We start from the raw sequence: 230,686 nt of genomic DNA on the forward strand, positions 1-230,686 counted from the left end.
CCGTTGGCTGTACCGAGGTTTTGGAATTTAGCATTGTGAATCTCTGCAAGGCTTTGATTTGACGAAACCGGAATATAAACCACAGCTGTGGTATTCGCTGGAATATTTATGGCGATTTCAAAACCTTCAGCCGTTTTTTTCCAGTCGGTAGCTATTTTACCATGGGCTGATTGGTAACTCGTGGTTGCTGCAGTTAAATCACCGACTACCTCAGGGTAAATTTTAATCCGGTTAAAGGCGACTGAGTTTTCATCCTGACGGATTCCACCCACTCCGCTGTAAAACCATTCCATTAAATGCCCCAGCATAAAATGGTTATTGGAAACCGTTGGCAGTGCCGCCCAGCTTTCGGTCAAAGCAGTAGCACCCTTCGCTAACTGCATGCCATAACCGGGTACGTCGCTACGGCTGTTCATGTCGAAAATCACATCCGAGCGTCTGGCATCTTCTAAAACGCGTAGTACATAACGGTAGCCAATGTCGCCTGCTGTTAATCCGTTGTTTTTATCTTTAATGTCTTTTACGAGGTTATCAATAACTGACTGCTTATCTTTTTCTTCGACTAAACCCATATAAACAGCCATGGCATTGGCCGTTTGGCTGCCCGAGCCGTATTGCCTGGTTTCCGGATTAAAGAATTTAGCATTAAATGCATTGCGTACTGAAATTGCAAGTTTGGCATAAGTCAGTACATCAGCTTTTTTACCCAATAAGGTGGCTATTTTTTCGAGGATTTTTAAATCATAATAATAAATAGCAGTGGCTGTAATGCCCATCGGGGTAAGCTGTGAAACGCCCGGAGGTTTTGGGCCAAGGTCATACCAATCGCCCAAACCCTGCGATAAAATGTGGTTATTGGCTTTGGTGCTTAAATATTGGATGTAACGCTGCATGGTGGGATAATGATTGGCTAAGGCTTGTTTATCGCCATACCACTTGTACAAATCCCAGGGTACTAAAATACTACTACTGCCCCATTCAGGCGAATCGCGGAACATATCGCCTCCCCATTCAAATTTAACATACTCAGGTGCAATTTCAGGAACGAGTCCGTTGGCTAGCTGCGAATTTTGCATGTCGACTGAGGCTTTTACAAACAACGGTGCAGCCGCGTAATTGTAATTTACCGAGCTGCCCATTAAATGCAATTGCTCTAACCAACCGAGTTTTTCGCGGTGCGGACAATCTGTAAAAACACTTACCATATTGCTTTTAATGCTCCAGTCGATCAGTTTAAAGGTTGTATTAAACAATTCGTTTGAAGAAGTAAACTCGCCTGCTGTTGGAGCTGCATTACGTACGTGCAGGCCTTTTAAATCTTTGATAATGGCTTTGTTCAACGGGTTTTCTTTCCCTGCCGGAACGCCACCTTTAACCTGCAGATAGCGAAAACCCGTATAGAAAAAACGTGGCCGCCAGGTTTCGGTCGCCTCACCACTTAAAATATAGGTAAAGTAAGCAGGTCCACCCATGTTTTTCTGGGTAACGGTACCATCTTTTTTTAATAGTTCAGCTGGTGTAATGCGGATGGTGTCGCCTGTTTTGCCGCTCACCTGGAGTTCAATAATGCCCGACGCGTTTTGTCCGAGATCATAAACCCAGTCACCATTTGCTGTTTGTGTAATCTGCTTTGCAGGAAAATGATCAAAAATTTTAACAGGCTCTTCTTTCTGGGCGTTTAGCTTCGGACCATTTACTACCAAAGCGCTTTTCCATTTGCTATCATCGAATGCTGTTTGGTTCCAGTTTTTTTGCGCTAAACCGGCGTTATAGTCTTCGCCACCATAAATACTGGAAAAAGTAACCGGCGAGGGTGCTGTTTTCCAGCTTTCGTTGCTGGTTACATTGACCGAAGTGCCATCTGTATATTCGATCAGTAAACGGCAGATCATTTTCGGGAAGCCATAAGCCACTTTTAGTTTCCGGTACCTTTCTTTGACCGGCGGAATGTAATAAAAGCCATTTCCCAGCATCACACCCACTGCATTAGCGCCTTTTTTTAGTTGTTTGGTAATATCATAGGTTACGTATAAAGCTTCGCGATCGTATTTGGTCCAGCCAGGGGCTAAAAAATCATCTCCTACTTTTTCGCCATTCAAACTTATTTCAAAGTGACCCAAGCCCGAAATAAAGGCAGTAGCTTTTTTGATGCTTCTGGTTACTGCAAACTCTTTGCGGAACATCGGAAGGATATTATTGCCGTTAAATTTGTCTTTCTTCCCATCCGTCGGTAAAACATTTACGTTTGAATCGGCCAGTTTTTCGTAAGCAATCCATTGGGCGCCTTTCCAGTCAGCTGCACTCAACAACCCCATCTGGAAAAGTGCCGTTTCACTCCAGGCAGATGGCTTGCCCCGGTTATCCCAAACCCGGATTTTCCAGTAATACCTTTGAGCTGATTGTAGTGCTGCTCCTCTATATTTTATCTGAACGGACTGACCGGAAATAATCTTTTTAGAATCCCATACCTCACCTTTACCTTGCTTAAGCGAAGTCAGGCTCTTTGATACCAGAAGCTGATAAGCGGTTTGCTTGACATTGTGCTGATCTGAAGCCATTTGCCAGCTAAAATGTGGTTGCACGGCATCAATCCCAAGCGGATTTGAACGGTATTCGCAGGCTAAATGGAATACCTTAACCTGCTGAGCAAACAGCGGAAAAGTAAACAGGTAAAAAAAAGAAAAAATTACAAGTTTGTTCATTAGCCTGTACAGATCGCTTTTGATGCTTGATTTGGTTTATACTTGGTTGTCGTGCTCAATTTAATTAGAAATAAATTCTTGGTCCTTATAGTATAAGCTGTAGAATTTGTTTAACTTTAAATTTTGCAGGTAATTCAAATATAAATCTTTTTTTTAAATATGAAAACATATATTCAGGTAATAATGATATAATTTCATTCTGAATATGAAATATGAATGCTTTTTGTATGTTTGAAACTGTAAAAAATACGATACAACCAAATTAACCCTGTATGAAAGAAAATGAATCGAAGTATCAGGCGCCAGCTTTAGATAAAGGCCTTGATATTTTAGAGTATCTATCGGCTCAATCTATTCCCTTATCACAAACCGAAATTGCCATTGGTATTGAAAAAACACCGAATGAAATTTACCGGATGCTGATGAGTCTGGAAAGCCGTGGTTATATTTTACGCGATGAGGTTTCGGGGAAATACCGGTTATCGCTCAAGCTTTTTTACCTTTCGCACCGCCACTCACCTATTGATGAGTTAAGGAAGGCTGCACAGTTTCCGTTGGAAGAGCTGGCCAATTCGGTACGCCAATCTTGTCACCTGAGTATTTTGTACATGAACCAGGTGATGGTCATTATCCATGCGAAAAGTCCGGGACCAATTGCCCTTTCTATTGAAGAGGGAAATTTGTTTCCGCTACCATTAACTGCATCGGGTAAAGTATTGCTGACTTATATGCCCGAAGCTGAACGAAATACCTTATTAAAAAACAACGCTATTTTTAAAAAATATGCCAAACCACAGCAGGAAGATTTTTTAAACTCTTTGAATGAAATTCAGCAAACAGGTTCATATTTTAAAAACAGTGATGCTGTTTCGGGTGTAACCGATATTTCTGTCCCTATTGGTATTGCCAGCAACAATGGCATTATTGCCTGCTTAACCATTTCGATGCTGAATGCCTTAAATTCCGATCAGGCGATTGACAGCAAAGTTATTTTAGCTGAAGCGAACAAATGTGTTAAAAAAATTGAACAAAGAATTGGAGTTTAGCTTCATTTAAACCTAGCAGGGTTTAAAGCCTGCTAGGTTTGCATGGCTACACAAGAGCTGTTAGTTCGAATATTTAACCAGATACTTCATTCCTTTTTCAATTGTAACCTCGAACATTCCTTTTGAAATTTCTTTAATTTCTGCTCCTTTCGCTACTGGTTTCGTTTTACTCTTTATCCTGAGTTTACCCTTTCCTGTAGCAGCGCTCACCTTGATTTCCCTTTTATTCATGTAAACTGAAATATCGCCGTTGGCAGTGGGTACTTTACCTTCCATCCAGGCTAAACCACCTAAATGGGGCTCAATGGTGTAGGTTTCGTAACCCGGAGAATCGGGACTTACCCCGAGGTAATATTTGCCGAGCAGGTAAATCGGGCTGGCTCCCCAGGCGTGGCAAAGGCTTTTTCCAAATGGCCGGCCGTACATGGCCAGGTGTTCGGTACCTTTTTTATCGGGATTATATTCTTCCCAGAAGGAAGTAGCGCCGAGTTTAAGCATGCCTCCCCAATAATTTTTCATCTCTTTTAATACATAGCTTTGTTCACCCATGGCACAAAGTGCTTCCAGCTCATAAAAACGCATGTAAGGCGTGGTAATTTTGTTGATGCTGTCGTTAAGCAATACATGTTCTTTTACGGCGATTTTTTGTTCGGGCGTAAAGTAATCGAAGAAAATCCCGAACATATTCGCATAGCGCGTTACATTTTCTGTGGGCTGACCGGCTACCCTGCTGTGCACCAAGGCGTGTTTGCTTTGATTCCAGTAAATATCGAATATTTTGGCTTTCAATGTTTTGGCTTGTTGTTCATATTTGGTGGCATTTTCGCTGTCGTTAGCTAGTTTGGCACATAATGCCATGCTTTCTAAACTGCGGGCGTAAAGCAGTTGCTCAAAGCTCACTTCCCCATCTTTACTCAGTTTATCGGCCCAGTCTATAAAAATCCAGTCGCCGGGCATCCATTCCAGCAAACCGTTTTTGTTTTTACGGCCATCAATATAAGTCATAAGCGATTGCATGCGGGGATAAATGTCCTGTACAAATTTTCTGTCCCCGGTAAATTTGTAATAATCGTAAATACCCAAAAACCAATAGAAAGAGTAATCCATAATGGTATTGATGTGCGCTGTAACCGGATCTTTGCCACGCTGGGCCAACAATGTTCTTTTCACGGTCGGCGCATCAAAAAACGAATAATAATTCATGAGGTAACTTTGGTAGGCATCGCCACTCCACACCCATCGGTCACGTTTTATGCCATCGATAAAAAACTCACGGGTATTGAGGTGAAAAGTGTATTTAGCTACATCATAAATCTTGTTCAGTTCCGCATCTGATGATTTAAAACTTCCTCGCTCGGTAACCGGAGCATATTCATAAAGCATGGAGATAGAATCAGCAGAAACGCCATTTTCGGGCTGAAAGTTTACATAGCGGAAAGCTTTGGAAAGTAGCATCACCGAATCTTTTTTGTTGGTAAGATCAATCTCCAGGTGATCCAGTGTTTCGCATTTATCGGTTGATAAAGCTTCTTCTTTCGATTCGCCATAATACAAACTCAATTTGCCCTTTCCTTTTAAGCCGTGTACTTTAATGAAACCGAAGGTTTCTTTACCAAAATCGGCAACATAACCTGTGCCTGCCTTTTCTGTTTTAACAGCAGTATGCTTCACAGCAGGTAACTTAAACGCAGAAGGCATGCGGTAAGGATCGGTTAAACCCCAGGAGCCGGCCGAAACAAAGGTGGTTCCAGATTTATCGGAGGTTTTGCCACTGGCATCAATCCATTCTTTATCCTCAAAAGTGGTTAACCAGCTTTCATTTGATACAACGGTTTTACCCTGTACAAAAATGGCTGGCACTGTAGCCTGGCTATACACTTTCAGGCTTAGTTTATGCTTTCCGGCCGGGATCTGGATGGATTTCGGAAAGCCGGTTAGGGCCTGACCGTCAATTTTAACATTGTAAGTGCCTTCTACAAAGAGTTTAACTTCTTCAGCTTCATTAAGGGTAAACTCTTTATGGAAATCGACCAGCACGTAATGGCTATCCATTTTCCAGAATACAGGGAAAAATGAACCACGTTCTGTTCTACGGTTTTGCATCACATTGCTCATGTAGATATCAAAATCGCCGGGATACCAGATCCAGGATGCTTTTTGCGCAAAAGCGGGGATTACCATGGCTTGCAGCAGGGTAATCAGGAGTATTTTTTTTAGGTGTTTCATGTTGCTTGGTTTTAGCCACGGATAATTTAGGCTTATCAGGTTTTTATTTAGCTAAGGATGGACACGGATTAACACGGATATAAGGTGTTGTTATCTGTGTGTATCCTTTTTATCTGTGTTTATAATTTGTGTCCGTCATGGGATAATTTAGGTTTTCCATGTTGCTTGGTTTTTAACCAGCGATAGACACGGATTTAGTATCTGTGTTTATCCTTTTTATCTGTGGTTCATAATTTGTGTCCGTAATGGAATAATTTAGGTTTATCATGTTGCTTTGTTTTTAGCCACGGAAGGACACGGATTAACACGGAGATAAGGTGTTGTTATCTGTGTGTATCCTTTTTATCTGTGGTTGATGTTAATGTCCGTTAAAGAAAATATAAAGTGCAACCATTACCATAGCCAATGCAGCCCATGAAATCCAAACAGTCTTATCTGGTTTTTCAATATTGGCCTCGTGTTCTTCGTTGATGGTGTAAATACTTGGTGTTCTGTCTAAAAGCGAAATCAAAATGGCGATGAGCAATAGACCCATAAAGATCAGGAAGGATGACATGAGGTAATGTGGCCAAAAGGTATATTTGCTAGGCGGTAAAACCCATAAATACATGATTCCGGTACTTAAACTCAGTATCGAACCGATGGATAGTATAAAATTTACGGCTTTTCGGGTAGTCCGTTTCCAGAACACGGTTAACAGAAAAACCACAGAAAGCGGAGGCGCAATAAAACCCAGTACGGATTGGAACACATCGAAGAGGTTTAGACCTTTAATGTTATCGATGGCCAGCACTACAATTACCGCGAAAATACAACCTGCGATTACGGTTAAACGCCCAACATTGATGATCTGCTTATTGCTGGCCTGCGGATTAATTTTCTTCACATACACATCCATGGTAAATACGGTGCTTAAGGAATTTAAGGATGAACCAATTGTACCCACCAGAACTGCGATGAGCACTACGATAACCAAACCATTCATGCCCGGAGGGAAAAGATTCGTTACCATGGTCATGTATGCTTCGTTCGGATCTTTAAGGTTGGGAAAGAGGATATAACACAATATGCCGGTAACGATAAAGAGTGGCAGTGAAAGGATTTTTAGCCAGCCAATAAAACTTACCCCCAACTGTCCCTGTTTCAGGTTTTTAGCGCCCAACACCGACTGAACCATCGACTGATCGGTACAGAAAAAGGCTACAGCAGCTACCGGATAACCTAAAAGTATGGCGTACCAGGGATATTTTGGATCGCTGGCCGGTTGTATAAGGTTCCAGAAATGCCCAGGTGTTTTACTATAGAGTGCTGAAATGCCACCAACCTTCTGTAGGCCTAGCAAAGTAAGCGAAAGCGAAACAGCAATCAGTAAAATCATCTGGAAAATATTGACTTTGGCAATGGCTTTCAAACCGCCAAAAAAAGTGAATAAGCCCGCAAAGGCAACCAAAACGGTGACCGATTGCCACATGGGGATGCCTAAAATTTGGCGGACTAAAAAACCACCGGCAAATAAACCTAACGATAGCCAGGAGATTAAAATCTTTACTAATGCATACCAGGCTAATATATTTTGGGTAGAATCGCCGTAACGGTTTCCCATAAATTCGGGCATGGTGCTCACTTTTGCGGCCAGGTATTTGGGCGCGAAAACAATGGCAAGCAGGAACAGAAAAATAAAGGCATACCAATCGAAGTTTACGGCCACAATACCGGTGGTATAGCCGATACTGGCAAAAGCAAGCAGCATGGATGGGCCTACGTTAGTACCCCACATATTGAAGCCAATACTGGCCCAGCCTAAAGATTTATTGGCTAAGAATAAGGTTTCATCACTGTTTTTTGTCTTCGGAAAACTGGCGCGGTACCCGATCACCATCAGGATGACAAGGTAGGAGATTACGATGATGTAATCTAAACTGGTTAAACGTTCTACGATGTTGTGCATTTGGTTAGTTTGGTTTTAAATATTTCGTCATTGCGAGGAGGTACGACGAAGCAATCTTAATGCGGTAGCTAATTATCCACTAGTTGTAAGATTGCTTCGTTCCTCGCAATGACGAATTTCTATAATTCGATCGATTCCCGGCTAAAGTTGTAACTGTATATGTTTTTGCCACGGAAACACGGATTAACACGGAAACTTTTAACTTGGTTTAATACTTTCCCGATATTAAGCATCTAACGAATTTGAATTCCGTGACTTCTGTGTTTCCATGGCCGATTTTATATATAACATACATTTTAACTTTTGATGTGATACGAACTATTGCTTCTCAACAATCTGTGTCTGTCTTTTTCATCTGTGGTTTAATATTCTATAATCCTATCGATTCCCGGCTAACGTTGTAACGCTATATTCTGTTGCCATGGAAACACGGATTAACACGGAAACTTTTCTCTCGGTTTAATACTTTCCCGATATTTAAGTAGCTAACGAATTTGAATTCCGTGACTTCTGTGTTTCCGTGGCCGATTTTATATATAACATACATTTTAACTTTTGATGTGATACGAACTATTGCTTCTCAACAATCTGTGTCTGTCTTTTTCATCTGTGGTTTAATATTCTATAATCCTATCGATTCCCGGCTAATGTTATAACTGCTTAATATTTCATCTACCTTTACCGGCAAGCCTGTTTCGAGCGATTTATCCATGGCCTGCAAAAGCGCAATAGTTCCAATGCCTTCTTTTAAATCAGGGTAAGCGGTGAACTTATTGTTAATGCTGTCGGCAAAATATTCCAGGTAGTTTTGGTATTCGCCGGCATGGTGACTCTGGCCTTCGAAACGGAAATAATGTTTCAAAGTGGCATCGCCCCAGGTAACTATTTTTTCTTCGCCTGTTTTGGTGGTTACGGCATAACGCAATTCATGATAATCGGCCTGGCTGGCCCCTTCTGTCCCCCGCAAAATACAGCTCATTCCACTATCGCGACTTGCAGGCTGGGTTGGTCCGGTGTAAGCACCACTTACGCGGGCAATTCTGCCATCTTTGGCCTTGAAGATAAAGTGCATGGTATCCTGGTTTTTTAAACCAGCTTTTTGCCCATTGCTGCTAAGCATACCATAGCCCATTACTTCTTCAATATCAGGCATATACCAGCGGATAAAATCGACAGGGTGACTTAAACCGCCATATAACCATTTGAACGATTGTTTTAGCGACCAGCCTTTTTCCAAAAACCACCGGTGATCGGCATGGTAGTGGCTTTCGATGGTAATCAACTCGCCGATCAGGCCTTTATCGAAATCTTTTTTCTGGCGCATGGCCGGTTCGAAAAAGCGCGAACTCTGACCGACGAAAATTTTCTTTTTGGTCTTTTTGCTCAGGGCCAGCAGTTCGTTGGCCTGCGAGAGATCATCAATAAAGGGTTTGGTACAAACCACGTGCTTATCGTGTTCCAAGGCCAGTTTGATGTGTTCAAAATGCAAATGATCGGGCGTGTAAATCGCAATCATATCAATTTTATCGCTTTTGAGCATATCGTTGTAATCGGTAGTCCAGTTCTGGAAATCGAACTCCAAAGCCCGTTCTTTGCAAAGTTTTTTATTGGCATCGCAAATCTGGATCAATTTGAACTTTTTGCTGGCCAGTGAGGCAGATATGGTGCTTCTGCCCTCGCCTAATCCTAGTATTCCTAATCTTAACATATTTTATTTTTTGTAAGCGTTATAATTTTAAGTTTCGTCATTGCGAGGAGGAACGACGAAGCAATCTTTTTTGCTTGTAAGATTGCTTCGGCTGAAAAAGCCTTCTCGCAATGACGATTTCTCTATATCGGTTTAAAGAAAACCCAAACTTCGCCAGGTTTTGTGCCTTCAATTCCTTCCTGGTATTTTTTCATTAATGCATTCCATCCGTCTACCTTGGGGTTATTTTCAGTTGTTTTCGGGTTCAGCTCATCTAAATTCTCGCCTTTGGGTATACTGATAATCAGCATGAGCTGGCGGCCTTTTTTAAAAATAACCAGCCGTTGAAAATCAGCATTGCAAAAGCCTTTTGATATTTCGGGCCATTTCTCAAATTGTGTTTTGTGGTATGCGAGATATTCTTCTTGCAGTTTTTCGTCTTTCACCAGGTTGGCAGATAATATAATGTTGTCCCATTCTTTTACCGGTTCGTTTCCACACTGTTTTTTCCGGTCGAAATCGTAAAACATATCATCGTAAAGTTTAATTTCACTGGCATTGAGTCTTTTTAAGGTTTGTTGGAGACTCTCTGTTTTTAAGGTCGAGGTGTAAATGACCAGGCGATTTTCCCAGTGGTAAATGGATGAACGCAGCAGGTTATTTTCTCGGGCAAATGCGGTTAATGCTTTTTCGCCTGGTACTTTGCCTGTTTTAAAAATCAGCTCAAAAACCACAGGTTTATCTATCGCCTTATTAACCTGCCTGCTCCCAGAAATCGATGATTTATCCTTTAGCAGATATTGATATTGCGCTTCCAGACCAGCGTTTTCTTTGATTTTTTCGGCAACTTCGGGTCCGTTATTTTCCCATAAATTATCCGGGCCATTGGCATTTTGCAGGTATTTTTCGCTGGGCGTCCAGTTATTTTTTATGGTGAAATAAGAAGATCCTTCGTCGGTATAGAGGTAAAACCAATGCTCAGGTAAGTGCGCGTATTTGGCTGTGTAAATACTGTCTACTACATTTTCGGTAATGAATGAACCAAGTTGTGCAGATAAGGTATAAATGCCGGTTACATCGTACATGTGTTTGCCATAATGATGAATTTTGTTGGCACTAATGGTATTGTCCTTCATTGCATTTTTCGTTTTTGTCCAGCCCCAGCCCATGCTAATCCCCGAATAAGAAACATCACTGATTTCATTATGCAGGATTTTAATCCCCCTTACGTAACCTGCTCCAATGCCAACTGCACCCCAATCCTCGTTGGTTACATCGGTAATCAGGTTATTTTCAATCCGGTTATCTGAAGAAATTTCACGTTCATCGCTTGGCTGGTAAGGTAAATGGACTTCAGTAGCTTCATCAGAAAAAGTGCCCATTAGTATCCCTGATCCACCAATATCTTTAAACAAATTGCCTTTAATCAGATTGTTGGTCGTCCCTTTTTGGTAATCGAGTCCGGTTGAAGCGTGGTGTTCGAACCTGCATGCCTCGAAATCGATATGATTGGCATAACTGATCTGGATGGCGGAAGCCGGACGCCCCACCCAGGCCTGGTTCTCCAATGTGGCTTTATCGGCCGTGCCTGGTTGATCTAACTTATAGGCATCAAGCATATACATACCTGCCTGGTGCGGTACATGGCCCTGTCTGGAAGGTAATAACCACGATGCATGCTGGAAAGAAATCCCCTGGAAAGAAATGTAAGCAACCGGATGATCGATGGTTCCTTCAACTTTAACCAAGGTTTCTAAAACGGGCGCCACCGCATCTGCCTGAAGCATATTCTGCTTATCTTTGGGCCAGTAATAAACTTTATGCTGCTGTAAATCCTCGAACCACTCGCCCGGTTCATCTAAGAACTGAATGGCATTGGTTAAATAATAGGCAGAATTCCCGGTTTTATCCGAAAGCCAAGGCGCTGGCCATGGGTGTTCTGATTGTATGCGGCTTTCGGGCTGTAAAAAGGAAAGTTCGGCAGTGTTCTGCTGTGTTTTTACTGATTTTACCCGCAAATTGGCAATCGCCCACCACTGGTGGATGACCATTTCGATGCCTTTAGCCCCGTTGAGGCTGATGTTTTTATTTAAAGGGATTTTGCAGGTCTGTGATTGGGCATCCCAGGACAAAATGCGGTTCATGGCATCGCCGTTAGCATCTTTGGCCCTAACAGCCTTACTATCATTCACCCAAAGCTGTCTGAACAATAAAGTATTATCGGCAAACATAGGTGCATCAGCCACCCAAACTTTACCCATGGCATTTTTAGGTAAGCCTGCAACCGGGCTAGTTAATTTTTTCCAGCCTTTGACTTTTACGCCACCACTAAAAATAACTGTAGCGCCTGGAGCCGCCATAATCCGGGTGGGACTTTCTTTGGTGCCCGAATCTTCGGGACGAAGCACAATAGCTTCATCTAAAGTGTAATAACCATTTTCGATAATGATATGAATCCCACCTTTAACTGAACTATCGTTTAGCCTGCGCAACTCCCTGGCCTTCCGGATGGCAAAATGTAAGGAAGCCAATGGTTTTTCCTTTGTGCCGGTACTGCGATCTGAGCCCAATTTGGAGACATAAATATCGGCTGCGAATAATTGCGCGCACATTAAATTTAAAATCAGCAAAATGGTTAGGTAGGTTCTCATAAACAAGGGTTATCCGGCTTGGAAAATAGATTTCAGGTATCTGGTATTGGCGGTAAAGTTGTACTTCACATTGGTAGGTTGTTTGGCATCGCGACTGCGTTCTATAACCAGCCAGCCACTCCAGCCCATTTCATCTAACGTTTGTTTTACCTTTTTGAGGTCAATTTTGGGGTCATTTTCGAGCCATACACCATCTTCATTGGTCGCATGGACCTGAATAATATTTTTCCTGCCCAGTATTTTTAGTTCCTGGTTTAAATCGCGACCATTTTTAATTGCATTCGAAAAGTTGAAATAGCTTTTGATGTGCTTACAATTGATTTCTTTCAGCAACTGTAGCTCGCCTTTGGCATCGAGTGAAGTCTCAATACCGATAACCACCCCTGCTTTGGCCGCCATTTTACCGGCAATTTTTAAGCGTTCAACAACCGGTACCCTTAATTCGGGATTTTTAACCAAATCGCCCTGTATGCCAAGCGGTAAAAAAATAACCTTAATTTTCATGGCTTTAGCAGTATCTAAACAATCCTGCACCATTTTTTGATAGGTTGGTCGTTTGGCAAAAGACTGGGCATAAAAACCGGTCATGGCCAGGGAACAAAATTCGAGATGAAGTGCGTTTGCTTTTTCGAGGTATTGCGCTCGGATGGCCGGATCTGCCAGTTTATTATCAAAGGTTTCCCGGTCGCCCAGCCCTCCCATATCAATTTCCAATCCATCGGCACCAATTTCACTGGTCAGTTCTAAAGCGCTTAATTTCTGACGTTTGAGGATCATTAAATCAATTACTGCCACTTTGTACCTGCGCTTTGAGCTTGCAGCCAGCAAAACATCGGGCAACATTAAGCTCCCGCCAATTAAGGCAAGATGTTTGATAAAGGTTTTTCTGTTCTGGTATTGCATCGTTTAATTCTGGCTTTTTGGAAAAAATTTTTGCAGGTTTTCAAAACCCATTACAGCATTTTTAGGCAGTTTTTCACCTTTATCGCCGAAAACATACATGGCATTTTCTTTTTCGATGGTTACTTTGCTTTCATCGTACTTTCCTGCTTTGTCTTTAACAGAATTGCCATTGAGTTTAAAATATTTAACCAGAAAATCGTAAAGGGCAATGCGTTTATTCGGACCGAAGTCATGTTTCTCGTCTGGTAAGTGCACATTCTCCACTTTATCCTTTACGCCATAGTAACCATACATTTTTTGCAGGTAAGGGAAATCATGTTCAGGAGTATGTGCAGTCCAGTCGCTACCATCTGATACAAGCAATTGTGGCCGCGGTGCTGCCATTGCAGCAAGTTCAACATTATCTGTTCCACCCCCACATTGGTGAATGGGCATACCGCTTTCGCACGGACAGCCGCCATAAAAGTAGGATGACATGGCTACCACAGGGGCGCTGAGTTTAATGCGGTTATCCATTGCGGTCATTAAAATGCAATGGCTGCCAGCGCCCGAACCACCACTAATGGCTACCCGGTTGGTATCGGTTTCTTTTAGTGAAGTGAAATAATCTAAAATGCGGATTCCTCCAAGTGTTTGTACGGTTTGCGACAGACTTTTTCTATGGTCTTCGTATTTAAACTGCAACATCGATTCGCCCCAGGCGAAGAGGTCGTAACTAAAGGCCATAGCCCCCATACGGGCTATCATGGCACAACGGATTTGGCAATCGGGACGGTAACGCTGTTTTTCCCAATGTCCATCAGGACTTAAGATTACCGGTATTTTTCCTTTGATATTTAGTGGTTTATAAAGTGATCCGTTGGTCCAAACGCCTGGTAAAATCTCTAAAGCAATGTTTTCTACTGAATAGCCATCAAAAATTCGTTTAGCAGTAATAATTGGGTTCGAATTGGGCTTGGCCGGTAAAGGAGATAATTGCAAAGCCTCAAAAAGCTGAGGTTTAATCAATGCTTTCCGTTTCTCCCAGCTGTCCCGATCGCTGTATTTTGAAGCTAAACTATCGAGATAAGCCCAGCCATCCTGTACTTCCCAGCGGTAATATTCATATTCTTTAAGCTTATAAACGCCTGCTTTCTCTTTGTTCACCTTCATATCCAATGGAGTAAGTACATTGGATAAAGTTTCATCTACATCTGCCCGAAAGCGCCAGTTGGCATAGTTCACCCATTTATCTTTTACCTGGGGCTCGGCATATTTAATTTTTACGTGATAACGGTTTTCAATATCCTTAAGTACCTCTAATAGAGTTTTTTTGTATGCTTGATCTGAATTTTGGGTTTGTGCGAAAGTGGTAAACGAGAAAATAGACAGTAGTAAGATGATAATATTTCTTTGATAACCACTCAGTCGATCGTCATTTCGACTGAAGCCAGCCGGCTTTTCGCCGGGTGCGAAATGGAGAAATCTACTTACACAGATTTCTCGACTGCGTTGCACTCCGCTCGAAAGGACGTATTTAAATAAATTTATCATTTAACCCTCCTCGTTTTTAGTTTCAGTAATTACCGGTGCGGTATATCCCTTTAGTTTTGGCCAAATGCCATTTTTAATTTTCTTCAATTTTAATTTTGAAGGATCTACTACTACGTGTTTGATTTTTTCCCTTCTCCAGGTGTAAATAAAATGCAGCATGCCATCAGTCGTTTGAATAACAGCGGGATATGAATACTGGCTTATAGGCGAATCTTCTAAAATCAGTGCAGCGTACCAGGTTTTACCATCTTTAGAAACTGAAACATTTAACGGTGTGCGCGCACCCTTGGCCAAATCGCCGGGAGGCAATACATGGTTGTAAACCAATACCTGTCTGCCATCTTTCAGCGTAACGGCATCGGTACCTGAATTGTTGTTGGGTAAAGTGGTTTTGGTCAACGGCGACCAGGTTTCGCCGTTATCTGTAGACCATGATTCGGCAATGGCGCGGTTTGCGGTACGTGCTAAAATCTGAAGTTTACCTTTTCCATACTGTAAAATACTGGGTTGGATGGCTTTAATTCCGTTTTCCTGCAACGGCCCTACTGTACGCCAGGTTTTGCCGTTATCTTTGGTTACCTCGAAATGTACTTTCCAGCCATCGCCTTCGCGGCTGGATGGGGCGAAGAGATTTCCGTTACTTAACAAAACAGGTTTGTTTTTAACCGGACCGATGTTGCCATCTGGTAATTTTTCAGCTTCAGACCAGGTTTTACCACCATCTTTTGAACCGCGCATCATGCCCCACCATTCAGATGGTTTAGGCCCTATTTTATAGAACAACAATAAATCGCCCCCTGGCACCTGGTACAACACGGGATTCCAGGTAGGTAAGCGTTTGCCATCGGCCAAAATACCATTGGCTACAGAAACCGGTGCCAGCCATTTTCCATCAAGAAAACGGCTGATGTAAATCTCCACATCGGGATTCCGCTCTTTGGTCCCCCAAAAAACGAGGCCACTAAGCCTGTCGGGGTTTCGGCAATGGTAGCTGAGTGGCAGGATGGAAACGGAGCCTTATCGTATAAAAACTCCTGTTTAACGATTCCGGTTTGCCATTTTTCTACCTGGGCATGGGCAGTAAGCGTGAAGGCTGCTGCGGCTATGGTTAAAATTCTTTTGAATATCATACTTATTAGTTTTGGCCATTGCGAGGTTGATTTTTAATCAGGCGAAGCAATTTTTTTGCTAAATAGATTGCTTTCCCGAGAAATCAGAACTGGCTGACGTGCCTACTCGCAATGAAGATTTGTTCTTGCGCCATGTTTGTGTCCACACAAACCATCATTTTAATTACTTCGTGCCTTGCACTCAAGATTAACGTTCTACCACAAACTCATAATCACCTGAGCCCACCTCATAAATGGCTCTGTCTTTTTCTAATTTTATAAATTTTAAATCCTTTATTGAACCTGAATTTTCTGTAACTGCCTGTTTGTTTTTTGCCGGAATAAAAAGTGTAGCACTCGTATTGGCCGGAATACTTACTTTCCATGTAAATTTACCGGTAGTTTTGGTATAATCGCTTTTAATTAATCCATAAGCCGACTGATAACTTGCATTTACATGATCTAATCCAGCGATCATTTCGGGTTTCATGCTAACTTTTTTAAAGGCCGGGCTTTCCGCTTTAATACCAGCCAGGTTTTCGTAATACCAGATCAGTAAATCGCCCAGCATCATCACGTGGTTTTGCGAATTCATTTTCGGATCGGCGGTATTGCCATTCCAAAGTTCCCAAATGGCGGTTGCGCCGTTATCGATCATATAACCCCAGCTTGGGTAAGTTTTTTGTGTAGCGATGGTATAAGCCAAATCGGGTCTGCCGTAATCGTTCAAACAGCGCATTAGCCACTGCACGCCCACTAAGCCATTGCTTAAATGCCCTTTATTAGTTACTTCAACGGTATACACTATATTTTTGAAAACCTGATCGATATGCTTTTCCGGAACCATTCCGAAATAGAGCGGAATGATGTTGTCTGTTAAGTTATTATCGCCATAAAAGCCTTTTTCGTTATAAAATCTCTGATTAAAGGCAGCTTTTATTTTATCGCCAAGTGCCTCATAATTTTTGTAATCACCTTCATTCCCGCTTATCTTGCTAAACTGCATCATCAATTGTGTAAAATGATAGTAGTAAGCCGTCGAAATCAGTTCGGAAGGATACTTTTTATCGGCACTTTTACCTCTGCCTGCCTCAATTGTTACGGGTGGCATGCACCAGTCACCATAACTGTCTTTGGTGAGGATATTATCTTTCATGTAACGGTCTTTCATATAAGCCAACCATTTTTTAATGGCCGGATAGTTTTCAGCCACCGCATGTACATCGCCCGTTTGCCTGTAAAGCATCTCGGTAATGAGCACAATGGAACCCGGCCAGCTCATGTTATCACTGTAATAACGCCAAAATGCGGGTGCAACATCGGGGATTGCTCCATCTTCTTTCTGTGCATTCCTGATATCCTGCAGCCACTTAGCATAAAAACGGCCATTATCAAAAAGGAAATTTTCGCCATGCGCAACGGCTCCTCTGTCGCCTAGCCAGGGCATACGCTCGTTGCGTTGCGGGCAATCAATCGGGATGCCTTTGTAATTTCCGGCGATACCCCACCAGGCATTTTTAAAGATCTGGTTGATTAGTGCATTTGACGTTTCGAAAGTGCCTGCGGTATTCATTTTATCGTAGATCATTTTTCCAACAAAGTCGCTGAGGTTTGGCGTGTAATTAAGGCCAGATAGTTCTACATATCTAAAGCCGCGATAGGCAAAAGTGGGTTCCCACAATTCTGGCTCACTTCCTTTAAAAGTATATAAATCAGTGCATTTGGCATTGCGCAGGTTTGCTGTAAATAACTCGCCATTTTCCTGTAGGGATTCAGCAAAACGCATTTTCAATTGTTTGCCTTTTTGACCTTTAACTTTAATTTGTAACCAACCAACCATGTTTTGACCCATATCGAGGATAAATCTGCCGCCAGAGATTGCTTTAATGGCAACCGGTTTGAGCGTATTCATCACCCGCATGTTTTCGTTCATCTGGGATTCGATGGTTCCCGAAGGTTCCTGTACAAATTCTGCTTTCAGCCATTTGCTGTCGTCGAAACCTGCTTTATTCCAGCCGGTTGCTTCTTTTGTGGCATCATATTCCTCGCCATCGTACTCGTTATTTGCACGGATGGGCCCATCAGCAGTGCCTTTCCAGCTATCATCGGTGTCGATGTTGGCTGTGCTGCCATCGCTGTAGACAATATGAATGTTCAGCAGCATTTTAGGAAAACCAAAGGTTTTAATTTTATAGGGTTTTTCATTTTGCCGCATGGCGAAGAAACGACCATTGCCTAAAATGGCACCAACTGCATTTTTCCCTTCCTGCAGATAAGGCGTCACATCGTAGGTGTTGTATTTCACGTTTTTATTGTAATCAGTTGGCGAAGGAGTGAGTACCTCCTCACCTACTTTTTTGCCATTCAGATAAAGCTGGTACAAACCCAGGCCGATAATCGAAGCTGTAGCGGATTTTACTTTTTTAGAACTTTGAAATTCCTTTCTGAAATAACGTGCCGATAAACGGGAGTCGGTTTTGATGTTATCCCATGGAAAGGCCCGGTCGAAACCAATCCAGCCTTTTGGCCAGTCTTTATAATTGAGCAAGCCCATGGTCCACGAATTAGTAGCCGACCATTCGCTTTCGCCTTCAGATGTCCAAACTTTAACTTTCCAGTAGGCTTTCACACGACTGGCTAATTTTTTTCCGTTGTACTCGACATGAATAGATTCATTACTGCTTACTTTTCCTGAATTCCAGAGATCTCCATCATTTTGAACTAGTTTTTCAGTAGTTGAGGCCACTAAAATCTGATATGCTGTCTGAATCACATTTCTTTCTTTTGAAATGATTTGCCATGCCAAACGTGGTTTTAAAACATCAATGCCAAACGGATTAACCAACATCTCGCATTTCAGATTTTGCATGCTCACCTGGGCCACCAGTTTTTGGAGCGGCAAGAGTAGCAGCAGTGTGATTAGCGATATGTAGGTTTTAATGTTCATTTTTTTTGTGATTACACCGATTCAGTTAATTATTTTTTTGCCACAGATAAACACTGATCTTTCAGCAATAATTCAATAATATTTTTATCTGTGTTCATCCAATTCATCTGTGGTTAATTCTTGGTAGAAAAATCAAAATACAAAGTCATATCCAACGCTCTCGCCGGTTCTTTTTCAAAATCGTAAAATACATGTTTCATGCCCATCGGACCGGTGGTTTCTGGTTTTTGCGTTTTGGTACCGATAGCCGAAATTCCGTTCATAAAAGAAATGTCGCCGTTTGGAAAAGTCGGACTCATGTTATCGTATTCTGTGTCTTTCGATTTCTTCGGCGTAAACAGCCTTAAAAAAATATCTTCCCTATCGGTTACTACCCTGAAATTTTGTGCCTTGCCGATAAAATCGCACCAGTACAAATTGGCATAATAGCCTTTAAATTCAGGATATTGCCATGGTGGTTCTCCGGTTGCCGAATCGTTGTAATCTTTTTTCCATACGCCTAGTCGGGTACCTTTCATGCGGTTTTTCCAAACACGGTATGGTCCGCTACCTTTGTAAGTTACGCCTTTCATTTCTGTTTCGGGATAAGAAAAGTTTAAGCCAACGAAAGTGGTAAAATAAGCCGCGGGGAAATATTTTACCTGCATTTTTAACCATCCTGATGGATAAATGGTCCATTCCAGGGTGTTGTAACTTTCTTTTCTGTCAAAAGTTGAAGTGATAACCAGATTTTGGCCATCCATTCTGGTCGTGAAATTTTTAAAGTTATTTACACCTTCCTGTAAAACCGGTCCGTTGTTAAATGGGATGATTCCTTTCGTATTCTCGACCTTTTTCAGTAAACCGTTTGTTTTATCAAAGGTTAGTTGAACGCCGTTAGCAGAAACTTCGAAAGCTGTAGCCGATGTTTTGAGATCCACTTTTGATGATCCGGTAGTTAAAACCAGTTTGGCAGCATCATCTTTTGGCAGGCTGATCGGGAAACTCCACGTAAATAATTCCTTGCCGTAAACATCCTTAGCGGTTAGATACAGTGCATCGAAATTTTTCCAGTCTGCAGGAAGATTGATTTGCAATTTTCCTTTCTTTAAAGGTTTAATATCAGGTGCATTTGCTTTACCTGCTTTGAAATCGGTTTCGGAACCATCGGCTTTTAATCTTTTTAATTTCCATTCAAAACTGCATTGGTTCAGGTTGGTAAAGGCATACCTGTTTTCCAGAAGGAAAGTACCATCAAATGCAGCGGTGATTTCTTTTTTTTCGACAAATACCGGACTCCATACTTCTTTAATGGTATAAAAACTGCCCTCTTTTTCGTGGTATGGCCCTACAATGCCGTCAGGACCATGGTTACCATCAGTATCCAAAATGCCATTTTTATCGGTGCGCACTACAGCCTGATCTGCAAAATCCCAAAGAAAGCCACCTGCAGAAAGCGGGTTGTTCCACATTGCGTTCCAGTAATCTTCTATCCCGGCACCATGGCCGCCATCCCACATGCCATGCAGGAATTCTGTTGGCATTAAAATATTGTGACCATGATCGTAATTGCCGATACCATAATTATACTCGCGGTAATGTGTGGTTTCGAAGCCACCAAAAACCTCCCATGGGTGGATTAACGGGCGTTTCTGTAGATCGTTTTCAGGGAAAAGGCGATCGAGTTCCCGGTTGTGTCCACCTTCGTTTCCATTGGCCCAGAATACAATAGATGGATGATTTTCATCGGCGGCCATCATTTCTTTAAATAGTTTGGTGCCGGTGGCTGTGTTGTAGGTACCGTGCCATCCGGCGAGTTCATCCATCACGAAAAGGCCAAGCGAATCGCAAACGTCGAGAAAATGATCATCGGGCGGATAATGAGACATGCGAACGGCATTCATGTTCATTTCTTTCATTAACTGCACATCTGCAATGCTAATTTTTTTACTGGTGGTACGGCCAGATGAAGGATAAAACGAATGCCGGTTAACGCCTTTAAATTTTATTTTTGCGCTGTTGATATATACGCCATCGCGCTCACGGACTTCAATCGTTCTGAAACCTATTTTTTTGATGATAACATGAACTGGTTTACCGTCATCATATAAAGTAAAAGTAACTTTATATAGGTTTGGGAATTCTGGCGACCACAATTTTGGTTTTGGAAGTGTATAGCTAATAAAATGATTTTTATTGTCATCTGGCATAACTATAAGGTCTGGAATAAACCCAAAAACCTTTCCATTTTTATCGGTAAGTTTAGTTTCGATTCTATTATAGGAGCCAGATGCATTAACAATAGCCTCAAATCTTCCACTTGCTGATGCATTAGTTTGAACACGATTGATATGTGATTCTGGTAAAGCCTCAAGGTATACGGGACGGAAAATGCCGCCAAAAATCCAAAAATCTGCTTTGCGTTCTGCATCGTTAACCGATTCATTGTCAGAATTTTTAGCTACTTTTACTTCAAGTAAATTATCGCTACCCAACTTAAGCAGTTTAGTAATATCGTATTTAAATACATAAAACGATCCCTGATGAATTTCTCCGGCCAGCTGACCATTAATTTTGACCTCTGTATCGGTCATGGAGCCTTCAAAAACGATATTAATCTGCTTGTTTTTCCAATCAGCAGGAACATTGAATTTATACTTATAAAGCCCTTGTTCTTTGCCTTTATTTTCTTCTTTATTGAAACCGTAATTGTATTTTCCAAAACCTTGCAGCTCCCAGTTTGAAGGAACGGGAATAGTGGCCCATTTGCCTGAGTTCATGCCTTCCGTACAAAAGAACTCCCAATTTACGGTATGGTCGTTGCCCGTGCCTGATAGATATAATTTCTCTGTTTGTTGTGCCTTAGCCAGGCAAAACAGTAAAATAAAGCAAAGAAATAGTGATGACCGTTTTAACATTAATTGATTTTGAATTGCAGGGTTAATGGATTATCAGTTCGAAAGGGTAAAGCGGGCAAGCCGTTGCTATAAAAATTTCCCGAAGGGTTTTCTGACCAGTTGTAACGTACCGCTTTAGGATGCAACACCTCTTTGGCAGATACCCATACTTTTCCGGCTTTAATTTCGGCATTGGCGGGTACAAATTTCCCGTCAGCTCCGGCCAATGTAAAGCCCGCGACAGTGCCAGAATCTTTCACATTTAAATGTTCGAAATTGAGTATGGCCTGGTTCGCTTTAAAGGTAACAGCTTGATAAATTGGACCTGAAAAATCTATCTTTTGGTGATAAGTTTTAGCTAAAGCCCAAATTGCCAGGCGTCTGCCTACCTCCCATTTATAGGTTGGATGTAAATCGCCACCGTTATCGTTTAAATCGGAAGTTGAGATCATTCCCGTATTAGGCAGGCGTAAAAGCTGTTCCTGCGCTTCCCAAAATGCAGGTTCTGTATCCGCGGTTAGTACCACTTTTTCGCTTTTTTGCTTGCTGTAATCGAAAGGGGCTATTTGTACGTAATAAAAAGGAAACTCTTCCCTCCAGGCCTTGCGCCAGCTTTTTATCAGCGCTTTCATTTTATACGCATAACTTATGGTTTCATTGAGGAAACAATTCGTTTCACCCTGGTACCACAAAACACCACGAATTTTGAAATTGGTCAAAGGTTCAATCATCGGTACATAAAACTTACCAGGATCGTTGCCTATTTTTTTGTCTTTAAAATAGGCTTCATCAGCAAATGCCTTTTCCGAAATCCAGGGTTCGATAGCACTGCCCGGCACTGCAGAAGAAATTACGCCTACTGGAACACCCAATTTTTGTTGTAATTCTTTGGCAAAGAAATAACCTACAGCCGAAAAGGCGCGTAAAGCAGAATCTTCGGCCACACTCCAGCTTTTATGAATGGAATCGGGGTTGATTAAAGTTTTTCTGTTTACCAGGAAAATCCTGATCTGTTGGTTGTTGGCCTGTGTTGCTTCATTGGCCGGAAAGCCCAGTTTTTCATTTTTGGGTTTCGGGATTTTAGCCAGTTTGCGCATGGCATACTCCATGTTCGATTGACCGGAACAAAGCCATACTTCGCCAACCAAAATATTGCTCAGCTTGATGGTATTTGAACCCGAAATGAGCATACTTTGCGGTTGTGCTGATGTTTTTAAAGGATTTAAAACTACTGCCCAGTTTCCGTTATTATCTGTTAGTGTTTCTTTTTTCTGCCCCGCAAAGGTTACGGTTACGCGCTCGCCTGCTGCTGCAAAGCCCCAGATATTGATGGGTTTATCGCGTTGTAAAACCATGTTACTGGAGAGGATTTGTGGCAACAGGATTTTGGCGTTGGCGGAGAAAGAGAAAAGAGATAGGATTACAGTTATTATCGTCATTTCGAGCAAAGTGCAACGTAGCCGAGAAATCTTTTTAGTTTGCTTAAAAGATTCCTCCACTACGGTCGGAATGACGATCGCGCGGGGATGCACTGACGGGAAAACTCCCAACTCCCAACTCCAAAGTGAAAACTGCCTCATAACCCCTCCGTTTTTAAATATTTGATCAGATAAACGGCTTCTTTTTTCTCGGCCTCACCTGCGTTCTTTAAATCGTAGGTTTGATCGGCTGGGGTGTCTATATCCGGGAAACGGCGTACATTGCCTGTACGGAAAACAATGCGCGAAACATTGGCTACCGGCTGGAAAGCCAGACCAGTAAGCACATCTTTACCATTAACGGTAATCGTATAAAAACGATTTGCGGTGTTTAGTTTTAGCTTGATATCGTAGGTTTCACCAGCCTTATATTTTAAGAAATTTTTGTAGCGCGCACCAGCTTTTGCACTTAGTACACCTGCAGTATCAAAAGTTAAACGCACGGTAGCCATGCCTTTATCATCTTGCAGCTCAATTTCGAGTAAACCGAAATTATCCTGTTTAGGCGTAACCGAAAAAGAAGCGTTTAGCTTACTTGAGGCCGGAAACACACGTTCGGCTTTTGCATAATCAAAAGGATCTCTGTCTTTTAGGACTAAATTGCCATCTTCTACCTTTACCGGTGCCCAAAGCGGACTGTAAATATTCCACAAAGCCAAAGCTTTATCGGCAGGCATTTTACTGAAATCATCGTTTACATGGGTTTTAACCGTTGTGCTTATGGGTACCGGAATACCTGAAACCCAAATGTCTTCCTTATTCATGCTGTAGGTAACCCAAAGCTTCCCGTCGGCAGGTTTTCCGTTACCTTCTTCAATACCCCGAACGTATTGCGGACCATACGATTTATAATTGCCTCCATAACGCATGGGTGAGATTTCACCATTTACCAAGGAAAGGTCAGTATAATCCAAACCATTCTTACTGGTGGAGATGGCCAGTGGCCAGCGGTATTCGGATGGATTATAAACGGTTGCAAAATGGCCATCGCTGGTTTTTTGGCCCCAGATTTTGGCATTGCTGTTTACAAAACCGGGGGCACGAAATGCACTTTCAGGCCAGCTTTTACCATTGTCGGTACTGATGGCGGTTAAGGCGTTCTTCCATAGGCCCACTACGCGGCCATCGGGTAAGTGATAGTAGCAGAAGGCTTTGTATTGTTTTTGCAAAGTAATTAAAGGGTCTTTCCGATCAGCTTCTTCGTTCCATTGTTGGGTCATTAATTTATTCGCCAGCAGCTCGTTACAGGCCTCAATAAAAGCCTTGCTTTTGCTTTTGGTGTAGTATGGATATTTTGTATTCTTTTCAGAATAACCTGGGTTGTAACGGATGAAATAAATCGGTCCGTATGTACCATCTGCCTGTATTTCACGTACGACCCGGCCAATGCCATGTCCGTCATTAGGATCGTCCCTGGCATCGAAACTGATGGCGTAAAAGCCGAGCACCAGGAAAACATTTTTGCTCGAAACATAAAAACCCATTCTTTGGTGCATTACCGCATCCAGATCTTTGGCTACATCTGTACGGCCTTCTTTTGTGGTACCATCCGGAATCCTGTAAATGGGAAAAATAACATCAGGCTTGGTCCAGGCGTAGCCATCTTTTGATGATTGCAGCAGCGTTTGTCCTGGCGGGATGCTCTCGCCTACTTTATCGCTCAAATATTCTACATAAAAGCGGTTGTTCCAATAAGCCAGCATGGGTGCGTGGTTATAGGTCCAGCCAAAGTTTTCTGCCAGCTCTGGGTGCTCACGGTTTGCACGGAAGGTTTGGATGCTGTGTACACCCACTACCGGTGTTAACTGCCCGTGGTGGTAATCGGCATTAACCAGTGTTTTGCCAGTATAGCGCACGGTATCCTGTGCCTGCACAGTGGATAGTGCCAATGCAAGTAGGATAGCTAAACCAAATATCTGTTGTACTTTCATTTTAATTATGTTCTACGTCATTGCAGTTTCCGATTTTTCATCGGAACGAAGCAATCTTCCTTGCTTAATAGATTGCTTCACGCGCCCGCTCCTTGCCTTACTTCAGTTCGCAATGACGAATTATTTGTTAATCAATACCTCTTCAATCACTTTCTTTTTCGCCCAGGTATCAGATGCATTTTCATTTAAATTTATGTTCTACGTCATTGTGAGTTTCCGATTTTTCATCGGAACGAAGCAATCTTTTCTGCTCAATAGATTGCTTCATGCGTCTGCTCTTTCCCTTACTTCAGTTCGCAATGACGATTTTCTATTTCTTTTAAACCTCGCAGGTTTTTAAAACCTGCGAGGTTTATTCAATAAATCTTTAATCAATTTCTTCTCCACTTTTAAAATAGTACCATGTTTATGTCCTTCGGGTACTGAAATTTCGCTGGTTATATCTTTAAAGGTTTTAAAATCAGTAGTTTTCATGGCCGAATAGTTTTTTTGTCCATACGCGTCGAAATAAATCAGCCAGTCTTTTCCGGTTTTTACCACTGTCGGGCCTTCGGTTAGTTTAGGGCTAAAAGCTTCAGATACATTCGTATAGGGGCCTAAGGCAGAGGATCCAAAAGCAACTTTTAAATTGCGGTTAGGCCGGGTATTGTCTTTCAGAACCAGGACATAATCTTTTGCTTTACGTTTAACAATCACGGCGTCGATCACGCTAAAGCCGGGATCGAGAAATAACCTGGGCTGAGAAAAGCTTTTGAAATCTTTGGTCGTAACCGAGTACATGCGGTGGTTATTTTCCTCCTCTTCTATCCCTTTGGCAAACCGGAACGGTATGGTCGATGCCCAGATGATGACATATTCTTTATTCTCTTCATCGTAAAAAAGCTCCGGCGCCCAAACGTTCACGGTTTCAGGTTCGTTCTCCATTACCGAAATAAATTGCTGTTTACCCCAGTGAATCAGATCTTTGGAGCTGGCATAGCCAAAACCTTTATCACCTTTCCAGCTACAGGTCCAAACGAGGTGAAAAGTGCCATCAGGGCCTTGTACCATGGATGGATCACGCAGTACTTTTTGAGTTCCGACTGTTGGTTTTAAAAAGATTTTGTTGAATTCGGTCCAGTGGTACGCATCGTAACTGTACAGCAAGCGCAAGCCTTCTGTTGCCGGTTCATGGAACGAGGTAAACAAATAAGCCTGTTTACTGCAGGAAGTTAACCCGCAAAGTGCCAGGCCTAAAATGGCTAACCGTAAGGAGGATATGAACTTTAATTTTAACACTTTATTTGTTTATAGTGGTGCTGAATATTGCTATCCGGTACTTTTATTTGTTTCTTTTTCGGCATCAGATGGTAACAGCTGACGCCACGTTATAGGATCGTGATTTCGACTGAAGCGCAGCGGAACGGAGAAATCTGTTGAGAAAATCTAAAGATTTCTACACTATGGTCGTAATGACGATCTTTCTATTATATTTTATCTAAAATCAAAACCCAGTCGTTGCCGTTGGCAGCTTCGCCGGGAGGGTTAAACTCATGGATGCCTTTGTTCTCCAACTCACCAATTGGGATTGTTTTTCCGGTGCGTGGATCAAACCATGAAGCTTTTACATCATCGCCATCAATTTTACCCATTTGCACCTTAAAATTTCTTCCGGTATAGGTATAACACATGGCGAAATCTTCGCCCCTTGTTGCCAATACGCGATCATATTTTTCACCGTTGCGACCTGCGATTAACGTTTGGTCGGGTACGCGGTCGAAATAACTGCGCGAAAGCAGCAGCTTTTTTAAATACCGCATTTGGGTAGCTCCCTGTGCATTTAAAGCTGTAATCCATTGCTCTTTCGGGCCATAAGCCGGTTTTTTATCGGTAAACTTGTACATCTGCATTACCGAATTGTGGCCGTATGTATAACCAAAAGCACCCGCAAAAACCGACCAGTAACCATATCTTCTCACATCTGCAGCTGTCCAGCGTGGCTGTAAGGTATCGTGTAATCCTTGAGGAATACCCTCATAGGAGGGTTCGCCATCAATTGTTGGTTTAACGGGTTTTAACCGGTAATCGGCTTCGATGTATTTCCAGTTGTCTTCGCCATAGTGCAATTTCTCGTTCTTAGAAGTATCCTGGTCGTAACGGCGGTGGCCGGATTGTACCATATCAAAATCGCACCAGGGCGAGTTATGAAACCATTGCGAAGAAGCTGTTCTGCCACGAGGATGGAAAGTAATTAAATGATTCGGATCATTGGCCCGCAAGGTTTGACCAATGGTATTCCAAACTTTCAATCCATCAGAACCTTTAATGTCGCCACCGTTTAACCAGACGATATTCCATTTCTCACGATATCTTTTGGCTAAAAATTCAGCATATTTTTTAGCCTGCGCCTCCTTTACTTTGCCGGCTTTAACATTAGTACCCCAAACGGGTACCAATGCCATGTATAGGCCTTTTTCTGCGGCTTTATCTACAATATAATCTACATGGTCCCAGTAATCGTAGGCTACAGAATCTTTAGGGTTATTGCCCGGGGTAAGCATGGGTTTGGCTACGTCGCCATGCACTACAGATGAATCTAAATACACATTGCGCGACGGCACATCGTGCAAAACCATCACCTGGATTACGTTAAAGCCCTTCTGTTTTCGATCTTCGAGATAAGTATTGGCTTCTTCGCGGGTCAATCTGCTAAACAGCAACCAACCGGTATCGCCCAGCCAAAAGAAAGGTTTTCCGTCTCCTGTGGTTAAATACCTTCCGTTTTCAGAAACCAGCAAGCTTTTATCGCCAAAATGTGGCCTTTCCTTACAGCCGAATGCCAGCAGGTAAAGCAGGCATAAAAGGAATGTTTGAGATTTAAGCTTCATAACTAAATTTTGTTGATGATGATGAGCTCTTCGCTACTACCGGTTTTATTGATTCTCGCCACAGCATTTCCGTTTATTTTTTCTTCTTTCAGCACTTTGCCATTTTTTGGGTTCAATATTTTTACACTGAATTTTCCTGTAGCTTTACTCAGGTCTAAGCTTAATGGCTCGGTCGAAGCATTATAGAGTATATAAGTTTTTCCGGCATTTTCCAAACCATATTGTTTTACATTTTTTCCGGCCGGAAGAAAAGGTTTAGTGCCCGAGATCAGGTTTAACGTGACTTTATCGATATGACCGGCATTGGAAAGCGAGCCTCCTGCCATTAAAATGGCCCAGCCAAAATTTTCGTAATTATCCCCCGAATAGATGACTGCTTTTTCAGGGAATTTGGTTTTATATTCAGAAACAGCACGGTAAACTTCTTCAAAAGAGGTTTTCTTTGGTTTTAGAAGCCGTGCATGCTGACGCGGCGCCAGGCTTAAACCTCCTTTAGGTGCATAAGCTGTACCATCTGCCTGATAATGCCAGTATCGGATATCAATTAAATCAACTACATTGGCACGCTCCGGATCAGCCAAAATTGCGTCCTGAACATCTTTGGTAACGCTCAGGCCAATAATCGGGTGTTTCCCGGTTTCTTTTTCCCATTCTTTAATGGTATCGATCCAGAACTGCACAAAATGCAATGGACCGGTAAACTCGGCACCAATAAGCTGGATGACGCCAGAATTTCCTTCAAAATTCTCCAGGCACTTGCGGATATAGGCTTTATGAATGGCCCTGCGGTGTTCGTTACTGATATCATAGAACTGTTCGGCCATAAAAATCCGTTTATCACCTGCATAGGGAACCGGTTCCGGAAAACCTGTGCTGTTTATGTTGTTAGCCGTACGCCACGGAAAATCAGCGTAATGTGCACCTGCTTCGATAATGTTGTGCTGAAAATAATTTTCGTGGATGAGTACCAGGCCTTTCTGATCGGCCAGGTTAGCAAAGTTTTTTAAACGGTCCCAATACCAGAGGTTGTATCTGGTGATGTCGTATTTACTCAGGCCATCCCAGGCTTTGTCCTTTCCGCTACGGGCAAAAGGAAGTTCGTAAAAAGGTGCCCAAACTTCGCCGTCCATCCGGCGGATGCGTTCGTGGTCATCTCTTCTCCTGTCGTACCAGAGACCATAATTGTGATCGAGGATTTTAACCGAACCATTCTTCATCGAATCAGTGATATCATCCAGGTTATCGGTTAAACCATTGCCTTCACGCCCTGGTACAAAACGCGTAATGTGAAATTTAGTGTTTTTCAATCCATAAGGCCGGGCACTTCCATTCCACCAGGGAACTTCCTGTCTGTCGCCTAATATAATTTCATTTCCGCGGGTAATCCAGCCATTTTTAATGCTTATTACGTCAGCGGTTTGTGTGTTACTCTTCTTATAAATCCCTGAAGCGTTTAACAGCTTAGCCTGGCCTTTCTCTATAGGGATCTTATTTCTTTCGGTGGCCGAATCGATATATTCAGATAAAGTTAAAGCGGGTTTGTAGGCCAGTTTGGTCAGTTTTACTGCTACATCAACCGGTGGACTGCTTGATGCTTCTGTTTCAACCGGAAGTATAAAAGCGCTGGCATCTATACTATTGCCAACCCTGTCTTTCAATTGTGCAAAGTACAAACTGCGTGGCTGAATCTGCTCGTTCGACATATCCCAATAACCATCGCCCGAAAACTGAGCCCAGGTACCGAAAGCCCAGTTTTGAGCAGTTGGAGGCTGATAATTATCTACCCTGGCTGCGCTGCACTGCCAAAAAACACTGTTTGCGGCGCTCCATCCTGCTCCTTGCCCATCCTGACCACGGTTTAAATAACTTAAGGCCTGTCCGTCGATATTCACAATATCGAATAATACGCCCGAAGCCCAGCTATCGTAAGCTCCGCTGAAAGAAAATGGCAGGTATGCCTGGCATTGTACAAAAACATTAGGGCCTGGGGCACAGAAACCGACGGCAAAATCGTGGTAACCGTATTCTGAATATAACCTTTGGAAAAGCGTTTGTTGCCCTGTTGTTAAAAAGGTATAACGGCGCTCACCACCAATTTCGGATACAGGTGCCAACGATTTACAATCTTCAACGGTAATTCTTTTGGCGCTGGCCAGTACATTCACAGCAGAACCTGCAAAGTGTTCAAAAACCACCTGGCGTACCCAGGCATCTTCCACATTTTCGAGGCAAATGGCTGTCCAGCGGTGGTATTCGTCTTTAATATTGTCTTTATGGTAATCCGATTCAAGCTTCAGGTTCTCGATTCCCACCTGTGCGATCCGGCCATTCCATTTGTATTTGGCTACTGTTGCACCGCCATATTTAGCATCGAGTGCTGTGGTAATGGGCGCATCGAAAGTAATGGTCGATCCATTAATAGCGATAATTTTGCGATCCCAGAAAATATCTCTGGTACCCGGTTTCCAGCCCAGGGCGCTTTCACCACCGCCGAACTCAACAGTTTTCAGGGTTTCGATCCACGCGCTGGTCGATGGCCGCTGAATGGTGATTCGGTCACCCACCTTAAAGCTGCCGGTATTGGCCAGTGTAAGCCGGATGGCATTTATGGGTGCATAAATATCTGTAACAGCCACAGGTGCTTCCTGCGTTTTATCATTTTTACCCAAAACCCTGATCACACCCATGCGGTCTAAACCAGTAGCAAAAATTCTAGTACCATCGGCTCCCATACCACTACCCCTGATAATGACGCCGGAAGCTGCAATTTTTAAAGTGCCGGCAACTTCATACGTTCCTTTTTCGAGTAAAACAGCCCCTCGCAAACCATCTTTTCCGGGCTGCATGGCCGAAACCATATCAATCGCCCGCTGGATGTATGGTGTTGCATCTCCTTTAACCAAAGGAACAACGATTTTAGCTATTGCTGTCGGAATGGCTTTTTCGCCAGCCATATAACCTGCATAAGAAAAATCGGGAATGCGGTTGCCCTGAGCATCGGCTGTGTAAGCCAATTTTCCATCGTTACCTTTAAAAACGGGCTTAGGTGGTTCAACTGGCCTGGTTTTCTGGGCAAAGCATGCCGCTCCCATCAAAAACGCGACGACCAGCATCGGTACGGTTTTGAATGGCATTGATTTTAATATTTGGTTAGTTTTGGGCATTTGCGTTTTTTAAAGTATTAATCATTGCGAGGCAATGGAAATTATGGTCATCCGGATTGTAACGCAGTGAAACGGAGATCTCTCCCAGTTCAGATTTTAGCTTCGCTGAGCAATTGTGGTTCCCGGCTCCGTTGCACTGCGCCCGAAATGATTGGTAAATTGCGAGGTGAGTGGCGACACTTCCCTTCAAGCCTCTACCTTATCCGTTTATCTCAATTCCGGCCTCACTTTATTCACGTCTACCACGCTGTTTAAATATACTTCAATGTTCGAATAACCACTTTTGGTAATTTTAACGGCATCTGAAGCATCTTTAGGATTTAATCCCTGTTTAATCTCATAAGCATCAGGCATGCCATCATCGTCAGAATCTTTGTAAGGTGTACCCTTGTACTCCGGATAGCCGCCCACCTGCGAAATTTCGGTAATAATACCCAGTTTATAAGAATCACCTTTTAACCTGCGGTGTTCAAACTGGAAAGCGGAAGGTTTGGCATCAGGATGTACTTCGATTTTGCCGGTAGCCACCTGCTTTACCACGCGGGTATCAACAGGGTCGCGTTTAGGTAAGGTAGCACCCGCATTGGCCAGGACATAATCTTTAGCTTGCAAGGTTGGGATAATGCTGATTTTTGGCATCGGAAAAGGTTTTTTAGCCTTCATGGCCGGGAAATATTTACTAGCCGTTTCGAATGGCATTAAATTCCCCTTTTTATCTTCCATTTGTACGCCACCAGCCCAGTTATCACGGGTTACTTTCTCATTTCCATCGATAATATTGCCACTTACATAGGCCCTGCCGAACACCACGTAAGGCAATTTACTCCGGCCTGATTCAGGTTTTAAAATGCGGTAGCTGATCGGGTCGCCCAATTCGGTAACCGGACCAGGTTTGTAGAAGTTATTGATGATATTGTATTGTGCAGTATAATCACCACCATCAGTTGAGCGGTTGTTCCAGTTGAAAACCACGTTATTGGCAAAGTTGAAAATACCATTCCAGCCAATGGATGGGTTACGGGCACCATTATCGGCCCAAAGATTGCGTACAAAAGCGCAGTTTTCGCCACCTAAAGTACTGCCAAAAGCGTGGTTCCAGTAATCCAGCGCTTCAGAGAAGATCGAATTCTGGATAGTGATATTCACTGTGCCCAGTTTTTCTTCAATTTTACCGGTGCTGTCGTTATACATGTGGCGGTACATCGACATATTTTCATCTAATCCCCAACTGGCCGAAACGTGGTCGATCATGATGTTGCCTACCGGGTTACCACCAATGGCATCGTCGCGACGACCCACAAACGTTTCTCCTCTTCTAAAACGCATGAAACGCACAATTACATCGTGGGTATTTAGCCAAACCGATTCACCGGCTACGCAAACCCCGTCGCCGGGTGCCGTTTGACCAGCAATGGTAATATATGGTGCACGGATGATTAAAGGGGTTTTTAAGCGGATAATCCCGGCAACATTAAATACCACAATGCGGGCGCCCCCTTGCTCGCAGGCATCACGTAATGAACCCGGACCGCTATCGTTTAAATTTTTTACGACAATAACCCTTCCGCCGTGGCCGCCAAAACTATAGGCTCCACCACCTTCAGCGCCAGGGAAAGCCAAAAGTTCTGATTGTGGTAAATCAGTTGGCCGGCCCGCCCATGGAATATAAGGTTTACCTGCTGCAGCTTCCTTCGCGATAATAGGCTTGGCCTTTTCCCAGGCAATATCTGATTGATGGTAAGCTTCTTTAAGCATCGAATCGGATGATTTTTTTACATCATCAGGGATTTTAGGGTATTGCGCGAAAGCATGATTGGTGGAGAGCATTAATGCTGTTGCGAACAACAGATTTAAAAAGTTCTTTTTCATTTGTGTTTTGCCCGTTGAGGAAACTAAAGAAATGTCGCAAATATTTTTAACTTAACCTAAATGCCAGGTTAATTTTTTTAAAAAATTGCGGCTTTATCTTTTGCTAATCCTATGATTGTATTTTGGTTAGAAAGTATATAATGTTTCAAATTTGCATGCTGTATGGCCTTGTTTTCGGTATAATTTTAGCGAAATTTTGTATCATGTTACCAAAAGGTGAAATGACCCGCCAGTCCGTCAAATTACATCCGTTCAATCCAGTTACAAGATAGCAATAAAATTCATATATAAATGTAACATTCTTAAGTGAAAAAAAAGGAAACAAATTAATGTTTCCTTTTTTCAAACCAAATATAGCAAAACAGAGCGGTGAGCAAACCGCCCCTAAAGAGATTGTGAATGATTATTGAAGTGGATCAAACGGGCCACCCCATGTATTGTTTTGTTGCAAATTAACGTTGTTGTTGATTGCAGCAGTTGGAATGCCATAGAAATAATTACCCGACTGGAAATTAATGTTTTGGTTATCAAGCGCTTTTAAACTTAACGTAAAGCTTGAAGTGTATAGAGCGTCTAATGAATTTGATGCAGAGGCCTCCCTGTTTGAAGCAATATAATCCGTTGCCAGCGTTCCGCTTCTTTTTAGCTGTATGACAAGTGCATTTCTTTTCATTCCATTAAGGGTTGATTCAAGTAGTTTCCTCCTTCTCAGATCAAAAAATCTTTTACCTTCAAATGCAAATTCAACCTGTCTTTCTTTCATAATGGCAGCAACCAGATCGCTACGTGACATGCCAGCGTCTAAGCCGTACAGTCCATCAGCCCCAGCCTCAATGCCTGCTCTTTTTCTAATGGCGATCAAATTAACATATGGTTCATCCGCAATGCCTGATTTATTCAATTCTGCCGCACTTTCTGCCAGATTCAACAGCACTTCTGCATAACGGATTTCAATCCAATCGGTACCGATGAATGTACTTGGCGAAGCTTTGGTTTCATCTACTCCTTTACGTAGATAGAAGCCAGTGTTACTCGCTGCAGTTGCTTCTGTCGTTTTATTGGTGGTACCTGTAGCTGCGCTGTAATAATAATACGTCCATAAGCGTGCGCCATTCATGACATTACCCCAGGTTGCCCCATTATAAGCAATAGTGGCGTAAAATCTTGGGTCTCTGTTTTTATAGAAGGTAGACATGGCATACGGATATTTTGTTGATGCGCCAGGTCCGCTAGCCGGCTTGCCATCCAGCATCGGAAAAGCTAAACTCATTTCGTAGCTAGGTGTAAATGAGCCGCTTCCTGAAACAGATCTTGGTCTGGCACTATTATCGAATGAATTATTATTAGCATTGATATCAACAGATGATGTATTGAATCCTGTTACCAATACTGCTTCTGGATTTGCCGGGCCACCGTTCGAAGTTCCCCCTTCGGTTGTCCACATGGTGTAGTCGAATTTAGGATAAAGTCCAAAACCATTCGCAGATAATATGGTTACGGCAGTCTTATTTGCATCGTAGGCTGCCTGCCATCTGGCCACATCGTTATTGGGATTAAACTGCGGGCTGGCATAAGTTAGCAATACCCTACCCATAAAAGCAGCAGCTGCACCTGAAGTAATTCTACCATAATCGGCTTGTTTAGGCCATTTTGCTGGTAAATATTTTACACATGAATCCAGATCGCTTTTAATCTGTGCAAATACTTCGCTGGTTTTAGCACGAGGTGTTAGGGCCAGTTGTTTTGCCTCATCGCCAACGGCGTTAAGCGGCACCAGGATCAAGGGTACCCCTCCGTATAGTTTAACGAGTTCGAAATATCGATATGCTCTCCAGAAATAGGCCTGGGCTGCAAACCGACGTTTCACGGCTATATCTAGTGTACCTGCATTCAGATCTCTCAGGAAAGTATTAATTGTCCGGATTTTTCCGTAACTGTTATTGTTGGCATTGGCTACCCCTAAATCGGTAACACTTTCTATGGTAGCGGTCCCTAATACAAAAACGTTACTTCCCTGCCCTTCTTCTGTGAGGTTATATGTTCCGGCTGAGTGAATGGAACCACCGGTACTACCGAACCAACCTGGTTGGTTTTGACTATATAAATAATCAACATTTAACTTTACCGTGGTTGAATCATTAAATACCTGCTCTGCGGTAAAATTTCCCAAATCAGATTTTTCCAGAACTTTTTTGCAGTTTGTTAGCGAAATTACGGCTAAACTCAATGCAGTTATAACGAATATCTTTTTCATCTTAATACGTATTAAAAGCCAATATTTAAACCGAACGACCAAGTTTTTAGTGTTGGATAACTATATAAAGCTGTTTGCAGATCTCTGTATTTACCAGGATATGGATTAATAAATTGGATTGGATTGGTAGCTACGGTGAAAACCCTTGCGCTAGACATACCTATTTTATTGGCGATTCTGGTTGGTATGTTATAACTTAAGTTCAAGCTGGTGATGTTAAAACTCGTCGCTTTGACTAACCAGAAATCAGACGTTACTTCAAAATTTGTTCTGAAAAAAGGGTTAGGGTAAGCTGCATCCGTGTTTGTTGGTGTCCAGTGATCTACCCAATAAACAGGTCGGTTGTTGTAAATAGATGCACCTGTTGCAGAGCTGGATTGATTTGCTGGTTTTAAACCATCAATTGATGTCCAACCGCCCCATGAAAGCCCCATAATCACGTTTAAAACCAAACCTTTATACCCAACATTCCAGTTTAGCCCCAGCGCGTTGTGGTTACTTTGCCTGTTTGTAATAAAAGACTGATCTTTTTTATCGGTACTGATTATCCCGTCGCCATTTACATCTTCGTAATTGATCATGCCTGGCTGTAAGGCTTGTCCAAATATTTTAACATTGGCTGCTCCTCCTGCTGCTGCTGCACGTTGTGCTATAATTGCATCAGCTTCGGCCTGGGTTCTGATAATACCTAGTGACTTGTAACCAAATATCCCTAAATCAGAAGATCTTCCGGTAACATCTTCAACAGTACCCACAATTGCTGCAGATTGATCTACTTTTAACATTTTATTATCCATCCAGGTATAAAATGGACTAAAGCTGTAGCTAAAATCTTTACCAATATTGTCTTTCCAGGTTAACGAGAACTCCCAGCCAAAGGTATTGGCATTAGTATAGTTCTCTGTTGGTGTATTTGCGCCAATGGTTGCCGGAACAGATGAACTTAATGTGGTTAAAATATCTGTACCGTGATTCCAGTAATACTCTCCGGTGAATGATAAGCGATTTTTCAGGAAAGCCATATCTACACCGTATGATGTTTTAAACTCTTTGTTCCAGGTTACGTCGGCATTTGGAATCGCCAGATTTGGTTTAATGGCAATTGTCCGGTTATCGTTTCCATTAAACACGGCCCCTCCAGAACTTCCGGTGCCCAGATTATAGTTGGCTAAATATTGATAAGCTTTTGTATTATCAACACCAGATAAACCAAATGAGGCCCTGAACTTTAACAGGTCTAACCATTTCAGGTTATTTGCAATAAAGGACTCTTTTGAGGCTACCCAACCAACCGACGCGGCAGGGAAATTACCCCAGTTTTTGCCCGGTGCAAACCTTGAGCTTCCATCTCTTCTGAAGATCGCCTGAAAAAGGTATTTCTGATCGTAATCGTAATTGAACCGGGAGATAATCGATTGAAAGCCAAAAGTACTTACTGTTGCGGATTGGTTTGAATTTGACGTACCAACAGCGAAAGATTGATAATCTAAAGCGCCTGCCACTAAGCCTGTTGCCTCTGCATTAACACCTTCACTGTTTTGTTCCCGTTGCTCAAATAAAGCCAGCGCGGAGATATTATGCTTTCCAAATGACCGGTTGTAGTTAAAACCTCCGTTTATCTGATAGCTATCTGCAAAGACTGGTGTTAAACGAACTTTGTCCCCGTTCAATACATTGAATGTACCGGTTAAATTTCCTCCCGGAATATGGTTGTTGGCACCTAACCCGGCATATTTATAATAAACAAATGAGGTACCGAATTGCTTGTTGTTGGCTGCATTTAGATTTTTATTAAATGTTGCAGTGGCTGTCAATCCTTTAATACCGGGAATTTCATAAGTAACTTTAGCCAGGATATTTGTTGATGTATTGGTACCACCGGTATAGTTATTTGAGTTTTGGATCTGGAAAAAGTTGATATTATCGTTACCACCGGTATTGCTTCCTCCAATAACTACGGGATTACCATTGATAAAATATTCTTGCCATGGCTGAACATTCTGTAGTGATGCGGCATCATTGTCCAGATTTTCTGAAGTGCTGGTTAGTTTATACCAGTAACTTCTGGAATAGCCAACATTTGCGTTTAACGATAATGAGGTAACCAAACCTTTGGCAGGTTTTGCATCAACTGATGCTCTTAAGCCATATTTGTGTGAATTAATTCCTTTAAAGTTACTGTTCTGATTAACGAAGTCGCCGCCAATAAAATAGGTTACTTTATCTGTACCGCCACTAATATTTGCTGCTGTTCTCCAAACATAAGCTGGTTTAAAAGCATCGCCAAAGTAATCGTGACTATTGTTGGCAAAATATTCTAATTCATCCGGGGTGTACCAGGCAGCAGTTCTTGAGCTCGCCGGAACACCAGCGGTTACCAGATAGCCATCAGCGTTAATGTATTTATCTACCGGTACACCTGGTACGGTTTGGATATATGCTGATGCATTGGTGTAATCGTTAGAAAATGTACCCAATTGCAAAGAATTCATCATTTTAGGCATAATCGTCGCAGTAGAAATGCCCAGTGAATTGCTTATATTAAATTTGGGCGCGCCGATTTTTCCTTTTTTGGTTCTGATCATCACTACACCGTTAGCACCTTGAATACCAAAAATGGCTGCTTCCGCATCTTTTAATACGGTTACGCTTTCTACCTCGTTAATGTCAAGGTTGTCGAAATCTGCTTGTGTCCTGATGATATCATCAATCACAAATAATGGATTGGTTCCTTGTCCGCCATCTTTAGCAAATACCACTGGATTACGGATTGTGATCGTGGTGCCCTGTCCTGGTCTTTGTGCGCCACCGGAAACACTTAAACCCGGCGTAGTACCCTTTAATGCTGATGTAATGTTCAAAGCCGGAATATCCTCAACAGCCTTTAGGTTAGGGGTAGAAACGGATCCCGTTAGCGAGGTTTTCTTTTGTGTACCATAACCTACTACAACCACATCGTCTAAACCCTTATTATCCGCAACAAGCTTTACGTTGATATTGTTCTGGCTGCCTACGGTAATAAGCTGTCTGACGTAACCGATATAGGAAAACACCAATACATCTGTATTGTTTCTCACCTGAATGGTATAAACGCCATCTGCATTGGTACTGACATTGCTTGGCATACCTTTAATGCTGACGTTAACCCCTGGTATACCGCTCCCATCTGATTGATCAACAACCTTACCGGTAACCTTTCGCTCCTGGGCAAAAAGTATTGTACTTGCCACCAGCATCAGTAGCAAAGGCAAAGAAATTTTGCGTAAAAATTTTAAGTTCATATTGTTATTTGGTTAGTTTTGAAGTTATTTAAATGGTTGCATTGCTCCACTTAACGTTCAGCTATTTTAATCAGGCATGTTGCTAAAATGCCGCTATTAAAAGCTTAAAAAGGTTCTTTATTTATGATTTAAAAAAAAATAGGTTAATCGGCGTTTATCGAAAATCATGCGACAAAACATAGCGTAATCTGGCTCATGTATAGTTAATCTGTGTGAATGTTTTGGTTAGAAAGTAGTAATTCAAACTGCAATTAAAGTATCGATATTCCAGCTAGCTTTATTGACTGAATATTGTATGATCTAATTTATATGAAATCAAAAATACCAGCTATTATATCTTTTAATAATTGACATTACAAGGTACTAATAAAATTCATATATAAATGCAATATTCTTGAATAAAAAATGTTAAAAAAAATTCACGCATTAAAACCAATGGGAATTAATTGCCATCAGCTTTTGCCTTGCGCCTTTTTTCCCATTCAATACCTTCTTTTTTCAGGTCGTAACCGGCAGCAGAAAGGTAATTGTTGATGCGGCCTTTATACTTACCGAACCAGGCATGTTTTTTATCTGATGATTCTGCATCCATTGCACGTTCCCGCGCCTCAGTTAACCAAACTAAAATTTGCTTTTTCTGCTCATCGGTTAAAGTGAGTATTTCTTCCTGGTAAGCTTTATAAGTAAGCGGCAGTACGCCGTAAGTCATACCGTTTTTCACCCCTTCAATTTGCTCATTATTGAGATGGGCGTTCAATTTGCTGATGTATTTTTTGTGCAGTTTAGCCAGCGATTCTTCTACCGCACGGTTCTGCTTAGCTAAAGCCGAATCGCGAAATACCTTATTATCTTTATTTTTCTCCTTAATATCTTTCGCCCCGAGGTCTCTGGCGGTATAAATATCGTTCAGGTTACTGTACTGATCTCTGATGATATTGGTAACCTTTTCAGCTTTTTTGCTATCGCTGATACCAAGGGTATTTACAATTTTAGCAGCACGCTCAGTAATGGTTTTGGTATAGGCGGCCTGATCTGCAAGGGCCTTATCCTGGGCAAAAACTGCCGTTGAAACGGAGAACGTTAAGAACAGGGCTAAAATTTGTGATTTCATTTTTTTATATCTTTAATTAGAATTTCTTTTTTTTCCAAGGTTGACATCTCCACAAAAGTGCACTTTTATGCCCAGTTCATCCATAGCCGCTACTTTAATTCTGCAGGCTTCATGTGCACCGGCTTCGTAACTGGTATATACCACCTGAATGTGGTTGGCCTGGTGGCGTGCCATTAACTGATCGCGGTTGACCCCTTTTAAAATGGCATGCATAATAGGCCACTCGGGTGTGGTTCCCTCCCATCTTCTTTTGGTTTCAGCTGCAGGTAAAGAGACTACTTCGCCCACTCCTAAATCGCAGTGCAGTTCATTATGCTTTATATATACGCGGCTCCAGACGATGAAACCGGGCTTACTAATGCCTTTTAATGATCCACCGCCCAAACGGAAATACATGGCTGGCTGTCTGTCGCTGCTTGCTCCGGCGTAACCATCAATGAAATGTGCGGCTGGCGCCGCGCCTGAAATGAGAAAGAGCCAAACAAAGCCGTCAATTTCGCCTCCTTTATAATGTTCGCCCCAACGGATATCATGCAGGGTATTTTCTCCGCTCATGCCGAGTTCATTCCAGAGTTGATAAGTGAGCAGAGCATCCAAACCGGCACATTCATCAACTTCGTTAAAATGTGGTAAAGCCTTTTTGGCATACAGTTCTTTGCCGTTTAAGCCATATACCGGTGGACGGTCTTCGTTATTGAGCAAACCTTCCACCAAATCGCTGGCCACGGTCAAATCTTTTAAACCCTGCTGGTATTGGATACCGATGGTGTCGCAGCTAAACTCGTCGGCAATGCGGAGTGCTGCAATATACATGCGGCATTGCTCAAGTGTTTGTCTTCTTGTCAATTGTGTAGCCTCGTCAGTACCCCAGTTAAAGGTCATTCCTTTTTGCAACAGCCAATCTAAAACACCTTCAGCTTCCTGATCGGTTACCTGTAACATGGCGGCATATAAAGCCGATTGACTGAGCCGCTCTTTAAAGAAACCGGTGCGGTGCAGCAGTTCATCGGGTATGATAGCATTGTACATACCCATGCATCCTTCGTCAAACACGCCCATTATTACTTTTCGTTCTTTCAGACTTCTGGCAAAGTCCCGACCTTTTCTATCGTCGCTTAAAGGGATTTTATTTAGCGCGAAACTTTTAACGTGACTTTGATCATAACTGATTTTACCGGTAGAAAGCCATTCCCGCAATCCGTCGATAAAAAAATCGTCTGTAAAATTTTCACTCCACATCGTACTGTAGGGGATTTGTGCTTTGGTTAAACAACCGTTTAAATTTAACATGCCTACCAGTCCGGGCCACTGTCCGCTCCAGTTGGCGAGGGTAAGTATCGGACCGCGGTGCGTGGTTAATCCGGCTAATACGTGATGAGAATACTGCCAAACGCTCTCTGCAACGATTAAAGGCTGCCCGGGGTCAATACTCCTGAAGATATCCATACCCATTCTTTGCGAATCGATGAAACCGTGTTTTTTAACCGGATCATAAGCGTGTGCCCGTTTAACCTTCCTGCCAAGCTGCTCGATTGCTGCAGTTAATTTTTGCTCCATTTCGGCTTGCGCTGCCCAGCAACTTTGGTTTGCCGAAAGGCGTAAATCTCCACTGGAAACGATAAGAATTTCGTTTGATTGATCTGGTCTCATATTTTATTAATGAACATAAAATTTACAGGAAAATAATATGTTCTTTATTAATTTGGTTATGCCATACGGCTCTTATACAAAACTCTGCAATGAAATACAGCATTTTATCATGCTTTTTATCAACTTAATATAGGATATTATCATTTAAGTGCCTAAATTGGGCGTTTGTAATTGATGCCCTTATCGGCATTGGATGGCAATCCTAACCAAATGTTTTTATTAGAATCATGAAACCTCATTTTCATAAAGTACCCATTACCTTGCAAAGTTCTTTTAGTATCCGTCATGATATTAAACCCGATTTCGGCAATATCTGGCATTACCATCCGGAGCTTGAACTGCATTATGTAATTAAAGGTGAAGGTGTACGTTTTATCGGCGATAACATCAGTAATTTTGTACCGGATGAAATGGTTTTGCTGGGCGAAAACCTGCCACATACCTGGCGTTGTAAAGATGAGTATTTTCAGGGCAACCCCGATTTAACTACCGAGGCGATGGTGATTCATTTTCTGCCTGATTGCCTGGGGAAGTATATGCTCACTTTGCCGGAGGCTTACCTGATTCCGAAGTTATTTGAGAAAGCAAAAAGCGGCATGGTAATTAATGGTAAAGCTAAAGACAAACTGATTGATTTAATGCGTGCCGCAGTTGATGCCACCAACCTTGACCGGATTATTATTTTGCTCTCCATTTTAAAAACGCTGGCCGAAACGGATGAATACTCGACCATTGTAACAAGCAAAAACACCTTTTACCAAAGCAATGAATCTGAAACCCTGCGGATTAACAAAATCTGCAATTATACCTTAAGTAATTATAAAAAAGAAATTACATTGGAAGAAGTAGCTTCTTTAAGCAATTTGAGTGTAACCTCTTTTTGCCGTTATTTTAAGCTGATGACGAAAAAGACATTCTACGATTTTCTGATCGAGATCAGGGTGAGCCACGCCTGTCGTTTTCTGATTGAAAATAAGTTGCCTACTGAAATGATCTGTTTTGATTGTGGCTTTAATAACGTTTCCAATTTTTACCGACATTTTAAAAAGGTAACGGGAATGACGCCGCTGGATTATAAGCGTAAGTATTTGAATTGATTCTTTAAGACCTTACAGGTTTTTAAAACCTGTAAGGTCTTAATAGAAAATGTCAGATGGTAACATCTGACACCACACCAAAAAACCTATAAGGTTTATGGTTTATATAAAAACTTCAATATTTAACTCGCTTCTTAAGGCAGTATAATCATCAAACAATTTTTCTACTTCTTTAACTACATCGGACGTAAATGCGCCCACATTTCTCCGTGTAAAAGTTGAAATGTTTAAACCGCGTTTCTGCAGAAAATATTTGGAAACTACGGGGTAAACGTTGTGCATCACGTCCATATTATCCGTCAGGAAATTTTGCACAGCAGCTACATCATCTTTTAAATGGCTATCGTTGTAATGGTCGCAAAGCCAAACAATTAACTCCGGAAAATAATTGCCCTGAATGCAGGATAATCCTGAAGTACCTGCTTTTAAGGATTCTACGGCATGCACCATATAAGCATCATATAAGCCAAATGCATGACCATCAGTGAGTTTAAGTTTTTCTTTAATCTGAGTAAGATCAAGGCTGGTATCTTTATGGTAAATTACCCTTCCTGTTGCTACAAAATCAGCCAGTTGCTGTGATTTTAATACTCTTTTGTAGGGTACCGGACATTCGTAGAAACCCATCGGAATTTCATCCGTTTGATGCAGCAGCTCGAACACGCGGCAGTTAAATATTTCATCGCTTTCCCCCTCATTGGCCAATAAACTGGTAATGGCAATAACGGCCTCAACGCCGGTATCGCTTACTGCTTTCACAAAGTCGGCCTGTTTGGAAATGGCCCCACCAAAGGTACCGGTAGCCACAACCGGTACCGCCCCGTTTACAACTTTAATAACATGTTTGATGACCTGGATGCGCTCTTTATCTGTTAATTCGAACATTTCGCTCGAAAGGCAATTGGCAAATAAACCCGATGATCCGGCCTGCAAATAAATCTCTGTAAGCTGAGTAAGTGCCGGATAATCGATATTTCCATTGCTTAAGAAAGGCGTAAGCATTACCGGGATGAACCCTTTTTGTGAGTTTTCCATTATATTGTGTTCTGATACATTGTTCTAAATAATTGCCAGATTGAACCTTCCGGATTTAACTGACGGTTTTGATTTTTCTGTTTTTAATTTTCGTCAGGAAAAGTCCTGTTAAAAAAATGGTTAAGGTACCAGTTACAATAATCATGTTTTTATGCAACGGATTTCTAAAAGCTTCATATTCCGGAGGCAGAAGAGAAGAAAATGTCATCCATATAATTACGGCAATACCGATAATAGTTGCGGTTATGGCTTCGTGGTTTTTGGTTTGCCGGCTTATAATGCCCAATAAAAACAAACCCAGCATGCCGGCGGCGAATATGCCCGAAAGCTCCCACCATACATCCAATATACTTTTTACCCCAATCATGGCAATGCCCGCAATCATGCCGAGTAAACCAAAAGCTACTGTTGCGATGTGCAGCAGTGATAAATTCTGCCTTTCATTGATTTCGGGTTTAAAATACCGCTTGTAAATATCGACCGAAAAAACAGTTGCCGAAGCGTTCATTCCGGAGCTGATGGTGCTCATAGCGGCCGATAAGATGGCTGAAACAATCAGTCCCACTAAGCCCACCGGTATTTTGGTCACCATAAAATGCGGCATAATTTTATCGCCGTAATCTGCCGGTTGTAAAGCGTTCTGTACTTTTAAAACCTCAGTTGCAGCAGCATGCAAAGGCAATCGCTCTACCGCTACCTGGTGTTTGATCGATTGTACCAGTTCAGGATTAATTTCGTAGTAGGCAAATAAGCAAGATCCTATAATAAAGAAAAGTAAGGATGCCGGAATATATAACCATACACATAACCAGATTGATTTAGAGGCTGCCCGGCTTGATGAAGCGGTATGGTAGCGCTGTATATAATTCTGATCCATACCAAAATTATTCAGGTTGATGAAAAAGCCATAAAGCAAAACTACCCAAAAAGATGAGCTGATAAAATCAGGTTTAAAGCTCCCTAGACTAAATTTATCGGCGGCTCTGCCTATCTCTGCTATTTTCGCTACTCCGCCGGGCATATTGCTGATCACGAGATAAAGGATGAGTAAAGCACCAAATGTTTTTACGATGGCCTGTACCACTTCTGTCCATATTACCGCTTCAATTCCTCCTAAAACAGTATAAACAATGATGCAGATGCCCATTACAATCATAATCATTTGCATGGAATAGCCGGTTAAAGCCTGTAAACTCAAAGCGATGCCGAAAAAGATGGAACCCATCCTTGCCAGTTGCGTAAGCAGGAAGCAAACGACAGCATATACCCTTGCCCAGGCACCAAAGCGCTTTTCTAGATGGGTATAGGCCGATATTTCACCTGTATTTCTGTAAAATGGCACAAAGTATTTAGAAGCTACCCACGCGGCCAGTGGCATTGAGATACTAAATACAAAAGCATTCCAGTTACCACCGAAAGCTTTTCCGGGTACACCCAAAAAAGTATTGCTGCTTAAGAACGTTGCATAAATAGATAAACCTATTGCCCATCCGGGAATGAGGCCCGAAGCTTTTGTAAATTGCTCGGAATTCTTATTTTTACTGGAAAAATAAACACCAACCAGTATCATTCCAACCAAATAAATGGCGATAATCGCAAGATCGAATATAGGCAGACCCTTCATTATTGGTTGGCTCGTTTATTAATTTGGTTAAAACAAATATGCATTTCTAAAAAACAGTATTCATATAAGATTTTGGCTACATATTGTACCATCTTATCTTATTGAACATCCAAAGCATCAATACTCATTCCTTTGGTTTCGATGGCAGTAATTCTTAGCTGATAGGCACCTGCGTTAATCATACTACCGGTACTGGTGCTGAAATAGTTCCATTTACCTGTCTTGGTTGGTGCAAATTCTGCCTGTTCTGTTTTCATCAAAGTACCATCAGCTGATAAAAGTTCCAGTTTAGCTTTGAGATTTTGCTCAAAAGGGTTGTGATATTTAATGGTTAACGAATAGTTATCGGCAACACCTACGGCGAAATTCCAGGTTAGAACGGCATCTGTATTGGCTTTAAAAGTAACGCGCTCCTTGCCCATCAACTCTTCTTTTACAATGTGGTTACCTTTTAAAATCGCATCGGTAGCCTTGTAGGTGGCGGTATTTTTTAAATCGTAAGCAGGTTGTAAATGCGTAACCGGTAAAACGAAAACATTTGCCGTGCGGCTATCAAAAATGATCCGCTCGCTTGGGTTAAGCCTTTTACGGTACAGCCGGAAGCTTTCTGCGTTGCTGTTGGCCAAAGCGGTTTTAGTATCTTCAAAACCTGTTGGCACATGACTGTTGGGGTTTAATGCAACAAAGGTATCTGCTGTGTCCGTCGCGGTAAATTCAATGCCCTCCTGCCCGCGCGAAGCTTTAAGCCATTCGGAACCAAATATGCTGGAAGGCAGGCTGGTAAAGTTTGTTTTTTCTCCAATAAATTGTGCTTCTCCAATGTCCAGCCAGTTATGTACTTCTGCATTTTTAATTTTGGTTAGAAGCGATTGGCTTGCGGGTGCAGGCTTAATATTTTGATTCGAACTGGCTATGGCAATGGCCGAAATTACTGCCTGTCCAACTTTTATTTCCGGAAAATGAATCGTTAAAGCACCACCCTTTACAGTCGTTTTGATGGTTTTCCTTAACAATGTATTGCTCCCGACTTCTTTCCAGATATCTAAATCTTTAATCACGGTTTTGCCATTGAAAGCCACATCGAATAAGCGCATGCCTTCCGTGTCTAAGCCACCACCTATGCCCAACCAGGGTTCTATAAAATAAAGTTCTACCAAATATTCGCCATCTGGCAAAGGAAAATGGTATTTCAGCTGGTCCCGGCCATACCTGAAAGTCTGAAATAACTTCCAATCGGTTGTGCCTGCAATGGGTTGAAAAGTACGGCGCTGACTGGCAAAAAAAACAGGTATACCCGGAAAATCTTTTGTCCAGGAGCTCGAACCAAAACAATTTTTCGATGTTAAGTTCCTGTCTGCCAACCATCGATTCCCGTAGGTATCAGTATAATCATCGCCACCACAATTTAAGCGGTAAACATAGTGGTAGCTTTTTTCAGGAGCTATTATTTTTTGATCGGTAACCAGTTGATTGAAATCAGGGCTTTGCGGTAGATTTTGCAAAACAAGCTGATCTTTTGCAACCGCTTTCCCATTAACGTAACCTATCGCATACAATACATTATATTTGATATTGGGTTTGTTCCACTGAAAATGCGTGCCGGTTACACCTCGCTTCTTTTTGCCAAGCGATTGACTGCTAATATCGTTAAAAAGCGCTACTTCATCACAATTGGAATATACCACCACACTATCTTTTATCCCGGGCCTGCTCCAGCGGTTTGGCCAGGTATGCGATACGATGTATACCATCGGTTGTGTTGCTTTTGGCGCATAGTTAGCCCTGAACATGTAAAAAACATCGGTAGGTTCTTCCCATGGCGTAAACATGCCTTTATAATTTACAGGGCCAACCCGGTCTAAATCCCGAAGTCCCTCGCCTCCCTGAACGCGACCCGGATTATCATGCGAGCTATACAGCCAGAAAAAATGCCCTGCAGTTTTATCCTTTACCGATTCGGCCAAACGCACTTTGGTTTCCATCAGGTCGGTCATTTTGTTTTCGGTATAACCCTTTCCTGCCGCATCAACATCGTGCAGATCGATGGTTCGCCAGGCGCCGTATTCGCCTACCAAAACCTGTCTTTGCAGGTCTTCGCCATAAGTTAAGGGGTTGCCGCCATAGGTGCCTGTCCAGTTTTGGGGAACATCCCAATCGGTGCCTTTGCCGCCATTACAAGTGGTTACTTTTCTTTGTGACGATGCGGTTGGGTCGAGTTTACGGATTAATTCGGTGCACTCCCGGGCGAAATCTTCAGGCAAAGTGCTTTCGTTTTCCAATCCCCATAAAACCACCGCCGGACTATTTCGTCTTTCTTTTACCCAATCGGTTAAAAGGGCTTTGAAGTTTTTTCTAAATTCAGGGGTATCGTACCAGATGTGTGCAGCCATTTGTGTCCAGCATAAGATCCCTTCCCTATCCCAATAATTAGAATACAACAGGTTGTGTGGCTGGTGTGCATCGCGGAAGGCATTAAAACCTGCAGCTTTAATCTGCATCACACGCGAACGGATTTGGGCATTGCTGAAAGCATGGCTCTGGCCGATTAAATGTTCGTATTCGGCTATCCCATTGATAAATACAGGTTTTCCGTTTAACAAAAATACTTTCTGATTGGCCTGTTCCCCGATTGGCCAGCTAATCCAGCGGATACCGTAAGGTGTTTGCTGTTCATCGAGCACATTTCCATTTTCAATGAGGGTGGTTCTAAGCGTGTAGAGATATGGGTTTTCCAGCGACCATAATTTCGGATTACTTATAGTAGCCGTCTTCTGTACTACATTAATTTCTTTCCCCGGACCAAGATGAATGGTACTGCTCAAGGTTTGTATTATTTTTCCATTTGCTTCTGTGAGCTGACTGATCAGGTTAAGCGATTTTCCTTTTGAGCCATAGTTTTTAAGACTTGTAGTGAAATTTAAAACAGCAGCCTTTTCTGAAATTTTATTATCGTTCCAGATGTGAATACCAAAAGGTTCTACGCGAACTTCATTGGTAACGATGAGGTGAACAGGCCTGAAAATTCCCATAGGTTGCGAGCCTTCCGAAAAGCCACGTTCAGTAGAACAACCGCCATCAACCCAGGGTAAATCCTGAATGTTGGCCGGGTGATCGGCCCTCACTGCCAGTATATTTTCAACGTTGTTCAGTTTAATCGCCGTTGTAATGTCGAGTGTAAAGGTAGTTCTGCCACCTGCATGGTAGCCTACCTTCTGACCATTTAGCCAAACTGTTGCATAAGAGCCTACTCCTTCAAAATACAAAAAGAAACGTTTTCCAGCCTTGATTTCATTTGTTTTAAAACTCTTTCGATACCAGGCATAACCGTGTTTGTTACCGTGCAACCTGCGTTGGTAGCCCTCGTATTGATCCCAGTTATGCGGTACATTTACACTTTTCCAGTTTTTAGGATGATAAGTGGCTGCCTGAAAACCCTCAAAGGCATTTATACTTTTCTCATCGGCAACAGTAAGCCAACTGTTATTTAAAGAAATAGTCTTCCGGATCTGAGCATTAACGAAATTTATACTGCATAATGCCAGCAACAATAAGGTGAAGAAATGCTTTGAAGTATAGGTTCTTGGTTCGTGCTGACATGAACCAAGGCTTTTGAATATGGGGATTACTTCCTTGTCCGAGATACGTGTCTCCACGGACCTTTTACCATTAAAAATATTATCAAAACAATTCATCAACCAACTCATCATTTCAAATTTCCGTTCAGTTTATAAGTTTCGCCTGCTTTGGTGTGCAGTTCTACCACTAAATTTTTATAATGCAACGTGCAATCTCCACCGGTTTTAGATTTCAGTGTAAATGAAGTTAATGTACCTTTATCCCAACTCAAATCTACTTCGAAACCACCTCTGGCCTGTAAACCTCTGATGTTGCCAGTAGGCATCGCTGTTGGCAAAGCCGGTAGAATATCCAGATAGCCCTGATGGCTTTGCAGGATCATCTCAGCTATTCCGGCAGATCCCCCGAAATTGCCATCAATCTGAAACGGCGGATGTGCGTCGAAAAGATTTAAGTAAGATCCGGCTCCGTTATTGGCTGGTTTCATCAACATCTTTACCAGTTTCATGGCATGATCGCCATCCTTAAACCGGGCCCAGAAATTTATTTTCCAGGCCAAACTCCAGCCCGTGGCATCATCTCCACGATACAGCAATGATTGTTTTGCTGCCTGCATTATTTTGGCATCGGCATCCCAGGTAATGTCGCTGCCGGGATAAACGCCCCACAAATGTGAAACATGACGGTGTTTGTTGGTTGTATCGTCTTCATCGGTTAGCCACTCCTGCAACTGGCCATATTTACCAATTTGATTTGGTGCCAGTTGTTTCAACTTTTCCTGCAGTATTTTTTTGAAATCTGTATCGGTATGGAGTACATCGGCAGCGGCAATACAGTTCTTAAACAGTGAGCGGATAATCTGGTGATCCATAGTTGGCCCGGCTACCAAACCTCCATTTTCGGGTGAGTTAGACGGTGTACTGATTAACCAACCTGTTTTAGGATCTTTTATCAGAAAATCTACAAAGAACAGCGCAGCCTGTCTCATTGAAGGGTAAGCTTCTTTTTCGAGGAATTTCAGGTCATGGCTAAACTGGTAATGCTCCCATAAATGCTGGCATAACCAGGCTGCGCCGCTTACCCAGATGCCATGATCAGCAGCGTTTATAGGGGCGGTTCCATTCCATAAATCGGTGTTATGGTGTAGCACCCAGCCCCTTGCATTGTAATATGCTTTGGCCGTTTCGCCACCGGCTTTTCTTAAACCTTTAATTTTCCGGAATAAGGGTTCGTTTAAGGCCGATAAGTTTAAAACTTCTGCTGGCCAGTAATTCATTTCCAGGTTGATGTTGGTGGTATATTTACTGCCCCATGGCGGGGTTAATAAATCATTCCAGATGCCTTGCAGGTTGGCCGGTTGCGTTCCTGGTCTTGAACTTGAAATTAGTAAATACCGTCCATATTGCATATATAAAGCAGCAAAAGCAGCATCACCGGAAGTTGCAAATTTTTTCAAACGCTCATCTGTTGGTAGGCGTTCATTTTCTGACCGACCAAAACTAACCTCAAACCTGTTGTAGTATTGCTGGTATTCTTTAACGTGGCTCTGCTTTATTTCAGCATAGGTTTTCCCTTTGAGGCTTTTGAGCGCTTTAAAATTGGCGGCAGCCGGTAAGCCTGAAACATCCTGCGCATTAATAAAATTAGTGCCTGCAATTAAGTAGAGGGTAACCTCATCTGCCTGATTTATACTGATTTTTCCGTTTGTAATTTTTAAACTTCCTTTTTTAACGATTGCCGTTAAGCTGCTTTCTCCTTTTAATGCCCCATTGTTAACTGCAACTGTTAAAGCAAGTGTTTGCTTATCCAGTATTTTAACGGCCGACCGGCGATGCGGACTTGATAATTCGGCATCGAAGGTGATGGCTTTAGGTTTATTGGCACTTAAATGAATAACTACCGCCTGGTTGGGTTGACTGGCAAAATATTCGCGCTGATAGTTTACCCCATCGCTGCTGAAAGTAGTTTTAGCTATCGCCGTGCTGATATCCAGCGAACGTTTATAGTTGCTTACCAGTGATTTACTAAATTTAAAGTATAAGTTAAGGTCACCAAAGGGTTGGTAGCTCTCCTGATACTGCGATATGGCAGGCGGGTTTTCATCCTGAATTTTATATTTCCATGCTTTTTCCAGTGAAACTCCTTGTGTAATATCTGATCCTACCGGATAGATACCAATTTTTTTGCTTGTATCTTTATAGCCGAGTAAACCACCCTTATCAGCATAATTAAGCACCTGTATAGCAATGGTATTGCTGCCTGTTTTAACCAGTTTTGCCGGAACGGTGTATTTTCTCGGTTCATTGTTATCAGTATTGCCAACCAACGTGCCGTTAATGTAAGTAAAATCCTGATCACGGATGCGGTTAAGATCAAGTATCAAATCTTTTCCATTCCAGTTTTCAGGGACATCGAAAGTTGTTCGAAGCCATACTGCTCCGTCTAAATTGGCAAGTCCAGCCGTTTCCCAGCCATCAAAAGCTGGTACTTTGAGGTTTTTCCAGTTTTTGTCATCAAAATTGGTCAACGCAGGATTACCCGTTAAGCCTTTTCCAGCTTTCATTTGGTTTACCCAGGCATTTTTGTCTCCGGCTTCGCTTTGTAAACCCATAAACTGGGTCTGCGCAAGGCTTTCGGCTTCTTTTTTTTTTCCTTCAAAAAGCAGTTCTCTAATGTCTTTTAAATATTTATATGCCCCTTTTTGGTTGTAATCTCTTGGTTTTCCCGTCCATAAAGTTTCTTCATTAAACTGGATATGATCGACCATGGTACCCGCAAAAATCATGGCGCCAATGCGGCCGTTACCAATTGGCAATGCATCTGTCCATTTTTCTGCAGGTTTATTATACCACAAAATATGGTTGTTTTCCTGTGTCCATGCATTTGATTGAACAATTACGGCTAAAATTAAAGTGGCTAAAGATTTAAATTTCATGTTATTGTACTTTATCGCCCGAAATAATTTCGATAGTGGCCATTACTTCCTTTTCCTTTTTAACGGGCGTTTTCACCCTTCTGAAATTATTGTTGCCTAAAAATATATTTTTAGTTTCAGCACCACTTAATTTTAAGTATGTATTTACTTCAGATGAAGGAAAAGCATTGTATAAAAAGAGGTCAGAAGTATTGGTTAAGTCTATAACGGCTGCATCTGCAGGCACTTTGTCGCTTTTTAGCCCATCTATAATCAGGTTACTTACCTGAGTTGCCTTTATTGCTGGGCCAATTTGGGTATTAATGGCTAGCTGGTGTAGTTCAATAGCTGTAGCATTACTAATCGAAAAACCGCTTTTCGCATCAAGGTTGATGTCGGTAAAAGTAACATTGCTGATGGGCATTTCTTCAAGCCCATTTAAATAGGCCGCCTGGTTTACCTGCCCTGTGATGTTGGCGAAATGAATGTTCCGGAATGCCGGCGTACGTACTGAAACTGGTTCAACCTTGGTTTTAGCGTATTGCATATCGAGTACAATGGCTTGTTCGCGGATGTTTTTCATGATGATATTATTCACCCTGATCTCCTCCACTACACCACCCCTGCCGCGTGCGGTTTTGATGCGGATACCGCGGTCAGTTCCATCGAAAACGCAGTTGGAAATGGTTATCTTGCGTACATCGCCCGACATTTCGCTGCCAATTACCACGCCACCATGACCAGACAACATGGTACAATTGGTAATTACATAGTTTTCGGCCGGAACTGCCATTTTCCTGCCTGGTGCATCTTTACCGGATTTAATGGTGATGCAATCGTCGCCAACACTGATGTGGCAGTCTGAAATGTGTACGTTTTTGCACGATTCGGGGTTAATGCCATCGGTATTGGGCGAATGCGGATTATTTATGGTTATCGCATGAACTTTCACATTTTCACAGAACTCAGGATTAACCGTCCAGAATGGTGAATTGCGAATGGTAATGCCTTCGATCAACACATTTTTGCAGAACATGGGCTGGATAAACGGCGGACGTAAAAAGCCGCGTTTCATTTGTTTGGGATCGTCCGGTAAGATGATGTCCTTATTTAGGCTGGCAAAGGTGGTTTGCCATTTCGATACCGGCTGCCCTTCTTTATAACCTTCAACAAAATTCCACCATTTTTTACCGTGTCCATCAATTATACCACGACCGATAATCGAGATGTTTTCGGCTTTATAGGCATAAAACAAGGGAGAAAAGCTGGTTACATCTACCCCTTCATATCGGCTTTTGACCATCGGAAGGTAATCGTCAAAGTTATCGCTGAAATGGAGCTCTGCACCAGCATCAATTAAAATGGTAATATTACTTTTTAAATGGATTGGCCCTGTTAAATATTTACCAGCCGGAAAATAAACAGTACCTCCACCCACTTTTGAGGCTGCATCTATCGCATTTTTGATAGCTTTAGTAGCCAGTTTACTGCTGTCGTTTTTAGCGCCATATTCAATTACGTTATAGTACCCTTGTGCCTTTGCGTTAAGGTAACCGATAACTGTTATTGCAAAAATTAAAGTCTTGATTATGTATCTCATTAGGTCTAAATATTTATTTTTTGCTGTATCCATGTTCTGTATACTTGCAAAACAAGCCAATTGTCTTAAAAAGATTGCTTCAGGCCATTCGCCTCCCCGCCTTCCGGTTCGCAATTACAGTTTTATTTACTATCGTCCTCGTTTGTAACGGGGATGATCGAGCTTCGCGATTGTATCGCCGCAGTTTACTCCTATCTCTCCGTAGCGTTGCAAACGCTACTGATTGGAATAGAAATAAGTCTTTGACCCGTATTGCTATTGAGTTATAAACTCAATCCTATTCAATAATCCGTAGTGACGCTGCGCTTAACACTGCGGACAGATGTTGCTTCACGCCATTCGCCTCCCCGCCTTCCGGTTCGCAATGACGGTTTTAGTTACGATCATCCTCGTATGTAACGGGGATGATCGAGCTTCGCGATTGTATCGCCGCAATTTGCTCCTATCTCTCCGTAGCGTTCCAAACGCTACTGATTGGAATAGAAAAGCGTCTTTGACCCGTATTGCTATTGAGTTAAAAACTCAATCCTATTCAATAATCCGTAGTGACGTTGCGCTTAACACTACGGACAGATGTTTTATTTACTATCGTCCTCGTTTGTAACGGGGATGATTGAGCTTCGCGATTGTATCGCTCAATTTACTGCGATCTGTCCGTAGCGTTCCAAACGCTACCGATTGGAATAGAAAAGCGTCTTTGACCCGTATTGCTATTGAGTTATAAACTCAATCCTATTCAATAATCCGTAGTGACGCTGCGCTTAACACTACGGAGAGATGTGATGATCGGGCTTAGCGATTGTATCGCCGCAATTTACTCCTATCTCTCCGTAGCGTTCCAAACGCTACTGATTGGAATAGAAAAGAGTCTTTGACCCGTATTGCTGATTGAGTTATAAACTCAATCCTATTCAATAATCCGTAGTGACGCTGCGCTTAACACTACGGACAGATGTTTAGCGATTGTATCGCCTCAGTTTACTCCTATCTCTCCGTAGCGTTCCAAACGCTACTGATTGGAATAGAAAACAGTCTTTGACCCGTATTGCTATTGAGTTATAAACTCAATCCTATTCAATAATCCGTAGTGACGCTGCGCTTAACACTACGGATAGGATTTGGTATTTAGTTCATCAACACTTTTAAAGGTTTTAAATCTTTGCCTTTAAAAATCATCTTTCCATCTGCAAACACTAGAAATCCCTTACCTTTTTGGTATTTATTTCCGGTTTTATCCCACAATACCGTTAAAATCTTGTTGTGATAAGAAACGTTATCAAGGATAAACCAATCCCATTGATTTTTGGGAATTAGCGGATAGATTTCCAATACATTGTCTGCCCGTGGTTTGATGCCAACCAGATCGTTGATAATCAAATCGCAAAAAGTAGAGTGATTGTAAAAGCTGCTTCGCGGATTATCGCCTTTTAACCATTCGCCATTCCTCTCGTCCTGGTACTCACCGATGTAAGGTTTGCCATTTTTGGTGTGCGATGCAGCGAATTTATGTAACTCTTTATAGAACACGGCCGCGCTCATTTTACCATGCTGTTTATAGTTGGTAAGCAGATTGGCCAATCCTTTAAGCGTTTGCGAGCTGGCAAATGGCCAGAGTGCGCCATCCCATTCGCAACTATGGCCCGTACCGCGCGTTCTGAATGTCGGATTTCTCCTTTCCGCGGTGGTAAGGCCCCAGGGCGCATTAAAGCCTGCGGTATCTAACAACTGATTCCAGGCTTTTGCGTAGCTGGCTTTATCGTCTGGTAAATTAAAATCCCATGGAATAAAACCTATGGCTTCGCGAACCCCGGCATGTCCGCCCTTTGCCTTCCTGGTTTCGAAAAAAGCTGAAGCTGGATTCCAAAGACTATCCTGGACCAGTTTTTTAATTGAATCAGCCTTCAGGTTATATTTAGTTACTAAGCTCTTGTTGCCAAACATTTTACCGAGCTTACTTAAAGCAATAGCATTACCATACATGTAGCTGTTAATGGTTGACCTTTGGTTTTGATCCCTCCTCGATCCGCTGATCGATTCCTCCATTCCATCTTTCACGTCGTTTTGCCAGAACAAGCCGTTTTTGAGCTTCCGCTCTGATTCCCATTTGGCATAATCTTTATCCAATGCAGGTAAAATATCCTTTAAGAATTTTTGATCGGGTTTTACCAGATGGTTTTGGTATACAGCATCATCAACCCAGCTGCTGAACTGGTGAAAACGTTGCTTGGTCTGACCTACATCAGCATGGTAGAGCCAAAATTTCACATAATCCTGTAAATAGCTGTTGTCTTTCAACCACCTGCCCTCGTAAAGATGGTGACCTAAGGCACAGCTAATGGAATTGTATTTACCTGCATGTTTTACAGGCTCAATAAACTCGGTAAAAATAAAACCTTCCGGAGTTTTGACCAGATGCTTGCGATACGTCCACCAGCGGTAATAATAATTTTGCTCTAGCACTTCGTCCGGGCATTCAAATAAAGGAATCTGCCCCGAAAGCCAATTAAAGGCTTCGGCATTAGTTATGTAGTTTTTTACAGCCTCAGTATCAATAGCATTAAAATAGGTTACATACTTTTTCAGTTTATCTGTTCCGATAACCGTTTTTTGCTGCGCAAAGCCCATAAAAGCACATAGCGATAATACCGCTGTGGCTATAAAATTTCTTGTGTTTACCATCATTCAAATAACCAGTCTATATCTTTTCCATGTCCGTCCAAACCTGCGTTAAAAATCCGCAGTTCCTGTTTATCGTCAATAAAACCCAATACCAAACAGGCACCTTTGCCTAAATTTAAGGTATGTGTACCGGCTGTAAAAGAGTAAGCGTGTACGTTTACCGGTGGGAAGCCTGCCGCAACCAGCGCATTTGATATTTTAATTTCCGACTGACCATAATTATTGGCACTTGCATCGGTTTCCAGTTGCGGTGCTGCCAGGTACTGCGGATTTTTCTGATTAAAAAATCCAACCAGCAATTTTACGGGCTGTGCGGTACTAAACTTAATTTCGGTTCCGTTTTTAATTTGGCTGGCTTTGGAAAGTTGAATGCCCTTTAAACCCTGCAACTCTTCAGCAAGCGCTTTGATTTTGACCGTAGTATCGCTAAAAACCACAGCCTCTTTCGCAATTACATAAGTCGCTGTATGATTTAAAACTTGTACTGCTGCGGCCTTATAGTTGATGATTTTAGCTGTTTCTCCTTGCTTAACCGATTTTAAAGAATCAATACTGTGTTTAAAATGATTGAGTTCCCTGGTAAAAACCGGCAACATTTCGCGCCAGTGAATAAATGTTTTATCTACGCCGCGCATCGGAATTTTGCGTTGCTTGGTCTGCATACTGTTTGCATATAAATAGTTCTTTTCGGTGTATTTAACCAGATTGGCATAGTGTGCTACACTTTTTTCAAGAAAAGGCAGCGCCTGATCCAGATCGGCCACATGGTTTGAGTATTTATAACGTAATATCCAGAGCGCGGCTTTAACTTTTTCAGCGTAAAAGTTGGCCATGGCATCATAACAATACATGTCGTTTTTAAGCCGGTTAAATTCTGCGGTATCTTTAGTTACGGTTGGGGCTGCGTTTTGTATAGCAGCTAAAGCTTTCTGACCGTGTACCACAACTTCTTTTGCAATCTGCACAGGTGTTTCGCCGATATGGCCCAGCTTTTTAAATTCTTTCTCGGCGTAATCAATAATCATCTCTCCTTCTGGCGCTTCCGATTCGTACATTAAAGTAAATACACCGTAACGATAAGGATTAATGAGCTGCGTCATTAACATACCCAGCGTTAAAGTCTGGCGGTTTCCATCAGTTATGCCATACCGGCGCAGGAGTTTAGGCGAAATCTCTCCCGATTCTTCATAAGCATTTAGAATGGCCTTTCCGCCCATTAGGTTGGTGCCATATTTATCGGCCAGTGCTTCACCCCAATAGTTTATTTCCTGCGTGCGGTCTCTTTGTGAATTCCAGGAATAGCGGCCCCATTCCTTGTACCAGATCCAGTCACGGTCTACCTCTAACAAACGACCTTTAACATCGTCTGCAGCATATGGCCAGTCCCAGTAGCTGGCTTGCGGGTACAGGTGCAGCCCTTTGGCGCCATAAATTTTGTTCATGGCCTGTACTGATTTTTGGATAAAATCTGCCGAACCATATCTAAAAGGTTCCAGATTAGCCAGGATGTGTACATTGGAGATATTTACCGTGCCAATGGCTGCCAGTTTACGGTTCAGTTCTGCCCAGGCCCCGCGTGGCGTGTAAGTAGTTAAAGCTTCACCATTAAATTTATTCTCGGTATACAGGTTTTTATAAAGTGGTAAAGCAGCTTTCATTACACTGGGTGCATCGGTATCGTGTGCCCGCAAAACAATAGGCGGCTCATCTTTTATACCGGCTGCTTTTAAACCGTCTTTTACACCGGGGATAATCGTTTTGGAAAACCAATCAATATCATCCTGCCCAACCCCTTCCATGGCTTCGCCCAATGCCACCATTAAACCTACGTTCGGATATTTTTCTACAAATGCTGTGATTGATTTTTTGGTGTAATCCGCAATCAAAGGGATAATTGGTCGATTGCGATCCTGTGTTTTTAATCCGTGTTTATCGGCAAAAGGTTTAGGAATAATAATGTTGTAAAACATCTGAATTACCCAAATGCCACGTTTATCAGCCTCATGCGTTAAGAACCTGAAAATTTCTTCGTTCTTTTTGAGCGTGGCATTATCTACTTCTACAGCATAAGGATAGGCTTTTAATCGTAATAAAGACGAAAACGGGTGGCCGTTCCACAAATAAAGGGAGTTGTAGCGGTTCTCCACCATCATGTCGAGGTACTTAATCCATAAAGCCTTATCGTAAAGCCAGGGAAAAGTTTCAGGCGTGTATGGATATTCATAAACATCGTGTCCGGGTAAATAATCCGGCTTTTGCAAACCGATGCACGTGCCACGTAACACCATTTCAGGCTGATCGGTAAGCGATAAAGCAGTCGGCAATTTTCGGGTATCATGAATTCGGTCGGCCAGTTCAATGCAGCCGTATAAAGTGCCTGAAGCATCATGACCAGCGATATAAATGGTTCCGTTTTTATCTGTAAAAATGGTGTAAGCTTCTTTTTTAGCGGTGGCTATCGTATTTTTTACGGCTGCCGGTAATTTACCAGCTATAATCGCATCGGAGAATATGCCGATTACAATGCCGGGTTTGCTTCCCCCTGCCTTAACCTGTTGTATTATTCTGGTCTGGTAACTAATTTTATTCAATGCCTTTAAAATCCGTTCTGCACCAAACTTTATCCTTGTATGCGCAGCTGCAGGGATTAAAATGTTTTTATCAGTGCGGTTTCCGGCACTTGAAAAAGAGATCGATAAAAAATAACAGGAAATAAAAATCAGAAATTTTCTCATTTAATCTGGCTCAAATCACAAACCCTTTAAACTTAGGTAATGGATAATATTTGGTTATAATATTATTTAAATATAAAAATAATATTCAAATATAAGTAAATTGACTTTTGCGTTTTGTAAAATTTATGCAAGGTAAAGCCTGTTTAAAGCTTTTCGGCTGGTATGACAATATCTGTTAATATTTAGACAAGAAGATAAAATTTTTAATCAACAATATTTATTTTATTTGTAGTCGTATTCTAATCAATTATAATATTCCGCCGCTTTTCAGGCGGTAGCAAGCACAAATTATAATGTGAAGAGTGCAAAATCAACATACGTATATTACATCAACAATCAATTTAAACAATACACATGTTTTCACTCAAAAATAAAAAAGCAGTAGTTACAGGTGGCGGAAGTGGAATCGGCAGGGCTATTGCAACTATTCTCGCCAAACAAGATGCCGAAGTACATATCATTGAACTGGGTGTTTCACAGGCACAAGATACGCTTGATGAAATTAAAGCAGTTGGAAAACAGGCTTTTAGCTATGCCTGCGATGTTTCAGACCACAATGCCGTTAAAGCTGTTTTTGAGCAAATCGGAAACATCAATATTTTAGTTAATAATGCTGGTATTGCGCATATTGGTAAAGCCGATACAACTGATGAAAGTGATTTTGACCGGGTAATGCGTGTGAATGTTAAAGGTGTCTACAACTGCCTTCACGCTGCCATTCCACAAATCCGTTTGGCTGGCGGAGGCGTAATCATTAATATGGCCTCTATTGCAGCCCTAGTTGGCTTACCGGATCGGTTTGCTTACAGTACAGCAAAAGGCGCAGTTAAGGCTATGACCATGAGTGTAGCTAAAGATTATATCGGTGAGAACATCAGGTGTAATTCCATTTCTCCGGCAAGGGTGCATACCCCATTTGTAGATGGATTTTTACAGAAAAACTATCCGGACAATATCGCTGAAATGTTCGATAAATTATCTAAAACGCAGCCGATTGGTCGTATGGCCAGCCCTGAAGAAATCGGTGCGCTGGCTTTATATTTATGTAGTGACGAAGCCGCATTTATTACCGGTTGCGATTACCCGATTGACGGTGGATTTACGACTTTAAACAATTAATATTCTTCTTAAATACAAAATATAACCTTTTTAACATGAAATTAATACGATTTGGAGAAGCAGGGGCAGAAAAACCAGGAGTGATCATCGGCGATAATTATTATGATGTATCTGCATTGGTCAGCGATTATAACGAAACATTTTTTGGCGGAGACGGCTTAGCAGAACTAAAATCAGCTATTGCATCTGCTGATTTGCCACAGGTAGATAAAGGCGTGCGTCTTGGTCCGCCTTTGGCCCGCCCTTCAAAAATTATCTGTGTGGGTTTAAATTACAAAGACCACGCAGCCGAAACCAATGCCCCTATTCCAACTGAGCCGATTTTATTCTTTAAAGCAACTTCTGCTATCGTAGGACCGAATGATGATCTGGTCATCCCCAAAAACAGTAAAAAAACCGATTGGGAGGTAGAATTAGCCATTGTTATTGGTAAAAAAGCCAGTTATGTAAGTGAAGAAAATGCTTTGGATCATATTGCGGGTTACGTTTTGCATAACGATTACAGCGAGCGCGAATTCCAGCTGGAGCGTAACGGACAATGGGTTAAAGGAAAAAGTGCCGATACTTTTGCGCCAATCGGACCATTTATTGCCACACAGGACGAAATTGCCGATGTACACAATCTGCGTCTTTGGTTAACCGTTAACGGAAAAACTTTACAGGATGGCAATACCTCGAACCTGATTTTCAATGTGCCTTTTATGGTTTCCTACATCAGCCAGTTTATGACCCTTTTACCAGGTGACGTCATTACTACCGGTACACCTGCCGGCGTAGGTTTGGGACAAAAACCGGAGCCATGGTATTTAAAACCTGGCGATGTGGTTGAATTGGGTATTGACGGTTTAGGCTCCAGTAAACAAATTGTTAAATCCTATAGCGAAATTTAAGATAAAAATATATTGCCCTGGCGCTGACCTGCCTGATGATGCAAACCTCATTATCGAATGAACGTAATACCAGGAACGGCAACTGAAGCAAACTGGATCTTAACCGATCAGATATTTAAACTTTAATAAAAATGATTGATACCCACGTACATTTTTGGAATTTCGATCCGGTTAGGGATAACTGGATTAATGACGACATGCAAATCATTCGGAAAGATTTTGCTCCCGAAAATCTCCTGGATATTTATAACGATTTAAGTATTAAGGGATGTATTGCTGTGCAAGCAAGCCAGTCGGAAGAAGAAAATCATTTTCTGCTGGAACTGGCCGCACGACATGAAATTATAAAAGGTATTGTGGGTTGGGTTGACCTGCTTGATCCTGATCTTGACGAACGCTTAAGCCACTGGCAAAACCATCAGCCCATTAAAGGCTGGCGACATGTATTACAGGCCGAAAGCCGTGATTTTATCCTGAATCCTACTTTTATTGCCGGTGTTAAGCAGCTAAAAAAATACAATTATACCTACGACTTATTGTGTTATCACAATCAATTGGATGCGATTATACAAATGGTTGATCAAATTCCCGACCAGCCATTTGTATTGGATCATTGTGGTAAACCGGATGTAAAAAACCAGACTTTAAAAGAGTGGACTGAAAATATTAAAACCTTGGCCAACAATCCAAATGTGCGATGTAAGGTATCAGGCCTCCTGGCTGAAGCGGATTGGCTAAACTGGAAGGAAAGAGAATTATTTAACTGTTTTGATGTCATATTTGAAGCATTTGGTCCTGAACGTGTAATGTATGGCAGCGATTGGCCGGTCGTGCTGATCAGCAGGCCATATCAGGATTGGTTCAATCTGGTAAATAGCTACACAGAAAAATTTACTGCAGTAGAAAGACAAATGATTTTCTCTGATAATGCAAAGGAATTTTATGGTATTTAAAGTTTACGCGCTAACGCTCGTTTCCAACGAGCATTGATTATTTTATCGTTTATAACGATATAATCGTTATGCTATTTATGCACTCGTTTGGAAACGAGCGCAAGCAAATTCCAATCCAAAACGATCAATACAAAATAGCAGATAGTGCAGGATGGAAAACTTCATACAAAACATTAGTTTTCGTTTTTTAAAACACCATCTGACCAACACAATATTTAATTATGAGTAAAAAGATTACATTCCCCTATAATCCTCAATTCCCTTCTGTAGCCGATTTAAGAAAAAGAGCAAAATTAAGAATCCCTAAATTTGCTTTTGATTACCTGGAAGGTGGTTGTAATGAGGGACTTAATTTATCGAGAAACGAGAGCGACTTCGATAATATTTACCTTAAACCAAATTATTTGCGTGTTGGTGGGGAAATTGACATGTCGGTCGAGCTTTTTGGGCGTAAATACAGTGCACCTTTTGGCATCTCTCCCATCGGTTTACAAGGTTTAATGTGGCCTAATGCACCCGAAATTTTAGCGAGGGCGGCAGCCAGACACAATATCCCCTACACACTGAGTACGGTATCTACCAGCAGCATCGAACGCATTGCTGAAGTTTCAGAAGGAAAAGCCTGGTTTCAGCTTTACCATCCCACCGAAAATAAATTACGGGATGACATTTTATCACGGTTAAAAGCAGTTGAATGTCCGGTTTTGGTTGTGCTGGTAGATGTTCCTGCTTTCGGATTAAGATATAAGGAAATTAAAAGCGGCCTTTCCATACCACCTAAAATGTCGGTCAGCAATATTTTACAGGCCTTTGCCAGGCCGTTATGGGGTATTAAAACGTTGCAACATGGCATTCCCTCTTTTGCTACCTTAAAACCTTATATGGAAAAAGGTATGGACATGTCTCAGCTGGGACAGTTTATGAACCGAACCTTTACCGGAAAAGTTGACATTGAAAAGGTGTCGGCGATCCGCGAAATCTGGAAAGGTCCATTGGTATTAAAGGGCATAGCTACAGACGAAGATATGCAGGCTGCTATCCAGATTGGCGTTGATGGGGTCATCGTTTCGAATCATGGCGGCCGACAGATTGATGCGGGTGAATCATCGATTAACTCTTTAATTAAACTTGCAGCAAATGATGGCTACAAGTCAAAACTGAAAGTCATGATGGATGGAGGAATCCGTTCAGGTGTTGATTTGGCCAGGGCACATGCCGTAGGTTCTGAATTTAATTTTATGGGCCGTCCGTTTATGTATGGCGTTGGGGCATTGGGTAATGACGGTGGAGACCATACCATCAATATGTTTAAAACCCATTTGTACCAGATTATGCAGCAACTTACTATAGAAAAAATTTCTCAATTTCCGGAAAGGTTATTGGAAGTATAAAAATGTCATTATCAGCTTGACTGGCAATTCTACAGCATTTTTCTGCTGGCTGGTGTCGCATCAATCAGACAGAATAAAAGACAAAAAAAAGACCTCTCAGATTTTTAAAACCTGAGAGGTCTGAATAAAACTTACCGTTAGCCAATTAAACAGTTAGCCTTACTTCGAGAACTTATAAGTTGTACTTGTTTTATACGTTTCACCTGGTTTAAGAACGGTTGAAGCAAAGTTCGGGTGGTTTGGCGCATCAGGAAAATGTTGTGTTTCCAGGCAGAAAGCCGAACGGTGTGGGTATGATTTACCGCCTTTACCATCTTTATCCGCTCCGGTTAAGAAATTACCACTGTAGAACTGTAAGCCAGGTTCTGTGGTTATCACTGATAGCACAATACCTGTTTTTGCGCTTTTTACCACCGCAACGGGTGTTTTACCATCATGGTGGGTTAAAGCAAAGTTATGGTCATAACCTTTTCCAAATTTTAACTGCTCATCATTATCGCCAATCTGCTTGCCAACTAATTTTCCTTTGTTAAAATCGAAAGCAGTACCCGCCACCGGCTGTAATTTTCCGGTTGGGATCAAGGTCGAATCAACGGGTGTATAAGCATTGGCATCAATCATCAGTTCGTGATCCAAAATGGTACTATCTCCTTCACCATTAAGATTAAAATAAGCATGGTTGGTTAAGTTAACGATAGTTGTCTTATCTGTAGTGGCTTCATAATCAATCTGAAGTGAATTGTCTTCAGTCAAAGTATAAATTACCTTAACATCCAGTTTGCCCGGATAACCGGCTTCCCCATCTTTAGAAACATAAGTTAACTCCAGCTTCGTACTATCTAATTGTTTAGCATCCCAAACTTTACCAAAGAAACCATCAGTACCACCGTGCAAGGTATTTACGCCATCGTTAAGCTGTAATTGATATTCTTTGCCCTCTAAAGTAAATTTACCCTTAGCAATGCGGTTTCCGTAACGGCCAATCAGCGCACCAAAAAACGGCTCCCCTTTTTTGCGGTAGGCGCCAATACTATCATAGCCCAGTACTACATCGGTTAGTTTGCTGTTTTTATCTGGTACCAGCAACGAAACTACTCTTCCGCCAAAATTGCTAATAGACACCGAAGCGCCCTGCTTATTTTTTAATGTATAAAGCTTAACCGCTTTACCATCAATAGTGGTGTTGTATTTTAACGAATCTTGCGGTGTGCTGCTTGCTGTACCTTTATCAGTTGTGGGGTTACATGCGCTAAAAGCAAGGGCTAAACATAAGGTAGCCAATGGTAATGCTTTAAGAAATGGTTTTTTCATCAGTTTACTTTTTTTAAGTTGATGAAGCGATCGTGATTTTTACATAGCAAAATTCCTGATGCTTGCATACAGATTTATTTTTGGTTACGGCTAAAGTAGTAAAAAATAATTAACGTCAGGTTAACGATTATCATATTATTTCTGTTAATATTGATGATCATTCCTTACATCAAAAAAAATCATATAATTTAGCAAGCATATGCGCGATTTGAATTTCAGGCCAAAAGCTTTTCTGTTTGATTTAAACGGAACCATGATTAACGATATGGAGTACCATACCAAGGCCTGGTACAGTATAATGACCGAAGATTTAGGTTCAGACCTTGATTATGCAAGCGTAAAAAAGGAAATGTACGGCAAAAACCACGAAGTACTGGAACGCGTTTTTGGTAAGGATAAATTTATCCAGGAAGAAATAGAACGGCTTTCGGTAGAAAAAGAAAAGCGCTATCAGGCCGGTTATCTACCGAATTTAGCTTTACTTCCCGGCTTAAACAATTTTCTGGATCGGGCGAAGGCTGCAAAAATACCGATGGCCATTGGCTCGGCAGCTATTCCATTCAACATTGATTTTGTGGTAGATGGTTTAAACATTCGCCATTACCTGGATGCGATTGTAAGTGCAGATGATGTACAGATGAGTAAACCTGATCCGGAAACCTTTTTAAAGGCTGCAGCCGCACTGGGCATTCCAGCCGCCGATTGCCTGGTGTTCGAAGATGCACCAAAAGGTGTAGAGTCAGCGCTGAACGCAGGTATGCAATGCCTGGTATTAACAACTACACACGCAGTTGAAGAATTTGATGGTTATCCAAATATTTTGGGCTATATTACCGATTACAACGATGCTAAATTAAATCTGCTTTTTTAAAAATGGGAAAATACTTAAATCAGAAACCTGTACTGGTTGCTGTTGACTGCATTATTTTTGGTTACGACGGCGAACATCTTAAACTTTTGGTTATCAAAAGAGCTATTGAGCCAATAAAAGATCAATGGAGTTTAATGGGCGGTTTTATTGGCGAGGATGAAAACCTTGATGGTGCTGCGAAACGGATCCTTTTAGAACTTTCAGGACTACATGATGTATATTTAGAGCAATTGCACGCTTACGGTAGCCCTGACCGCGATCCGATTGAACGTACAGTATCAGTAGTGTATTTTGCATTAATTGATATTAATAAATACAGCAAACAGATTAATGATCAGTATCATGCTGAGTGGTTTAAGGTTAAAGAAGTACCTGAACTGATTTTTGACCATAACGTGATGGTTAAAGCAGCGATGGATAAAATCCGATACCAGGCTGCCCTCCACCCTGTTTTGTTTGAGTTATTACCGAAACGTTTTACCATACCACAATTGCAGGCGCTATATGAACAGGTTTACGATGCGCCCATTGATAACCGCAACTTTATCCGCAAAATAACGGCCAGTGGTTTGCTTATTAAACAAAATGAGAAAGATAAATCGAGTTCAAGGCGGGGTGCTTTCTACTTTAAGCTCGATAAAAACAAACACAAAGCCCAGTTTCAATCATTTTTGAACTTTATACCCAAAACATCCAAATAAGAAGTATCAGATTTTAACAGCTACCGCCCCATCATCATTAGTTTTTTTTAAAAAAATATTAAAAAAAATCAGGTGTTACCCATTTTAAAATCAAGGGATTACAAATGGCTAAAGTAAATTAAACGCTAAACATCGAAAAACATTTTATAAAAACATTTGCAAAGAAAGGATTAATCTCTATATTTGCACCTCCTTAAACAAAAGGAACGATTCCGTAGCTCAGCTGGTAGAGCATTACACTTTTAATGTAGTGGTCCTGGGTTCGAATCCCAGCGGGATCACGAAAGGCGCAAGAGATTGCGCCTTTTCTATTTAAAAAACTTTTTAAAGCGAAATTCCCAAAAAATAATAGGTCATGTTTTTGCGTGATCCTTTACTAGCCTTTGTTTTTCTCTAAAAATCAAAAAGTGTATTTCACGTAAATAATTCGTTCAGGATTTCAAATACCAATAATTTATTTTAACGACCTAAGCGATAACTCGATTTAGAATGCAAAGTTGAAAGCAACCGTCATTTATTAAATGTGGGTTGAAAAGGATTTAGCCGGGAAATCTATGAAGATAATTACAACTACTGGCAGTAATCGCCTTATGGGATTAAATGCTTTGTTTGGCCAAATCAGAACCATAATTTATGTGATGCTAAAATTGGTTGACATTCAAGATCATTAAATCCAGGCGTAAATCAATGCTGTTTAGAATAAATACGGCTAAAACGAAGTATATTAATGAAATGTATAAATCGTGTAGTCCGGCAGAATAATTCCTTCTGCTATTCCGGAAATTAATTAAGCTCCCATCTCTTAGAACATTTTAGTAAGGCATCGAAAAGCGCTTTGTTCTACCCTTATTATTCATGCGGACAACTGTAATAATGTCCCAAAATCTAATCTGGATAAATGTAAACCTGATATGCCCTGAAGTCGAAATCATATTTTAGCTAAATATGGTCGGTTAACGGGTAAAATAAATGAATTGAATGTTAAAAATATGATCGATTTTAGCAACAGGTAGATCAGTTAACGCAGTTAACTTAATGTTGGCAAATTAGAGTCTGCCAAAAACAGCTACCGTCATTAACATGGAAAAGCATCATCTTAAGTTAAGTATGTCGAACTTCAAACTAAAAATACTTTTTTCTTATATCTCAATTTGTGTATTCGTTTTTGTTGTTACACAATCATCTTTTGCGCAGGATAAATCGACAGACGGTTATTGGATTTCTCCTGCCCTAACAAAACCAGCTAAAGCTAATTGCTGGATAGCCTATCGTCGGGACATCATGCTCAACAAAAAGCCGGAGCAAGCATTAGCTACCATTGCGGCAGATACAAAATACTGGCTTTGGATAAATGGTAAACTTGTCATATTTGAAGGAGGATTGAAGCGCGGTCCTAATCCCAAAGATACCTATGGAGATAAGGTTGATCTTGCTCCATATTTAAAAAAGGGTACAAATAAGGTTGCCATACTACTTTGGTATTTTGGTAAAAATGGTTTTTCGCACGTAGGTAGTGGTGTCGCTGGTCTGTATTTTAATATGAATGCTGAAGATACCGTACTCCATAGCGAGAGGAGTTGGTTTTGCCGTATCCATCCCGCTTATGGCAATACAGAAGCTCCGTTTCCCAACTACCGGTTGCCAGAATCAAATATTCGTTTTGATGCCAGAGCAGATATCACCGGTTGGCAAACCGCTCCGTTAACTAGGCTTAAAGATTTTGGCAATGCAGTAATTATCGGGAAACCAGGTGACGCACCCTGGAACAAACTGGTGGAACGCCCTATCCCCCAGTGGAAAAACTTTGGGATAAAGACCGCAAAATTTTATCGCCTTAAAGGCAATATTACCGATACGATCATTGCACAGCTTCCATATAATATGCAGCTTACCCCCATTATTTCACTAACGGACGATATGGGTGGCCAGCTGATCAAAATAAATACCGACCATAGCAACGCTGGAGGAACCGACAACCTGCGGGCAGAATATATCACTAAAAAAGGTTATCAGGAGTATGAATCTTACGGATGGCTGAATGGAGAAAAAATAGTACTTGTTGTGCCAAAAGCCATTAAAATAAAAGCAGTTAAATATCGTGAAACGGGTTATAATGCAGCACCTGAAGGCACGTTTGCCAGTAGCGATGAATTCTATAACCGATTTTGGAAAAAGGCGCAGCGTACTTTATATGTTAACATGCGCGATAACTATTTCGATTGTCCTGACCGGGAACGGGCACAATGGTGGGGAGATGCCGTACTGTTGATGGGCGAGAGTTTCTATACCTACTCTACTTCTGCGCACGCATTAATGCGGAAAGCAATAAATGAACTGGCAGGCTGGCAACGCACCACAGGAGAACTTATTGCGCCTATTCCCGGTAATTTTAATCAGGAACTTCCTGATCAGATGCTGACCAGCATTGGCTATTATGGCTTCTGGAATTACTATATGAATACGGGTGACCGTAAAACCATTGAAAATGTTTACCCTGCGGTAAAAAAATACCTGTCTTTGTGGAAAACTGATGATACTGGCCTTACTACATTACGGAAAGGCGACTGGCTTTGGGGCGACTGGGGTGATAACATTGATGTAAGGCTTATTATGGCGGGCTGGCATTATCTTGCTTTAGATGGCGCCGCCAGAATGGCTGATCTGCTTGGCTACAATTATGATGCTGCAATGTACCGCCAGGTAATGAGCCACGTAAAAAGCGGATATAATAAATGTTGGGATGGACATGCCTATCGTCATCCTTCATACCATAAACGAACCGATGACAGGGCGCAGGCCTTAGCTGTGATTTCGGGGATTGCTGACTCATCAAGATACGAGCGCATTTCTGAAACCTTACATACGCAGATGCATGCAAGCCCATACATGGAAAAATATGTGATGGAAGCCCTTTTTAAGATGGGCAAAGGTAAGTATGCGATGGAGCGGACGAAATTGAGATTTGCTGAAATGGTTAATAATCAATATTACACTACCCTATTCGAAGGTTGGGGCATCGGTGAAAACGGATTTGGTGGCGGCACCACCAATCATGCCTGGAGTGGTGGTGCCCAAATCGTTATTTCTGCGTATCTGTTTGGAATCAGACCACTTGAAGCCGGATACAAAACATTTCTGGTTGAGCCTGACCCTGCAAATCTTCGCACAGGAACCCTCAATGTTCCAACTATAAAAGGAATGATCAAGACCTCATTCGAAAATAATGCGGATGAGTTTAAGCTACAGCTAACCGTTCCTTTGGGTACTACAGCAATCATACGTCTGCCTTCAGGTTCACCGGTATTCGTCAATAAAAAACCTATTGAAACAAAAGAATTAGAAACGGCAGGATTAACAAAGAAAACGAATACCATCACTTTTAAGCTTAGCCCGGGAAAATATAAGATTAAACGGCAACAGCCTTTCTAGAACAAGTCAAAACTGTTCCGAAATCTCACGAACCTGACTGGTCAAGACTCATTGAAATGAATCAGTTGAGTTAAAACATGATGTAATTTTCTTTTATAAATAATTATATTGGCACTTACACATACAATTAAATGAAGATTAAGATCATCAGCGACTTGCATCAGGAATTTGGAGTTTCTGATATTGATTTTGGCAATGCTGATTTGGTGATCCTGGCTGGCGATACAAACTTAGGTACAAAGGGTATTGATTGGGTAAAAAATAACATCAGGGATAAGCCCGTAATCTATATATTGGGGAATCATGAATATTACAAGGGTGCCTATCCTAAAACCCTTGATCAAATCATAAAGGCATCTCTTCATTCAAACATAATCGTTCTTGAAGATAAAATGGTTGAATTTGAAGGCATCAGATTTCATGGTGCAACCTTATGGACCGACTTTTCTCTTTTTGGCAGCCCGGTTGAGTACGGTATAATATGTCAGGCACAAATGAACGACTATAGACAAATTCGCAAAACCCCATCCTATTCGAGGCTGAGAAGCATAGATACCTATAAAATCCACCAGGCATCAAAGCGATGGCTACAACAAAGCCTTGAAGAATCTAATGGATATAAAAATATTGTGATCACTCATCATGCTCCGAGTATAAAATCGATACCTGAGGAATATAAAAATGAGCCCATATCTTCAGCTTATGCTTCGAATCTGGAAGATGTGATCTTAAAATACCAGCCTGATTATTGGTTCCATGGCCATATCCATACACCTGCGAGGTACCATATTGGCAAAACTGAAATTATATGCAATCCACATGGCTATATAAACGAGGAGTATAATGGATATGAAAACGATTTAATCATCGAGATTTAAAATATACGCAATATGAAAGTGCTTCACCAAACCTATATAACGTGGGGTTAGTATATAGGGCTTAGTAACAGCCTGATTTGCAGTGTGGTAAAGTGATTTTTAGATTTTTTCTTTCAATATATTTTGGATTTAGATAGCAATAGTAAAATATGCCTCAGTCCATAAAATCAAAACCATTTTGCAAAACAATATATATTAACGGCTAACTAACAGATGAAGTATTATATTGCAGAATACTAAGTGAGATCTGTTATCTGCTCAATGTGGCCCCACGAAATAAATACTTGTAAGTTCTTTTGTTTAAATTTTATAAACATGAAACAGAAAAAACTTTTAAGTCTTGGGATAATCTTTCTGCTTGGGCTATCACAGCTCTTTGCTCAAAAACAAAACCCAAAACTAATTTTCAAGTTAGCAGATTGGTTTGAAACAGAAATTCGAATCAACAACTTAATGCATACTTCAGATTATCGCTTTGATGTGAAGTATGAAACCTCAAACAGAACACAAAATGGCGATTTAGTTTTTAACGCAACCATCGAAAGAATGAGGTTAAAATATGCTGATGCTGATAACATTTGGTTTGGATATGATTCATACTATCCACCATATGTAGAAAATAGGAAGAAAAATCTAATCAAACAGATTTACGAAATAACAGTAGATGCTAAGGGGAAAATATCAAAACTCAAGTTGTTATCAACTGCTACAAAAGTTAGCTTCTCTGTAATTGATCTTAAAGCGCCAACTGCCCAACTAAAAGCAGAATTTACAGTCAGTAGTTTTTTTCCAACGGATTATTTAAAGCGAATTTCTGAAACAATAATAAATGCGCTAATTACCGGAAAGCCAAAAGTTAAAACAGTAGACCTATTAAACGCTGCTGGTGAAAAAAAAATCGCTAATGCAGTTTTAAAATCAGCGTCATTTAAACTGCAAAAAAACGCAGTTATAAAAGGTAAAATCACAAATTTAACTGATGCTGACAGCGTTTTTTCGGTTATTAGTTCGTCCGCTAGTTTTAAAGACGAAATCTTTAGGTTCAATAAAGATGGATCTTTTAATGCAAATGTATTGGCATGGTCAAATACGCGGCGTAGATGGGTTTTTGGTAAATTTGATGAGGATGATGAATTTGACGGATTTAAAACTTTTAGTTTGCCTTTGCAACCACTAGATACGCTGACCGTTAAAGCGGATGCACAGAATTTTTATAAAACCGTTTCTTTCGGGGGGAATGCGGGGGCAAAAGCGACATTATTCAAAGATCTGGTGGCTATTTTTGATAACCAATGGGTTAATAAGAGTAATTACCGTTCCAAATCAATAAATGAATTTATAGCTTTTCAAAAACAGGGACAAAAAGATTTTGATGGCATATTAAAAAAGTATGTTAACCGGGTTTCCAGTGAAATTTTAGAGGATATCAGAAAAGATTTTAAGTATATACAGGCAGGAACGAAACTGATGTATGTTGCTGAATACCGTAAAAAACAAAATATGAGTTTAGATGAGTTTCCGAAAGGGTTCTTTCTAAATATCGATACATTGCCGGTTTCAATGAGTACTTCGGAAGGTGGCATGTATTATGGCTATTATCTAAAATGGTTACTTGCTTACCAGCAAACAAAGTTAGGCATGGTTAATGCCAACCAGTATGGTTTTTATGCTGATTACGCAACAGCTATGGCATCTTTTGAAGGATATCCACTATACTTTTCTATTTATGAATCATTAACGCAGGAGCTTCACAAAAGTGAAGTGGAAAGTACAGCAAGGCTGAAAAATTATTATGAAGATTTTATCCATAATTGTGGAAATCCTTTCTTTATAGACCGAATTAATGAACTATGGGCAAAAGCAACGTTATGGGCACCTGGCAATCCAAGTCCGGTGCAAAAACTGTTGCTAAAAGATGGAAGCACGCTAGATCTGTCTAAATTCAAAGGAAAGCCATTGGTATTGATTGTGAACAATAATAGCCCCGATTTTTTAAAAGATTATATAGAGCTTATCAAAAAGCAAAAGGAAAATAACATTCATTTTGTTATTGCACAGGGAAATTTCTCTTCCTTTATTAAAAGCGACTTTAGTCAGGTACTAAAAACATTAAATAATGTTACTTATGTAGAATTAAGTGATCATTATCCTGAGAATTTTAACCTCTATTACCAGCAGACAAAGGTATTTACATTTAACCCAGATTTTAGGGTAATATCAAGCTACCTTATTAATAAATATACTGGTGAAGTTGAAACCGATAAGGGACAAGCGCATGAGGTTATCCGAGAGATGATCAAAAAAGCAATAGATTCTAGTGTAATGACCAAGGAACAAAAAGCGTCATTAATTAATACTATAGGGTGGAGCATTGGCTCTGCCCTGCTTACTTTACTAATTGCATTCTTTATTTACAGGACAAGAATTGCTAACGCAAGGAAGAGAACGTTACTAAAGAACAAAATAAAGGATCTGGAGATCAAGGCTATCCGTTCACAAATGAATCCCCATTTTATGTTCAATGCGTTGAATTCAATACAATCTATGATCAATAATGGGCAGTATAAAGAAGCTAATATTTATCTCGAGAAATTTGCATTGCTGATGCGCAGGGTCTTAAATAATTCAGAAAAAAGCTTTGTTTCTCTGTCAGATGAGCTGGAGGCAATTAAGCTCTACTGTGAACTGGAACAGCTCCGCTTTAACTTTAAATTTGCTATTGATGTTACACCTGAAGTAAATACCGAATTGCTGGAGATACCGGGCATGATCATCCAGCCTCTTGTAGAAAATGCGGTGTTGCATGGATTGTCGCAAAAGGGAGATTCAGGATTACTGGACATACACATTAGCTGCGATCAGAGATACCTTAAAATCATAGTCAGAGACAATGGAATCGGATTAAAAGAAGTTTCACCTAGTAAAAACAAAAGTTTCGGATTGAAACTACTAAAAGAACGACTAATATTACTCAGTACTGGTGGGAATATTGGTAACTTACATTTAAGTAATAATTCAGAAAATAATCAAAGCGGTGTTACTGCTGTGCTAACTATCCCAATAGATTAATGGAAATTTTAAAAGCGATATTAATTGACGATGAATTGAAAAGCAGAGATAATCTGCGTCAATTGTTATTTAGTTATTGTCCAAATATAGAAATTATTGGCGAGGCAGGCTCTGCTCATGAAGCACTTAAATTAATAAAAGACCTTAACCCTGATTTACTATTTCTGGATATAGAAATGGGAGAAGTTTCTGGCTTCGATCTTTTAAAATTGTTAAGTGGACAGCAAAATTTTGAAGTCATTTTTGTCACTGCCTTTGACAAGTATGGCATACAAGCAGTTAAAGCATGTGCTATAGATTATCTCCTTAAGCCGATTAACATATTGGAACTAAGTATAGCTGTTGAAAAAGCAAAAATCCAAATTAATCCTAAAAAAGAAAACCGAAGATTAAAGGAGCTGATAGCCAATATAGATAGAAAACACGATGAACAAAGGATTGCGATACCTTTAGCAGATAAGATCGAATTCTTATCGATTGACAACATCATCAGGTTAGAGGCTGAAGGTAACTACACCCATTTTTATTTAGAGAATAAAAAACAGTATCTCGTCTGTAAAACATTAAAAGAATATCAGGAATTACTCGAAAATCATCACTTTATTAGAACTCATCAGTCTCATTTGATTAATTTCCGAAAAATAGCTGCATATGTAAAAACCGATGGTGGATATATTGCGATGGAAGACGGTAGTCAGGCGCCGATATCCAGACAAAAAAGAGACGAGGTTTTGCGCAGGATCATGAAATGAAACTTCTAAATCCTACCGGTTCAATTTGGCTAAATCCTCGTAAAACAAAACTTGCTTTTTAATCGATAATACGCTGTTGATCAATTTAAGCATAAATAGAAGATTCATAATTCCAAATCTTACTGCGCAGTTAAAAATGAAAACTTTTTCTCGCTCATCTTAATTTTAAAAAGTCATTTTCTCATTTCGACCTCCATACCTGAGACCTGAAATACATGAAACTGCATAGCGCTTATGGCCCTCCTGCTAAGTTCATCGGGAGTTTGTGGTTGCTTTTTAAAATAGCAATGGCCATATTCAATTTTAGAATGATCAATGAGGTCTGGCGCTTCTGCTTCAGGCGCACCGCAGGAAGTGCACACCTGATCTTCCACATAGAAATCTCCCTGGGTATTTTCGGGATATCTTTCAGGTGGTCTTTTACCAAAAAAGGTTTCAAATATTTTCATTATAGGGCAGTGTAGTTAAAATCTAGTTTGTAGAAGATAACGACATGGATAATTTACCTTCAGGCGCTTTGCCAAAGTGGTTCGTATACCATTCAATTAGTTTGTCAGATTTAAACTGGCTATTTCCATTTATTCCCCTAATGAATCTTTTGGCAGATTTGGTACCATCTTCGCCATTCATGGCCTGGTAAAGCACATAGTCGACTATAATTTTGTCTTCAGGTTTTGGTCCTTTGTAAGATAAGATTGCACCGTCTTTCCCGATGATAAATGGTGCAGGATCACTAATATTTAAAATATTTCTGAAATCAGCTGATGATGTATTATTAACCAGCCTGTTCGTATTTGAAGTGCTATCTGAACCGATGCAAAGTTTGGTAAAAACCACATCAGGATATTTGGCAAAATGCTCCTTTAATAACAGGTAAGATTTTTCTTGCTGCTCAGAAAGTTTTTTATCCTTCCAAACATATAGGTAGACCGTTTTTCCATTGTATAAGCTACCAAAAGTTTGATGTTTTCCGTTCAGATCGACAATTTGTATGTCAGAAATATGCGTACTGGTATAGTCATTGTAATTTTTAACCACAAGTTTAGCAATTCCTTTAACCATCATGGTACAAGAGCTGGCGAGAATACAAATGGAGAAAATAAGAAAGTAAAATGATTTTTTCATGTTCAGATTGGTTTGAGGCTGTAAGTATAGTTAATTAATCATTATAGCAAAGACGATCAGGATCTAATTTGGGTTGCATCATTATTTCTTTTTTTATAGTTTTTACTGAGCATATCCCAATGGTTGTGTTTCACCGACAGTAATAAATAATTTAATGTAGAAAATGATCGACCGGTAGTTCTTGGCGGTCTGCATTCCCGCCATTCGCTATAGCTCCGATAGAAAATCTTTGTAACACTATCAACCATTGCGTAAATCGGATGCTGCCGCTTCTGTCTGGTTTAGGAACAAGGGTTTATGCACCCTGCAACCGTTAATATGAAATGCTGCCAAAGCCCCTTAGCCCCGGCTGAAGCGTTACCCTGCAGCAAGGAGGTACGAGGCAGCGAAGCGTGAAAGCAAAAGACGGGAGGAGACTTCCTGCTCAGTAAAGGCCTTGCGCTCCAAACAAAGGTTAACCATTAGCAATTTACAATTATGTCCCTTATCCTATCGGTTGGTATCTCCACCGCCTGTAATAAATGATTTATGTAAGAAAATGAGCGATCGGTGTTTCCTGGCGGTCTGCAGTCCCGCCATTCGCTATAGCTCCGATAGAAAATCTTTGTAAAACTATCAACCATTGCGTAAATCGGAGGCTGCCGCTTCTGTCTGGTTTAGGAACAAGGGTTTATGCACCCTGCAACCGTTAATATGAAATGCAGCCAAAGCCACCTAGCCCCGGCTGAAGCGTTACCCTGCAGCAACGAGGTACGAGGCAGCGAAGCGTAAAAGCAAAAGACGGGAGGAGACTTCCGGCTCAGCAAAGGCCGTGCGCTCCAAACAAAGGTTAATCATTAGCATTTTACAATTACTCCCCCTTTTATATGGACCTCAAACTTTTATTTAGTACCAATCTCTACCTGACCACCTTTTTTAAACAAGTCATGAGAAATAAAATACCCCGGTATTGCTTTTCCATTAACTTTGATATTATTAATCCCTCTTCCCTTGCCTGGTTTGGAAATCGTTAACATTTTTCCGGTACTGGTTTTCCATTTTACCTCATCAAAAAGTGGTGCGGTAACGATATAATTTGGATCAGTAGCCGAGAATGGATATAAACCCAGTGCACTAAACACATACCAGGCCGACATTTCGCCGGCATCGTCCATTCCGGAGAGCGCCAAACCATCATCGCCTATACCATATAGTCCGTTTAAAATCTTATCAATAATTTTCTGCGATTTTTCCGGCTTACCGATAAAGGTATAAGCAAAAGGTGCTTCATGGTCAGGCTGGTTGCCCTGGCAATATTGACCGATCATGGTTTCAACATTGCGGGCAATGTATTTTGGGTTCCAGGGTACGGTAAATAGCGAATCCAGTTTGGATTCGAAGCCTTTTGCACCACCATACAGCTCTATTAAACCTTTCATATCGTGTGGCGCATAAAACGAAACCTGCCAGGCATTCGCTTCCCTGTACATATATTCGTAGTATGGATACTGAGGGTTGAAAGGTTTGATCCAGTCACCATTTTCTAACCTGCCTCTCATAAAACGTGTACCCGGATCGAACATGTTTTTATAATTTTTCGACCGGGCCATGAGTGTGTGATAATTACTGCTATCGCCAAGTTTTTTAGCAATTTGAGCAAGCGAATAATCGTCATAGGCATACTCGAGCGTTTTGGAAACACCTGCCTTCGCTTTGGTTTCTACATGTGGATTTTTAACATCAGGGTCTGAAATATATCCCTTCTCGATATATTCTTTCACAAACGGACGGGCACCACCATCCACATTGGCATTGCGTAACAAAATCTGGTAGGTACCTTTGATGTCGAAATCATCAATACCCCTCAAATAAGCCCCGGCAATGGACGAGGCACCATGATCGCCATGAAAAAAGGTAGGAATAAAACCCGTTTTATCGCCCACATCCTTCATCGATTTAATTACATCCAAAGTAACCTGAGGTGTAATCAGACCTAAAAGCACGTCTTTATTGCGGTAAGTGTCCCAAAGTGAGGGTTCTGTATAGTAATTGAAATCTCCTTTTACCACATTGCGTTTTGCATCTCTAAACTCACCGTTGACATCACTACGCAAAGCCGGCCATAAGAAAGATCTGTACAGGCAGGAATACAACATCTGTTTTTGCTTCTGCGTTCCGCCCTTTACCTGAATGTTTGATAATAGTGCCTCCCACTTTTCGGTTGCTTCCCTGCGGATCCGTGCAAATGTTTTATTTCCGATTTCTTTCTCCAGGTTTTCTTTTGCATTGGCTATACTCACAAAAGATAACCCGATTTTAAGTTCAACCGGGGCTTTACTCCCATCAGCCAAATGCACGATTGCATAACCAGAACGTTTGCCGGCATCAACAATCTCAAGTTTATCAATCGTTCCATTTACTACCGCGTAAAAATACACATTTTCACCGCCCTGAAAACCTTGTATGGCGGATGGCCCGTCCTGCGCAAGATTCCAGGTATTAACACTGCTGTTGGCTTTTCCCATGCTGAACAGGATTTGCCTGTCGTTATTTTCTTTGAAAGTATATTCGTGAAAACCGCATCGTAATGTTGATGTCAGCCTCACATCCACCTGATAATCATCTAAATATACCTGATAAAAGCCAGGTGCTGCGCTTTCCCTTTTGTGGAAAAACTTTGAACCAAATTTACCTTTTGGGTTGGATAGTGGTAAGATGGGAATATTGCATAAATTCCAATGCCCTTTATTTGTGTGTGCAAAACCATAAATGATATCATCTTCATACTCGTAACCTGCACCCGAACCAAATTCCGTAATGGGACTTAACTGCACCATGGCATTTGGTAAGGAGCTGCCAGGAAAAGTTAAACCTGCCCATGACCGCCAGCCTTCAGGCAACTCATATCCCAGAATTTTAGGATCAGTCAGAGGTGCTGTACCAATAAAGGTGTTCACATATGGTGTTAATTTAGCTTGCGCCTGTGATTTGTGATGAATCGCGATAATAAATATCAAGAGAATGGTGAAGGATCTGGCTGGCAATTTCATTTTAGATAAAACGTTTTAGTATTTTATCAAATATATAAAATCTATTAAACCAATGTATAAAATATCATAATAGTTACCTGTTAAAATTAGCGAAAGTGGCAAATTGAGATGCTTAAATAGTTGAATAATTTGCCAAATATCAGTATGCTTTGCGGCCGCGATTTTCATGCTCGCTGTGCTATTTTATATATCTTTGGCTTAAACACTAATCAAATAACCAATATGCTTTTAAATTACAGGCAAAACTTCGTTTGCGCATTTTTCTTGTGCTTACTGCTCTTCTGCTCTGCCAACAGGCTTCTGGCACAGAACAAAGAAAATACTGCCTTTACCATGTGGGATACTAAACCTGCACAGCAATGGATGACGGAAGCCTATCCTATCGGTAACGGACGTATCGGCGGGATGATTTTCGGAGGTGTTGATCAGGAACATATTCAATTTAATGATAATACGCTATGGACCGGCGATGAGAACGACCGGGGTATGTACCAGGCTTTTGGCGATTTGTTTATCGATTTCAATCATAAAGAACAACAATTTACCAACTATACCCGCAAACTCAATCTTACTAATGCTGTACATACCATTAGTTATACCCAAAACAGCACCCAATTTAAACGTGAGTATTTTTGCAGCTTTCCGGATAAAGTGATGGTACTGCGCTTCACCGCTAACCAGAAAAAAGCTTATTCTGCAATGATTGGCTTAAAAGATGCGCATGATGGGATCATTACTGCGAAAGGCAATACCATTCAGATTACGGGTAAACTACCAAATGGCATGACTTACCAGGCTATTGCTGCTGTGAAGATCGAAAATGGAAAGCTTGAATCGATAAAAGATGGTAATACCGAAAAATTGAAAATAACAGCTGCTGACGCCATTACCCTTACGTTTACTGCAGCGACCAATTACAGCAATAAACGAGCGCAAAACTGGAAAGGTGAAGAGCCGGCACCTAAAATTGACCGTATTTTAAATGCGATTAAAGCCAAAAGTTATGATAAACTTTTAAATGCACATATTCAAGATTATAGCAGATTATATAATCGCCTCGCAATAAACCTTGGCACGGGCGATGAAAATACACGGAACCTACCCACCTACCAAAGATTGATCAACTATAAAAAGAAAGCAGACCCCGCTCTTGAAGCTTTAATTTTTCAGTATGGCAGATATTTGCTGATCAGTTCATCAAGAGCAGGTGGCTTACCTGCCAATTTGCAAGGACTTTGGAACGAAAGCAACACTCCGCCATGGGGCAGCGATTACCACTCAAACATCAACATCCAGATGAATTACTGGCTTGCCGAGCCGACCAACCTCTCTGAATGCATGATCCCTTACTTGGATTATATTAACAGCATGCGCGAGGTGAGTGCCATGCATACCCGTAAGCAGTATCCCAATACCAGAGGCTGGACGGTTAAAACCGAAAATAATATTTTTGGTGGCATGAGCTTTCTTTGGAATACCCCAGGAAGTGCCTGGTATGCGCAGGCCCTTTGGGAGCATTATGCCTTTACAAAGGATAAAAATTACCTGAAGAACTTTGCCTATCCGATAATAAAAGAAATCGCTGAATTTTGGGATGATCATTTAAAAAGGAGGCCGGATGGAACACTGGTATCACCAATGGGCTGGTCGCCAGAACATGGGCCGACGGAAGATGGGGTTACGCATGATCAACAAATTGTGTTTGACCTTTTTACCAACTACATTGAAGCGGCTGAAGTTTTAGGCATAGATGCTGATTACAAAAAACACATTGCCGATTTAAAAGCACACTTATTAAAGCCAAAAATTGGGAAATGGGGTCAGCTGCAGGAATGGGAAACCGATCGTGACGACCCTGCCGACCAACACAGGCACATTTCACATCTCTTTGGTTTACACCCCGGCAGAGAAATCAGCACCATTAAAACACCAGAACTGGCAAAGGCAGCCCGAGTAACCTTAACTGCCCGTGGCGATGAATCGACTGGTTGGTCGATGGCCTGGAAAATGAATTTCTGGGCCAGGTTACAGGATGGTAATCACGCTTATAAAATTTTACAAAACTTTATTACGCCGGTTGGTGGTTCAGGTACCGATTACAATAAGGGAGGAGGAATTTATACCAATTTACTCTGCGCACATCCACCCTTTCAAATTGACGGAAATTTCGGCTATACTGCAGGTATTTCTGAAATGCTGCTGCAAAGCCAGGCCGGCGAACTGCAATTTCTGCCAGCTTTGCCTGATCAATGGGCTACGGGAAGCATTCAGGGTTTAAGGGCACGTGGAGACTTCGAAATTACCAATCTGGAGTGGAAAAATGGAAAAGTGGTTTCTTTAGCTATCAAATCATTATCAGGCGGGGCATGTATCGTAAGAACGCCGAATCAGCTAAAGGGAAACGCGAAAGATATTGTTCAGGAAAAATCGGATAAAGATTTCAGGTATCGTTTTAATACGCTGGCCGGAAAAACGTACCAGTTTAATTAATTATCGGTGTCCGATCGGTAAACTGTTCTAAAGTTTTTTTAAACGTATTTATTTCCTGTCGGTCGCGCTGAGGGATAATTTAATGGATAAAAATCATTATAAATAACAGATAAAATCTAATTAGTAATATCTCTTGAGGAATCGTCATTCCAAACTTGATTTGATAGCTATCGGATGGGAATTTTAGATCGTTTGCTTTAAGATTCCGGCATACACGAAATCCGATTGCTATCGGATGACAACCGCACTAGTTGAGTCTGTCAATCGTAACGGAGTCGAAGGATTTTTAGCCCTAAATAATAAGGTTAATTGCAAAATCGTTTATCGTATCCTCGTCATTAGTTGATAAGAGCATAGCGCTAACAAACCTGTTTAAGTTTTCTTACTTCAATTTCACCCTGTGCCAATACAAATCGAAACATTAAAAATTCATCCGTTTCGGTAATATCAATTTGTTTGATGACACCCGCTAAATGATTATTGTTAATCGCATCTCCTGCTTTTAGTTCCAGCAGTGTTGATGTCGGCACTTTATCGTCTACAAAAATGTTGCTCATATTGATTCTTTTAAGAACGCATAATTTACCGATTTAATCTGAATCCGCTTGTGTCAAAAAAAACGTGTTTATATCGATTCGCCTTTTAGCAAGACGATCAATACAAACACGGCCCGTAGTTTTTATGCCTTTAACAAGGCAGGTTTCTCATGATACGTTTTCCAGAGCAATTCTCCGAATAGCGTATTCGACCAGGCGAACCAGGCTCTTGTAAAGTTGGCTGGATTATCTTTGTTGAACGACTCGTGCATAAAACCTTTGCCTGCGTGTGTTTTACGCAAAGTATCTATACAATATTTAATCTCGGCATCATCTTTAGAGGTAAGTGCACGCATGGTAATGCTCATTGGCCAGATCATGTCTTGCCCCGCGTGTGGACCACCAATACCTTCGGCCGCTGTGCCTTTAAAGAAATATGGATTATCTTTAGAAAGGGCAAATTTCCTGGTGTTCTGATAGATCGGATCTTCAATTTTCATCGCGCCCAGATAAGGCAAACTCAATAAACTGGGTACATTTGAATCGTCCATTAAGTAAGAACTTCCAAAACCATCTACCTCAAAAGCATAAATTTTGCCATATTTAGGGTGGTTTACGATGGCATGTTTTTGAAGCGCAGCATTTACCTCGTAGGCCAGATTTAATAAATTACTTTCTAAATTTTTATCGCTGTTTAGCGCTTTAATCATCTCTGCAGCCTGCTTTAAGCTTGATACCGCAAAGAAGTTTGAAGGAACCAGAAATGGAAAAATAGTGGCGTCATCACTCGGTCGGAAAGCAGAACAGATCAAACCAACCGGATTTACCGGAAAACCGTAACCCGCCATGGGTAACGAATCGGTAGGTTGTGTGGTTTCCCGCTGGAAATGATAAGGGCCTTTACCGGTTTTGCGCTGTTGCTCTTTAAAAGTTTTCAACGTAGCCTCAATTCCTTTTTTCCAATCGGCATCGAAAGGGGTTTTATCACCTGTCTTTTTCCAATAATGGTAAGCCAAACGGATCGGGTAACACAATGAATCGATTTCCCACTTGCGCTCGTGTACGCCTGGCTGCATAGCGGTTTTATCGGTCTTCCACTCTCCCACTTTATTGGCATCACCATAAAAAGCATTGGCATAAGGATCTTTTAAAATACATTTGGTTTGGTGGATAATTACACCGGCAATTAGCTTTTTTAGTGGCTCGTCTTCATTTACAAATTGCAGGTAAGGCCAAACCTGGGCTGAACTATCGCGTAACCACATGGCATCAATGTCGCCTGTAATTACATAGGTATCTGGTCTGCCATCTTTTTCTTCGTGATAAACCGTCGTATCTAAAGTATTTGGAAAACAATTTTCAAACAGCCATGCTAATTCGGGATTCTTAACATTTGACCTGAAGGTGTTAATGGCTGCGTCTACCGCTTTACTTTTAAAATGTCGTTTTGCAGCAGCTACGCGTACCACCGGAAATTCGGGCGCCAGATTAGCGGCGAAAGAAAATTTTGATGCAACAACGCCTGCTCCTAATAAGCCAGTGTTTTGTATAAATGTCCTTCTTTTCATTATGATTAATTATGATATTTAGGTTTAATTTTTAGCGATAGTGTTACGATACCTTATAAATTCATATCACTTGCAGCGGTAAATATTATTCGGTTAGTCCTTAACAAATATTATCATAATTTTTGGAACATCAAAATCATAATGTTCAATTTAACTATTCCTAAATCGATTTTCTTATACAATATCTTGAATAGATTCAGCTTGTGTTCTTTTGCTAAGGTGACTAATTATAGATATAAAATAATATATTTAACTAACCAAGCCTAATTTTATGGATGCTGATAACGTTTCACTGTCTAAACGTATTTTATCTATTGATATACTACGTGGATTTGTAATGATTGTAATGGCGCTGGATCATACCAGAGATTTCTTTCATATTGGTGCGATGACAGCTGATCCGCTAAATCCTGAGACCACCACGGGCCTGTTGTTTTTTACCCGCTGGATTACCCATTTCTGTGCACCCATTTTTGTTTTCCTGTCAGGATTATCAGCTTATTTATCTGCACAACATAAAACGCCAGCTCAGGCGGCTTCATTTTTATTTAAACGGGGTTTATGGTTAATTTTTATTGAAATAGCAGTGGTATCGCTCGGTCTTACCTTTAACCTGCAATACAACTTTATTATTTTACAGGTAATCTGGGCAACTGGCTGGAGCATGATCTTCCTGGCATTGGCAAGCCGTATCTCTTATCAAAGCGTAGTCGTCATCGGCTATATTCTGGTTTTTGGACACAATCTTTTTGATTTATTGCCCAAACCAGCCGGTCAAACAGCCGGATTGATTTTGAAAGTATTTTTTACTGCTTCTGGAACGGTTGTACCATTATCCAGCAATCATTTAGTCGGTATTTTTTATGCCATCCTGCCCTGGACAGGCATTATGTTTTTAGGTTATGGGATTGGCGCATGGTATAAAAAAGAATATGCTAACGAACTCAGAAAGCGAAATTTAATGGTTGCGGGATTATTAACCATATTATTGTTTATTATCTTGAGGCTTATCAATATTTACGGCGATCCGGCACCGCGTAAGGAGTATCATGATTTCTTTAAGAATCTGCTGTCCTTTTTTAACGTAAGCAAATATCCTCCCTCCTTGCAATACACAGCCATGACATTGGGCCCAGCACTGCTATTTTTGGCGCTTATCGAAAAAACAGCCAATTGGTTTACGAAGATCAACACCGTATACGGCGCTGTACCTTTCTTTTATTATGTGATACATTTTTATTTATTGCATATACTCCTGGTGATGGCATTTTTTGCCACAGGGCATAGCGAAAAAGAAATTATGCAGGTTCCGTTTTTATTTAGGCCGGCAGCTTTTGGATTTGGTTTACCTGCTGTTTATTTGATATGGATCTGTGTGGTAGCTTCTTTGTACCTTCCATGCAGGTGGTTTAAAAGATACAAGCAAACACACAGGCAATGGTGGTTGAGTTATATTTAATTTTTTTTAACTTGAGGTGTGATTTATTTCAAGTTCAGCAAAGTATTTTTCAGTTCCGCTTCGGTAAATTCTTTTTCATAAAGTTGCCTTGATTTTTTATTTACAAACAGGGTAGCAGGAATAGCGCCCGACCATTTTTTGTCGATCCGTTCTGTATACTGTTGCTGACCAGGCTCATTTAAAAGATATACTTCCGCATTGATTTGATTACGCAGTACAAATGGAATAACTTCTTTTTGCAGTTTTGATTTGAAATCCAGGCTTACCAAAATTACTTTCACCGGTTTCTTTATATTAGCTAACCGTAGTTTCTCGAAATTCGGCAATTCGGCTACGCATGGCGAGCACCAGGTTGCCCAGAAATTGATGACGTAGGTGGTATCTTTTCCATTGGCAATGCGTTTATCCAGTTCATTTAGGGTGAGTAATTTTACTTGTGCATTAACCGAATAAGTAATTAGGGATAAGCAGAGTATGAGAAATAGGCGCATAAATGGATAATGAAAAGTTTAAAAAATGGTTTTACAAAGAGGTTGTCACCATGAACCTGTTTAAAGGGCTTATTATCATTTGTCATTCTGAGGGATAATTTATGATATAAAAATCAATATAAATGACGTTAACTTTATGTAGAGTTTAAGGGAGATAAGCAGCATAACAGTCGCCTTAATAGTGCATTAGCCTGTTCCTGAGCTTTGTTTTAGCGTATAATAGTAATCAATATTGGTGAGTCATTTGATATCCCGCATGGTAGTAATATCCTTATCTGAAATACGTTAAGCTTATCTTCTTATTTAAAAAGCTCTGTTATTTGAAATGAGTGTTTTAAACAAAATTTATCCCAATAGTGCAGGCATTGATATTGGGAGTGAAAAGGTTTATGTTTCTGTAGAAAACCAGACAGTAAGGAATTTCCGCACTTTTACTTCTTGTTATAGGGAATTGAGTGCCTATCTAAAAGAATGTTCAATAACCCATGTTGCTATGGAAGCTACGGGAGTTTATTGGATTACCCTTTATGATGTTTTAGAGTCTGATGGTTTTGAGGTTACGCTGGTAAACCCTGCTGACAGCAAGAACCTTCCGGGCAGAAAGACCGATGTTCAAGACTGTCAGTGGATTCAACAGCTCTTTAGCTACGGGCTACTGCGCAAAAGCTTTGTTCCTGAAGACATTGTAAGAAAACTGAGGGTTTATACCCGGATGCGGGAAGATAAGCTACAGATGGCCTCTTCCCACGTTCAGCATATGCAGAAAGCCCTAACCCTGATGAATATAAGGTTGCCAGAAGTGCTTTCACAAACCCATGGTGCCAGTGGAATGGCAATGATACAGGCTATCCTTGCAGGAGAACGGAAACCTGAAAAACTTTTGGCATGCTGTACCCCATCCTTAATCAAGAACAAGGGAACAGATATTTTGCTCGCTCTTGAAGGCAACTACAAAGAAGAATACCTTTTCGAACTTCAGCAGGCCTTCGATGGATATATGTTTTATATTGATCAGGTTTCCAAATGTGATATAGAAACAGGAAAAGTTCTTCAGGATTATAATAATTCTTCCAATAAAGATTACAAAGACAGGCATCCAGTCAAACCAATCCGCCATAACAAGCCAAATATTGATCAGCTACACCAATTATTATTAGGAATTCATGGAGCAAACCCGACCACCTTACCAGGTTTAACAGATTACAGTTTAATGAGGCTTACGGCTGAACTTGGTAACAATATTAAACAGTGGCCTTCAATAAAAAACTTTGTTTCCTGGTTGGGACTGGCTCCAGGTAAGCATCAGTCAGGAAAGATGAATAAAAGAAGTAAGAAAAAACCTGCAACCAGAGCGGGACAAATATTTAAACAGGCAGCCCAATCTATATTGTTAAGCAAACAGCCAGGGCTGGGAGCATTTGCCAGAAGACTTAAAGCAAAAAAAGGTTCTGGCATAGCTATAAAAGCTACGGCAAGAAAATTAGCAGAACTTTATTATAGAATATTTGATAAAGGGATGAATTATGTTGAACAGGGAGTAAAGAGATATCAAGAAAAGTTAAAAGAACAACAGATAATTTTCCTCCAAAAAAAAGCAGGTGAACTTAATTTGCAAGTTGTTGAAAATTAAACCATTATACAAATACGTCAATGGTAGCAAAGCGAAGAATCTTCCTTTTAATAGAACATTCTTCATTGCATTCAGAATGACAAGTATAGCTATCAATTAACCGATCCGGATTTAACCAAAACCTTTTGATAAGCCGGTAATGTTAAATCATCTACAATTACCCCTCGTGTGGTACTGGCATGTACAAAAAAACCATTATTGAGGTAAACGCCCACATGGTCTACATCGTTTCCACCAAAAGAGAAAAACACAAGATCGCCCTCTTTCAGGTTATCAATATCTTTCCTTCTGACCACATTGGCCTGCTCGCGGGAAATACGTGGTAGTGTAACCCCAAATATTTCTTTCTCCAATAAGAATGCAAAACCGGAACAATCAATCCCATTCTTATCTAATCCGCCAAAACGGTACTTCACTCCAGTCCAATCGGTAATAAAACGATAAAGCGATTTGCTTTTTAAATTAGCCATCGCATCAGCCGCCTGTGCTGCTTTCGTATCACTTTTAACCGTGTATTTTCTTGTTCCGCAGGATGTTATAATGATGGAGAGCATTAAAATTAAAGAATAACAATATTTAGTCTTTATCATATTTTTTAATTCTTTTGATCACACAATCAGACAGACAGCTATCATACCAATCCTACCAACATCTATGTTCACGTTTTTCTTGTCGTTAATTTTTTATTAACCGTTGTATTTCGTCTAATTTTAACAGTGCCTCAACAGGAGTTAACCCATTTACATCTAAATTATTTAAAGTATCGCGTATTTTTACCAAAATCGGATCATCAATGGCAAACATCTGTAACTGGTAAGCCTGGTTTTGTACTTTTTTAATGCTGTCTTTTATGCTTTGTCCTTCTGTACGGTCTATTTCTAATTTTTTAAGAATCTCATTCGCACGGCCTATTAATTTTGTCGGCATACCGGCCATTTTTGCCACGTGTATACCAAAGCTATGTTCACTACCACCAGGTATAAGTTTTCTTAGGAAAATTACCTTATTGCTCATCTCTTTTACCGATACATTAAAGTTTTTAATTCGGGGCATGGTATTGGCCAGTTCGTTTAGCTCATGGTAGTGCGTAGCAAATAAGGTTTTAGGTCGGGCCGTTGGATGCTGATGCAGGAACTCAGCAATGGCCCATGCAATCGAAATACCATCATATGTACTTGTTCCGCGACCAATTTCATCAAGCAGGATCAAACTATCATCAGAGATATTGTTCAGAATACTTGCCGTCTCGTTCATTTCTACCATAAACGTACTTTCTCCTGAAGAGATGTTATCAGATGCTCCTACACGGGTAAAAATCTTATCCACAATGCCTACTTCTGCATCTTTTGCCGGCACAAAGGACCCCATCTGTGCCATTAATACAATTAATGCTGTTTGCCTTAAAATGGCTGATTTACCCGCCATGTTAGGACCGGTAATCATGATGATCTGCTGACTTTCGGTATCAAGATATACATCGTTGGTAATGTATTCTGTACCAACAGGCAATTGTTTTTCAATTACCGGATGGCGGCCACCTTTAATATCGAGCACTTTGTTTTGGGCAACCTTTGGTTTGTTATAATGGTTTTTAGCTGCCAGTTGAGCAAAACACAGCAAACAATCAAGCTGTGCGATGAGATATGAATCAAGCTGGATGGGTTTGATGTAACTCGCCGTTTCGTACATCAGTTCGTTATACAAACGGATTTCGATGGCCTGTATCTTTTCTTCGGCACCTAAAATCTGATCTTCATACTCCTTCAGCTCGGGCGTAATGTACCGTTCCGCATTTACCAAGGTCTGCTTACGGATCCAGCCATCGGGTACCTTATCTTTATGGGTATGGGTAACTTCTAAATAATAACCAAATACATTATTGAAGGCGATTTTCAAAGATGGAATACCTGTTGCTTCTGCTTCCCGCTTCTGAATCTGAACCAGGTAATCTTTCCCGCCAAAAGCAATTTTGCGCAAACGGTCTAAATCTTCGTCAACCCCGTCGGCAATTACATTTCCTTTAATCAGCAATGCTGGTGGTTCGGCCTGTAATTCCTTTTCTATTCGTTCCCGGATGGCTAAACATGGATTTAACTGATCTGCTATTTTAATCAGGAAAGGATTTTTAGAATCTGCAGCAAGTTTTTTAACGGCTTCAATGTGGTAAAGTGCACGTTTTAAAGCCACCAATTCCCTCGGGCCAACCCGTTGTAAACCAACTTTGGAAATTAAACGTTCTAAATCGCCTATCTGTTTAATGTGCGATAGAAATTCTTCCTGTAATGTTTCGTTTGCCACAAAATATTCTACCATGCCCAAGCGTTCCTGAATGGGTTTCAGCTCTTTTAATGGCATAATAATCCACTTCTGTAACAAACGTGCGCCCATTGGGGTACAGGTATGATCCAGAATATCAAAAAGAGTGACTGCATTATCGTTAGGCGAATTCACCAATTCCAGGTTTCGGATGGTAAAACGGTCGAGCCACATGTAACGGTCTTCCTCAATGCGGCTAATGGACGTAATGTGCTGCAGGTTGCGGTGTTCAGTTTCACCTAAATAATGTAAAATAACACCAGCAGCAACAATTCCGCTTTGTAAACGATCGATACCGAAACCTTTTAATGACGAAACTTCAAAATGTTTCATCAGGGTTTCGTTTCCAAAATCTGTGGTAAATGGCCATTCGTCTAAGCCAAAGGTGTAAAAACGGTCGCCAAAGTTTTCGGTAAAGGCTTGTCGCTTTGATTTTTGAAAGATCACTTCTGTAGGCTTAAAACCCTGCAGAAGTTTATCGATATAATCGCTATTGCCTTGCGCAATTAAAAATTCGCCTGTAGATATATCTAAAAATGAAACACCCAATTGTGTTTTATCGAAAAAAACGCAGGCCAGGAAATTGTTCGATTTCTGGTTTACAATATTGTCGCCGTAAGCTACGCCTGGCGTAACCAGCTCTGTTACACCTCGTTTTACAATGGTTTTTGTTGTTTTAGGATCTTCAAGCTGATCGCAAATAGCAACGCGCTGCCCCGCCCTGACGAGTTTCGATAAATAATTATCTAAAGAATGGTGCGGAAAACCGGCCAGTTCTAACGCACCACCATTGGGTCCGGTACCTCGTCTGGTTAATACGATGCCTAAAATCTGTGCCGTTTTAATGGCATCTTCGCCAAAGGTTTCATAAAAATCGCCAACCCTAAATAGTAAAAGTGCACCCGGGTACTTCGCTTTTATCGCGTTGTACTGCTGCATTAACGGGGTTTCTTTATTCGTGTCTTTAGCCAAAACTGAAATGAATTTACAAAAGCCATAAAGATAACACGAATAAGCATTTTACAGCTGTTTTGTTGAAAAGTTGAAAGATTGTTTAAAAGCCAGGGTTGATCAGTTAGCTTTAACCTCATCATCGTTTTCTTCCATCAACAGTTAACTATCATTTGAAAACCAAGGGTTCTGTACATTTGGGGTAACACAGTCCTGCTTTCCGCTTGTAGGCCCTCTTTTCAATCGGGAGCTACCGCTTCAATCAGATTTAGTCACAATGGTCTGTTTTAACCCAAGTGCATAATAATTTTCTTTTATCAACAGTTAATCAATTTATATGATTAAACAATTGCCATTATTTGGAAATGGAGGTTTCTGTGCATTTGGGATAGTGTAGTCCTGTTATCCGCCTTCCTTCGCTGCGCTCGTGTTCGCTACTACCAGGTTTTGGTACAATGGTCGGTTTTAACCCGGTTATACAATAATTAGGCAGTTACACAATTAACCAATTTATACGATTAAACAACTGCCATTATTTTGAAATGGAGGTTTCTGTGCATTTGGGATAGTGTAGTCCTGTTATCCGCTTTACTTCGCTGCGCTCGTGTTCGCTCCTACCAGGTTTAGGTACAATGGTCTGTTTTAACCCGGTTATACAATAAATTAGGCACTTACACAGTTAACCAATTTATACGATTAACAATTGCCATTATTTGGAAATGAAAGGTTCTGTGCATTTCGGAGCATGTAGTCCTGTTATCCGCTTTACTTCGTTGCACTCCGTGCCCGCTTCTACCAGGTTTAGGTACAATGGTCTGTACTAACCCAATTGTATAATAGATCTGGTACCTATGACACAATTAACCAATTCATACAATTAATCAGTTAACCCACAGAAACAATTACCCTGGTCATGTGTTAACTTAATATAAATTTTAACCTAATTTTTTAATTATGACGATCCAACTGAACACCGACAAAAATTTAACCATACATCAGGAATACGAAGAAAAAATCAATACCCAGTTAAATGAAGGCCTGAGCAGGTTTAGCGATCTGATTACGCGTTTAGAAGTTCATCTTTCTGACGAGAACGGTAGTAAAGATGGTCTGGATGATAAAAGATGTTTGCTAGAGGCCAGAATAACCGGAAAAGATCCAATTGCAGTAACTAACCTAGGTAATACGTACGATTTAGCCATCACAGGCGCCTTAACAAAACTAAAAAGTGCTTTAGAAAAAGTGGCAGGAAAAATGAAAGCACATTAATAGGTATAATGTCATCCTGAGCCTGTCGAAGGACTTCTAAACGTATTTTATGAAGCGTTTCGACAGGCTCAACGTGACAATCATTATTGTAGTTTTTTATAATTTAACTTTTTCTAATTCTTCTATATATTCCAAAAACAGATCCAAAGCTTTCTTTCTGTCTTCTGTAACATCAAATTGCAATTTGTGATACAGGTAATCTTCCAGATCGAAATTTGGCGATTCAGATAATTCCGCCAAAACTTCCTTTCTATGATCTAAACCAAACTTTAAAGCTGCATTAAATTCAGCTTTAAAATCTTCTGAAATCTCTTTATTGGCTACCCAAGCTGCATACATAAAAGGTAAGCCAGTAAGTTTTTTCCATTCCTCGCCCATATCATAAGCGTAGGCAAAATCATCTTTTTTACCAAAAGTCCTGTCGCCAATCAAAACAAAAGCATCTGTTTTTGCGTCACGATCGGTAGTAAATTCTACCTCCTTTTTCCAATGAAATTTTAGCAATACTTTGGCTAAGTTATTTGAGGTACGCGAGTGGGCATCCAGCCTTAGCGTTTTAATGTCATTTGCCGGAACTTCACTAAAAATAAATACAGAATTTACGCCGCCATCACTGCCTATACAATAATCGGCCACAATATTGGCATTTGGAACCAAAGGAATAGCTGCGACAGGCATCAGACCAATATCTGCCTGACCATTAATCACTTTTGCTGCGCAATCTGAAGGGATATCTAAACTTAAATCAATCTTATTAATGATTTCCGAATGTGTTAATCCGTATATAAAAGCTTTTGTATTGGTGTAGGCAACCGCCGATATTTTAATCTTATTCAAGGTGTTATGTTTTGCGCTTCGCGTTTGGCGTTAAGCAAATTATTTAATTACTAAACAATCTTATGTTGGTTTGTGTTCTCAGAACGATTAACGCACTTCGTTTCATGAAAGATACGAACCGGGGCCGTTTATTCTCCGATTACTAAACCGTCTAAATGTACTGCGCTGTTAAATTCGAGCACGGTAAATTTTCCATCCTCAAAACCCATTTTGTACAACACGGTATTCTGATGTGGGAATTCAGTCATTTCGCTCAATGGTTTTCCTAAGAGTAAGCACAAGAAAACACGCATCGCCCGGCCATGCATACAAAGCAATACTGTTTTTTCCTCTGGTCGGGTCATTAAAACCTCCATGGGTTGTTTTAAACGTTCGTAAACATCCTGAACGCTTTCTCCACCTTCAAAATGCGCGGTATAATCACCATTTTCCCAGCTTTGTAACATCTCACGAAAAGCCTCGCGTGCCTCTTCGGTATTGGGTTTTCCTTCCCAGATACCCCATGCCAGCTCATCTAATCCCGAAAGTTTTTCCCACGGTAATTTAGCATCGATAAACTTCTGCACCGTTTGCCAGGTTCGTTTGAGATCGGATGTATAAATTTTATCAAAAGGAACATTCTTGTATTTTTGATAAAAAGCTTCAGCTTGCGCCCTTCCCAAATCATTTAGATCAGAATTTATACCCCTGCCCTGTACTATGCCTTGTCTGTTAAGTTCTGTTTCGCCGTGACGTATGATGTATATTTCTTTAACCATTAAATGGGATTTTTTGGATTATAAGATTGCAGGATTAACATTTTTTATTTATTATTTTTTTGACTTTGCGAAAAGACCTTAAAATCCTATCATCATAACAATCTTAATTCACTACCGGTAATTTATAATATTGCGGTTTCTTTTCTTCCTCAAAAACAACATTTTCGAAATCGGTAACTACATTGTATAGTGTATCGCGTTCTATTGCTTTCCGGCCCACTTGTTTAATCAGATTAACCAGCTCTTTAGTGCTCATCGCCGGATTTTGCTCTTCGGCTCCAGCCATTGAGTAAATTTTAGTCGTATCATCCAAAGTACCGTCAATGTCATCAACGCCATAATTTAGGGATAACTGTGCCGTTTCGCGACTGATCATGGCCCAGTAAGCTTTAATATGATCAAAATTATCTAGATAGATGCGGGCAATTGCATAATTTCTCAAATCTTCAATTACCGAAGATTCAGGCACATTGCTCATCTGGTTATGCTGATTTCTGAATTTTAAAGGAATAAAGGTTTGGAAACCGCCAGTACGATCCTGCAGTTGACGTAGTTTTTCCAAATGGTCAACCCGGTGCCAGTATTTCTCAATATGTCCATAAAGCATGGTTGCGTTACTCCGCATACCTAATTTGTGCCATTCTTCATGGATATCCAGCCATTGCTGACCGGTACATTTGTCTTTGGCAATCTGTTCCCTTATTTCGGGATGAAAAATTTCTGCTCCTCCGCCCGGTATAGATTCCAAGCCGGCTTCTTTCATCAAACGCATACCCGTTGCATAATCAATTTTAGCCTTCTTGAAGATATAATGGTACTCTACAGGTGTTAATGCTTTAACATGTAAATCCGGACGGTGTTGTTTAATAGCGGTGAACAAAGCCGAATAAAAGGCCACATCATATTGCGGAAGTACCCCTCCTACAATGTGTACCTCTGTTACCGGTTCGCCATCATATTTTTTAACAATATCGAGCATTTGCTCCATCGTTAACGCCCAGCCTTCCTCTTTTTGCTTGATTAAACGGGAATAAGAACAAAATTTGCAGTCGTAAACGCAAAGGTTGGTAGGTTCCAGATGGAAGTTCCGGTTAAAATAGGTTTTATCGCCATGTTTCCGTTCGCGGATAAAGTTGGCCAATACGCCAAGATAACCCAATTCTGCATGTTCGTATAAGTACACACCTTCGTCGAAGGTAATCCGCTCTTTATGAAGAACTTTATGCGCGATGTTTTGTAGTTCAGTTGATAAATTGGTATCAGCTAATATTTTTTCAACTTGCTCAGTTGTATTCATTCCTGATTTATTTTGAACAAAAATACGATAATGAGCCGATTTGAAAATCATTTTCTTGTAACAAACCGTGATTTTTAGATATTGTACCTGATTATTAAACACAGTTGAACACTGATCAACACGATATTGATTGCTTTTTATCGTAAACTTAGCTATAGGCGTTAACATTAGCCACCGAAATGTAGAAGTCACGAAGAAATAACTATCAAGCTCGGGGATAAATCCATGTTTCAACACTTGACGGTAGTTTATGTAAGATAAAACCTGAATCTAAGTTCAATGCTAACAAGCTGCTACAAATGATTCTAAGAAACTTCGGGCAAATCCGTGTCTCCGTGGCAACCCTAAAAGACAGTAAACAAAAAAAGCACCTCTTTTCAGAAGTGCTTTAAGGGTATGTTTTTCGACGTTAAATATTATCTGGCTGCAGGTACAAAAGTTAGAATAATGTTTGCAGTTCTGCCACCAAATTCAATTGGTGATTTTAATACCATTTGTGTGCTTGAAAGTTCAGTTAATACCAAACGATAACCTTCAGTTACATTTTTTGCTTTGTCACCCTCGTATATTTTTTTAAACTGGAAAGTTTGATCCTTAGGGGCAGCCGACCAGAAAATAGTCTGCATTACAGCACCACAGGTACTTGATGCAGGTAAGGTATAAGATCCATTACCACTATTGGTTAAATTCCATGTACTTCCCTCAAAACATTTATAAGATTTCTCTCCAAATAAGCCCTGAACAGCACCATCAGGCAAACCTTCCAAAGCTACATTACTCACTACCCATTCGCGAACAACTGTACCTCTGCTACCCGTTACACCTGCAGTTACTCTTTTTGCAGTATTACAACTTTGTAACATTACTAAGGTAGAACATGCAATTGAGATAGCTATAAATAATCTTTTCATTTTCTATGTAATTTAAATTTTGTCAAACTTGTTACATAAATCTTGCCAAAACCGTTACTAACCTTAAATTAGCGCTAAAATATTAAACCCCATACCCATATTACATCGTCCAAAATCAATCATCATGAAACCAGAAACCCTTGCTATTCACGCCGCTAATCTTGTAAAAATCAATACAGGTGATGTTACGCCGCCTATTAATTTATCTACCACATTTTTTCGTGACGAAGATGGTGGCTATCCTGGCGGACACATGTATAGCAGGGTAAGCAATCCAAACCGGTCTGCTTTAGAAAACACTGTAGCTAAACTGGAATATGGCGAAGATGCAGCAGCATTTTCCTCGGGTAATACCTGCGGTTTGGCATTGTTTCAGGCTTTGAAACCAGGCAGTCATATTATTGCACCGGACGATATGTATTGGGGCATTAAAAAACAATTGCTGACGATTTTTAACAATAGCCTGGAATTTGATTTTATTGACCAGACCGATTTGTCGCTAATAGAATCAAACATTAAGCCCAATACAAAACTAATTTGGATCGAAACACCATCCAATCCACTGTTGAAGGTTACCGATATAGAAGAGATTGCTAAAATAGCCAATGCTAAAAATATCACCATGGTCTGCGATAGTACATTTGCTTCCCCTATTTTACAAAATCCAATTTTATTAGGAGCAGATATTGTCATGCACAGCAGCACGAAATACCTTGGTGGCCATAGCGATGTGCTTGGAGGAATTTTGGTGACAGCAAAGAAAGATGAGTTGTGGGAGAAAATCAAAAACATACAGCAAACCGGTGGTGCCGTTCCATCACCCTTCGATTGCTTTTTATTAAGCAGAAGCATAAAAACCCTGGCCTACCGCATAAAAGGTCATTGTGAAAACGGGAAGATTATTGCTCACTATTTAAATAAACATCCAAATGTAGAAACCGTTTTTTATCCCGGACTGGAAGACCATCCGCAACATGGTATTGCAAAAAAACAGATGAAAGATTTTGGCGGCATGATGTCGTTCCTGGTTAAAGGTGGTGTTGAAGCCGCTCATAAAGTGGCGAATAAGGTCCGGTTATTTGCACAGGCGACCAGTTTAGGTGGCGTGGAGAGTTTAATCGAACATCGCTACTCGGTAGAGGGGCCGGATAGCAAAACGCCTAAAAATCTGCTCCGTATTTCCGTTGGACTGGAACATGCAGATGATCTTATTGCCGATTTGGAGCAGGCGTTAGGCTAAAGTTTTCTACGGTCCTATAAGATTTTTGAAGCCTTATAGGACTAAAAATCTATTTCGGATTACAAGCCGTGGTCAGTTTCAAAGAATAGTTTGCCTCCAGTGGCTCATTTGTTTGTGCCAAACGTTGTGAACCCGTATTCGCAGGACAAGCAATATCTCCTGCAGCATCATAAACCAATTTGTTCCCATTTGCCATCAATTCCTTTGGCACATATACCTGTACTTTGGTAACTGAATAACCTGAAGGAAAATAACGTATGTAATAACCATCAGGATGTTTGGTCCAGATGCCGCTTGGCACATCGCTTCTTGGTGGGGCCATACCCGCCAAAATCGCATATTTTTCCATATCAGCATAAGTGTAATTTCCGGAAGCTACCAGCTGTCTGATATTGTTTTCTGCCTCAAAAACTGCCTTTACACCCGCTGGCAACTGGTCTTTAGCCTTTTCCATTACATCAAAAGGTAACACACCCAGGGCGCCTCCCTCCAATTGTGTAATCTGACTCGGGGTTAATAATTTTACAGCGGTTAATTTTACCTGTCCGTTAAAATCAGCAAATTTTGTTCTGGCAATAATGGTCCACAGCAGCGCCTGGATGTCATGTTGATCCACCTCAGGATGTTTTTCTGCGCTTTTCAATATCGCAACCACTATTCCTTCCTTAGGACCCAGTACAGGAGCGAACATATAACCATCGCCTTTTGACGGCGCAAATGTTCCCGCCTTTAAACAATAACTTTTGTTGGTCATCTCATAAAGCCCCTCGCAAAGCACAAATCCGCCCTCTGGATTTTTAGGTAGTAAATACAATGGTTGTGCCTTTAAATTTAACGAAGTAATAAAGTCGGGCATTTTTTCACCTTCCCTGTTTACATCTTCAAAACTGGTGGTTATTGCAGCGGGCTGTTTCAGAAACCTGTCTACCCCTAAGGCTTTGGCACCCTGGGCGGTTCCGATTTTTAATAATTTATCTTTCAAACCTCCAAACTGGGCATTGGTAGTGCTGACAAACATCACCGTGAATAGTAGGCCTAAACTTAAAATGCTTGTGTTTTTCATGATAATCATATTTAGATAGGTAGCGCAAACTTAGCATATTCAGCGCTAATTTCACATCGAAAGTTCGATTTTAGCATTGTAACATAAAATTAAGTAACTAGTTATCAGTTATTTATTTTAAAATCAAAATTTTATTTTGTGTATTAAAAATTAATCCTGACATTTGAAATATTATTTGGCGGAAAGCTAAATAAAAGTCAATCTTCATAGGTTGATTTATAAAGAAGTGGCGAGAGACTGGCTCGATGACCCACTGGCAACCCTCAGAAAGAGAAGGTGCCAATTCCTGACCAGATAACATGGTGTTATTTGGTGATATAAATTATAACTGATGAAAACATTAAATCTTCGATCGCTAAGCGAATCCAATGCAGACCTTAAAAAGGTAAAACAAGTTGCTATTTCTGTTACTTGCAGTTATATGCTTGCTATGGCTTGTATGCGCTGTTGCATACAGTAATTTAAAAATCTTCCTTTTTTGTTTCCCTCAAACTGGAAGGTCCCGGATAACCGGGATACGCCCTTTTAAGCTTTAGGACTACCCTAAGTTAGTTATCTTATCAATTCATAAATTAAAACAGAAATTATGTCAACATCATATAAATTTGAAACTTTACAATTACACGCTGGTCAGGAAATAGATCCAACAACAGGTTCAAGAGCCGTACCCATTTACCAAACGACGTCTTACGGGTTCAATAGTGCTGAACACGGTGCCAATTTATTTGCTCTAAAGGAGTTTGGTAATATCTACACCAGGATCATGAATCCAACCAACGATGTTTTTGAAAAACGTATTGCCGCTTTGGAAGGTGGCGTTGCTGCTCTGGCCGTTGCCTCAGGACAAGCTGCACAATTCATCGCTTTAAATAATATACTGGAGGCTGGTGATGGTATTGTTTCTTCTTCTCACATTTATGGCGGAACATATAACCAGTTTAAAGTGGCTTTTAAACGTTTAGGTATCCATGTAGATTTTGCCAATCCGGATGTGCCTGAGGAATTTGAAGCTAAAATTACCGATAAAACCAAAGCCATCTATCTGGAAACCATCGGTAATCCAGCCTTTAGTGTACCTGATTTTGAGAAGATTGCCGCTATTGCCAAAAAATATGACCTCCCGTTGGTGGTTGATAATACTTTTGGTGCAGGAGGTTATTTATTTAAGCCATTAGAACATGGAGCAAACATTGTGGTAGAATCTGCAACGAAATGGATCGGTGGTCATGGAACAAGCATTGGCGGCGTAATTGTCGACGGCGGAAACTATAACTGGGGTAACGGGAAATTCCCTCAGTTCTCCGAGCCTTCAGCAGGTTACCATGGTTTGGTTTTTAGTGATGTTTTTGGCATTGGCGGGCCGTTCGGTAATATTCAGTTTATCATTCGTGCCCGTGTAGAAGGATTAAGAGATCTTGGGCCTGCCCTATCGCCTTTTAATTCTTTTCTTTTGTTGCAAGGAATGGAAACGCTATCGCTCCGCGTACAACGCCATGTTGATAATGCCCTTGAACTGGCCACCTGGTTAGAAAACCATCCGCTGGTTAAAGAAGTACAATATCCCGGATTAGCAAGTAGCAAATACAACAATCTTGCGAAGAAATATTTAAGCAATGGTTTTGGGGCCGTACTGTCTTTTGAACTAAATGGAAGCAAGGAAAATGCCACGCAGGTTATTGATCATTTGAAACTGGTTTCGCACCTAGCCAACGTGGGCGATGCCAAAACGCTGATCATACAGCCATCGGCCACCACACACCAGCAATTGAGTGAAGAAGAACAACTGGCCGCGGGCGTAAAACCAAACGCCTTAAGGGTCTCAGTTGGTATTGAGCATATCGATGATATTAAAGCTGATTTCGAACAGGCATTTGCAGCCATTAACGCACAAGTTTCTACCGAGAGTTTATTAGCTTAAGCACATTTACCTTCCGATACAACAAAACAATGAGTACAGCATCAATATATAATCATCCTAGACAGTTTAAATTAGAAAACGGAAAAAAAATCCGTAACCTGCAGGTTGCTTATCAAACTTATGGGAAACTAAATGCGGCTAAAGATAACGTTATCTGGGTTTGCCATGCACTTACTGCCAATGCAGATGTTTTTGAATGGTGGGAAGGTTTGTTCGGGCAAAATGCTTTGTTCAATCCTGCGGAACACTATATTGTGTGCGCCAATGTTTTAGGGTCTCATTATGGCAGCACTAGCCCCTTGAGTACAAATCCGGTAACAGGCCTGCCATATTACCTGTCTTTTCCACAGTTTACCATTCGCGATTTGGTATCAGCACACCAGTTATTGGCTTCGCATTTAGGCGTAGACTATATCAAGTTGTTAATAGGTGGTTCTTTGGGCGGACAACAAGCAGTTGAATGGAGTATTTCAGACCCGAATAAAATTGAAAACCTGATTTTAATTGCCACTAATGCAGCACATTCTCCCTGGGGTATCGCTTTTAATGAAAGCCAGCGTTTGGCCATTACTACCGATAGAACTTTTTACGCTAACCAACCAAACGGTGGTAGCAAAGGTTTAAAAACTGCCCGTAGCATTGCGCTTTTAAGCTATAGAACCTACGATGCTTATGGCAGTACACAGGTAGAAAGTGTTAACGATAAAACTGACCACTTCAGGTCGTCTTCTTATCAGAATTATCAGGGCGAAAAACTGATCAACCGCTTTAATGCTTACAGTTATTATTATTTAACTAAAGCAATGGACAGCCATAATGTTGGTCGTAACCGCAAAAGTATTGGCGATGCCTTAAAATTAATTAAGGCGAACACCCTGGTCATCGGAATAGAAAATGATGTTTTGTTCCCGCTTTCGGAGCAAAAATACCTGGCCGACCATATTGCCGGGGCAGAATTTATTGCCTTACACTCAGATTACGGACATGATGGTTTTTTAATCGAAACCAATGTATTGACCAATGTAATCGGAAACTTTATGAAAGAAAGCCGTAACAAGAAAATAATCAAACTACAGCATACGGCTTAGAAAGGTAGAGGGTTGAGGGTATAAAGGTAGAAGGTAAGAAAACTGGATACCGGAATAAAATTTAAAAAAAAATACAAAAATAAGAACAGTTATATCGGTGTAACCGACCTATCTGTGTAATCATAAAAACAATAATGAGTAAGAATTTAAAAATCGGTTTATTTGGTTTCGGTGTAGTAGGACAAGGTTTATTGGATATTATCCAAAGCCAGAACTTAAACCTTGAGATCATTAAAATTGCGATAAAAGATCCGAGGAAGAAGCGTACCCTTAATAAAGATCTGTTTACTACTGATCGTAACGAGATACTGAATAATACGGAAATCAATACCATTGTAGAATTGATCAATGATGCCGATGCAGCCTATGAGATTGTAACGGCCGCATTAAAAAACGGTAAAAATGTAGTTTCTGCCAATAAAAAAATGATTGCCATACACTTAAAAGAGCTGGTTGATTTACAACAAAAGCACGGCACTTCACTATTGTATGAAGGTGCAGTTTGTGGCAGTATTCCGATTATCAGGAATTTAGAAGAGTATTACGATAATGAATTGTTTCATGCTTTGAGCGGAATTTTTAATGGCTCATCTAATTATATCCTTTCCAAGATATTCAATGAGAACCAAAGTTACGATTCGGCATTAAAAGAAGCACAGGATTTAGGTTTTGCGGAAACTGATCCGATCTTAGACGTGGGCGGCTACGATCCAAAATACAAACTCGCGATTGCTACAGCGCATGCTTACGGTTTATTTGTTAATCCTGATGCTATTTTAAATATTGGTATACAGAATTTATCCAACAATGATATTAAATATGCCCGCGAAAAAAACTTTAAGATTAAATTAGTTCCTACGGCGCGTAAAGTAAACACAAAAGATGTTGTGACTTATGTACTACCTAAACTCGTAGCTAAAGATGATTTTCTCTACAATGTAGAAAACGAATACAATGCAGTTGCTGTTCAGGCGGCTTTTGCGGATAAACAATTTTTCTACGGTAAAGGTGCGGGCGGCCACCCTACTGGTGCTGCCGTGCTTTCTGATATTGCTGCCTTAAGGTACGACTACCGTTATGAATACAAAAAATATCATTCGGAAAACGGCGTAAAACATACAGAAGAGATTCTTTTGGAAATTTATTTACGTTATGCAGATGAAGACCTGATTACGCTGTTGGAGTTTGATAACATTAGCGAGCGTTATGCGGCCAGCAGTTACAAATATGTGGTAGGTACGCTTAAGCTGGAAAGTTTGATTAGAAACCGTGATTTGCTTTTAGATCAATCTGTTTTTGTGGCCTATACGGGTAGACAGATTTATAAACAGGAGCAATTGAGCGAAAATGTTTTTGCTGCTGAACTGGCCAGCCTCTAACTTATTTTTTAAGGTTAATTTTTTTATTTGTTTTGTTGTTAAGTACAAAGGTCGGAGCGAGTCCGGCCTTTTGCATTATTTAAAATTATCCAAAATACGCTGCCGGTCTTCGTTTTCCTTATCATTTTTATGGTAAAGTTCAATAAAAACGATCTTTTTTTCTTCTACGAAATAAGCATAAATTAATCTTAAACCTGAGTTTACTCCACGGCCTTTAAAAGATTTACAGGCCTTCTTTTTTACTTCTTTTTGCTAAATCTTCTTGGGAAAGATCTTTTTCGAACGAAGGATAGCTATTCTTTCCCCGATTTCTTTTTTTATATGTCATATGCCATAGTTCAACGATACAGCATGTTTCATAATAAAACAATAAGGTGATTGATTTTAAAACAAAAACACAATACTTCGCTTTGATTTGGAACTGCTAATTGCAAATAGCTATTGTTTTATTCTTAAGTATTTTTCGATTATCACCCGATCTACCCCTGCTGCTTCGACCTTTTCAACTCCTTTTTGGATCAGGGTATCTTGATGAATGTCTAGTTTGAAGTTAAACTTTTTGCCTTCCCAGTCTTTATTTTTGTAGTACTCAAGATGTTCAGTATAATCACTGCCCTTCAAAACAAAAGTCCCTCCCCCTGCATCAAAGTTAGCAGTATCTTTCGGATCAAGGCTATGCCTTAGAAAGGCAAAATGGCTTTTGTTAAATAACTTGATCATTTTTAGTTTTCCGTAATAATCAGTCGTTTCGCTTTTTCCTTTATCAATAGTTGTGGCTGAAACCAGTTGCCAGGTGCCTTGAATATCAAGAACTGAATCTTTTTTGTTTCCATCTTTGCGCTTACAAGCAAATAAGGAGAAAAGGAAAAGTAATATTAAGGTATATTTCATTAATCAAATGGTTTAGGTAATTAACAAATTTATCCTCTCCCGGCCATCTTAATCAGTTTGTGGGCTAGATCTTTCCCTAAATAACGATCGATAACCGTGTGTACAATATACAATATGGGCGTCATCAAGATAGCGACAACAAATTTATAGGTATAGTTAACCAAACCAATTGCAGCGACCATTTTCCAGCTATAATGGTATTGTGGATTTAAATAAAATGCAATAAAAATGACCACAAAACTATCGATCAGTTGAGAAACCAATGTGGAGCCGGTTGCACGCAGCCATAAGGCACGTTCACCTGTAATTTTTTTAATTCGGTGGAAAATGAGCACGTCTGCCATCTGTCCGATAATAAAAGCCGTAATGGAACCTGCAATAATCCACATGCCTTGCCCAAAAATCCCCGCAAAGGCATTATTCATATTAAGGTCTTCTCCATTGATGTTCTGATGTACCCAAAAATCTGCGGCACTTAAGTGCATTGATCCCCAAACCACCAGAAAAGCAAACGCAATTAAAATTGACGTAAGGATAGATAAGAACCGAACCTGTTTAACACCAAAATATTCGTTGATAATATCTGTCATAATGAAAATAATGGGCCAGGTTAATACCCCTGCCGACATCACAAAAGACAAGTTTGGAACACCCAGCAAATTGATATTGAACTTTTTAAAGCCCAGTGTTTCCTCAACGCTGAATAGTTTAACCCCAATAAATTCTGATAATATAGCATTCGCTACAAAAAAGCTACCCAGAACAAGTAGCAAACGGCTTTCTTTTGTCTTAAAAGTCATAGGCAATAAATCTAAAAATAATCTGGCAAATTATCGAAGAGATTGGTTCATTTTAATAATTCGTATTTAATAACCCATCTGCCTTTTGATTGCGGCTCACAATTTTACAATCGTTCAACCTGTGGATTAGGTTAACAAAATTAATCTCCCAATCTTTGCGCCTCGGAAAATAATCAGATCAATGGCTAAAAAACAACACTTTTTATTAATCCTTATTTTAGGCTCGCTGGCTGCCCTCGGTCCTTTCTCTATTGATATGTACCTACCTGGTTTTGTTGATATTGCAAAGGATTTAAAAAGTACAGAATCTACCGTAGCACTTTCTTTATCCAGTTTTTTTATTGGGATTTCAGCTGGTCAGTTATTGTATGGCCCGCTTTTAGATAAATTCGGCAGGAAAAAACCGCTATACTTTGGTTTGGCGCTTTATATTTTTTCTTCTTTTTTATGTTTAGCTGTAACTGATGTAAACCAATTGATTGTGCTGCGTTTTGTACAGGCCATCGGAAGCTGTGCTACCGCTGTAGCCTCGGTTGCAATGGTTAGGGATCTGTTTTCGGTAGATGAAAGCCCAAAAGTATTTGCTTCACTGATGTTGGTAATTGCCGTTTCGCCTATGCTGGCTCCAACTGCAGGTGGATACCTGATCTCCGCGTTAGGCTGGAAATATGTGTTTGTATTCTTAGGGTTAATGGCCATCTTCATGCTACTGGCCTCCGTTTTCAAACTACCGGAGAGTTATACGCCAGATCCCAACTATTCTTTAAAACCTAAACCCATTTTAAGCAATTTCCTTACGGTTTTAAAAGAACCACAGTTTTATACCTATGCGTTAATTAGTTCAATCACCTTTTCAGGTTTATTTGCTTATGTATCTTCATCGCCTACCGTATTTATGAAGATATATGAAGTAAGTAAAACCGGTTACGGCTGGATTTTCGCCTTGCTGTCGGTAGCGTTTATCGGTTCGAGTCAGGTAAATAGTCTGATATTAAAATGGTTTACCAGCAAAAAAATAGTCGCTTATGCACTTATTGCTCAATGTATCGTCAGTTTAGTATTTTTGATCTTTGCCTTAAATAACTGGCTGGACTTATACACTACCATTGGTTTTATCGCCTTATTTTTAGCCTGCCTGGGATTAATTAATCCTAATGCAGCTGCTTTATCGCTCGCTCCGTTTTCTAAAAATGCAGGCAGTGCATCGGCCTTAATGGGCGCTTTGCAGATGGGATTGGGTGCCCTGGCTTCAGTAATGGTAAGCTTGTTTAGCGAACATTCGGTGGTGCCGATGCCATTGGTTATGACAGCTGCTGCCTTTACAGCTTTAGGCTGTTTACTAATTGGCAGAAGGTTTATTACTTCTGAAGTGGAAGCCTCTTCAGATGCTGCCACAGTAGCGCACTAATCTTTTCCTGTAAATTTCATAGCTATAATTACTCCATGGTTTGGATTAAAACTTGCCAAAACAAGTATTTAGTTTCTAGATAGTTTATATACAAGCGCGTGATGATTTTCAATGAAATCCGTATGCAATAATTGCAACAACCTATCAAGGGCTTTTGACATGGGCTTTCAAGTGTTAAACTTTTTTTTTCTATTTTCGCTTATAAGATGCTTCATATACAATCTAAACTTCCCGGCGTAAACACCACCATTTTTTCGGTGATGAGTAAAATTGCGGCTGAATATAATGCCATTAATCTTTCTCAGGGCTTCCCTGATTATGCATGTGATCCAAAACTAATTGAATTGGTCAATAAAGCCATGAAAGATGGTTTCAATCAATATGCGCCCATGCCTGGTTCTATTTTTTTAAAAGAAACCATTGCAGAGAAAGTTGAAAAGCTATATAACATCAGGTATAATCCTGATACAGAAATTACCGTCACCGCAGGTGGAACACAGGCCATTTTTACTGCACTGGCATCCATTATTAATGCTGGTGATGAAGTGATTATTTTTGAGCCGGCTTACGATAGTTATGCACCTACTGTGAAACTGCTTGGAGGACTGGTAAAAACTTATGAACTGGCCCCGCCTGATTATGGCATTGACTGGGATATGGTTAAGAAGTTATTTACGGTAAAAACCAGAATGATCATCTTAAATAGCCCGCAAAATCCTACGGGCAGCATTCTATCGTCAGACGATATGAAATCGCTTATAAAACTCGTGAGCGGTACCGATATTGTGATTTTAAGCGATGAAGTTTACGAGCACCTCATTTATGACGGGCAAACACACCAGAGTGTAATGTCTTATCCCGAATTGAGGCAAAGAAGCTTTGTTGTGGCCTCTTTCGGTAAGCTTTTACATGCTACAGGGTGGAAACTGGGTTATTGCCTTGCGCCAGAGGATTTGACCAAAGAATTTAGGAAGGTACACCAATTTAATGTTTTCAGCGTTAATAGTCCCATGCAGCAGGCCATAGCCGAATACATTAAAGAACCCAAAAATTACACCGAAATTGGTAGTTTTTTTCAATTGAAGAGGGATTATTTTAGAAATCTCCTGGCTGAAAGCCGCTTTAAACTTCTGCCTTGTAATGGTTCGTATTTTCAATGTGCAAGTTATAGCAGTATCAGTGATGAAAAAGATACCGATTTTAGCATCAGGTTGGTGAAAGAGTTTGGAGTGGCAACCATTCCAGTTTCTGCATTCTACCAAAAGGCAACTGACCATAAAATTATCAGGTTCTGCTTTGCCAAAGAAAATGATACTCTCGCAAAGGCAGCCGAGAAATTAAAAAACGTTTAACCAGACCAACCGATATACCATGGAAGCACCTGTTTATACCCAAATAGAAAATCTGAAAGTAACTGTTTTTCAGGCTTATCTTTTCTGGGAGAACATTGATAAAAATCTTCTCAATCTGGCACTTCGACTGTCAATGGGTGTGAGGGAGAAAACCGATATCATTATTTTACCCGAAATGTTCAATACCGGTTTTAGTATGAATTCTGAAGCGTTAGCCGAAGAAATGGGTGGAAAAACAATGCAATGGATGCAGAAAATGGCACATCAGTACAATTGTGTGGTTACAGGTAGCCTGATTATAAAAGAAAACAACCAATATTTCAACCGCCTGATTTGGATGGAGCCAGATGGCAGACACCAGCATTACGATAAACGCCATCTGTTTGGCATGGGCAATGAAGACCAGCACTTTAGTCCTGGTAAGGACAAACTCATTGTTGAGCTCAAAGGCTGGAGGATCAGACTGGCGATATGTTATGATTTACGCTTTCCGGTTTGGCTGCGTAATGTAGACGAAGAATATGATATTTTGCTCCTGGTAGCCAGCTGGCCTGATAAACGATCGGCACACTGGAAAGCCCTGATCCCCGCCAGAGCTATTGAAAACCAAAGTTATGTAATTGCCGTAAACCGTGTCGGTCATGATGGAAACCAGATTTACCACAGCGGATTATCAATGTGTCTGGATCCATACGGCAACACCGTTTATTATAAACCCGAAGACGAAGATTTATATACTTTCAGTATCAATTACGAAGAGCTGGTTAAAATCAGGAGGCAGTTTCCGTTTTTAAAAGATGCCGATCGATTTACCATTGAATAGAGCTAATCAATGATCGAACCACTATCTTTACACCATAGTAAAACGATTAATCTTGTTTTCGTAATTTTCAAACAACCCCAACCAATATTTCAATTAAACCGTTAACCAAACTACACCAATGTTTAACCGCCGTAAATTTATAAAGGCATCTGCCCTATCAGCCGGACTGATGGCTATAGATCAAAGTAGTATTGTCCAGGCTTTTCCAAAAAAATCATCAAAAGCAGGAAATATTCCGATCGTAATTTCTACCTGGGATTTTGGTATTGCAGCAAATGCTGATGCCTGGAAAGTTTTATCGTCTGGTGGTCGGGCTTTAGATGCTGTAGAACAGGGCGTTTGGGTGCCGGAAGCCGATGAGAAAAATCAATCGGTAGGTTATGGCGGTTTGCCCGACCGCGACGGACACGTTACGCTGGATGCCTGCATTATGGATGAATTGGGAAATTGTGGGGCTGTTTTAGCATTGGAACACATTAAACACCCCATATCGGTAGCGCGTAAAGTGATGGAAAAAACACCACATGTGATGTTAGCCGGCGATGGTGCTTTGCAATTTGCATTGGAGCAAGGTTTTAAAAAAGAAAACCTGCTTACCCCGGCCAGCGAGAAAGCATGGAAAGAATGGCTAAAAACAGCGAAGTATGCCCCGGTAATGAATATTGAAAATAAACTTTACGAGAAAGCCGCTCCGCAAAAATTACCAGGTAACCAATATAACCACGATACCATTGGGATGTTGGCTATTGATGCGAAAGGTAATATTTCTGGTGCCTGTACCACCAGTGGCATGGCTTATAAATTACATGGTAGGATTGGCGATAGTCCGATTATTGGCGCTGGCCTTTATGTAGACAATGAGGTTGGCGGTGCAACCTCAACCGGTGTGGGCGAAGAAGTGGTACGGAATGTAGGTTCCTTCCTGGTGGTAGAGCTGATGCGTCAGGGTTATACTCCGGAAGCAGCCTGTAAGGAGGCGGTGATGCGCATTATCAAAAAGAAGCCCGAAACAGCCAAAAATATTCAGGTTGGGTTTCTAGCCATCAATAAAAAAGGCGAATATGGCGCTTATGCCATCCAACAAGGTTTTAGTTATGCGGTCTGCAATGCGGAAAAACAGGATCTTTTAATCAAAGGCAAAAGTTATTATTAAGCTGAGTTCAAATATTTATCTGATTTTAATTTTTAATGGAGACTCGATTTGCAGTATCCTTACTTTTAAATAGACCATGAAATAAACTTCCGGGTGACGATAAGAAAAGAACCGTTTCCAGAATCCAAATACAATGAATAAAGAAGTAATTCCTTGCTTAGAGGTATGTGCCAATTCTTACCGATCGGCATTGGCTGCCCAAAATGGTGGTGCAAAAAGAGTTGAATTTTGTGATAACCTGGCAGAAGGTGGCACTACCCCAAGTTATGGTCAGCTGGCACTAGCCAAGAAAAATCTATCTATCGAAATCTGGCCGATTATCCGTCCCCGCGGAGGAGATTTTTTGTATTCACAAATGGAATTCGAAATCATGAAAGCAGATATAAAAATCTGTAAATCATTAAATTGTGATGGTGTGGTTATCGGAATACTTAATTCAGATGGTACAATCGATAAAGAACGTTGCGCTGAACTCATTCAGTTAGCCGAACCTATGGGGGTAGCTTTCCACCGGGCATTTGATATGAGTAACGATATGGACCAGGCGCTGGAGGATCTGATCTCACTCCAGATAAAAAGGGTGCTTACCTCCGGAGGTGCTTCTTCAGCAATACTGGGCGCGGAAAAAATAGCGCAGTTGGTAAAAAGGGCAAACGGGCAGATTACCATTATGCCTGGTGCGGGAATCAATGAAAACAATATCAAAACCCTTATTGACCAAACCGGAGCCACACAATTCCACGCCTCTGCCAAGGCATTTGTTTCCAGTAAAATGGAATTCAGAAACGCAGAAACCAAAATGGGCAGTATTGAAGACGAATATCGCTATGAACTCACTTCAGAAAACAAAGTGAAAGCGTTAGTTGACGTTATTAACAACGCGTTTAATTTAAAAGAAAACATACCTGGCAAATAGAATATCTCAATCATAGTGATCTCTACATCAGACATCGCTTCATCGTTCATCATACTATAACGGGAAATGTTATTGCATGGAAATTCGAAACGATCCCGCTTTAATCACCACTTCCAGGAACATAGTGTAACCCAGGTGTAAGGTAGTGAAGCAAAATCACCCTCGAATAGCGGTAGTTAATTGGCGACAACAATAACACACCTGATAATATCAGCCCAACATAGTACCATAGGTTATCATACACCAAATCCAATCCTAAGATATACGATGCCACGCCGATAGTAATAATTTCAGCAACATTCATGGCATAACTCACAAACATGGCTACATAGAAAAATCCTGGTTCGCGCTCAAATTTCAGATTACAATGCGGACAGTGAACATTTGTTTTTTGCAACGTGAACGAATAAGCATTTCCTGTAAAAATATCTCCTTTGCGGCATCTCGGACACTTACATTGCAAAAAAGCCTGGAATTTCGATAACTCAGCCATAATCTCCTGATTTGATAGTACAAAGATAAGCCTTAGATTATTCAGTAATTTATGATCTAAGTCATGTTTTAGGCATTAGCCTAATGTTTCAACGGATTATTGTTCATTTTATTGACTATATACCTATTGATCAGGAAGGTAGAGCAAGCCAAATGTTGCTAAACTTTAACAATTTTTCCTTTTACCGTTTTGATCAGGCCCTTTTCGGCCAATAGTTTCGTTCCCCTGATCACCGTTTCTACCCGTAAACCAGTCATGTCAGCTAATTCCTGTCGTGTTACTTTTAAACTTTCGCCTACGTTCATGTCATTGAGGAGGTAATTGATGATGGTTAACAGGCGATGATCAGCCTTTTCGCTCGCCAGCTCTTCCAGCATCATCGATTTATAAAATAACCGCTTACTTAGCGTACGGATCAGCTCCATGCTAAAATCAGACTCGTTTTTAATTAATTCGAAAAAATCTTCCTTATTTACCGCAATAAGCTGTGAGTCTTTATTGGCAATGGTAAAAGCTAAGTAAGGCCGATAAATTAACATGGCTGGTTCACCAAAATATTGCCCGGCTTTGAAAACGCCCTGAATAAATTCCTTTCCTTCATCACTCACCGTAACCATGCGCACCTCACCCGATTTAATAAAATACACAAAGCGGGGCTGCATGCCGGGTTCGTAAATCACCGAATCTTTGGGATAATTTTTGAGTTTTAGACCTTTATCAATCAGTTTTTGAATGTTCATTGGTTCGCGGGCTTTGGCGAAATAGTATGTATCTATATCATTTTAAAATACCGATTTAGGAATACGTCGTAAAAAACCACATATACATAAACACAACGGTACTATTTAAAGATTCTTCATTGCATCCGGCATGACAAAGCTAAAGAAAACTATCCCAGCGTTTCTTTTATTAAACGGGTATAAAACTCTTTCAGGGTAATGCCCATTGCAGCTACCTGCTGTGGAATAAAACTGGTGGCTGTTTGTCCAGGAATGGTATTGATTTCGATAAAATAAAATTTACCGGATCCTTCTTCTAGAAAGTAATCAATGCGTACCACGCCCCTACAGTTCAACCTACGATACACATCTTTTACCACCTGCTGCACACGGCTCAACTCTTCAGCATTCATTCTGCCTGGTGTAATTTCTTCCGTTGCACCTGGGGTATATTTGGCTTCAAAATCGAAAAACTCATTCTGCGGAATCACTTCCGTTGCAGGTAAAACAATCACTTTGCCTTCTGAACCAAAAATGCCGACCGAGAATTCCCTGCCGCTCACAAATTCCTCAATTAAAATTTGGTTATCCTCTTTAAAGGCTTTTTCAATAGCTTCTTCCAGATCATCAGCATGTTTTACCTTACTCATTCCAATGCTGCTGCCCCCGCTATTGGGTTTAACGAAATAAGGCAAGCGTAAATCCCGCTTAATCTGAACTAAATCATGGTTTCCACCTTTAAATATCTGAACAGATTTTGCAGTGAACAGGTTTTCAATGCCATTTACAATAGCTTTGGTATAACCTTTATTCATGGTAATGGACGAAGTTAATGCATCACAGGTGGTATACGGAATGCCCAGCATATCAAAATAGCCCTGTAATTTTCCATCCTCACCAGGAGAACCATGTATGGCAATAAAAACGCCGTCAAATTTAATTTTTCTTCCGTCCAGCGTTAAGGAGAAATCATTTTTATCAATTTCAATTTTAACAGAATCGGCAGGCTCATAAAACCAGCCTTTCTCGTTTAGCATAATCTTATACACATCGTATAAATTTGGATCGATATGCTGAGCAATGGTGGCAGCGCTTTTTACTGAAACAACCCATTCGCCTGTGGTACCGCCTGTTAACAATGCTATCGTTTTCTTCATGTTAAAAATCCTTTTATAAATAGAAATTGAATATAAATATATCCTCAAAAATATAAATATCTTTGTGCTTTAGTATGCCTGGATGAGAATTATTGAAAGCGTGTGTGATTGAATGATTGAGTGAAGAAATAGATTCGATCATCCCATCCATCATTTAAAATAGTTACATTTGAGCTTGTACGCATAACCCAAATTAAGATTCATGTCTAAATTTATAGAGTATTTAAAAACCAAATCGTTTAGAAACAACATTTTAGCCGCTATAGTAACCGTTATAGTTCTTTTATTGATTGCTTTTTTTAGTTTAAGATATTATACCAAACACGGCCAGGGCCTTAATGTACCGATGGTAAAAGGTTTGTCTTTTGAACAGGCTGTGAAGAAACTGGAAGATGCCGGGCTAAAATATGAAGTAGATTCTGTTTTTATCATGGACCAGCCTCCTGGAATAGTGATTGATCAGGATCCTGACCCCAATACTTTCGTTAAAGATAACCGAACCATTTATTTAACCATTAACGCGGGCAAAACACCGAATACAAAATTCCCTGATATTGCGTTTAAAACACTAAGAGAAGCACAGGCGATTATAGAGAGTTCGAGATTAAAACTTGGCGATACTACCTATAAACCAGATGTAAGCCGTGATGTGGTATTGGAAGCTTCTTTTGGCGGCCAACCAATCACAGCGGGACAAATAGTGCCTGTTGGCTCAAGGATTAACCTGGTATTGGGTGATGGACGTGGAAACGAAGAAGTAGATATTCCACAACTGATGGGCCTAACCATTGATGAAGCTAAATTTAGCCTGAGGGGATCGAACCTAAGTTTAGGCAATATCCTTTACGATGGGCCGATTACCGATAGTGCTGCAGCTATTATTGTTAAACAAGACCCGATGCTGCTCGATTCGGTAACCAAAGTGCCTATAGGCACCAGAATTAATATTACGCTATCTAACAAACAACCATAAACACGTATCTTAATTACAGATGACTGAAGTAGAAAAAAAAAATATGAGTACAGGCAAAAAAACAGCGATCGTGATTGCGCTTATAGTTGTCTTAATTGCCGGTTACTTTACATTGAATATTTACAGGCTTTACTTTGCCCCTAACGTTACCGAAAACCAAAAATATTTATACATCAAAACCGGAAGCAATTATGATGATCTGGTTTCGGAAATCAAAAAGAAAGATCTCTTAAATAGCGTTTCTTCTTTTACAGCTGCCGCGCGGAAAATGAATTTAGCTGCAAGCGTTAAACCAGGCCGTTACCGACTGAAAAAAGGGATGACCAACCGGACTTTAATTAACATGATCAAAGCTGGAAACCAGGATCCTGTTAAATTGAAATTCCAAAACATCCGTAAAAAAGAAAACTTTGCTGCCTATCTGGCCAACAATCTGGAAGCTGATTCGCTAAGTTTTATCAAAGTACTGGATTCTGCAGCGCTGATCAGCAAGTATGGCTTTAACCAGGATAATGTGTATGCCATGTTCATTCCGAACACTTATGAAATGTACTGGAATGTTTCGCCGGTCGATTTTTTTGAGCGCATGCACAAGGAATACGAAAAATTCTGGACAGCAGACCGCAAACAAAAAGCTGCAAGTTTAAACCTTACACCTGCGCAGGTGTACACGTTGGCTTCAATCGTTGATGCAGAGGCACTTTACGATAAGGAAATGCCGATTATAGCAGGTTTGTATTTAAACCGTTTAAATAAAGGCATATTGCTTCAGGCAGATCCGACGGTGATTTTTGCCAATAACGATTTTACAGTGAAAAGAGTAACCGGAAAATTATTGCAGGTACAATCGCTTTATAACACATATAAATATGCGGGTTTACCTCCAGGACCGATTATGATGCCGAGTATAAACGCCATTGATGCTGTACTGAACCGCGATAACAACAATTACATTTACATGTGTGCCAAGGAAGATTTCTCGGGTTACCATAACTTTGCCGAAACCAAAGCAGAACATGAGGTTAATGCAAAGAAATACCGCGAGGCCTTAAACAAAAGAAATATATTTAAATAATGTTCAGTCACAGTACAAAAATCAGGGTTCGTTATGGCGAAACCGACCAGATGGGTTATATGTATTATGGCAATTATGCCCAGTACTACGAAGTAGGCCGGGTAGAAATGTTGCGCAGTTTAGGCATGAGCTATAGCTCAATGGAAGCTGCCGGCATTATGATGCCTGTGTTGGAACTAAAGTGCAAATACATTAAACCTGCCCTTTACGATCAGGAAATTACTGTAAAAACCATCATCAAAACCTTGCCAGGTGTCAGGATCTTTTTTGAGTACGAACTGTATAATGAAAAAGAAGAACTGATTAACATTGGTTCAACCACGCTGGTATTTGTTGACATGAGGAAAAATAAACCGACAAATCCACCCGAAAATTTTATGGAGAAATTATCGGTGTTTTTTAATTAATCAAAATAATGGAATGGTTACACCGGCAACTATTACACCTTAAGCTCTATTCTAGATTTATTGAATGGACCAAAGGATGTATTTTGCCTGGTTTTAGCCCCCTTCCGTTATATACTGTAGCTACATTTTTCTTTCGTGAAATCGGAAAAGATGCATTGGTAAACAAGTCATCATCTTTGGCATACAGTTTTATGCTGGCCATTTTCCCGGGGATTATCTTCTTGTTCACCTTAATTCCTTTTATTCCCATTAAAGGTTTCCAGGATCAGCTTTTAAATTTAATCCAGCTGGTATTGCCGCACAATGCATTTGACGCCTTTGAAGCGACATTGAAAGACATCATTAAAAATCAAAACCGGGGTTTATTATCTTTTGGTTTTTTATCGGCGCTGTTTTTTGCTACCAATGGGGTTAAAAACCTGATGAAGGCTTTTAATAAATCATCCTTAATCATCGAAACCAGAAGCTGGATCAAACAACGTTTAATCGCGCTTATACTTACCTTGATTATCTGTTTCTCCATCATCATTTGCATCAGTGCGATGGCCTTAGGTGAAATCCTGCTCAACAAAATCAATGATGAACTGCACCTGAAAGACAGTTTTTTGAGTTATACCATCAAATTTACCCGTTGGGCTTTATTGGCCATCCTTTATTTCATTACCATCTCCATTTTATACCGATACGGACCCTCACATACCAAAAAATGGCGCCTATTTAGTGCGGGTTCATGGCTGGCAACCATCCTGGCCTTTCTTACCATCTGGGGATTTTCCTTTTACATTAACCATTTTGCTTCCTATAACAAGGTATATGGCTCTATCGGCACGTTAATCGTAGTGATGATCTGGCTTTACCTCAATTCGCTCATTTTATTGATTGGTTTCGAACTGAATGCCAGTGTTGATGTAAGTAAACGGAGTGTGAAAATTATCCGCCCTACCTTTAATTTGTTCAAAAAATCGGAGCCGATTGAAGAAAATATACAAAAGAAATAATTTTTTCTCCCTCTGTGTTAAGTAATTATCAAGTTTATATAAAAAAAAAGCTTTCCGAGTTTGCAGAGTTAAGCTGAGTTTGTACTTTTGCAGCGGAGAGCTGGCAGAGTGGTCGAATGCGGCAGTCTTGAAAACTGTTGACTGTAACAGGTCCGGGGGTTCGAATCCCTCGCTCTCCGCATCAAAAAAAGGAAGAATTAAATTAATTCTTCCTTTTTTTGTATATATACGAGTCCGAATCTTTAGGAAAATGGAAGCAATTATATTTTGTGGCATCCAGGCGACTGGAAAAACCACTTTTTTTAAAAAGCAGTTTTTTAAAACGCATGTACATATTTCCTTGGACTTATTAAACACGAGGAATAAAGAACTCAGATTTATTGAAACCTGCATCCTTACTTCTCAGCCTTTCGTGATAGATAATACGAACCCCTCTATCGAAGAGAGAGCAAAGTACATCAGCATTGCCAAAGCAAACAAATTCAAAGTAATCGGCTATTATTTTCAATCCAAATTAAATAACGCTGTCGACCGTAATAATCGGCGCGTTGGTAAAGAGAAAATCCCTGAGATTGGTATAAGAGGAACTTTTAAAAGGTTAAATTTACCATCAATTAGTGAGGGCTTTGATGAACTTTATTATGTGAGTGCTGAGAATGATATATTTATTATAAAACCATGGTCAGATGAAGTTTAATGATTTAGATGCAAAGATGAGGGTTTATGAAACTGCTAATGATCGATGTATTTTACCTGCGATGTACATGGTTGCCAGAATTGATGGCCGCGGCTTTACCAGACTTACCAAGGAAGTGCACCAGTTTGAAGCTCCGTTTGATGAAAAATTCCGGAATATGATGATCGAGACCGTAAAACATTTGATGAATTGCGGTTTTAATATCATTTACGGTTACACGCAAAGCGATGAAATATCCCTGCTGTTTCACCCCAATGAAAATGTTTTTGGGCGAAAGACAAGGAAATATATTTCTGTTTTGGCTGGCGAAGCCAGTGCTAAATTCTCCTCTCTTTTGGGAAGCGTTGGCGCATTTGACTGCCGTATTTCAGAATTGCCAAACAAAAAATTAGTTGAGGACTATTTCAGATGGCGCAGCGAAGATGCTCATAGAAATACATTAAACGCCCATTGTTATTGGCGACTGAGGCAGGATAACCATACCAGAAGTCAAGCTTCAAACAAAATTGAGGGATTAAGTATTTCGGCCAAAAACGAATTACTTTTTCAATATGGCATCAATTTCAACGATTTACCAGCCTGGCAAAAAAGAGGGATTGGACTTTATTGGCGATCCACAAAAAAACAGGGATTTAACCCCAAAACCAGTGAATATGTATTTTCAGATAAAAAGTTTCTTTATACAGATTTCGAGTTGCCGATGGGGGAAGAATACCATAATTTTATAAGTGATTTTTTCGGGGAATAAGATCAACTTATCAATCTTGATCAATCCTCGCAGGAAATATTTAAAAATGTTTACCAGAAAAGAATTTCACATATACAAATAGACCGACATAAAAAAGCAAAGAAATTGCTAAGAGAATTCCCATTACAATTCCCATCAGTTTCCAAAAACCAATCTTTACTGTTTTAGTTTTCGTATTGTTCTGCAGTTTTATTGATGCTAAAAATCCAGCTACTATCACCAACAGCATTATTGCGAGTACAATCCGTACACGATAGATTTGATCTTTGAAATGCATCCACCTCGCACCAAGCTTTTCGCAACTTTCTATACCAACGGTATAGGCATATTCGTTGCCTAGAAATGATCTTCCACACCTTATTGATACAGCTTTTCTATTTTTGAGGTAAAAGTAAACAAATGGCCTACCCTGAAAGGTATCAACTTTTTCAGCAATTTTTAGTGTTACCGAAGTAGAGTTGAAACTGCTTTTGTAAAATACCTTACGAACCTCTATCACCTCCGCCCTTTTAAGACTTGGGGTTTTGATCGCTGAGTTGATCAGAATATCACCATTAACAACAATGTAATTACCTGTAAACAAACCTAAAAGAGTGTACATCACAAAATGCCCGATTGCTGAATACCATTTGTACTCTTTCGAAAAAACTTTTCTTACCGTTGCGTAAAGGCTAATAGGTAAGATGAATACAAACAACCATTTCCATATTGATGAGGGTAAGTCGTCTGTATATATTTCCAGAAAAAACCTTGACAAAAGATACACTAACAACCAAATGGAAGCATATGCGATGAGGAAAATTTTTTCTGTTAAGCGCAGATTTTTTTTCAAAAGTTTAACTGTTTTTAAAACGGGTTTATACCTCCTAGTAGATATAAATTGCTGCTCAAGTAATATGCCATTTTAGTTACTGCCGCCGCGAGGCAGCCATCGACTTTATTTTCATTCTCTGTGCCGTTGTGGGTTGCTGAATACCATCCTGGCAAACAGACTTAAACCGGTAATCCTCAAGCTCTCTCCCTGTCTTACCCTCACATACGTTTTCATAACATCAGCATACATTTTTAAGGGAAGATCTGCTTAATACGTTAGCATTTCTAATATTGATTATTTAGTTCTATACGCCAGAACATTAGCGACATCAGAACCGCTGATACTCGTGATTTTGAAACTATACCTGCAAAAATTCAGGTATAGCAACAAGAGCAAATTTAAATAAAAAAAACTTATCACTAGTTGGTGACAAGGAATAATTGAATTAACTAAAATTTTAATATTGGTTAAAAATAATTAGTGATCAAAGAGTTTCGCTGTAATCGCTGTTGCAAGATGCAAAGATCACCAGATCTTCTAATTGGAATTCAATAACTACATAAAAGTAATTTTATAAATACATTAAAATACTTAAAATTAAGTATTTTAATGTATTTTTTATATGTATATTTTTAGTAAACCAAACGAAAAAATGTAAAATCTTATCCTGAATTTCTATTTCATTTTTTTCTGCGGCCTTGCAAATGCCCCCCCTTTAAAACCTATGGTTGCTGAGGGTTTTAGAGTAATTAACAGAACCCTACATCTTTCCAATAATAATTTAACAAACAATGAACTTAAAAGAAAAACTTAACAAAATTGGCCAAAAGCCCGACCTGATTCTTATTATTACTGATGAGCAACGTGCCACACAACATTTTCCGCCTGGATGGGAAGAGAAAAATCTCCCAACGCTAACGTTTCTAAAACAGAATGGATTTAGTTTTGACAGAGCTTTTTGCAATACCTGTATGTGTTCCCCAAGTCGGGCAACCTTATTTACAGGGATATATCCTGCCAAACATGGTGTAAGCCAAACGCTAACAGAAGGAGGTCTTTTATCTCCGCAAGAACCAACGCTAAGTAATTCTCTTCCCAATATTATGAATGTACTTTGGGCAGATGGGTATGATGTACAATACAGGGGCAAATGGCACATGAGTAAAGGGGTAGCGCCTAATGGAACTAAAACAAATTACGAAGATTTAACTGCTGCAGATATTTCATTATATGGAGCAATGGGATGGGTTGCTCCGGATGCTGGCGAGGATGTTAATCCGCTTAATTTTGGTGGCGGATATGCCAATCACGATTCAAAATATACAGCAGAAGCCATACAGTATCTGAAGGAAGTAAAAGCTCAAAGAGCCGCTGGGAATCATAAACCGTATTGTCTTATTCTTTCACTGGTTAACCCTCATGACGTATTAGCGTACCCGAAATCGGCAGCGACTTCAGGATATCATCCCGATAGCTGGTCGGGGAGAGAAATTGGACTTCCTGCTACCGTAGATGAAAATTTACTTGAAAATAAAAAGCCAATGGCACAGGAGCAAATTTTAATTAATATGGCCTTAAGTCTTGGCGAAATAGCCAGTGAAGAGGATAAATTAAACTATATTAATTTTTATGGTTACTTATTAAGTCATGTTGATCAAGAAATTGGATATCTGATTAAAGAATTATACAAAGAAGATGAGCATGGCAATAAACTGTCAGATGCTGCAATTGTTACTTTAACATCTGACCACGGGGAAATGGGGCTGGCTCACGGAGGATTGCGTCAGAAAACTTTTGTTGCTTATGAAGAAGCATTAAGAGTACCTCTTGTCATTTCAAATCCAATTTTATTTAAGGATCACCAAATAAAACAATCAATGGCATTGGCCACATTGGTAGATATTATGCCCACCTTTATTGATATTGCAAATGTATCAAATCCACCTGCAGGACTTGCCGGCACAAGTTTACTTCCTGTAATGGAGAACAATACTCCTGTTCAGCATAGTATCTTATTTACTTATGATGATATTAAGGCAGGCTCCAATAGCAGTTGGACAATTATAAAAGCAGCTAATCGTATTCGTTGTATCAGAACAGAAAAGTGGAAATTCGATTATTACTTTGATGCTTCAACAGCTTATTTCAAACAATATGAACTGTATGATTTAGTCAATGATCCGTTGGAAATTACCAACCTTGCCTATGATCCGGCATATAGCGAAATCAGAAACGATTTAGAAAAGCAATTGCACCAGCTTGAGATAGAAAAGCTCTGGGTTAATATGCCGGAAGATGTTTATCCTAAAACTACATTCGGCTAAAAACACCTTTAAAATCTAAAGACAAACATTCAAATCGCAATCAAAAAGAAAATTATGGCACTAAATATAAAATCAGAGGTAAATACAGTAAGTTATTCAGATTTTAATAACCCTGCCGGGCAAACAACTATACAAGGAATCAGAGGAGTTTCGGAATCTCAAAATGTGTATATCGCAGGCAGTTTGGTAGGTCCGGATAATCTTGTTCAGGGATTAATTTATGAGGGACCAATTGAAGGAAGCGGAAACGAAGGAAAGTGGTATAATGTTAATTTTCCGAGTTCACCGGAAGCTACCGTTATAAATACTTCTTGCTACGGTCCTAATAACGGACCTCATGGTACGATACAGTTAGTTGGATCTTATAAAATATCAGCCTCCACCGGTAAATTTCCCAGTGGAAATCTGGGATTCTTTTATGAAGGTCATGTTGATGGTTCAGGAACGTGGGTTCAGGTGTCACCGAATGGCGGGAATACAAATAACGTATTTGTTCATAGTGTAATGGGTGGTATCGCTGTTGGAAATTATGATGTTAATAATGATAAAAACGGGTACGCATTTCTCTATGATATAGTCAATAAACAATACGCAGACTTTAAAGTACCTGATTCTTTAACGACTACTTTGTATGGTATCTGGCATAATGGTGAAGATAGTTATACTATGGCAGGAGGATATACAAGCCCAAAGTTCGGAAAAATAAGTCAGGCCTTTTTGGTTGATTATAATTCTAAAACGAAACAAACCAGTAATCTGAAATCATTTAGCTATAAAAACGAAACAGTTTTGTCTAAAATAACTCATTTTGAAGGCATTACTATTGCTAAAAATGGCGGTTACAATATGCCGTCGGATTGGCTTACCGCAAATGGAGAAAAAAACGGAGCATCATTTGTTTCTGTTAGCAGAAATGCTGACGGATCATTTGGAGAAGCAAAATGGATAGATATCGATTTTCCAGACTCAAGTGTTACAAGTGCCAATACAGTATTTCAAAATAATATTTTAGGTATTTACGTAGCTGTAGATAGTACTGATACGAAAACAGTATCTTCTTTTGTTGCAAAAGTAAATATCTGACAATAGATGGTAATGAATCTAAAAATATATACTTAACCAGATAAATAAAAAAAACATTCTTAATCAATTTCGCTCCATGAAAAACAATGAATTAAACATGCTCGTGAGCATGTTGCATCAGGCTTCCAAGCTTGAACATTGCCTGCTGGATACTTATCTGTATACGGCATCAACCATTAAAAGCCTGCCGGAAGAATTTGCCTTATTGAGTAATGGTAAACCCAACCTAAGGAAAGCTATTCAATTTGAAAAGGCCCGCCAGTGGAAACAGAGTATCCTCGGCGTTTCGCACGAAGAGATGATGCACCTCCACTACGTACAGTGCTTACTGCGCGCGCTTGATAAGTCGCCAAGCTTTGCCCTGCCAGACCGAAAAAAAGAGACTGGAAACTGGTTTATCTCCAACTGGGACATTTACCAGCCCGGCGATACCCAGGATGAGGGTACCGAGATCCCACTAGAGGGATTAACCAGTAAGCAGATCAAACAGTTCATTCTTTTTGAATCCACAGATTCTTTACAGGATTCCAACCCATTCGGTGATCAAAACAAAGCACTATTCCAGAAGCTCTACGAATTTGAACTGGATTTTCATCTTGAAGGGATCCTGTACAACATTGCCGACCAGCAAAAGAGAGACGACATGAAAAAAGCGTTGAACGATATCTACCTCAACCTGGCACCGAGTGATGAGGCGATGTTAAAGGCTGCTCTTTTGGAAACCTTGCCCGATGCCGAGGAAGACCTGAAATATGTTCGTTTTCAGTCAATCGGCGATTTTTATACCAAAGGAATCCTTCCCCTCTACCAGCAGGCTTTCGACACCGGAAAGGTTAAAAATTCAAACCTGGGTTTCAACAACGAAATGCAGGGTTTTGCAGCCGGTGAGGGATTTCTACCCGTTGGCCCTGTGTACAGGAGCAAAAACTACACCGAATTTTCAACGGCCAATGCACAACATGCATTGCGTTACTTTAAAAATGTAGAAAGCATCGTAAAAGAAATTGTGGAGGAAGGAGAAGGATTTGAAGGATTCGAAGCCACAGCAGAACGTTTTCTGGCCAAAGTAGCCGAAATTGGCGGAACAAGACAATACCTTGATGCCTGGAAAAAAGACAAAAAAAATGCCCGGACCAAAGGATACAGCACGCCTCCATGGCTTGCCGATGCAGAACTCTGTCGCCAATCACACCTGTACAGATTTGCGATGATCTATATGGACATGGAATTTGAACAAGAGCTCTGCAAAAATGTGGGTACTACTTTCAATGCAAACCGGGATCCGCTGCCAATAGATATGGGCAACAACTCCCTAAGAAAAATGGTAACCGAAATGCCCAAACAATTCAATGCCTGTTACCTGGTGATGCTGTCATGGCTTTCCCGGATTTATGAAGTCAAACTCTGGGAGACCGACAAAGACAGGAGACTGGCAATTGAGATGATCGCCACCTGGCCGATGATGTCTCTTTCTATCCGACCGTTCTTAGAACTCATATCTTTTTTTCCGGTTGACCTGAAAGCAATGTTCAGGCTCGACAAGGATGCCCTACCCGGTTTACCAACAGACGCGACGCAGCTGGCCGACTATTTTTCAGATACGGAACGCAGCGAGACCATCAATAAACAGATTGATTATCTGGCGCTTCGCGTACTGGCTAATGTAGCCGATTGGGCCAGAGAGCAGATTGAGGTGATAAAAGCCAATTTCAGCGGTTACCAGGCAGATATGATCATCACCAGGCTTTCCGGACTGTCGAGATTAAATGAATTTGAAAAACAGTTCCCTTTCCGCGAGCATGGCGGTTATTCAAACACTATGCCCGACCTGAGCTATCAGCAGGAATTCCCAGATGCGGGAATGTTTAGTGAAAACCCTTCCATGCTTGGAAATGAACCCAAAAATCCGAATGAACAGGACAGGATATTCGAAGACACCCTGGTACTCAGGCTACGCTTCGGCGGTTTTGGCCTGGTCCAGCTTTCAACAGACCCAGATCCACCGACTGATGAGTCAGGCTGTACTGGAACGCATATGCTGCATGCCGCAGACGGGGAACGGACGCTTGACCGCGCATTGGTATGGCAAGACCTTCCCGGACAAAAAAATATCCTCAGGGAACCAAGGGAAAAATTACCACCTATAGGTGTTAATATCATTGATCTTACGCTACAGGTAACAGCTGACAGCGGGGCAACGGCCGGATACGTACCTTTACAGATCATGCAATCAACAGGTGCAGTGCAGACATCCGGTGTACAACAGTACCTGGAGGTTAACGGACTAAACGACCTGGTGAATTATGATGCTTCGAAGGTACTTAGTGAAGGTACTCCCCTACGCCTAAACCTGCTTGAAAAGAACGGCATAAGGCCTTTCTTAAACGGGGATAACCATCTGGTATCAAAAGACGGGGAACCGATTGATCCCTTTATCATTTCGATTACTGATGATCAGCACCGGAATATCTTCCAGCGTGAAATTTATAATGAGGACAAAACTTTGCTCGAAATGGATCCATTACAGCGGGTGGAAACTTCCCGGTGGCCAACGGGATTTGATTCCGACCTGGATGATATTCCGACTTGGCTGATCGCCCATCTTCCTGCAGCGTACACCAAAGCGATGATGCAGGGGCCACCTACCTACCTGGCCAGCAGGGCGGATGTTTTATATGAAGAACTGAACCTGCTTCTGAACAACGGAGAAGTCTTGGATCAGAATAAGGTTGATCAGTTAATTTCATACGCCGAACGCCTATTCCTGATTACAGTACCAAGAGGAACGACTGTGGGCTGGCTTTCGATCTTGCTCAACTATGGCCACTCGGTAAGCGGTGTTCTGAAATCATCGGAAAGCGATAATCCGGTTTATGATCTGATTGAACGGGAAATGAATATCAAAGTGAGCTGTCAACCAGAAGAAAAAGACCGTACAAAAGCAAATTCAAGATGGGTAGTCAAATATACCAAGGGAATTATGGATACTGACGCGATCACCGATCTGGTTTACGGTGAGCTTTATATCCCTTTACAGGTGATCCCCGATGGAAGAACGTTCAATATCAAAAAGAGATGGATTTTCGCCGCAGGAATGAAAGACCTCGTGGCCGCCTATACCTGTGATTTCTCAAAACCTTTTTGGGACACTTTCATTATAGACGGCAAGGTGAGATCGATTACATTACCCAATAGTATCAAAATAACAGAAACACTGGTTGAACATGCCCCTTATGGCTACAGTTACACGGCTACCGGGGTACCAGGGATCAGCGACTATACCGGTTCATTTAAAGTGAGCGTGATGGACGACAACCGGGTGGAACTGCTTTTGCAAATCGGCTTCGGCTTTGAAGATACAACTGCATTTAAAACAATGAGTACCATCGTAGGGGGCTTCTTTAGCGCTGCCTCAACTGCACTAAGCGCCCATTTCTCTCCAGAGCAATGATATCCTAACTATCACAGGGCTGCCACTCCGGTAGCCCTGCAATTAAAGCCCCCCTAAGAGATCAGAGATAGGTCAGGAGGTCAGCGCATACATAAATTTACCTCTTCCGACCCAAACAACGTGAAAACTTTCATGATTCATCTGATCTTTCCTTTAACGAAATATATTCCGGATATCATATCTGGATAAAATTATGCTATTGATCTAAAAACCAATACATTCGGTAAACTAACCATTAAAAACGGAATCAATAGATAATAAACCAGATGAAGAGATGACGACCTATTTCGCTATTTTCTTATCATACTCCACCTGCAATTCATCCAGATAATCATAAAAGTTTTTCACATCCATAAAAGCAGCCGGATTATAGGAATCACCAGGTTTGTGTTTTTTGAGGAGATCAAATTGGATACCATGTGAGGCTACCCAGAGATCGAATTTTAAGTCTTTCATACTGCGTAACGTATAAGCGTAATCTTCTGCAATATGCGGATAAGCCGGAATATCTGTAAACTTTCTGTCTGTTACAATAGTTGGTAAATTGGCGATTAGCACCCTGTATTTTCTGGTTTGGTCATTTACTGTGAACAAAAAACTACAAGAGCCTTTGGTATGTCCGGGGTGGTGAAGCATGATTAATTCCATTCCTCCAAAACTGATGATATCCTTATCGTGCAAAATGCGGTCTATTTTGACTGGTTTAAAAACTGAAACCTTACCATCCAGATCATAATCAGAGCGGCCACCATCAGCAGCTACCTGCGCATCTGCATAATCAACCATAAACTTGGCTCCTGTCGATTTCTTGATAGCAGCCATGGCGCCCAAATGATCAAAATGAGCTTGAGTAGTCAGTAGGATTTTAGTGTCTGAAAGCTTAAAACCCAGCGTTTTGATGCTTTCCCTAATCATCTTCTCAGACGATGCCAGTCCGGTATTGATGAGGATATTTCCTTTTGGCGTAACGATGAGATAACAAGCCAGGTCGGCTGTGCCTACATAATAGAGATTACCCACAATGCGAAATGGCGGGAAAGGTTTTGACCATTCAGGATGATTTTTTGAGGATGGCTCAAGTACTTCCTGCGCTTTTATGGCGCAGTGCAAAAGAGAAATGAAGATCAGCAACAGGATTTTTTTCATATATGGTTAAGACAATTTAATCTCTTATTTTTTAATTTCGAGGCCATAGCGATAAAGATCTTCATATATTTCGAAGAATTTATTTTCTTCCTGTTCGCTCAAAGAAGTATTGCTAAATAAGATAACTGCGACTTCTTTATTAAGATCAGAAAGCATAAAAACCCTTACTCCAGGGTCAGATCCATTATGGCCAATCCTCTTTGCTCCCATTTTTGTTGCCCAGAAAATACCTGAGTTTAATGTTTTAGGTTTCACATTTTCAGGGGTATTGGTTTCATCAAACTGAAACCTGAGCATTTCTCTAACCGTTTCTTCCTTAAGCACCTGCCTGTTTTGGTATTTTCCATCATTTAACAGACAAATGAAGAAATGGGTCAAGTCATCTACCGAACTGCGCACGCCACCATCAGGATAGGTGGTACAACCATACAAAGGGATTTCCTGAATTTTATGATCCTTTTTCTCGTAAAGTTTGGTATGTTTTTTCAACTCTATTTCTGACAAAAACCATCCAGTATCATTCATTTTCAAAGGATTGAACAGGTATTTTTTACTGTATTCGTTCAATTTTTGACCAGTTCTGATTTCCACGATATAACCTGCCAGCGCTGCCCCGATATTGGAATACTCACGGAATGTTCCGGGTTTATGGTTCAGAAAGTTTTCATTCGAATAATACTGCCCGCCCGACATAAAATATTGCTGAAGAAAATTACCCAGTTCCTGTGGCGAATCTTTTCCGTTAAAGTAAAGACTATCGGTATAAAAGGGATATCGATCAGTCAGTCCTGAAGTGTGGGTAGCTAAATTTCGCAGCGTTACTTTAGCATCGGGAAAATATGGATTTCGGATTTGGAATGGAAGATAATGGTTGATATCCACGTCTAGTGACAGTTTACCCTGCTCTACTGCTTTCATGAGGCAGGCACCAGTTACCGTTTTGGAAACCGAAGCGATGTTCATTAAAGTCGAGGTAGTAAAAGCGGTTCTCGTTTCCCGATCAGAAAATCCGTATCCTTTTTTCCAGGCTACCTTTTTATCAATAATAATGGCTGCACCAAGTCCAACAATACCACTTTCAGCCATTCGTTTTGTAATTAGGCTATCAATGTTCGTGCTTCCTGAGGTATCACCCTGTGCATAAACATTTGCAACAAGCAATAATGTAACCGAGCAAAAAAGAAGGATGTGTCTGTAATACTTCATATAATTGATGTCTAAATTTAAATTAAAAATTTCATGATTGGTTCATTTAATTTTATCTGATTTAGCATTCCCATCATTTTAACTACATTTCAATAACCCGGTTCAAAGATCTCTTCAATCCGCTACACTATCCGTCTAGAATACGGTTTTTTTGGGATTCCGTAATGACTATTTCGTAAAGCCAGCAACCTGAAAATTACTAACCAGTACTCTCGCATCATTATCATATTGCCATGGTGCCGAGATATAAAAGTTTTTAGCCGCTGTAGGACTGAAAAGCACAGTATCGGCAAGTTTAACATTATCAAGATATACCGCCATTCGATCACCATTTACCGATAACACAACATGCAGTGGACGGTTGAGCCATGGCTCGAGGTCAAAGGTGGTACTCACGAATGTTTTAGGCTTATCACTGCCGATATTTACCTGATCGGTATCGTAATAATGCAGTTGTACATAGGTCCCGATATTGCTGTCGTACTGGCTGACACTGTTATCGCCAGCAAAGCCGAACGACATTGGAGCAATGTCTTTGATCTGATCTGCTTTTGCAATGATATCAAAAGATAAGGTAAATTGCTTAGGGTAATTGAACTGGCGGGAAAATTTATAAATTGCCTTATCTTTTACATCCATCCATTTACCTTTTTGACCATTCATGGTTACAATATTAGCTACACCGTTTGTTTTGAAACTATTGGCTGTCGCACCGGTTTCAAATGAAGAAAAATCTTCTGCAAACAGAACCGAATCCCCAATAGCAACATTGCCGCTTCCTGAGTTAATTGCTGTTTTAGATTTCTTAGATGCGGCATTTTTGTCAATCTTTTTTTCAAGAGCTTTTTCAGCTTTCGCTTTGGCCTTTTCAAACAATCCGCCGAGTTGGGCATGTACCTCAATACTTGAAATCAATAGTATTAAAATTGTTATTGTTATATTTATTTTTGCCGTTTTCATAGGACTGGAGATTATGAGTTATCAATTAGTGTAATTTGACCTTAACTATTTCGCCGTTTTCCTTTACCTCCACAAATGTTTCAATGCGGTCCTGTATATTTTTGAAATATTCTTTCTTCTGATAATAATCCGTTCTTCCGCCATAATCGTTATAACCCGAACCTGTATAGGCATTATAAGTACCTCTTAGCGTATAATCTAACATACCTTGTAAAAAATATTTACCTGGCTTCATATCCGGGAACGTAAATTCACCGTCGCTATTGGTGATGGCTTCTAATCTATAACGGTAAGCTTGGTCAGAGAGGTAAACAAAGCGTTTTCTTTTGATATTCTCTTTATCTTTTCTTAGTCGGTACCATTCCTCAAAATAAGGTGTTACGGGGAGTAGAACCACGGTAATTTTATTGGCAAGTATGCGCGGAGAAAAAGGAACGCTATAGCCTAACGGATGTTTCTGCTTGGTATAGGCAACCCCCTTGATAACGGCCGTGCCTTTAGCCAGCATCTTTTTTGCCAGCAAAGAGTCGAAAGGCATTTCCGGGCGGAAGATCTCTGCTTTATCTTTTTTCTCTGGTTCTTTGTACTGGGCATTAATCGCTGTTATTGCTGATAACATACAAAAAAGTGTAAGGGCATATTTTTTAAGCTTCATGATATTGATATTAAGGATTAATAATTGTTTCGTAAGGAAGATTAAATGTACCATCGGTAATGCTGATGGCCTCTCCGGCCAGGTTTCTTACCGTACCGGAAAAAGTTCCTTTGATACCGGTTTTGCTTATGGCCTCAATTTTCACGGTAAATACATCGTCGCCATAAGAAGTATTGTAAATCAGCGTGCCATCACTTTTCTGGATAGCATAACGTGCGATCATATTTTCTCCAGGTGTAGCGTAAGTACCCGGGGTAATATTGCCGCCAATTTTCCAGATCTCAAAGTCCAAAGAAGGCGAGGCGGGTCCCGATGCCGGATAAGAAGTCTCATGACCACCAATAACGATATGCTCGAACCGGTTATCATTGCCACCGCCCTGAAAATTAACTTTATAGAAATTGATCGCTTTACCGCCCACTTTTGCACGGAGATAATAATCGCCGGTAGTTTCACCAACGCCGTCATCTTTTTTTGAACATGCCGAAAGGCATGTGATGATCATGATCAAACAAAGGATTGCCCAAAAACTGCCAGATGGATTTCGGATCGGGTTAGCTTTAGTTAAAAAAGCTCTCGAGGATAATATTTTCATAGTTTTATGCTATTTATGGTATAAGGGCAAAGCTATTGCAAGTATTGGCCAAAAGAAATACCGGTTTTTACCGTTTTTCTTCTACTGGTTTTCAGGTATTTTTCATTACTACAGGATGAAATGATGGCGGGTAAAGAATTATGTATGATATTTAACGATAAATTTGCTTACTGGCGAGATCAGCTCCTCTTCAGCCTGGCAAATGGTGTAAATTTTAAAGCATGACCAGATTTTTTTTATTCCTGATAGCGATTTTGATCTCATTTCAATCTGTTGGCCAACAACAGGTTCCGCTTAATGAGCAGCATTATCTCGACAGCCTGAAGCATATTCTACAGAAAAAAATTCCAGACAGTTCAAGAGCAAATACGAATTTTCTCTTAGTAGAATATTGGAAATTCAAAGATACCTTGAAAAGTAAAGCTTATCTGGAAGCAGGTACTGCTGCCGCAAAAAACGATAAATATTTAAATGCACTGGCACTTTTCTATAAAGGACAATATTATTTCAACTGGAATAAACCGAAAGCATCCGATGCTTTTAAAAGAGCAGCAGAAGCACTTTCGCCATTTAACACGAAAATTGCCTACGCCAAGCAGGCTGCATCCTGGTATAACTACGCTATCATGAACGTAGATAAAATGGGTTATGATTTTATCACAAAAATAACTTTGGAAAAGTCTATTCCCATTATAGAGAAAACCGGCGACCCAAAACGTATTGCCTATTATTATACACAGCTTGCCACTATTTTGATGAATAACTACCAATTTTCGAAAGCGGCAGCTTATAATGAAAAAGCCATAACTTTACTGGAAAAAAAAGGCGCTGTTGATACCGATCTGTTATTTTCCTATCTTACCGGGGTAAGTATCTACTGTTACGATAACAAGGCCGACAGGGCTCATGTACTTTTGGAAAAAGCACAACAGTTACTAAAGCCCTATCCTTCCTCTTTAAATTATCCGCTATACTATTATAATGAATCGCTTTACTATTTCACAAAATCATCATTTGACAAATCACTTGCAAGTATAGACAAAGGCATTACGCTTGCTAAGAAATACAACCAGAAACAACTCTATCAACAGTTTTTCTTCCGCAGATATGAGATTTATCAGCAGCAAAAAGACTATGTAAAAGCGAGACAAATTTTACTGGATATCATTAAGGAAGGTACTTTAACTGCCAAAATTAATGACCGGGCCATGCTTTATTCGGAACTGGCCAAAGTAAATGAAAAGCTGGGGGATTATAAAGAGGCATACCGCTGGCTAAGTAAATACCGGCAGAGCAATGACAGCATAACCAATAACCAGACCAAGGTAAAAATCAATGAACTGGAAACGAAATATAGAACCGCGAAAAATCAGCAAAAAATACAGACCCTGCAATCGGAAAATAAGCAGGTACAGCTTAATGCCCGCAACGAACGTTTGTATAAGTTTATACTTGGTTTAGGATGCCTTTTTCTGCTTCTTTTATTGGTATTCGTTCTGCTCACCGCACGGAACCGACGCAAACTGGCAGAACAAAAAGAGATTAATTACAAGCAACAGCTGAATGAAATGGAGAGAAAACAACAGCTGAAGATTACCAAAGCCATGCTTGAAGGTGAAGAGTTGGAAAGAGAGCGGGTGGCCCGGGACCTTCATGATGGCTTAGGCGGAATGCTATCGGGTGTGAAAATTGGTCTTTCAGGCTGGACAGATACCCAACCGGCGATCTCGAACGATAAGGACCTGCATCGCATTATCGGACAACTAGATACTTCAGTTACGGAGTTACGTCGCATTGCCCGCAATATGGTGCCGGATACGCTACTTAAATTTGGGCTTGAAACGGCATTGAAAGATCTTTGTGAGTTCTATATGCGTGATGGATTACGCATAACCTCTGAAATGTTTGGCATTCAAAAAAATATTGCAATGAATGTGCAGCTCAATATTTACCGGATTGTGCAGGAACTTATCTCTAACGCAATCAAGCATGCGCAGGCAGATAACATCCTGCTGCAGTGCAGCCAAAACGAAAATACTATTTTCATCACTTTTGAAGATAATGGCCGGGGTTTTGATATGGCCACGCTTTCGGAGAAGAAGGGAATGGGGCTGGATAACCTGAAGAACCGTATCGCATTTTTGCAAGGGAAATTTGAAGTGCATTCTGCTCCTGGCGAGGGAACAAGTATAGATATAGAACTTAAAACCAATATCAATGAATAAACTGCGTACGGTTATTGTAGATGACCACCCTATTGTTATTGAAGGACTGAAAACCTTGCTTAAAAATGAAGATAATTTGGAAATTGTAGGCGGTTTTTCAGACGGCACCGGGCTACTTTCTTATTTAAACACCAACCCGGTAGATCTGATACTGCTGGATGTCACCCTGCCGGATATCAATGGAATGGACCTTTGCCAGATGATCAAAGAAAGATTTTCCACCATCACCATACTCATTCTGAGCAACCATACAGAACGGAGTATTATTATGCAAACCATACAGAACGGTGCCAGTGGCTACCTGCTCAAAAACAGCTCACTTGATGAACTTCGGCAGTGCATTGCATCAGCAGTAACAGGAAATATCTGTTACAGTAAGGAAGTAGTTGAAATTATCAGCCGTCCGACTAAAAACCAGTTGCGCAATACGCCACAGCTCACCAGAAGGGAAAAGCAGATCCTATCACTTTTAGCAGAAGGAAAAACGAGTCAGAATATTGCCCAGGAACTATTTTTAAGTCCGCTGACAGTAGATACGCACCGGAGAAACCTGATACAGAAATTCGAAGTGAAGAATGTGGCCGAACTAATAGCAGCCGCTCACCAGCAACAATTGTTGTAAAACTACACTAATATTTATTTCCCCTACCCTATGAAAACGATCGCGTATAAATTGACATTGTTCTTTCAGCTTTTGTCATTATTTTCATTTGCACAGCAAAATGCCGGACTTAAAACCCTTTTAAATAAAAATAAGGAGTTTATTTTCCCTCAAACGCCAGAGAAAATCTCTGCAGTATTAGGTGTGAAAGCTGTTTTCTATGAGGATGCCAACGACGATGCCTATGCAAAATGGCTAACCAAATCAGGGCTGGAACTATACTGTAACCTAAGGGAAGACAAAACCATTACAGAAATGTTTTTTATCGTAGCTGATGATCAACCTATTGAGGTAGCGGGCCTGCCATTTAATCTGGTAATGAATAAGACAAGTCCTCAAGAAAGCATATTAAAGTTCAGTAAGTATAAAATCAGGAAAGAAAAGCTGGGAGAAGGCAGTCTATATCCCAGAGGTTTAAAATTGTATTTTAAGAAGGATGATCGTTTTATCACCCTTCTTTTTGACAATAAAAACCTACTTAAGTGTTTATCGATTACAAAAGAACTTATCGATTCTTCTGTTAATTAATTTAATCATTTTAGAAGCTATTCATATACCACTTTTAAAAAATAAAAATGATTATTGGATATTTATTTGCCCATTTTTTTTATAAAAAAAGTCGAAAGCAAGTGTTCCGACCTTAAAATAATTTCTTATTTAATTTTAAATGTTTACCATGGAACAACGACAGTTAAAGATATTGACGACCACGTACTTGCTGCTTCGAACAATCCTCTTCTGTAATCCGGGCTTCCCATCAAAGGATTTTCAGATCTGTCATAGTAAACCTGGATCATTTCTAACAAATCATCATAGGCGGGGCCGGAAATCTGAAAAGATTTCTTAGCTACCGTTTGCGTTTTCCCATTAACAGTTTCCTGTACCCATACTGTCCCTACATCAGCCAAAGTCACGGTAAAGGCATCAATATCATTAAATGCGGCTTTGAAACCAGCATTGTAATCAACACTTTCAAGTGGCCACCAAACAGTTGAGACCTTATTAAATCCTAATCCGAAAATAGAATTTCCAGATCCTCCACCTGGACCAACCTGAGCAGAAACGTTGTTTGTATGCAAGATTCCAATGCAAATAACAAAAGCGATAATAAATAATTTTTTCATATTAAATTTCAATTTTGGGTAAACATATCTAAATCTAATAAATAAAACAAAAATGTAAATGTAAAATTCATAATCTGAGTTAAAGTAATACATTTGGGGTAGTATGTCAGTATCAAAATAGTAGTCTATTATGATCGGCACTTGTTAATTAATGTTGGGCATATAAAGCAAAATATCCTAAGCACTTTAGCTATGAGCCTTTAACTAAACAAAAGTTAAAACATTTTTTCATTCAATATCAATCAACAGATCAGCTTATAACCCACTCCCCTTAAACTCATGATCTGAACTTCAGGTTCGGTTTTTAACAGCTTGCGAAGGTGCGCCATAAAAACATCCATGCTACGGCCATTGTAAAAACTATCTTCACCCCAAATTTTGATCAATGCATCCTCACGTTCCAAAATGCTGTTGCGGTTCTTTAGTAGCAATTCGAGCAGAACGGTCTCTTTATAAGACAGCGAATATTCGCCAACAGAAGTTTTAAGCTTTTGGCCAACAGGATCGAGTTCACAGTTTCTGAACCGGTATTTTTTATCCAGCTCATTTTCATCTTTATTCACTGCACCAAACCTGTTTAAAAGTGATTCCATGCGCACCAGCAATTCATCAATACTAAATGGCTTTTTCAGGTAATCATTTCCCCCGCTTTTAAACCCTTTCACTACATCTTCGGTAAGTGCTTTTGCGCTTAAAAATACTATCGGAATATCAGGGTCCGATTTCCTGATTTCGGCAGCCAGCGTATAACCGTCTTTATGCGGCATCATGATATCGAGGATACAGATATCGGGTTTGTTTTCCTGAAATTGCATCCAGGCCAGTTGTCCATCCAAAGCCAGGTTTACGCCATAACCGCTACTGCTTAAGCCATCAAAAACAATACGTGCCAAAAATGGCTCATCTTCTGCATACAAAACCTTAATTTTCTTCATACAAAGGCAAAATAACCATAAAATTACATCCTTTTCCTGCTTTGCTGTACAACTCAACACGGCCACCATGCAACGCTACCACCTGTTTTACATAGTGAAGACCTAAACCAGATCCTTTTACGTTATGTATGTTATCCTGATTAAAAATCCTGAAAAAGCGCTCAAAAACCTGCTGCTGATAAATTTCATTTATCCCGGGGCCATTATCCTTAAAACTGATTGTTAACTGATTACCAGCAATACTACAGGAAACATCAATTCTAGCATGAGGGGAAGAATACTTTACCGCATTATCAATCAGGTTGTAAAAAACATTCGAAATATGCATGGCATCGCCTTTAATAAATAACGGTTCATCTATCGGCAAAAAGATAATCGAAGCATTTTTCTCTTGTACCTGTACCTCCATCGCATGAATGACCTGTTGGATTATTGGCTGTATATCAATCAGGCTGAACTGCAATTTTGTTTCTCCCAGATCCATCTGCTCCTGTTTAAGCACCTTTTCGATCATGGCCTGCAAACGCTGTAATTCGTGGACACTGATATTAATGTAATTCTCCAGTTTTTCCGGCTGGTCTATTAAATGATATTTTTTTATGGACTCCAGGGCTACCGAAATTGTTGAAATCGGGGTCTGTAGCTCATGTGTCATATTACTGGTAAACGCTAACTTCGCCTGTGCATAAAGCTGCTGGTTTTTCATCAGCCTGATAAGCAGGTAAAAGGCTGCGGCCGTAAGGAAGAGCATTAGAAAAGATGATATAAGGTAATACCGCATTTGAAAAACAATCAGCCAGGTAATCGAAGGAACAATAAGTTGATACCTATTCTGAAACTTAAGGTTATAGGTATATTTACCACTTACGAAAGAAGAAACGGTTTGAGCAGGCAGCTGTCCCTTTATCAACCTCCCGTCCGAATAGTCATAAAGTGCATAATTTCTATTGATATGCCAACCCAAATGATCCAGCCGATGGTTTACCAAACTATCCATTATCTTTAGGTCACGCTGATCTTGCAATAAAACTTCCCGTTGCGATTTTCCATTAGTGACAGCTGAAGATTTATGATCGAATTTTAATTTAGCATCATTAAGAAACGACATTTTCATTTCTACGACCGAGCTATCATTGGTAATCCCATAATGGAACTGGCTTCGCAAATTATCAACCTTTAGTTCGTCAAAGGCCTGCCTTAATGCTAACCACTCCTGAGAAAGGAAAAACTGTTGGAAACGGCCACTTTTTTCGTGTCCTTTAGCGATACTTCGATAGGTTATCTGCTTGGAGGCATCACTGACTATGGATTCCAATTCTGTGGAAACCGATTTTTTTTGTGCCACGTACAACTGTCTAATCCATGCACACTGCAAACAGAGGCTGATGGCCAGTGTAATTACCGCCAATGGAAAAACATATCTGGATGTGAGCCATTTCATTCCCCTAAAATGAACAAATCATTTAAATGATGGAAGCACAGATTGAAGATTTAACCTTATTTAACCGAGCTTAACTTTGCTTTACATGGTGAGCCATTAGTTTTGGAACATGAAAAAGTTAGTCTTCCTCCTATTCTTCTGCCTCCCGTTCATGGCTTTTGCTCAATTACGTAAAGGTTTGGTAACCGATAAAAATGGTGTACCCATAGATGGGGTAACCATTAGCCTTCGGCATGCAGACTCTACTTTAGCCGTGCAGCTTTCTAAAACAGGTCTATTCAGTTTCCCACAGTCATTAAAAGGCACTTACAACTTAGCGTTAAAGGCCGTCGGCTATAAGAATCTGACGAAAAGGCTTGATTTGCCGATCGATTCCGTTATCATTATAATGGCCAGTGATGAGAAAACACTGGAGCAAGTAACGGTATCGGCTTCAAAACCGGTTATTGTTAGAAAAATTGACAGGGTTATATTCAACGTCGAAAATAGTATTGTAGCCAGCGGCACCACTGTATGGGATGCATTGGGTAAAGCTCCAGGTGTACAAACAAAGTTTGATGGCGGAATAACAGCTAACAATAAAGGAGTAGTCATTTATATGGACGATAAACCGATTAGGCTATCCGGCGAAGATTTGGCTGCTTATCTGCGCAGTTTACCATCCGATAATATTTCGAAGATAGAAATTATTGCCAATCCAACAGCCAGATATGATGCACAGGGTGGTGCAGTAATTAACATCATTTCTAAAAAGCCAAAGGGTGATGGATATAATGCGGTACTGTCCGGCGGTTATACTCAATCCACTTACAGCAGCTACAATCCAAGTATGGTATTTAATTACCGGAAAGACAAGATAAATGTGTATGGCAGCTATGGTTACAGCCACCGTAAAAAAGATCATAGTGAAAGCGAATATGTTATTTTCGATTCACCAGCAAATTATGCAGACTGGAGGAATGAAAAATCAGGCATACGCATGGGCAATGCCAATAGTTATAAAATCGGTGCAGATTACAATCTTACAAAACAACAGGTAATCGGTATTTTGGTAAATGGCTACAACGGCGCAAACAACAGATCGAACCGTACACTAACGAATATCGTTAACAACCACGCTGCACTACCAGATTCGATTCTGCAAACCGAAAATGTTTCTGATGGGAAAGCAAGTCAATATAGTTTTAATTTCAATTACAAAATCAAATTAGATACCAACGGACGGAATATTAATGTGGATCTGGATTACGTGCCGTACCAAAATAAGAATAGCCAGCAGGTGGATACATATGGGATTTCGGGGAATGGTATTCCACTGCCAAATCAGTATCATATTTTTACACCGTCTAATCAAAATATTGACATTTACTCTGGAAAAATTGATTATACGGATAAATTTTGGAAGAAATGGACATTTGAGTCTGGCTTAAAATATAGCAGCATCCGGACGCGAAACAGCTTTGATTTTTATAACAATCCGGCTACTGGTCTGCAATTGGTAAGCAGCCGCAGCGACCGTTTTGAGTATGCCGAAAATATATCGGCCATTTACGCCAGCATTACCGGAGATGTAGGCAGGTGGAGTTTTGAGGGCGGGTTGCGTGGCGAATACACCCATACAAACGGCAAGTCGATTGCATTAAATACCAATAATCAGAATCACTATTTTAAGCTATTCCCAACAGTTTTTGTAGCATATAAGCTGAATAAAGATAATGAAATCAATCTTCACTATAATTCGAGGATCAGCCGCCCGGAATACTGGAGACTTAATCCTTTTAAATCTTACACCAGTCCTTACACCTACCTGGAAGGAAACCCTGCCCTGCAACCTGCGTTTATATACAACGGCGAGCTGGGTTATACCTACAAACAACAATATAACATTTCATTTTACCTCAGGCGTGTGGTTGATTATTTTAGTAATATTACCGTGCAGGATAACACCTCAAAACTTTTTTATGATACCCAGAGAAATCTGGATCTAAGCCAGGAGATTGGCTTCTCAGCATCTTTCCCAATTAAAGCGGCCGATTGGTGGGAAATTAATAATTATGTTCAGGGCTCTTATCGCCAGGAAAAGTCGGGATATTTACAAGCAAGATATGACTACCATGTTTGGGGCATTTATCTGAGTTCTAACCACGCCATTACCTTAAATAAGGCCCATGGTTTAAAGGCAGAAGTCAGCGCATGGTACTCTTCGCCTACCATACAAGGCATTTACAAACTGGCAAAACTTTATGATGTAAGCGCAGGTATGAGCAAAAGTATCTTTAAAAGCAAAGGGACTTTAAGGCTGGCAGTAAACGATATTTTCTATAGTAATGTTTATCGTATTGATGTAAATTATGACAACCAACGAAACGGCTTTGTTGAGAAAAGCGACACGCGAAGTGCTACTTTGAGTTTCTCTTACCGGCTGGGCGGAAACCCGACAGCGGCCAGAAAACGGACTTCGGCAAGTGAAGAGGAAAAGAAACGTGCACAGTAGAACCAGTTCATTGGTCATTAGTTTATTTGCAACCCAATTTATTGCGTGGTGTCTGATGTTTCCATCTGACACGACGAAAAACGCTAACATAAATTATTTATATTTTAGAAAAGCAGTACCTGTAGTGTTTCGGCTTTACCAGTCCCGCCCTGTGCTTAATCCCGATTAGCTCATCGGTAAATATTGCGTGGTGTCTGATGTTTCCATCTGACACGGCGAAAACACTAACATGAATTATCTATATTTTAGAAAAGCAGTGACTGTAGTGCTTCGGTTTTACCAGTCCCGCCCTTTGCTTAATCCCGATTAGCTCATCGGTAAATAGGATGACTACTCAAATCGGGATAACATTGCCGGTCGGGTTTATCTCACTCGGGCACACCGTTCTAACCTCCAGCGATGGCCATAGTGCCACTGCCAAGATACTGTTTGTGCTTAAGGGTTACTCATGCTTGAATATAAAAGCTTGGTTTCAAAAGTACAAGTCAGCCCAACCGTAGTTGTCCGTAGCACTAAGACTTGCGCTAGTATAGACTTGGGCTTGGTCAACTTAAAAGGCACAAGTCAGCCTGCCCGTTATCAAGGCAATAATACTTGCGCTGGCATAGGTTTCTCTACTCCAAACTCCTAACACCAAACTTATCTATCTACACTCTATCGAATGACCGTAGGTACCTGTATTTTTTGGTGAAAGAAATGGAATGCCCAAATCCGCGGAGCGTAAAATAAGTAAAGCGCCCATAAATAGCATAAACCAGGGAATCAGTCTGTTGGTGTTAAAACGGATGTACTTTTTCAAAAAAATTCCCCCAAGCGAGATCATCAGCATGAGTGGCGTAGTCCCAAGGCCAAAAAGAAACATGAATGTAGCACCAGATTGCACATTCCCGGTATTTAAGGCCGTTGCCAGAGCCAGGTAAACCATACCGCAGGGAATAACGCCATTAAGCATACCTGCGAATAATGCCCATAATTTTAAATTAAAAACCTTGCCCATTAGTTTACTGAGTGGACCCATCGCCTTCAACTGGAGGGCAGAGAACCGTTTTCTATAACGTTTATTAAATTGCAAAGCTGTGAATAGAATCAATATCAAGCCTATAAAAATACTCAGGGTTTTTTGATCGCTGAACAGGTTTATACTGCTCCCTACCAGGCCAACCAGCAAACCTAAAATGGTATAAACCGTAACCCTACCTAACTGATATAAAAGCAGTTGAAATGCGCTATAAAAAAAATCCTGTTTTCTGAAAGGCATGCCCAGCATAATGGGGCCGCACATTACTGCGCAATGCAGGCTTCCGAATAGTCCCATCAAAAATGCCAATGGCAAATAGCCCGTCATAGGGTAATATTATTTTTAAACAGATATTTCTTACCGGCGTTGTTACGCCAGGAAAGGTTAAGGAACCACATCCCCTTAGTCATTTTGGCCCGATCTACCAGAATAAGATTTGATGTTCCGGTTGTAGTTCCTTTTAGTTTAACATCGTCATTACTGTCGGCTGGACGCATGAGTAAAAGGTCATATTGTGCGTCATCTTTTAATTGTATAACTATCTGAGTACTGGTGATGGTAATTTTAGGTTTAGCATCATCTTGCAACACATTCTGTTTGGCATCGAATTCTGCATTGTAGTTGATTCCCTTTTCGTAATAATTCTCTTCAATCAGGGCGTCTTTACCGTGCATATGGAACATATAAATAACCATTGCCACAATAAAGACCATAAATGCAAACATCCCCATTACTATTTTCGTTCCCCAGTTCATATTCTTTATTTTAAGTTTGAATGAGTGAATTTTTAATGAGAGAATGTTTAAAGCCAAATCGCACATCAATACTCAATCATTTTATAATTCAATCATTCTCTAATTTTACCGCTCTATCATTTACCCTCAATCATTCCCTTCCGGCTGCGCGAAAAAACTCGTTGTTGCGGTACTCACCACTTCGCCATTGGCAATCACTTCGAAAACTGCATCAGTTTTATATTTTTTAACCGAATTATTTTTTCTGATCAGAAAAAAGGTCAAGTGTGCAGTACCCTCTTTTGGCAGTACTGTTGCCTTTTGGATAAAGTCGATCTCATCAGTGCTATTCTGCGGCCTGAAAGTAAATTTAACCTCCTTATTGGTTTTGTTTACCAGTTCTGCATTGTAAAGGTTGCTGGTTTTATCTGTTCCCCTGTTTTGATACAATGTACCACTGGCTCTTAAAACGGTAGTCTGAATATTTTCCCTTTTATAAATGAGTGAAGAGAAAACCATTAACACCACCAATAAAACAGCAGCATAACCATAAGATTTTAACGCAACTTTATAAGGTTTACGTTCTGCGATAAAATCCTGGTTAAAGAAACCGATCAGGTTTTTAGGCTTGCCTAATTTTAGCATCACCTCATTGCATGAATCGATACAGGCCGTGCAATTCACACATTCGAGCTGGGTTCCCTTGCGGATATCAATCCCGGTTGGGCAAACCTGCACACATAGCCCACAATCAATACAATCACCTTGTTTGCTCTCATGTGCATTTCGCTGCATATGTCCACGGGGCTCACCCCTGGTAAAATCATAAGCTACCACCAGGCTTTGGTTGTCAAGCAAAACACCCTGGAGCCTACCATAAGGACAGATTACCGTACACACCACCTCACGCACATAGGCAAATACGCCATAAAAAATAAAGGTAAACAGACAGATGGATATAAAACCTGAAACATGTTTGACGATCGGTTCTGTAATGATTTTAATCAGTACATCAGAGCCAATCATATAAGCCAGAAAAGTATTGGCAATGGCAAAAGAAATGATCAGGAAAATGAAATGTTTGCTTCCTTTTTTCCATACCTTTTCGACGGTCCAGGGACCTTCGTCAAGTTTCTTTTGCCTGTTTGCATCACCTTCTATCCAGTATTCTATCCTGCGGAAAACCATTTCCATGAAAATAGTCTGCGGACAGGCCCATCCACACCATAGCCTGCCCAACACTACTGTAAAACAGACAATGAAGATAATAAAGATGAGCATGGCTAGTGCAAACAGGTAAAAATCCTGTGGAGTAAAAATTAACCCAAAGAAAACAAATTTCCTTTCGATAAAATTCAACAGTACCAATTGCTCGCCATTGAGCTTTAAAAAAGGGCAGGAAAACAGGAACAGCAAGAGTATATAACTTACCCATTTGCGGTAAGTATACAGTTTACCCGACGGTTTTTTAGGGTAAATTGGTCTTTTGTCCCTGCTTTTATTTCCAGGTTTATTTTTTGGTAACATCGGCTTGATTTACACTGTCTTTTGCGGTCTTCATCTCATTGTCTTTCACATCTTTCGCTTCGTACTTTTCGCCTTGCGGGGCTTTCGCACCGGCAGGATTGCTTCCGTGTAAAGAAAGGATAAAATTGGCCACTGCACTGATTTGTTTAGGGTTAAGGTTTTTCTCCCAGCTGATCATTCCTTTCTCAGGAACACCATATTTAATGGTCTTAAATACATTGTTGATTCCGCCGCCATGCAGCCAGTAATCGTCCGTTAAATTAGGACCGATCACGCCCTGTCCCTTATCGCCATGGCAAACCACACAGTTGGCATTAAAGATGGTTTTTCCTTCTTCCAGTACTGTAGGCGTATTATCAGCCTTTACTGAATTTTCGTCAATGGTATTGGCTGATTTTTCCAGGTAAGCTGCCTTTTCTACCTTAGCTTTAGCCATTTCATTTTCATATTCCTTATCCTGCAATTCGCCATACCCACCGATGTGGTAATAAAAGAGATAACATGCAGCAAAAATCATGGTGCCATAAAACAGGAAGTTAAACCATGCCGGTACCGGGTTATTCAACTCTTTAATACCATCGTAAGCATGATCAATAACCAGGTTCTTTTCTTCTTCAATAGGCTTTAAACCTAACAATTTTGACCAGATAGATGGTTTTACCGTTTTCTGTTTCAGCCAGCTGTCATAATCAAGTGGCGATTCTTTTACCGGGCCTGTGTATTTGGTTGGATTTAACTGCTCCTGGTACATTACTTTAAACGCATTAAGCAGCGTTATCGAAACAAAAAGCAGCACAAGTGCGAATAACAATAGCAATACAATGAGTAACTCTGATTGGTTAAGTCCTAATCCTGGCTGAGAAGGTGCTATTGCTTCTGCTGTTTTTTGATCTGCCGCGTAAGTGGCCGCCGATAAAAACAGTGAAAATAATAATAGTTTAATCTTCTTCATATGGTTTGGTTTTGTGGTCTTGAAAAGGGATTTCGCTCATGGTTTTAATATGATTCTTGCTTAATTTGAAGAGGTAAACCCCAACAATTACAAAAAACAACATGAACATAAGCAGAGAGGTAACGAGGTATATTTCGCCGCCAGCTAAATCTTTTATCTGATTGAACATCTTTTTATTGGTTTGATGGAATGGTTTCTTTATTAGCTTTAATGTCAGTACCTAATCTTTGCAGGTAAGCGATAATGGCTACAATTTCACGATCACTTTTAACTTTAATATTATTCTGCTTCAGGTCTGCGGCAATTTTTTCTGCCTGTATTCTTAAATCTTCATTGGCCTGTCTATCATATCCTTCAGGATACGGAACGCCCAGTGTTTGCATGGCTCTGATTTTACTTGCAGTGGTATTGATATCCAGTTTCTGCTCAATTAGCCAAGGATATGGTGGCATAATACTTCCAGGCGACATCGAGGTAGGATCAACCAGGTGATTGTAGTGCCAGGCATCAGAATATTTTCCACCTACGCGATGAAGATCAGGTCCGGTACGTTTACTGCCCCATAAAAACGGGTGATCATAAACAAATTCCCCTGCCTTGCTGTATTCGCCATAACGTTCGGTTTCTGACCGGAAAGGCCGTACCGTTTGCGAATGGCAGTTTACACAACCTTCTCTGATATAAAGATCCCTGCCCTGCAGTTCCAATGCGGTATAAGGTTTAACGCTTGCGATGGTAGGTACATTAGATTGGATGGTAAAGGTTGGCATCATCTCTACCATTCCTCCGATCAGGATAATGATTAATGATAACACCATGAATTTCATTGGTTTACGCTCAAGCACCCTGTGCCATGCTTTATCTGCCGGACTGCTATCTACCACTATTTTTGGTAATGGCATGGCTTCTGCGGCTTCGTTGGCAACCAGTTTAGCACCCAGCATGGTTTTGGCCAGGTTATAGGTCATCACAATTACGCCAGCTAAATAGAGTGTACCGCCAATCGAACGCAAAACGTGCATCGGGATAATCTGTAAGGTTGTGGCAAGAAAATTCGGGTATTTCAACAAACCTTCAGCAGTAAACTCTTTCCACATCAATCCTTGCGTAAAACCTGCCCAATACATTGGGATGGCATAAAAGAGTATTCCCAAAGTACCGATCCAAAAGTGGAAACCTGCTAGTTTTTTAGAGTAAAGTTCGGTTTTATAAATGCGCGGGATTAACCAGTATAAAATACCGAATGTTAAAAAGCCATTCCATCCTAAAGCGCCAACATGAACGTGGGCAACAATCCAATCGGTAAAATGCGCTACCCCGTTTATCTGTTTTAACGATAACATTGGGCCTTCGAAAGTAGCCATACCATAGGCAGTAAGGGCAACTACCATAAATTTAAGGGTAACATCTTCCCTTACTTTATCCCAGGCGCCACGCAGGGTCAACAAACCATTAATCATACCGCCCCAGCTTGGTGCAATCAGCATAATGGAAAAGGCAACGCCTAACGATTGAGCCCAGCCCGGTAATGAAGTGTACAACAAGTGATGCGGTCCTGCCCAGATATAGATAAAAATAAGCGACCAAAAGTGCAGGATACTCAGTTTATAAGAGTAAACAGGCCTGCCCGCCATTTTTGGAAGGAAGTAATACATCATCCCCAGGTATGGCGTAGTTAGGAAAAACGCAACAGCATTATGCCCATACCACCATTGTACCAATGCATCCTGAACGCCGGCATACAAATAGTAGCTTTTCATAAAAGAAACGGGCAACTCAAAAGAGTTTACAATGTGTAATACCGCAATGGTTACAAAAGTGGCAATGTAAAACCAGATGGCCACGTAGAGATGGCGTTCGCGCCTTTTAATAATGGTACCGAACATGTTGATCCCAAAAATCACCCAGATGAGGGTAATGGCAATATCAATTGGCCATTCGAGTTCCGCATATTCGTGCGAAGTGGTAAAACCCAGTGGAAGGGTAATTACGGCCGATAAGATAATGAGCTGCCAGCCCCAGAAATGGATTTTGCTCAGCGTATCGCTAAACATTCTGGCTTTAAGTAAACGCTGAAGGGAATAATAAACGCCCATAAAAATGGCATTCCCGACAAAGGCAAAAATTACAGCATTGGTATGCAATGGCCTGATCCTGCCAAATGTGGTATACTGGCTACCCATGTTCATGGCCGGCTTAAAGAGCTGCATGGCCACAAGCAGCCCAACAGTCATTCCTATAATTCCCCAAACAAGGGTGGCAATGCCAAAGTTTCTGACAATCCTGTTATCGTAAGTAAATTTTTCTAGCTGCATAATAGAAGCGGAATTTTGTATGTTTTGTACACCAAAGGTATCCTGCAGCAGAGAGATAAAGCATGACGTGTGTTAGCTGGAAAAGTGATCTTCTTCACTTTTTTCGCCGGTTACTTCATCGTCAAACAAGATGCGCATGCCAGGAGTGTGCACATCATCGTTCTGACCGGTTTTATAAGCCCAAAAGAAAGCACCCAAAAAAATGAGTGCCATTAAAACGCTGCAACCAACTAAGAAGTAAAGGATATTCATATCAATTTGTTTTTACGGGCAAACCAGCGGGTAGCCAGGGTAGTAAATAAAATAATGGTGACCGTACTGACCGGCATCAGCACCGCTGCAACCAGTGGATATAGCGTTCCCTGTACGGCATAGTAAATACCGATGCAGTTATAGGCTGTAGCAATAGCAAAACTAATTTTAATAACTTTAAGCCCATCTTTACTGAGTTGGATAAAGTTTGGTAGAAAGTTCAATGCACTTCCCTGTAAAATGGCATCGCAGCCTGGTGTAAAATTATTGATGTTATCGGTTAAGGCTATCCCAAAATTACTCTGCTTCAAAGCGCCGGCATCATTTAGCCCATCACCCAGCATCATTACTTTATTCCCATTTTCCTGAAGACTTAAAACGGCGGCCAATTTCTGGTGCGGACGCTGATGAAACCTGATGGATGTGTTTTCTGGAAAAATAGTCTTCAGCATGGAATGGTCCTTATCCGTATCGCCTGATAAAACCTGCAGTTTAAATTTAGAAAGTTTCGAAACCAACTGTCCCAATCCGGGACGCCATTGTTGTTTAATATCAAAACATCCCTTATAAACATGGTCAATCAAAATATGTACGCCGGTTTCACTAACCGATTTTATGGTTATAGGAAGCATAGATAAATGTCCTGCATAAATAACGTGATCATTGATCTTCGCTGATAAACCCTTCCCTACCACCTCCTTATAATCCTGAAGTGAATAAAATCTTTCAACGTTTAAGGCTTTTAAGATGTGCCGGCTTAAGGGGTGGGCAGAATTGCGCAACAGTGAAGCCACAATGAGTTTCTCCTTGTGTGTTAGAGATCCGCTAAAGGAAATTTCGGCATTTTCATTACTGGTCAGGGTACCTGTTTTATCAAAAATCAGCGTATCACATTTGGCCAGTTCTTCAACCGCATCAGTATTTTTAACATAAAATCCTTTTTTATCAAAAACAGATAAAATGGCCGATAACGTAAAAGGTGTACTTAATGCCAGTACGCATGGGCAAGCCACAATAATAACCGCGGTAAATGCCGACCAGGCTTTATGGCTATCGTGCTGAAACAACCAGTAGGCTGTAGCGGCAAAGGCAATCAGAAAAACGCCAATGCTGAAGTATTTCGCAATAGAATCGTTAAAATTTTGCTTTTCGACATTGTTTTTATAATTTTCATTGTTCCAGAGCCCCGTAAGGTAACTCTGCGAAACCGGTTTAATCACTTCAAGTTCTATTGCCCCGGTAGTTTGCCGTCCTCCCGCATAAATGATTTCACCCAGCACTTTATGTATCGGTTCCGATTCACCGGTAACGAAGCTCATATCTACCCAGGCATCACCTTTCATTAAAATGGCATCTGCAGGTACCAGTTCTCCGTTTCTGATCCACAACCTGTCACCTATTTTTATATCGTTAATGGCTACAGGCTTTTCTTTACCATTCTGGATGGTAGTAACGGCAATGGGAAAATAAGACCGATAGTCACGATCGAAAGAAATATGGTGGTACGTACGCTGTTTAAGCCACTTACCCATTAAAAGCAAGAATACAAGACCTGTTAAAGTATCAGCAAAACCAGGTCCGGTGGCAAAAATGACTTCAAATGCGGTACGTAAAAACAATACCGCAATAATTAGTGCCAATGGCGTATCTAAATTGATATGTTTGTGTTTGATGCTGGTAATGGCCGAGGTAAAATAATCGCGTCCACAGTAGAAAGCAGCAGGAATAGAAAATGCCAGATTTAGCCAGCCGAATAAGTATTGAAACTGTTTTTCAAAACCTGATAAACCAAAGTATTCTGGAAAGCTGAAAAGCATCACATTCCCCATTAAAAACCCTGCGACAGCAATTTTCAGCACTAAAGCTTTGTCTACCGAACTGCTATGGGCTTTAACCACATCCTGAAGACTGATTAAGGGTTCGTAACCAATCTGGTTTAAGGTTTCAACCAAATGTTTTAGTGAAATCTCTTCATGGTTAAATTGAATAGTGACCTGCTTTTTAAGAAAATCGATCCGTGAGCTGAAAATAGCTGCGTTAATTTTATAGAGGTGTTCCAGTAGCCAAATGCAGGAGCTACAATGAATTGCGGGAATGTAAAAAGTGATGATACTCGAATTTCCATGTTTATAATCAATTAATTGATCAATGATTTTAGGATCGTCGAGGTATTCTAAATGACTTTCATTTTTTAACTGCCTGCCTGGATTATTGTTATATACATAATAATTACAAAGGTTATTTTCTGAAAGAATCTTGAAAACAGCCATACAGCCCGCACAGCAAAAATCTTTATCGTCTGTTTGATATTTTACCTTAGGCAGATCTTCTCCACAGTGGTAGCAAATGGCTTTGGTTGCGGTTTTATGTTGATCTTCCATTGTAATCGTTTTTATATTGATGAACTGAAAAGTTGTGTTTTAGGCTGCTTAAGCCATAATTTCTCGTCGAATGCCATACAGACGTTTCTGAGGAAGGATTTTCCCCTGTTGGTGATGCTGATTTCTTTTTCCGTTACCGATATCAGCTGATCATGCAATAATGGCAAAAGCCGTTCCTGTACCCTTTCAGGGATTGTGTCGCGGTATGCAGTATTATTTTTACACATGATATTTAAGATATGCTTTCTTATATCGAGGTCCTCATCAGTCAGAAAATGCCCTTTTTCTACAGGTAGTGACTGCTTCGCAATTTTATCCAGATAAGCTTCTACTGTTTTGGGGTTCTGTGCAAAAGCGGTCCAGCTATCGCTGATCGATGAAACCCCAAGACCGATGAGTAAATGGGTATGCTGACTGGTATAGCCCATAAAATTACGATGGAGTTTATCCGTTGCCATTGACTGAAACAAAAGATCGCTTTTCAGGGCAAAATGGTCCATGCCTACATCTTCATAACCAGCATCAATCAGTAAATTTCTGCCAAACTGGTAAAGTGCAAATTTTTCATCGCCCGTGGGAATATCCTTTTCGGTATAATGCCTTTGCCCCGGCTTTAACCATGGCACGTGTGCATAACTGTAAAAGGCAATGCGATCCGGGTGCATACCAATCACATCATTTACGGTACGCTCCAGTCCGTCAATACACTGACCAGGCAGTCCATAAATCAGATCGAAATTGATGGAAGTATAACCAATTTCCCTCGCCTCGCTGGTTACCTGGGCAACCTGTGCAGGTGTTTGAAAGCGGTTGATCAGAAACTGCACTTTAGGATCGAAGTCCTGAATGCCCAAACTTAATCTTCTAAAACCAAGCTGGTAAAGTGTTGTTAAATGTGCTTTGGTGGTATTGGCTGGATGAGCCTCGAAAGAAAGTTCAGCATCAGGAGCCAGACTTGCATCTTGCATAATGCCATTAATCAGCAGCCCGAGATTTTCTGCACTAAAAAAAGTAGGCGTTCCACCACCAAGGTGTAACTCTTTTAGTTTCGGTTTCTCCCGCAAGGCACCTACATACATGCGCCATTCAGCAAGTACAGCTAAAATATAAGGAACCTCTACCGAATGATTTTTGGTAATACGGGTATTGCAGCCGCAGTAGGTACACAGGCTTTCGCAGAACGGGAGGTGGATATATAAGCTGATCCCTTCATCTTTGTGGCTTGCATAGGTTTTGGATACCCTGTTTAGCCATTCCTGAGTATTAAAGCTTTCAATATCCCAGTATGGCACAGTTGGATAACTGGTATAGCGTGGAGCAGCAACGTTATATTTTTTAAGCAATTCTGCATCTTCCATTTTACAGTTTTTTAGTGGTTGCGCATTCACTCTGGCAGCAGCAGGCTTTACCTACGCATTTACCAGCTGCCCACTGATCGAGGTTTTTGATTACCTGTTCCATCCTCGCTTTGGTGTCGGCCTGATCAGCCTCCAGCGGAACATTGGCAACCTTCATCCCTGCAAGCCCTGCGGCATTAAGGTCAAGATGATCTGTTTGTGAAGATGATGTCGCAATATATTTGATACCCAATGATCTAAGACCCAATATCATATCACTACTTAATTCATCGTTGTTAAAAACCAAAAGCGCTTCTTTACCAGTTGCAAATGAAAGCGTATCAGCTGTTAAGCTATTGGCAATTATAGTAATATCGTGTTTTTTGTAATTGGCCAGTACCAACCATTCCTTTTCATCGGGCTTAATGTTATAAGCTATAGCTTTCATATATGATAATTATATATACAAAACTATGAAGGAAGCTTAAGGCGACAGGTGAGAATGCTTAGAGAAAAAAATGATATTTGTTACTTTTTTTAGTCATGAGCCTTGAGTCCCTCTTTTAGCACAAGTCTTAGCACTTTGGGCACTTTGGGGTGGCTTGACCTTTGCTTTAAAATTTCTTAGTGTCAGATGGAAACATCTGACACCACGTACAACAGATTTCTCGACTGCGTTGCACTCCGCTCGAAATGACGATCTCTCTGGGCACCAACCCCAGTTAACCGATTAACCAATTAAACCTTTAACCCAACGAACAATGAGCCAAACGTTATTGCTTAATATTCCTGAGTTTATCAATGGATAAAATATTAATGGCATTACCGGTTTTATCGATCAGTTTTTCATCTTTAAAATCAGCAAGCATTCTGCTTACCGTTTCACTGGCAGTACCTACCAATGCTGCAAGATCATCGCGCGAGATCCGGATTGTGCAGGTATTAGCCTCGCCGTCGCCAAATTTTGTAGCCACCTGTAATAAAGCTTCAGCTACCCTTTTCCGTACTGACGAATAGGCCAATTGCAGCATTTGCTTCCCTTTATCACGTACATTGCCGGATAACAGCCCAATAAATGTTTTGGATACAAACTGGTGACTGAGCAGGTATTCCATAAAATCGGCTTTTGGAATATGGATAATTTCTGATTCGGTTAGCGTAGCAGCATTTTCTGCGTAAAGTTCCCCGTTACATAAACTTTCATAACCGAAAAAATCGCCATCATGATAAAGGCCCGAAGAAAGTTCCCTGCCATCTTTAAAACGTTTGTAGGTTTTTACCTGCCCTTTTACCACGTAATAAAGGTGTGTGGGTTCGTCACCTTCAATGTAGATCACCTGTTTGCTGTTTACCGCCCGTGGTTTACCTTTCTTACGCAGTTCATCCATTACCGTTTCGCCATTGCCTTCTGCCAAACTAAAACTGGTGGCCTGCTGCTTTTTCTTAAACCTGCTTTCTATTGCCCTGAAAAGTTCAGTATCATCAAAGGGTTTGGTGAGGTAATCATCGGCGCCCATTTCCATGCCTTTTCTCATATCTGCACGCTCGGTTTTTGCCGTGATGAAAATAAAAGGAATATTGGCTGTTTTAGGATTTTTGTTCAGCAGGTACAAAACACCATATCCATCTAGCTCAGGCATCATAATATCACACAGAATTACATCAGGAAGATGATTAACCGCCATTTCGACACCGATTTTTCCGTGTTTAGCCGTAAAAGTTTTATAACCGGCCAGATCCAGCACTTCAGCAGTACTTTCCCTGATATCGTCATTATCTTCAATAATTAAAACTTTCCTGTTCATGCGATAGATCTAAATTATAAAATTATTTTTAAAGGGAAAAGTAAGCGTAAATACCGTACCCGAATGCTGCTCGCTATCGCAGGTTACCGTGCCGTTCATCAGGCCAACATATCTTTTAACAATATTAAGCCCCAAGCCTGTCCCCGGAATATCGCCGGTATTGTGCGCCCTAAAAAATGGCTCGAAAAGATTGCCCTGATCAGCATCTGGAATACCGATACCATTATCTTTTACTTCTAAAATCAGTTCATCGTCTTTCAAAATAGAATTGAACTGGATGAGTGTATCCTCGCCCGAATATTTGATCGAATTCGAAATCAGATTGATGATGCAATTTTTCAACAGATTAGGGTCCAGGTAAACCTCAGCTGTCGTTCCGGTATGTTCGTAAATAATATGCTGGTTCTGTTTGGTCATCATCTGCATCTCTTCTGCTATCTCTTCTGCAAAACTGATGATGTTGAAAGCTTGTGCCGATACCTCTACTTTACCTGCTTCCAATTTTTCAAGTGAGAGAAAATCGTTCAATATTGTAGTGAGGTTATTAATGGAATTTTTGATTTTTAAGGTATGCTTCTCTACACTGGCTACGTCATGTTTGGTCGTATATTTGTCAATTAGCGATGCGGATAGCTGAATCGAACTGAGGGGCGTCCTAAACTCATGCGAAGCCATAGAAACAAACCTGGTTTTAAGCTGGTTGAGTTCTTTTTCCTTTTGAAAAAGTGCACGCATATTTTCTTTCGCCATTTCCAGTTCTGAAACAAGCTTAACCAGGTCCTGTGTACGTTCCTTTATCTTAACTTCAAGTTTTTCAGTATAACTTTTAATCTGTTCTTCGTTGGCCTTTTCTTTGCTGAGATCGTGAATAAAACCTGTATAAATTTTGCGGTCCGGAAATTTGATCTCACTCACCCCCAGCCTGAACGGGAATATAGAGCCACCTTTACGCTTTCCGGAAACCTCACGTCCAATACCGATAATGTGTTTCTGTCCCGTATTTTCATATCTGGCAAGGTACTCATCGTGGTGCGAATGGTCCGGTTCAGGCATCAGTACGGAAATGTTTCTGCCCACCAACTCCTCCCTGCTATAACCAAAAAGCTCAAGCGCCGCAGGATTTAGATGTTCTATCATCCCCTTTTCATCAATGGTGATAATCCCATCTATCGCGTTTTCAATAATCGCATCCAAAAATTTCGACCTATCCATTATTATGCTTCAAATATGTTGTAAATATAGAAAAAGTATCAACGATCTCTTTTCCTATCCAACAATCAGTGCATCAAGTTTATTTTTCGAACTTGCCAACTGTTCATATAATTGCCTAAAGTCGTCTGAAGCCTGATCTGCCATTTCGCTGAAAAGTTTTTTATAATAATTGATCCCCTCAGCCAGTTGCAGCTTAAAGCCATTCAGTTGTTTTATCTTTTTGTCACTAAACTGCTGTATATGTTGCTTAATATCCTCCTGCAGGTAATCGATATAAAGATTAAGCTCTTTGATAAAAACGTGAGGACGCTCAACCTGCTCCAACAGGTTAATTTTACCATAAATATGGCCAACCATTTCATCAAACGAGTATACATCAGAAAAATAAGCCAGGTTGGGTCCCGGGCAAATGGCAACAGCCTTATTTTCTTTTGGTTTAAGCATATCGTATTTTAGGTAGTTTGAAGAACAGAGCCCTTCGCAAAGGCATATTTTTCCAGTAACCTCAGTAAATTGTTTTTCGTATTCTTCAGCGGTTAGGCCAGCCGTTTGAAGGCTTTTGATCTTTAAATGCTGATATTCCCGCGATGCAGTACAAATAGCCTGTTCGGTAAATTCGGTGTTGTTGCACAGGTATTTCTTGGTACAGGGGCTTCCTGGCCTGCCCTTTTCAATCCGCTCGGTCCGCTGTTGTTCTATGCTGCTGTTTCTGAAATTATTAAAACGGATTCCCAATGGTGAAGCATTGCTTAAATAAAAATCCTGTTCGGTTGCAGCAGTGAGTTGTGTTAAAGTATTCGAATCCACATTGGTTACTTCTGGCACCAACAAAAAAGGACTTCCCCAGCCTGCGGCATCAAGTCGGTAGTGCTGCAATAAAAAGTTATGTTCTGCAGCGGTTCCGATTCCGCCCTGCACCGTGATCTTTTGTTTGGGTTCCTCTTCAACCAGAATTCCCTTTTTCACCAAAGCCAGCTGATACATTTCAAAAAGCTCCAGATACATTTCACTTCTTTTGGTTTTGAATTCCTCCAGGATCGGGCCGAGCAGATATCCATCGGTAGCAAATGCGTGTCCACCACAGTTCAAACCCGATTCAATTCTGAACTCTGATACCCATAACCCTTTTTTGGCCAGGAATTTAGCCTGGATCAAAGCCGACCTGAAATCACTTACTTTTAAGATAATTTGTTTTTTTAACGATTCATTCTCATCTGGAAAGAAGTCTGCGAAATCCGCGATATAGCTATACAATTTGGGGTTCATCCCTGCAGAAAGTATAACCGATGCATTGAGCTTACTTTCAGCAAAACCCCGTAAGGCGGCCAGCGCATCTGTATGATCGTCGCCAGTGTATTCCCCGTCAACATAGTTCATTTTATCTACCTTGGCCATAATATTAACATCGATACTCCCCATACGCATTGTATTTCTGAGTACAGATTTGAAGATCTCCTTGGCTTCTCCATCAGGGTAATCCATCATCAGTTCATACCCATGTTTTAATTTTGAAGTGTCGGGCAAAAGTTCAAAGTAACGGCAGATATCAGTTCCCTTGCCAAAATCCTGCTGTTTTAAAGCTTTAAAATCCTGGTTTATGCAATCGGATAAAAAGTTGAGGTACGCAGTAATCCGTTTGCTGCGGCTATCAGGCTCATCTTTTCCGATTGCCTCGTAATATACTGATCTATTCTGCGAATGATAAGCGCGCATACGCTCTACCAATTCATCGTCAACAATAGAGAGTACAGAAGAAACGCCATATCTGGCAACTTTTAACGGGGTATCAATAGAATAACCCAGGCCCAAAACGGGAATATGAAATGAATGTAACATGGTATTTTGGTATAAAATAGCCTTCAACCTACTGAAAGACTAAATAATTCTCAAACAAAACTACCCTGCTTTAACGGATGTAGTGATGATAAGGCTCAAACCAAAAAATGAGCGAAATCACTTTTTCGCGACAGAAAAGTTAAGCTCATCAGCCAAGGTTCAATCCATAAATACACAGGAGCACACCTGATGGCATGCCCGTACTTTATCTCTTTAAAATCACACTAAATTTTATTTTTTACCTGTGCCAAGGGCTTGAATCGTTACGCGCTTCATCCGGACGAAATTGGCTGGAATTAGGTTCAAACAGGAACACAGTGAGCAGGAGGTAAAACCAAAAGCGGTATCTGGATATGATCAGACATATCAACAGTGTAACTGCCTTTAAGAAGATGATGAAGGAAACCATGTTTTCGGTGCACCATGGTCAGTATATCAATCTGTCCGTTTTCTACAATCCAGTCCAAACCATCTTTCACCTGCTCGCTTTTTACCTGACGGAAGTAAATATTGCGATAATTCACCTTGTCGGCAACCAGCTGCAGAAAGTCTGCAATTTGTTGATGGGAAATTTCCGGACCGTTAGCATCATCTGAATGCATAATCAAAATTTCGGCATTAAATGGCTTTGCCAATTCAGCAAGCGTGCATAAAACCGATATATCGCTCGAAGTAAGGTCGGTGGCAAAAGCGATCTTTTTGGGAGTATTAAACCGACAGCATGATGGAATAAACAGCACGGGCATTTTAAGTTCAATTATTTTCCTGGTAATGTTCCCCATGAACGCTTTCATCAACCGGTCTGCCCGGTTTAAACCGGCCACAATCAGGTTCATTTTACATTCGGCGAAGTATTTACCCACCTCCTGATCAATTTCTCCATGGAGTAATCTACCGAATACTTCTGCTTTAAAATCCAGTTCGTGGTGAGCTTTTTTAAATTTTTCCTCTACTTTTCCGACCAGTTTGTTCAAGGCTTTTTTAGCATCTTCTTCAAGCAGTTTATATTCCTCGTGAGGCCAAACCAGTGATGCGGCTGCAGGCGAAAACTCCGGCATCTGAAAAACATTAACCAATTCTACCCTCGCACCAATACCATGGGCGAGTTCAGTTGCATAATCAGCCGCATTTTCTGCTGTTGCAGAGAAATCGACAGGTACAAGAATCTTTTTCATATTGGCTTTATTTTAGTATAAAGTTTGAAAAGCGCCGGATGGAAATATGAGTATCCTCAATTTTCAGATGATTAACATATAGAAAACTGGTTATTTAAATTAGGTTACTTCTTTACCGGTTTATTATTAACAGGAAACATTAAACTTTCCAAAACCTGATCGCGGTGATATACATCCGGATATACACGGAGCTGCCCGTCATTAACCTCGCAGGTGATATACGTGATTTTTACCGGAACAGTATTTTTAAGATGGAAATCTTTTTTACGCATGTTAAGCATTGATGATTTCAAAGAAGGTACCTTATCGGTTGCTCCATCGTTCCTCAATAACAGTTCGGCAAGTAAACCAGCATTTTCTACCCGAATACAGCCATGGCTGAATGCTCTTTCTGGTTTTTTAAATAATTTCTGTTCTGGAGTATCGTGCAGGTAAATATCAAAAACATTCGGAAACCGGAATACTACCTTGCCTAATGCATTATCACAACCGGACGACTGCCTGGCATCATACAGATTTGGATTAGCTTTGATCGCAGCTATAGTACCCTTGGTTAAGGGCACTATGTTTTGTTTTCTATCGTAAATACTGTAATGGTTATTGATCAGATAGGTCGAATCTTTCCATAATTTGGGTAACAGCTCAGTTGTAAATATTTTATGAGGCACTTTCCAGTCTGGCGATGTTGTGATGTACTTCACCTTACTTTCCAACTCTGGTGTCGGGCTGGATGGCTTACCAACAATGGTTTTAAAGATCACTACGTGATCATTGTTAACCATTTTAAGTGTGTAGGAAGGAATGTTGATCTGTATGAAATAACGATCTCCTGTATTTATCCACCGTAGGCGCTCCATATTAATGGCCATTTTTCTGGCATCACCTTCCGGAAATTCATAGCAGTCATCAATATATTGTCCCTTAACCAGATGGAGATAATCCTGAAGCATTTTATACATATCTGCCTGCGGCTGGCCCGAGGTAACATTGGTCATAAAATCAGGGTGTCCCATCGCTTTCTTAAGATGTGATACCGGATCAAAATCCAGTGGTATTTTCGACTCCAATCGTTCGGTGGTGAATACAGGGTTAAATTTACCGTAGTGAAGATGGTTGATGAGCGTGATCAGGGCATCTGTTAAATAGATATCAAAAATTTCCTGTTCCTGTAGTTTGGCATTTGGACTGGTAAGTGGGCGAAGCGCATCATAAGTGAGCTGATCGGGATGAAAATCGTTTCTGTTCAAACCAAACTGTAATACGCAATCCATCAGTAACATCGACGCCCAGACATCTGAATGGACAGTATCCTGCATTACCCAGGCACGCTTGTACAGCCTGTCCTGATAAAAGCGGTCAACCAGATTAGGATAGTTCAGCTTTTGCTGCAGGCTAACAATTTCTTTTTTAAGGGACAACGAATCGGTGTATATAACAGATCCATCTTTTTTAAGGCAAACTCCAAAAGCATTATAGACCAATAAGAAAGCCCACAAAAGCGTTAAGGAAATAAAAATCAGCTTTACCGTACCGAAGCGTCTCTGAATATTTTTATTTTTCATAACAGATTGGTTTACAATGATAAATATCAAAATAGAATCATTGTATTTTAATGATTCCGATCACTTTTTGCAATGATATCTCACAGGTTATCGTTTGCTCATGAAAGCCTACGAATGCTCAAACAACCATTTAAAAGGCTTAATTTTTCGTTTTGGCCTCAGGTTGAATTTTTTGATGCTATGCATTTTAACAAAGGTCTCGGCTTCAGAAATATCGTCTGTTACCAAAAACAGACTGAGGTCATTTTCAGCGATTGTTCCCTCTTCTTTCATCTTTGCAATATGCTCTAAAAGGGATTGGTGATATTTTCGATCAAACACAATTACAGGGAAATCCTTGATCTTTTGAGTCTGGATGAGCGTCAGTGCCTCAAAACATTCATCAAGTGTACCATATCCTCCCGGCAGCACCACAAAAGCAAAAGAATATTTTACCAGTAAAATTTTGCGGGTAAAAAAATGATTCATGTTCACCCATTTGTCCAGATATGGGTTTGGTTTTTGTTCTCTTGCCAATGAAATATTGCAGCCCACCGAGCGGCCGCCAACTGCCTGCGCACCTTTATTGGCTGCTTCCATTAATCCAGGGCCACCACCGGTCATAATCGTAAAGCCCAGTTGTGTAAAAGCTCCTGCAGCTTTTTCTGTAAATTTATAATAGGGATGATCGGGTGCAAAACGTGCAGAACCAAAAAAGGTAATGCAGGGGCCTACAAAATGTAATCCCCTAAATCCCCTGATCAGATCTAGTACCGTTTTTAGCGTAAAAATCAACTCCTTAGCTCTGGACCGTGGCCCTTCCAGGAATTCTATTTCTGATTTACTGGCCATTTTTTTTTTAACCAAATTTAACTCCCCGGCCAGGCAGCAGATATGATGGGTATCACTTTCCGAACTGCGCTGTATCATAACAGCCAAAACTTTAAATAGTTAAAATTGTATATGAAAAAAATTAGCATTAAACACCTTAATAACGTACACGGCGACAGTATCCGTGGACTCGATTTTTACGCGGAGACATTGGAAATCTTAAAAGAAAGGCTCAACGAAATTGCAAAGGCAAATACAGGAAAAGAAACCATGATTGGGATAGAACACTTTCAAAACCTTTTTATCATCCACCAGGACAAGATTGAAGTCCTCAAACATCATCTGCTGAAAAATATAGAGATGCTGGCCGGCGAGATAAAAGATACAAACGGATTTATAGAACAAAGTGTGTTTGAAAAGAACGAGGAGTTACAGGCCGAATACCTGCGTGAGGTTGATTTATTTGAAGAGATGAGGCATGAATTTTATCGTTTTGCAGCAGAATGGATGTAAAAGAAAAACATAGCCCCGCAGGTTTATGAAAGCAACGTTGATAGCCCGCGTTAAACAGCAAAAAATACGTCTTAAAAACTGGGCAAAGCTTTTAGGGCCGGGCCTAACCACAGGGGCAGCTGATGATGATCCATCGGGCATAGCCACCTATACCCAGACAGGAGCAAAATTTGGCTATAGTCAGCTTTGGACTGCGGTTTATATGCTGCCGTTAATGATTGTGGTCCAGGAAACCTGCGCCCGCATTGGATTAGTACAGGGAAAAGGAATTGCAGCCGTTATAAAAGAATATTACAGCAAAAGAGTACTCTATTTTATTGTGGGTACCGTGCTTGTTGCCAATACCATAAACATCGGAGCAGATATTGGCGCTATGGCTTCAGCAGCAGCGTTAATCATACCCCTGCCATTTGCAGTACTTGCCCTTGCTTTTACTTCTGTCACTTTATTACTCGAAATATTTACGACCTACAAAACCTATTCAAGGATATTAAAATGGCTTGCCCTGAGCCTGCTGGCCTACCCTTTAACCCTGATCATTGTTAAACAACCGTGGCTTACTTTATTGAAAGCCTCTTTCATTCCCAGTTTCAGCTTTAATTTTGAATACATTTTTATCATCATAGGCGTTTTAGGAACCACCATCTCGCCCTATATGTTTTTTTGGCAGGCCTCTCAGGAAGTTGAGGAAGAAAAATCAAAACGCCTGTTAAGAAATGGCAAACCTTTGGTTACCAAGAGGCTGTTATATAACATGCGGATAGACAATGCAACCGGAATGATTATGTCAGAACTCACTACGTGGTGCATCATTGTTGTAGCCGCTACTGTTCTCCACCGTTCGGGCAATACAGATATTAAAGATGCCGCTGATGCAGCCAGGGCGCTTGAACCGTTGGTCAGATCTTTCCCTAATTCAGGCTACATTGCAAAATTGATTTTCTCCACTGGTATTATCGGATTGGGCCTTTTGGCAATACCTATACTTTCAGGCTCGGCAGCTTATGCCATTTCAGAAACTCTTGATTGGAAAACCGGTTTAAATCTAAAGTTTAAAAAAGCACATGGTTTTTATGGCGTAATCACGATTGCAACCCTAATTGGCCTGATGATTAATTTTATTGGAATCGATCCGATAAAAGCTTTAATATATGCTGCTGTTTTAAATGGAATTGCTGCTGTTCCACTGCTTTTTATTATCGCCAGAATTTCTTCCAGTGAACTTATTATGGGAAAATACAAAAGCTCAAAAACCGCTAATACAATAGTCTGGATCACTTTCGGGGCTATGGCGCTGGCAATTATTGGTATGATAGTTTCTTCAGTAAATAACTGACATTGGCGTAGCGACTGCATAAACTTAGCATGTGCTACAGGGCAAACGAGCTATAGCATTTTAAACCTGTTCTGGTTAAAAACAGCGAAAATCATCCATTCGTAAAGGAGCTTATCAGGATTTTCCCTTGTGCCAAATCGACACTCCGCTTCCCGGCTTTTCATTTCTCCAGATTAAAAATTTTTGCCTGAATGTGATCTAAAGGTATCAGCTTTTTGTTCCGAATCCTCTATCACATTGCAGATATATGGCAACATTAAGGTTCATCAGTTTATATTTGCTATGCAAAAAACAATATCTTTAATTAAAATAATTCACCAGTAATGAAAGCGATAGGATTTAAAACTTCACTCCCTATAAACGAAAGCGAAAGTTTCATCATGTTTGAAACACCGGTTCCAGAACCAAAAGGGAGAGACTTACTTGTAAAGATAAAAGCCATCAGCGTAAACCCGGTTGATTTTAAAATCCGGCAGAACAGCGCAAAAGACGCTGTATTGGAAACACCCAAGGTAATTGGCTGGGATGCTGTTGGCACGGTTGAAGCCGTTGGTGAGGATGTTACCTTTTTTAAAGCCGGAGATGAGGTATATTATGCCGGAGATTTAACCCGAAGCGGCTCCAATGCCGAATATCAATTGATTGATGAACGCATAACAGGTTTAAAACCCTCATCACTTACCTACGCTGAGACCGCCGCCATGCCATTAACCGCACTTACGGCCTGGGAATCACTTTACGATCGCATCCGTATCGCTGAACCTAAAGATAAAGGAAAAAGCATCCTGATTATTGGTGGTGCAGGGGGCGTTGGCTCTATTGCCATACAATTAGCCAGGAAAATAAGTGGCTTAAAAGTAATTGCCACAGCCTCGAGACCAGAGACAAAAGATTGGTGTAAGGCCATGGGTGCAGATTTGGTAGTAGATCATAAAAACCTGGTTGAAGAAGTACACGCAGCAGGTTTAAAGGAAGTAGATTTTATTCTCGATCTGGTTGACCTGAATAACTATTGGGATACTTTGGTAGAATTGATTAAACCACAAGGCCATATTGTATCAATAACGGGCTCTGCCACACCTGTCGCGCTAAATAAGTTAAAAAACAAAAGTGTTACTTTCTCCTGGGAGCTGATGTACACTCGTTCCATGTACCAGACTGACGATATGGAACAACAGCACCATATTTTAAACGCGTTAGCAAAATTATTAGATGATGGCACCCTTAAAACTACATTAAACCAAACGCTTAAGGGATTTTCAGTAGAAAACTTAAAAGAGGCTCACCGCCTGTTGGAGAGTGGAAAAACCATCGGCAAAGTGGTTATTGAATATTAAAATGCCTGTAAAAAAAAGGAGAGAAACCTGACCAGCTTCTCTCCTTTTTTATATCCTATTCTCAACTAAACTTTAGCCCTGTTCTCTGAACTTCTTTTTAGCTGCGCGTTAATGCGTTCCAACACGTTATAAATATCGAAAGGCTTGCTGATGTAATCATCAGCAAATGCATCAATTGCTTTTTGCTCGCTATTGTTCTGTGCAGACATTACAATAATCGGGATATGTTTGGTGAAAATATCAGTTTTTAAATCTTCACATATCTCTGCTCCGTTTCCATCTGGTAACATTACATCTAATAAGAAAAGATCAGGCATTGCATCCTGGATATTTTTTTTCAGTTCCGCAAAGGACGAAGAAAGCTGTAATTCAAAACCCTCTTCTTTTAACAGGATTTCAATCACGTTTCTGATTTCCTGATCGTCTTCTAAAATGTGTATTCGTTTTTTTTCCATGTTCAAATTATATGTTTGGGATGTCCGTTAGCGTGGAATGCGCTACACGATAGTAACAGTAACACCCAAACCCTCTAAATGTTTTACAATTTGTTCAGAAATTCCTTTATCGGTTATGATATGATCAATTTCTTCCAATCCGCATATCTTTCCAAAACCTCTTTTTCCAAATTTAGTAGAATCAGCGAGTACGATCGTTTTTTGTGATGCACCGATCATTTTGCGATTCAAATGCGCCTCCATCGCATTGGTAGTGGTTACACCAAAATCCAGATCAATGCCATCTACCCCTAAAAAAAGTTTATTAAAATAAAAATCCTGCAAAACCTGCTCCGCATAAGCACCCATAACCGAGGAAGAACTTTTTCTGAGTAAGCCACCCAATTGTATCACTTCAATACCAGGTTCGCGCATTAATTCGAGCGCCACATTTAATGCAGAAGTAACAACTGTTAAATTGGTTGCAGGGGCAATGTTCTTCGCAAAATAAAGCACTGTAGTACCCGAAGCAATCACAATAGAATCGTTATCGTTCAGCAATGCGGCTGCAGCCATTCCAATTTTATTTTTTTCCGCCGATTGTATTTTTTCTTTCTCGTTAACCGGACGGTCGACCGTGTAGGGATTGTTTATCGTGGCACCACCGTGTGTTCTAAACAGCAGGCTCTTGTCTTCCAGTAGTTTTAAGTCCTTTCTTATTGTTACCGAAGACACTTTCAATTCCTTACACAAATCCACAACATTGATGTATTGATCACGTTGCAGGCGACTTAAAATAAACTGATGCCTCTCAGCCAAATTCATCATAGTAAATTAAATTAGCGTGCTGCAAATTAGCAATAAAAACATTCTTTAACATATTTTAGATAAATATTTAATAAATTTTTAACCTGTTTAACATATTATTTCGATTAGGATTCCTTATAATTGCGAATAGTTTCGTTTTGTTATCAATTGTTATCAAACCAATGAAAAGATTGCATGCACATCAACCGGCTGATGATATAAATTGGGATTTTATTATTATTGGTGGCGGTGCAACAGGTTTAGGTACGGCACTAGATGCTGCAAGCCGTGGTTTTAAAACGCTATTGGTAGAACAGGCTGATTTTGCCAAAGGAACATCCAGCAGAAGTACCAAGCTGGTTCACGGAGGTGTCCGCTACCTTGCGCAGGGCGACATTTCTTTGGTTAAACATGCACTGAAAGAACGTGGTCTGTTACAACAAAACGCGCCACACCTTGTCGATAAAGAACAATTTCTGATTCCATGCTATGATTGGTTTTCTGTTATAAAATATTTAACGGGGCTTACCCTTTATGATTGGCTGGCAGGCAAATACAGCTTTGGCAAATCTAAATTTTTATCCGAGAGAGAAACCCTAAATATGATGCCTGGCATTAAGGCACGGGGATTAAAAGGAAGCATCAGGTACTATGACGGCAAGTTTGATGATGCCCGTTTGGCCATTAACATTGCACAAACGGCTATCGAAAAGGGTGCATCATTACTCAGCTACACCAAAGTAACAGCCCTTTTAAAAAGCGGTGATGCGGTTACCGGTATTGCAACAGAAGACACTATAACGGGTTCAACAGCTCAATATAAGGGTAAAGTTGTCATTAATGCAACGGGAGTATTTGTCGATGATATACTGCAAATGAACAATCCTGCTACAAAGAAGATGGTAAGGCCCAGTCAGGGTGTACATGTGGTCCTCAGCAAAACCTTTTTAAATAGTGAATCAGCACTAATGATCCCAAAAACCACTGATGGGCGGGTCTTATTTGCTGTTCCCTGGCATGAGCATTTACTGGTAGGCACTACCGATACGCCGTTAAACGAACATAGTTTAGAACCGAGGGCATTAAAAGAAGAAGTAGATTTTATTATCAGTACGGCAGCAGGCTATTTCAACCGTAAACCCATGGCAAAAGATATCTTAAGCGTATTCTCAGGTTTACGTCCCCTGGCTGCCCCTACCTCTGGTGATCCGAACAGCACAAAGGAAATCAGCAGAGACCATAAACTGATTGTATCCGCAAAGGGATTGATTACGATTACAGGCGGCAAATGGACTACCTACCGCCTAATGGCGGAAGAAACAGTGAATTTAGCTATTGCACATGCGGGTTTAAAACATAAAGCATGTGTAACTCAGAATTTAAATATACACGGGAGTACAGCCAGTTCGGCAAGTGGTCATCTGGCCATATATGGATCAGATCGTAGTAAAATTGAAACCTTGATTAAACAAAACCCGGGCCTTGAAAAACCATTACATCCGTCTTTTCCTTTCATTGAGGCCGAAGTGGTTTGGTCTGCAAGGAACGAAATGGCAGAAACTGTAGAAGATATCTTAAGCAGAAGACTGAGGGTGTTATTTATTGATGCACAGGCTGCTAAAGATATGGCGCCTCGGGTAGCGGCTCTCCTGTGCAAAGAATTAGCTGCAGATGAAAACTGGAAAACCGAGCAAATTAAAACTTTCAATAAATTAGCTGATGGTTACCTTTATGATGATTATATAAAATAACTAAAAGGCAGAAACCGCTAACCAAATTTTAATGATGAGTAAATACGTCTTATCCATCGATCAGGGAACCACAAGTTCGAGGGCTATTATTTTTAATTATAATGGCGAAATTGTTGCCATCGCACAGCGCGAATTTACACAGGTTTATCCTAAGGCAGGCTGGGTAGAGCATGATCCAATGGAAATCTGGTCTACACAATTGGCTGTTGTAACAGAAGTAATTGTTAGAGCAGGCTTAACCGTAGGTGATATTGAAGCTATCGGAATTACCAATCAACGCGAAACCACTGTGGTTTGGGATAAAGAAACCGGAAAACCGGTTTATAACGCAATTGTATGGCAAGACAGGCGTACTGCTGGCTATTGCGATGAAATTAAGGCAAAAGGGCTCGGCGATAAAATACAGCAGAAAACAGGTTTGATCATAGATTCTTATTTCTCTGCCACTAAAGCCCGGTGGATTTTGGAAAATGTTGAAGGCACGCGTGAAAAAGCAGAAGCAGGAAAACTGGCTTTTGGCACCATAGATACCTGGCTGATCTGGAAATTAACAGCAGGTGCAAAACATGTAACTGATGTAACCAACGCCTCCCGAACCATGCTCTATAACATCCATACCTTAAGCTGGGATGAAGAACTGCTCGAGCTTTTCTCTATCCCAAAAGCAATGCTTCCGGAGGTAAAATCATCAAGCGAGGTTTATGGCGAAACAGCGGGAAGAATACTGGCTGCAAAAATCCCGATTGCAGGGATAGCCGGCGATCAGCAATCGGCTTTATTTGGGCAAATGTGTACCGAAATCGGAATGGTAAAAAACACCTACGGCACAGGTTGTTTTATGCTGATGAATATCGGAGAAAAGCCAAAAATTTCCGTCAACAACCTGTTAACCACCGTGGCCTGGCAAATTAATGGTAAAGTAAATTATGCTTTAGAAGGCAGTATTTTTATAGGTGGCGCTGTTGTGCAGTGGTTGCGTGATGAAATGGGACTGATTTCTAAATCGGCTGACGTAGAAACTTTAGCTAAAAAAGTAAATGATACCGATGGCGTTTATGTGGTTCCTGCTTTTGCAGGTTTAGGCGCTCCGCACTGGGATCAACATGCACGCGGCACCATAACCGGATTAACCCGCGGCACGAACAAATCACATATTGCCAGGGCAGCATTAGAAAGTATTGCTTACCAAACGATGGATGTGCTGAAAGCGATGGAAGCAGATGCGGGTGTAAATATTTCAGAGTTAAGAGTGGATGGCGGCGCCACCACCAATGATTTATTGATGCAGTTTCAGGCCGATCTGCTAAACTGTAAGGTAATCAGACCCGATGTAACTGAAGTAACCGCTATTGGCGCTGCCTACCTTGCCGGTTTAGCTACCGGTTTTTGGGAAAGTATCGATCAGATCCGTTCGCAATGGAAGATAAACAAAACTTTCATTGCTGAAGTAGGAATTGATAATACAGAACGAATAAAAGGCTGGAACAGGGCCGTAAAAGCAGCAAGGGTGAGTGCAGAAAGCCAGTAAATGACCATCCTAGGGGCTATAAAATAAATTGCAATTCATTGAGACTGCTTGTAAGAGATTTAAAGCAGGCCATTCGACTAACTCAGGATTGACAATTGATATTTATGCGGGCATCCTTAGCTTGGATTAAACAGATGCCTGCTGCAAATTGCTTTTAATTCTAAACGACCTAATAAATTAATTCAATCGCTTAAAACTTTATAATGAATGTATATCTCTCAGAATTTATAGGTACTGCAATCATGATTCTTTTAGGAAACAGTGTTGTAGCTAATGTAGTGCTTAAAGGCACAAAAGGTAATAACGGCGGGTGGATAGTTATTACAACGGCCTGGGCCCTGGCCGTATTTACAGGGGTTGTTGTTGCAGGTCCTTATAGCGGGGCACATTTAAATCCGGCAGTAACCCTCGCACTTGCCATTGGAAAAGGCTTTAGCTGGGCGCTGGTTCCATTTTATGTTTTAGCCCAGTTGGCCGGAGCCATGACAGGATCGTTTCTGGTTTGGTTGATATATAAAGACCATTTCGATGCTACTGACGATCAGGCTTTAAAGGCCGCACCTTTTGCAACTGCTCCGGCCATCAGAAACAATTCCTCTAATTTGTTATCAGAAATTATCGGAACATTCGTGTTAATATTCGTGATTTTTTATTTTACGGATGCCAGCATGGGCACGAAAGAAACGGTGACCACCCCTATTGGCTTAGGTTCCATCGGTGCAATCCCCGTAGCATTTTTAGTTTGGGTAATTGGTTTGGGATTAGGTGGAACAACTGGCTATGCCATCAATCCGGCGAGAGATTTGGGTCCGCGGATTATTCACTTTCTAATCCCAATGAAAGGAAAAGGAAGCAGCGACTGGGCATATGCCTGGGTACCGATTGTTGGTCCTGCTATAGGTTCGATACTGGCCGCTCTGGCATTTTTGCTCATTAGTAAATCGTGATATCTTCGGAAATACCCTCCGAATGCATTCAAAAAAAGTATTAATATCAACTGAAACGGATAGCGCTGTCTACACAGATTTTGTTTGGCAGAGCTTACTAATTTTGTTATATTTTCTCAAAGCAACACTCAATTTAATTATGCCGCTACCGAATAATACTTATCTTTGAAATAACATCCAGCTACTATTTATCTAACCAATCAGAATTGCAAGCATACTTCCTCGTTGTTGATACCGAAACCTCGGGCCTGCCTAAAAATTGGACTGCCCCCTATTCTAAAGAAAAGAACTGGCCTTATATTGTTCAAATTGCATGGATTATTTATGATCAGGCCTATCAAGAAATTAAGCGTGAGAATCACTATATCAAGAATACCGATTTCAGCATTGACCAGTCAGCACTAAAAATTCATAAAATCACCCCAGAATACCTGCATAAGCATGGAGAAAACAAAGAGCAGGTGATGTTCCAGTTTGCTGACGATATAGAAAAGTACAAACCTTTGGTTATAGGCCACTTTATTGAACTTGATTATCATATGGTAAATGTTGAATTATACCGTCTTGGTAGAGAAAACATATTTAAAAACCTCTCATTTTTCTGTACCATGAAGGCAAGTGCACCTTATATTACCAATACCGTAATCAGTCACTTAAAACTGGATAAATTTTACACCATCTTATTTAATGAGGCGCCCGAAAGCATCCACAACGCTTTATCTGATACACTAAACACTGCAAAGATTTTCTTTCACCTTTTAAAAACAGATAAAATTAACTTACCTTCAATTTACCAACAGGAGCATACCTTTAACATGGAGAAAGAAAAGATAAAAGAATTTTCGTTTAAAAGAATTTTAAAGGACCTTTTTAATGGAAGATAGACTCGCCGATCGAATTTATACTGCCCGTATTGGAGATATTACTTTCAGAAAAATTGTGAGTTGTAGCCCCCACACACCAATTTTTGAAGCTGCGATTAAAATGTCGGAGCAAAAAACCAGCTGTCTTTTTGTTAAAAATGACGAAGGAGATTATTTAGGATTTGTAACTGACATTACTTTGAGAGACAATGTCATCGCCAGGCAATTGAGTGCAGATTTACCTATTGATGAAGTAATGGACACCAATATCATGACCATAACACCAGATGCTTATGTTTATGAGGCCATATTGATGATGTTCAGCAAAAAATCGCGGTATCTATTGGTAAACGATAACGGAAATTTTGTTGGTTTTTTAAGCAGAAACCGACTGTTGAGCGAACAGGCGGAGTCTCCATTGGTTTTTATCCAATCGGTAAAGTCGGCTGTAAATACAAACGATTTAAAACTTAAATGGCAGAAAGTACCGGGCATCGTATCTCAACTGCTTACGCGGGGTGTGCACTCGAAGATTGTAAACGAGGTAGTGACCACCATTGCCGATACCATCTCTTTTAAAATTATTGAAGATGTTATTGCTAAATTAGGTCCACCGCCTGCCAAATTTGTGTTTATGGTTTTGGGCAGTGAGGGTAGAAAAGAACTGAGTTTAAAAACCGATCAGGACAATGCCATTATATATGAAGATACGGCGGAAGAAAACAGAGCGGCCGTACGCTCTTACTTTCTCGATCTGGCAACCCAGGTTTCTGATAAGTTGAACTTTGTGGGCTTTGTATATTGCGACGGCGACTATATGGCCACCAATCCAAACTGGACGCATTCATTATCGCACTGGAAGTATAATTATAAAAACTGGATTGAAGAAGCTCTGCCTGAAACTGCTGTGAAATTTGCTGCATTCTTCGATTGCAGGGCCATCTATGGCGATCTGGCAATCATGGAAAGCCTAAGGTCATTCGTAAATGAAGAGTTGCAAAAACCCATTGAAAAATTCTACGTATACCTGGCTAAAAATGCTTTGCTTTACGAGCCGCCCCTTACCTATTTTAAAAATATCAGAACGCAAAAAATTCACAAAAAAGAGGTATTTGATATTAAAACTGCCATGACCCCCATTGTCGACCTGGCGAGGGTATATGCTTTACAAAACAGGATTTTTCAAAAGGAGAATACCGGCGAACGTTTAAAGGCTTTAAGAGATCTGGGCGTTTTTAGCGAAAAGCAATTTAATGAGCTTTCCCAATCCTATTATTACCTGATGGGATTAAGATTAAAACACCAGGCCAATCTGATCATGAATAATCAGGCAGCGCCAAATAACTTTATTGAAATTGATAGTTTAACTAAAATTGAGAAGGTAACACTGATCGAAATCTTTAAAATCATCCTCAACTTTCAGAGTGGGATTAGAATGAAGTTTACCAATAGCCTCGGTTAGGCCACAGTGCGTAGGGCGTTTGGATACTAAGCGTTTATAGTACGCAACCGTCATCCTGAATAAATTCAGCATCTGTTATCCTATTACCACTTTAATGCAAGATCAGGATATAAATTTACTGTCTAGCTTTCCGCTTGCGCTACAGGTCTGGGTGACGATCCTTTTTTTAAAGAAAAAAGGTCCCGATTTGCATCGGAACCTTTTTAAAATATGAATATCGCTTAGGCGAAAATTTCTATTTTACTGCATCAATTACAGCTTTGAAAGCTTCAGGGTGATTCATTGCTAAATCAGCCAATACTTTACGGTTTAAACCGATTTCTTTTGAAGCTAATTTACCGATTAATTGAGAATAAGAAATACCGTGTTGACGTGCACCAGCATTGATACGTTGGATCCACAATCCGCGGAATTCTCTTTTCTTAACTTTACGGTCACGGTATGCATATTGCAAACCTTTTTCTACTGTGTTTTTAGCAACAGTATAAACCTTACTTCTTGCTCCCCAATAACCTTTGGCTAAATTAAGGATCTTTTTTCTTCTTCTTCTCGAAGCTACTGCGTTTACCGAACGTGGCATGTTGTTGTTGTTTTTTGGTAAGCGGCGTCCTGTTAAGGAACTTTAATGCCTGATACCTGGTGAAATTAATGAATTACTTTCCGATGCAAAGCATACGTTTTACGTTACCTGAATCTGCATCTGTTACAATTCCTGCATTTCCAAGCGCGCGTTTACGTTTAGTACTCATCTTGGTTAAGATGTGACTTTTGTATGCTTTGTTTCTTTTGATTTTACCTGTTCCAGTAAGCGAAAAACGCTTTTTAGCACTGGAATTGGTTTTCATTTTTGGCATAACCTGTTATTTAATTTATAAAATTGTTTTTATTTTTTTGCTACTTTAGGCGCAACGGTCAGGAACATCCGTTTACCTTCCAATTTAGGCAACAGTTCCACTTTTCCTACATCTTCCAAAGCCTGGGCAAATTTTAACAATAAAATTTCTCCTTGTTCTTTGTACACAATTGCCCTGCCTTTAAAATGCACGTAAGCCCTAACTTTTTCACCGTTTTCTAAAAAGCTCACCGCATGTTTTAATTTAAACTGGAAATCGTGGTCGTTGGTATTAGGCCCAAAACGGATCTCCTTAATTACAGTTTGTTTGGCATTAGCTTTAATTTCTTTCTGCTTTTTCTTTTGCTCGTAAACAAACTTACTATAATCAATAATTCTACAAACTGGCGGTACAGCGTTTGGAGAAATCTCTACCAAATCCAATTCCAGTTCATCAGCAAGTGCCAAAGCTTTCGCCAAAGGATAAATCCCCGGTTCAACATTATCGCCAGCTAAACGCACTTCAGGCGATTTTATATACTGATTAATGTTATGCTCTGCTTCTTTTTTCTTAAAAGGTGGACGTGGTCCCCTGTTAAATCCTGGTCTTCCTAATGCCAAATTTGTATTATTTTAATTTAAACTGTTATTTCTTTTCTTAATAAATTGTTGAACTCTTCCAACGTCATTTCGCCTAAATCTCCCTCACCATGTTTACGAACAGAAACTTTTCCTTCTGCCATCTCTTTATCGCCGATAATGAGCATGTATGGGATCTTTTTAACTTCCGCGTCGCGTATTTTGCGACCGATTTTCTCATCACGAAAGTCAATCAGCCCGCGAATATCGGAATTATTTAGTTCATCTAAAACTTTTTTTGCATATTCTTCATATTTTTCTGAAATAGGAAGAATAATAAACTGTTCAGGACTTAACCATAACGGAAAGTTTCCGGCACAATGTTCGATCAAAACAGCAATAAATCGCTCCAGTGAACCGAAAGGCGCACGATGAATCATTACCGGTCTGTGCTTCTGGTTATCACTACCGGTATATTCCAATTCGAAACGTTCAGGTAGATTATAATCGACCTGAATAGTACCCAATTGCCATTTTCTTCCTAAGGCATCCTTCACCATAAAATCGAGCTTAGGACCATAAAAGGCAGCTTCACCATATTCTACAACAGTGTTTAAGCCTTTTTCTGCAGCAGCTTCGATAATGGCCGTCTCTGATAATTTCCAGTTTTCATCAGAGCCGATGTATTTCGATTTGTTTTCAGGATCTCTTAAAGAAACCTGTGCGGTATAGTTTTCAAAACCTAAGGATTTGAACACATAAAGCACTAAATCGATCACTTTTTTAAACTCGTCTTTCACCTGCTCTGGCATACAGAACAAATGCGCATCATCCTGAGTAAAACCACGTACACGGGTTAAACCATGTAACTCACCACTTTGTTCGTAACGGTAAACAGTACCAAACTCTGCAAACCGAACCGGAAGGTCTTTGTAAGAACGTGGTTTGGTTTTGTAAATTTCACAGTGGTGCGGGCAGTTCATCGGTTTCAGGAAGAACTCCTCTCCTTCCTGCGGAGTTTTGATCGGCTGGAAAGAATCTTTACCGTATTTTTCCCAGTGACCAGAAGTTACATATAAGTTTTTATGCCCAATGTGTGGTGTTACTACTTGCTCGTAGCCTGCTTTAGCCTGTGCTTTAGTTAAAAAGTTCACCAAACGTTCGCGTAAAGCAGTTCCTTTAGGCAACCATAGCGGTAAGCCCATACCTACTTTTTCAGAGAAAGCAAAAAGCTCCAGCTCTTTTCCTAATTTACGGTGGTCGCGTTTTTTTGCTTCCTCAATCATTAAAAGATATTCGGTAAGCTCGCTCGCCTTAGGAAAAGTAACTCCATAAATGCGGGTTAACTGTTTTTTAGTTTCATCACCTCTCCAGTAAGCACCAGCCACATTCATCAGTTTCACGGCTTTTACAAAACCAGTATTGGGAATATGTGGGCCACGGCATAAATCGGTAAATGAACCCTGGGTATAAAAAGTAATTTTACCATCTTCCAGGCCATCAATTAAATCCAATTTATACTCATCGCCTTTTTCGGTAAAGTATTTTACCGCATCAGCCTTGCTTACACTTTCGCGCACAAAAGTTTCCTTTTGTTTAGCCAGTTCGATCATTTTGGTTTCAATGGCTTTGAAATCATCCGAAGAAAATTCGCGGTCGCCAAAGTCTACATCATAATAAAAACCGGTTTCAATTGCCGGACCGATACCAAATTTGGTGCCCGGGTAAAGCGCTTCCAGCGCTTCTGCCATTAAGTGTGCAGAAGAATGCCAGAAAGTAGATTTTCCGGCTGCATCATTCCAGGTCAACAGTTTTACTGTAGAATCTGATTCAATCGGCCTGGTTGAATCCCAAACTTCGCCATTAACCTCAGCGGCTAACACGTTACGGGCTAAGCCCTCAGAAATTGATAATGCAATCTGGTGGGCAGAAGTGCCCTTTTCGTACTGACGGACCGAGCCGTCAGGTAAAGTAATGTTAATCATCTACAACTATGATTTAAATTTTAAATAAAAAAGTTTTAAAGATCACTTACAATGTGATTCTATTTTGTGCGAAGATATGGTTTTATTGATCAAAAAGCAAGGTTCAATCCATATCACCTCAGGCTTCACTTACTAATTTACCTTTCAAATATTTACGTAAAGGTGTATCAACAAACCGCATAATGAGGTAAGCTAAAATAACAAGCAGGATTACCGAAACCGGAATCACACCAAAAAGCATCATACCTTTAGGTTTATCCACTGCTACATAGGTAAGATAAACCCATATAAATGGATAATGCGTCATATAAAGCGGATAAGATAGTTCGCCGGATAACCGGCAAATCTTTCTTAAAGCCGGACTCAACGTTGCGCCCGCACCTAGCGAGACCAATAATGGAAAATAGAGCAACACAATTATCGATTCGCTAATCCAATTATAATCATCATTAAAAGGAAATAAAAAAGCTACCAATAATAGTGCAGTAATTCCCAAAAACCCTAATTCGTTTTTAATGATAAGGTTAAACCGGTAAACGAGCATACCGGCTGAAAATGAATACAATACCCTTGCTCCACCGTCCCAGAAATTTTGTCCGCCCCAGCCACCGCTGAGATTTTTAGATTGTACAGCTACGTAACAAAGCACTGCCGCGCCAACCAAAAAAAGAATTATTAATACTTTTTTATTGATTTTATAAAGCAGCAGGATGTAAAATATATTAGCGATGTATTCCCAAAACAGTGACCATGCTGGTGCATTTAAACAAAATAAATTGGTGTAACGCTCTGGCATAATTGGGTATGGGATCAGGAAAGCAGAGGTTAAAAATAACAAAGCTGTTTTACCGAAGCCATAAACAGGGTAAAAATCACTAAAAGGATCAAATAAAAAGGTTAGCAGGCCCAACACGGCACCAACAATAACCAAAGGATGTAAACGGATTAGTCTTAGTTTAAAAAATTGCGTAATACCAATGTGCGCCGCCCGGTTATCGTAGGCGTACGCAATGACAAAGCCCGATAAACAGAAAAAGAAATCAACAGCCAGGTAACCATGACCGATAAAATTTTTGCTATAATCGGTAATGGCAATTTCCATAAAATGGAAAATGACCACTACTATGGCAGCTACGCCTCTCAATCCGTCCAAAATTTCAAAATGTTGTTTGGTGTGGAGCAGCTCTGCCCTGTTTTCTGTTATAATCACTTGGTTAGGCTTTTATCTGAGCCCAATTATAGGAAATATGTCAGCATTACAAATAATCGCTTCAAAAATGATACAAAAAAAGCCCCGAAGCTTAAAAACTTCAGGGCTTGATCTATATTAGGTTGATTCTTAATTAATTTATTCCAAAAGCTCTTCCCTGGCCGCCACCTGCTGGTCTGTTCTGCCTAAAACGTTTCATCATATTTTCCATCTTGGTTTTGTATTCTTCAGGGGTAATCAATTTTGCTTTTTTAGGTGCAGTAACATCTTTTGCACTTACATTTCTATATTCAATGCTCTTGGCAATCGAGCTGTTCCCTCTACCCTCAATAGCCAATACCGCACCTTCTGTCCACATATTTGGATTAGGAGAGAAATCGAAACCTAAATCATTGGTGTACCAGATTTTGGTTTCTTCCACCACATTTTTATCCATATCTAAAATTTTGATGGCCCTGGTCGATCTTACAATGGCCTGGTGACAGGTAAAACCTAAAATCTGTTTGGTTGAGTCAGTTTTAACCACTTCAATTTTTGGTGCCTGAGCTATTTTTGACCTTGTCGTATCATTTGAGTTGCCACCGCCCGTTCTGAACGAAGAAATTGGACCGGAAGTAGATAGGGTTAACTTGCTCGGCATATAATAAGTCGTATCATTCAGGTCGAATACTTCAGTTAAACTTTTATCAGCAAAGTTGTAATAGTATTCCCGATTGCCGCCGCCACCACCAAAACGCATCATCATCCGGCCCATTCCGCCGCCGCCGCCACCTGCACCGTTGCTATCTTCCGTTTCTTCAACCGGCATATAACTGGCATTGGTTGCTGTAAATAATAATTCAAAATTGGTTTTGCTTGATGAAGGCATCCTCGCTTTCATCTGATCAGTTAACTGTATGCCATTGGCTGACGCCATAGCTGCAGGATCTATGGTGTTTTCAAACTGTATAGCTCCCGAAGTTTTTTTCTTTTGTGCATGCGCAACCGATACAATTGATAAAAATCCAAGTAGAGCGAAGGTTATTTTTTTCATTACGATTTAGTTTTGTGGATTAGATACGAAAGCTTAAAAAAGGTTTAACAAAGATATTTTAGATTATAATTTAAACGTGTTAAATTGTGTTAAAGTCAACCTCTATATCGCCTGCGCAAGCTATTTAAAGCAGATGTAATTTATTTTTTACAATAGATTTTTTGGAAAGCAATTGCAGTAGCTTTTCGGTAACGATAGTCCCGCCGTTTGCTTAATCCCGATTAAATCGACTTTATTCTAAAATCGCTCTTTAAATCGGGATAACGCTGTCGGTCAGGTTTATTTAACCTAAAACAGTTTTCCTCGGTCTGTGTCCTCACAGACCGAAATTTTAATTACAATGGAAATGGTCTGTGAGGACACAGACCATGGAGAAAATCAAACCGTCTATGTTTAAGTTAATATTCCGTACTCTCCAGCCAGCCATTACAAAGCACATCCGCAATATGCATGGTTTTGATCGGCAGGTTATTTTTATCAATGTAACCTTGCAGGTGCAGAAGACAAGAAAGATCCGTTGATATAATATAATCAGCACCCTGAGCCAGGGCATGGTTCACTTTCTGTTCGGCCATTGCAGATGAAATGGCATCAAATTTAACGGCAAATGTCCCGCCAAAACCACAGCACATATCGGTATCTTCCATTTCGATCATTTCCAGTCCATGTACTTTCGAAAGTAAGTGACGCGGCTCGTCTTTAATTTTGCACTCGCGTAACGCACTGCAAGAATCATGATACACTGCTTTCCCTTCCAGCTCGGCACCGAAATAATCTTTTTTCGCCACCTTAACCAAAAAATCGGATAATTCCCAGATGTTGGATTGCAAACTCCTGCATTTATTGTGAACAATGGTATTGGTAAACAGGTCGTTATAACCACCTTTTACCATTCCCACACACGATGCAGAGGGAGCAACGATATAAGTATTTTCGGAAAAATCGTTCAAGAATTTAGTTCCTACCTGTTTGGCTTCATCCCAATAACCCGCGTTATAGGCCGGTTGGCCGCAACAGGTCTGTTTCGAGTTGTATGTTACGTTACATCCCGACTTTTCTAATAATCTCAACGTATTGAAAGCGGTTTCGGGATATAACTGGTCTACAAAACAGGGAACAAACAATTCTACTTTCATCAACAAATTCTTTAGTCTGCAAACTTACAATTTTGCGGTTTCATTGCGCTCGGTTTTTTTCAGGAATGCTAAAAATACCAATCCAACTATAAAAAAGGATGCCAAAGCGATGATGGATTGGCGCATATTATGGGTTAAACCCTCAATAAATGCAAAACTAAACAAACCAATTACAATTGCCAGTTTCTCTGTCGCATCGTAGAAGCTAAAAAATGAAGCAGTGTCGGTTGTGTGCTCCGGAATATGTTTAGAGTAAGTGGAACGGGATAAAGATTGTATTCCTCCCATAATCAGACCAACAATGGCGGCCAAAGCGTAAAACTGATATTGATTTGTTATGGAGTATCCATAAATGCAACAACCTATCCAAATCAATACAACAATCATCAAAACATTAATATTTCCCAATTTTTTGGCTAAAATCGACATTAACCATGCACCCAGAATTGCAACAAGCTGAATGATTAAGATCACAGCAATTAAGCTACCCGATTCCAGTTTTAAAACCTTTGCACCGAAACCGGCAGCAGCAAGCATAATGGTTTGCACGCCCATTGAATAAAAGAAGAAAGCAATTAAATAGGTTTTCAAAAACTTCATTTGCTTTAACTGGCCCCATACCTTTGCAAATTCTCCAAAACTGCTTTTGATGATTCCTTTGTTAATGTATCCTGCGTTAGGAACGTCTTTCGGTAATGCCTTGAAAGGTATCTGGGCAAATAGAAACCACCATATCCCAACCAGCAGAAACGATATCTGAGCTGGTAACGACTGATCAGTAATTCCAAACAGTTCCGGTTTTAGTACAAAAACAAAACAGACCAGCTGTAAAATTACACTGCCGATATAGCCGTATGAAAACCCTTGGGCACTTACCTTATCCTGATTATCCTTTGAAGCAATTATCGGCAAATAGGCATTGTTAAACATCACACCACCCACATAACCCATTGCGGCCAGAACGAAGCAAATAATTCCAGCTTCTAAAGTTTCTAATTTGAAGAAAAACAAACCCATACAGGAGAATGATCCGATATAGGTAAACAATTTCATGAAGAATTTCTTTTTGCCCTTTGCATCAGCATAAGAAGATAACACCGGCAGCAATACGACCATTAATAAGTAAGCTACGGCAAGTGCATAGTTCGATAGAACGGTATTTATAACCGTTTTACCAAAAAAAGTTACTTCGTCGCCATGCAGTTTGGTTGTGGTAATGGCAACATAGTAAACAGGGAAAATAGTCGAGGTAATAACTAAATTATAGGCAGAATTTGCCCAGTCGAAGAAAGCCCATGAGCGTATGGTTTTCTTATTGTCTTTTTCTATCATTTATTTTTCGCTTCTAGGAAGACTGCACTGATTGTTTGAGGATACTGATTAAATAGTTCATTACAAAACTAATATTTTATTGCTAACTTGATAGGCATTTTTCTCACATCTCACATCTCACATCTCACATCTCACATCTCCAAATAATACTTCTTCCCATCAGTTTTAATCTTCCCTGCATCCAGTAACTCTCTTATAGCATCAATTCTATCTGTTTCTGTGCCATTTTTAATATGACTAACCAAATCATCAAGGCTGAGCGTTTGTTGTTGGAGCAAAGAAATAATTTCATAATCGATTTCTTCACGTTCAGATTGGTGGTTTTCGGCTTTCTTTTCAGCCAGACAAACATCGCAGACACCACACTTTTTGGTATGATGTTCATCAAAGTAATTAAGCAATTGAATGCTTCTGCACAAATTAGATGAGGCATAAGCTACTACCGCATTGATCTGCTTGTGTAAAATCTCTTTTCTCAGTTCCAGGTATTTTACATCCAGGTCAAAGTGATCCATATCTACCCTCGGTCTAACATACTGCAACTGCGGTTGATCTGTTTGCTGGATATAGGTAAGCAATTCAATGGTCTGCAATTTATTCAGCAAAGCAATAATATCATTATAAGATAAACCTGTTCTCTTGGCTAAATCCGCTTCATTAATTTTAACGAAACCATCAAAAGCGCCTCCATAAGAGCGTAAAATGGTCTTTATTATTCCATCATAAGCCTTATTTTCGATCTGGAAACGATAAACATCCTCATGGCCGGCAATAAACATTATCCTGGAAGGTAAAAAAACACTTTCAGAAAAGGTAAGATAGCCATCATGTTCTAAAAACTTTAGTGCAGAAATTGTTTTTAAAACATTTACATTAAACCGTTTGCAAAAATCAGCGATATCGAATGGAAAGGTTAAACCTTCGCCCGCTCCAAATGCCAGTTGAAAATAGTTGCCGAGATAATGATAGGTTTTTCTGATTTCATCTGGCGAGGGAAAGCTATCCAAATACCGCGACTCCAGGCCCATGATGTCGGATCGATTGGCCAATAAAACGGCGTAACTTCTTTTTTCATCACGACCTGCCCTGCCCGCCTCCTGGTAATAAGCCTCCAAACTTTCAGGCAAATCCAGATGCACCACAAAACGAACATCTGCTTTATCAATACCCATGCCGAAAGCATTGGTAGCCACCATGATCCGGGTTTTATTATTCTTCCACTCTTCCTGCTTCAGAAAGCGTACATCGCGTTCCAGTCCAGCATGGTAAAAATCGGCTTTAATTCCGTTCCGGTTGATAAAATTGGCCACCTCTGCGGTTTCCCGTCGGTTGCGAACATACACTAAACCTGTACCTTTAACATTTTTACAGATATTGATCAGCTTTTTATATTTATCTTCATGACCAACAACCACATAACTTAAATTATCCCTTGCGAAGCTTTTTACAAAGATCTGTGGATCTTTCATTTCCAGTTTCTCTACAATATCCTTCCGCACAAATTCAGTAGCGGTTGCAGTAAGCGCTAAAACCGGGATACCTGGTAAGATTTCGCACAGTTTGGATAGCTGCAGATATGGCGGGCGAAAATCGTAACCCCATTGCGAAATACAGTGTGCTTCATCAACCGCAATGAGGTTAACATTCATGTAAGAAATCCTGACCTGAACCAATTCTGAAAGTAATCTTTCTGGCGAAAGGTACAGGAATTTAACCTTGCCATAAATACAGTTATCCAGCAAAATATCGATTTCGCGTTTACCCATGCCGGCATAAATGGCAATGGCCTCAATCCCTTTCGATTTCAGGTTTTCTACCTGATCTTTCATCAGGGCAATTAGTGGAGAAACCACGATACAGATTCCCTCCTTCACCAATGCCGGCACCTGAAAACAGATTGATTTACCGCCACCTGTTGGCAAAAGCGCTAAAGTATCTTTTCCGTCCAGAACCGAAGCGATAATGTCTTCCTGTAGTGGCCTAAAAGCCTGGTGCCCCCAATATTTTTGTAAAATCTCTATTGCTGTCATAAATCGGCGGTATCAAAACTATACATTTAATCCAAAATCGCCACTTATTATTGTTAGAAATTGAAAAAATCATCTTCAGAAAAGATTATTAACTTTGCTAAATAAGACAGATTACATGTTAGAAACGCAGTTTGCAGGTTATTCCCTTTTTCTTAATTTCGTCACCCTGAATTTATTTCAGGGTCTGAATAGAGGGAAAGATGCTGAAATAAATTCAGCATGACGACACGATTAAACTGCGTTTTTTTATTTAAATGTAGGTGTAAAAACCATTCAAATTTTCAGCAGTGCTTAAATAGATACATTTTTAAAAAATGTTTCAAAAAAAATACACGAATTTTCAAATAACCATTCAATCCTCATAATGAAACACTTTTATTTTCTAACCGCTCTTTCGCTATTGTTTTTCAGTGCTAATGCCCAGGAAAAGAAGTGGGACATTGAAAAATACCAGGGAACAACCAAAAACTTCACTTTAAATACGGATGAAGGAACCTGGATGAACCTGGATGTAAGTCCCGACGGGCAGGAAATTGTTTTTGATTTATTAGGCGATATTTACGCAATGCCAATCACCGGAGGTGTGGCAAAGCTAATTAGCGGAGGTATTGCCTGGGATGTTCAGCCGCGCTTTAGCCCTAACGGAAAATACATTTCCTACACGAGTGATAAAAGTGGCGGAGATAACATCTGGATCATGAACCGGGATGGCTCTGGTAAAAAACAGATCACCAAAGAAAACTTCAGGCTGTTGAACAATGCCACCTGGATGCCAAACAGCGAATACATCATTGCACGTAAGCATTTTACAGCAAGCCGTTCTTTGGGTGCAGGAGAAATGTGGATGTATAGCATTAACGGTGGCGATGGTGTGCAGTTAACGAAGCGTAAAAACGACCAGCAGGATGCGGGCGAGCCCAATGTTTCGCCGGACGGAAGATTCGTTTACTTTAGCGAAGACGTGAGTCCAGGCCCCAATTTTGAATACAGTAAAGACCCTAACGGAACTATTTATGCCATTCGCCAACTCGATTTAACTACCGGAAAATTAACTACCTTAATTGATGAACAGGGCGGTGCCTGCCGTCCACAGGTTTCTCCAGACGGAAATTTAATTGCTTTCGTAAAACGCGTAAGGCTGAAGTCTACGCTATACGTTCAGAATCTCAAAACCGGAGAAGAATGGCCGATAAATGAAGATTTATCCCATGATCAACAGGAGACATGGGCAATTTTCGGGGTTTATCCAAACTTTGCCTGGACACCAGATAGCAAAAGCATTGTTTTTTATGCAAAAGGAAAAATTAGAAAAACGGAAATTGGTACCTTGATCAACACCACCATACCTTTTCAGGCAAATACGATCCAAACCGTACAAAAAGCATTACATTTTGAGCAGCAGGTTTTCAATAATGAATTTTCGGCAAAAATGTTAAGGCAGTTAACCACCTCGCCCGATGGCAAAACAGTCGTTTTTAATGCAGCAGGGTACCTTTACAAACAGGAACTGCCTGCCGGAATACCGGAAAGGTTGACCAACGGACTGGATTTTGAATTCGAACCGGCCTTTAGTCCTGACGGAAAATACGTTGTTTATACTACCTGGAGTGACGAGCTACGTGGAGCAATAAAACGGACGGATCTAAAATCTGGAAAAACCATCATGCTAACTGATGAAAAAGGGTTTTATTACTCACCGCAATATTCTACTAAAGGAGATAAAATCGTTTTCAGAAAAGGAAGCGGAAACGATGTTTTAGGCTATAACTTTGGTCGTGGCACAGGTATTTTTCTTATGCAAGCCAATGGTGGGGCCAAAACTTTAATTTCGGATAATGGAATCCGTCCGCAGTTTAACAATACCGATACCCGCATCTATTTCCAGACTTATGCTGACGGGAAAAAAGCACTAAAGAGTATTGACCTGAACGGAGCAAATGAAAGAATTCATTTCACTTCTCAATATGCAAATCAGTTTGTGATTAGTCCAGACAATAAATGGCTGGCATTTAATGAATTATTTAATGTTTACATCACACCGATGATTAATATTGGTACAGCACAGGAAGCCTCTGCGGGCAATAAGGCTATCCCTGTTACCAAAGTGACTACAGATGGCGGAACCTATATTCAATGGAGTGCAGACAGCAAAAACCTGCATTGGACATTAGGCCCAAAGTATTTTACCATCGACGTAAATAGTGCCTTCAATTTTGATGGAGCTACCCCCAAAACTGAGGCTTCTGCCATTGATATTAACCTCGTATTGAAATCTGATGTTCCTACGGGGATACTGGCATTTAAAGGAGCTAGGATTATTTCGATGAAAGGCGATGAAGTGATTGAAAACGGCACCATCGTTACAGATGGAAATAAAATTACAGCGATTGGAAAGGCAGATGCGGTAACTATCCCGGCAAATGCCAAAACCATTGATGTTAACGGCAAGACAATCATGCCGGGCATTGTTGATGTTCATGCCCACTTAAGGACGAGTCCGGATGGAATAACGCCACAGAGCGACTGGAGTTATATGGCCAACCTGGCTTTTGGAGTAACCACTTCGCACGATCCATCAAGCAATACCGAAATGGTTTTTAGCCAGAGTGAAATGCTTAAGGCTGGCAGAATGGTTGGTCCGCGGGTTTATTCTACCGGGTCTATTTTGTATGGTGCAGATGGTGATTTTAAAGTGGTGATTAATAGTTTGGATGATGCATTGGCTCATCTGCGCCGTTTAAAGGCGGTAGGTGCATTTTCGGTTAAATCATATAATCAACCACGTAGAGAGCAGCGTCAACAGATCCTGGAAGCGGCCCGTCAGCTCAAAATGGAAGTCGTACCCGAAGGTGGTTCTACATTTTTTACGAACATGAATATGGTTGCAGATGGACATACCGGCATTGAGCACAGTATACCGGTTTTGCCAGTATATAAAGATGTTACTACCCTTTGGAACAACACAGAAGTAGCCTACACCCCTACGTTAATTGTAGCTTATGGTGGTCAATGGGGCGAAAATTACTGGTATGACAGGACCAACGTTTGGGAAAACGAAAAACTAATGACTTACACGCCACGTTCAATTATTGATGCACGGGCGAGACGCAGAACCACTTCTGAATATAGCGATTATAACCACATCGAGGTTGCTAAGGCCACCAAACAAATTGCTGATGGCGGCACTAAGGTTAACCTCGGCGCACATGGGCAGATTCAGGGTTTGGGAGCACACTGGGAGCTGTGGATGCTGGTTCAGGGGGGCTTTAGTCCGCTGCAGGCCATTAGGGCAGCAACTCTAAATGGCGCAAGCTATTTGGGCATGAACAAAGAAATCGGTTCATTAGAAGTAGGTAAACTGGCAGATATGGTTATTATGGATGCCAATCCTTTGGATGATATCCGGAACTCTGAAAAAATCAAATATGTGATGATTAATGGCCGGCTTTACGATAGCGCTACCTTAAACGAAGTAGGAACCAGAGAAAAATTAAGGGCTAAGCTGTGGTTCGAGAATGCAAAAGGAAATGGTTACATTATTCCAAATGGGGAATCAGAAACCTGGACTTTTACGGTTCCACATTGTGATTAATCAATTAGTATCTGTAATATCTAATTAAATAATATAACATGCATATCAGCATTTGATGATGATATTCATTTATAACCAAGAAATAACAAACGAACTGTTAACAGTAGTTGCATTGTTAATAGACTAATAAATGCCGATATGAAACCAAACAAGCTTTATAGTATAGCGTCAATTATATTCTTAATCTTGAGCATAGCGGTATTCTCTTACAGCGGATATTACATTTTAGGTATTCAGACTGTAAACCTGTTTCTAGCACTAATTGCAATGGCCTATATCACCGCGTTTATATCGGTAATGAAAAACAGAAAATCGGTTATTTCGTGGTTGCTTTTAGTCGTAAATTCGATCGTACTCATCTGCATCATTTACTTTTTGACGCACTTTAAAATGAAGATGTAGCGATATCTTTATAAGTTTTTGTCATTCTGAACGCAGTGAAGAATCTTTTAAAACGAACCGTAATTGTTTTACAATACCAGTAAACCGTATGCTCTTAATGTATTGATTGGTTTAGAATACCAGAAAAGTTCAAAATTCTCCATTTCCTGTTCAAAATCTGCCTTAACTTCCTGAAAAGTATATACTTTTTCATTCGAGACCGAAATTTTATTCAAAATGGCAGTTAACCACTCGCCTTCCTTTTTATTAGTCTGAATGGCAAAAGTTTCCTTTTTATCATGAAAGGTAAGCGAAGCCATTTCCCATGTATTTCCTTTTTTTGATTTCGTAAAATAATCAGCAAAGGGCTTTCCTCCTATCCATACTACTTTTGCAGTCGGTTTAGTGGTAAACTGATCACTGTCAATCAATGCCTTTTCAATAAAATTAGCAGGAATTTTTGTTCTCGGGATTTTAAAATCGAACCAATCCTGCAATTCGTAATCAAAACAGATACCATGCATAAAGTTGAACAGCGATTTTTTTAGCCCATAACTGAATTTATCGTGATCGATCCCGGTTTTATCGGTATAACTGATGTCGTTATTCGCAAAGGTCCCGATAACTTCAGTATCTTTCACTACGCCGAATTTTTCAGGATACATCCCGACAGGGCTATGCGCCGTCATGGCAAACTGGTGCCAAAAGCCTGATTGTAATATTCCAGCTTCAAACAACTGCCGCACCATCTCTAAACTATCAACCGTTTCCTGTACCGTTTGCGTAGGATATCCGTACATCAGATAAGCATGGACCATAATCCCTGCTTCGGTAAAGTTACGGGTAACCTTAGCTACCTGTTCTACCGTTACCCCTTTATCAATCAGTTTTAACAAACGATCAGAGGCGACCTCCAATCCTCCCGAAACCGCAATACAGCCTGAGGCCTTTAACAACAAACATAAATCCCGCGTAAAACTTTTCTCAAACCGGATATTCGTCCACCAGGTAACTGCTAATTTCCTCCGGATAATTTCCAAAGCGACTTCGCGCATTAATGCCGGTGGTGCCGCCTCGTCTACAAAATGAAAACCATTCTGTCCGGTTTTAGCATATAAATCCTCAATACGGTCAACAATTAACCTGGCTGCAACAGGTTCATAAACCTTAATATAATCGAGTGAAATATCACAAAAAGTACATTTGCCCCAGTAACAGCCATGAGCCATGGTGAGTTTGTTCCAGCGTCCATCACTCCACATACGGTGCATCGGGTTCACAATTTCGATTACCGAGATGTATTGATCCAAAAGCAAACCAGTATAATCTGGCGTGCCGACATCAGCCTGTTTATAATCGTTCCTGAAAGCATCATTGCGATAAACAACTTTACCCTTTTCGAGCAAAAAAGTTCTTTTATAAAAGTGGGCTTCTGTTGGAATAGGGTGCGTAATATTATGATATAACAATTCGATAGGCAACTCGCCATCATCCAAAGTAATGTAATCGAAAAATTCAAAAACCCGAACATCTGATAAGGATCTTAATTCGGTATTGGGAAAACCACCACCCATTGAAATTTTAATTTCGGGATGATTGGCCTTTATCCATTGTGCACAGCGAAAAGCACTGTATAGGTTGCCGGGAAAAGGAACAGAAATCAGGAATAGTTTAGGCTGAACTGTTTCAATTTTATCCTTTAAAACTGATATTAAGATCTGATCAATGTAAGTGGGTTCCTTTGATAACGCGTTATATAACTCGTCAAAAGAATTTGCGCTTCTGCCCAGCCGTTCAGCATAACGGCTAAAACCAAAATTTTCGTCGACGCATTCTACAATATAATCGGATATGTCTTCCAGGTAAAGTGTGGACAAATGTTTTGCTTTATCCTGCGTACCCATCGCCCCAAAAGCCCAATCTAATTCTTCCAATTGCAAAAAACGGGAAGCCTGTGGCAAAAAATCATCACTGCAGATCTGTAAGGCCAATGTCGGATTCTTTCCCTGTAAAAAAGCAATTACGGCATCAATGGTTTTTAAATATTCATCCTGTAAAGCGAAGATTCGTTTGGCGTTATCACTTATGTTTTTCTGATTATCTACATTAAGTTCAGTGTGACGGAACAAATCTTGCAGTCCCTTTTTAGAAAATAGCTCTAAAATGACTTCAATTCCTAAATCGGCCTGTGTAGCACTGATATTTTTGGTGTTCAAAAAACCTTTTATATACGCCGTTGCCGGATATGGAGTATTCAGTTGGGTAAAAGGTGGCGTAATGGCAAAGATTTCGGTTTTCAAAAGGAATTGTTTTCTGCAAAAGTACATGATTTCCGGAAGTTTATTGTTGTAATTTTAAGACTACCGTGCTAGCGAATCATCAACTCCAATTAATTTCTTGCGTTTTTGTAATTGCCTAACCTGATAATTGCTTTAAACTGAATAATAAACTAAAAGCCAGATTAACACGTTTTATAATTACATCAACACCTTTTTTCTACCTGGATGAAGATCTTTTGCCTTTACTTCCTGATGCTGTGCGTGCAAATCAGCTTTGCACAGAAAACATTTACATTCCCAAAAATTAAAACACAAGGAACTTCCATTGAACAGGTAACGCCTGTCAACTGGACAGCCATAAATCAGGCTCATGGCGATTTAAACAATGATGGTTCAGATGATTTAGCGGTAATCTTTGAATACAATAAGACAATCAGCGAAACACGGGCATACGGCGATAACAATAGTTCGATTATAAAGGAAACGCAGAAACCCAGGATACTGGCCATATTTTTCAAAGATCAGTTAACTGAAGCACTGACTTTATCTATACAAAACAACGATTTTATTTTACGTTCAGAAGAAGGTGGTAAATTAGGAGATCCCTTACAGCAAATTGCGGTCAAAGATCAACAACTTTACCTCCGTTTCCAGGGTGGTTCTGAATGGCGCTGGGAATTAGGCTATACCTTTAAATTTGAAAATAGAGATTGGTTTTTAACCAGCGCGATTAACCTCTATTTTAATCAGAACTCCGGAGATATGACCGAAAGAGTTTATGATTTTAGAACCCGGGAATTATTTACCACTGTTGGGAACCTGCACAGAAGAGATATTGCCAACCAGAAAACCAGCGAGGTTTTATATTTTTCACAGTTAAGGACTTTCAGTACATTTAAAAAGCCATGGGCATGGGAAATTATGCCGAATGTTTATTTGTAACAGGGCAAACCTATCAGGTTTTTGAAACCTGATAGGTTTAATAACCGTTAAATATTCTGCGCAATTACAAAACCACTGGCCCAGGCCCATTGAAAGTTATAGCCGCCAAGCCAGCCGGTTACATCCAAACACTCGCCACCGAAAAACAGGTTTGGGATTTTTTTGCATTCCAAAGTTTTAGAAGAAATTTCGTTCGTATCGATTCCTCCGCGCATTACCTCAGCCTTATCATAACCTTTATCTCCTGCAGGCTTTACCTTAAAATGGTGGATGGTTTGTTCTATTAAATCAATTTCCCCTTTGGTTAGTGCAGCAACGGGTTTATTCAAAGGTAAAAACTTACCCAGTGCATCCGTAAATTTCCTGGTATAAATTCGGTTTAGCAATGTAGACACTAAGGTCTTACCGTTTGTTTTTCTTTCCGCTTCCAATAACGAAACTATATTTTGGTGTGGCAGCAAATTTAAATTGACTGTCTGTCCCCTCCTCCAAAAAGAAGAGATCTGCAAAATAGCCGGACCACTCAGTCCCCAGTGCGTAAAAAGAATATTCTCTTCAAATGATATTTCGTCGTTGCTCACTTCACAAAAAACGGCATTACCCGAAAGTTGTGCAAACCACTCTTCGTCTTTTCCGGTAATGGTTAAAGGAACCAGGGCTGGTGCAGTTTCAACAATTTTTAAGTTGTGTTTTCTGGCAAAGCGTAAAGCAAAATCAGTAGCCCCCATTTTCGGGATCGGTAATCCACCGGTGGCAATGACCAGTTTCGCCGCACTTAGTGTAACCATCTTACCATTCCTTTCATAATTAACCCTAAAGCCATCAGGTAAAATTTCAATTTCTTTTACATCAGCACTGCACCTGATTTCCTGTCCAAAGTCTTCACAAATAGCCGTAAAAACCTGTACCACATCTTTGGCATTTTTTTGATCCGGGAATAATTGCCCTAAAGTTTTTTCTTTGCCTTCAATGCCATAAGTTTCAAAAAAGCTAATGGTATCGTCAACCGTCCATTGGGTAAAAGCAGATTTTACAAAGTGCGGGTTGGCCGATATAAATTGCTCTGCCGATGCGAATTGGTTGGTATAATTACAGCGGCCACCTCCTGAAATTAGAATTTTTGCGCCAGGTTTTTCATTTTTCTCCAGCACAATAACCCTCTTGCCCAGATAGCCTGCCTGCACTGCGCACATCAGTCCACACGCACCTGCCCCAATAATTATTGCATCAGCATTCATCTATAAAATTTATTATGGTTACTTTTGCACAAAAGTAGCATTATTTTCAAGCGCATGGCAAAACAGATTAGCGAATTAAAATTAGGTATTTTAGGTGGCGGGCAACTGGGCAGGATGCTCATTCAACAAGCCATAAACTATAATGTAACCACATTAGTTTTAGACCCGGATCCTGATGCTCCCTGTAAACACATTTCCAATTATTTCGAAAATGGCTCCATCACAGATTTTGACACCGTTTATAATTTTGGCAAGAAAGCCGACATCATCACCATTGAAATTGAAAAGGTAAATATTGATGCACTTGAGCAGCTCGAGAAGGAAGGCAAAAAAGTATTTCCGCAATCAAGGGTAATTCGTTTAATCCAGGATAAAGGAGTACAGAAACAGTTTTTCAAAGAGAACGATATCCCGACTTCTCCTTTTCAGATTGTAAATACAAAGGAAGATATGGAAAACTGCAATATTCCGTTTCCATATATATTAAAACTGCGTAAGGATGGTTACGACGGTAAAGGGGTAATGAAAATCAATGGTGCCTCCGATCTGGAAAAAGCTTTTGATGCACCCTGCATTGTTGAAAAACTGGTTGATTTTGAAAAAGAAGTAGCCGTGATTGTGGCACGTAACGCCAATGGTGATGTGAAGACATTTCCAATGGTGGAAATGGAATTTAATCCGGAAGCCAATCTTGTTGAGTTTCTGATTTCGCCATCCACTTTTGCTGAAAGTTTGCAACAAAAGGCCGAAAACATCGCTAAGAATATAGCTTCAGCAATGAATATTACCGGTATTTTAGCGGTGGAAATGTTTGTATGTAAAGACGGTGAGTTACTGGTAAATGAGGTTGCTCCCCGCCCGCATAATAGCGGTCATCAAACTATTGAAGGCAATTACGTTTCTCAGTTCGAACAACATTTACGCTCCATTTATAATTTGCCGCTTGGCGATACCAGCAGCATTACCAATGCCATTATGATCAATCTGCTTGGAGAAAAAGGTTTTGAAGGTGTGGCCCAATATGAAAACCTGGAAAAAGTACTCGCCATAGATGGTGTGTATGTTCACCTATACGGTAAAAAGTACACAAAACCTTTCCGCAAGATGGGCCATGTTACCATTGTTGATATAGACAGGGAAAAAGCGATTGAAAAAGCAAGGTTTGTACAAAAAACACTAAAGGTAATTGCTTAAGCCCCTACCTCGCCGAATTGGATCAAAAAGCAGGATAAAGAAATAAATTTAGAAGAAATAAAAACAGATATGAGTCAAGGAAATTCAAATTCAGCATTAGTAGGGATTATTATGGGAAGCAAATCAGACCTGCCGGTGATGCAGGATGCTGCTGATGTACTAAAAGAATTTGGAATCAATTACGAAATTACGGTAGTTTCTGCACATAGAACACCAGAACGTATGTTCAATTATGCTAAAGAAGCTCAGGGCCGTGGCTTAAAGGTGATTATTGCAGGCGCTGGCGGCGCTGCCCATTTACCCGGAATGGTAGCTTCGATCACCACCTTGCCCGTAATCGGTGTCCCGGTAAAATCATCAAACTCTATTGATGGTTGGGATAGTATTTTATCTATCTTACAAATGCCTAACGGTATTCCGGTAGCCACAGTAGCTTTAAATGCAGCTAAAAATGCGGGCCTGCTGGCATCTCAGATTTTAGCTACCGCTGATGAATCTTTAACGGCTAAAATGCAGGCTTATAAAGATGAGTTGAGAAAAAAGGTGGAGGAAAGCGCTGATAGTCTGGAGTCCTAAGTCTGGAGTCGGAAGTCTGTAGTCTATTTTTAATGTTAGTTTCATTTTCTGACGTGGATCGCCATGCTGAACTTGTTTCAGCATCTTATGAGAAGCTAGTCAATGGAATAAATTAGGCTGACGATAAAAGTTTATAAAGACTATTAAAGCACTTCAATAGATATTAACCACAGCAAAACTTATTGAATGATATAGAAACGTGCGATGTAAGATTAGTTTTAACAGCACGTTTTTTTATTCTAAATTTATAATATCACCTGGTTTGCAATCCAATACTTTACAGATTGCTTCAAGCGTATCGAACCGTACGCCTTTCGCCTTTCCTGTTTTTAATATTGAGAGGTTTACAATTGTTAAACCAACCTTTTCGGATAATTCAGTTAACGACATTTTCCGTTTGGCCAACATCACATCTAAATTTATAATTATAGGCATATCTTAGTTTTATACGAATGATTCGTTTTCTTGCTTGATATCAACTCCCACTTTAAAAGCAAGTCCAAAAGCAAACAGCACCATGCCAATAATCGTTTCGGTATCTAATATCCCTACACCATTGCTAAGGTAGTAGCCTGAATCGTTCAATTTTAAACTGCTGATACAATTAATAAATAGTTCTTGAGTAATCCATCTTATAATGGGCAAACAAATCAATACTATGCTACTTAATATAATAATTGTCGCGTTTTTTCTTGTAAATATTTCGTTTAAAGTAAGTGATTTGAAAAACCGCTTTATGGAAAGAATGATAAAACCTATACTAAGAAAATAAATAAAATAGGCCAACTGAAAACCAATTGCCGATAAAGAAAACAACTCGGTAAAGGTTTTAAACCTTAAATAAACCATCGCCTCTTTATTTTCATTTACTAAGACCTTATTATTAAACCATTTGTCCAAACTTCTGTTGCCAGCTATTACTTTAGCTTTAACTATAGGTTCGGCCTTTACATGATATAACTCGTACCACTTAACGCCTTGGCTTGCACTTGGCACGCCAGAACTAAACATCTTAATTAACAATAGAATAACATAGAAAACCAATACAACAGTGGCCAGTACATTTAATACTTTGATTATCTTACTTTCGGAAAGTTTCATAAATAATAATTTAAATATGAAACAAATATAGTTTTATTTAAAATAAAACATTAATTATTTATCGTTTTATTTTAAATTAACAATTTTCTATTTATAAAAAGCCAGCTATTACTAATTGAAAACTAATTAATTAAGACTCGGATCTGCGGGAAAATTACTGATATGCGCATATTTCGGTCCCAGGTTCACAATCACATCGCGCCAAAGTTTTTCGTCATCATTACTAAAAATCAGATCAGGGTTAAAGTTATCACTTACCATCCAGGCATTTTGCTGTATTTCACGATCAAGCTGACCATCATCCCAGCCCGAATATCCCATAAAAAATTTCACTTCGTCCTGCTGTATCGCATTGGTATTGATCAGGATCTTAAGTGTTTCAAAATTTCCACCCCAGTATAAACCGTTTCCGATTGGTTCGCCACTTTGTAACCTGTCATAACACCTGTGGATAAAATGTAAGGTATCTGCCGCAACAGGACCACCGAAATAAATGTAATTTTTGGCATCCCATAAATCGGGAATTACATCATTCAATACCAGATTGCCTACCTGATTAAGAATATAACCTACAGTGCCATCCTCGCCATGTTCTGTTAATAACACAACAGATCTTTTAAAATTGGGATCAGCCATAAAGGGTTCTGATATGAGCAAGCGACCGGTTTTTGGTTTTATATTGTTCAGCATGATGATAATCATTTGTTACACCGTAAAAGATGCCTATTTTTGTTAAATGCAAGTTACAAATGAATTTCTACAAAACCTGCGCCAAGATTACAAAAGCGCTTCACTAGATGAATCTGACGTTGATCCAGACCCGATTGTTCAGTTTCAAAACTGGTTTCAACACGCGGTTGATGCTCAGATATACGAACCTAATGTAATGACTTTGGCCACTGCAGATAAAGCTGGCAGGCCCGATGCCCGCATTGTTTTACTTAAAGGTGTTGATAAAGACGGCTTTCGGTTTTTCACCAATTACCTCAGTGCCAAAGGAAAAGAGCTAAAACGCAATCCTTATGCTGCATTAGTGTTTTTCTGGCCCGAATTGGAAAGACAGGTGAGAATTGAAGGTACCGTAGAAAAACTGGATAAAGAAACCTCGGAAGCCTATTTTAATACCAGACCGGTTGCCAGTCAGATTGGTGCGGTAGTTTCGCCGCAAAGCCAGATTATTCCAAACAGGGCATTTCTGGAAGAAAAAGTTGAAGAACTGAAAGCTAAAAGTACTGAAAAGGGCATTGTTAAACCGGCACATTGGGGCGGTTATATTGTAAAACCGACCAGAATAGAATTTTGGCAAGGCCGAAGAAGTCGGTTGCACGATAGGATAAACTTTGAACTGGTAAAAGGAAGCTGGACAAAAACCAGGTTGGCACCATAACCTTTTCTATAAAATTAATATAGATTGGTTTTGCAACAAATCTTTTCTACCAAATCGTTTATTAGTAATTTCCCTTTAATCATTAAAGAATGAAACAAATCGCAGTTATCGGATCTGGAACTATGGGAAATGGCATTGCCCATACCTTTGCACAATTTAATTATAAGGTCAATCTGGTTGACATCAGCCAGTCTGCGTTGGATAAGGCCATGCAGACCATCGCCAAGAACCTTGACAGACAGGTTGCCAAAGGAACCTTAACAAACGAGCAGAAATCAGCTTCATTGGATAATATCACTACTTATACCTCAATAAAAGATGGGGTTCAAAATTGCGATTTAATTGTTGAAGCCGCTACAGAAAACATTGACTTAAAGCTGAAGATCTTTAGGGATTTAGATGAATTTGCGCCTGCACATGCCATTCTGGCTTCCAATACTTCTTCTATATCGATTACTCAAATTGCTGCCGTAACCGGCAGAGGTGATCAGGTAATCGGAATGCACTTTATGAATCCCGTGCCGGTGATGAAGTTAGTAGAAGTAATAAGAGGTTATGCCACAAGCGATGAAACAACCAGCACCATTATGCAGCTGTCTCAGCGTCTGGAAAAGGTTCCTGTGGAGGTAAACGATTATCCGGGTTTTGTGGCCAACCGAATTTTAATGCCCATGATTAACGAGGCTATCTATACGTTATACGAAGGTGTAGCGGGTGTCCACGAAATTGATACCGTAATGAAACTTGGAATGGCACACCCGATGGGCCCCTTGCAGTTAGCCGATTTTATTGGCCTTGATGTTTGCCTGGCGATATTAAAAGTATTAAACGATGGTTTCGGAAACCCGAAATATGCACCTTGCCCGTTACTGGTAAACATGGTGGCAGCGGGCAAAAAAGGTGCTAAAACTGGTGAAGGCTTTTATCAATACGTTTCAGGATCAAAAAATCTCATTGTTTCTGATAAATTTAAAAAATCCTAATTTTTTTAGTATTTAATTTTATATTTGCTGCATGAATGAGCATCTGGACCCTGAAGCAAGCCACTTAACCCCTACCGATCGCGATATTGAAAGGGTTTTAAGGCCGCAGGCATTTGAAGATTTTACAGGACAAGAGAAAGTGATGGAAAACCTGAAAATTTTTGTTCAGGCAGCTAAACTCCGTGGCGAAGCTTTAGACCACGTGCTTTTGCATGGTCCTCCGGGATTAGGTAAAACCACACTTTCTCATATCATCGCCAACGAAATGGCAACCGGTATCAAAGTAACATCAGGCCCTGTATTGGATAAACCCGGCGATTTGGCTGGCTTATTAACCGGCCTGGATGAAGGTGATATTCTTTTTATTGATGAAATCCACCGTTTATCCCCTTTGGTTGAAGAGTATCTATACTCAGCCATGGAAGATTTCAAAATCGATATCATGCTCGAAACTGGTCCTAATGCCCGTTCAGTGCAGATATCACTTAATCCTTTTACATTAGTGGGTGCAACCACACGCTCCGGCTTGTTAACAGCACCCCTGAGAGCCCGTTTCGGAATTAATGCCCGTTTGGCTTACTATGACGCTAAATTACTCACTACAATCGTGCTCCGCTCATCCGAAATATTAAAAACGCCCATCAGCGATGAAGGTGCCTATGAAATTGCCAGACGCAGCCGCGGTACGCCCCGTATAGCCAATGCCTTATTACGCAGAACCAGAGATTTTGCACAGATTAAAGGTAATGGAACTATCGACACCGAAATCGCCCGTTATGCATTAGACGCATTGAACGTAGATGAACATGGTCTGGATGAAATGGATAATAAGATTCTGGTTACGATTATTGATAAATTTAAAGGCGGTCCGGTGGGCTTAAAGACCATTGCCACCGCCGTTGGAGAAGATGAAGGTACTATTGAAGAGGTTTATGAACCATTTTTAATTCAGGAAGGCTATATCATGCGTACTTCACGTGGACGAGAAGTTACCGAGGCCGCATACAAACATTTAAAGAAAAATTTTCCTGGACAAACCGGAAAGCTGTTTTAGGAAACATTGGTTTCGTCAAAATCGCCCTTTCCACCAATGTGCAACCGGATGGAAAAATCTATTGACTGATCCCAAAAACCTCTCTGCTACGGTTGAGGTGCGGACCGTAAATAAAATTAACTGCCATTCCAGCGCAGGCCGGATCTTAAGGGCTTGGTACCACTCATTACCATTTCCATCAGACATGTATTGAACGGAATAAATAGAAAGAAGCAATATCTTTTACAATAAACATCGCTTTATTCACTCAATTGGGTATGATGATTTACATTCGGTAAACACCGAGCTGTTTAAAAAAAAACAAATTGAAGTTCCTTTTTTATATATCTGTTACAATAGAAGTTTTGGCACAGCGTTTGAATTATTTGAACCACACACAAATAAATTGGATTATTATGAAAAAGTTATTCATCATCTCCGCGATTTTAGGTATCGTGGCATTAACTTCTAATCAATCTAACGCTCAGGTAAATATTAATGTGAACATTGGTCCTCAACCAACGTGGATTCCTGCTGGTTACCAAAACGTTAATTATTATTATCTTCCAGAAGTTCAATCTTACTATTATGTCCCTCAAAGGCAGTTTGTTTATTTGAATGGCAACCGTTGGATCAGATCAAGGTATTTACCTGCCAGGTATAGGGGTTATGATCTGCATCACGGACGAAAAATTGTAATGCGCGGAAACAGTCCATACCGTGATTACCACAGGCATAGGGTAACTTATGTAAGCCGAAATAACTATTACCGCTCATCTTATGGCGGCGGTGTCGACAGGATTAGAAACCGCGCACCAAAGCATCATTATAAACCACATCACGTTGACCATAGGAACCATGATAAAAGGGTAAATACAAGTTTATTCTCCAGAGGTTACAGAGAGAAGCATGGTCATGGCAGACATTAAAATAAAAAAGAGGCTTTAAGCCTCTTTTTTATTGAGAAAGCAAGCTGACATGAATCAGCGCAGCTTTTTTCATTCTATTGATGTGGAATAAAACTTTCTGCTTTTTCCAGAACAACCTTTAGACCTACCGGATTTTTACCTCCTGCTGTAGCATAAAACGGCTGTCCACCGCCACCGCCCTGGATTTCTTTACCCAGTTCGCGAACGATATTTGAAGCATTTAATCCTTGTTTCACCAGCTGATCAGCCAGCATTACTGTTATTCCTGGTTTGCCATCAATTTCTGTCGTGAAAACCAGGAAAAGGTTATCAACCATATCTCTTAAAGAGAAAGCCAGGTTTTTAACGGCCTCAGCGCTTTGTAGATCAATGTGTTTAGCAATCAGGTTAACGCCATTTATACCTCTTACATGATGTACAATATCTTGTTTCAACGTATTTACACGTTCTATCGTCGATTTTTCAATTTCCTTTTTCAGCTTTGCATTTTCATCAAGCAATGCCTGCACAGCTGCAGATAAATCTTTGCTCCCGTTTAGTAAAGCTTTTAAATGACCCAATTCTTTTCTTTGATCGAGGAAATACTGTTCAGCTTTATCAGCAGTTATGGCTTCGATCCGTCGAACGCCGGCTGCAACAGCGCTTTCTGAAACAATTTTGAACGAGCCGATCTGTCCGGTCGCTTTTACGTGCGTACCGCCGCAAAGCTCTTTGGAAAAATGATCGTCAAAAGTGATCATGCGGACAAAATCGCCATACTTTTCGCCAAATAAAGCCGTAACACCACTTTCAATGGCATCCTGATAAGGAACATTACGTTGTTCTTTTAACTTAATATTTTGCCTGATTTTCTGATTTACAATTACCTCAATCTGTGCTAATTCCTCATCAGTCACTTTAGCAAAGTGAGAAAAATCGAAGCGCAGGTAATCTGCATTCACCAAGGAACCTTTCTGGTTGACATGTTTGCCCAGCACCTGTTTTAAAGCGGCGTGCAACAAGTGCGTAGCCGAGTGGTTATCTTCAGTTAAGATCCGTTTATCTTCATCTACAACTGCCCAGAACTTTCCTTCCAGATTATCGGGCAATATATCGGTAAAATGAACGGTCAGACCGTTTTCTTTTTTTGTATCTGTGATGTCTACCCAAAACTGGCGGCTATGGTCTTCTAAACGTCCGGTATCGCCTACCTGACCACCGCTTTCAGCATAAAATGGCGTTTGGCGCAATACAATCTGATACTGCTCTTTCCCTTTAGCTTTTACTTTACGGTATTTTAAGATCTCGGTTTCAATTTCCAAATCATCATAACCCACAAACTCACTTTGATCATCAGCATTTACGATAATCCAGTCACCTGTATCAATGGCGGTTGCGGCACGGCTATCGTCTTTTTGTTTTTTAAGCGCCTGTTCGTAGCCAGCCAAATCAACAGTTAATCCCTTTTCTTTAGCCATTAACTCAGTTAAATCAATCGGAAAACCGAAAGTATCCGATAATTCGAAAGCTATGTGCGCTTCTACTTCTTTAAATTTTTCAGGATGCGCCATTGCAGTAACTTTAAAGATATAATCTTCAAAAATCTTTATACCTTTTTCTAACGTCCTTAAAAAAGAAACCTCTTCTTCCAAGACCACTTTTTGTACAAAATCCTGCTGCGAAATCAGTTCATCAAAAACACCTTTAAACTGCTCTGCCAATAGCGGCACCAATTGATTTAAAAATGGTTCTTTAAAGTTTAAAAAGGTATAGGCATAACGTACAGCCCTGCGTAAAATCCTGCGGATGACATAACCGGCTTTATTATTAGAAGGCAACTGACCATCGGCAATCACAAAGGAAATGGCACGGATGTGATCGGCCATGACGCGCATGGCAATATCGGTTTTCTCGTCGGCACCATATTTAATACCCGACTTTTCAGCAATGAACTGAATCATCGGTTGGAAAACATCGGTATCATAGTTTGAGGTTTTTTCCTGTAAAACCCGTACCAAACGTTCAAAGCCCATCCCGGTATCAACATGTTTGGCTGGCAAGCTCTGCAATGAACCATTTTTTAAACGGTTAAACTGCATAAATACATTGTTCCAGATTTCGATTACCTGCGGGTGATCTGCATTGACCAGCGTAGCCCCATCAACCAAAGCTCTTTCTTCATCCGTACGGCAATCTACATGGATTTCTGAACACGGTCCGCACGGCCCCGTATCGCCCATTTCCCAAAAGTTATCTTTTTTGTTTCCAGGTAAAATATGGCTTTCGTCTACATATTGTTTCCATAAATCGTAGGCTTCCTGGTCTTTCTCCAGCCCTTCTTTTTCATCGCCTTCGAAATAAGTAACATATAATTTATCCTTAGGGATTTTATAAACCTCCGTCAACAATTCCCAACTCCAGGCAATCGCCTCCTTTTTGAAATAATCGCCAAAGCTCCAGTTGCCCAACATTTCGAACATGGTATGGTGATAGGTATCAATACCAACTTCTTCCAGATCGTTATGTTTACCCGAAACACGTAAACAGCGTTGTGTATCTGCAACACGAGAATATTTTATAGCGGCTTCCCCTAAAAAAAGATCTTTAAACTGGTTCATACCGGCGTTGGTAAACATTAAAGTGGGATCGTTTTTAACCACTATCGGTGCCGAAGGAACAACATGGTGTTGTTTTGATTCAAAAAAACTAAGGAATGCCTGTCTAATCTCTTTTGCTGTCATTTCAATATTATTGGAGGGAACAAAATTAAAATTTTATTGCGTTAATAAGGAAAAATCAAGCTACATTTGAATACTTTAATTAAATGATATAAAACGCTCATAATCAACAATAAAATATGCCTTATAAAGAAAGAGACATTAATAAAATGTATTATACCATGGGCGAGGTGACTGAAATGTTTAATGTCAACGCATCGCAGATCCGTTTTTACGAAAAGGAATTCGACATCCTCCAGCCCAAAAAAAACAAAAAAGGCAACCGCCTTTTTACGCCTGAAGACATTGAAAATCTAAAAATTATTTTCAACCTCGTTGATGAAAAAGGTTTTACCTTAAAAGGTGCTAAAGAATATCTGAAGAATAATAAAACGGGTGTGAAAGAGAATCAAAAAATTATTGATTCATTGGAAAAACTGAAAAGTTTTCTGGTCAATCTGGCACAAGAACTTTAATTATCCTGTTAAGTTACTAAACCGTATATATTCCCATATTAAATCAACTATTTAAAAATACATTTTTGTAGTTTTTGATGATTTCCTTATATTAGAACTACCAATACAAAAATCACCCTAATTTTTTATTAACCAGCTTAAACCCTGCTTATGAAAATTTTGTGTGTAGTATTGCCCGCCTTTTCATCCTATTCATTATTTCCAAAAAAGCATTTTGGTATCGGTTCCCCTGCATTGAAAAGTAATCTGCTTCGGCAGACAAGTCTTTTAAGGAACACGCTTATTCTCATTATACATTTGATAAGACATTGTTTTACTGCCCTTTATCATCGATGGTTAATTGTAAGTAGTTGTGCTTTTAGGTTTTTAACTGCCGCTTTAATAATGATCGGCTTTATAGCAAATGCGCAAACCAATACACAGGAGGAAGATATACGTGATATTTTGGAAAGCGTGGCCGAAAACCTTCCCGATGATTACGATATGACCGAGTTGGTTGATGTATTGGAAAGGTATCGTAAACACCCGATTAACCTGAACAGAACATCGGCTGATGAGCTAAATACTCTGGTATTTTTATCTCCGCTGCAGATTGCTAATTTCTTTACCCATATCAAGGAAAACGGCCCACTTGCCGATGTGCTGGAATTACAAAGTATCCCTGGCTTTGATGTTAAAACGGTTCAAACCCTGCTCCCATTTATAACCTTAACCGATATGACTCATTATCAGCAAATCGGTTTTAAAAACCTTATTCATGCAGGTGAGAATGACATCATGATGCGGCTGGCGCGAACCTTGCAAAAACAGAAAGGCTACACCGATTTACCTGGAAACCGGTATTTAGGTTCACCAGAAAAATTTCAGATGCGATATCGGTATCAATACAGCTCAATTCTATCAGCAGCCTTCACCTTGGATAAAGATGCGGGAGAAAAATTTATTGGCAAACCTTTCGATTTTTATTCAGGTAACATCGCGCTATTCAAATTGGGCAAATTAAAAAAATTGGTGATTGGCGATTATACGCAGCAGTTTGGGCAGGGCCTAACCTTATGGTCGGGTTTTTCTTTTGGCAAAGGACCTGATGTTACCAGCGTAGCTAAAAAAGATTTGGGTTTAAGACCTTACAATTCTACCAACGAGTACTCCTTTTTTAGAGGCGTGGCTGCAACCCTTAACTTATTTAAGAATGTAGATATAACCCCATTTATTTCTTTCCGCAAGCTGGATGCGAGTCAAAAGTTAGATGCCGATGGAAATTTAGTTCAGTCAACGATCAATCAAACCGGTTTGCACAGAACAACTACAGAGCTTAAAAATAAAGGTGTTTTGGCACAGACCGTATTTGGCACCACTGTTCAATATGCTAAAAACGACTTTGCCATTGGGGCAATTGCCTATCATACCCATTTTAAGAGTCGTTTTATCACACAGACTGCAGCTTATGACCGGTATAGTTTTACAGGAAAATCTTTAACCAACATGGGGTTATTTTATAATTATACCTATAAAAACATGTATCTATATGGAGAGGGCGCTAAAGGTTTAGGTGGTGGCTTTGCTTATATTAATGGTGTATTGGTGAGTTTATCATCGACAGTTTCTGCGGCTTTAACCTATCGCAATTATGCCAAAGATTACCATAGTTTCTTTAATCAGGCAGTATCCGAATCGAGTGAGGCGGTAAATGAAAGGGGCTTATATGCAGGATTAAATATCAACCCAAATAAACGTTGGGCATTCTCTTTTTATGGAGATTTATTCCGGTTTCCCTGGTTAAAATACCGTGTGGATGAGCCTTCGAAGGGCTATGAAGTTTTAGCGCAAGCCATTTATATGCCCAGCAAAGCTTTCAAAATTTTGGTCCGGTACAAATCAGAAAAAAAGCAACAGAACACCGATCTGAATGTACCGGTAAAGTTTTTAGACGACGTAAAAAGAGATGGCTACCGTACGGAAACAAATTGGCAACTGAATAAGAACTGGCAATTTCAAAACCGCCTGGAGATTTCCCAATATAAGAAAGGAAGTGCCAAAAGGGAATTTGGATACCTCATTTATCAGGATGTAGACTATTCGCCAATGTTTGCCAGGTTAAGTGGAAATGTACGGTTTGCATATTTTAATACGCCGAGTTATAATAGTAGAATTTACGCTTACGAAGATGATGTGTTATACAGTTTTGCCTTTGGAATGTATAATGGAAAAGGGTTTAGAACCTATCTGAACCTGAGATATAATGTGATCAAAAAGCTCAATGTCTGGTTTCGATATGGGCTGTTTATTTATCAGGACGTAAAAACGGTAGGTACCTATCTTGACGAGATTAAGGGTAATCAAAAATCGGAGGTTAAAATACAGGTACGCTATCAATTTTAACCGATGTTTAAAACGGAATATATTTTTGCCAGAATCCTCCTGCCTTTCATTATGGGTATCTGTATTTTTTATTATTTCCCGTCATTGACATCTGTTAAATGCTTGATCATAATTGTATTCACTATTTTAACAGGACTCTTATTCTTAAATGTTGTTTATAAAAAATACAATGTATACCGTTATAAAGGCACCGTTGGTTTTTTAATTTACATTTTTTTCCTCAGCCTTGGTGGCTTATTTTGCCTGCTCAAAAATGAAAGGTTAAAACAAAACTACTTTGCAAACGGCGGGTGCAATCATTTTAAAGTTTGGGTAAATAGCGAACCTCAACAGAATCATGATATTGTACGCTTAAAGGTTGAAATACTATCCGGGTATCGGAGAGATAAGCAGATCAAGGCATCAGGCCAATTGTTGCTGAACGTCAAATTAGATAGCCTGAAACCCCTCAGGATAAAATACGGCGATGAAATGATGATCTCAGTTAGATACACCGAAATAGAACCTCCATACAACCCTGCAGAATTTGACTTTAAGGCTTGGCTGGCCAGTCAGCATATTTATCATCAGGCATTTATAGGTCAGGATCACATGACTAGCACCAAAAACAACGTTGGCAATCCGATCAAAAAAATAGCCTTAAGCTTAAGGGAAAGGCAAGTTGCAAAATATAGAAGTTTGATTAAAAGTGATGAGGCTTTTGCCGTGGCCTCTACCCTTATTTTAGGATACCGTGCTGATTTAAGTAAAGAAACGTTGTCGGCTTACTCCAAAACAGGAACCATTCATGCTTTATCCGTTTCAGGGGCGCATGTAGCCATCATCTATGTCATTTTGGATTTTATGTTTTTCTTTTTGAATAATAACCGGACGTTAAGAATACTGAAACTGATGTTCATCTGCACCTTGATCTGGGGATATGCCTTGATTACCGGTTTATCGCCCTCTGTCGTCCGTTCAGCCATCATGATCAGTATTTTAATCGCGGCCAAAGTTTTATCGAAGAAAACCAATAGTTACAATGTATTGGCCTTTTCGGCATTTTGTCAACTCGTTTACAATCCATTTTTAATCTGGGATGTGGGCTTTCAACTTTCCTATCTCGCCGTATTTGGCCTGATTTATCTTCAGCCCAAAATATACAAGCTTCTCTACACTGATAGTGGTTGGTTGGATAAAATATGGAGTCTGACATCTATGTCTCTTGCTGCGCAAATAGTCACATTTCCATTGAGTATCTATTATTTTCATCAATTCCCCCTTTATTTTTTATTTGCTAATCTTTTCATAACCATTCCGTTAATATTAATGATGTATTTAGGGATTGCTGTATTAATCCCATCGTTCGGATTTCTGGCTCCGGTATTCGAATGGATTATAAATTTTACAAATGCAGTGCTAAACTGGATCGCCAATTTGCCATACGCCAGCTTTTCATCCATATGGATTGATCGGCCAGAATTTATGTTATTGAGTTGCTCGCTGGGCATGTTCATTTATGCATTGACAAAACTTAACAAGCGATTTTTATTTGGCTCTTTATTCTTATTTGTCTGTTATCAACTTTTGATTTTGCGCGATGACCTGATGGTTTTTCAGCAGCGGAAAATTATTTTCTTTTCGTTGAGAAAAAATTATGCGGCCGCCTTTATTGATGGAAAGGAAGCGGTTTTGGTTTCGGATTTAAATCGTGAAGATAAAAACTATACCTTTTCGGTTGAACCTGCATTATCTCAGCTGCAGGTAGATAACATACATTTTATAAGTTTAAAAAAAGACACTGTTTTAAAGCGCTTCGTATCAAACAACAATCATATTGCCTTTTTTCAATATAAAATGCTCCTGGTTGATGAAGATTTGAATGATAAAGAGATCAATGGAAATGCCAGCTTTTCTAGCATCTGGATAAGTGGAAATACAAAATTTAATTTAGCAAAAATACACCGAGATATTAAATATAAAACGGCAATAATAGATGCGACCAATAAAGATTATAAAATTTGGATCTTTAAAAAAGAATTCGAGAATAATAATATAGATGTATATGTTTTAAAGAAAAATAAAGCATATTTGGTGCAACTAAGCCAATAACATGGAAAATCTGGTTTTATATCAGGTTGCTGAAAGGATAGCAACAATAACAATCAACAGGCCCGAAAAGAGAAATGCGCTAAACCCACAACTTGTTGCCGAGTTAACTGCAGCATTTATAAGGGCATCAGAAGATGATCTGGTGAAAGTGGTCATATTAAATGCAAATGGCGATGCGTTCAGCGCAGGTGCAGACCTGGCCTATCTTCAACAATTACAACACAATACGTTTGAAGAAAACGTAGCCGATTCCAATCATTTAAAAAAACTCTTCACAACGATTTATTATCTGCCAAAGGTTGTGATTGCTCAGGTAGAGGGACATGCTATTGCCGGTGGCTGTGGTTTGGCAACCGTTTGCGATATCATTTTTGCAACCCCTGAAAGTAATTTTGGCTATACCGAAGTAAAAATCGGCTTTGTTCCGGCTATAGTTTCCTGTTTTTTAAAACAGAAGGTAAGCGAATCCATCGCCAAAGAAATTTTACTAACCGGCAAAACTTTCTCTGCGGAGCAGGCATTAAAATATAATTTGATCAATTTTGTAACAAATTCATCCGATATCCATCAAAAAACACGAGAATTTGCATTAAGTTTGTGTACAGGAAGTTCGGGCAATTCGCTGATGATAACCAAACAGCTGATTACCCAAACGGTTAATCTGCATTTAGAAAAGAGTTTGGAAACCGCAGTACAGATTAATGCGAGGGTAAGAGAAAGTGAGGATTTTAAAAAAGGGATCTCGTCATTTTTAAATAAAGAGAAAATTAATTGGTAAATAACTTAACAACAATAAAAACATGTTCAAATCAATCAAAACCAGCATTGTAGCTTTAATCTTGGTGAGTACAGCTATAATTGCCCATGCACAAAAGAAAGTTGCTGAAGGTACTTTAGTATTTGCTGTAACGGCAAATGGTACCACAACTGAAGTTAAAACTAAATTTAATGGCAACTTAACTAAAATCGAAATTGAAAATGGCCCCGCCCTGGTAAATATCATTTCGAATACAGCGGATAAAACCGGATTATTATTGATTGATGTTCCGGTAGCTCAAAAACAGTTTGCAGTAAAGGTGAGCAAAGCAGAAACAGAAGCACAGGAAGCTTTAATGCCAAAATATTCTGATTATAAAGCAACTGGCGAAAAACAGACCATTGCCGGATTTAATGCAGAAAAGTATACCTACAAAGATGACAAAGGCGGAGCGCATGAATTATGGGCAACAAAAGATGTTGATATTGCTGCAATTACAAGTGGAGGCCTATTTAAAGGCTTGGGTGCACTTCCTGTAAAATATTCTGCATTAATTAACGGTGTAAATTCTGACCTGGTTTTAAAATCTCTTTCTGAAGCCAAAGTTGGTGCCATTAATACTGAAGTGCCTGCCGGTTATGAAGTAGTAACTATGGAGGATTTGAAAGCCATGCAAGGTGGTGGTGAATAATTAACCAATTCAAGGTAATTTACAGCTTTTTAACTGCAGGCTTTTTATTTAAATTAGCCCGAAAGTTAAAAAGCTTTTTTTATGTCCAAAAATTATATATGATTAAAAAATTATTATTCAGATTATCAGTTGCTTGTATAGCATTTTGTTCGCTTATTGATGCAAAAGCTCAAAATATCAACTGGGCAAAAGATGGTAATTCCTACTATCAGATTGCAAATGGAGAAATTATTTCGGTTGCCCTCCCTAAAGGTGATAGAAAAACAGTCATATCCAGGGCATTGTTAACACCTGCCGGAAAAGCTAATGCCATTCCGGTAAGGAGTTTTCAACTGTCTGACGATGGTACAAAAGCATTAATCTACACCAACAGTAAAAAAGTTTGGCGTTACGATACCCGTGGTGATTATTGGCTGGCTGATTTAACCGCGAATAAGATTACCCAGATTGGAAAAGACAAACCAGCCTCATCATTAATGTTTGCCAAATTATCGCCTGATGGCAGCAAAGTAGCCTATGTAAGCAAACATAACCTATATGTAGAAAATGTTGATGGTACCGGGGCCAAAGCTTTAACAACTGATGGTACAGAACGCATGATTAATGGTACTTTCGATTGGGTTTATGAAGAAGAATTTGATTGCCGGGATGGCTTTAGATGGAGTCCGGATGGTAAATCTATCGCATATTGGCAGCTGGATGCAACCAAGATCAAAAATTTCTTAATGATCAATAATACCGATTCTATTTATCCATTTACCATTCCTGTAGAATATCCAAAGGTGGGGCAAAACCCATCTGCCTGCAAAGTTGGCGTAGTTGATATTGCAACAGCCAAAACCAACTGGTTAGATGTTCCTGGTGATAATATTCAGCACTATATTCCACGCATGCAGTGGGTACCCAACAGTAACAATATTATTTTACAGCAGCTGAACCGTGAGCAGAATGAAAGTATCGTATTTATCTGTAATGCAGCTACGGGATCAGCAAAAGCTGTTTATACCGAGAAAGCCAAAGCCTGGATTGATGCACAGGATGAATGGAAATGGTTAAACGATAACAAAGAGTTTACCATTGTATCAGATAAAGATGGCTGGAACCACCTGTACAGGGTTAGTTTGGATGGGAAGAAAGAAACATTGGTTACGAAAGGTAATTATGATGTAATTGATGTAAAACTGATTGATGTAAAAAATAACCAGGTTTATTTCCTGGCCTCGCCAACAAATGCAACCCAGAAATATCTCTTTAAAACCAAATTGGATGGAAAAGGTAAGCTGGAGCAGGTTACACCATCTGTTTTACCGGGCACCCACAATTACGACATTTCACCTAATGCGGCTTTTGCCCGCCATTCTTATAACAGTTCGGTTGTTAGATTCATTACAGAATGGATGAACTTTACTACCGGAAATCCATTTACAATGGATGGAAGCATTACTTCGCAACTGGCGAAACAATCAGTATCGAAAAACAAGGTTGAGTTTTTTAAAGTAACGACCGAAGATGGAATTGAAATGGATGGGTGGATGAAAAAGCCGGATAACTTTAATCCAGATAAAAAGTATCCCGTTTTATTTTATGTATATGGTGAGCCTGCAGGTGCAACAGCGCTGGATGTTGACGGTGCCGGCACAAATCATTTATATGACGGCGATATGGCTAAAGATGGTTATATCTATATTTCAATGGATAATAGAGGTGCACCTGTTCCGAAAGGGAGCGCCTGGCGTAAAAGCATCTATAAAAATATTGGTGTAATTAATATCCGCGATCAGGCAATGGCCGCTAAAAAATTATTGGCTACCCATGCGTATATGGATAAAGACCGTGTAGCGGTTTGGGGATGGAGCGGAGGCGGCTCTTCTACATTAAACCTGATGTTCCAATATCCTGAAATTTATAAAACAGGTATTGCTATTGCGGCGGTTGGTAATCAGTTAACCTATGATAATGTTTATCAGGAACGTTATATGGGTACACCTTTTCCGAGCAAAGAGGCATACATTAAAGGTTCGCCAATTACACATGCTAAAAACCTAAAAGGCAATTTGTTGTATATCCATGGCACGGGCGACGATAATGTGCATTATCAAAATGCCGAAATGCTGATTAATGAGTTAATTAAAAACGGAAAGGTTTTTCAACTGATGAGCTATCCAAACCGTACTCACAGCATTTCTGAAGGTGAAGGTACCAGCAAACACTTATCTTTAACCTACACTAAGTTTTTAAAAGAAAATTGCCCTCCGGGAGCAAGATAGAAATTTAGAAGCAGCTTTCGGGCTGCTTTTTTTATGCAATAAACATTTGAATCAGCATGGCCGTTACAATGGCGATACCAAAGCTTAACAAAGTTCCAATCAGTACATATTCGGTTAATTTGAGATCGTGTTTTTCTTTTAAATCACCGAACCGGAATATGGATTTCGCTGCAAGTAAAAAACCAACGGCCTCAAAATGGTTGGTAAGAATAAACAGAAAAATCAAAGTCCTTTCCAATATCCCGATGTATTTGCCCGCGTTCTCCAAAGATTTAGGGCTGTCAGGCTGGTTATCAGGAATCCATTTAGCAATAATCACTTTCATGATAATTGATGTAGGGAGGGTTAAAAATAAGGCGCCTGAAATAAGTAGCCAGGTGTGCGGATTGTTTAAAAAAACAATATTTAAACTTCCATTATAGAAAAGATGCCATACAGCTACAATCGAGCTGAAATGCAAAACCTGATCAACAAAAAACAGTATCCGTGCATTTTTTTGGGTTTGAAAGATGGATTTTAGCGCATCAATAATCAAATGGATTACACCTATTGTTAATGCCGTTTTCCAAACATCAAAGCTCAAAAAAACAATAAATATCAAAGCCACATGGATCATTACATGCAAATAGAGCTTGCCTGACTTTAATTTTTTCCTTTCCTTATCTTTTACCCAGGCATTAGGCTGCAAAAAGAAATCCCCGATTAAATGGGCAAGAATAAGTTTGATTAAATAGATGTCCATTATTTTAAAATCATTTGCTTCAATTTTTTACGGTAAATCCTGTCCATTTCCATGATTTCGCTGTAATGTGCGCGTTTTAATGCTTCACTAACCGATGATTGCGTCCGGCCTGAAATAGCGGCCAGTTCGCTCTGCAATAAATCGTTATTTTCCAGGGCCATTTTTACCATTTCGGCAGCTACAACACCCCAACTATCCATCGCAATCAACGATAACTTGATTAAAACATTAATTTCCTCGTCAAAATCAGCAGAATCTGTTTTAACTGCTAAATTAACCTTAGCCTGTTTTAAACTGTCAAAAGCCGCTCCTGAATACACAAAAGCATCTCCACTGGATTCTGAAAGTTTTTTACGTTTAGTTTTTATTGCTCCAATTCCGATTCCCATTCGTACATCTGCAGGTTTATTTACCTTGATGCAGGCTTTTAAATAGGCCGCGGTTTTGATGGCATTTTCTGGTCCTACTTCTAACTGAAAGCTATCTCCCCGATAAATTTCCCACTTACCACTATGATCAGAGACTGCTTTTAAGCCCGTTTTCAGGTCCGATAACCAGCTGTCTTTAATTTTTCTTGAGCCTATAATATCACCTGTTATAATACAAATCATATTACAATATCGAACTTATTATTCATATTTTAAAATAATATCGGGTATTTAGCCGATATTTCAAATTATCGGGTATTTAGCCGATATTTAAAATTATCGGGTATTTAGCCGATAATCATCCAAAACTAATCATTGGTTTTATTGTTAAGTAGCTATGGCATTAATAGAATTTACCAAAAGAGGAATTTACTGTAAGCAGGGTGATTTTTATGTAGACCCCTGGTGGCCTGTAGATTATGCAGTAACTACACACGGCCATAGCGATCATGTTCGTTTCGGAAATAAATACTACCTCTGCCATACGTTAACCAAACCCATCATCAAACGCAGGATCAGTGAAGATTTAAACGTAGAAACACTGGAGTATGGAGAAAGCATTACCCGTAATGGCGTAAATATTTCTTTTTTTCCGGCCGGACATATTATTGGCTCTGCACAGGTGCGATTGGAATATAAAGGTGAAATTTGCGTCATCTCTGGTGATTATAAAATTGAAGATGATGGCATCACCACACCATTCGAGGCTGTAAAATGTCATTCTTTTGTTTCAGAAAGCACTTTTGGTCTGCCGGTTTACAAATGGCAAAAACAGGAAATTGTTTTCAACGGAATAAGGAACTGGGTTAATGATAACATCAATCAACAGAAAACAAGTGTATTAATTGCCTATAGTTTGGGCAAAGCGCAGCGTTTAATTAAAAACCTGGCCGGCAATACCCCTATTTATGTACATAACAGCATTGCCAACCTTAATGAAGTGATTATAGAAGCTGGTGTAAAGCTTCCCAAAACCATTAGGATTACTCCTGAAACCACAAAAGACGAGTTACAGAAAGGAATTGTAATTGTACCGCCCGCCATGCGCGATAGCCGCTGGATCAAAAATTTATCCCACCCGGTTACCGGTATATGTTCTGGCTGGATGCAGGTACGGGCACACCGCCGCTGGCAAAGTGCTGATGCCGGTTTTGCGCTGAGCGACCATGCAGACTGGCTTGGCTTAATGGAAGCCATTACTGCAACAGGTGCCGAAAAAGTATATGTCACACACGGTTTTACAGCCGCTTTTAGCCGCTTTTTAAATGATGAGGGAATAGAAGCAGCAGAAGTTTTAACCAGGTTTGGCCAGGAAGATGATGAAGAAAACAAAGTTGATTTAGCCGGGCAGAACGAAAATAAACAACCATGAAACGCTTTGCAAAACTGATCCAGCAGCTCGAACTGAGCAATAAAACCAACGATAAAATCGCGGCCCTGGTTGATTATTTTAACTATGCCGACGATAAAGATAAAGTATGGGTAATAGCCTTATTTACGGGTAAGAAACCTAAAAGACCAATTAAATCAGCCTTGTTGAAATACTGGGCGATAGACATTACCCAAACACCAGAATGGTTATTTGCTGAAAGCTATGCTAATGTTGGCGATTTAAGCGAAACCATTGCCTTACTATTGCCCCCTGCTGAGAATACCTCTGACTTTCAACTACATAAATGGGTTGAAGATTTGCACGATTTAGAAGGTAAAGATGATGAAACCAAAAAAGATTTTATTTTAAGTGCCTGGAATAAACTCGAAACGCAGGAACGTTTTATCTTTAACAAATTGATTTCGGGTAATTTCAGGATTGGTGTGTCCAATAAAATGCTGGTGAATGCTTTGGCCAAACAAAGCAGCTTAGATAGCGCTCAGATTATGCACAGTATTATGGGAAAATGGAACCCTTATGAAATTACCTTTCATGAGCTGATTAATGGCATCCATGTAAATACAGATAATTCCTGGCCTTACCCCTTTTGCCTGGCATATGCACTGGAGCAAGAGCCCGAAAAACTAGGCGATATTGCTGAATGGCAGGCCGAATGGAAATGGGATGGTATCCGCGGGCAGATTGTAAAGCGCAATGGAGAACTTTTTATCTGGAGCCGTGGAGAAGAACTGGTTACAGAACAGTTTCCCGAATTGCATTTTATGATCGATGTTCTGCCTGATGGTGTAGTTTTAGACGGCGAAATACTGGCAGTACAAGATAAACAGGTTTTATCATTTAGCACATTACAACAGCGTTTAAACCGGAAAACGATTAGTAAAAAACAACTGGACGATGCGCCCATCGGATTTTTTGTTTATGATATTTTAGAATATAGAGCTAAGGATTTCAGGGAAGAACCTTTAAGCATAAGGCGTAATACATTAGAAAAGCTGATCGGTGGTTTAGACGAAAGTCCGGTGATGATATCTCCTGTGATCAATTGCAGCTCGTGGGAGGAGCTGGCAGATTTAAGACAAACCTCGCGTTCCATTAACAGTGAAGGCATTATGCTTAAAAAATTAAATTCTCACTATCACAGCGGAAGAAAACGTGGCGATTGGTGGAAATGGAAAATTAACCCCTATACCGTTGATGCAGTAATGATTTATGCGCAAAAAGGAAGTGGAAGAAGGGCTAATTTTTTTACTGATTATACCTTTGCCGTTCGTGACGGCGAAAATTTGGTGACGATTGCCAAAGCTTACTCCGGCTTAACAGATAAAGAAATTAAAGAAGTAAATGCTTTTGTAAACCGTAATGCAATTGAAAAATTCGGTCCGGTACGCACCGTAAAACCCGAACTGGTTTTTGAAATTGCGTTTGAGGGAATTGCAGAAAGCAAACGACATAAGGCAGGTTTAGCTTTACGTTTTCCACGTATATTGCGGTGGCGAAAAGATAAAAAAGCTGATGAGATTAATACTTTGGAGGATTTGAGGCAGCTATTGCAATCAACACTTTAGCGTCTCCATGGTCTGTGTCACCACAGACCATTACATCAACTTGAAGATTCCGGTCTTTGGGATATAAACAGATGAGAAAGATTTAATTTGGACGACTGGCCTGACAATGTTAAACCCGACAGAAGCGGCACCCTTTTTTGCTTAATATAATTAATGTTACAATAAAGAATTGCAAAAAAGGTAAAGCATATGGCGGGACTGTTGTTACAGAAGAACCACTGTTATTGCTTTTCAAAACGAACAAGAGAACCTGAAATTATCAATATAAAACCTACAAGGAAAGACATTAAGAATGGACCAAACCAAAACCAAAGGTTATAAAAAGATAAAAGCCTGGTTAAAGGCAAATAAACGCAGGCCTTTTCAATTTCAGGAAGATGCCTGGCAGTATTATCTTAATGGCTATAGCGGTTTGGTTAACGCGCCTACTGGTTTTGGAAAAACATTTTCACTTTTTTTGGCGGTAGTAATTGAAGCTTTAAATGCTTCAGCAACCCATAATAAAAAAGCAAAAGACCGTTTACAATTGATCTGGATTACCCCACTCCGTTCTTTAGCCAAAGATATTGCGAGGGCAATGCGCGAAACTTTACTGGAACTGGAATTGGATTGGCACGTTGGTGTACGAAATGGCGATACTTCGCAGGCAGAAAAAGTACAACAGAAAAAATCGATGCCCGAAATTCTGTTGATAACCCCGGAAAGCCTGCACCTGTTGCTGGCACAAAAAGGCTCATCAACACTGTTCCGTAATCTTAAATGCATTGTGGCGGATGAATGGCACGAACTTTTGGGCAGCAAACGGGGCGTACTGGTTGAGTTAGCCGTTTCCCGTATTAAAGGTTTACAAAAGCTGGAAAAAAACCAATTCTTGAGGATTTGGGGAATTTCAGCAACCATTGGAAATATTGAGGAGGCTTTAGATGTATTGACGCCGGATTTAGCAGCCAAAAGAGTGATTGTTAAGGCCGATCTGGAAAAGAAAATCCAGATTAAATCCATTCTGCCTGATGATATCGATACATTGCCCTGGGCGGGGCATTTGGGTTTAAAGCTTGCCTATAAGCTCTTACCCATTATAGAGAAAAGTAAAACGACGTTAATTTTCATCAATACCCGCGGACAATCGGAAATGTGGTACCAGCATTTGCTGAACATTGAACCCGAACTTGCAGGACGCATTGCCATACATCATGGATCGATAGATTTTGAACTCCGCAACTGGATTGAGGATGCACTACATACGGGACAGCTCAAAGCTGTTATTGCTACTTCATCATTAGATCTGGGCGTAGATTTTAAGCCCGTTGATACAGTGGTTCAGGTAGGATCGCCAAAAGGTGTTGCCAGGTTTTTGCAAAGAGCAGGACGCTCCGGTCACTCCCCTCATGAAATTTCCAAAATATATTTTTTACCAACACACGCGTTAGAGCTGGTTGAGGCGGCAGCGATTAAAGAAGCTGCCAAAACAAACAATATAGAGAGCCGTGAACCCTTTATTATGGTATTTGATACCTTGATCCAATATTTGGTTACGCTGGCCATAGGCGATGGATTTGATGATAAAATTATTTACGAAGAGATTAAGAATACCCATGCCTTTAAACTTATATTACCTGAAGAATGGGCCTGGGTAATGCAGTTTATTACTTCAGGAGGAGATAGTTTAAGTGCCTATACCGAATTCAAAAAAGTAATTAAAGATGAAGACGGACTTTGGAAAGTAAAGAGCAGACAACTGGCCATGCGGCATAGGTTACATATCGGAACCATTGTAAGTGACGCGATGTTGAAAGTGAAATTCATTTCTGGCGGTTATATCGGCATGGTAGAAGAATATTTTGTAACCCGGTTAAAAGCCGGAGATAATTTCCGCCTAGCCGGAAGGGTTCTGGAGTTTGTTCAGGTGAAAGACATGACCGTTGTTGTGCGGGTGAGTAAACAGAAAAATGCTATTTCTCCAAGCTGGAATGGTGGTCGCTTACCCCTATCTTCCAATTTAGGATCAGTTTTAAGAAAAAAATATAATGAAGCCCTGGACAAAACCCATCAGGATGAGGAATTAGACACAGTCTATCCACTATTCTTATTACAGGAAAAACGTTCCCATGTTCCCAAAAACGACGAGTTACTGATAGAGCTTATTAACAATAAAGAAGATTTTCACCTCTTTGCCTACCCTTTTGAGGGGCGATTGGTACATGAAGTTTTGGCGGCCCTGGTGGCTTATCGCCTGAGTAAACTATTGCCTATCAGTTTTTCTATTGCCATGAACGATTATGGTTTTGAACTTTTAAGTGAAACAGAAATCCCTATGGACGAATCGATTGCCTACGAAGTTTTTTCACCTAAAAATTTAACTGAAGATATTACACAAAGTATCAATTCAACTGAAATGGCAAGAAGGAAATTCAGAGATATTGCCTGCATCTCCGGACTCGTTTTTCAGGGCTATCCTGGCAAATATGTCGCCAATAAACACCTCCAGTCATCTGCTGGTCTGTTTTTTAATGTTTTTAGCGATTATGACAAACATAATTTACTTTTGCGACAGGCATACGATGAGGTTTTTTACCAACAACTGGAAGAACCCAGATTGGCAGCCGCTTTAGAAAGAATTCAAAATGGAGCAATTATTATCACCAATCCAAAAAGTTTCACACCACTGTCTTTTCCTATTAAAGTGGACAGTTTACGCGAAAACATGAGTTCTGAAGAGTTAGAGCAACGGATTGCCAGAATGAAAGCCGAAGCAGAGAGAATTAGATAAAACATTTTCTTGTAACCTGTCTAAAATTAAAAGATCCTTCGACAGGCTCAGGATGACAATAGCGTAAATAAATGACCATTATAAGCCAGGGTGAAGAGTTGATTTTAGATAAAGAAAGGGCTTTGTTCTTACCCAAACATCAGCTTTTAGCAATAAGCGATTTACATTTGGGCAAATCTGCCCATTTTCGTCAGGCCGGTTTGCAAGTGCCGGCAACCATTGCCCAGACAGATTTACAACGTTTAAGCTGGTTAATTAAGCAATATCAGCCTGAAACATTGCTGATCAATGGTGATATGTTTCACCATGGTTTAAATACAGACATTGAAGAGTTTTCTGTTTGGAGAAAGCAATACCAGGAACTTAATTTTTTATTGGTAAAAGGAAATCACGACAGGCTTTCGAACGCGAATTATGCGGAAATGGGCATCGAAATACATGAACCCAGTTTTTGTTTGGGGCCGTTTTGTTTTATTCATGATGCTCCACAATGTACCGAAGATGAATTATACCCCATTAGCGGACACATACATCCAGGGGTTACCATAGTCGGGAAAGCAAAGCAAAGGTTAAAATTCCCTTGCTTTTATTTTGGAAAGGAATACGCCGTTTTACCTGCATTCAGTTTATTTACCGGACTCTATAATATCTATCCTAAAACAAGCGAGCGTATATTTGCAGTCACGCCAAAAAATGTATTGGAAGTTTAAGCATGGGCTTCAATCACCTGTTTCAGTTGCGACGCCTGCAGTACACCGCTTTGCCTCCATACCTGCTTTCCTTTTTTAAACAAAATTAAGGTAGGAACGCTCTGAACATTGAACGATGAAGCCGCTGGCTGATTTTTATCGATATCTACTTTAATAATCGATACCGAGTCGCCTACCTGAGATTTCAATTGTTCCAGGATCGGTTTCATCATTTTGCATGGACCGCACCACTCCGCGAAAAAGTCGACCAGCACTGGTTTATCACCGTTAATTAAATCTGAAAACTTAGACATGATAATTATATTTACTAAGAAAACAAAGGTTAGCTGGATTGGTTTTTATGAGATCTTGCTACTTCTATTGACTCACTCAATATTTTGATAATTAGTTCTGCATCTTCCTGATTGATCCAGTCTACTGCAGTAATTTTAGAAGAACCATCATTAAAGATGATTGATTTTGTATTGGTTGAGAATAAGTAATTGGGTATCGTAAAATATCTGGTGCTTTCGATATCTTTATTCAATATCATTAAATCAGTTATTCCCGTTAAACTAATATATTTTGAGGAAGAAATAAAATCAAATTTCTTTTTAATGATGAGTTTGTTGTTTTGAATACTTAAAATAGTCTTGCCAAATACTTCCCAAAGCCATGTTTTAATAAAGAACAGCCCTATTGCAGTCCATCCTTAAGAACCAAATACTTAATGAGCTTATGGCTTTTAGATTAGCAAGGATTATGATCGAAAAAAAAAGTTCAACAGCTAGCCATACCAACAAAAATGGTGCAAAAGCAATAATAAAGAACCAATTTTTAGTTGAGGAGATTACAAATTCTTTTTTATCATTATTCTCAGCAAAACTGATTCTTTTCATTAATTATACCAGTTTAAAACTAATAGAATTAAGCAGTTACAGGCAGTTCTGCGGCTAAGGCGGCAACCCAATTATCAAATAAAGCCTTTTCAATTTTAATGACCTCAGCTGCATGGTTTTCCCAATCATCAGAAAAACTAACCAGTTGGTTCATCATTTCCTCCAAGTGCCCTTCTTCTTCTAGGATAATTGACTTTACGTTTACCTTACTTTTTGCTTCATCTAAAACCGCCTGATAAATTGGATACAACTCATCTGCACGAACTTCAATGGCATAGGTAACAAATAAGTAAGCAGCAAATTTTAAATCATAACCAGAAAGATTAAATACAGCTTTTAAATAACGACAAACAGCAATATCTAAAGCATGTAAATAATATTTGGTATGATTTGGCGATAACAGCTCGGCGTTGGTATAAGTTTTACAAAGAGCCTCATCAAGCTTCGAAATCTGCTTTTTTAAATAGTAAGCATGACGGTGTTCTTCTGCAGCATGTTTAAGAATAATGAGGTTTACATTTTCTTTATGTTCTGAAGCGGAGATCTTCTTCGCACCTGCATTTTCCATATAAGATAATGTATTTAACCATTTGGCATGCAACACATTATCTGAAACTATTGATTTTAAATTTGAAGCTAACATTATTGATTGTTTAACTACTAGGTTGTTCTAATTTTGTGAATTACACCAATTGAAAAGCCGTTAATTGAAACCTGCGAAATGATTAAATTTCCCTGTTTAGATCCCAGCTTTCTAAATAATCTGCCACCCTACGCACAAACATTCCTCCTAACGAACCATCTACAACCCTGTGATCATATGATAGCGACAAGAACATCATGTGCCTGATCGCAATTACGTCACCATGCTCGGTTTCCAATACGGCAGGTTTCTTTTTGATCGCACCTACCGCCAAAATAGCGACTTGGGGTTGGTTAATAATCGGCGTCCCCATCACATTCCCAAAACTACCTACATTGGTTAAGGTAAAAGTTCCGCCTTGCGTTTCGTCAGGTTTTAACTTTGAATTTCTTGCTCTTGCAGCCAGATCGTTAACAGCCTTGGTTAAGCCTACCAGGTTTAGCTGATCAGCGTTTTTAATTACCGGAACAATTAAGTTGCCACTTGGTAAAGCCGCGGCCATACCAATATTGATATTCCCTTTTTTGATGATCTGGTTCCCATTAACCGAAACATTGATCATCGGGAAATCTTTAATAGCTTTGGCAACCGCCTCCACAAATATTGGGGTAAACGTTATTTTTTCATTTTCACGTTTCTCGAAATTGTTTTTGACTTTATTGCGCCACAATACCATGTTGGTTACATCTGCCTCTACAAAAGAAGTAACATGCGGTGATGTTGCTTTACTCATTACCATATGATCGGAAATGAGCTTGCGCATCCTATCCATCTCGATAACTTCATCTGCACCATTAACACTTGTGGTAGAAGGTTTATTTACAGATGGAGTTTGTGGGGACTGATCATTTTTTTGAAGTACAACTTCGTTAACCGGTGGAGCAGGTGGAGTTAATACCACTGTAGCCGTTTTTGTGGTGCCACTATTTTTCCGGGCAATATAATCCAATAAGTCATCTTTATTTAAACGTCCGTCAACACCAGAACCTTTTATGGCATCTAATTCAGCCAATGAAATATTCTCCTGGGCTGCAATGCTCTTAACCAAAGGAGAATAAAAGCGATCGGATGAACTAAAGTCGGTTGTGTTTACCGCATGATCCTCATCAGGCAACTGTTCAATTCCAGGTATAGCAGCGATCTTTTCTTCTGCCACTGGCTCTTCTGCAACAGGCGCTTCAACTTCAGGAGCGTCGCCACCTTCCGTTTCGATAATGGCAATTACATCCCCTACCTGGGCAACTTCATCTTCAGCAAATAATTGTTTTACCAATTTACCGGCAACCGGCGACGGCACCTCAGAATCTACCTTATCAGTAGCGATTTCTAAAATGGTATCGTCTAATTCAATAACATCACCAGGTTGTTTTACCCATTTAATCACCGTTGCTTCTGCAACACTTTCACCCATTTTTGGTAACAGTAGTTCGTATTGAGCCATATTAAATTACAGTATTATATATTGGTAACGCGACAAAAATACAGTTTTTATTCTTTCTAAACTGTTTCTTTAAGGAGATTTAATAACATCGCTAACGCCGAAGCGGCAGAACGTTCGATGTTTTGAATCCGTTTGTTACTGAAATTAAACACCTTAGCGACCGTTTTGTGTTTTGAAGAAACTGCAATCCAAACCGTACCAACCGGTTTTTCTTCTGTCCCACCATCCGGACCCGCAATACCACTTACTGCAAGTGCATAATCCGTTTTGAAATGTTTAATTGCTCCTTCCGCCATTTCAGTTACGGTTTCTTCGCTTACTGCACCGAAAGTGTTTAAAGTGCTTTCTTTTACACCCAGAATGGATTCCTTAAGTTCGTAAGCGTATGCTACAGCCCCGCCCCAATAAACTGATGAAGATCCGGGATGCTGCGTAATTAAATGTGCAATATATCCGCCAGTACAGCTTTCAGCCGTTGATAAAGTGACCCCTTTACTTTTCATCAGATCCAGAATCGCTTTTTCCATTGGAATATCTTCATCCGTTACCACAAACTTATTCACTTTAGAAATGATCTGCCTGGCGTAATTCTCAACTTCTTTATTCAATTCTGCTTCGCTATGGCCTTTGGCCGATAAGCGTAAGCGAACTTGTCCCAATTTTGGCAGATATGCGAGTTTGATATGTGTCGGCAGGTTATCCTCTATTTCTTCAATCTCTTTGGCCAGAAATGATTCTCCGATATTTGCCGTAAGAATAGTTTTATGTACAATAAACGGCAGCTTAAATCGCTTTGTAATCCTTGGAAGAATCTCGTCATCCATAAGATACATCATCTCATAAGGTACGCCCGGCATTGATACAAAAATCGTATTATTTTGTTCAAACCACATACAGGGTGCAGTACCATTTTTATTGACAATAACGTCACAACCATCAGGGACATCGGCTTGCTGTATATTGATATCCAATAACGGGCGCTTATATTTTTCGAAAATCTGACGGACCATTTCCAATGCAGCGGGGTCATTGCGGAAGCCCATATTAAAATACTTTGCCAAAGTCTTTTTAGTAATATCATCTTTGGTCGGTCCCAGGCCACCGGTAATTAATATCAGATCTGCGCGTTTCTCAGCAAGTTCGAGTGCTTCTAAAATATGCTGTTCGTCATCAGAAACTGAGGTAATCTGCTTAACGGCAACCCCAATTAAATTTAACTGTTTAGCCATCCATGCAGAATTGGTATCAACGATCTGGCCAATGAGTATCTCATCGCCAATGGTAATAATTTCGGCTAGCATAAATTTATCGGTATGTGTTGTAAAAACCCTGTCTTTTGCTCAATTTTAAGTCCTGTAATATAGATGCCTTAACCTTTATGGTTACGGAATAACTTTTATAAGCACCATACGGAACCCAGTTTACACTCATATCCCAGCAATGTAAGTCGCGGTAAATAGCCAAATTCATAGGCGTTAAACCGTTGTTCTTAAAATCGTATCCTGAATTAAAGGTAATCTTCCATTTTGGTGTTAAATTAACATCACCATTAAAGTTTAATGTATTCGAAACGGTATTAATGTTTCCATCATTTGAATATTGAAAACTGTAGGAGAATGAGAAATTCCAGGGAATGTTAAAATCAACGAATGCATTCGGATCGCGGCTGATCGCGGCTAACTGTTCAGACTGTATATCTGTTAGTCCCTTCTTGTTGGCCGCCGCCCCTAACTTGTCATTAGCCTCATTTTTACGTTTCAAAGCCTCCGGATTTAAACTGTAGTCGAATGAGAAACCAAAATTGGCCAGGCGCGGCAAAAATTTACCACTTTGCCAGAAATAACGATCTTGTCTGATCCGGCGTGTAGAACCTGGTATGGTATCGGCCGCTAGCGAATATGGATCTAATGTTCCGTTATAGTTTATCCCTAATTTATCGGTGAACTGAGACCGTCCGCTAAAACCAATTGTAGACAACTTATAAGATGTAGCCAGGAAATTATACGAGCCACTGAAACTCAAACCTTGAATGATCGGAATTTTTTTAGACCCTGTTCCGGTTGTATCATTCTTATTCCTCACCTTTAATTCTACCGTATTATCCAGGCCAAAACCGATAGATGCATTAGGACCGCCAAACGAGCCTTGCTGCGCCATGCCATCAAAAATAGAATACTTTAAAGGCTGTCCACTGGTATAAATCTGATTTCCATTCTGATCTATTGCCGGTCGGAAAGGTCCGGCACCTGCTTTTGTAAAATCTGGTGAATAAGAAAAAGATACGTTTGGCGTCATTACATGACGCAATGCCTGAATCTTACCTGCAGGATTAAAATCCCTTCTGCCATATATTTTCGTCGACATACTTGTTGATAAGCTATAACTACCGGCTCTTTTAAAACCACTAACGGTATCTTCCCTAAAAGAAAAAGTATTATCGGCAAAACTCGTATATCTTCTGTTCACACTCTGAAAATTCCATACCTCGTTATAGGTGCCGCCCAAACTAAAATTAAGGTATTTAAGGGCCGTAAACGACATATTTAACGGTATACTGTGCGCAAAACCACTTCTTAGCCGTTTTAAACCATCATTTTGAAACAGCAAACTATCAAAAGTGTCGATGCGGTTTGTTCCTTGTAAACTATAACCCACTGTAATTTTTTGATACCATTTTTGTTCGCCGACAGCGCTTTTAGAACTAAACGGATTAAAAGTAGGCACGTTAAAGGTCATTTCCGGCAGTCTGAGTGATATCGCCCTGGTACTTAAGGTTTGATCACTTGATGCAGCCAAAGAGAAATTCATACCGTTTGAATAGGCCTTTGCATAACTGATGCTACTACTTGTTGAGTTAGTAGCGATGGTATTAATATCATAAGTAGTCCCGGCTGCTGTATTTCTATAATATCCCTTTCTTCCTGTTGAAACGAGTCTTACACTTGCGCTAAACGTTGTACCTGGGTTAGCATTGGCATTTTGACTGTGGCTCCAGTTAATACTGAAGTTTTTGGTCGGATTGTTAAATGCATCAGTCCCTTCCAAACCATCTTTAAAGCTAGCGTAGGCAAGGTTAATATTACCGTTAAACTTATATCTTTTGGTATAGTTACTGAGTAAACTTGTTTCATAAGAACCGTTGGTATAAATAGAACCGAGAAGTTTAGCATCCCAATAATCATTTAATCCGAGATAATACCCCCCGTTTTGCAAGAAAAAGCCCCTCGTTGCGTCTTCACCCGGTGTAGGCAGGATAACACCCGACGTTCGCTTATTCGGTTTAGGAAAAAATGCAAATGGCAAACCTAAAAAGGTGGGGACATCTTCAATAATCATGTAAACCGGACCGGTAATGATCTGCTTCTCTGTTACTACCCCTTTAGAAATCATCAACCCAAAATGCGGATGAGGAAGGTTACAGGTACTGTACATCACGTTTTTAACGTGTAGTTCATCATCTATTTGTTTTTTACTTTGCCCACCGGAGAAAAAGCCGCCCTCCTGTTCAGAAAAAACGCCATATACTTTGGCCCGGGTTGTTTCTGAATTGTAAAAAATAGAATCGGCAATCGCAGTGCCTTCAGCACCGGATTTAAAGATAGGTTTTCCGGTATACCTACCGGTTTTTGGATCTTTAACACCACGGGCATAAATAGAATTTTGCTTTTTATCATATTTGATATAAGCCGCGTCCAGCTCAAAATCACCATATACCACCCTTGCGTTCCCATACAAATAGACAATGCTTTTGTCAGCACTCATTTTAACGGAATCTTCGGCTTTGTATTCAACCTTCTGGTCGATACTACTATTATTTTTACCTGTCTTTTTAACTGAATCTTTTTTGACAGTGTCTTGCTGAACGATCTGTTGCAATGAAAAACGAGAAAATGCGTTAGCTTTACTAACAACATGTGTTAATAAAATGACAGATATTAGAAAAATAGAGCTCTTGAGGGGTTTCAAATTCGTATTTGAATGTTATTTTTGCACAAATGTTTAATCAAAAACGTTCAAAATTAGTGAAAAATATACCATTGATGTATCTTAAATCCATTTTAACCATTATTATTTATCTGACGCTATCAAATTTAACTGATAATCAAGTGCTTGCACAGGGTTATAAAATTAAAACAATTGTGATAGATGCCGGTCACGGTGGTAAAGACGGTGCAACTCACGGGGTGTATTCAAAGGAAAAAGATGTGGCGCTTAAAACCGCGTTAAACCTTGGTCGTGCTCTTCAGGATAGCTTAAAAGATATAAAAGTGATTTATACCCGTGAGACTGATGTGTTTATTCCGCTTTATGAGCGGATCAACATTGCAAATAATGCAAAAGCAGATTTATTTATTTCCATTCACTTAAATGATATGCCGGTTAGGGTATCCAGAGTGGTAGATTATTATAAAAAAGTGAGAGGCAGAAAAGTACCGGTTTACCGTACGGTTACCTCTAAAAGTACTTCAACCAGGGGAACTGAAACTTTTGTGTCCGGGACGGGCCGTTTAGGGGAGCAGGATGAAGTGATAAAACGGGAAAATGCATCGATGTTTCTGGAAGAGAATTACCAGAAAAACTATGAGGGATTTATCGCGAATACCCCTGAGAGTGACATTATGTTATCCTTAATGAAACAAACCAACAGAGAAAGAAGTTTAAAGTTTGCATCATTGCTCCAACAGGAATATGTAAATGCCGGACGCATCAACAGAGGGGTACAGGAAAAAAGCCTTGCGGTATTGGCACGTGCAGCAATGCCAGCAGTATTAACTGAGATAGGTTTTGTGAGTAACCCTGAAGAAGAAGATTACATGAATTCTCCTGAGGGACAAAATGAAATTGTAAGTGGAATTGTTAAAGCAATTAAAAATTATAAACGTATAGCCGAAACATCATTTTAATAACCTGCCTGCATGAAGTTTAAACTGCTGATCACAATCATCTTATTTTCGTTACTGGCTGTTCAAAAAGCACCCGCTCAGGGCTATAAGATCAAAACAATTGTTATTGACCCCGGTCATGGCGGAAGAAAACCCGGCGCATCAGGTAGTTTTTCGAAAGAAAAAGATATAGCCCTGAAAGTAGCGTTAAAATTAGGGGCGTTATTAAACGACGAAATGCCTGAAATTAAAGTCATTTTTACGCGCAAAACCGATGTAGATGTTGATTTATACAAACGTGCAGAAATAGCTAATGAAGCCAATGCAGATCTTTTTATATCCATCCACTGTAATTCGATGCCACCAGGCAACAAACATATCAAAGGGGTAGAAACACTTGTGGCGGGCTCTCACCGGTTAAAGGAACAAGATGCAGCCATCAGGGAAAATGCCGATATTAAATTGGAGAAGAATTACAAAAGTAAGTACGATGGTTATGATCCCAGTAACCCCAGCAGTTTTATTCTTTTTTCGCTTTTAAAAAATACCTTTAGAGACAAAAGCATTAAATTTGCTAAATTAATACAGAACAGTTACATCAAAAGGGACGAACGAATGAGCCGTGGGGTTAAAGAACAGGGAGTTTTAGTATTGCAACGCTGTGGCATGCCTGCCGTTTTAACAGAAGTAGGCTTTATTTCAAATACCGAGGAAGAAAAATACATTAACTCACAAAACGGGCAGAATGAGATTGCCAGTTCTATTTTAGAAGCCATAAAAACATACAAAAAAAATATTGAGGTTAAATAACTGGCATTATAAGTGATAGTTATCTTAACTTTGGAAAAATATAAAACAGATACCAAACAAATAGTGCCGCCTTTGTGTATTTATAGGGTTTGGTACAATAAAACATTTACGCTCTTGCAAGTGAAGAAGCGATACATCAACACTTGTAACCATTAAATAAAACACTCATGAAGATTAAGAACGAAACCAAAGTCGGTATTTTAGCTGCATTTGCCATTGCTTTATTGATAATTGGATATAACTTTTTAAAAGGAAATTCAATTTTCTCAAATGAAACCACATTATTTGCAAAATACACAAGGGTTGATGGTTTAACGGTATCAAAACCTGTACTTATTAATGGTTATCAGATTGGCCGGGTAGCTAAACTGGAACTACAGGGAGATGGTAGCATTATTGCCACCTTAAGCATCAATAGCAAGTATGAAATTCCTGAAAATAGTATTGCCCGTTTAGAAGGTACGGATTTGTTGGGAAGCAAAGCTATTGTAATGTCGTTAGGTGACTCGAAAAAAATGGCCGAAGACGGATACACTTTAAATGCCAATGTTGAAAAAGGCCTGATGGAACAGGTTCAACCGGTTCAAAAGAAAGCGGAGTTAATTATTGGTAAGATGGACTCTATTTTAAGTAGTGTGAATTCTATCCTAAATCCTAACTTCCAAAAAAATGTTGATAGAAGCTTTAATAGCATAGCAGGTACATTAGCATCTTTAGAAACAACTTCTAAAAAAGTTGATGGTTTGGTTGGTTCGGAAAGCGCCCGTATTGAAGCCATCTTCAAAAACGTTGAAGGTATTACGGCCAACTTAAATAACAACAATCAAAAAATAAGTGATATCCTAACGAACATCAATACGGTTACTGATAAGTTTGCAGCAGCTAACTTTAAACAAACTTTAGATAATGCAAATAATGCAATTGCTGATTTACAAAGCGTAATATCAGGAATTAAAAGTGGAAAAGGCAGTTTAGGCTTGTTATTGAATGACGATAAAATGTATCAGAATTTAAATAATGCTTCAAAAAATCTGGATGAACTGATGATCGACTTAAAAGCTAACCCTAAACGTTATGTTCACTTCTCTGTATTTGGTGGTGGTAATAAAAAAGATAAGTAAATTTAACTTTATAATTCAGGAAGCCTTGCAGTGTAAATTGCGAGGCTTTTTTGTAGTTTAAATAAATTACAATTTACTCTTTTTGCCACAGCGTGCACCAAGAATAAACACAGCGTACAAGCGAAGCGGAATGCTTATCTGTCATCCTGAACGCAGTGAAGGATCTTAAAAAACTGAAATAGAGGTTAATACATAGTTCCTATTTTTTAATTGAGAATAAACACAGCGTAAACTGAGAGGTATTGAAATAGTGTATTTTTTAACCTCAAAGCGCGCAAAGATAAGTCGCAAAGACCGCAACTTTAAAATGATGGCAGCACATAAGAATCTATAAATTTATGAATCTGGATAATCCAGCCGGGAAGTTCATGATAAATTTAGCATGACAGCCCCGATATAACCTCTGCGTTACCCGGTGCCTCCCTCTTTGTACGCTGTGGTTGAAAAATGCTTACAGCTGAAAAGTCCTGCCCTCAACAGCTAGTTCTGTATTTTCAAAAACAGATTGCGCTTCTTCAAAAAGCATTTGCAAAGTTTTATAACGTGAAGAAAAATGCCCGATGAGTAATTTCTTGGCTCCTGTAATTTTAGCAACCTCTCCTGCCTGTAACGCAGTTGTGTGATGCGTTTCTTTAGCCCTTTCCAATAAATCGTGCATAAAAGTAGCTTCATGATACAAGGTATCGCAATCTTTTATGGTAGCAAAATAACTTTCATCAAATAAGGTGTCTGAACAGTAAGCATAGCAACGTGGTGCATCCGCTTCTGTCGTATAATCTTCACTACGTAAGATATCGCCATTTGGCAGTTCAACATCCATTCCTTTTTTTAAGGCCGTATAATAAGCCATCGGCACCTGATCAGTCTTCTCTTTTATCAACTTACGCTGACGCTTCTTTTGCTGAAATATAAAACCGGTAGTTGGAATGCGGTGGTTTAAAACAATCGTTTTAACTGTCAGATCACTGTTTTCGAATATCTGAGTAGATTGATCAGCTTCAATTGGAAAAAATTCAATCGGATACCTGAGTACGGTATCGGAGTATTTGAACTGGATTTCCAAAATCTCTAATAAAGGCTTAGGACCAAATATCTTTATCGGTTTTATCCGGCCGTTTAAATGTAAACTGGATAACAGCCCGATTAAACCAAAGTAATGATCACCATGTAAGTGACTGATAAAAATGTAATCTATACGCGCCGCTTTAAGATTATATTTAGCCAGTTGTTGTTGTGTGCCTTCACCACAATCGATCAGGTAATATTTTTCATTACAATTTAAAAGCTGTGCGGAGGGATTTCTGTTAAATACCGGTGTAGCGGAACTGCTTCCTAAAATTGTAACTTCAAATTTCATCATGATAATATATAAAAAGCCCCGTAGATTTTAGAAACTACGAGGCCAGAATGTTATTTAAATATTTTGTTATCTATCTCCTCTAAACTCTTTCTCCAACTCCTCCATAAAGATAAAATCAGTAGCCTCGTCTATTGTATTAACAAACATTACAGATTGAAATATGTTTGATAATTCGACAATCGACGCCAGCTCATCGTTAATTCCAGTTACAATAAATAATCCGCCTGCCGATTTACAAAGCCTGTCGCCGGCAAGTAAACAGCTTAGATCCTGTGCATCATTACATTCGGTAACAGCACTTAAATCAACAACTATATTCTTAAATCCCTCTGCATTAAGCAAGTAGAATTCTGCTTTCAAACCCGGGGCATTATCATTTGTAAACTTATTTTCCTCTAACTTTAAGGTTACATATTTATCGTGTTTATCTACTGAAAATTTCATCGCTCTCTTCTCTTTATTTTACTAATGTATAAATTTCTTTCGGATTTAAAGTGTTTCCAAAGCCTTTAAAACATTGGCTTCAATTCGGTTTGAGATTGCATCAGCATCAGCTTTAATAAAGTGCTCTCCTACAATTTTTTCATACAGTTCGATATAACGCTCCGAAATAGAATTAACAATTTCATTCGTCATTTCCGGAACTACCTGACCATCCTTACCTTGAAAGCCGTTTTCAATTAACCACTTACGTACGAATTCTTTTGAAAGCTGTTTTTGTGGCTCATTACGATCCTGACGTTCCTGATATCCTTCTGCATAGAAATAACGTGATGAATCAGGCGTATGAATTTCGTCAATCAGATAGATTACACCATCGGCCTTGCCAAATTCGTACTTCGTATCAACCAAAATCAATCCGCTTTTTGCCGCGATTTCAGTTCCACGTTGGTAAAGCGCATAGGTGTATTGTTCTAACTGCTCATAATCTGCTACAGAAACAATTCCTTTTGCCAATATATCTTCCTTCGAAATATCTTCATCGTGTCCAACAGCAGCTTTGGTGGTCGGGGTAATAATAGGCTGAGGCAATTTATCATTTTCTTTTAGTCCATCAGGTAAAGAAACACCACAAACAGACCTTTTCCCGGCACTGTATTCACGCCAGGCATGACCAGCTAAATAGCCTCTGATGACCATTTCTACCTTAAACGGCTCACAGATACGGCCAATGGTAACCATTGGATCTGGCACTGACAAAACCCAATTTGGTACAATATCCTGTGTAGCGGCCAAAAACTTGGCTGCGATTTGATTTAAAACCTGTCCTTTAAATGGGATAGCCTCTGGCAATACCACATCAAATGCCGAGATCCGGTCTGATACTACCATTACCATAAACTGATCAGCTATGGTATACACATCGCGAACCTTACCTTTGTAAAAATTGCTCTGATTTGGGAAATTAAAATGGGTTTCTTTAAGTGCTTTCATGAGGCCGTAAAAATAGGAAAAAAGTAGGAAACTCCGAAGACAGGAATAGGACGACAAAAGTGGTAACAATAAAAAAGTCCGAAGTATTTCTAATGAAAGATTTAAACTTCGGACCTCCGACTTTCGTTCCTCTGACTTCAGGACTTAATTATTGGATATCACCGTAAGCTTTCAAAATATCTTTAACCAGTTTATGCCTTACTACGTCTTCTCCACTTAAATAAATTATATCTATTCCTTTAATATCTTCTAAAATTCTTAAGCCATTAAACAAACCCGACATCTGTTTTTTAGGTAAGTCTACCTGGGTAACATCGCCGGTAACAATAAACTTAGCTGTTGGTCCCATACGGGTTAAAAACATCTTTAACTGCATATCGGTTGCGTTCTGCGCCTCGTCAAGTATCACAAAGCAATTATCAAGGGTACGCCCCCGCATAAATGCCAGCGGAGCAATTTCTATCGTACGGTTTTCAATGTAAAATTTCAGTTTTTCTGCCGGAATCATATCATCCAATGCATCGTAAAGGGGACGTAGATAAGGATCGATTTTCTCCTTTAAATCACCTGGTAAAAAACCAAGATTCTCCCCTGCTTCAACCGCAGGCCTGGTGAGAATAATCCGTTTAATTTCTTTATTTTTCAATGCCCTTACAGCTAAAGCCACTGCAGTATAAGTTTTTCCGGTACCCGCCGGACCAATGGCAAATAAAATATCGTTTTTAGCGATACTGTTTACCATTTTACGTTGATTTGCCGTTCTGGCTTTTACCAACAGGCCGTTCGTACCGAAAACAATTACTTCCCCGCCCCCACCTGAAGGTTGTTCTGTATCTTTTTTTGCAACGCCCGAAGCCTTTGCTCCAAGTATGTTTTCTACATCATTATTGCTTAGCGAGCTGTATTTTTCGAGGTGCGCAACCAGTTGATTAAACTTCTCTTCGAAAGCCTTAAGTTCCTGTTCATCACCGAGAACCTTAACATCACTACCTCTCGCTACCAATTTTAACTTCGCGAAAGCACCTTTAATCATTTCGTAATTCTCATTGTTCGCCCCCCAAAAGTGAGCAGGATTTACGCTATCCAGGGTTAATTTTAATTCGTTCAAATTGTAGTATTTTAAAAAGTTATCGGGGTATATTAATTAAAATTTGAATATTTGCAGACGCTTAGGCCTGTACACAAGAATAAGCAATAATAATGAATTTTTAATGGGGATAATTACTTTAACAACAGATTTAGGTTCAAAAGACTTTTACCAGAGCGCCCTTAAAGGTAGTCTGTTGAGTCTGATGCCTAATGTTAATTTAGTTGATATTACCCACGAAGTACCCTCATTCAATATATCATACGCGGCCTTCGTTTTAAAAAATGCTTATCCCTATTTCCCAAAGAATACCGTACACCTGATCGGTATAGACTCAGTATATAGCGAAAACACCAAGTACATTGCCGTAAAACACCGTGAGCACTTTTTTGTAGGGGCTGATAATGGAATTTTCTCACTTCTTTTTGATGAGGCTCCGGAGGATGTGGTGGAGCTGAACATTATGCAGGATTTGAAATACCTGCACTTCCCCCTCGTGGATATTTTTGTTAAGGCAGCAACGCATCTGGCCAAAGGTGGCAAACTGAAAGACATTGGTTTACCTGTAGCTGAGATTGAGCAAAAGATGCTCTTACATCCTGTTATTGAACAGAATATGATTCGTGGCAGTGTAGTTTATATTGATACATTTTGCAATGTGATCACCAACATCACCAAAGATCTCTTTACCAAAATACAGAAAAACAGGGACTTCACTTTATACTTTAGAAAAAGTGAAACGATCACGCAGTTAAGCTGGCATTATAACGAAGTGCAGGAAGGCGAAAAACTTTGCCTGTTCGGTATTAGTAACCATTTGGAGATCGCCATCAATAAGGGCAAAGCAAGTGGCTTGTTAGGCTTACATTTAGGCGATATTGTGAGGGTTGAGTTTCATTCTTAGCAAGCCGAAAGACTAAAGCGAAAAGATTAAAGAAACAACTCAGATCAATAGACCTAAAATTATAGTCATTTCAAGCTAAGCAAAGCGAGTGACGAGAGCCAAGTAAGTGCTCAACGAAGCTTAATTTACTACAGGAATTATTTCTAAAAAGATTTCAACCCGCTTTTACGGGCAGGCATTCGTTTCATTCCAATCGAGATGACAAATATTTTTGGCGCTTTGTATCACCATTGAACAAATGGCTGGTGAACTATTATACCAATCAAAACAACTTCTATCCTTTTAGCGTTTATAGCAAATGAAGAAATATGTTTACCTGCTCTCGGTTATCTTGTTTAGTCTGGAAGCTTTTGCCCAACAGGATTCTGCAGCTTATGCAGCGCAACGGGTTAAAGTAAATGCTTTGCTTCAAGAGCGAAGTACTAAATTTGGTCAATATGATGAAAGTTTAACACAACGATCAGGGATTTTTGGCTGGCAAACGAAGAAAGATATTAAAAATTCAAATGAAATTCTTCGACAGGTGGTATTGACCGACAATAATATTTTTAAGGAGTTAAAAATATTAATGGATTATAAAGACCTGCAGAATCAGCAAAAAGTGGCCGTCGCAGATCATTCTCAAGAGCGGATCGAGGCTTACATGCATACCATTAAAAAATTGCAGGATCAGAATGCACAGCTTAAAGAAGATTTAGCGAAAAATAATAAAGGTAGTCTATCAACCTACATCATTGCATTCCTGATTTTGGTAATGGCGGGCGGCTTTTATTTCTTCAACAAGAAACTACAGCGATATAAAAGGTATGAAAAAAGCACTGTTTAAAGCCCTTGTCAAAATCAACAATGCCATTTTGCCAGGTTTTTATAAAAAAGATCCAAATAAGCTAAGCAAATGGCAAAAGGCTATTCTTGGTTATCGTTATTGGGTATTAACGAAAGCGTTAGATTAAAAAAGACCAATCCGAGATTGGTCTTTTTATAAGTTCGTCATGCTGATAAGATAGCTACCGGATTCATTCCAGCATCTGTTCTGAAAATCTCCCGAACCAAGTTCAGGGTGACGGCGACAAGCTTTATTTCTTAAAATGCTCAATAATCAAAGTAGCCAGTTCTGTACCAATACGTTCCTGGGCTTCGTTTGTAGAGGCACCGATGTGCGGTGTTAACGAAATTTTTGGATGGGTTAGAATTTCAGCTAACGGCGTAGGTTCGTTATCAAAAACGTCTAAACCAGCAAAAGAAACCTGACCAGCATTAAGCGCTTCAATTAAAGCCGGCTCATCAATTGTTCCACCTCGGGAACAGTTTACAATACCAACGCCTTTTTTCATTTTAGCAAATTCTTCAGCACCTAAAATAGGCTTGTCAGCAAATGGCGTGTGCAAACTCAGGAAATCACTTCCGGTGATTACTTCCTCTAAAGAAACCGTCTTAATCGGGATACTTACTGACTTTCCACCTTGAAATTCTAATGTGATTTCTGATTCTGAAGGATATAAATCATAAGCCAGAACATTCATCCCCAGGCCTAAAGCTACTTTTGCAGTGGCACGGCCAATACGGCCAAAACCGATAATACCTATGGTTTTACCGCTTAACTCCGTTCCTTTAGCGTAAGCTTTTTTAAGGTTGTTAAACTGTGTTGCGCCTTCAACAGGCATTTTACGGTTGGCATCCTGTAAAAATCTGATACCGGTAAATAAGTGTGAGAATACTAATTCAGCAACTGACAAAGAAGAAGCAGCTGGCGTATTTACTACTGCAACACCTTTACTGCGTGCATATTCTACATCAATATTATCCATACCAACGCCACCTCTGCCAATTAATTTAATATTGGGTACGGCATCAATCAGTTCTTTTCTAACTTTTGTCGCACTGCGCACCGTAATGGCATCATAGTTTTTTAAAGCTTCAGCTAATTGATCTTGCGCAATGGTTTCCGTATCAACCTGAAAACCTGCCTTTTCTAATAATTCTTTTCCGATCGGATCAATTCCGTCGTTTGCTAATATTTTAATCATTTTATATATGATGGCACAGATTAAAACGATTACACCGATTAACTAATCATGGTAATCTTCTGCGGTTAAAATTTAAATTAATTTGCTTTTGCTTGTTTTTCTTCAAATGATTGCATGGCATCAATTAAAGCGTGTACGCTTGTAATTGGTAGGGCATTATACATTGATGCACGGAAACCACCCACACTTCTGTGGCCTTTAATACCCACAATTCCTTGCTCCTCGGCATACTTTAAAAATGGTTTTTCCAGCTCCGGATTTTCCATCACAAAACAAATATTCATTCTAGAGCGGTCTTCAACAGCACAAGTTCCTTTAAATAAGGAATTGCGGTCGATCTCCCTGTAAAGTGCTTCCGCTTTTTGTTTATTTTCTTTCTCAATTTCAGCTACACCACCTTTGGATTTTAACCAGCGTAAGTTTAATAAAGCAACGTAAATAGAAAAAACCGGAGGCGTATTGTACATCGAGGCATTATCAATATGTGATTGATAATTCAACATCGAAGGAATTTTACGGTCGATTTTACCTAAAACCTCATTTTTTACTATAGCAATGGTTAAACCTGCCGGACCTACATTTTTTTGAGCACCAGCATAAATTAAATCAAATTTAGAAACATCGATTACGCGGCTCATGATGTCAGAAGACATATCGCAAACCACAGGAATGTTTGTTTGAGGTACTTCAAAAAGCTCAGTTCCGTAAATGGTATTGTTTGAGGTATAGTGGAAGTAAGCGCTATCAGCAGGGATTTCAAAATCCTTTGGAATAAAAGTATAATTTGCATCTTTAGATGATGCCACTACATTTACATTACCGATAAATTTAGCTTCTTTCAATGCTTTGGTTGCCCAAACACCAGTATCTAAATAACTTGCTGTTTGTCCATCGCCCAATAAGTTCATCGGTACCATGGCAAACTGTAAACTTGCACCACCCTGTAAAAATAAAACGGAATAACCCGATGGCACATTTAATAATTCTTTTACCAACTTATCAGCTTCTGCAACAACTGCCTCAAATTCGGTTGTTCTGTGTGAAATCTCTAAAATCGATAATTCATCGTTAAAATCTAAAACAGCCTGAGCGGCTTGTTTAAACACTTCTTGAGGTAAAATACAAGGGCCTGCGCCAAAATTATGCTTCATCTTATTATATAATGTTTTATGGGCGTAAATGTAAAATTTTTAAAGCAGTTATGCTTATAAAATCGTTACCTAAAAAATTAAATTTTGTTAAAAAAAGCCTTCAAAACGTTAGGTTTATTGCAGTTTTTACAATTAAACCGATTTATTTAAATTTTGCATATTTAGAGAGGTTTGACAGAAAAAATGTATCTCCGGCTTATAGAATTGAGCTTATAATTTCCCTGGCTAATTTTTTAATTTTACAATCAGCTTCAGGTTAAACTGCCTGCCTGTTAAGTAATTTGGAATTGCATATTGAATATTATCTACATCTTTTAACCAAAGATACGATACTGTATTGTTAATATTCAGCATGTTAAAAACCTCGAAAAACAGAATTACGGCATTAAAATTTCTATCCAAAAATTTGGGTTTATGCAAGGCTGCATCATCTAAAAAGTCTTTAGAAAAACCGATGTCTACCCGCTTGTAAGCAGGAACATAAAATTTATCCAAGTACCTTGGTGTTTGCGACGGGCCTATTGGTAAACGTGAACCATAAACTGCATTGAGGTGAACTTTATAGGTTGGACTGTTCAAGAGCCTATCCTGAAAAAATATGGAGAAATTGAGGTGTTGATCTGTTGGCCGTTTTAGATAACCTGGATAAATCGTACTTCCATTCTGAACATAACTATCCCCGATAATATCTTCGTTTGCATGCATTACCGACATTCTGAAATAAGAAACCAGGTCTTTAACAAATTCGCCTCCAACGCTAAAATCAGCACCGTAAGCATAACCATGCGAAACTTCATTTGACAGGTATTTAATCCTTAAGTTATCTATTTTGTATGGGATTAACCGGTCAGAATATTTAAAATAAAACTCTGAAGTAAATTTCAACCGGGTTCCAAAACCGTCAAAAGCATAATCATAACCTATTGATGTATTATAAGAACGCTGCGCTTTTTGATTTATATTTAATATACCCGAAAAATCGCGGATGGTCCGGTACGATGGGGGCTGATGATAAATACCTGCAGTAAATCGTAATATTTTATTGTTGGAATTTGGACGGTACGCAATTAACATTCTCGGACTGATCAGCAATTGTTTGCTTAAAGAGTTATAAGTAGCCCTGGCGCCCAATTGTAATTCCGCTAAACTGGAAAGGGAATAACTGTCCTGAATATAAGTGCTGTAATTTTTTATATCAATATTGTTTTTAACGTTAATAACGTTCTGTAAAGTAATATTTTTCGAATGATTAGGCAAAATATAGCCTGCAGAATCCGTATAGTTATACTCATTTAACTGATCGCTATACCTGGACTGGTCAAATTTAAGTCCCCATGAAAAAACATGACTGTTAAAATTCTGGTCAACTTTTATTTC

175 protein-coding genes, 2 tRNA genes and 1 riboswitch (2 of these 178 cut by a window edge) are annotated in these 230,686 nt (G+C 40.0%); of the genes, 73 read left to right on the top strand and 104 right to left on the bottom strand.

Annotation, left to right across the window (positions count from 1 at the left end; translation table 11 throughout):
* Positions 1 to 2,702: the 5' portion of a family 78 glycoside hydrolase catalytic domain gene (locus DV942_RS00950; protein WP_145854491.1), read on the bottom strand. The gene continues 52 nt to the left of window position 1, outside the view; the window shows 2,702 of its 2,754 coding nt (coding positions 1–2,702); the start codon lies at positions 2,700 to 2,702; the stop codon falls past the left edge of the window.
* A 272-nt stretch (positions 2,703 to 2,974) separates the two neighbouring features.
* Between DV942_RS00950 and DV942_RS00955 the strand changes: the two genes are divergently transcribed.
* Positions 2,975 to 3,748 carry an IclR family transcriptional regulator gene (locus tag DV942_RS00955; RefSeq protein WP_145854493.1) on the top strand — a complete coding sequence of 258 codons (774 nt, stop codon included), beginning with the start codon at positions 2,975 to 2,977 and terminating at the stop codon, positions 3,746 to 3,748.
* Between the two features lie 60 nt (positions 3,749 to 3,808).
* Here the strand turns inward: DV942_RS00955 and DV942_RS00960 are convergent, their stop codons facing one another.
* The 20 genes from DV942_RS00960 to DV942_RS01050 form a co-directional block, all read right to left on the bottom strand.
* On the bottom strand, positions 3,809 to 5,974 hold the full coding sequence (locus DV942_RS00960) for an alpha-L-rhamnosidase-related protein (protein WP_145854495.1): 2,166 nt from the start codon (positions 5,972 to 5,974) through the stop codon (positions 3,809 to 3,811).
* A gap of 358 nt (positions 5,975 to 6,332) precedes the next feature.
* The gene (locus DV942_RS00965) at positions 6,333 to 7,922 is read right to left on the bottom strand and encodes an SLC5 family protein (RefSeq protein ID WP_145854497.1); all 1,590 of its coding nucleotides are present in this window, start codon (positions 7,920 to 7,922) and stop codon (positions 6,333 to 6,335) included.
* 622 nt (positions 7,923 to 8,544) lie between these two features.
* Positions 8,545 to 9,630, bottom strand: coding sequence for a Gfo/Idh/MocA family protein (locus DV942_RS00970; protein ID WP_145854499.1), 1,086 nt, complete (start codon positions 9,628 to 9,630; stop codon positions 8,545 to 8,547).
* Between the two features lie 122 nt (positions 9,631 to 9,752).
* The gene (locus DV942_RS00975) at positions 9,753 to 12,260 is read right to left on the bottom strand and encodes an L-rhamnose mutarotase (RefSeq protein WP_145854501.1); all 2,508 of its coding nucleotides are present in this window, start codon (positions 12,258 to 12,260) and stop codon (positions 9,753 to 9,755) included.
* A 9-nt stretch (positions 12,261 to 12,269) separates the two neighbouring features.
* The gene (locus DV942_RS00980; RefSeq protein WP_145854503.1) at positions 12,270 to 13,163 is read right to left on the bottom strand and encodes a sugar phosphate isomerase/epimerase family protein; all 894 of its coding nucleotides are present in this window, start codon (positions 13,161 to 13,163) and stop codon (positions 12,270 to 12,272) included.
* A gap of 3 nt (positions 13,164 to 13,166) precedes the next feature.
* Positions 13,167 to 14,696 (bottom strand): DUF4974 domain-containing protein, encoded by a 1,530-nt coding sequence (locus tag DV942_RS00985; protein WP_244950791.1) that lies wholly within the window; start codon positions 14,694 to 14,696, stop codon positions 13,167 to 13,169.
* Positions 14,697 to 15,617, bottom strand: coding sequence for a sialidase family protein (locus DV942_RS00990; protein WP_244950792.1), 921 nt, complete (start codon positions 15,615 to 15,617; stop codon positions 14,697 to 14,699). It abuts the gene before it with no gap.
* Complete coding sequence (locus DV942_RS23740) at positions 15,560 to 15,826, bottom strand: hypothetical protein (RefSeq protein WP_244950793.1); 267 nt, start codon at positions 15,824 to 15,826, stop codon at positions 15,560 to 15,562. Before DV942_RS23740 ends, DV942_RS00990 begins: the two co-directional genes overlap by 58 nt.
* A gap of 187 nt (positions 15,827 to 16,013) precedes the next feature.
* Positions 16,014 to 18,752 carry an alpha-L-rhamnosidase gene (locus DV942_RS00995; protein ID WP_145854505.1) on the bottom strand — a complete coding sequence of 913 codons (2,739 nt, stop codon included), beginning with the start codon at positions 18,750 to 18,752 and terminating at the stop codon, positions 16,014 to 16,016.
* A 113-nt stretch (positions 18,753 to 18,865) separates the two neighbouring features.
* Positions 18,866 to 21,649 (bottom strand): glycoside hydrolase family 2 protein, encoded by a 2,784-nt coding sequence (locus DV942_RS01000; protein ID WP_145854507.1) that lies wholly within the window; start codon positions 21,647 to 21,649, stop codon positions 18,866 to 18,868.
* Entirely contained in the window at positions 21,649 to 23,067 is a 1,419-nt protein-coding gene (locus DV942_RS01005) for a sialate O-acetylesterase (RefSeq protein ID WP_244950794.1), read from the bottom strand. Before DV942_RS01005 ends, DV942_RS01000 begins: the two co-directional genes overlap by 1 nt.
* A gap of 137 nt (positions 23,068 to 23,204) precedes the next feature.
* A complete protein-coding gene (locus DV942_RS01010; RefSeq protein ID WP_145854509.1) occupies positions 23,205 to 25,037 on the bottom strand; it encodes a sialidase family protein in 1,833 nt (610 codons plus the stop codon).
* Positions 25,038 to 25,373: 336 nt separating this feature from the next.
* Positions 25,374 to 26,315 (bottom strand): glycoside hydrolase family 43 protein, encoded by a 942-nt coding sequence (locus DV942_RS01015; RefSeq protein WP_244950795.1) that lies wholly within the window; start codon positions 26,313 to 26,315, stop codon positions 25,374 to 25,376.
* Between the two features lie 188 nt (positions 26,316 to 26,503).
* On the bottom strand, positions 26,504 to 27,904 hold the full coding sequence (locus DV942_RS01020; protein WP_145854511.1) for a glycoside hydrolase family 140 protein: 1,401 nt from the start codon (positions 27,902 to 27,904) through the stop codon (positions 26,504 to 26,506).
* A 2-nt stretch (positions 27,905 to 27,906) separates the two neighbouring features.
* The gene (locus DV942_RS01025) at positions 27,907 to 31,038 is read right to left on the bottom strand and encodes a DUF6298 domain-containing protein (RefSeq protein ID WP_244950796.1); all 3,132 of its coding nucleotides are present in this window, start codon (positions 31,036 to 31,038) and stop codon (positions 27,907 to 27,909) included.
* A gap of 237 nt (positions 31,039 to 31,275) precedes the next feature.
* Positions 31,276 to 32,937: a pectate lyase family protein gene (locus DV942_RS01030; protein WP_145854515.1), complete on the bottom strand. Its 1,662-nt coding sequence runs from the start codon at positions 32,935 to 32,937 to the stop codon at positions 31,276 to 31,278.
* Between the two features lie 403 nt (positions 32,938 to 33,340).
* The gene (locus tag DV942_RS01035) at positions 33,341 to 35,191 is read right to left on the bottom strand and encodes a RagB/SusD family nutrient uptake outer membrane protein (protein WP_145854517.1); all 1,851 of its coding nucleotides are present in this window, start codon (positions 35,189 to 35,191) and stop codon (positions 33,341 to 33,343) included.
* An 11-nt stretch (positions 35,192 to 35,202) separates the two neighbouring features.
* Complete coding sequence (locus tag DV942_RS01040) at positions 35,203 to 38,472, bottom strand: SusC/RagA family TonB-linked outer membrane protein (RefSeq protein ID WP_145854519.1); 3,270 nt, start codon at positions 38,470 to 38,472, stop codon at positions 35,203 to 35,205.
* Between the two features lie 442 nt (positions 38,473 to 38,914).
* Positions 38,915 to 39,583, bottom strand: coding sequence for a DUF3826 domain-containing protein (locus DV942_RS01045; RefSeq protein WP_145854521.1), 669 nt, complete (start codon positions 39,581 to 39,583; stop codon positions 38,915 to 38,917).
* Between the two features lie 12 nt (positions 39,584 to 39,595).
* On the bottom strand, positions 39,596 to 41,233 hold the full coding sequence (locus DV942_RS01050; RefSeq protein WP_145854523.1) for a fucose isomerase: 1,638 nt from the start codon (positions 41,231 to 41,233) through the stop codon (positions 39,596 to 39,598).
* A 227-nt stretch (positions 41,234 to 41,460) separates the two neighbouring features.
* On the opposite strand from DV942_RS01050, the gene DV942_RS01055 reads away from it, so the two are divergent.
* Positions 41,461 to 42,330, top strand: a complete 870-nt coding sequence (locus DV942_RS01055) for an AraC family transcriptional regulator (RefSeq protein ID WP_090979354.1) — start codon at positions 41,461 to 41,463, stop codon at positions 42,328 to 42,330.
* Positions 42,331 to 42,432: 102 nt separating this feature from the next.
* Here the strand turns inward: DV942_RS01055 and DV942_RS01060 are convergent, their stop codons facing one another.
* From DV942_RS01060 to DV942_RS01090, 7 genes are all read right to left on the bottom strand, one after another.
* Positions 42,433 to 43,365: a dihydrodipicolinate synthase family protein gene (locus tag DV942_RS01060; RefSeq protein WP_145854525.1), complete on the bottom strand. Its 933-nt coding sequence runs from the start codon at positions 43,363 to 43,365 to the stop codon at positions 42,433 to 42,435.
* A 55-nt stretch (positions 43,366 to 43,420) separates the two neighbouring features.
* A complete protein-coding gene (locus tag DV942_RS01065; RefSeq protein WP_145854527.1) occupies positions 43,421 to 44,989 on the bottom strand; it encodes a sodium:solute symporter in 1,569 nt (522 codons plus the stop codon).
* A 98-nt stretch (positions 44,990 to 45,087) separates the two neighbouring features.
* The gene (locus DV942_RS01070; protein WP_244950797.1) at positions 45,088 to 48,642 is read right to left on the bottom strand and encodes a malectin domain-containing carbohydrate-binding protein; all 3,555 of its coding nucleotides are present in this window, start codon (positions 48,640 to 48,642) and stop codon (positions 45,088 to 45,090) included.
* A 50-nt stretch (positions 48,643 to 48,692) separates the two neighbouring features.
* Positions 48,693 to 51,500, bottom strand: a complete 2,808-nt coding sequence (locus DV942_RS01075) for a glycoside hydrolase family 95 protein (RefSeq protein WP_145854531.1) — start codon at positions 51,498 to 51,500, stop codon at positions 48,693 to 48,695.
* Between the two features lies 1 nt (position 51,501).
* On the bottom strand, positions 51,502 to 53,079 hold the full coding sequence (locus DV942_RS01080) for a glycoside hydrolase family 28 protein (protein WP_145854533.1): 1,578 nt from the start codon (positions 53,077 to 53,079) through the stop codon (positions 51,502 to 51,504).
* 1,125 nt (positions 53,080 to 54,204) lie between these two features.
* On the bottom strand, positions 54,205 to 55,761 hold the full coding sequence (locus DV942_RS01085) for an MGH1-like glycoside hydrolase domain-containing protein (RefSeq protein ID WP_244950798.1): 1,557 nt from the start codon (positions 55,759 to 55,761) through the stop codon (positions 54,205 to 54,207).
* Positions 55,758 to 58,493, bottom strand: a complete 2,736-nt coding sequence (locus DV942_RS01090) for an alpha-d-galacturonidase (protein ID WP_145854535.1) — start codon at positions 58,491 to 58,493, stop codon at positions 55,758 to 55,760. The genes DV942_RS01085 and DV942_RS01090 overlap by 4 nt, the downstream gene beginning before the upstream one ends.
* Positions 58,494 to 58,847: 354 nt before the next feature.
* Here DV942_RS01090 and DV942_RS01095 point away from each other — a divergent pair, with 354 nt between their 5' ends.
* The 4 genes from DV942_RS01095 to DV942_RS01110 all read left to right on the top strand — a co-directional run bounded on the left by DV942_RS01095 (position 58,848) and on the right by DV942_RS01110 (position 62,846).
* A complete protein-coding gene (locus DV942_RS01095; RefSeq protein ID WP_145854537.1) occupies positions 58,848 to 59,612 on the top strand; it encodes an SDR family NAD(P)-dependent oxidoreductase in 765 nt (254 codons plus the stop codon).
* 35 nt (positions 59,613 to 59,647) lie between these two features.
* Positions 59,648 to 60,502, top strand: coding sequence for a fumarylacetoacetate hydrolase family protein (locus DV942_RS01100; protein WP_145854539.1), 855 nt, complete (start codon positions 59,648 to 59,650; stop codon positions 60,500 to 60,502).
* 131 nt (positions 60,503 to 60,633) lie between these two features.
* Positions 60,634 to 61,455, top strand: coding sequence for an amidohydrolase family protein (locus DV942_RS01105; protein ID WP_145854541.1), 822 nt, complete (start codon positions 60,634 to 60,636; stop codon positions 61,453 to 61,455).
* Positions 61,456 to 61,676: 221 nt separating this feature from the next.
* Positions 61,677 to 62,846 (top strand): alpha-hydroxy acid oxidase, encoded by a 1,170-nt coding sequence (locus tag DV942_RS01110; RefSeq protein WP_145854543.1) that lies wholly within the window; start codon positions 61,677 to 61,679, stop codon positions 62,844 to 62,846.
* A 159-nt stretch (positions 62,847 to 63,005) separates the two neighbouring features.
* Here the strand turns inward: DV942_RS01110 and DV942_RS01115 are convergent, their stop codons facing one another.
* Entirely contained in the window at positions 63,006 to 64,157 is a 1,152-nt protein-coding gene (locus DV942_RS01115; protein ID WP_145854545.1) for an aldose epimerase family protein, read from the bottom strand.
* A gap of 199 nt (positions 64,158 to 64,356) precedes the next feature.
* Between DV942_RS01115 and DV942_RS01120 the strand changes: the two genes are divergently transcribed.
* The 7 genes from DV942_RS01120 to DV942_RS01150 all read left to right on the top strand — a co-directional run bounded on the left by DV942_RS01120 (position 64,357) and on the right by DV942_RS01150 (position 73,857).
* A complete protein-coding gene (locus tag DV942_RS01120) occupies positions 64,357 to 65,028 on the top strand; it encodes an HAD family hydrolase (RefSeq protein ID WP_145854546.1) in 672 nt (223 codons plus the stop codon).
* Between the two features lie 2 nt (positions 65,029 to 65,030).
* A complete protein-coding gene (locus DV942_RS01125; protein ID WP_145854550.1) occupies positions 65,031 to 65,729 on the top strand; it encodes an NUDIX hydrolase in 699 nt (232 codons plus the stop codon).
* A gap of 208 nt (positions 65,730 to 65,937) precedes the next feature.
* Positions 65,938 to 66,010 (top strand) — tRNA-Lys (locus DV942_RS01130).
* Positions 66,011 to 66,809: 799 nt separating this feature from the next.
* Entirely contained in the window at positions 66,810 to 69,158 is a 2,349-nt protein-coding gene (locus DV942_RS01135) for an alpha-L-rhamnosidase-related protein (RefSeq protein WP_222431143.1), read from the top strand.
* A gap of 131 nt (positions 69,159 to 69,289) precedes the next feature.
* Entirely contained in the window at positions 69,290 to 70,036 is a 747-nt protein-coding gene (locus DV942_RS01140; RefSeq protein WP_145854552.1) for a metallophosphoesterase, read from the top strand.
* A 315-nt stretch (positions 70,037 to 70,351) separates the two neighbouring features.
* On the top strand, positions 70,352 to 73,105 hold the full coding sequence (locus tag DV942_RS01145; protein ID WP_186462387.1) for a sensor histidine kinase: 2,754 nt from the start codon (positions 70,352 to 70,354) through the stop codon (positions 73,103 to 73,105).
* Complete coding sequence (locus tag DV942_RS01150; protein ID WP_145854556.1) at positions 73,105 to 73,857, top strand: LytR/AlgR family response regulator transcription factor; 753 nt, start codon at positions 73,105 to 73,107, stop codon at positions 73,855 to 73,857. Before DV942_RS01145 ends, DV942_RS01150 begins: the two co-directional genes overlap by 1 nt.
* A 173-nt stretch (positions 73,858 to 74,030) precedes the next feature.
* On the opposite strand, the gene DV942_RS01155 is transcribed toward DV942_RS01150, so the two are convergent.
* The 3 genes from DV942_RS01155 to DV942_RS01165 form a co-directional block, all read right to left on the bottom strand.
* Positions 74,031 to 74,306: a ferredoxin gene (locus DV942_RS01155; RefSeq protein WP_145854558.1), complete on the bottom strand. Its 276-nt coding sequence runs from the start codon at positions 74,304 to 74,306 to the stop codon at positions 74,031 to 74,033.
* A gap of 22 nt (positions 74,307 to 74,328) precedes the next feature.
* Complete coding sequence (locus DV942_RS01160) at positions 74,329 to 74,982, bottom strand: hypothetical protein (RefSeq protein ID WP_145854560.1); 654 nt, start codon at positions 74,980 to 74,982, stop codon at positions 74,329 to 74,331.
* Positions 74,983 to 75,863: 881 nt separating this feature from the next.
* A complete protein-coding gene (locus DV942_RS01165; RefSeq protein WP_145854563.1) occupies positions 75,864 to 78,011 on the bottom strand; it encodes a GH92 family glycosyl hydrolase in 2,148 nt (715 codons plus the stop codon).
* Between the two features lie 222 nt (positions 78,012 to 78,233).
* Between DV942_RS01165 and DV942_RS01170 the strand changes: the two genes are divergently transcribed.
* On the top strand, positions 78,234 to 80,501 hold the full coding sequence (locus tag DV942_RS01170; protein ID WP_186462388.1) for a glycoside hydrolase family 95 protein: 2,268 nt from the start codon (positions 78,234 to 78,236) through the stop codon (positions 80,499 to 80,501).
* Positions 80,502 to 80,860: 359 nt separating this feature from the next.
* Here the strand turns inward: DV942_RS01170 and DV942_RS01175 are convergent, their stop codons facing one another.
* Together DV942_RS01175 and DV942_RS01180 are read right to left on the bottom strand one after the other, a co-directional pair.
* A complete protein-coding gene (locus tag DV942_RS01175) occupies positions 80,861 to 81,058 on the bottom strand; it encodes a hypothetical protein (protein ID WP_145854566.1) in 198 nt (65 codons plus the stop codon).
* 122 nt (positions 81,059 to 81,180) lie between these two features.
* A complete protein-coding gene (locus tag DV942_RS01180; protein ID WP_145854568.1) occupies positions 81,181 to 82,605 on the bottom strand; it encodes a glycoside hydrolase family 125 protein in 1,425 nt (474 codons plus the stop codon).
* A gap of 271 nt (positions 82,606 to 82,876) precedes the next feature.
* Between DV942_RS01180 and DV942_RS01185 the strand changes: the two genes are divergently transcribed.
* Positions 82,877 to 84,064, top strand: a complete 1,188-nt coding sequence (locus tag DV942_RS01185) for a DUF1624 domain-containing protein (RefSeq protein WP_145854570.1) — start codon at positions 82,877 to 82,879, stop codon at positions 84,062 to 84,064.
* Positions 84,065 to 84,087: 23 nt separating this feature from the next.
* Here the strand turns inward: DV942_RS01185 and DV942_RS01190 are convergent, their stop codons facing one another.
* Positions 84,088 to 84,555 (bottom strand): TlpA disulfide reductase family protein, encoded by a 468-nt coding sequence (locus tag DV942_RS01190; protein ID WP_145854572.1) that lies wholly within the window; start codon positions 84,553 to 84,555, stop codon positions 84,088 to 84,090.
* A gap of 325 nt (positions 84,556 to 84,880) precedes the next feature.
* Here DV942_RS01190 and DV942_RS01195 point away from each other — a divergent pair, with 325 nt between their 5' ends.
* Positions 84,881 to 86,185 (top strand): IS110 family RNA-guided transposase, encoded by a 1,305-nt coding sequence (locus DV942_RS01195; protein ID WP_145854574.1) that lies wholly within the window; start codon positions 84,881 to 84,883, stop codon positions 86,183 to 86,185.
* Between the two features lie 92 nt (positions 86,186 to 86,277).
* Here the strand turns inward: DV942_RS01195 and DV942_RS01200 are convergent, their stop codons facing one another.
* The gene (locus DV942_RS01200) at positions 86,278 to 86,775 is read right to left on the bottom strand and encodes a C40 family peptidase (protein WP_145854576.1); all 498 of its coding nucleotides are present in this window, start codon (positions 86,773 to 86,775) and stop codon (positions 86,278 to 86,280) included.
* Positions 86,776 to 86,860: 85 nt separating this feature from the next.
* Positions 86,861 to 89,440 carry a DNA mismatch repair protein MutS gene (gene mutS / locus DV942_RS01205; RefSeq protein ID WP_186462389.1) on the bottom strand — a complete coding sequence of 860 codons (2,580 nt, stop codon included), beginning with the start codon at positions 89,438 to 89,440 and terminating at the stop codon, positions 86,861 to 86,863.
* A gap of 966 nt (positions 89,441 to 90,406) precedes the next feature.
* Here mutS and DV942_RS01210 point away from each other — a divergent pair.
* On the top strand, positions 90,407 to 90,721 hold the full coding sequence (locus DV942_RS01210; RefSeq protein ID WP_090979404.1) for an HPF/RaiA family ribosome-associated protein: 315 nt from the start codon (positions 90,407 to 90,409) through the stop codon (positions 90,719 to 90,721).
* A gap of 96 nt (positions 90,722 to 90,817) precedes the next feature.
* On the opposite strand, the gene DV942_RS01215 is transcribed toward DV942_RS01210, so the two are convergent.
* The 4 genes from DV942_RS01215 to DV942_RS01230 form a co-directional block, all read right to left on the bottom strand.
* Positions 90,818 to 91,558 (bottom strand): menaquinone biosynthetic enzyme MqnA/MqnD family protein, encoded by a 741-nt coding sequence (locus DV942_RS01215; RefSeq protein ID WP_145854580.1) that lies wholly within the window; start codon positions 91,556 to 91,558, stop codon positions 90,818 to 90,820.
* Between the two features lie 128 nt (positions 91,559 to 91,686).
* Positions 91,687 to 92,316: a histidine phosphatase family protein gene (locus tag DV942_RS01220; protein WP_145854583.1), complete on the bottom strand. Its 630-nt coding sequence runs from the start codon at positions 92,314 to 92,316 to the stop codon at positions 91,687 to 91,689.
* Between the two features lie 103 nt (positions 92,317 to 92,419).
* Positions 92,420 to 93,613 (bottom strand): aminofutalosine synthase MqnE, encoded by a 1,194-nt coding sequence (gene mqnE, locus DV942_RS01225; RefSeq protein ID WP_145854585.1) that lies wholly within the window; start codon positions 93,611 to 93,613, stop codon positions 92,420 to 92,422.
* Positions 93,614 to 94,029: 416 nt separating this feature from the next.
* The gene (locus DV942_RS01230) at positions 94,030 to 94,524 is read right to left on the bottom strand and encodes a hypothetical protein (RefSeq protein ID WP_244278692.1); all 495 of its coding nucleotides are present in this window, start codon (positions 94,522 to 94,524) and stop codon (positions 94,030 to 94,032) included.
* Between the two features lie 124 nt (positions 94,525 to 94,648).
* On the opposite strand from DV942_RS01230, the gene DV942_RS01235 reads away from it, so the two are divergent.
* Positions 94,649 to 95,764, top strand: coding sequence for a trans-sulfuration enzyme family protein (locus tag DV942_RS01235; RefSeq protein WP_145854588.1), 1,116 nt, complete (start codon positions 94,649 to 94,651; stop codon positions 95,762 to 95,764).
* Between the two features lie 49 nt (positions 95,765 to 95,813).
* Here the strand turns inward: DV942_RS01235 and DV942_RS01240 are convergent, their stop codons facing one another.
* The gene (locus DV942_RS01240) at positions 95,814 to 96,827 is read right to left on the bottom strand and encodes a hypothetical protein (RefSeq protein WP_145854590.1); all 1,014 of its coding nucleotides are present in this window, start codon (positions 96,825 to 96,827) and stop codon (positions 95,814 to 95,816) included.
* A 213-nt stretch (positions 96,828 to 97,040) separates the two neighbouring features.
* Positions 97,041 to 97,151: riboswitch (SAM riboswitch) on the top strand.
* 262 nt (positions 97,152 to 97,413) lie between these two features.
* On the opposite strand from DV942_RS01240, the gene DV942_RS01245 reads away from it, so the two are divergent.
* From DV942_RS01245 to DV942_RS01255, 3 genes are all read left to right on the top strand, one after another.
* On the top strand, positions 97,414 to 98,745 hold the full coding sequence (locus DV942_RS01245) for an O-acetylhomoserine aminocarboxypropyltransferase/cysteine synthase family protein (protein WP_145854592.1): 1,332 nt from the start codon (positions 97,414 to 97,416) through the stop codon (positions 98,743 to 98,745).
* A gap of 29 nt (positions 98,746 to 98,774) precedes the next feature.
* Positions 98,775 to 99,833 (top strand): homoserine O-acetyltransferase family protein, encoded by a 1,059-nt coding sequence (locus DV942_RS01250; protein ID WP_145854595.1) that lies wholly within the window; start codon positions 98,775 to 98,777, stop codon positions 99,831 to 99,833.
* Positions 99,834 to 99,967: 134 nt separating this feature from the next.
* Complete coding sequence (locus DV942_RS01255) at positions 99,968 to 101,212, top strand: homoserine dehydrogenase (protein ID WP_145854597.1); 1,245 nt, start codon at positions 99,968 to 99,970, stop codon at positions 101,210 to 101,212.
* 438 nt (positions 101,213 to 101,650) lie between these two features.
* Here DV942_RS01255 and DV942_RS01260 read toward each other — a convergent pair whose 3' ends face one another.
* Both DV942_RS01260 and DV942_RS01265 read right to left on the bottom strand, forming a co-directional pair.
* Positions 101,651 to 102,103: a hypothetical protein gene (locus DV942_RS01260; protein ID WP_145854599.1), complete on the bottom strand. Its 453-nt coding sequence runs from the start codon at positions 102,101 to 102,103 to the stop codon at positions 101,651 to 101,653.
* A 29-nt stretch (positions 102,104 to 102,132) separates the two neighbouring features.
* Positions 102,133 to 102,903 (bottom strand): queuosine precursor transporter, encoded by a 771-nt coding sequence (locus DV942_RS01265; protein ID WP_145854601.1) that lies wholly within the window; start codon positions 102,901 to 102,903, stop codon positions 102,133 to 102,135.
* 181 nt (positions 102,904 to 103,084) lie between these two features.
* On the opposite strand from DV942_RS01265, the gene DV942_RS01270 reads away from it, so the two are divergent.
* The 5 genes from DV942_RS01270 to DV942_RS01290 all read left to right on the top strand — a co-directional run bounded on the left by DV942_RS01270 (position 103,085) and on the right by DV942_RS01290 (position 108,555).
* Positions 103,085 to 104,311 carry a multidrug effflux MFS transporter gene (locus tag DV942_RS01270; protein ID WP_145854603.1) on the top strand — a complete coding sequence of 409 codons (1,227 nt, stop codon included), beginning with the start codon at positions 103,085 to 103,087 and terminating at the stop codon, positions 104,309 to 104,311.
* Positions 104,312 to 104,517: 206 nt separating this feature from the next.
* Positions 104,518 to 105,663 (top strand): methionine aminotransferase, encoded by a 1,146-nt coding sequence (locus DV942_RS01275; protein WP_145854606.1) that lies wholly within the window; start codon positions 104,518 to 104,520, stop codon positions 105,661 to 105,663.
* A 19-nt stretch (positions 105,664 to 105,682) separates the two neighbouring features.
* Positions 105,683 to 106,486, top strand: a complete 804-nt coding sequence (locus DV942_RS01280) for a nitrilase family protein (protein WP_186462390.1) — start codon at positions 105,683 to 105,685, stop codon at positions 106,484 to 106,486.
* A 118-nt stretch (positions 106,487 to 106,604) separates the two neighbouring features.
* Positions 106,605 to 107,639: a N(4)-(beta-N-acetylglucosaminyl)-L-asparaginase gene (locus DV942_RS01285; protein WP_145854607.1), complete on the top strand. Its 1,035-nt coding sequence runs from the start codon at positions 106,605 to 106,607 to the stop codon at positions 107,637 to 107,639.
* Between the two features lie 133 nt (positions 107,640 to 107,772).
* Positions 107,773 to 108,555, top strand: coding sequence for a copper homeostasis protein CutC (locus DV942_RS01290; protein ID WP_145854609.1), 783 nt, complete (start codon positions 107,773 to 107,775; stop codon positions 108,553 to 108,555).
* A 100-nt stretch (positions 108,556 to 108,655) separates the two neighbouring features.
* On the opposite strand, the gene DV942_RS01295 is transcribed toward DV942_RS01290, so the two are convergent.
* From DV942_RS01295 to DV942_RS01305, 3 genes are all read right to left on the bottom strand, one after another.
* The gene (locus DV942_RS01295; protein ID WP_090979436.1) at positions 108,656 to 109,048 is read right to left on the bottom strand and encodes a DUF983 domain-containing protein; all 393 of its coding nucleotides are present in this window, start codon (positions 109,046 to 109,048) and stop codon (positions 108,656 to 108,658) included.
* 158 nt (positions 109,049 to 109,206) lie between these two features.
* On the bottom strand, positions 109,207 to 109,788 hold the full coding sequence (locus DV942_RS01300; RefSeq protein WP_145854611.1) for a Crp/Fnr family transcriptional regulator: 582 nt from the start codon (positions 109,786 to 109,788) through the stop codon (positions 109,207 to 109,209).
* Positions 109,789 to 109,937: 149 nt separating this feature from the next.
* Positions 109,938 to 110,924 (bottom strand): D-alanine--D-alanine ligase, encoded by a 987-nt coding sequence (locus DV942_RS01305; protein ID WP_145854614.1) that lies wholly within the window; start codon positions 110,922 to 110,924, stop codon positions 109,938 to 109,940.
* Positions 110,925 to 111,126: 202 nt separating this feature from the next.
* On the opposite strand from DV942_RS01305, the gene DV942_RS01310 reads away from it, so the two are divergent.
* The 7 genes from DV942_RS01310 (at position 111,127) to DV942_RS01340 (ending at position 115,822) form a co-directional block, all read left to right on the top strand.
* On the top strand, positions 111,127 to 111,897 hold the full coding sequence (locus DV942_RS01310; RefSeq protein ID WP_090979442.1) for a PASTA domain-containing protein: 771 nt from the start codon (positions 111,127 to 111,129) through the stop codon (positions 111,895 to 111,897).
* A gap of 19 nt (positions 111,898 to 111,916) precedes the next feature.
* On the top strand, positions 111,917 to 112,972 hold the full coding sequence (gene mltG / locus DV942_RS01315) for an endolytic transglycosylase MltG (RefSeq protein ID WP_145854616.1): 1,056 nt from the start codon (positions 111,917 to 111,919) through the stop codon (positions 112,970 to 112,972).
* Positions 112,972 to 113,379: an acyl-CoA thioesterase gene (locus DV942_RS01320; RefSeq protein WP_145854618.1), complete on the top strand. Its 408-nt coding sequence runs from the start codon at positions 112,972 to 112,974 to the stop codon at positions 113,377 to 113,379. The genes mltG and DV942_RS01320 overlap by 1 nt, the downstream gene beginning before the upstream one ends.
* A gap of 8 nt (positions 113,380 to 113,387) precedes the next feature.
* Positions 113,388 to 114,377, top strand: a complete 990-nt coding sequence (locus tag DV942_RS01325; protein ID WP_145854620.1) for a YihY/virulence factor BrkB family protein — start codon at positions 113,388 to 113,390, stop codon at positions 114,375 to 114,377.
* Positions 114,378 to 114,471: 94 nt separating this feature from the next.
* Positions 114,472 to 114,556: transfer RNA gene (locus DV942_RS01330), tRNA-Ser, on the top strand.
* A 71-nt stretch (positions 114,557 to 114,627) separates the two neighbouring features.
* Positions 114,628 to 115,074 (top strand): bifunctional polynucleotide phosphatase/kinase family protein, encoded by a 447-nt coding sequence (locus tag DV942_RS01335; RefSeq protein WP_145854621.1) that lies wholly within the window; start codon positions 114,628 to 114,630, stop codon positions 115,072 to 115,074.
* The gene (locus DV942_RS01340; RefSeq protein WP_145854623.1) at positions 115,064 to 115,822 is read left to right on the top strand and encodes a tRNA(His) guanylyltransferase Thg1 family protein; all 759 of its coding nucleotides are present in this window, start codon (positions 115,064 to 115,066) and stop codon (positions 115,820 to 115,822) included. The genes DV942_RS01335 and DV942_RS01340 overlap by 11 nt, the downstream gene beginning before the upstream one ends.
* Before the next feature lie 40 nt (positions 115,823 to 115,862).
* On the opposite strand, the gene DV942_RS01345 is transcribed toward DV942_RS01340, so the two are convergent.
* Positions 115,863 to 116,654 (bottom strand): hypothetical protein, encoded by a 792-nt coding sequence (locus DV942_RS01345; protein ID WP_145854625.1) that lies wholly within the window; start codon positions 116,652 to 116,654, stop codon positions 115,863 to 115,865.
* A 773-nt stretch (positions 116,655 to 117,427) separates the two neighbouring features.
* On the opposite strand from DV942_RS01345, the gene DV942_RS01350 reads away from it, so the two are divergent.
* From DV942_RS01350 to DV942_RS01360, 3 genes are all read left to right on the top strand, one after another.
* On the top strand, positions 117,428 to 118,960 hold the full coding sequence (locus DV942_RS01350) for a sulfatase-like hydrolase/transferase (RefSeq protein WP_145854627.1): 1,533 nt from the start codon (positions 117,428 to 117,430) through the stop codon (positions 118,958 to 118,960).
* Positions 118,961 to 119,014: 54 nt separating this feature from the next.
* On the top strand, positions 119,015 to 120,043 hold the full coding sequence (locus DV942_RS01355) for a hypothetical protein (RefSeq protein ID WP_145854630.1): 1,029 nt from the start codon (positions 119,015 to 119,017) through the stop codon (positions 120,041 to 120,043).
* A gap of 76 nt (positions 120,044 to 120,119) precedes the next feature.
* The gene (locus DV942_RS01360) at positions 120,120 to 123,494 is read left to right on the top strand and encodes a ferritin-like domain-containing protein (protein WP_145854632.1); all 3,375 of its coding nucleotides are present in this window, start codon (positions 120,120 to 120,122) and stop codon (positions 123,492 to 123,494) included.
* A gap of 282 nt (positions 123,495 to 123,776) precedes the next feature.
* On the opposite strand, the gene bla is transcribed toward DV942_RS01360, so the two are convergent.
* The 5 genes from bla to DV942_RS01385 form a co-directional block, all read right to left on the bottom strand.
* Positions 123,777 to 124,640 carry a subclass B3 metallo-beta-lactamase gene (bla, locus tag DV942_RS01365; RefSeq protein WP_145854634.1) on the bottom strand — a complete coding sequence of 288 codons (864 nt, stop codon included), beginning with the start codon at positions 124,638 to 124,640 and terminating at the stop codon, positions 123,777 to 123,779.
* 24 nt (positions 124,641 to 124,664) lie between these two features.
* Positions 124,665 to 125,846 (bottom strand): serine hydrolase domain-containing protein, encoded by a 1,182-nt coding sequence (locus DV942_RS01370; RefSeq protein ID WP_145854636.1) that lies wholly within the window; start codon positions 125,844 to 125,846, stop codon positions 124,665 to 124,667.
* A 168-nt stretch (positions 125,847 to 126,014) separates the two neighbouring features.
* Positions 126,015 to 126,806, bottom strand: coding sequence for a hypothetical protein (locus tag DV942_RS01375; protein ID WP_145854638.1), 792 nt, complete (start codon positions 126,804 to 126,806; stop codon positions 126,015 to 126,017).
* A 25-nt stretch (positions 126,807 to 126,831) separates the two neighbouring features.
* Positions 126,832 to 127,461 (bottom strand): carboxypeptidase-like regulatory domain-containing protein, encoded by a 630-nt coding sequence (locus tag DV942_RS01380; protein WP_222431144.1) that lies wholly within the window; start codon positions 127,459 to 127,461, stop codon positions 126,832 to 126,834.
* Between the two features lie 10 nt (positions 127,462 to 127,471).
* Positions 127,472 to 128,056 carry a hypothetical protein gene (locus DV942_RS01385; protein ID WP_145854641.1) on the bottom strand — a complete coding sequence of 195 codons (585 nt, stop codon included), beginning with the start codon at positions 128,054 to 128,056 and terminating at the stop codon, positions 127,472 to 127,474.
* Between the two features lie 221 nt (positions 128,057 to 128,277).
* On the opposite strand from DV942_RS01385, the gene DV942_RS01390 reads away from it, so the two are divergent.
* Genes DV942_RS01390 through DV942_RS01400 form a run of 3 tightly spaced genes read left to right on the top strand, consistent with a single transcriptional unit; the run spans position 128,278 to position 131,470 of the window.
* A complete protein-coding gene (locus DV942_RS01390) occupies positions 128,278 to 130,281 on the top strand; it encodes a tetratricopeptide repeat-containing sensor histidine kinase (RefSeq protein ID WP_145854643.1) in 2,004 nt (667 codons plus the stop codon).
* Positions 130,274 to 130,903, top strand: coding sequence for a response regulator (locus DV942_RS01395; protein ID WP_145854645.1), 630 nt, complete (start codon positions 130,274 to 130,276; stop codon positions 130,901 to 130,903). The genes DV942_RS01390 and DV942_RS01395 overlap by 8 nt, the downstream gene beginning before the upstream one ends.
* 30 nt (positions 130,904 to 130,933) lie before the next feature.
* A complete protein-coding gene (locus DV942_RS01400) occupies positions 130,934 to 131,470 on the top strand; it encodes a hypothetical protein (RefSeq protein ID WP_145854648.1) in 537 nt (178 codons plus the stop codon).
* Positions 131,471 to 131,613: 143 nt separating this feature from the next.
* On the opposite strand, the gene DV942_RS01405 is transcribed toward DV942_RS01400, so the two are convergent.
* The 3 genes from DV942_RS01405 to DV942_RS01415 form a co-directional block, all read right to left on the bottom strand.
* The gene (locus tag DV942_RS01405; protein ID WP_145854650.1) at positions 131,614 to 132,066 is read right to left on the bottom strand and encodes a hypothetical protein; all 453 of its coding nucleotides are present in this window, start codon (positions 132,064 to 132,066) and stop codon (positions 131,614 to 131,616) included.
* Between the two features lie 242 nt (positions 132,067 to 132,308).
* The gene (locus DV942_RS01410; RefSeq protein WP_145854652.1) at positions 132,309 to 133,001 is read right to left on the bottom strand and encodes a response regulator transcription factor; all 693 of its coding nucleotides are present in this window, start codon (positions 132,999 to 133,001) and stop codon (positions 132,309 to 132,311) included.
* The gene (locus DV942_RS01415) at positions 132,988 to 134,442 is read right to left on the bottom strand and encodes a sensor histidine kinase (RefSeq protein ID WP_145854654.1); all 1,455 of its coding nucleotides are present in this window, start codon (positions 134,440 to 134,442) and stop codon (positions 132,988 to 132,990) included. Before DV942_RS01415 ends, DV942_RS01410 begins: the two co-directional genes overlap by 14 nt.
* Positions 134,443 to 134,551: 109 nt before the next feature.
* Here DV942_RS01415 and DV942_RS01420 point away from each other — a divergent pair, with 109 nt between their 5' ends.
* Positions 134,552 to 136,936, top strand: coding sequence for an outer membrane beta-barrel family protein (locus DV942_RS01420; RefSeq protein ID WP_145854656.1), 2,385 nt, complete (start codon positions 134,552 to 134,554; stop codon positions 136,934 to 136,936).
* 643 nt (positions 136,937 to 137,579) lie between these two features.
* Here the strand turns inward: DV942_RS01420 and DV942_RS01425 are convergent.
* The 16 genes from DV942_RS01425 to DV942_RS01500 form a co-directional block, all read right to left on the bottom strand.
* Positions 137,580 to 138,281, bottom strand: a complete 702-nt coding sequence (locus tag DV942_RS01425) for a sulfite exporter TauE/SafE family protein (RefSeq protein ID WP_145854658.1) — start codon at positions 138,279 to 138,281, stop codon at positions 137,580 to 137,582.
* Entirely contained in the window at positions 138,278 to 138,709 is a 432-nt protein-coding gene (locus tag DV942_RS01430; RefSeq protein WP_186462391.1) for a FixH family protein, read from the bottom strand. The genes DV942_RS01425 and DV942_RS01430 overlap by 4 nt, the downstream gene beginning before the upstream one ends.
* 126 nt (positions 138,710 to 138,835) lie before the next feature.
* A complete protein-coding gene (ccoG, locus tag DV942_RS01435) occupies positions 138,836 to 140,215 on the bottom strand; it encodes a cytochrome c oxidase accessory protein CcoG (protein WP_145854662.1) in 1,380 nt (459 codons plus the stop codon).
* On the bottom strand, positions 140,199 to 141,167 hold the full coding sequence (locus tag DV942_RS01440; RefSeq protein ID WP_244950799.1) for a cbb3-type cytochrome c oxidase N-terminal domain-containing protein: 969 nt from the start codon (positions 141,165 to 141,167) through the stop codon (positions 140,199 to 140,201). Before DV942_RS01440 ends, ccoG begins: the two co-directional genes overlap by 17 nt.
* Positions 141,154 to 141,336, bottom strand: coding sequence for a hypothetical protein (locus tag DV942_RS01445; protein WP_090979490.1), 183 nt, complete (start codon positions 141,334 to 141,336; stop codon positions 141,154 to 141,156). The genes DV942_RS01440 and DV942_RS01445 overlap by 14 nt, the downstream gene beginning before the upstream one ends.
* Before the next feature lie 4 nt (positions 141,337 to 141,340).
* On the bottom strand, positions 141,341 to 143,482 hold the full coding sequence (ccoN, locus tag DV942_RS01450) for a cytochrome-c oxidase, cbb3-type subunit I (RefSeq protein ID WP_145854664.1): 2,142 nt from the start codon (positions 143,480 to 143,482) through the stop codon (positions 141,341 to 141,343).
* A gap of 72 nt (positions 143,483 to 143,554) precedes the next feature.
* Positions 143,555 to 143,734, bottom strand: a complete 180-nt coding sequence (gene ccoS / locus DV942_RS01455; protein ID WP_090979494.1) for a cbb3-type cytochrome oxidase assembly protein CcoS — start codon at positions 143,732 to 143,734, stop codon at positions 143,555 to 143,557.
* Positions 143,731 to 146,115 (bottom strand): heavy metal translocating P-type ATPase, encoded by a 2,385-nt coding sequence (locus DV942_RS01460; RefSeq protein ID WP_145854666.1) that lies wholly within the window; start codon positions 146,113 to 146,115, stop codon positions 143,731 to 143,733. Before DV942_RS01460 ends, ccoS begins: the two co-directional genes overlap by 4 nt.
* Positions 146,116 to 146,126: 11 nt before the next feature.
* Positions 146,127 to 147,473, bottom strand: coding sequence for an oxygen-independent coproporphyrinogen III oxidase (hemN, locus tag DV942_RS01465; protein WP_145854669.1), 1,347 nt, complete (start codon positions 147,471 to 147,473; stop codon positions 146,127 to 146,129).
* A gap of 1 nt (position 147,474) precedes the next feature.
* Positions 147,475 to 147,900 (bottom strand): Rossmann-fold NAD(P)-binding domain-containing protein, encoded by a 426-nt coding sequence (locus DV942_RS01470; RefSeq protein WP_090979501.1) that lies wholly within the window; start codon positions 147,898 to 147,900, stop codon positions 147,475 to 147,477.
* A 325-nt stretch (positions 147,901 to 148,225) separates the two neighbouring features.
* Positions 148,226 to 149,257 (bottom strand): response regulator, encoded by a 1,032-nt coding sequence (locus tag DV942_RS01475; protein ID WP_145854671.1) that lies wholly within the window; start codon positions 149,255 to 149,257, stop codon positions 148,226 to 148,228.
* Positions 149,258 to 149,266: 9 nt separating this feature from the next.
* Positions 149,267 to 150,469, bottom strand: coding sequence for a PAS domain-containing sensor histidine kinase (locus tag DV942_RS01480; RefSeq protein ID WP_145854673.1), 1,203 nt, complete (start codon positions 150,467 to 150,469; stop codon positions 149,267 to 149,269).
* 54 nt (positions 150,470 to 150,523) lie between these two features.
* Positions 150,524 to 152,305 (bottom strand): hypothetical protein, encoded by a 1,782-nt coding sequence (locus tag DV942_RS01485; protein ID WP_145854675.1) that lies wholly within the window; start codon positions 152,303 to 152,305, stop codon positions 150,524 to 150,526.
* 302 nt (positions 152,306 to 152,607) lie between these two features.
* Positions 152,608 to 153,480, bottom strand: a complete 873-nt coding sequence (locus DV942_RS01490) for a universal stress protein (RefSeq protein WP_145854677.1) — start codon at positions 153,478 to 153,480, stop codon at positions 152,608 to 152,610.
* Positions 153,481 to 153,584: 104 nt separating this feature from the next.
* Positions 153,585 to 155,042: a L,D-transpeptidase family protein gene (locus DV942_RS01495; protein ID WP_145854679.1), complete on the bottom strand. Its 1,458-nt coding sequence runs from the start codon at positions 155,040 to 155,042 to the stop codon at positions 153,585 to 153,587.
* A 108-nt stretch (positions 155,043 to 155,150) separates the two neighbouring features.
* Entirely contained in the window at positions 155,151 to 155,951 is an 801-nt protein-coding gene (locus tag DV942_RS01500) for an LOG family protein (RefSeq protein ID WP_222431145.1), read from the bottom strand.
* A 33-nt stretch (positions 155,952 to 155,984) separates the two neighbouring features.
* Between DV942_RS01500 and DV942_RS01505 the strand changes: the two genes are divergently transcribed.
* The 3 genes from DV942_RS01505 to DV942_RS01515 all read left to right on the top strand — a co-directional run bounded on the left by DV942_RS01505 (position 155,985) and on the right by DV942_RS01515 (position 159,038).
* Positions 155,985 to 156,365 (top strand): hypothetical protein, encoded by a 381-nt coding sequence (locus DV942_RS01505; RefSeq protein ID WP_145854681.1) that lies wholly within the window; start codon positions 155,985 to 155,987, stop codon positions 156,363 to 156,365.
* A gap of 25 nt (positions 156,366 to 156,390) precedes the next feature.
* Positions 156,391 to 157,701, top strand: a complete 1,311-nt coding sequence (locus DV942_RS01510; protein WP_145854683.1) for an NRAMP family divalent metal transporter — start codon at positions 156,391 to 156,393, stop codon at positions 157,699 to 157,701.
* Positions 157,702 to 158,024: 323 nt separating this feature from the next.
* A complete protein-coding gene (locus DV942_RS01515; protein WP_145854685.1) occupies positions 158,025 to 159,038 on the top strand; it encodes a zinc-binding alcohol dehydrogenase family protein in 1,014 nt (337 codons plus the stop codon).
* Between the two features lie 65 nt (positions 159,039 to 159,103).
* Here the strand turns inward: DV942_RS01515 and DV942_RS01520 are convergent, their stop codons facing one another.
* Together DV942_RS01520 and DV942_RS01525 are read right to left on the bottom strand one after the other, a co-directional pair.
* Entirely contained in the window at positions 159,104 to 159,493 is a 390-nt protein-coding gene (locus DV942_RS01520; protein WP_145854687.1) for a response regulator transcription factor, read from the bottom strand.
* A gap of 42 nt (positions 159,494 to 159,535) precedes the next feature.
* A complete protein-coding gene (locus tag DV942_RS01525) occupies positions 159,536 to 160,300 on the bottom strand; it encodes a DeoR/GlpR family DNA-binding transcription regulator (RefSeq protein WP_090979524.1) in 765 nt (254 codons plus the stop codon).
* A 161-nt stretch (positions 160,301 to 160,461) separates the two neighbouring features.
* On the opposite strand from DV942_RS01525, the gene DV942_RS01530 reads away from it, so the two are divergent.
* The 5 genes from DV942_RS01530 (at position 160,462) to DV942_RS01550 (ending at position 166,830) form a co-directional block, all read left to right on the top strand.
* Positions 160,462 to 162,030, top strand: a complete 1,569-nt coding sequence (locus DV942_RS01530; protein WP_145854689.1) for a glycerol-3-phosphate dehydrogenase/oxidase — start codon at positions 160,462 to 160,464, stop codon at positions 162,028 to 162,030.
* Between the two features lie 34 nt (positions 162,031 to 162,064).
* Positions 162,065 to 163,558 (top strand): glycerol kinase GlpK, encoded by a 1,494-nt coding sequence (gene glpK, locus DV942_RS01535; RefSeq protein WP_145861539.1) that lies wholly within the window; start codon positions 162,065 to 162,067, stop codon positions 163,556 to 163,558.
* A 203-nt stretch (positions 163,559 to 163,761) separates the two neighbouring features.
* Positions 163,762 to 164,505: an MIP/aquaporin family protein gene (locus tag DV942_RS01540; RefSeq protein ID WP_145854691.1), complete on the top strand. Its 744-nt coding sequence runs from the start codon at positions 163,762 to 163,764 to the stop codon at positions 164,503 to 164,505.
* A 206-nt stretch (positions 164,506 to 164,711) separates the two neighbouring features.
* Positions 164,712 to 165,389 carry a 3'-5' exonuclease gene (locus DV942_RS01545; RefSeq protein ID WP_186462392.1) on the top strand — a complete coding sequence of 226 codons (678 nt, stop codon included), beginning with the start codon at positions 164,712 to 164,714 and terminating at the stop codon, positions 165,387 to 165,389.
* Positions 165,379 to 166,830 (top strand): DUF294 nucleotidyltransferase-like domain-containing protein, encoded by a 1,452-nt coding sequence (locus DV942_RS01550; RefSeq protein ID WP_145854695.1) that lies wholly within the window; start codon positions 165,379 to 165,381, stop codon positions 166,828 to 166,830. Before DV942_RS01545 ends, DV942_RS01550 begins: the two co-directional genes overlap by 11 nt.
* Before the next feature lie 235 nt (positions 166,831 to 167,065).
* Here the strand turns inward: DV942_RS01550 and rplT are convergent, their stop codons facing one another.
* From rplT to DV942_RS01595, 9 genes are all read right to left on the bottom strand, one after another.
* Entirely contained in the window at positions 167,066 to 167,410 is a 345-nt protein-coding gene (gene rplT, locus DV942_RS01555; protein WP_025144714.1) for a 50S ribosomal protein L20, read from the bottom strand.
* Positions 167,411 to 167,483: 73 nt separating this feature from the next.
* The gene (rpmI, locus tag DV942_RS01560; RefSeq protein ID WP_010600880.1) at positions 167,484 to 167,684 is read right to left on the bottom strand and encodes a 50S ribosomal protein L35; all 201 of its coding nucleotides are present in this window, start codon (positions 167,682 to 167,684) and stop codon (positions 167,484 to 167,486) included.
* A gap of 29 nt (positions 167,685 to 167,713) precedes the next feature.
* Positions 167,714 to 168,283, bottom strand: a complete 570-nt coding sequence (infC, locus tag DV942_RS01565; protein ID WP_051691975.1) for a translation initiation factor IF-3 — start codon at positions 168,281 to 168,283, stop codon at positions 167,714 to 167,716.
* Between the two features lie 17 nt (positions 168,284 to 168,300).
* Entirely contained in the window at positions 168,301 to 170,226 is a 1,926-nt protein-coding gene (thrS, locus tag DV942_RS01570) for a threonine--tRNA ligase (RefSeq protein ID WP_145854697.1), read from the bottom strand.
* A 118-nt stretch (positions 170,227 to 170,344) separates the two neighbouring features.
* Positions 170,345 to 171,436, bottom strand: a complete 1,092-nt coding sequence (locus DV942_RS01575) for an acyltransferase family protein (protein WP_342354895.1) — start codon at positions 171,434 to 171,436, stop codon at positions 170,345 to 170,347.
* 133 nt (positions 171,437 to 171,569) lie between these two features.
* Positions 171,570 to 172,469 (bottom strand): hypothetical protein, encoded by a 900-nt coding sequence (locus DV942_RS01580; RefSeq protein ID WP_090979542.1) that lies wholly within the window; start codon positions 172,467 to 172,469, stop codon positions 171,570 to 171,572.
* A gap of 398 nt (positions 172,470 to 172,867) precedes the next feature.
* Positions 172,868 to 173,605, bottom strand: coding sequence for a (Fe-S)-binding protein (locus DV942_RS01585; RefSeq protein ID WP_145854699.1), 738 nt, complete (start codon positions 173,603 to 173,605; stop codon positions 172,868 to 172,870).
* Between the two features lie 24 nt (positions 173,606 to 173,629).
* The gene (locus DV942_RS01590; protein ID WP_145854701.1) at positions 173,630 to 174,937 is read right to left on the bottom strand and encodes an MFS transporter; all 1,308 of its coding nucleotides are present in this window, start codon (positions 174,935 to 174,937) and stop codon (positions 173,630 to 173,632) included.
* A gap of 131 nt (positions 174,938 to 175,068) precedes the next feature.
* Positions 175,069 to 176,967, bottom strand: a complete 1,899-nt coding sequence (locus DV942_RS01595; RefSeq protein WP_145854703.1) for a RecQ family ATP-dependent DNA helicase — start codon at positions 176,965 to 176,967, stop codon at positions 175,069 to 175,071.
* Positions 176,968 to 177,331: 364 nt separating this feature from the next.
* Between DV942_RS01595 and DV942_RS01600 the strand changes: the two genes are divergently transcribed.
* Entirely contained in the window at positions 177,332 to 180,559 is a 3,228-nt protein-coding gene (locus DV942_RS01600; RefSeq protein ID WP_244950800.1) for an amidohydrolase family protein, read from the top strand.
* 138 nt (positions 180,560 to 180,697) lie between these two features.
* On the top strand, positions 180,698 to 180,961 hold the full coding sequence (locus DV942_RS01605) for a hypothetical protein (RefSeq protein WP_145854706.1): 264 nt from the start codon (positions 180,698 to 180,700) through the stop codon (positions 180,959 to 180,961).
* 68 nt (positions 180,962 to 181,029) lie between these two features.
* On the opposite strand, the gene DV942_RS01610 is transcribed toward DV942_RS01605, so the two are convergent.
* Complete coding sequence (locus DV942_RS01610) at positions 181,030 to 183,240, bottom strand: B12-binding domain-containing radical SAM protein (protein WP_186462393.1); 2,211 nt, start codon at positions 183,238 to 183,240, stop codon at positions 181,030 to 181,032.
* A gap of 204 nt (positions 183,241 to 183,444) precedes the next feature.
* Here DV942_RS01610 and DV942_RS01615 point away from each other — a divergent pair, with 204 nt between their 5' ends.
* Entirely contained in the window at positions 183,445 to 184,161 is a 717-nt protein-coding gene (locus DV942_RS01615) for a hypothetical protein (protein WP_145854710.1), read from the top strand.
* Between the two features lie 47 nt (positions 184,162 to 184,208).
* Here the strand turns inward: DV942_RS01615 and DV942_RS01620 are convergent, their stop codons facing one another.
* The gene (locus DV942_RS01620; protein ID WP_145854712.1) at positions 184,209 to 185,399 is read right to left on the bottom strand and encodes a BaiN/RdsA family NAD(P)/FAD-dependent oxidoreductase; all 1,191 of its coding nucleotides are present in this window, start codon (positions 185,397 to 185,399) and stop codon (positions 184,209 to 184,211) included.
* 54 nt (positions 185,400 to 185,453) lie between these two features.
* On the opposite strand from DV942_RS01620, the gene DV942_RS01625 reads away from it, so the two are divergent.
* Together DV942_RS01625 and purE are read left to right on the top strand one after the other, a co-directional pair.
* Positions 185,454 to 186,593, top strand: coding sequence for a 5-(carboxyamino)imidazole ribonucleotide synthase (locus tag DV942_RS01625; protein WP_145854714.1), 1,140 nt, complete (start codon positions 185,454 to 185,456; stop codon positions 186,591 to 186,593).
* Between the two features lie 69 nt (positions 186,594 to 186,662).
* Positions 186,663 to 187,169 carry a 5-(carboxyamino)imidazole ribonucleotide mutase gene (gene purE, locus DV942_RS01630; RefSeq protein ID WP_145854717.1) on the top strand — a complete coding sequence of 169 codons (507 nt, stop codon included), beginning with the start codon at positions 186,663 to 186,665 and terminating at the stop codon, positions 187,167 to 187,169.
* Positions 187,170 to 187,403: 234 nt separating this feature from the next.
* Here purE and DV942_RS01635 read toward each other — a convergent pair whose 3' ends face one another.
* The 3 genes from DV942_RS01635 to DV942_RS01645 form a co-directional block, all read right to left on the bottom strand.
* Positions 187,404 to 187,604 carry a helix-turn-helix domain-containing protein gene (locus DV942_RS01635; protein ID WP_145854719.1) on the bottom strand — a complete coding sequence of 67 codons (201 nt, stop codon included), beginning with the start codon at positions 187,602 to 187,604 and terminating at the stop codon, positions 187,404 to 187,406.
* 9 nt (positions 187,605 to 187,613) lie between these two features.
* Positions 187,614 to 188,270, bottom strand: coding sequence for a DUF2975 domain-containing protein (locus DV942_RS01640; protein WP_145854722.1), 657 nt, complete (start codon positions 188,268 to 188,270; stop codon positions 187,614 to 187,616).
* 126 nt (positions 188,271 to 188,396) lie between these two features.
* The gene (locus DV942_RS01645; RefSeq protein WP_145854723.1) at positions 188,397 to 188,960 is read right to left on the bottom strand and encodes a YqgE/AlgH family protein; all 564 of its coding nucleotides are present in this window, start codon (positions 188,958 to 188,960) and stop codon (positions 188,397 to 188,399) included.
* A gap of 46 nt (positions 188,961 to 189,006) precedes the next feature.
* Here DV942_RS01645 and pdxH point away from each other — a divergent pair, with 46 nt between their 5' ends.
* The 4 genes from pdxH (at position 189,007) to DV942_RS01665 (ending at position 192,602) form a co-directional block, all read left to right on the top strand.
* Positions 189,007 to 189,657: a pyridoxamine 5'-phosphate oxidase gene (pdxH, locus tag DV942_RS01650; RefSeq protein ID WP_090979566.1), complete on the top strand. Its 651-nt coding sequence runs from the start codon at positions 189,007 to 189,009 to the stop codon at positions 189,655 to 189,657.
* An 89-nt stretch (positions 189,658 to 189,746) separates the two neighbouring features.
* Positions 189,747 to 190,640, top strand: coding sequence for a 3-hydroxyacyl-CoA dehydrogenase family protein (locus DV942_RS01655; protein WP_145854725.1), 894 nt, complete (start codon positions 189,747 to 189,749; stop codon positions 190,638 to 190,640).
* Between the two features lie 31 nt (positions 190,641 to 190,671).
* On the top strand, positions 190,672 to 191,694 hold the full coding sequence (gene ruvB, locus DV942_RS01660) for a Holliday junction branch migration DNA helicase RuvB (protein ID WP_090979571.1): 1,023 nt from the start codon (positions 190,672 to 190,674) through the stop codon (positions 191,692 to 191,694).
* A 395-nt stretch (positions 191,695 to 192,089) separates the two neighbouring features.
* Positions 192,090 to 192,602, top strand: coding sequence for a hypothetical protein (locus tag DV942_RS01665; RefSeq protein WP_145854727.1), 513 nt, complete (start codon positions 192,090 to 192,092; stop codon positions 192,600 to 192,602).
* Between the two features lie 74 nt (positions 192,603 to 192,676).
* On the opposite strand, the gene alaS is transcribed toward DV942_RS01665, so the two are convergent.
* Positions 192,677 to 195,322 (bottom strand): alanine--tRNA ligase, encoded by a 2,646-nt coding sequence (gene alaS, locus DV942_RS01670; protein WP_145854730.1) that lies wholly within the window; start codon positions 195,320 to 195,322, stop codon positions 192,677 to 192,679.
* A 116-nt stretch (positions 195,323 to 195,438) separates the two neighbouring features.
* On the opposite strand from alaS, the gene DV942_RS01675 reads away from it, so the two are divergent.
* The 6 genes from DV942_RS01675 to DV942_RS01700 all read left to right on the top strand — a co-directional run bounded on the left by DV942_RS01675 (position 195,439) and on the right by DV942_RS01700 (position 203,962).
* Entirely contained in the window at positions 195,439 to 195,774 is a 336-nt protein-coding gene (locus DV942_RS01675) for a MerR family transcriptional regulator (protein ID WP_090979577.1), read from the top strand.
* A gap of 384 nt (positions 195,775 to 196,158) precedes the next feature.
* Positions 196,159 to 198,156, top strand: a complete 1,998-nt coding sequence (locus tag DV942_RS01680; RefSeq protein ID WP_145854732.1) for a helix-hairpin-helix domain-containing protein — start codon at positions 196,159 to 196,161, stop codon at positions 198,154 to 198,156.
* 102 nt (positions 198,157 to 198,258) lie between these two features.
* Complete coding sequence (locus tag DV942_RS01685; protein ID WP_186462394.1) at positions 198,259 to 200,247, top strand: ComEC/Rec2 family competence protein; 1,989 nt, start codon at positions 198,259 to 198,261, stop codon at positions 200,245 to 200,247.
* Position 200,248: 1 nt separating this feature from the next.
* Positions 200,249 to 201,025, top strand: a complete 777-nt coding sequence (locus DV942_RS01690; protein ID WP_145854737.1) for an enoyl-CoA hydratase/isomerase family protein — start codon at positions 200,249 to 200,251, stop codon at positions 201,023 to 201,025.
* Positions 201,026 to 201,047: 22 nt separating this feature from the next.
* Positions 201,048 to 201,695, top strand: coding sequence for a DUF4412 domain-containing protein (locus DV942_RS01695; RefSeq protein WP_090979586.1), 648 nt, complete (start codon positions 201,048 to 201,050; stop codon positions 201,693 to 201,695).
* A 98-nt stretch (positions 201,696 to 201,793) separates the two neighbouring features.
* Positions 201,794 to 203,962 (top strand): S9 family peptidase, encoded by a 2,169-nt coding sequence (locus DV942_RS01700; protein ID WP_145854740.1) that lies wholly within the window; start codon positions 201,794 to 201,796, stop codon positions 203,960 to 203,962.
* Positions 203,963 to 203,993: 31 nt separating this feature from the next.
* On the opposite strand, the gene DV942_RS01705 is transcribed toward DV942_RS01700, so the two are convergent.
* Both DV942_RS01705 and DV942_RS01710 read right to left on the bottom strand, forming a co-directional pair.
* Positions 203,994 to 204,704 carry a DUF3307 domain-containing protein gene (locus DV942_RS01705; protein ID WP_145854742.1) on the bottom strand — a complete coding sequence of 237 codons (711 nt, stop codon included), beginning with the start codon at positions 204,702 to 204,704 and terminating at the stop codon, positions 203,994 to 203,996.
* On the bottom strand, positions 204,704 to 205,315 hold the full coding sequence (locus tag DV942_RS01710) for a SatD family protein (protein WP_145854744.1): 612 nt from the start codon (positions 205,313 to 205,315) through the stop codon (positions 204,704 to 204,706). Before DV942_RS01710 ends, DV942_RS01705 begins: the two co-directional genes overlap by 1 nt.
* Positions 205,316 to 205,469: 154 nt before the next feature.
* On the opposite strand from DV942_RS01710, the gene DV942_RS01715 reads away from it, so the two are divergent.
* From DV942_RS01715 to pdeM, 4 genes are all read left to right on the top strand, one after another.
* Positions 205,470 to 206,504, top strand: coding sequence for a ligase-associated DNA damage response exonuclease (locus tag DV942_RS01715; RefSeq protein ID WP_145854747.1), 1,035 nt, complete (start codon positions 205,470 to 205,472; stop codon positions 206,502 to 206,504).
* Complete coding sequence (locus DV942_RS01720; RefSeq protein WP_145854749.1) at positions 206,501 to 208,090, top strand: ATP-dependent DNA ligase; 1,590 nt, start codon at positions 206,501 to 206,503, stop codon at positions 208,088 to 208,090. Before DV942_RS01715 ends, DV942_RS01720 begins: the two co-directional genes overlap by 4 nt.
* 292 nt (positions 208,091 to 208,382) lie before the next feature.
* Positions 208,383 to 210,860 carry a ligase-associated DNA damage response DEXH box helicase gene (locus DV942_RS01725; protein ID WP_145854752.1) on the top strand — a complete coding sequence of 826 codons (2,478 nt, stop codon included), beginning with the start codon at positions 208,383 to 208,385 and terminating at the stop codon, positions 210,858 to 210,860.
* Between the two features lie 71 nt (positions 210,861 to 210,931).
* Positions 210,932 to 211,570 (top strand): ligase-associated DNA damage response endonuclease PdeM, encoded by a 639-nt coding sequence (gene pdeM, locus DV942_RS01730; protein ID WP_145854754.1) that lies wholly within the window; start codon positions 210,932 to 210,934, stop codon positions 211,568 to 211,570.
* On the opposite strand, the gene trxA is transcribed toward pdeM, so the two are convergent.
* From trxA to DV942_RS01760, 6 genes are all read right to left on the bottom strand, one after another.
* Positions 211,567 to 211,863, bottom strand: a complete 297-nt coding sequence (gene trxA / locus DV942_RS01735) for a thioredoxin (protein WP_145854756.1) — start codon at positions 211,861 to 211,863, stop codon at positions 211,567 to 211,569. The genes pdeM and trxA overlap by 4 nt on opposite strands.
* 29 nt (positions 211,864 to 211,892) lie before the next feature.
* Complete coding sequence (locus tag DV942_RS01740; protein ID WP_145854758.1) at positions 211,893 to 212,102, bottom strand: hypothetical protein; 210 nt, start codon at positions 212,100 to 212,102, stop codon at positions 211,893 to 211,895.
* 374 nt (positions 212,103 to 212,476) lie between these two features.
* Complete coding sequence (locus DV942_RS01745; RefSeq protein ID WP_145854760.1) at positions 212,477 to 213,091, bottom strand: hypothetical protein; 615 nt, start codon at positions 213,089 to 213,091, stop codon at positions 212,477 to 212,479.
* Between the two features lie 82 nt (positions 213,092 to 213,173).
* Positions 213,174 to 214,532 (bottom strand): dihydrolipoamide acetyltransferase family protein, encoded by a 1,359-nt coding sequence (locus DV942_RS01750; protein WP_145854762.1) that lies wholly within the window; start codon positions 214,530 to 214,532, stop codon positions 213,174 to 213,176.
* Between the two features lie 56 nt (positions 214,533 to 214,588).
* The gene (locus DV942_RS01755; RefSeq protein WP_145854764.1) at positions 214,589 to 215,833 is read right to left on the bottom strand and encodes a competence/damage-inducible protein A; all 1,245 of its coding nucleotides are present in this window, start codon (positions 215,831 to 215,833) and stop codon (positions 214,589 to 214,591) included.
* Between the two features lie 4 nt (positions 215,834 to 215,837).
* Positions 215,838 to 218,408, bottom strand: coding sequence for a putative LPS assembly protein LptD (locus DV942_RS01760; protein ID WP_244278696.1), 2,571 nt, complete (start codon positions 218,406 to 218,408; stop codon positions 215,838 to 215,840).
* 164 nt (positions 218,409 to 218,572) lie between these two features.
* Between DV942_RS01760 and DV942_RS01765 the strand changes: the two genes are divergently transcribed.
* The 3 genes from DV942_RS01765 (at position 218,573) to DV942_RS01775 (ending at position 221,346) form a co-directional block, all read left to right on the top strand.
* Positions 218,573 to 219,436 carry an N-acetylmuramoyl-L-alanine amidase family protein gene (locus tag DV942_RS01765; protein ID WP_145861545.1) on the top strand — a complete coding sequence of 288 codons (864 nt, stop codon included), beginning with the start codon at positions 218,573 to 218,575 and terminating at the stop codon, positions 219,434 to 219,436.
* Between the two features lie 12 nt (positions 219,437 to 219,448).
* Complete coding sequence (locus DV942_RS01770; RefSeq protein ID WP_134203639.1) at positions 219,449 to 220,225, top strand: N-acetylmuramoyl-L-alanine amidase family protein; 777 nt, start codon at positions 219,449 to 219,451, stop codon at positions 220,223 to 220,225.
* Between the two features lie 167 nt (positions 220,226 to 220,392).
* The gene (locus tag DV942_RS01775; RefSeq protein ID WP_090979618.1) at positions 220,393 to 221,346 is read left to right on the top strand and encodes an MlaD family protein; all 954 of its coding nucleotides are present in this window, start codon (positions 220,393 to 220,395) and stop codon (positions 221,344 to 221,346) included.
* 451 nt (positions 221,347 to 221,797) lie between these two features.
* Here DV942_RS01775 and DV942_RS01780 read toward each other — a convergent pair whose 3' ends face one another.
* The 4 genes from DV942_RS01780 to DV942_RS01795 all read right to left on the bottom strand — a co-directional run bounded on the left by DV942_RS01780 (position 221,798) and on the right by DV942_RS01795 (position 225,248).
* Positions 221,798 to 222,703 (bottom strand): ribonuclease Z, encoded by a 906-nt coding sequence (locus DV942_RS01780; protein WP_145861546.1) that lies wholly within the window; start codon positions 222,701 to 222,703, stop codon positions 221,798 to 221,800.
* Positions 222,704 to 222,772: 69 nt separating this feature from the next.
* A complete protein-coding gene (locus DV942_RS01785) occupies positions 222,773 to 223,150 on the bottom strand; it encodes an STAS domain-containing protein (RefSeq protein WP_090979622.1) in 378 nt (125 codons plus the stop codon).
* 45 nt (positions 223,151 to 223,195) lie between these two features.
* Positions 223,196 to 224,140, bottom strand: coding sequence for a phosphoribosylaminoimidazolesuccinocarboxamide synthase (locus DV942_RS01790; RefSeq protein ID WP_145854766.1), 945 nt, complete (start codon positions 224,138 to 224,140; stop codon positions 223,196 to 223,198).
* Positions 224,141 to 224,288: 148 nt separating this feature from the next.
* Positions 224,289 to 225,248: a PhoH family protein gene (locus DV942_RS01795; RefSeq protein WP_145854769.1), complete on the bottom strand. Its 960-nt coding sequence runs from the start codon at positions 225,246 to 225,248 to the stop codon at positions 224,289 to 224,291.
* Between the two features lie 103 nt (positions 225,249 to 225,351).
* On the opposite strand from DV942_RS01795, the gene DV942_RS01800 reads away from it, so the two are divergent.
* The 3 genes from DV942_RS01800 (at position 225,352) to DV942_RS23370 (ending at position 227,084) form a co-directional block, all read left to right on the top strand.
* Positions 225,352 to 226,131 (top strand): SAM hydrolase/SAM-dependent halogenase family protein, encoded by a 780-nt coding sequence (locus DV942_RS01800; RefSeq protein ID WP_145854772.1) that lies wholly within the window; start codon positions 225,352 to 225,354, stop codon positions 226,129 to 226,131.
* Between the two features lie 298 nt (positions 226,132 to 226,429).
* The gene (locus DV942_RS01805) at positions 226,430 to 226,957 is read left to right on the top strand and encodes a hypothetical protein (protein WP_145854774.1); all 528 of its coding nucleotides are present in this window, start codon (positions 226,430 to 226,432) and stop codon (positions 226,955 to 226,957) included.
* A complete protein-coding gene (locus tag DV942_RS23370) occupies positions 226,938 to 227,084 on the top strand; it encodes a hypothetical protein (protein ID WP_166672295.1) in 147 nt (48 codons plus the stop codon). The genes DV942_RS01805 and DV942_RS23370 overlap by 20 nt, the downstream gene beginning before the upstream one ends.
* Before the next feature lie 123 nt (positions 227,085 to 227,207).
* Here DV942_RS23370 and DV942_RS01810 read toward each other — a convergent pair whose 3' ends face one another.
* From DV942_RS01810 to DV942_RS01820, 3 genes are all read right to left on the bottom strand, one after another.
* Positions 227,208 to 228,158 carry a D-2-hydroxyacid dehydrogenase gene (locus DV942_RS01810; protein WP_186462395.1) on the bottom strand — a complete coding sequence of 317 codons (951 nt, stop codon included), beginning with the start codon at positions 228,156 to 228,158 and terminating at the stop codon, positions 227,208 to 227,210.
* Between the two features lie 77 nt (positions 228,159 to 228,235).
* Positions 228,236 to 229,309, bottom strand: coding sequence for a 3-phosphoserine/phosphohydroxythreonine transaminase (serC, locus tag DV942_RS01815; RefSeq protein WP_145854777.1), 1,074 nt, complete (start codon positions 229,307 to 229,309; stop codon positions 228,236 to 228,238).
* A gap of 225 nt (positions 229,310 to 229,534) precedes the next feature.
* Positions 229,535 to 230,686, bottom strand: the 3' portion of a protein-coding gene (locus DV942_RS01820; protein ID WP_145854779.1) for a TonB-dependent receptor. Its footprint extends 1,269 nt past the window's final position; the window shows 1,152 of its 2,421 coding nt (coding positions 1,270–2,421); its start codon lies off the right edge, out of view; the stop codon is at positions 229,535 to 229,537.

The sequence above is a fragment of the Pedobacter suwonensis genome (assembly GCF_007833675.1).
Taxonomy (GTDB): Bacteria; Bacteroidota; Bacteroidia; order Sphingobacteriales; family Sphingobacteriaceae; genus Pedobacter; species Pedobacter suwonensis.

Coding starts and splice junctions, on each gene's coding strand:
- thrS (WP_145854697.1), bottom strand. CDS start 170,226: ATGATTAACATTACTTTACCTGACGGCTCGGTCCGTCAGTACGAAAAG.
- DV942_RS01440 (WP_244950799.1), bottom strand. CDS start 141,167: ATGAAGAAGATTAAACTATTATTATTTTCACTGTTTTTATCGGCGGCC.
- DV942_RS01335 (WP_145854621.1), top strand. CDS start 114,628: ATGGAAGCAATTATATTTTGTGGCATCCAGGCGACTGGAAAAACCACT.
- DV942_RS01120 (WP_145854546.1), top strand. CDS start 64,357: ATGCGCGATTTGAATTTCAGGCCAAAAGCTTTTCTGTTTGATTTAAAC.
- DV942_RS01390 (WP_145854643.1), top strand. CDS start 128,278: ATGACCAGATTTTTTTTATTCCTGATAGCGATTTTGATCTCATTTCAA.
- DV942_RS01720 (WP_145854749.1), top strand. CDS start 206,501: ATGAAACGCTTTGCAAAACTGATCCAGCAGCTCGAACTGAGCAATAAA.
- rpmI (WP_010600880.1), bottom strand. CDS start 167,684: ATGCCAAAAATGAAAACCAATTCCAGTGCTAAAAAGCGTTTTTCGCTT.
- DV942_RS01410 (WP_145854652.1), bottom strand. CDS start 133,001: ATGAAGAAAATTAAGGTTTTGTATGCAGAAGATGAGCCATTTTTGGCA.
- DV942_RS01740 (WP_145854758.1), bottom strand. CDS start 212,102: ATGATATTGAATAAAGATATCGAAAGCACCAGATATTTTACGATACCC.
- DV942_RS01030 (WP_145854515.1), bottom strand. CDS start 32,937: ATGAAAAAGAACTTTTTAAATCTGTTGTTCGCAACAGCATTAATGCTC.
- DV942_RS01085 (WP_244950798.1), bottom strand. CDS start 55,761: ATGATGGTAAACACAAGAAATTTTATAGCCACAGCGGTATTATCGCTA.
- DV942_RS01135 (WP_222431143.1), top strand. CDS start 66,810: ATGGAAAAGCATCATCTTAAGTTAAGTATGTCGAACTTCAAACTAAAA.
- DV942_RS01170 (WP_186462388.1), top strand. CDS start 78,234: ATGCTTTTAAATTACAGGCAAAACTTCGTTTGCGCATTTTTCTTGTGC.
- DV942_RS01405 (WP_145854650.1), bottom strand. CDS start 132,066: ATGAAAAAATTATTTATTATCGCTTTTGTTATTTGCATTGGAATCTTG.
- DV942_RS01425 (WP_145854658.1), bottom strand. CDS start 138,281: ATGACGGGCTATTTGCCATTGGCATTTTTGATGGGACTATTCGGAAGC.
- DV942_RS01595 (WP_145854703.1), bottom strand. CDS start 176,967: ATGACAGCAATAGAGATTTTACAAAAATATTGGGGGCACCAGGCTTTT.
- DV942_RS01035 (WP_145854517.1), bottom strand. CDS start 35,191: ATGAAAAAGATATTCGTTATAACTGCATTGAGTTTAGCCGTAATTTCG.
- DV942_RS01380 (WP_222431144.1), bottom strand. CDS start 127,461: ATGAAGCTTAAAAAATATGCCCTTACACTTTTTTGTATGTTATCAGCA.
- DV942_RS01150 (WP_145854556.1), top strand. CDS start 73,105: ATGGAAATTTTAAAAGCGATATTAATTGACGATGAATTGAAAAGCAGA.
- DV942_RS00985 (WP_244950791.1), bottom strand. CDS start 14,696: ATGATAAATTTATTTAAATACGTCCTTTCGAGCGGAGTGCAACGCAGT.
- DV942_RS01075 (WP_145854531.1), bottom strand. CDS start 51,500: ATGAAATTTAAATCTTTAGCCACTTTAATTTTAGCCGTAATTGTTCAA.
- DV942_RS01065 (WP_145854527.1), bottom strand. CDS start 44,989: ATGAAGGGTCTGCCTATATTCGATCTTGCGATTATCGCCATTTATTTG.
- DV942_RS01680 (WP_145854732.1), top strand. CDS start 196,159: ATGATCGGCTTTATAGCAAATGCGCAAACCAATACACAGGAGGAAGAT.
- pdeM (WP_145854754.1), top strand. CDS start 210,932: ATGACCATTATAAGCCAGGGTGAAGAGTTGATTTTAGATAAAGAAAGG.
- DV942_RS01400 (WP_145854648.1), top strand. CDS start 130,934: ATGAAAACGATCGCGTATAAATTGACATTGTTCTTTCAGCTTTTGTCA.
- bla (WP_145854634.1), bottom strand. CDS start 124,640: ATGAAAAAAATCCTGTTGCTGATCTTCATTTCTCTTTTGCACTGCGCC.
- DV942_RS01185 (WP_145854570.1), top strand. CDS start 82,877: ATGGATGCTGATAACGTTTCACTGTCTAAACGTATTTTATCTATTGAT.
- DV942_RS01295 (WP_090979436.1), bottom strand. CDS start 109,048: ATGGCTGAGTTATCGAAATTCCAGGCTTTTTTGCAATGTAAGTGTCCG.
- DV942_RS01195 (WP_145854574.1), top strand. CDS start 84,881: ATGAGTGTTTTAAACAAAATTTATCCCAATAGTGCAGGCATTGATATT.
- DV942_RS01810 (WP_186462395.1), bottom strand. CDS start 228,158: ATGATTAAAATATTAGCAAACGACGGAATTGATCCGATCGGAAAAGAA.
- DV942_RS01000 (WP_145854507.1), bottom strand. CDS start 21,649: ATGTTAAAACGGTCATCACTATTTCTTTGCTTTATTTTACTGTTTTGC.
- DV942_RS01745 (WP_145854760.1), bottom strand. CDS start 213,091: ATGTTAGCTTCAAATTTAAAATCAATAGTTTCAGATAATGTGTTGCAT.
- DV942_RS00965 (WP_145854497.1), bottom strand. CDS start 7,922: ATGCACAACATCGTAGAACGTTTAACCAGTTTAGATTACATCATCGTA.
- DV942_RS01060 (WP_145854525.1), bottom strand. CDS start 43,365: ATGGAAAACTCACAAAAAGGGTTCATCCCGGTAATGCTTACGCCTTTC.
- DV942_RS01010 (WP_145854509.1), bottom strand. CDS start 25,037: ATGAAAGTACAACAGATATTTGGTTTAGCTATCCTACTTGCATTGGCA.
- DV942_RS00970 (WP_145854499.1), bottom strand. CDS start 9,630: ATGTTAAGATTAGGAATACTAGGATTAGGCGAGGGCAGAAGCACCATA.
- DV942_RS01715 (WP_145854747.1), top strand. CDS start 205,470: ATGGCATTAATAGAATTTACCAAAAGAGGAATTTACTGTAAGCAGGGT.
- DV942_RS01515 (WP_145854685.1), top strand. CDS start 158,025: ATGAAAGCGATAGGATTTAAAACTTCACTCCCTATAAACGAAAGCGAA.
- DV942_RS01355 (WP_145854630.1), top strand. CDS start 119,015: ATGGCACTAAATATAAAATCAGAGGTAAATACAGTAAGTTATTCAGAT.
- DV942_RS01665 (WP_145854727.1), top strand. CDS start 192,090: ATGAAAAAGTTATTCATCATCTCCGCGATTTTAGGTATCGTGGCATTA.
- DV942_RS01145 (WP_186462387.1), top strand. CDS start 70,352: ATGAAACAGAAAAAACTTTTAAGTCTTGGGATAATCTTTCTGCTTGGG.
- DV942_RS01725 (WP_145854752.1), top strand. CDS start 208,383: ATGGACCAAACCAAAACCAAAGGTTATAAAAAGATAAAAGCCTGGTTA.
- DV942_RS01175 (WP_145854566.1), bottom strand. CDS start 81,058: ATGAGCAACATTTTTGTAGACGATAAAGTGCCGACATCAACACTGCTG.
- ccoN (WP_145854664.1), bottom strand. CDS start 143,482: ATGCAGCTAGAAAAATTTACTTACGATAACAGGATTGTCAGAAACTTT.
- DV942_RS01210 (WP_090979404.1), top strand. CDS start 90,407: ATGACGATCCAACTGAACACCGACAAAAATTTAACCATACATCAGGAA.
- mltG (WP_145854616.1), top strand. CDS start 111,917: ATGACTGAAGTAGAAAAAAAAAATATGAGTACAGGCAAAAAAACAGCG.
- DV942_RS01340 (WP_145854623.1), top strand. CDS start 115,064: ATGAAGTTTAATGATTTAGATGCAAAGATGAGGGTTTATGAAACTGCT.
- DV942_RS01265 (WP_145854601.1), bottom strand. CDS start 102,903: ATGACTTTTAAGACAAAAGAAAGCCGTTTGCTACTTGTTCTGGGTAGC.
- DV942_RS01430 (WP_186462391.1), bottom strand. CDS start 138,709: ATGAACTGGGGAACGAAAATAGTAATGGGGATGTTTGCATTTATGGTC.
- serC (WP_145854777.1), bottom strand. CDS start 229,309: ATGAAGCATAATTTTGGCGCAGGCCCTTGTATTTTACCTCAAGAAGTG.
- DV942_RS01290 (WP_145854609.1), top strand. CDS start 107,773: ATGAATAAAGAAGTAATTCCTTGCTTAGAGGTATGTGCCAATTCTTAC.
- DV942_RS01805 (WP_145854774.1), top strand. CDS start 226,430: ATGAAGAAATATGTTTACCTGCTCTCGGTTATCTTGTTTAGTCTGGAA.
- DV942_RS01080 (WP_145854533.1), bottom strand. CDS start 53,079: ATGAGATACATAATCAAGACTTTAATTTTTGCAATAACAGTTATCGGT.
- DV942_RS01260 (WP_145854599.1), bottom strand. CDS start 102,103: ATGAAATATACCTTAATATTACTTTTCCTTTTCTCCTTATTTGCTTGT.
- DV942_RS01500 (WP_222431145.1), bottom strand. CDS start 155,951: ATGATACAGCGCAGTTCGGAAAGTGATACCCATCATATCTGCTGCCTG.
- DV942_RS01510 (WP_145854683.1), top strand. CDS start 156,391: ATGAAAGCAACGTTGATAGCCCGCGTTAAACAGCAAAAAATACGTCTT.
- DV942_RS01310 (WP_090979442.1), top strand. CDS start 111,127: ATGTCTAAATTTATAGAGTATTTAAAAACCAAATCGTTTAGAAACAAC.
- DV942_RS01115 (WP_145854545.1), bottom strand. CDS start 64,157: ATGAAAAAACCATTTCTTAAAGCATTACCATTGGCTACCTTATGTTTA.
- DV942_RS01110 (WP_145854543.1), top strand. CDS start 61,677: ATGAGTAAAAAGATTACATTCCCCTATAATCCTCAATTCCCTTCTGTA.
- ccoG (WP_145854662.1), bottom strand. CDS start 140,215: ATGTTACCAAAAAATAAACCTGGAAATAAAAGCAGGGACAAAAGACCA.
- DV942_RS01415 (WP_145854654.1), bottom strand. CDS start 134,442: ATGAAATGGCTCACATCCAGATATGTTTTTCCATTGGCGGTAATTACA.
- DV942_RS01350 (WP_145854627.1), top strand. CDS start 117,428: ATGAACTTAAAAGAAAAACTTAACAAAATTGGCCAAAAGCCCGACCTG.
- DV942_RS01155 (WP_145854558.1), bottom strand. CDS start 74,306: ATGAAAATATTTGAAACCTTTTTTGGTAAAAGACCACCTGAAAGATAT.
- DV942_RS01050 (WP_145854523.1), bottom strand. CDS start 41,233: ATGAGACCAGATCAATCAAACGAAATTCTTATCGTTTCCAGTGGAGAT.
- DV942_RS01125 (WP_145854550.1), top strand. CDS start 65,031: ATGGGAAAATACTTAAATCAGAAACCTGTACTGGTTGCTGTTGACTGC.
- DV942_RS01325 (WP_145854620.1), top strand. CDS start 113,388: ATGGAATGGTTACACCGGCAACTATTACACCTTAAGCTCTATTCTAGA.
- DV942_RS01180 (WP_145854568.1), bottom strand. CDS start 82,605: ATGAAAAGAAGGACATTTATACAAAACACTGGCTTATTAGGAGCAGGC.
- DV942_RS01055 (WP_090979354.1), top strand. CDS start 41,461: ATGAAACCTCATTTTCATAAAGTACCCATTACCTTGCAAAGTTCTTTT.
- DV942_RS01620 (WP_145854712.1), bottom strand. CDS start 185,399: ATGAATGCTGATGCAATAATTATTGGGGCAGGTGCGTGTGGACTGATG.
- DV942_RS01800 (WP_145854772.1), top strand. CDS start 225,352: ATGGGGATAATTACTTTAACAACAGATTTAGGTTCAAAAGACTTTTAC.
- DV942_RS01615 (WP_145854710.1), top strand. CDS start 183,445: ATGAAGATCTTTTGCCTTTACTTCCTGATGCTGTGCGTGCAAATCAGC.
- ruvB (WP_090979571.1), top strand. CDS start 190,672: ATGAATGAGCATCTGGACCCTGAAGCAAGCCACTTAACCCCTACCGAT.
- DV942_RS01640 (WP_145854722.1), bottom strand. CDS start 188,270: ATGAAACTTTCCGAAAGTAAGATAATCAAAGTATTAAATGTACTGGCC.
- DV942_RS00955 (WP_145854493.1), top strand. CDS start 2,975: ATGAAAGAAAATGAATCGAAGTATCAGGCGCCAGCTTTAGATAAAGGC.
- DV942_RS01495 (WP_145854679.1), bottom strand. CDS start 155,042: ATGAAAAATAAAAATATTCAGAGACGCTTCGGTACGGTAAAGCTGATT.
- DV942_RS01250 (WP_145854595.1), top strand. CDS start 98,775: ATGAGTACAGCATCAATATATAATCATCCTAGACAGTTTAAATTAGAA.
- DV942_RS01285 (WP_145854607.1), top strand. CDS start 106,605: ATGTTTAACCGCCGTAAATTTATAAAGGCATCTGCCCTATCAGCCGGA.
- DV942_RS01755 (WP_145854764.1), bottom strand. CDS start 215,833: ATGCTAGCCGAAATTATTACCATTGGCGATGAGATACTCATTGGCCAG.
- DV942_RS01235 (WP_145854588.1), top strand. CDS start 94,649: ATGAAACCAGAAACCCTTGCTATTCACGCCGCTAATCTTGTAAAAATC.
- DV942_RS01590 (WP_145854701.1), bottom strand. CDS start 174,937: ATGATAGAAAAAGACAATAAGAAAACCATACGCTCATGGGCTTTCTTC.
- DV942_RS01750 (WP_145854762.1), bottom strand. CDS start 214,532: ATGGCTCAATACGAACTACTGTTACCAAAAATGGGTGAAAGTGTTGCA.
- DV942_RS01700 (WP_145854740.1), top strand. CDS start 201,794: ATGATTAAAAAATTATTATTCAGATTATCAGTTGCTTGTATAGCATTT.
- trxA (WP_145854756.1), bottom strand. CDS start 211,863: ATGTCTAAGTTTTCAGATTTAATTAACGGTGATAAACCAGTGCTGGTC.
- DV942_RS01655 (WP_145854725.1), top strand. CDS start 189,747: ATGAAACAAATCGCAGTTATCGGATCTGGAACTATGGGAAATGGCATT.
- DV942_RS01585 (WP_145854699.1), bottom strand. CDS start 173,605: ATGAAAGTAGAATTGTTTGTTCCCTGTTTTGTAGACCAGTTATATCCC.
- DV942_RS01420 (WP_145854656.1), top strand. CDS start 134,552: ATGAAAAAGTTAGTCTTCCTCCTATTCTTCTGCCTCCCGTTCATGGCT.
- DV942_RS01690 (WP_145854737.1), top strand. CDS start 200,249: ATGGAAAATCTGGTTTTATATCAGGTTGCTGAAAGGATAGCAACAATA.
- DV942_RS01470 (WP_090979501.1), bottom strand. CDS start 147,900: ATGAAAGCTATAGCTTATAACATTAAGCCCGATGAAAAGGAATGGTTG.
- DV942_RS01095 (WP_145854537.1), top strand. CDS start 58,848: ATGTTTTCACTCAAAAATAAAAAAGCAGTAGTTACAGGTGGCGGAAGT.
- DV942_RS01580 (WP_090979542.1), bottom strand. CDS start 172,469: ATGAAAAAAATAACCTTCGCTCTACTTGGATTTTTATCAATTGTATCG.
- pdxH (WP_090979566.1), top strand. CDS start 189,007: ATGCAAGTTACAAATGAATTTCTACAAAACCTGCGCCAAGATTACAAA.
- DV942_RS01790 (WP_145854766.1), bottom strand. CDS start 224,140: ATGAAAGCACTTAAAGAAACCCATTTTAATTTCCCAAATCAGAGCAAT.
- DV942_RS01275 (WP_145854606.1), top strand. CDS start 104,518: ATGCTTCATATACAATCTAAACTTCCCGGCGTAAACACCACCATTTTT.
- rplT (WP_025144714.1), bottom strand. CDS start 167,410: ATGCCACGTTCGGTAAACGCAGTAGCTTCGAGAAGAAGAAGAAAAAAG.
- DV942_RS01005 (WP_244950794.1), bottom strand. CDS start 23,067: ATGACGATAATAACTGTAATCCTATCTCTTTTCTCTTTCTCCGCCAAC.
- DV942_RS01090 (WP_145854535.1), bottom strand. CDS start 58,493: ATGAGAAAATTTCTGATTTTTATTTCCTGTTATTTTTTATCGATCTCT.
- DV942_RS01270 (WP_145854603.1), top strand. CDS start 103,085: ATGGCTAAAAAACAACACTTTTTATTAATCCTTATTTTAGGCTCGCTG.
- DV942_RS01360 (WP_145854632.1), top strand. CDS start 120,120: ATGAAAAACAATGAATTAAACATGCTCGTGAGCATGTTGCATCAGGCT.
- DV942_RS01280 (WP_186462390.1), top strand. CDS start 105,683: ATGGAAGCACCTGTTTATACCCAAATAGAAAATCTGAAAGTAACTGTT.
- DV942_RS01490 (WP_145854677.1), bottom strand. CDS start 153,480: ATGAAAAAGATTCTTGTACCTGTCGATTTCTCTGCAACAGCAGAAAAT.
- DV942_RS00960 (WP_145854495.1), bottom strand. CDS start 5,974: ATGAAACACCTAAAAAAAATACTCCTGATTACCCTGCTGCAAGCCATG.
- DV942_RS01300 (WP_145854611.1), bottom strand. CDS start 109,788: ATGAACATTCAAAAACTGATTGATAAAGGTCTAAAACTCAAAAATTAT.
- DV942_RS01385 (WP_145854641.1), bottom strand. CDS start 128,056: ATGAAAATATTATCCTCGAGAGCTTTTTTAACTAAAGCTAACCCGATC.
- DV942_RS01600 (WP_244950800.1), top strand. CDS start 177,332: ATGAAACACTTTTATTTTCTAACCGCTCTTTCGCTATTGTTTTTCAGT.
- DV942_RS01160 (WP_145854560.1), bottom strand. CDS start 74,982: ATGAAAAAATCATTTTACTTTCTTATTTTCTCCATTTGTATTCTCGCC.
- DV942_RS01460 (WP_145854666.1), bottom strand. CDS start 146,115: ATGGAAGATCAACATAAAACCGCAACCAAAGCCATTTGCTACCACTGT.
- DV942_RS01530 (WP_145854689.1), top strand. CDS start 160,462: ATGAAAAGATTGCATGCACATCAACCGGCTGATGATATAAATTGGGAT.
- DV942_RS01305 (WP_145854614.1), bottom strand. CDS start 110,924: ATGAAGAAAACGATAGCATTGTTAACAGGCGGTACCACAGGCGAATGG.
- DV942_RS01485 (WP_145854675.1), bottom strand. CDS start 152,305: ATGTTACATTCATTTCATATTCCCGTTTTGGGCCTGGGTTATTCTATT.
- DV942_RS01710 (WP_145854744.1), bottom strand. CDS start 205,315: ATGATTTGTATTATAACAGGTGATATTATAGGCTCAAGAAAAATTAAA.
- DV942_RS01045 (WP_145854521.1), bottom strand. CDS start 39,583: ATGAAATCACAAATTTTAGCCCTGTTCTTAACGTTCTCCGTTTCAACG.
- DV942_RS01645 (WP_145854723.1), bottom strand. CDS start 188,960: ATGCTGAACAATATAAAACCAAAAACCGGTCGCTTGCTCATATCAGAA.
- DV942_RS01605 (WP_145854706.1), top strand. CDS start 180,698: ATGAAACCAAACAAGCTTTATAGTATAGCGTCAATTATATTCTTAATC.
- DV942_RS00995 (WP_145854505.1), bottom strand. CDS start 18,752: ATGAACATTAAAACCTACATATCGCTAATCACACTGCTGCTACTCTTG.
- DV942_RS01540 (WP_145854691.1), top strand. CDS start 163,762: ATGAATGTATATCTCTCAGAATTTATAGGTACTGCAATCATGATTCTT.
- DV942_RS01780 (WP_145861546.1), bottom strand. CDS start 222,703: ATGAAATTTGAAGTTACAATTTTAGGAAGCAGTTCCGCTACACCGGTA.
- DV942_RS01505 (WP_145854681.1), top strand. CDS start 155,985: ATGAAAAAAATTAGCATTAAACACCTTAATAACGTACACGGCGACAGT.
- alaS (WP_145854730.1), bottom strand. CDS start 195,322: ATGACAGCAAAAGAGATTAGACAGGCATTCCTTAGTTTTTTTGAATCA.
- DV942_RS01040 (WP_145854519.1), bottom strand. CDS start 38,472: ATGAACTTAAAATTTTTACGCAAAATTTCTTTGCCTTTGCTACTGATG.
- DV942_RS23370 (WP_166672295.1), top strand. CDS start 226,938: ATGAAAAAAGCACTGTTTAAAGCCCTTGTCAAAATCAACAATGCCATT.
- DV942_RS01245 (WP_145854592.1), top strand. CDS start 97,414: ATGTCAACATCATATAAATTTGAAACTTTACAATTACACGCTGGTCAG.
- DV942_RS01770 (WP_134203639.1), top strand. CDS start 219,449: ATGAAGTTTAAACTGCTGATCACAATCATCTTATTTTCGTTACTGGCT.
- glpK (WP_145861539.1), top strand. CDS start 162,065: ATGAGTAAATACGTCTTATCCATCGATCAGGGAACCACAAGTTCGAGG.
- DV942_RS01165 (WP_145854563.1), bottom strand. CDS start 78,011: ATGAAATTGCCAGCCAGATCCTTCACCATTCTCTTGATATTTATTATC.
- DV942_RS01625 (WP_145854714.1), top strand. CDS start 185,454: ATGGCAAAACAGATTAGCGAATTAAAATTAGGTATTTTAGGTGGCGGG.
- DV942_RS01230 (WP_244278692.1), bottom strand. CDS start 94,524: ATGAAAAGATTATTTATAGCTATCTCAATTGCATGTTCTACCTTAGTA.
- DV942_RS01480 (WP_145854673.1), bottom strand. CDS start 150,469: ATGGATAGGTCGAAATTTTTGGATGCGATTATTGAAAACGCGATAGAT.
- DV942_RS01020 (WP_145854511.1), bottom strand. CDS start 27,904: ATGAAGCTTAAATCTCAAACATTCCTTTTATGCCTGCTTTACCTGCTG.
- DV942_RS01785 (WP_090979622.1), bottom strand. CDS start 223,150: ATGAAATTTTCAGTAGATAAACACGATAAATATGTAACCTTAAAGTTA.
- DV942_RS01025 (WP_244950796.1), bottom strand. CDS start 31,038: ATGCCATTCAAAACCGTACCGATGCTGGTCGTCGCGTTTTTGATGGGA.
- DV942_RS01520 (WP_145854687.1), bottom strand. CDS start 159,493: ATGGAAAAAAAACGAATACACATTTTAGAAGACGATCAGGAAATCAGA.
- DV942_RS01100 (WP_145854539.1), top strand. CDS start 59,648: ATGAAATTAATACGATTTGGAGAAGCAGGGGCAGAAAAACCAGGAGTG.
- DV942_RS00975 (WP_145854501.1), bottom strand. CDS start 12,260: ATGAGAACCTACCTAACCATTTTGCTGATTTTAAATTTAATGTGCGCG.
- DV942_RS01395 (WP_145854645.1), top strand. CDS start 130,274: ATGAATAAACTGCGTACGGTTATTGTAGATGACCACCCTATTGTTATT.
- DV942_RS01220 (WP_145854583.1), bottom strand. CDS start 92,316: ATGGTTAAAGAAATATACATCATACGTCACGGCGAAACAGAACTTAAC.
- DV942_RS01475 (WP_145854671.1), bottom strand. CDS start 149,257: ATGAACAGGAAAGTTTTAATTATTGAAGATAATGACGATATCAGGGAA.
- DV942_RS01695 (WP_090979586.1), top strand. CDS start 201,048: ATGTTCAAATCAATCAAAACCAGCATTGTAGCTTTAATCTTGGTGAGT.
- DV942_RS01255 (WP_145854597.1), top strand. CDS start 99,968: ATGAGTAAGAATTTAAAAATCGGTTTATTTGGTTTCGGTGTAGTAGGA.
- DV942_RS01105 (WP_145854541.1), top strand. CDS start 60,634: ATGATTGATACCCACGTACATTTTTGGAATTTCGATCCGGTTAGGGAT.
- DV942_RS01675 (WP_090979577.1), top strand. CDS start 195,439: ATGCCTTATAAAGAAAGAGACATTAATAAAATGTATTATACCATGGGC.
- purE (WP_145854717.1), top strand. CDS start 186,663: ATGAGTCAAGGAAATTCAAATTCAGCATTAGTAGGGATTATTATGGGA.
- DV942_RS01190 (WP_145854572.1), bottom strand. CDS start 84,555: ATGCGCCTATTTCTCATACTCTGCTTATCCCTAATTACTTATTCGGTT.
- ccoS (WP_090979494.1), bottom strand. CDS start 143,734: ATGAATATCCTTTACTTCTTAGTTGGTTGCAGCGTTTTAATGGCACTC.
- DV942_RS01525 (WP_090979524.1), bottom strand. CDS start 160,300: ATGATGAATTTGGCTGAGAGGCATCAGTTTATTTTAAGTCGCCTGCAA.
- DV942_RS01240 (WP_145854590.1), bottom strand. CDS start 96,827: ATGAAAAACACAAGCATTTTAAGTTTAGGCCTACTATTCACGGTGATG.
- DV942_RS01320 (WP_145854618.1), top strand. CDS start 112,972: ATGTTCAGTCACAGTACAAAAATCAGGGTTCGTTATGGCGAAACCGAC.
- DV942_RS01705 (WP_145854742.1), bottom strand. CDS start 204,704: ATGGACATCTATTTAATCAAACTTATTCTTGCCCATTTAATCGGGGAT.
- DV942_RS01775 (WP_090979618.1), top strand. CDS start 220,393: ATGAAGATTAAGAACGAAACCAAAGTCGGTATTTTAGCTGCATTTGCC.
- mutS (WP_186462389.1), bottom strand. CDS start 89,440: ATGCAGCAGTACAACGCGATAAAAGCGAAGTACCCGGGTGCACTTTTA.
- DV942_RS23740 (WP_244950793.1), bottom strand. CDS start 15,826: ATGATATTCAAAAGAATTTTAACCATAGCCGCAGCAGCCTTCACGCTT.
- DV942_RS01140 (WP_145854552.1), top strand. CDS start 69,290: ATGAAGATTAAGATCATCAGCGACTTGCATCAGGAATTTGGAGTTTCT.
- hemN (WP_145854669.1), bottom strand. CDS start 147,473: ATGGAAGATGCAGAATTGCTTAAAAAATATAACGTTGCTGCTCCACGC.
- DV942_RS01765 (WP_145861545.1), top strand. CDS start 218,573: ATGTATCTTAAATCCATTTTAACCATTATTATTTATCTGACGCTATCA.
- DV942_RS01635 (WP_145854719.1), bottom strand. CDS start 187,604: ATGCCTATAATTATAAATTTAGATGTGATGTTGGCCAAACGGAAAATG.
- DV942_RS01550 (WP_145854695.1), top strand. CDS start 165,379: ATGGAAGATAGACTCGCCGATCGAATTTATACTGCCCGTATTGGAGAT.
- DV942_RS00980 (WP_145854503.1), bottom strand. CDS start 13,163: ATGCAATACCAGAACAGAAAAACCTTTATCAAACATCTTGCCTTAATT.
- DV942_RS01375 (WP_145854638.1), bottom strand. CDS start 126,806: ATGAAAACGGCAAAAATAAATATAACAATAACAATTTTAATACTATTG.
- DV942_RS01445 (WP_090979490.1), bottom strand. CDS start 141,336: ATGTTCAATCAGATAAAAGATTTAGCTGGCGGCGAAATATACCTCGTT.
- DV942_RS01200 (WP_145854576.1), bottom strand. CDS start 86,775: ATGATAAAGACTAAATATTGTTATTCTTTAATTTTAATGCTCTCCATC.
- mqnE (WP_145854585.1), bottom strand. CDS start 93,613: ATGAATACAACTGAGCAAGTTGAAAAAATATTAGCTGATACCAATTTA.
- DV942_RS01370 (WP_145854636.1), bottom strand. CDS start 125,846: ATGAAGTATTACAGACACATCCTTCTTTTTTGCTCGGTTACATTATTG.